General features: G+C 64.0%; 208 protein-coding genes, 2 tRNA genes, 1 pseudogene and 1 riboswitch (2 of these 212 running past the window's edge). Of the genes and pseudogenes, 137 read left to right on the plus strand and 74 right to left on the minus strand.

The window, feature by feature from the left end; translation table 11 throughout:
• Positions 1-385, minus strand: partial view of a phosphomannomutase/phosphoglucomutase gene (locus tag S6FBBBH3_RS00265; RefSeq protein WP_120175828.1) — the 5' portion only. 1004 nt of this gene lie to the left of the window's left edge; the window shows 385 of its 1389 coding nt (coding positions 1-385); the start codon lies at positions 383-385; its stop codon lies beyond the left edge, outside the window.
• A 186-nt stretch (positions 386-571) separates the two neighbouring features.
• Here S6FBBBH3_RS00265 and rfaE1 point away from each other — a divergent pair, with 186 nt between their 5' ends.
• The 4 genes from rfaE1 (at position 572) to rfaE2 (ending at position 3659) form a co-directional block, all read left to right on the plus strand.
• Positions 572-1495, plus strand: a complete 924-nt coding sequence (gene rfaE1 / locus S6FBBBH3_RS00270) for a D-glycero-beta-D-manno-heptose-7-phosphate kinase (RefSeq protein ID WP_120175829.1) — start codon at positions 572-574, stop codon at positions 1493-1495.
• An 81-nt stretch (positions 1496-1576) separates the two neighbouring features.
• On the plus strand, positions 1577-2587 hold the full coding sequence (gene rfaD, locus S6FBBBH3_RS00275) for an ADP-glyceromanno-heptose 6-epimerase (protein WP_120175830.1): 1011 nt from the start codon (positions 1577-1579) through the stop codon (positions 2585-2587).
• Entirely contained in the window at positions 2584-3168 is a 585-nt protein-coding gene (gmhB, locus tag S6FBBBH3_RS00280; RefSeq protein ID WP_120175831.1) for a D-glycero-beta-D-manno-heptose 1,7-bisphosphate 7-phosphatase, read from the plus strand. Before rfaD ends, gmhB begins: the two co-directional genes overlap by 4 nt.
• A complete protein-coding gene (rfaE2, locus tag S6FBBBH3_RS00285; protein ID WP_120175832.1) occupies positions 3165-3659 on the plus strand; it encodes a D-glycero-beta-D-manno-heptose 1-phosphate adenylyltransferase in 495 nt (164 codons plus the stop codon). Before gmhB ends, rfaE2 begins: the two co-directional genes overlap by 4 nt.
• Positions 3660-3759: 100 nt before the next feature.
• Here the strand turns inward: rfaE2 and galU are convergent, their stop codons facing one another.
• Positions 3760-4599 (minus strand): UTP--glucose-1-phosphate uridylyltransferase GalU, encoded by an 840-nt coding sequence (gene galU / locus S6FBBBH3_RS00290; RefSeq protein WP_120175833.1) that lies wholly within the window; start codon positions 4597-4599, stop codon positions 3760-3762.
• Between the two features lie 124 nt (positions 4600-4723).
• Between galU and S6FBBBH3_RS00295 the strand changes: the two genes are divergently transcribed.
• Positions 4724-5575 (plus strand): symmetrical bis(5'-nucleosyl)-tetraphosphatase, encoded by an 852-nt coding sequence (locus tag S6FBBBH3_RS00295; RefSeq protein WP_120175834.1) that lies wholly within the window; start codon positions 4724-4726, stop codon positions 5573-5575.
• 31 nt (positions 5576-5606) lie between these two features.
• On the opposite strand, the gene S6FBBBH3_RS00300 is transcribed toward S6FBBBH3_RS00295, so the two are convergent.
• Positions 5607-6443 carry a lysophospholipid acyltransferase family protein gene (locus S6FBBBH3_RS00300; RefSeq protein ID WP_120175835.1) on the minus strand — a complete coding sequence of 279 codons (837 nt, stop codon included), beginning with the start codon at positions 6441-6443 and terminating at the stop codon, positions 5607-5609.
• A 15-nt stretch (positions 6444-6458) separates the two neighbouring features.
• Complete coding sequence (gene ruvX, locus S6FBBBH3_RS00305) at positions 6459-6863, minus strand: Holliday junction resolvase RuvX (protein ID WP_120175836.1); 405 nt, start codon at positions 6861-6863, stop codon at positions 6459-6461.
• Between the two features lie 146 nt (positions 6864-7009).
• Between ruvX and S6FBBBH3_RS00310 the strand changes: the two genes are divergently transcribed.
• The 3 genes from S6FBBBH3_RS00310 to S6FBBBH3_RS00320 are packed head-to-tail and all read left to right on the plus strand — an operon-like array spanning position 7010 to position 8588.
• Entirely contained in the window at positions 7010-7546 is a 537-nt protein-coding gene (locus S6FBBBH3_RS00310) for a YbaK/prolyl-tRNA synthetase associated domain-containing protein (RefSeq protein ID WP_120175837.1), read from the plus strand.
• Positions 7547-7605: 59 nt separating this feature from the next.
• A complete protein-coding gene (locus S6FBBBH3_RS00315) occupies positions 7606-8094 on the plus strand; it encodes a DUF2721 domain-containing protein (RefSeq protein WP_232008797.1) in 489 nt (162 codons plus the stop codon).
• The gene (locus S6FBBBH3_RS00320; RefSeq protein WP_120175838.1) at positions 8091-8588 is read left to right on the plus strand and encodes a DUF2721 domain-containing protein; all 498 of its coding nucleotides are present in this window, start codon (positions 8091-8093) and stop codon (positions 8586-8588) included. The genes S6FBBBH3_RS00315 and S6FBBBH3_RS00320 overlap by 4 nt, the downstream gene beginning before the upstream one ends.
• Before the next feature lie 84 nt (positions 8589-8672).
• Here the strand turns inward: S6FBBBH3_RS00320 and S6FBBBH3_RS00325 are convergent, their stop codons facing one another.
• Positions 8673-10988 (minus strand): patatin-like phospholipase family protein, encoded by a 2316-nt coding sequence (locus S6FBBBH3_RS00325; protein WP_170143784.1) that lies wholly within the window; start codon positions 10986-10988, stop codon positions 8673-8675.
• 120 nt (positions 10989-11108) lie between these two features.
• Between S6FBBBH3_RS00325 and galE the strand changes: the two genes are divergently transcribed.
• On the plus strand, positions 11109-12113 hold the full coding sequence (gene galE / locus S6FBBBH3_RS00330; protein ID WP_120177760.1) for a UDP-glucose 4-epimerase GalE: 1005 nt from the start codon (positions 11109-11111) through the stop codon (positions 12111-12113).
• Between the two features lie 7 nt (positions 12114-12120).
• On the opposite strand, the gene S6FBBBH3_RS00335 is transcribed toward galE, so the two are convergent.
• Entirely contained in the window at positions 12121-13068 is a 948-nt protein-coding gene (locus tag S6FBBBH3_RS00335; RefSeq protein ID WP_170143785.1) for an SDR family oxidoreductase, read from the minus strand.
• An 8-nt stretch (positions 13069-13076) separates the two neighbouring features.
• Entirely contained in the window at positions 13077-15887 is a 2811-nt protein-coding gene (uvrA, locus tag S6FBBBH3_RS00340) for an excinuclease ABC subunit UvrA (protein ID WP_120175841.1), read from the minus strand.
• 197 nt (positions 15888-16084) lie between these two features.
• Here uvrA and S6FBBBH3_RS00345 point away from each other — a divergent pair, with 197 nt between their 5' ends.
• A complete protein-coding gene (locus tag S6FBBBH3_RS00345; RefSeq protein WP_120175842.1) occupies positions 16085-17314 on the plus strand; it encodes an MFS transporter in 1230 nt (409 codons plus the stop codon).
• 32 nt (positions 17315-17346) lie between these two features.
• On the plus strand, positions 17347-17859 hold the full coding sequence (locus tag S6FBBBH3_RS00350) for a single-stranded DNA-binding protein (protein ID WP_120175843.1): 513 nt from the start codon (positions 17347-17349) through the stop codon (positions 17857-17859).
• A gap of 104 nt (positions 17860-17963) precedes the next feature.
• On the opposite strand, the gene S6FBBBH3_RS00355 is transcribed toward S6FBBBH3_RS00350, so the two are convergent.
• The 4 genes from S6FBBBH3_RS00355 to S6FBBBH3_RS00370 are packed head-to-tail and all read right to left on the minus strand — an operon-like array spanning position 17964 to position 22608.
• Positions 17964-19172 carry an ABC transporter permease gene (locus S6FBBBH3_RS00355; protein WP_120175844.1) on the minus strand — a complete coding sequence of 403 codons (1209 nt, stop codon included), beginning with the start codon at positions 19170-19172 and terminating at the stop codon, positions 17964-17966.
• The gene (locus S6FBBBH3_RS00360; RefSeq protein WP_120175845.1) at positions 19169-19864 is read right to left on the minus strand and encodes an ABC transporter ATP-binding protein; all 696 of its coding nucleotides are present in this window, start codon (positions 19862-19864) and stop codon (positions 19169-19171) included. The genes S6FBBBH3_RS00355 and S6FBBBH3_RS00360 overlap by 4 nt, the downstream gene beginning before the upstream one ends.
• Positions 19865-19879: 15 nt before the next feature.
• A complete protein-coding gene (locus S6FBBBH3_RS00365; protein WP_120175846.1) occupies positions 19880-21163 on the minus strand; it encodes an efflux RND transporter periplasmic adaptor subunit in 1284 nt (427 codons plus the stop codon).
• Between the two features lie 5 nt (positions 21164-21168).
• Entirely contained in the window at positions 21169-22608 is a 1440-nt protein-coding gene (locus S6FBBBH3_RS00370) for an efflux transporter outer membrane subunit (RefSeq protein WP_120175847.1), read from the minus strand.
• A 207-nt stretch (positions 22609-22815) separates the two neighbouring features.
• On the opposite strand from S6FBBBH3_RS00370, the gene S6FBBBH3_RS00375 reads away from it, so the two are divergent.
• From S6FBBBH3_RS00375 to aspS, 6 genes are all read left to right on the plus strand, one after another.
• Entirely contained in the window at positions 22816-23523 is a 708-nt protein-coding gene (locus S6FBBBH3_RS00375; RefSeq protein WP_120175848.1) for a response regulator transcription factor, read from the plus strand.
• A 36-nt stretch (positions 23524-23559) separates the two neighbouring features.
• The gene (locus tag S6FBBBH3_RS00380) at positions 23560-24969 is read left to right on the plus strand and encodes a HAMP domain-containing sensor histidine kinase (protein ID WP_120175849.1); all 1410 of its coding nucleotides are present in this window, start codon (positions 23560-23562) and stop codon (positions 24967-24969) included.
• 146 nt (positions 24970-25115) lie between these two features.
• Positions 25116-27167, plus strand: a complete 2052-nt coding sequence (fusA, locus tag S6FBBBH3_RS00385; RefSeq protein WP_120177761.1) for an elongation factor G — start codon at positions 25116-25118, stop codon at positions 27165-27167.
• 140 nt (positions 27168-27307) lie between these two features.
• Complete coding sequence (locus S6FBBBH3_RS00390) at positions 27308-27532, plus strand: FmdB family zinc ribbon protein (protein WP_120177762.1); 225 nt, start codon at positions 27308-27310, stop codon at positions 27530-27532.
• A gap of 85 nt (positions 27533-27617) precedes the next feature.
• Positions 27618-28250: a DUF502 domain-containing protein gene (locus tag S6FBBBH3_RS00395; protein WP_120177763.1), complete on the plus strand. Its 633-nt coding sequence runs from the start codon at positions 27618-27620 to the stop codon at positions 28248-28250.
• A gap of 187 nt (positions 28251-28437) precedes the next feature.
• Positions 28438-30249 carry an aspartate--tRNA ligase gene (gene aspS / locus S6FBBBH3_RS00400; protein ID WP_120175850.1) on the plus strand — a complete coding sequence of 604 codons (1812 nt, stop codon included), beginning with the start codon at positions 28438-28440 and terminating at the stop codon, positions 30247-30249.
• Between the two features lie 143 nt (positions 30250-30392).
• Here aspS and S6FBBBH3_RS00405 read toward each other — a convergent pair whose 3' ends face one another.
• From S6FBBBH3_RS00405 to mtnA, 5 genes are all read right to left on the minus strand, one after another.
• Positions 30393-31418, minus strand: a complete 1026-nt coding sequence (locus S6FBBBH3_RS00405; protein ID WP_120175851.1) for a DUF7146 domain-containing protein — start codon at positions 31416-31418, stop codon at positions 30393-30395.
• A 215-nt stretch (positions 31419-31633) separates the two neighbouring features.
• Complete coding sequence (locus tag S6FBBBH3_RS00410; RefSeq protein WP_120175852.1) at positions 31634-32128, minus strand: hypothetical protein; 495 nt, start codon at positions 32126-32128, stop codon at positions 31634-31636.
• Between the two features lie 55 nt (positions 32129-32183).
• Positions 32184-32432, minus strand: coding sequence for a hypothetical protein (locus S6FBBBH3_RS00415; protein ID WP_120175853.1), 249 nt, complete (start codon positions 32430-32432; stop codon positions 32184-32186).
• Complete coding sequence (locus S6FBBBH3_RS00420) at positions 32432-33136, minus strand: class II aldolase/adducin family protein (protein WP_269460462.1); 705 nt, start codon at positions 33134-33136, stop codon at positions 32432-32434. Before S6FBBBH3_RS00420 ends, S6FBBBH3_RS00415 begins: the two co-directional genes overlap by 1 nt.
• Positions 33133-34233: an S-methyl-5-thioribose-1-phosphate isomerase gene (gene mtnA / locus S6FBBBH3_RS00425; protein WP_120177765.1), complete on the minus strand. Its 1101-nt coding sequence runs from the start codon at positions 34231-34233 to the stop codon at positions 33133-33135. Before mtnA ends, S6FBBBH3_RS00420 begins: the two co-directional genes overlap by 4 nt.
• Before the next feature lie 238 nt (positions 34234-34471).
• On the opposite strand from mtnA, the gene S6FBBBH3_RS00430 reads away from it, so the two are divergent.
• The 14 genes from S6FBBBH3_RS00430 to rapZ all read left to right on the plus strand — a co-directional run bounded on the left by S6FBBBH3_RS00430 (position 34472) and on the right by rapZ (position 48066).
• Entirely contained in the window at positions 34472-36952 is a 2481-nt protein-coding gene (locus tag S6FBBBH3_RS00430) for a bifunctional acetate--CoA ligase family protein/GNAT family N-acetyltransferase (RefSeq protein WP_170143786.1), read from the plus strand.
• 42 nt (positions 36953-36994) lie between these two features.
• Positions 36995-37777 carry an enoyl-CoA hydratase-related protein gene (locus S6FBBBH3_RS00435; protein ID WP_120175855.1) on the plus strand — a complete coding sequence of 261 codons (783 nt, stop codon included), beginning with the start codon at positions 36995-36997 and terminating at the stop codon, positions 37775-37777.
• Between the two features lie 296 nt (positions 37778-38073).
• Positions 38074-38970, plus strand: a complete 897-nt coding sequence (locus S6FBBBH3_RS00440) for a transporter substrate-binding domain-containing protein (protein ID WP_120175856.1) — start codon at positions 38074-38076, stop codon at positions 38968-38970.
• A 145-nt stretch (positions 38971-39115) separates the two neighbouring features.
• Positions 39116-39853, plus strand: a complete 738-nt coding sequence (locus S6FBBBH3_RS00445; RefSeq protein WP_120175857.1) for an amino acid ABC transporter permease — start codon at positions 39116-39118, stop codon at positions 39851-39853.
• Between the two features lie 18 nt (positions 39854-39871).
• A complete protein-coding gene (locus S6FBBBH3_RS00450; protein WP_120175858.1) occupies positions 39872-40552 on the plus strand; it encodes an amino acid ABC transporter permease in 681 nt (226 codons plus the stop codon).
• A 44-nt stretch (positions 40553-40596) separates the two neighbouring features.
• The gene (locus S6FBBBH3_RS00455; RefSeq protein ID WP_170143921.1) at positions 40597-41325 is read left to right on the plus strand and encodes an amino acid ABC transporter ATP-binding protein; all 729 of its coding nucleotides are present in this window, start codon (positions 40597-40599) and stop codon (positions 41323-41325) included.
• Between the two features lie 151 nt (positions 41326-41476).
• Entirely contained in the window at positions 41477-42466 is a 990-nt protein-coding gene (locus S6FBBBH3_RS00460; protein ID WP_120175860.1) for a KpsF/GutQ family sugar-phosphate isomerase, read from the plus strand.
• Entirely contained in the window at positions 42466-42990 is a 525-nt protein-coding gene (locus tag S6FBBBH3_RS00465) for a KdsC family phosphatase (protein ID WP_120175861.1), read from the plus strand. Before S6FBBBH3_RS00460 ends, S6FBBBH3_RS00465 begins: the two co-directional genes overlap by 1 nt.
• A gap of 3 nt (positions 42991-42993) precedes the next feature.
• A complete protein-coding gene (lptC, locus tag S6FBBBH3_RS00470) occupies positions 42994-43611 on the plus strand; it encodes an LPS export ABC transporter periplasmic protein LptC (RefSeq protein WP_120175862.1) in 618 nt (205 codons plus the stop codon).
• Positions 43612-43613: 2 nt separating this feature from the next.
• Entirely contained in the window at positions 43614-44216 is a 603-nt protein-coding gene (lptA, locus tag S6FBBBH3_RS00475; RefSeq protein WP_120175863.1) for a lipopolysaccharide transport periplasmic protein LptA, read from the plus strand.
• Between the two features lie 24 nt (positions 44217-44240).
• Positions 44241-45020, plus strand: a complete 780-nt coding sequence (gene lptB / locus S6FBBBH3_RS00480) for an LPS export ABC transporter ATP-binding protein (RefSeq protein WP_170143787.1) — start codon at positions 44241-44243, stop codon at positions 45018-45020.
• Between the two features lie 12 nt (positions 45021-45032).
• On the plus strand, positions 45033-46448 hold the full coding sequence (rpoN, locus tag S6FBBBH3_RS00485) for an RNA polymerase factor sigma-54 (protein ID WP_120175864.1): 1416 nt from the start codon (positions 45033-45035) through the stop codon (positions 46446-46448).
• 132 nt (positions 46449-46580) lie between these two features.
• Positions 46581-47111 (plus strand): PTS sugar transporter subunit IIA, encoded by a 531-nt coding sequence (locus S6FBBBH3_RS00490; protein ID WP_120175865.1) that lies wholly within the window; start codon positions 46581-46583, stop codon positions 47109-47111.
• Between the two features lie 70 nt (positions 47112-47181).
• Positions 47182-48066 carry an RNase adapter RapZ gene (gene rapZ / locus S6FBBBH3_RS00495; RefSeq protein ID WP_120175866.1) on the plus strand — a complete coding sequence of 295 codons (885 nt, stop codon included), beginning with the start codon at positions 47182-47184 and terminating at the stop codon, positions 48064-48066.
• A 20-nt stretch (positions 48067-48086) separates the two neighbouring features.
• Here the strand turns inward: rapZ and mutY are convergent, their stop codons facing one another.
• The gene (mutY, locus tag S6FBBBH3_RS00500) at positions 48087-49196 is read right to left on the minus strand and encodes an A/G-specific adenine glycosylase (RefSeq protein WP_120175867.1); all 1110 of its coding nucleotides are present in this window, start codon (positions 49194-49196) and stop codon (positions 48087-48089) included.
• Between the two features lie 138 nt (positions 49197-49334).
• Between mutY and S6FBBBH3_RS00505 the strand changes: the two genes are divergently transcribed.
• From S6FBBBH3_RS00505 to S6FBBBH3_RS00560, 13 genes and pseudogenes are all read left to right on the plus strand, one after another.
• The gene (locus tag S6FBBBH3_RS00505; RefSeq protein WP_170143788.1) at positions 49335-51224 is read left to right on the plus strand and encodes a tetratricopeptide repeat protein; all 1890 of its coding nucleotides are present in this window, start codon (positions 49335-49337) and stop codon (positions 51222-51224) included.
• Complete coding sequence (locus tag S6FBBBH3_RS00510) at positions 51221-51754, plus strand: lipoprotein insertase outer membrane protein LolB (RefSeq protein WP_170143789.1); 534 nt, start codon at positions 51221-51223, stop codon at positions 51752-51754. The genes S6FBBBH3_RS00505 and S6FBBBH3_RS00510 overlap by 4 nt, the downstream gene beginning before the upstream one ends.
• Entirely contained in the window at positions 51747-52610 is an 864-nt protein-coding gene (gene ispE / locus S6FBBBH3_RS00515) for a 4-(cytidine 5'-diphospho)-2-C-methyl-D-erythritol kinase (RefSeq protein WP_120175870.1), read from the plus strand. Before S6FBBBH3_RS00510 ends, ispE begins: the two co-directional genes overlap by 8 nt.
• Before the next feature lie 12 nt (positions 52611-52622).
• A tRNA-Gln gene (locus S6FBBBH3_RS00520) sits at positions 52623-52699 on the plus strand.
• Between the two features lie 166 nt (positions 52700-52865).
• Positions 52866-53825 (plus strand): ribose-phosphate pyrophosphokinase, encoded by a 960-nt coding sequence (locus tag S6FBBBH3_RS00525; protein ID WP_120175871.1) that lies wholly within the window; start codon positions 52866-52868, stop codon positions 53823-53825.
• A 73-nt stretch (positions 53826-53898) separates the two neighbouring features.
• Positions 53899-54513, plus strand: a complete 615-nt coding sequence (locus tag S6FBBBH3_RS00530) for a 50S ribosomal protein L25/general stress protein Ctc (protein ID WP_120175872.1) — start codon at positions 53899-53901, stop codon at positions 54511-54513.
• Positions 54514-54744: 231 nt separating this feature from the next.
• Positions 54745-56637 (plus strand): DEAD/DEAH box helicase, encoded by a 1893-nt coding sequence (locus tag S6FBBBH3_RS00535; protein ID WP_120175873.1) that lies wholly within the window; start codon positions 54745-54747, stop codon positions 56635-56637.
• Positions 56638-56673: 36 nt separating this feature from the next.
• Positions 56674-57249 (plus strand): annotated as a pseudogene (gene pth / locus S6FBBBH3_RS11195) (aminoacyl-tRNA hydrolase); the annotation flags it as partial.
• Complete coding sequence (locus S6FBBBH3_RS11200; RefSeq protein ID WP_232008870.1) at positions 57238-57819, plus strand: DUF523 domain-containing protein; 582 nt, start codon at positions 57238-57240, stop codon at positions 57817-57819. The pseudogene pth and the gene S6FBBBH3_RS11200, both read left to right, overlap by 12 nt.
• Positions 57820-57923: 104 nt before the next feature.
• Positions 57924-59018: a redox-regulated ATPase YchF gene (ychF, locus tag S6FBBBH3_RS00545; RefSeq protein ID WP_120175874.1), complete on the plus strand. Its 1095-nt coding sequence runs from the start codon at positions 57924-57926 to the stop codon at positions 59016-59018.
• Between the two features lie 40 nt (positions 59019-59058).
• The gene (locus S6FBBBH3_RS00550) at positions 59059-59427 is read left to right on the plus strand and encodes a helix-turn-helix domain-containing protein (RefSeq protein WP_120175875.1); all 369 of its coding nucleotides are present in this window, start codon (positions 59059-59061) and stop codon (positions 59425-59427) included.
• Between the two features lie 140 nt (positions 59428-59567).
• Positions 59568-60131, plus strand: a complete 564-nt coding sequence (ahpC, locus tag S6FBBBH3_RS00555; RefSeq protein WP_120175876.1) for an alkyl hydroperoxide reductase subunit C — start codon at positions 59568-59570, stop codon at positions 60129-60131.
• A 183-nt stretch (positions 60132-60314) separates the two neighbouring features.
• Positions 60315-62342, plus strand: a complete 2028-nt coding sequence (locus S6FBBBH3_RS00560; protein WP_120175877.1) for an AsmA family protein — start codon at positions 60315-60317, stop codon at positions 62340-62342.
• A 51-nt stretch (positions 62343-62393) separates the two neighbouring features.
• Here S6FBBBH3_RS00560 and coaD read toward each other — a convergent pair whose 3' ends face one another.
• Both coaD and rsmD read right to left on the minus strand, forming a co-directional pair.
• Entirely contained in the window at positions 62394-62876 is a 483-nt protein-coding gene (gene coaD, locus S6FBBBH3_RS00565) for a pantetheine-phosphate adenylyltransferase (RefSeq protein ID WP_120175878.1), read from the minus strand.
• Positions 62873-63514 (minus strand): 16S rRNA (guanine(966)-N(2))-methyltransferase RsmD, encoded by a 642-nt coding sequence (gene rsmD, locus S6FBBBH3_RS00570; RefSeq protein WP_170143790.1) that lies wholly within the window; start codon positions 63512-63514, stop codon positions 62873-62875. The genes coaD and rsmD overlap by 4 nt, the downstream gene beginning before the upstream one ends.
• 112 nt (positions 63515-63626) lie before the next feature.
• On the opposite strand from rsmD, the gene ftsY reads away from it, so the two are divergent.
• The 6 genes from ftsY (at position 63627) to trmL (ending at position 69240) form a co-directional block, all read left to right on the plus strand.
• On the plus strand, positions 63627-64583 hold the full coding sequence (gene ftsY / locus S6FBBBH3_RS00575; RefSeq protein ID WP_120175880.1) for a signal recognition particle-docking protein FtsY: 957 nt from the start codon (positions 63627-63629) through the stop codon (positions 64581-64583).
• Positions 64584-64665: 82 nt separating this feature from the next.
• Positions 64666-66138, plus strand: coding sequence for a Ppx/GppA phosphatase family protein (locus S6FBBBH3_RS00580; protein ID WP_120175881.1), 1473 nt, complete (start codon positions 64666-64668; stop codon positions 66136-66138).
• Positions 66135-66800: a cell division ATP-binding protein FtsE gene (locus S6FBBBH3_RS00585; RefSeq protein WP_120175882.1), complete on the plus strand. Its 666-nt coding sequence runs from the start codon at positions 66135-66137 to the stop codon at positions 66798-66800. Before S6FBBBH3_RS00580 ends, S6FBBBH3_RS00585 begins: the two co-directional genes overlap by 4 nt.
• Complete coding sequence (locus tag S6FBBBH3_RS00590; protein ID WP_120175883.1) at positions 66797-67696, plus strand: cell division protein FtsX; 900 nt, start codon at positions 66797-66799, stop codon at positions 67694-67696. The genes S6FBBBH3_RS00585 and S6FBBBH3_RS00590 overlap by 4 nt, the downstream gene beginning before the upstream one ends.
• Positions 67697-67708: 12 nt before the next feature.
• Positions 67709-68770: an RNA polymerase sigma factor RpoH gene (gene rpoH, locus S6FBBBH3_RS00595; protein WP_120175884.1), complete on the plus strand. Its 1062-nt coding sequence runs from the start codon at positions 67709-67711 to the stop codon at positions 68768-68770.
• Positions 68770-69240, plus strand: a complete 471-nt coding sequence (trmL, locus tag S6FBBBH3_RS00600) for a tRNA (uridine(34)/cytosine(34)/5-carboxymethylaminomethyluridine(34)-2'-O)-methyltransferase TrmL (RefSeq protein ID WP_120175885.1) — start codon at positions 68770-68772, stop codon at positions 69238-69240. Before rpoH ends, trmL begins: the two co-directional genes overlap by 1 nt.
• A 107-nt stretch (positions 69241-69347) precedes the next feature.
• Here trmL and S6FBBBH3_RS00605 read toward each other — a convergent pair whose 3' ends face one another.
• The 3 genes from S6FBBBH3_RS00605 to S6FBBBH3_RS00615 all read right to left on the minus strand — a co-directional run bounded on the left by S6FBBBH3_RS00605 (position 69348) and on the right by S6FBBBH3_RS00615 (position 71308).
• Positions 69348-70010, minus strand: coding sequence for a response regulator (locus S6FBBBH3_RS00605; protein WP_120175886.1), 663 nt, complete (start codon positions 70008-70010; stop codon positions 69348-69350).
• A 240-nt stretch (positions 70011-70250) separates the two neighbouring features.
• Positions 70251-70772 (minus strand): protein-export chaperone SecB, encoded by a 522-nt coding sequence (gene secB, locus S6FBBBH3_RS00610; RefSeq protein WP_120175887.1) that lies wholly within the window; start codon positions 70770-70772, stop codon positions 70251-70253.
• Positions 70773-70903: 131 nt separating this feature from the next.
• Positions 70904-71308, minus strand: coding sequence for a rhodanese-like domain-containing protein (locus S6FBBBH3_RS00615; RefSeq protein WP_120175888.1), 405 nt, complete (start codon positions 71306-71308; stop codon positions 70904-70906).
• A 166-nt stretch (positions 71309-71474) separates the two neighbouring features.
• On the opposite strand from S6FBBBH3_RS00615, the gene S6FBBBH3_RS00620 reads away from it, so the two are divergent.
• From S6FBBBH3_RS00620 to S6FBBBH3_RS00630, 3 genes are all read left to right on the plus strand, one after another.
• Positions 71475-72938 carry a murein hydrolase activator EnvC family protein gene (locus tag S6FBBBH3_RS00620; protein WP_232008798.1) on the plus strand — a complete coding sequence of 488 codons (1464 nt, stop codon included), beginning with the start codon at positions 71475-71477 and terminating at the stop codon, positions 72936-72938.
• A gap of 71 nt (positions 72939-73009) precedes the next feature.
• A complete protein-coding gene (locus S6FBBBH3_RS00625; RefSeq protein ID WP_120175889.1) occupies positions 73010-74485 on the plus strand; it encodes a S41 family peptidase in 1476 nt (491 codons plus the stop codon).
• 24 nt (positions 74486-74509) lie between these two features.
• Positions 74510-75271 carry a HesA/MoeB/ThiF family protein gene (locus S6FBBBH3_RS00630; protein ID WP_120175890.1) on the plus strand — a complete coding sequence of 254 codons (762 nt, stop codon included), beginning with the start codon at positions 74510-74512 and terminating at the stop codon, positions 75269-75271.
• Between the two features lie 69 nt (positions 75272-75340).
• On the opposite strand, the gene sppA is transcribed toward S6FBBBH3_RS00630, so the two are convergent.
• From sppA to S6FBBBH3_RS00670, 8 genes are all read right to left on the minus strand, one after another.
• Entirely contained in the window at positions 75341-77167 is a 1827-nt protein-coding gene (sppA, locus tag S6FBBBH3_RS00635) for a signal peptide peptidase SppA (RefSeq protein WP_120175891.1), read from the minus strand.
• 11 nt (positions 77168-77178) lie between these two features.
• Positions 77179-77979, minus strand: a complete 801-nt coding sequence (locus S6FBBBH3_RS00640) for a pyrimidine 5'-nucleotidase (RefSeq protein WP_120175892.1) — start codon at positions 77977-77979, stop codon at positions 77179-77181.
• A gap of 99 nt (positions 77980-78078) precedes the next feature.
• On the minus strand, positions 78079-78498 hold the full coding sequence (gene dksA / locus S6FBBBH3_RS00645) for an RNA polymerase-binding protein DksA (protein WP_120175893.1): 420 nt from the start codon (positions 78496-78498) through the stop codon (positions 78079-78081).
• Between the two features lie 245 nt (positions 78499-78743).
• Positions 78744-79736: a CobW family GTP-binding protein gene (locus S6FBBBH3_RS00650; RefSeq protein WP_120175894.1), complete on the minus strand. Its 993-nt coding sequence runs from the start codon at positions 79734-79736 to the stop codon at positions 78744-78746.
• A gap of 20 nt (positions 79737-79756) precedes the next feature.
• Complete coding sequence (locus S6FBBBH3_RS00655) at positions 79757-80965, minus strand: class I SAM-dependent rRNA methyltransferase (RefSeq protein ID WP_120175895.1); 1209 nt, start codon at positions 80963-80965, stop codon at positions 79757-79759.
• A 110-nt stretch (positions 80966-81075) separates the two neighbouring features.
• Complete coding sequence (gene dapF / locus S6FBBBH3_RS00660) at positions 81076-81909, minus strand: diaminopimelate epimerase (protein WP_120177768.1); 834 nt, start codon at positions 81907-81909, stop codon at positions 81076-81078.
• 37 nt (positions 81910-81946) lie between these two features.
• Positions 81947-82825, minus strand: a complete 879-nt coding sequence (locus S6FBBBH3_RS00665) for a lysophospholipid acyltransferase family protein (RefSeq protein ID WP_120175896.1) — start codon at positions 82823-82825, stop codon at positions 81947-81949.
• Positions 82826-82846: 21 nt separating this feature from the next.
• Entirely contained in the window at positions 82847-83716 is an 870-nt protein-coding gene (locus S6FBBBH3_RS00670; protein WP_120175897.1) for a lysophospholipid acyltransferase family protein, read from the minus strand.
• A gap of 354 nt (positions 83717-84070) precedes the next feature.
• Here S6FBBBH3_RS00670 and metK point away from each other — a divergent pair, with 354 nt between their 5' ends.
• The 3 genes from metK to ahcY all read left to right on the plus strand — a co-directional run bounded on the left by metK (position 84071) and on the right by ahcY (position 88323).
• Entirely contained in the window at positions 84071-85249 is a 1179-nt protein-coding gene (gene metK / locus S6FBBBH3_RS00675; protein ID WP_120175898.1) for a methionine adenosyltransferase, read from the plus strand.
• A gap of 187 nt (positions 85250-85436) precedes the next feature.
• A complete protein-coding gene (locus S6FBBBH3_RS00680; RefSeq protein WP_120175899.1) occupies positions 85437-86735 on the plus strand; it encodes a tryptophan--tRNA ligase in 1299 nt (432 codons plus the stop codon).
• Between the two features lie 86 nt (positions 86736-86821).
• Positions 86822-86904: riboswitch (S-adenosyl-L-homocysteine riboswitch) on the plus strand.
• Positions 86905-86922: 18 nt separating this feature from the next.
• On the plus strand, positions 86923-88323 hold the full coding sequence (ahcY, locus tag S6FBBBH3_RS00685; RefSeq protein WP_120175900.1) for an adenosylhomocysteinase: 1401 nt from the start codon (positions 86923-86925) through the stop codon (positions 88321-88323).
• Between the two features lie 97 nt (positions 88324-88420).
• Here the strand turns inward: ahcY and S6FBBBH3_RS00690 are convergent, their stop codons facing one another.
• The gene (locus tag S6FBBBH3_RS00690; RefSeq protein ID WP_269460464.1) at positions 88421-89035 is read right to left on the minus strand and encodes a 5-formyltetrahydrofolate cyclo-ligase; all 615 of its coding nucleotides are present in this window, start codon (positions 89033-89035) and stop codon (positions 88421-88423) included.
• Between the two features lie 65 nt (positions 89036-89100).
• Here S6FBBBH3_RS00690 and S6FBBBH3_RS00695 point away from each other — a divergent pair, with 65 nt between their 5' ends.
• Both S6FBBBH3_RS00695 and S6FBBBH3_RS00700 read left to right on the plus strand, forming a co-directional pair.
• On the plus strand, positions 89101-91593 hold the full coding sequence (locus tag S6FBBBH3_RS00695) for a lytic transglycosylase domain-containing protein (protein ID WP_120175902.1): 2493 nt from the start codon (positions 89101-89103) through the stop codon (positions 91591-91593).
• Between the two features lie 47 nt (positions 91594-91640).
• Positions 91641-92783, plus strand: a complete 1143-nt coding sequence (locus S6FBBBH3_RS00700; protein WP_120175903.1) for a CCA-adding protein — start codon at positions 91641-91643, stop codon at positions 92781-92783.
• A 13-nt stretch (positions 92784-92796) separates the two neighbouring features.
• Here S6FBBBH3_RS00700 and S6FBBBH3_RS00705 read toward each other — a convergent pair whose 3' ends face one another.
• The gene (locus S6FBBBH3_RS00705; RefSeq protein ID WP_120175904.1) at positions 92797-92988 is read right to left on the minus strand and encodes a DUF2905 domain-containing protein; all 192 of its coding nucleotides are present in this window, start codon (positions 92986-92988) and stop codon (positions 92797-92799) included.
• 63 nt (positions 92989-93051) lie between these two features.
• Between S6FBBBH3_RS00705 and S6FBBBH3_RS00710 the strand changes: the two genes are divergently transcribed.
• The 3 genes from S6FBBBH3_RS00710 (at position 93052) to S6FBBBH3_RS00720 (ending at position 94925) form a co-directional block, all read left to right on the plus strand.
• Entirely contained in the window at positions 93052-93447 is a 396-nt protein-coding gene (locus S6FBBBH3_RS00710; RefSeq protein ID WP_232008799.1) for a dihydroneopterin aldolase, read from the plus strand.
• 93 nt (positions 93448-93540) lie between these two features.
• Entirely contained in the window at positions 93541-94365 is an 825-nt protein-coding gene (ttcA, locus tag S6FBBBH3_RS00715) for a tRNA 2-thiocytidine(32) synthetase TtcA (protein ID WP_232008871.1), read from the plus strand.
• Between the two features lie 98 nt (positions 94366-94463).
• On the plus strand, positions 94464-94925 hold the full coding sequence (locus tag S6FBBBH3_RS00720; protein ID WP_120175907.1) for a CBS domain-containing protein: 462 nt from the start codon (positions 94464-94466) through the stop codon (positions 94923-94925).
• A gap of 238 nt (positions 94926-95163) precedes the next feature.
• Here the strand turns inward: S6FBBBH3_RS00720 and ppk2 are convergent, their stop codons facing one another.
• Positions 95164-96354 carry a polyphosphate kinase 2 gene (gene ppk2 / locus S6FBBBH3_RS00725; protein WP_120175908.1) on the minus strand — a complete coding sequence of 397 codons (1191 nt, stop codon included), beginning with the start codon at positions 96352-96354 and terminating at the stop codon, positions 95164-95166.
• A gap of 56 nt (positions 96355-96410) precedes the next feature.
• A complete protein-coding gene (gene rsmI, locus S6FBBBH3_RS00730) occupies positions 96411-97280 on the minus strand; it encodes a 16S rRNA (cytidine(1402)-2'-O)-methyltransferase (RefSeq protein WP_331813070.1) in 870 nt (289 codons plus the stop codon).
• Positions 97281-97380: 100 nt separating this feature from the next.
• Here rsmI and S6FBBBH3_RS00735 point away from each other — a divergent pair, with 100 nt between their 5' ends.
• From S6FBBBH3_RS00735 to hydE, 9 genes are all read left to right on the plus strand, one after another.
• Complete coding sequence (locus S6FBBBH3_RS00735) at positions 97381-99177, plus strand: penicillin-binding protein activator (RefSeq protein ID WP_170143791.1); 1797 nt, start codon at positions 97381-97383, stop codon at positions 99175-99177.
• Between the two features lie 15 nt (positions 99178-99192).
• Positions 99193-101025: an ATP-binding cassette domain-containing protein gene (locus S6FBBBH3_RS00740; RefSeq protein WP_120175910.1), complete on the plus strand. Its 1833-nt coding sequence runs from the start codon at positions 99193-99195 to the stop codon at positions 101023-101025.
• A 110-nt stretch (positions 101026-101135) separates the two neighbouring features.
• Positions 101136-102956: an AMP-dependent synthetase/ligase gene (locus tag S6FBBBH3_RS00745; protein WP_120175911.1), complete on the plus strand. Its 1821-nt coding sequence runs from the start codon at positions 101136-101138 to the stop codon at positions 102954-102956.
• 99 nt (positions 102957-103055) lie between these two features.
• Positions 103056-104369, plus strand: a complete 1314-nt coding sequence (locus S6FBBBH3_RS00750; RefSeq protein ID WP_120175912.1) for a coproporphyrinogen III oxidase family protein — start codon at positions 103056-103058, stop codon at positions 104367-104369.
• Positions 104370-104929: 560 nt separating this feature from the next.
• On the plus strand, positions 104930-106285 hold the full coding sequence (locus S6FBBBH3_RS00755; protein WP_120175913.1) for a [Fe-Fe] hydrogenase large subunit C-terminal domain-containing protein: 1356 nt from the start codon (positions 104930-104932) through the stop codon (positions 106283-106285).
• A gap of 27 nt (positions 106286-106312) precedes the next feature.
• Entirely contained in the window at positions 106313-106666 is a 354-nt protein-coding gene (locus tag S6FBBBH3_RS00760; RefSeq protein ID WP_120175914.1) for an iron hydrogenase small subunit, read from the plus strand.
• Entirely contained in the window at positions 106659-107333 is a 675-nt protein-coding gene (locus tag S6FBBBH3_RS00765) for a cytochrome b/b6 domain-containing protein (protein WP_120175915.1), read from the plus strand. Before S6FBBBH3_RS00760 ends, S6FBBBH3_RS00765 begins: the two co-directional genes overlap by 8 nt.
• Positions 107334-107446: 113 nt before the next feature.
• Complete coding sequence (gene hydF / locus S6FBBBH3_RS00770) at positions 107447-108688, plus strand: [FeFe] hydrogenase H-cluster maturation GTPase HydF (RefSeq protein ID WP_120175916.1); 1242 nt, start codon at positions 107447-107449, stop codon at positions 108686-108688.
• Complete coding sequence (gene hydE, locus S6FBBBH3_RS00775; RefSeq protein ID WP_120175917.1) at positions 108685-109812, plus strand: [FeFe] hydrogenase H-cluster radical SAM maturase HydE; 1128 nt, start codon at positions 108685-108687, stop codon at positions 109810-109812. Before hydF ends, hydE begins: the two co-directional genes overlap by 4 nt.
• Before the next feature lie 77 nt (positions 109813-109889).
• Here the strand turns inward: hydE and S6FBBBH3_RS00780 are convergent, their stop codons facing one another.
• On the minus strand, positions 109890-111494 hold the full coding sequence (locus tag S6FBBBH3_RS00780; protein ID WP_120175918.1) for a peptide chain release factor 3: 1605 nt from the start codon (positions 111492-111494) through the stop codon (positions 109890-109892).
• 237 nt (positions 111495-111731) lie between these two features.
• On the opposite strand from S6FBBBH3_RS00780, the gene S6FBBBH3_RS00785 reads away from it, so the two are divergent.
• The gene (locus tag S6FBBBH3_RS00785; RefSeq protein ID WP_120175919.1) at positions 111732-113051 is read left to right on the plus strand and encodes a solute carrier family 23 protein; all 1320 of its coding nucleotides are present in this window, start codon (positions 111732-111734) and stop codon (positions 113049-113051) included.
• A gap of 97 nt (positions 113052-113148) precedes the next feature.
• On the opposite strand, the gene S6FBBBH3_RS00790 is transcribed toward S6FBBBH3_RS00785, so the two are convergent.
• From S6FBBBH3_RS00790 to S6FBBBH3_RS00810, 5 genes are all read right to left on the minus strand, one after another.
• On the minus strand, positions 113149-115443 hold the full coding sequence (locus S6FBBBH3_RS00790) for a Tex family protein (RefSeq protein WP_120175920.1): 2295 nt from the start codon (positions 115441-115443) through the stop codon (positions 113149-113151).
• 19 nt (positions 115444-115462) lie between these two features.
• Positions 115463-115924, minus strand: a complete 462-nt coding sequence (locus S6FBBBH3_RS00795) for an AtaL-like protein (RefSeq protein WP_120175921.1) — start codon at positions 115922-115924, stop codon at positions 115463-115465.
• A 9-nt stretch (positions 115925-115933) separates the two neighbouring features.
• Complete coding sequence (locus S6FBBBH3_RS00800) at positions 115934-117040, minus strand: amino acid ABC transporter permease (RefSeq protein WP_120175922.1); 1107 nt, start codon at positions 117038-117040, stop codon at positions 115934-115936.
• Positions 117037-118197 carry an amino acid ABC transporter permease gene (locus tag S6FBBBH3_RS00805; RefSeq protein ID WP_232008800.1) on the minus strand — a complete coding sequence of 387 codons (1161 nt, stop codon included), beginning with the start codon at positions 118195-118197 and terminating at the stop codon, positions 117037-117039. The genes S6FBBBH3_RS00800 and S6FBBBH3_RS00805 overlap by 4 nt, the downstream gene beginning before the upstream one ends.
• A 110-nt stretch (positions 118198-118307) precedes the next feature.
• Entirely contained in the window at positions 118308-119327 is a 1020-nt protein-coding gene (locus S6FBBBH3_RS00810; protein ID WP_120175924.1) for an amino acid ABC transporter substrate-binding protein, read from the minus strand.
• 290 nt (positions 119328-119617) lie between these two features.
• Between S6FBBBH3_RS00810 and S6FBBBH3_RS00815 the strand changes: the two genes are divergently transcribed.
• Positions 119618-120943, plus strand: coding sequence for a hemolysin family protein (locus tag S6FBBBH3_RS00815; protein ID WP_120175925.1), 1326 nt, complete (start codon positions 119618-119620; stop codon positions 120941-120943).
• A 101-nt stretch (positions 120944-121044) separates the two neighbouring features.
• Here the strand turns inward: S6FBBBH3_RS00815 and S6FBBBH3_RS00820 are convergent, their stop codons facing one another.
• Both S6FBBBH3_RS00820 and S6FBBBH3_RS00825 read right to left on the minus strand, forming a co-directional pair.
• Positions 121045-123702, minus strand: coding sequence for a DNA topoisomerase III (locus S6FBBBH3_RS00820; protein WP_120175926.1), 2658 nt, complete (start codon positions 123700-123702; stop codon positions 121045-121047).
• Positions 123703-123781: 79 nt separating this feature from the next.
• Positions 123782-124663: a DNA-processing protein DprA gene (locus tag S6FBBBH3_RS00825; protein WP_120175927.1), complete on the minus strand. Its 882-nt coding sequence runs from the start codon at positions 124661-124663 to the stop codon at positions 123782-123784.
• Positions 124664-124842: 179 nt separating this feature from the next.
• Here S6FBBBH3_RS00825 and def point away from each other — a divergent pair, with 179 nt between their 5' ends.
• Positions 124843-125379: a peptide deformylase gene (gene def, locus S6FBBBH3_RS00830; RefSeq protein ID WP_120175928.1), complete on the plus strand. Its 537-nt coding sequence runs from the start codon at positions 124843-124845 to the stop codon at positions 125377-125379.
• A gap of 16 nt (positions 125380-125395) precedes the next feature.
• Here def and S6FBBBH3_RS00835 read toward each other — a convergent pair whose 3' ends face one another.
• Entirely contained in the window at positions 125396-126280 is an 885-nt protein-coding gene (locus S6FBBBH3_RS00835) for an alpha/beta fold hydrolase (protein ID WP_120175929.1), read from the minus strand.
• A 196-nt stretch (positions 126281-126476) separates the two neighbouring features.
• On the opposite strand from S6FBBBH3_RS00835, the gene fmt reads away from it, so the two are divergent.
• From fmt to S6FBBBH3_RS00870, 7 genes are read left to right on the plus strand one after another with little or no spacing between them, the layout of a single operon-like run.
• Positions 126477-127430 carry a methionyl-tRNA formyltransferase gene (gene fmt / locus S6FBBBH3_RS00840; protein ID WP_120175930.1) on the plus strand — a complete coding sequence of 318 codons (954 nt, stop codon included), beginning with the start codon at positions 126477-126479 and terminating at the stop codon, positions 127428-127430.
• A 2-nt stretch (positions 127431-127432) separates the two neighbouring features.
• Positions 127433-128800, plus strand: coding sequence for a 16S rRNA (cytosine(967)-C(5))-methyltransferase RsmB (rsmB, locus tag S6FBBBH3_RS00845; RefSeq protein WP_232008801.1), 1368 nt, complete (start codon positions 127433-127435; stop codon positions 128798-128800).
• A 14-nt stretch (positions 128801-128814) separates the two neighbouring features.
• A complete protein-coding gene (locus tag S6FBBBH3_RS00850; protein ID WP_120175931.1) occupies positions 128815-129420 on the plus strand; it encodes a DUF4390 domain-containing protein in 606 nt (201 codons plus the stop codon).
• A gap of 7 nt (positions 129421-129427) precedes the next feature.
• A complete protein-coding gene (locus tag S6FBBBH3_RS00855; protein ID WP_120175932.1) occupies positions 129428-131710 on the plus strand; it encodes a sensor histidine kinase in 2283 nt (760 codons plus the stop codon).
• Complete coding sequence (locus tag S6FBBBH3_RS00860) at positions 131711-132430, plus strand: response regulator (RefSeq protein WP_120175933.1); 720 nt, start codon at positions 131711-131713, stop codon at positions 132428-132430. It begins immediately after the preceding gene.
• 17 nt (positions 132431-132447) lie between these two features.
• On the plus strand, positions 132448-133860 hold the full coding sequence (gene trkA, locus S6FBBBH3_RS00865) for a Trk system potassium transporter TrkA (RefSeq protein ID WP_120175934.1): 1413 nt from the start codon (positions 132448-132450) through the stop codon (positions 133858-133860).
• Positions 133861-133869: 9 nt separating this feature from the next.
• On the plus strand, positions 133870-135342 hold the full coding sequence (locus tag S6FBBBH3_RS00870; RefSeq protein WP_120175935.1) for a TrkH family potassium uptake protein: 1473 nt from the start codon (positions 133870-133872) through the stop codon (positions 135340-135342).
• 105 nt (positions 135343-135447) lie between these two features.
• Here the strand turns inward: S6FBBBH3_RS00870 and S6FBBBH3_RS00875 are convergent, their stop codons facing one another.
• Positions 135448-135828 (minus strand): DUF1840 domain-containing protein, encoded by a 381-nt coding sequence (locus S6FBBBH3_RS00875; RefSeq protein ID WP_120175936.1) that lies wholly within the window; start codon positions 135826-135828, stop codon positions 135448-135450.
• Between the two features lie 70 nt (positions 135829-135898).
• On the opposite strand from S6FBBBH3_RS00875, the gene S6FBBBH3_RS00880 reads away from it, so the two are divergent.
• From S6FBBBH3_RS00880 to S6FBBBH3_RS00895, 4 genes are read left to right on the plus strand one after another with little or no spacing between them, the layout of a single operon-like run.
• Positions 135899-136321, plus strand: a complete 423-nt coding sequence (locus S6FBBBH3_RS00880) for a PTS sugar transporter subunit IIA (RefSeq protein WP_120175937.1) — start codon at positions 135899-135901, stop codon at positions 136319-136321.
• Positions 136322-136359: 38 nt separating this feature from the next.
• Complete coding sequence (locus S6FBBBH3_RS00885) at positions 136360-136629, plus strand: HPr family phosphocarrier protein (protein ID WP_120175938.1); 270 nt, start codon at positions 136360-136362, stop codon at positions 136627-136629.
• A gap of 25 nt (positions 136630-136654) precedes the next feature.
• Positions 136655-138532, plus strand: a complete 1878-nt coding sequence (ptsP, locus tag S6FBBBH3_RS00890) for a phosphoenolpyruvate--protein phosphotransferase (protein WP_120175939.1) — start codon at positions 136655-136657, stop codon at positions 138530-138532.
• The gene (locus S6FBBBH3_RS00895) at positions 138529-139233 is read left to right on the plus strand and encodes a YecA/YgfB family protein (protein ID WP_120175940.1); all 705 of its coding nucleotides are present in this window, start codon (positions 138529-138531) and stop codon (positions 139231-139233) included. The genes ptsP and S6FBBBH3_RS00895 overlap by 4 nt, the downstream gene beginning before the upstream one ends.
• 65 nt (positions 139234-139298) lie before the next feature.
• Here S6FBBBH3_RS00895 and S6FBBBH3_RS00900 read toward each other — a convergent pair whose 3' ends face one another.
• From S6FBBBH3_RS00900 to S6FBBBH3_RS00910, 3 genes are read right to left on the minus strand one after another with little or no spacing between them, the layout of a single operon-like run.
• Positions 139299-140603 (minus strand): AmpG family muropeptide MFS transporter, encoded by a 1305-nt coding sequence (locus S6FBBBH3_RS00900; RefSeq protein ID WP_120175941.1) that lies wholly within the window; start codon positions 140601-140603, stop codon positions 139299-139301.
• A gap of 23 nt (positions 140604-140626) precedes the next feature.
• Positions 140627-141349 carry a 16S rRNA pseudouridine(516) synthase gene (locus S6FBBBH3_RS00905; protein ID WP_120175942.1) on the minus strand — a complete coding sequence of 241 codons (723 nt, stop codon included), beginning with the start codon at positions 141347-141349 and terminating at the stop codon, positions 140627-140629.
• Positions 141339-142130 (minus strand): exodeoxyribonuclease III, encoded by a 792-nt coding sequence (locus S6FBBBH3_RS00910; protein WP_120175943.1) that lies wholly within the window; start codon positions 142128-142130, stop codon positions 141339-141341. The genes S6FBBBH3_RS00905 and S6FBBBH3_RS00910 overlap by 11 nt, the downstream gene beginning before the upstream one ends.
• A 179-nt stretch (positions 142131-142309) precedes the next feature.
• On the opposite strand from S6FBBBH3_RS00910, the gene pyrE reads away from it, so the two are divergent.
• Positions 142310-142987: an orotate phosphoribosyltransferase gene (gene pyrE, locus S6FBBBH3_RS00915; RefSeq protein ID WP_120175944.1), complete on the plus strand. Its 678-nt coding sequence runs from the start codon at positions 142310-142312 to the stop codon at positions 142985-142987.
• 102 nt (positions 142988-143089) lie between these two features.
• Here the strand turns inward: pyrE and gatB are convergent, their stop codons facing one another.
• From gatB to gatC, 3 genes are read right to left on the minus strand one after another with little or no spacing between them, the layout of a single operon-like run.
• Positions 143090-144538, minus strand: coding sequence for an Asp-tRNA(Asn)/Glu-tRNA(Gln) amidotransferase subunit GatB (gene gatB, locus S6FBBBH3_RS00920; RefSeq protein ID WP_120175945.1), 1449 nt, complete (start codon positions 144536-144538; stop codon positions 143090-143092).
• Positions 144539-144558: 20 nt separating this feature from the next.
• Positions 144559-146016: an Asp-tRNA(Asn)/Glu-tRNA(Gln) amidotransferase subunit GatA gene (gene gatA / locus S6FBBBH3_RS00925; protein WP_120175946.1), complete on the minus strand. Its 1458-nt coding sequence runs from the start codon at positions 146014-146016 to the stop codon at positions 144559-144561.
• 7 nt (positions 146017-146023) lie between these two features.
• Complete coding sequence (gene gatC / locus S6FBBBH3_RS00930; protein WP_120175947.1) at positions 146024-146311, minus strand: Asp-tRNA(Asn)/Glu-tRNA(Gln) amidotransferase subunit GatC; 288 nt, start codon at positions 146309-146311, stop codon at positions 146024-146026.
• Positions 146312-146564: 253 nt separating this feature from the next.
• On the opposite strand from gatC, the gene S6FBBBH3_RS00935 reads away from it, so the two are divergent.
• From S6FBBBH3_RS00935 to S6FBBBH3_RS00975, 9 genes are read left to right on the plus strand one after another with little or no spacing between them, the layout of a single operon-like run.
• Positions 146565-147608, plus strand: a complete 1044-nt coding sequence (locus S6FBBBH3_RS00935; RefSeq protein ID WP_120175948.1) for a rod shape-determining protein — start codon at positions 146565-146567, stop codon at positions 147606-147608.
• Between the two features lie 13 nt (positions 147609-147621).
• A complete protein-coding gene (gene mreC / locus S6FBBBH3_RS00940) occupies positions 147622-148512 on the plus strand; it encodes a rod shape-determining protein MreC (protein ID WP_120177771.1) in 891 nt (296 codons plus the stop codon).
• A complete protein-coding gene (mreD, locus tag S6FBBBH3_RS00945; RefSeq protein ID WP_120175949.1) occupies positions 148509-149036 on the plus strand; it encodes a rod shape-determining protein MreD in 528 nt (175 codons plus the stop codon). The genes mreC and mreD overlap by 4 nt, the downstream gene beginning before the upstream one ends.
• Positions 149037-149046: 10 nt before the next feature.
• Complete coding sequence (gene mrdA / locus S6FBBBH3_RS00950) at positions 149047-150957, plus strand: penicillin-binding protein 2 (protein WP_120175950.1); 1911 nt, start codon at positions 149047-149049, stop codon at positions 150955-150957.
• A gap of 12 nt (positions 150958-150969) precedes the next feature.
• Positions 150970-152082, plus strand: a complete 1113-nt coding sequence (gene rodA / locus S6FBBBH3_RS00955) for a rod shape-determining protein RodA (protein ID WP_120175951.1) — start codon at positions 150970-150972, stop codon at positions 152080-152082.
• Positions 152083-152108: 26 nt separating this feature from the next.
• Positions 152109-152978, plus strand: coding sequence for a septal ring lytic transglycosylase RlpA family protein (locus S6FBBBH3_RS11310; protein WP_120175952.1), 870 nt, complete (start codon positions 152109-152111; stop codon positions 152976-152978).
• 18 nt (positions 152979-152996) lie between these two features.
• Positions 152997-154409, plus strand: coding sequence for a M20/M25/M40 family metallo-hydrolase (locus tag S6FBBBH3_RS00965; protein ID WP_120175953.1), 1413 nt, complete (start codon positions 152997-152999; stop codon positions 154407-154409).
• A gap of 1 nt (position 154410) precedes the next feature.
• The gene (locus S6FBBBH3_RS00970) at positions 154411-154626 is read left to right on the plus strand and encodes a hypothetical protein (RefSeq protein WP_120175954.1); all 216 of its coding nucleotides are present in this window, start codon (positions 154411-154413) and stop codon (positions 154624-154626) included.
• Positions 154627-154642: 16 nt separating this feature from the next.
• Positions 154643-155080, plus strand: a complete 438-nt coding sequence (locus S6FBBBH3_RS00975; RefSeq protein WP_120175955.1) for an HIT family protein — start codon at positions 154643-154645, stop codon at positions 155078-155080.
• A 74-nt stretch (positions 155081-155154) separates the two neighbouring features.
• Here S6FBBBH3_RS00975 and S6FBBBH3_RS00980 read toward each other — a convergent pair whose 3' ends face one another.
• Genes S6FBBBH3_RS00980 through S6FBBBH3_RS00990 form a run of 3 tightly spaced genes read right to left on the minus strand, consistent with a single transcriptional unit; the run spans position 155155 to position 157524 of the window.
• A complete protein-coding gene (locus tag S6FBBBH3_RS00980; RefSeq protein ID WP_120175956.1) occupies positions 155155-155910 on the minus strand; it encodes an SPOR domain-containing protein in 756 nt (251 codons plus the stop codon).
• Positions 155907-156686, minus strand: coding sequence for a type III pantothenate kinase (locus S6FBBBH3_RS00985; protein ID WP_120175957.1), 780 nt, complete (start codon positions 156684-156686; stop codon positions 155907-155909). The genes S6FBBBH3_RS00980 and S6FBBBH3_RS00985 overlap by 4 nt, the downstream gene beginning before the upstream one ends.
• Positions 156667-157524 (minus strand): biotin--[acetyl-CoA-carboxylase] ligase, encoded by an 858-nt coding sequence (locus S6FBBBH3_RS00990; protein ID WP_120175958.1) that lies wholly within the window; start codon positions 157522-157524, stop codon positions 156667-156669. Before S6FBBBH3_RS00990 ends, S6FBBBH3_RS00985 begins: the two co-directional genes overlap by 20 nt.
• A 59-nt stretch (positions 157525-157583) precedes the next feature.
• On the opposite strand from S6FBBBH3_RS00990, the gene S6FBBBH3_RS00995 reads away from it, so the two are divergent.
• The 3 genes from S6FBBBH3_RS00995 to menA all read left to right on the plus strand — a co-directional run bounded on the left by S6FBBBH3_RS00995 (position 157584) and on the right by menA (position 160074).
• The gene (locus S6FBBBH3_RS00995) at positions 157584-158774 is read left to right on the plus strand and encodes a hypothetical protein (protein WP_170143792.1); all 1191 of its coding nucleotides are present in this window, start codon (positions 157584-157586) and stop codon (positions 158772-158774) included.
• Between the two features lie 71 nt (positions 158775-158845).
• The gene (locus S6FBBBH3_RS01000) at positions 158846-159127 is read left to right on the plus strand and encodes a YbeD family protein (protein ID WP_120175960.1); all 282 of its coding nucleotides are present in this window, start codon (positions 158846-158848) and stop codon (positions 159125-159127) included.
• Positions 159127-160074, plus strand: a complete 948-nt coding sequence (menA, locus tag S6FBBBH3_RS01005) for a 1,4-dihydroxy-2-naphthoate octaprenyltransferase (RefSeq protein WP_120175961.1) — start codon at positions 159127-159129, stop codon at positions 160072-160074. Before S6FBBBH3_RS01000 ends, menA begins: the two co-directional genes overlap by 1 nt.
• Before the next feature lie 142 nt (positions 160075-160216).
• On the opposite strand, the gene S6FBBBH3_RS01010 is transcribed toward menA, so the two are convergent.
• From S6FBBBH3_RS01010 to dnaA, 7 genes are all read right to left on the minus strand, one after another.
• Complete coding sequence (locus S6FBBBH3_RS01010; protein WP_120175962.1) at positions 160217-160870, minus strand: BON domain-containing protein; 654 nt, start codon at positions 160868-160870, stop codon at positions 160217-160219.
• A 219-nt stretch (positions 160871-161089) separates the two neighbouring features.
• Positions 161090-161827, minus strand: coding sequence for a Crp/Fnr family transcriptional regulator (locus S6FBBBH3_RS01015; RefSeq protein ID WP_120175963.1), 738 nt, complete (start codon positions 161825-161827; stop codon positions 161090-161092).
• Positions 161828-162405: 578 nt separating this feature from the next.
• The gene (locus S6FBBBH3_RS01020; RefSeq protein WP_120175964.1) at positions 162406-164454 is read right to left on the minus strand and encodes an FAD-dependent oxidoreductase; all 2049 of its coding nucleotides are present in this window, start codon (positions 164452-164454) and stop codon (positions 162406-162408) included.
• Positions 164455-164462: 8 nt separating this feature from the next.
• On the minus strand, positions 164463-165389 hold the full coding sequence (locus S6FBBBH3_RS01025; RefSeq protein ID WP_120175965.1) for a 5'-nucleotidase: 927 nt from the start codon (positions 165387-165389) through the stop codon (positions 164463-164465).
• Between the two features lie 67 nt (positions 165390-165456).
• On the minus strand, positions 165457-167997 hold the full coding sequence (locus S6FBBBH3_RS01030) for a DNA gyrase subunit B (RefSeq protein WP_120175966.1): 2541 nt from the start codon (positions 167995-167997) through the stop codon (positions 165457-165459).
• Between the two features lie 110 nt (positions 167998-168107).
• Positions 168108-169235, minus strand: coding sequence for a DNA polymerase III subunit beta (gene dnaN, locus S6FBBBH3_RS01035; protein WP_120175967.1), 1128 nt, complete (start codon positions 169233-169235; stop codon positions 168108-168110).
• Between the two features lie 21 nt (positions 169236-169256).
• Positions 169257-170621 (minus strand): chromosomal replication initiator protein DnaA, encoded by a 1365-nt coding sequence (gene dnaA, locus S6FBBBH3_RS01040; RefSeq protein WP_120175968.1) that lies wholly within the window; start codon positions 170619-170621, stop codon positions 169257-169259.
• Positions 170622-171142: 521 nt separating this feature from the next.
• Here dnaA and rpmH point away from each other — a divergent pair.
• The 4 genes from rpmH to yidC are packed head-to-tail and all read left to right on the plus strand — an operon-like array spanning position 171143 to position 173786.
• Complete coding sequence (rpmH, locus tag S6FBBBH3_RS01045) at positions 171143-171283, plus strand: 50S ribosomal protein L34 (RefSeq protein ID WP_040763118.1); 141 nt, start codon at positions 171143-171145, stop codon at positions 171281-171283.
• A gap of 50 nt (positions 171284-171333) precedes the next feature.
• Positions 171334-171780, plus strand: a complete 447-nt coding sequence (locus S6FBBBH3_RS01050; RefSeq protein WP_120175969.1) for a ribonuclease P protein component — start codon at positions 171334-171336, stop codon at positions 171778-171780.
• Positions 171774-172082: a membrane protein insertion efficiency factor YidD gene (gene yidD, locus S6FBBBH3_RS01055; protein ID WP_120175971.1), complete on the plus strand. Its 309-nt coding sequence runs from the start codon at positions 171774-171776 to the stop codon at positions 172080-172082. The genes S6FBBBH3_RS01050 and yidD overlap by 7 nt, the downstream gene beginning before the upstream one ends.
• Positions 172083-172097: 15 nt before the next feature.
• Positions 172098-173786, plus strand: coding sequence for a membrane protein insertase YidC (yidC, locus tag S6FBBBH3_RS01060; RefSeq protein WP_120175972.1), 1689 nt, complete (start codon positions 172098-172100; stop codon positions 173784-173786).
• Between the two features lie 91 nt (positions 173787-173877).
• Here yidC and S6FBBBH3_RS01065 read toward each other — a convergent pair whose 3' ends face one another.
• Entirely contained in the window at positions 173878-174186 is a 309-nt protein-coding gene (locus S6FBBBH3_RS01065) for a hypothetical protein (RefSeq protein ID WP_120175974.1), read from the minus strand.
• Between the two features lie 91 nt (positions 174187-174277).
• Here S6FBBBH3_RS01065 and mnmE point away from each other — a divergent pair, with 91 nt between their 5' ends.
• From mnmE to S6FBBBH3_RS01145, 16 genes are all read left to right on the plus strand, one after another.
• Entirely contained in the window at positions 174278-175645 is a 1368-nt protein-coding gene (gene mnmE / locus S6FBBBH3_RS01070) for a tRNA uridine-5-carboxymethylaminomethyl(34) synthesis GTPase MnmE (protein ID WP_120175975.1), read from the plus strand.
• Positions 175646-175727: 82 nt separating this feature from the next.
• On the plus strand, positions 175728-177662 hold the full coding sequence (gene mnmG / locus S6FBBBH3_RS01075; RefSeq protein ID WP_120175976.1) for a tRNA uridine-5-carboxymethylaminomethyl(34) synthesis enzyme MnmG: 1935 nt from the start codon (positions 175728-175730) through the stop codon (positions 177660-177662).
• Complete coding sequence (gene rsmG / locus S6FBBBH3_RS01080) at positions 177659-178306, plus strand: 16S rRNA (guanine(527)-N(7))-methyltransferase RsmG (protein WP_120175978.1); 648 nt, start codon at positions 177659-177661, stop codon at positions 178304-178306. Before mnmG ends, rsmG begins: the two co-directional genes overlap by 4 nt.
• A 45-nt stretch (positions 178307-178351) precedes the next feature.
• Positions 178352-179008 carry a MarC family protein gene (locus tag S6FBBBH3_RS01085; protein ID WP_120175979.1) on the plus strand — a complete coding sequence of 219 codons (657 nt, stop codon included), beginning with the start codon at positions 178352-178354 and terminating at the stop codon, positions 179006-179008.
• A gap of 110 nt (positions 179009-179118) precedes the next feature.
• The gene (locus S6FBBBH3_RS01090; protein WP_120175981.1) at positions 179119-179895 is read left to right on the plus strand and encodes a ParA family protein; all 777 of its coding nucleotides are present in this window, start codon (positions 179119-179121) and stop codon (positions 179893-179895) included.
• Between the two features lie 19 nt (positions 179896-179914).
• A complete protein-coding gene (locus S6FBBBH3_RS01095; protein ID WP_120175982.1) occupies positions 179915-180790 on the plus strand; it encodes a ParB/RepB/Spo0J family partition protein in 876 nt (291 codons plus the stop codon).
• Between the two features lie 169 nt (positions 180791-180959).
• Positions 180960-181322, plus strand: a complete 363-nt coding sequence (locus S6FBBBH3_RS01100; RefSeq protein WP_120175983.1) for an ATP synthase subunit I — start codon at positions 180960-180962, stop codon at positions 181320-181322.
• Positions 181323-181334: 12 nt separating this feature from the next.
• A complete protein-coding gene (atpB, locus tag S6FBBBH3_RS01105) occupies positions 181335-182159 on the plus strand; it encodes a F0F1 ATP synthase subunit A (RefSeq protein WP_120175985.1) in 825 nt (274 codons plus the stop codon).
• Between the two features lie 64 nt (positions 182160-182223).
• Entirely contained in the window at positions 182224-182466 is a 243-nt protein-coding gene (atpE, locus tag S6FBBBH3_RS01110; RefSeq protein ID WP_120175986.1) for a F0F1 ATP synthase subunit C, read from the plus strand.
• A gap of 97 nt (positions 182467-182563) precedes the next feature.
• Positions 182564-183034, plus strand: coding sequence for a F0F1 ATP synthase subunit B (locus S6FBBBH3_RS01115; RefSeq protein ID WP_120175988.1), 471 nt, complete (start codon positions 182564-182566; stop codon positions 183032-183034).
• A gap of 2 nt (positions 183035-183036) precedes the next feature.
• The gene (locus S6FBBBH3_RS01120; RefSeq protein WP_120175989.1) at positions 183037-183585 is read left to right on the plus strand and encodes a F0F1 ATP synthase subunit delta; all 549 of its coding nucleotides are present in this window, start codon (positions 183037-183039) and stop codon (positions 183583-183585) included.
• A gap of 18 nt (positions 183586-183603) precedes the next feature.
• On the plus strand, positions 183604-185145 hold the full coding sequence (gene atpA / locus S6FBBBH3_RS01125) for a F0F1 ATP synthase subunit alpha (protein ID WP_120175991.1): 1542 nt from the start codon (positions 183604-183606) through the stop codon (positions 185143-185145).
• 30 nt (positions 185146-185175) lie between these two features.
• Positions 185176-186057: a F0F1 ATP synthase subunit gamma gene (atpG, locus tag S6FBBBH3_RS01130; protein ID WP_120175992.1), complete on the plus strand. Its 882-nt coding sequence runs from the start codon at positions 185176-185178 to the stop codon at positions 186055-186057.
• A gap of 32 nt (positions 186058-186089) precedes the next feature.
• Positions 186090-187493 carry a F0F1 ATP synthase subunit beta gene (gene atpD, locus S6FBBBH3_RS01135; protein ID WP_120175993.1) on the plus strand — a complete coding sequence of 468 codons (1404 nt, stop codon included), beginning with the start codon at positions 186090-186092 and terminating at the stop codon, positions 187491-187493.
• Between the two features lie 62 nt (positions 187494-187555).
• Positions 187556-187972, plus strand: a complete 417-nt coding sequence (locus tag S6FBBBH3_RS01140) for a F0F1 ATP synthase subunit epsilon (RefSeq protein ID WP_120175994.1) — start codon at positions 187556-187558, stop codon at positions 187970-187972.
• Positions 187973-188228: 256 nt separating this feature from the next.
• Positions 188229-188633 (plus strand): universal stress protein, encoded by a 405-nt coding sequence (locus S6FBBBH3_RS01145; RefSeq protein ID WP_120175996.1) that lies wholly within the window; start codon positions 188229-188231, stop codon positions 188631-188633.
• A gap of 5 nt (positions 188634-188638) precedes the next feature.
• On the opposite strand, the gene S6FBBBH3_RS01150 is transcribed toward S6FBBBH3_RS01145, so the two are convergent.
• A complete protein-coding gene (locus S6FBBBH3_RS01150) occupies positions 188639-188974 on the minus strand; it encodes a DUF167 domain-containing protein (RefSeq protein ID WP_120177772.1) in 336 nt (111 codons plus the stop codon).
• A gap of 35 nt (positions 188975-189009) precedes the next feature.
• Here S6FBBBH3_RS01150 and hemE point away from each other — a divergent pair, with 35 nt between their 5' ends.
• The 9 genes from hemE to glmS all read left to right on the plus strand — a co-directional run bounded on the left by hemE (position 189010) and on the right by glmS (position 200071).
• Positions 189010-190083 (plus strand): uroporphyrinogen decarboxylase, encoded by a 1074-nt coding sequence (gene hemE / locus S6FBBBH3_RS01155; protein ID WP_120175998.1) that lies wholly within the window; start codon positions 189010-189012, stop codon positions 190081-190083.
• Positions 190084-190399: 316 nt separating this feature from the next.
• Positions 190400-192418 carry a replication restart helicase PriA gene (priA, locus tag S6FBBBH3_RS01160; RefSeq protein ID WP_232008803.1) on the plus strand — a complete coding sequence of 673 codons (2019 nt, stop codon included), beginning with the start codon at positions 190400-190402 and terminating at the stop codon, positions 192416-192418.
• An 86-nt stretch (positions 192419-192504) separates the two neighbouring features.
• Positions 192505-192579, plus strand: a tRNA-Arg gene (locus S6FBBBH3_RS01165).
• Positions 192580-192664: 85 nt separating this feature from the next.
• The gene (locus tag S6FBBBH3_RS01170) at positions 192665-193075 is read left to right on the plus strand and encodes a gamma-butyrobetaine hydroxylase-like domain-containing protein (RefSeq protein ID WP_120175999.1); all 411 of its coding nucleotides are present in this window, start codon (positions 192665-192667) and stop codon (positions 193073-193075) included.
• Positions 193076-193079: 4 nt separating this feature from the next.
• Positions 193080-193853: a bifunctional demethylmenaquinone methyltransferase/2-methoxy-6-polyprenyl-1,4-benzoquinol methylase UbiE gene (gene ubiE, locus S6FBBBH3_RS01175; protein WP_120176001.1), complete on the plus strand. Its 774-nt coding sequence runs from the start codon at positions 193080-193082 to the stop codon at positions 193851-193853.
• Between the two features lie 45 nt (positions 193854-193898).
• Entirely contained in the window at positions 193899-194870 is a 972-nt protein-coding gene (locus S6FBBBH3_RS01180) for a Tim44 domain-containing protein (RefSeq protein ID WP_120176002.1), read from the plus strand.
• A gap of 321 nt (positions 194871-195191) precedes the next feature.
• A complete protein-coding gene (locus S6FBBBH3_RS01185; RefSeq protein ID WP_120176004.1) occupies positions 195192-196703 on the plus strand; it encodes a sodium:solute symporter family protein in 1512 nt (503 codons plus the stop codon).
• 145 nt (positions 196704-196848) lie between these two features.
• The gene (gene glmU, locus S6FBBBH3_RS01190) at positions 196849-198213 is read left to right on the plus strand and encodes a bifunctional UDP-N-acetylglucosamine diphosphorylase/glucosamine-1-phosphate N-acetyltransferase GlmU (protein WP_120176005.1); all 1365 of its coding nucleotides are present in this window, start codon (positions 196849-196851) and stop codon (positions 198211-198213) included.
• Positions 198214-198241: 28 nt separating this feature from the next.
• Positions 198242-200071 (plus strand): glutamine--fructose-6-phosphate transaminase (isomerizing), encoded by a 1830-nt coding sequence (gene glmS, locus S6FBBBH3_RS01195; protein ID WP_120176007.1) that lies wholly within the window; start codon positions 198242-198244, stop codon positions 200069-200071.
• Positions 200072-200143: 72 nt separating this feature from the next.
• Here the strand turns inward: glmS and S6FBBBH3_RS01200 are convergent, their stop codons facing one another.
• Positions 200144-200791, minus strand: a complete 648-nt coding sequence (locus S6FBBBH3_RS01200; protein ID WP_120176008.1) for a MarC family NAAT transporter — start codon at positions 200789-200791, stop codon at positions 200144-200146.
• A 258-nt stretch (positions 200792-201049) separates the two neighbouring features.
• Between S6FBBBH3_RS01200 and S6FBBBH3_RS01205 the strand changes: the two genes are divergently transcribed.
• From S6FBBBH3_RS01205 to S6FBBBH3_RS01225, 5 genes are all read left to right on the plus strand, one after another.
• On the plus strand, positions 201050-202240 hold the full coding sequence (locus S6FBBBH3_RS01205) for an efflux RND transporter periplasmic adaptor subunit (protein WP_120176010.1): 1191 nt from the start codon (positions 201050-201052) through the stop codon (positions 202238-202240).
• A 19-nt stretch (positions 202241-202259) separates the two neighbouring features.
• Positions 202260-205427, plus strand: coding sequence for an efflux RND transporter permease subunit (locus S6FBBBH3_RS01210; RefSeq protein WP_120176011.1), 3168 nt, complete (start codon positions 202260-202262; stop codon positions 205425-205427).
• Between the two features lie 95 nt (positions 205428-205522).
• A complete protein-coding gene (locus S6FBBBH3_RS01215; RefSeq protein ID WP_120176012.1) occupies positions 205523-206959 on the plus strand; it encodes an efflux transporter outer membrane subunit in 1437 nt (478 codons plus the stop codon).
• Positions 206960-206962: 3 nt separating this feature from the next.
• On the plus strand, positions 206963-207616 hold the full coding sequence (locus S6FBBBH3_RS01220; RefSeq protein ID WP_120176013.1) for a TetR/AcrR family transcriptional regulator: 654 nt from the start codon (positions 206963-206965) through the stop codon (positions 207614-207616).
• A gap of 197 nt (positions 207617-207813) precedes the next feature.
• Positions 207814-209091, plus strand: a complete 1278-nt coding sequence (locus tag S6FBBBH3_RS01225; RefSeq protein WP_120176015.1) for a dicarboxylate/amino acid:cation symporter — start codon at positions 207814-207816, stop codon at positions 209089-209091.
• A 78-nt stretch (positions 209092-209169) separates the two neighbouring features.
• On the opposite strand, the gene S6FBBBH3_RS01230 is transcribed toward S6FBBBH3_RS01225, so the two are convergent.
• The 4 genes from S6FBBBH3_RS01230 to S6FBBBH3_RS01245 form a co-directional block, all read right to left on the minus strand.
• A complete protein-coding gene (locus S6FBBBH3_RS01230; protein ID WP_120176017.1) occupies positions 209170-210615 on the minus strand; it encodes a DegQ family serine endoprotease in 1446 nt (481 codons plus the stop codon).
• A gap of 180 nt (positions 210616-210795) precedes the next feature.
• On the minus strand, positions 210796-212142 hold the full coding sequence (locus S6FBBBH3_RS01235) for an ATP-binding protein (protein ID WP_120177774.1): 1347 nt from the start codon (positions 212140-212142) through the stop codon (positions 210796-210798).
• 192 nt (positions 212143-212334) lie between these two features.
• Complete coding sequence (locus S6FBBBH3_RS01240; RefSeq protein ID WP_120176018.1) at positions 212335-212991, minus strand: response regulator; 657 nt, start codon at positions 212989-212991, stop codon at positions 212335-212337.
• Complete coding sequence (locus S6FBBBH3_RS01245; RefSeq protein WP_120176020.1) at positions 212988-213557, minus strand: hypothetical protein; 570 nt, start codon at positions 213555-213557, stop codon at positions 212988-212990. The genes S6FBBBH3_RS01240 and S6FBBBH3_RS01245 overlap by 4 nt, the downstream gene beginning before the upstream one ends.
• 52 nt (positions 213558-213609) lie before the next feature.
• Between S6FBBBH3_RS01245 and S6FBBBH3_RS01250 the strand changes: the two genes are divergently transcribed.
• The gene (locus tag S6FBBBH3_RS01250) at positions 213610-214014 is read left to right on the plus strand and encodes a DUF4870 family protein (RefSeq protein ID WP_120176021.1); all 405 of its coding nucleotides are present in this window, start codon (positions 213610-213612) and stop codon (positions 214012-214014) included.
• Positions 214015-214226: 212 nt separating this feature from the next.
• Entirely contained in the window at positions 214227-214790 is a 564-nt protein-coding gene (locus tag S6FBBBH3_RS01255; protein ID WP_120176023.1) for a YaeQ family protein, read from the plus strand.
• A 64-nt stretch (positions 214791-214854) separates the two neighbouring features.
• On the opposite strand, the gene S6FBBBH3_RS01260 is transcribed toward S6FBBBH3_RS01255, so the two are convergent.
• The 5 genes from S6FBBBH3_RS01260 to cydP form a co-directional block, all read right to left on the minus strand.
• Positions 214855-215241, minus strand: coding sequence for a group II truncated hemoglobin (locus tag S6FBBBH3_RS01260; protein ID WP_120176025.1), 387 nt, complete (start codon positions 215239-215241; stop codon positions 214855-214857).
• 4 nt (positions 215242-215245) lie between these two features.
• A complete protein-coding gene (locus tag S6FBBBH3_RS01265; protein ID WP_120176026.1) occupies positions 215246-215494 on the minus strand; it encodes a cyd operon YbgE family protein in 249 nt (82 codons plus the stop codon).
• Between the two features lie 178 nt (positions 215495-215672).
• Positions 215673-216812 (minus strand): cytochrome d ubiquinol oxidase subunit II, encoded by a 1140-nt coding sequence (gene cydB / locus S6FBBBH3_RS01270; protein WP_120176027.1) that lies wholly within the window; start codon positions 216810-216812, stop codon positions 215673-215675.
• Positions 216813-216833: 21 nt separating this feature from the next.
• Positions 216834-218384, minus strand: a complete 1551-nt coding sequence (locus S6FBBBH3_RS01275) for a cytochrome ubiquinol oxidase subunit I (protein ID WP_120176028.1) — start codon at positions 218382-218384, stop codon at positions 216834-216836.
• 39 nt (positions 218385-218423) lie between these two features.
• On the minus strand, positions 218424-218639 hold the full coding sequence (gene cydP / locus S6FBBBH3_RS01280) for a cytochrome oxidase putative small subunit CydP (RefSeq protein ID WP_120177775.1): 216 nt from the start codon (positions 218637-218639) through the stop codon (positions 218424-218426).
• A gap of 176 nt (positions 218640-218815) precedes the next feature.
• Between cydP and S6FBBBH3_RS01285 the strand changes: the two genes are divergently transcribed.
• Positions 218816-220057: a sigma 54-interacting transcriptional regulator gene (locus tag S6FBBBH3_RS01285; RefSeq protein WP_170143793.1), complete on the plus strand. Its 1242-nt coding sequence runs from the start codon at positions 218816-218818 to the stop codon at positions 220055-220057.
• Positions 220054-220974, plus strand: coding sequence for an alpha/beta fold hydrolase (locus S6FBBBH3_RS01290; protein ID WP_120176032.1), 921 nt, complete (start codon positions 220054-220056; stop codon positions 220972-220974). Before S6FBBBH3_RS01285 ends, S6FBBBH3_RS01290 begins: the two co-directional genes overlap by 4 nt.
• A 60-nt stretch (positions 220975-221034) precedes the next feature.
• Here S6FBBBH3_RS01290 and S6FBBBH3_RS01295 read toward each other — a convergent pair whose 3' ends face one another.
• Entirely contained in the window at positions 221035-221445 is a 411-nt protein-coding gene (locus tag S6FBBBH3_RS01295) for a DUF1801 domain-containing protein (protein ID WP_232008804.1), read from the minus strand.
• A 233-nt stretch (positions 221446-221678) separates the two neighbouring features.
• Positions 221679-222173 (minus strand): DUF3455 domain-containing protein, encoded by a 495-nt coding sequence (locus S6FBBBH3_RS01300; protein ID WP_120176035.1) that lies wholly within the window; start codon positions 222171-222173, stop codon positions 221679-221681.
• Positions 222174-222455: 282 nt separating this feature from the next.
• Here S6FBBBH3_RS01300 and S6FBBBH3_RS01305 point away from each other — a divergent pair, with 282 nt between their 5' ends.
• Positions 222456-223034, plus strand: coding sequence for a 2-oxoacid:acceptor oxidoreductase family protein (locus tag S6FBBBH3_RS01305; RefSeq protein WP_120176036.1), 579 nt, complete (start codon positions 222456-222458; stop codon positions 223032-223034).
• Positions 223027-223416, plus strand: the beginning of a protein-coding gene (locus S6FBBBH3_RS01310; protein ID WP_120176037.1) for a transketolase C-terminal domain-containing protein. The gene runs 876 nt beyond the window's last position; the window shows 390 of its 1266 coding nt (coding positions 1-390); its start codon is at positions 223027-223029; its stop codon lies off the right edge, out of view. The genes S6FBBBH3_RS01305 and S6FBBBH3_RS01310 overlap by 8 nt, the downstream gene beginning before the upstream one ends.

The raw sequence follows: 223416 nt of genomic DNA on the forward strand, positions 1-223416 counted from the left end.
GGATCATCTGGATGTCGTCCGAGCAGAGCGTCACGTCGTCGACGAGCATCTTGAGCCCGTTGTATTCGGGAGGATTGTGCGACCCCGTCACGGCCACCCCGGAGCGGGTCTTCAGAAATTTCGTCGCGAAGTAGAGAACGGGCGTGGGCACGGTACCGATGTCGACGACGTCGACACCCGTCGAAACGATCCCTTCCATCAGAGCCTTTTGCAGGCGTTCGCCCGTGAGTCGTCCGTCGCGGCCGACCGCAAACGTTCGATTGCCGGCTTCGAGCGCCATCGTGCCGAGCACGCGGCCGACGGCCCGGCACGCCTCTTCGGTGAGCGTCTTGTCGACGATGCCGCGGATGTCGTAAGCCTTGAAAATCGATCCATCGACCTGCATGTCTGTTCCTTATCTCGTTCTGTTGATAGGGCCCCCGAAGGGCCAATCTTGTTATTTTACCGAGAGCGGGCTTTGCGGACCCCGCAGCCCCCGCGTTCTCGCCGCGAATCGCCCCGCCGTACGGCCCCTTGGTAAAATCGAGGCCGACATTTCCGGATCCGCCCGGATCCCGCATTCGACAGACATATGAACAAAGAAACGCTTCAGAAGGCCCGCATTCTCGTCACGGGCGACGCCATGCTCGACCGGTACTGGTTCGGCGACGCCGAGCGCATTTCGCCCGAAGCGCCCGTGCCCGTCGTGCGCGTCGTGCGCACCGAAGAGCGACTCGGCGGCGCGGCCAACGTGGCCCGCAACATCGCCCGAATCGGGGCGACCTCGACCTTGTTGTCGGTGGTCGGCCGCGACGAAGCGGGCCTGACGATCGAGTCCCTGCTCAAGGATGAAGGGATCAATCCCAAGCTCGAATTCGACCCGACCCTGCGCACGACCGTCAAGCTGCGCATCGTCGCGCGTCAGCAGCAGATGGTGCGCTGCGACTTCGAGGCCGAACCCGCGAAGGAGGCGCTCCTCGCGCATCTCGGTCTTTTCGAAACCCTGCTCGGCGAGACCGACGCGCTCGTTCTCTCCGACTACGGCAAGGGCGGCCTCTCGCACATCCGCGCCATGATCGAGGCCGCTCGCAAGCGCTCGATCCCCATCCTCGTCGACCCCAAGGGGTCGAACTACGACCGCTATGCGGGCGCGACCGTCATCACGCCGAACCGCGCCGAACTTCGCCAGGTCGTGGGCGACTGGTCGAGCGAATCGGACCTGACGGTCAAAGCGCAGGGGCTGCGCGAAGCACTCGACCTCTCGTACCTCCTTCTCACACGCTCCGAAGAGGGGATGACGCTCTACCACGAGGACGGGCAGTTCACCATTCCGGCGCAGGCCCGCGAAGTCTTCGACGTCTCGGGAGCGGGCGACACGGTGATCGGCGTTCTCGCGGCGATGCTCGCCACGGGTACGAGCATCGAGCAGGCCGTGACCATCGCCAACCGCGCGGGTGGTATCGTGGTTGGCAAACTCGGCACCGCCGCCGTGACGTACGACGAGCTCTTTCATTGACGCTTCGGCACGTCCGACTTCTCCGAATTTTTCTCAGGCCGTGCGCTCGGGCGACCGGCCGCTTTTCCTAAAGGTTTCTCCATGAGCATTCTCGTGACCGGCGCGGCCGGCTTCATCGGCTGCAACAATGTTCTCGCCCTCAACGCTCGGGGCGTCACCGACGTGATCGCCGTCGACAACCTCGAGAAGAGCGAAAAGTTCCTCAATCTCGCCAAGTGCCGCATTTCGGACTACTTCGACAAGCGGGACTTCATCGCGCGCGTTCGCGCCGGGACCGCTCCGAAGCCCGAAGCGATCTTCCATCAGGGGGCCTGCTCCGACACGATGGAACAGGACGGCGTCTACATGATGGAGAACAACTACCGCTACACGCTCGACCTCTTCCGTTGGGCGCAGGAGCTGCGCATCCCCTTCATCTACGCCTCCTCGGCCGCCACGTACGGCGCGCACACCGAATTCGTCGAAGACGTCCGCTACGAAGGGCCCCTCAACGTCTACGGCTACTCGAAGTACCTCTTCGACCAGGTGCTGCGCCGCGAAATGGACTACCTGCGCAGCCCTGTCATCGGGCTTCGCTACTTCAACGTGTACGGCCCGCACGAGCAGCACAAGGGCCGCATGGCGAGCGTCGCCTACCACCAGTACTTCCAGTACCGCCGCACGGGCAAGGTGAAGCTATTCGAAGGCTGCCTCGGCTACGCCAACGGCGCCCAGCTGCGCGACTTCGTCTACATCGACGACGTCGTGAACGTGCTCATGCACTTCCTCGATAAGCCCGTCTCCGGCATCTACAACTGCGGCACCGGCCGCGCCCAGCCCTTCAACGACGTGGCGCTTTCCGTGGTCAATTCGCTTCGCGAAGCCGCCGGGAAGTCCGTGTTCACCCTCGAAGAGGCCGTGGCCGCGGGCGAAATCGAGTACATCCCCTTCCCCGAAGCGCTCAAAGGCAAGTACCAGGCCTACACCCAGGCCGACCTCACGAAGCTGCGCGCCGCGGGTTGCGACGTGGCCTTCCGCTCGGTGGAGGAAGGCACGCGCGACTACATGCACGAGCTTCTCAAGGCGTACCCGCACGTCGAGGCCGACAAGTGAGTTCGCCCCGGAAACGAGCCGCGTTTCTCGATCGCGACGGCGTGATCAACGTCGATCATGCGTACGTGCACGAAATCGAGAACTTCGACTGGGTTCCGGGCGTCCTCGAAGCCGCGCGCCGTCTGCACGACGCGGGCTTCGAGCTCGTCGTCGTCACCAATCAGTCGGGCATCGGCCGCGGCTACTACACCGAGGCCGATTTCGAGAAGCTCACCGCGTGGATGAAGACGCGCTTTGCCGAGGCGGGCGCGCCGCTTGCGGGGGTGTATTTCTGCCCGCACCATCCGGAGAAGGCCCTCCCCGCCTATCGCACGGACTGCGGATGCCGCAAACCCGAACCCGGGATGCTTCTCAAGGCCGTCGAAGAGCTCGGGCTCGATCCCGAGCGCTCCGTCATGTTCGGCGACAAGCCGGGCGACTGCACGGCGGGGCGTCGCGCAGGTCTCCCGGAACGCGTTCTCCTCGGCACGGACGGCCTCGGCCGACCCGAACCTTCGGAGGATGCGACCGCCGCATTCGCGAGCCTGGCCGAGGCCGTCGCTTCGCCCTGGTTCGAGCGCTTCGTTGAGGATTTTTCATGAGCCAGCGTCTTCCCGCTCCGACCTTTGAAACCAAGATCTGCGACATGAGCGAGCTTGCCGCCCGTGCCGCGGCCCTGCCGCACCCCGTCGTGATGACGAACGGCGTCTTCGACATCCTGCACCGCGGGCACGTCACCTACCTCGCGCAGGCCCGCAGTCTCGGCGCGAGCCTCGTGGTGGCCGTCAACAGCGACGCATCCGTCAAGATGCTCGGCAAGGGAGACGATCGCCCGATCAACACCGAGGCCGACCGCGCCGCCGTTCTCGCCGCGCTCGAATCGGTCGATCTCGTCGTGGTGTTTCCCGACAAGGTGCCCCTGAAGGCCGTGGAACTCGCCCGCCCCGACATCTACGTGAAGGGGGGCGACTACAACGTCGAGGATCTGCCCGAGGCGAAGCTTGCCGCCACGTGGGGCGCCAAGACCGTCACCGTGTCGTTCGAGCACGAGCGCTCCACGACGGCGCTCCTTAAAAAAGTGCGCGGCCTCTGAGGCAGCGCTCGGGAGGCGCTCTCGGGCGCCCGCACGGACGCCCGGAGCCAAAACGGGGACGCTTGCGCGTCCCCGTTTTTTTATCGAAATCGCCCGTCGATCAGTTGATCTTGAAGCCGCGCTTGCGCGCGAAGTGCACGGTGGCGTCGAGGAACCCCTGCTTGCTGCCGCAGTCAAATCGCGTGCCTTCGTAGCGGTGCGCGTAGGTGGGCACCTTCGCGAGCGACGCGGCGATGCCGTCGGTCAACTGGATTTCCCCGCCCACGCCCGCTTCCTGGCGCGCGAGGTAGTCGAAAATTTCGGGCTCGAACACGTAGCGGCCGATCACCGCGAGACGAGACGGGGCCACGGACGGATCGGGCTTTTCCACGATGCCGCGCATCTGCGAGGTGGTCTGACGCGCGTCGTCCACGCTCACGATGCCGTACTTCTTCGTGTCTTCGGGCGCGACGTCCTGAACGGCCACGACCGAGCCGCCGCCCGCACGGCGACGCGCTTCGACGAGCTGACCGACGGTCGAACTCTTGCCGTCGATCAGGTCGTCGGCGAGCATCACGGCAAAGGGTTCGTTGCCGACCACGGGGCGGGCGCAGAGCACCGCGTGCCCGAGACCGAGCGCCATCGGCTGACGGATGTAAATGCAGTTGACGCCCGGGGGAACGATGCCGCGAACGATTTCAAGCAGCTCGTCCTTGCCCTTCGAGGCGAGATCGTGTTCGAGTTCGGGGTGGCAGTCGAAGTGGTCTTCGATCGCGCGCTTGTTGCGCCCCGTAACGAAGATCATTTCCGTGATGCCGGCAGCCGCGGCCTCTTCCACCGCGTACTGAATGAGCGGCTTGTCGACGACGGGAAGCATCTCCTTCGGCATGGCCTTCGTGGCCGGCAGGAACCGGGTGCCGAGACCGTTGACGGGGAAGACGACTTTACGAACGGGAAGCATGAAGAAACCTCTTGGCGGTTGAACGATCGGACGCCGGGCTTCCGACTAGAATTTGGGACCATTGCCCGGCGAGCGCAGGAAGCTTAACGCGCGCCGTCCGTTCACCGCAACCGGCCTCCTTCATATGAATCAAGATTCCGTTTATGCCATCGGCGACATTCAAGGTTGTCTCGAAAGTCTCCAAGGCCTGCTCGAGCAACTCCCCGCCGACGCGCCCCTTCTTTTCGTCGGCGACCTGGTGAACCGCGGACCCGAATCGCTCGCCACGTTGCGCTTCATCAAGTCGCTCGGCTCGCGCGTTGCGGTCACGCTCGGCAACCACGACCTGCACCTGCTTGCCTGCGCGGCGGGCGCGGGACGGGTTCACAAAAAGGACACGATCGGCGAAATTCTGGAGGCTCCCGACTGCGAGGAGCTCGTCGAGTGGTTGCGCCGACAGCCGCTTCTCATCGAGCGTTGCGGCACGGTCTTCGCGCATGCGGGGCTCAACCCCAACTGGACGCTCGACGAAGCGCGGGCTCTTGCCGCCGAAGCGCACGAGGCCCTCTCCGGGGACAACTGGAAGACGTGGTTGCAGGGCATGTACGGCAACACCGACTGGACGGGCGAACTCACGGGGCCGGCGCGCATGCGGGCGATTCTCAACGCCTTTACGCGCATGCGCTTCGTCGATCGGACGACGGGCGAACTTGACTTCGAACAGAAAGAAGACATCGGCTCCGCGCCCGCACACCTCGTGCCGTGGTTCGAGTTCGAGGGACGGCGAGAGCGCGACGTGACCGTCTGCTTCGGACACTGGTCGATGCTGGGGCTCATCAATCGCCCCGACGTCGTCGCGATCGATACGGGGTGCCTCTGGGGCGGACGCCTCACGGCCGTCCGCTTCCCGGATCGACGGTTCTTCGAAGAGCCCTGCCCCTGTTGGGCGGATCCGTTTACCTTCAAGAAGAAGAAAACGGGGAAGCACGCGTCGTAAGTCGTGAGGCCCCGGCCGGGGCCCTCGGGCCTCAGGCCTCCGTTCGGCTTGCCGTCGCCGCTTCGATGCGCGCGCGGCGCTGAGCTTCCTTTTCCGCCGTGGCGTCGGGCACGCCGAGCGCCTCCGCCATGCGGGCCGAAGCGAGAGCACACAGTTCGTGCCGCTCGCGGCCCGCGCTCGGAATCGGATCGAGCACGGTGACTTCGACGCCGAGCCCCGGGGTCGAAACGATGCGGCGCAACACCGTAAAGAGCGACTCGTGCGCGTAGGAAGCGACGGTCGTCGTTTCGCCCTTCAGCGTGTAGCGCAGCGCCACGGGCAGAATCTCGGCTTCGGCCATCGGCCCCGCCGTAAAGAGGTTCGCGTAAAAGGGCAGAAGTCGGTCGCCCTTCCCCGTCGTTCCTTCGGGGAAAAAGAGCACGTTCTCGCCCTTTTTCATCGTGGAACTCATGAGTTCGGCCACCTCAAGCACGGCCCGACGGCGCGAGCGGTCGATGAAAAGCGTCCCCACGCCGCGGGTGATCATCCCGAAAACGGGCCAGGAAGCAATTTCCTTTTTCGCCACGAAGCGCGAGGGCAGTACGGCGTCGAGCACGAAGATGTCGAGAAAGGACACGTGATTCGCACAGACCATATAGCCCGTGCCGCCCGAATGAATGCCCGTCTCGCGGGCGCCCTCGTCGGGGACCCGGCCTTTGACCGTCATGCGCACGCCGCAAATTGCGGGAACCCAACCCGCGAGGCGGTGAATCCAACGACCGCGTTGCGTCGCCGAACAAAACGGGAACACGACGAGAACGAAAAAGACAACGAGAAGGATGTAGAGAGCTACGAAAAAAAGGCGCACGGCGCCCGTTACCTGATTCATGGCGGAGGCTGCTCCTTACGCTTCGGTTTCCGACGAAGCGTTCTCGGCGAAATACTGTTCGAGGATGACGCAGGCGGAAAGATCGTCGATCCATTCGGCCTCGTGCTCCACGTCGACCGACGAATACCGTTCGTCGACCGTGAAAACCGGGCGACGGAAGCGTCCTCCGAGCTGCCGCGCGAAGCGCTCGCACCGCCCCGTGAGTTCCCCGGGCGCCCCGTCCGGGTGCCGCGGCACGCCCACGACGAACGCGACGGGCTCCCAATGCTCGACGAGCGCCTCGATCGCCGCCCAACGCTCGGCGTTGGTTTGCGCGAACAGAATGCCGCGCGGTTCCGCCGAGCGCGTGACGGAGTTGCCCGTCGCCACGCCGGTGCGGGACAGACCGAAGTCGAACGCAAGATAGGTTCCGTACAACATACCGAGCCAAACAAATAGAAGAGTAGAAGACTTAGGGAAGGCCCAGGGGCCCGAAAGCCCCGCCCTCCAGCGGGTTGGCGTATTCTATCGCGGTTTGGGAAGGCCTCTTTTCGCAGACCTCCGTTTCCCCTATTTGCGAGGATCACATGGTCGAAAACGTTCTCGAGCAACTCTGCGCCTTGTTCGATGCGGGCAACGCCGACTACCGCGTCCTTCATCACGCCGCGGGCGGCAAGTCGAGCCAGTCGGTGGCGGAGATCCGCGGCACCGAACTCGGTCAGGGCGCCAAGGCGCTTTGTTGCACGGTCAAAGGCAACGGCGTCAAAAAACACGTCCTGGCGGTTTTGCCCGCCGACATGCAGGCCGATCTTTCGGAGCTCGCCCGTGCAATCGGCGGGCGACGCGCGTCGCTTGCAAGTCCCGACGAAGTGCGCGAACTGACGGGATGCGTCTTCGGCGCCATTCCGCCCGTCAGCCTGCACCCCGAGCTCGAACTCGTCGTCGACCGCGCGCTTTTCGGTCGCTACGAAGAGATCGCCTTCAATGCCGGGCACCTCGACCGTTCGATCATCATCCGCACCGAAGACTATCGCCGCATCGTGAATCCGCGCGTCGAAACCTTCGCCCGCTTCCCCGATCCCGCGCCCGCGGAAAGCGCCGCAGCGACTCCGGCCGAAGCCTGACCTCCCGAATCGACGACACCTTTCTCAAACCTTCAGCCTCTCGTACGCCGGAGACATCCGTGTTCGAACAATTTCAGAACATGCTCGTCAATGCGCTCACGCCGATCACCCTGATTTCGGGTGTCGGTCTCATGATGCTCTGCATGACGAACCGCTACAACCATTCGACGGACCGCATCCGTCAGCTCATCAAAAAGCGCGAAGACGGGGGTTCCTTCGTCGAGCCCGCGCTCGACAAGGAAATTCATCTGATTTTCCGCCGCGCCTCGTACCTTCGCAAGGCGATGCTCTGCCTGTCGCTCTCGGCGGTCTGCTCGGGGCTCCTTGTAGCCACGAACGTCCTCTCGAACTTCAGCTCGACCAACTTCGTGACGATCTCCGCGATTTGGCTCGTACTAGCTCTCGGCCTCATCGTCGTCTCCACGGCGTTTTTCTGCATGGAAATCGGGCTCTCGCTTCATGCGCTCGGCCTCGCGGTCGAGCACCTCCACGAGCAAAACCGCGACCGAACCGAAGCCGCGTCGCACACCGAGGAGAAGCAGTCATGATCGGCATTACCGAATTCAACCAGGCGCTCGCGACCGCCATCACGCCGATCACCCTGATTTCCGGGGTCGGCCTTCTGATGATCTGCATGACGGGGCGCTACAACCACGCCACGAACCGCATCCGACAGCTGATGGCCAAGCGCGAGTCCGCCTCCCGCCACCTCGAACCCGACATCGATGCGGAAATCGACCTCATCTTTCTGCGCGCCTCGCTCCTGCGCCGCGGCATGCTCTGCGTGGGTCTTTCGGCCGTCTGTTCGGCCCTTCTCGTCGTGACGAGCGTGGCGAGCGCCTTTCTCGACTACGATCTCCTCGTTGCCGAAGCAGTTTTCCTCGTGGGCGCGATCGCGCTCATCGTGACGTGCGCGCTTCTTTTCTCGGCGGAAATCAACCTTTCGCTTCACGCGCTGAAGCTCGCCGTCGACCACCTGCCGCCCCTGCCCGCACCGAAGGCGGAAGAGTCGACCGACGCGCCCGCGCCGAAGGCCGACTGAGTCGACAACGCTCTTCTTTTCCACGCGCTCGGGGCATGCCCGGGGGAATCCCCCCCTCGGGCATGCCCGTTTCGTTTCGGGACCTCAGTTGCGATGGCCCCAGACGAAGTAGAGCGCCGTACCTTCGTCGAAGGTTTTTCCGAGCATCAGGTAGACGGGACCGAGCGGGCTGTCGAGCCCCGCGAAGATCGAGGCCGACTTGTGCCAGTCGTCCCGGCCGCTCTCGAACCGTTCGTCGTCCTTCGGATTCCAGGCGCGCCCCGCTTCGGTCGAGACGCCGAGCCAGAGCGGAATGCTCATGCCCGTCCAGTCGCTCACGTTGCGCGACACGGTAAAGCGCCCGTACTCCATGCGCGAGCCCACCCATCGACCGTAGTCCGCGCCGATCATCTTTTTCGCGCCGCCGAGACAGAAGGTGCCCCGCATCGTCGAGCGCCCCACGAGCAGGTTCGTCGTGACGGTCCAACGGTTCCACGAGACCGGCCAGCAGAAGTCGCCGAGGTAGTAGTAGTCGGACTCGGCGCCGGCGTCGTCCCCTTCCGTCACATACCCCTGGAGACCGAACCGCACGCCCTTCGTCGGGAAGTCCACGCTGTCGAGCGTGTCGATGAAAACGACCCCGCCCGCATACGGCGAATTCGTACCGATTTCGCTTTGCTCCGAATCGAAGTCCGGCCCCACGATGCGCCGTTCGTGCTGATCGAGGTACCCGACCTGCACGCCCGCGTAGCCGAGTCGTTCGATCTCGTAACCCGCGAGCACCCGCGCGTCGAACATCGCGGAGCGGTCCGTCGCCATGGCCTTGCCGTCGCGGTAGACGTCGTACTTCTCGCGCGAATATTCCAGACTCGGCATGACGAACCAGTTCGACGTCGTGCCGATCGGCTGGTAGAACTCCGACCGAAAGTACTGCTCGTCGCCGAGCTGCACTTCGTTTTTCCAAGCTCCGCCCCAGTCGTTGAGCAGGTGCCAGGTGTGCGAGAAAACAGCCGTGAAATTATGGCTTTCGTCGAAGTCCGTTTCGAGCGACCCGCCGATGCGAATCGTGGAATAGCGGTCGCGCTTTTCGTGGGGCTCGAGGACCAGCACTTCGGTGCCGTTCGGGCCCGGCTCGAACCGGTAGTTGACGCGCGAATAGTAGCCCTCGGACCAGATGCGGCGCGTCCCTTCTTCGATGCGTTCCCGCGAGAGCGGCTCGTAGAGCGGCAAATCGGCCGCGGCGACGACGCGCTCCGGATCGAGCGACGTCCGTCGGTCCACGCGGATCCCCGAAAGCGTGTGATGATTCGCATTCGCCGTCTCGACGATCGGACGACGGCGCTTCTCGTCCCAGGCCGCGTACTGAGCTTCGGGCGCGCCGTAGGCTTTGAGACGTTCGGCCGCCTGCAACGCCGCCTGTCGTCCGATCTCGATGATTTGACGGCTCTTTTTGAGGTCGGCGCTCGTGAGGTGCTCGCGCTCCAGATCGGGCGTAATGAGAATGTCGCCCTCGCGCAACGACTCGATCGAAGCCCGGACGTTTTGTTCCGTCAGGATGTTCACCATCTGCGCCATGACGCCCACCACGTTCGTGAGCTTGTCCCGTCCCGAAAGAGGCGTTCCCACGTTCACGGCGATGATGACGTCGGCCCCCATTTCGCGCGCCAGCGCGACGGGCAGATTGTCGACGAGCCCCCCGTCGACGAGGAGCGTTCCCTTGTATTCGAGCGGCGCGAACGCCCCGGGCACCGACATCGACGCGCGCATCGCTTCGCCGAGCGTGCAGTCCTTTTGCATGACGACGCGTCGCCCGTGCACGAGGTCGGTCGCCGGCGCCGCAAACGGAATGGAGAGTCGCGCGAGGTCGTTCACCATGTCGACCCGTCCCGTCCAGGTCGTCAGAAAGAGCGAGAGCTCCTGCGACGGCACGATGGCTTCGGGGAGCTTCAATTCTCCGCGGGCGTTGATTTCGACGGAGCCCGACGAGAGCCCCTGATAGTCGTTTTCTTTTTCGCGCCAGGGGAGGTTGGCGCGGTCCGTGCGGGGCGCGAGCATCTTGTCCCAGTCGACGCCAACGACGATCCCTTCGATTTCCTCCGGCGTATACCCCGCCGCGTAGGCGCCCCCGATCATGGAGCCCATGCTCGTACCCGTCACGACGTCGATTTTGACGCCCAACTCTTCGAGCACCTTCAGAACGCCCACGTGAGCGAACCCTCGGGCGCCGCCCCCCGAAAGGACGAGCCCCACGCACGGACGCCCTTCGGCGCGGCATTTCGCTCGAACCTCGTCGGCGGTGGCCGCTTCGACGTTCGAGGCGCCGGCAAGCGCCGCGACGATCGCAAGAATCGCGCCGCCCCATGCGTTCGTTCGGGAGGGAAGCGACGGGGCACGGTGTGCGAAAAACGGTCGGAAAAACACGGGGATCCTCGTTGGGGCGGTTGCGGGGACGCCCGACCGATCGGCGAAAACCGCTAGACTGTCGGAGCGTCGGTTGTTCGACCATTTTCCCACGATATTTTCGACAACGCTTTTCCCGATATGCGAATTCTCCTTACGGGCGGCATGGGCTTCATCGGCTCGCACACCGCCGTCGTTCTTCTCGAAGCCGGGCACCACGTCGTGCTCTTTGACAATCTCTCGAACGCCGACCGTTCCGTGGCGGAGCGCATCACGCGCATTGCGGGTCGGGCGCCGGTCTTCGTGGAAGGCGACATCCGCGACCGCGACGCCATGGAGCGCACCCTTCGCGACGAAAAGATCGATACTGTGATTCACTTCGCCGGTCTCAAGGCCGTGGGCGAATCGGTGGCGAAACCGCTCGAGTACTACGACAACAACGTGACGGGCAGCCTGCGACTCCTCGAAGCCATGCGCGCGACGGGCGTCAAGCGTTTGATCTTCAGCTCGTCCTCCACCGTCTACGGGACACCGCAGCACCTGCCGCTTACCGAAGCCGAACCGCTCGGCGAGCCGACGAACCCCTACGGGCGCACGAAGCTGCACATCGAAGCCATGCTTGCGGACGCGTGCCGCGCCTACCCGGATCTGAGCGTCGTGTGCCTGCGCTACTTCAACCCGATCGGCGCGCATCCCTCGGGCCTCATCGGCGAAGATCCCAACGGGATTCCGAACAATCTCCTCCCGTACGTGGCGCGCGTGGCGAACGGGCGTCTGCCCGCCCTGCGCATTTTCGGCAACGACTACGACACGCCCGACGGCACGGGCGTGCGCGACTACATCCACGTGATGGACCTCGCCGAAGGGCATGCCGCCGCGCTGCCCTACGCGGCGGAGCATACGGGCTGGATCGCGGTCAACCTCGGTTGCGGCCGCGGCTACAGCGTGCTCGACATCGTGCACGCCTTCGAGCGCGCCTCCGGGAAGCCCGTCCCCTACGAATTCGCTCCCCGTCGCGACGGCGACATCGCCGCGAACTGGGCCGATCCGTCGCTCGCCTTCAAGCTTTTCGGCTGGAAGGCGAAGTACGGCATCGACGAAATGTGCCGCGACAGCTGGAATTTCGAGTCCAATCTCGGCAAATAACCGACCCTCAGGCGCTCTCGACCGATCCGCGTGCGTGAGCGCCGAGTCGTGCGGCGACGGACGCGCTCACGTCGTCGCGCCAACTCGGAGAGAGCGCGTCCGCACGAATGCCGAGACACGCCTCAAGGTCCCGCAGCGCAAGCCGGCAATTTTCCGGCCGCTCCGGGTCGAAGAGCGTCACGCCCCGCATCCTTCGTGCGGCGCCGAGAAAAATGTCCGCCCGATCGGGTGTGATTTCCGCCGCGCAACGTAGCACGAACTGCGCCCAGCCGAAGCGGCTCACGCAGGCGCCCGCCTGTCCGAAGTGAAAGACGGCGCTTCCCCCTCCCGCGACCTCGGGATGCCCGCAAAGCGCCGCAGAGAGGCGCGCGACCGCATCGTACGAGGTGGGCCGTCCCCACTGATTGCGCCGCATGACGATTGCTTTCCCGGCAAGCGCCTGATCAAGCACCCGAACGACGAAGTCGTTTCCCGCACCGTGAAGCCAACCGATGCGAACGATCCAGTAACGCGCGCCCGAGAGCTCGATGCGCGCTTCGCCGAGCGCCTTGCTTCGGCCGTACGCGCCCGCGGGGCGTCGGGGGTCGCTCTCGCGATGGGACTTGAGGCCGCCCCCGGAAAATACGTAATCCGTTGAAAAATGCACGAGCCGCGCGTCAAAGCGCGCCGCACAGGCGGCAAGCACCGCCGGCCCCTCGACGTTCGCCCGTCTCAGCGCCTCGGGTTCCGACGGCGCGCGTGCGACGTTCGTATAGGCGGCCGCATTCACGATGACGTCGGGGCGCAGAGCGGAGACCGTCTCCCGCACCCCCTCGGCGTCCGCAATGTCGAGTTCCGAGCGCGTGCGGGCGTGAACGAGAAATCCCGCCGCGCGCAGGCGCTCGGCGGCGGCCGAACCCAGACGACCGTTCGCGCCCGTCACGAGAACGCTCGTCGGGCGACGATCGCTGCGCATCGCCCCGCTCATAGCCAGGGCCCTGTCACGCTTTCGGGATTGCGCGCGAGCTCCGCGGGCGTCCCTTCGGCCACGACGCGTCCGCCCGCTTCGCCTCCGGCGGGTCCGAGGTCGACCATCCAATCGGCCGCCCGCATGACGTCGACGTTGTGTTCGACGACGAGCACCGTATTGCCCTGCGCGGTCAGACGACGCAGCACCCCGAGGAGCTCCTCGACGTCGGCGAAATGCAACCCCGTCGTCGGCTCGTCGAGTACGTAAAGCGTTCGCCCCGTTTCGACGCGCGCCAATTCCGCGGCAAGTTTCACGCGCTGCGCTTCCCCGCCCGAAAGCGTGGCGGCACTCTGTCCGAGACGAACGTATCCGAGCCCCACGTCGCGAAGCGCCTGCAGGCGCCGTTCGATCTGCGGGTGGTTTTGAAAAAGTTCCGAGGCTTCCGAAACCGTCATGCGCAGAACGTCGCCGATACTTCGGCCCTTGAAGCGGCACTCGAGCGTCTCGCGGTTGTAGCGCTCGCCCCCGCAGATGTCGCACGTGACGTAGACGTCGGGCAGAAACTGCATCTCCACCCGCACGACGCCGTCGCCCTGACACGCTTCGCACCGGCCGCCCTTCGTGTTGAAGCTGAAGCGCCCGGGACCGTACCCGCGCTCGCGCGCCGTTTGCGTCTGCGCGAACACCTCGCGAATCAGGCCGAAGAGTCCCGTGTAGGTGGCGGGATTCGATCGGGGCGTGCGCCCGATCGGGCTCTGATCGACCACGACGACCTTGTCGAGCTCTTCCGCACCGAGAAGCTCGGCGTAGGGCAGAGGCGTGCGCTTTCCGCCCTGAAGTCGGGCGACGAGTGCGGGTAGCAGCGTGTCGTTCACAAGCGACGATTTGCCGGAGCCCGAGGGGCCCGACACCACCGTGAAGCACCCGAGCGGCACCCGCAGGGTTGCGTTCTTCAGGTTGTGTCCGCACGCACCTCGGAGTTCGAGCCGGGCGCGATCCGGAGCGCGCGCGTCGATCGGGGCGGGCCCCGGCGCCGTACGCTCCCTCCTGAGATAGCGCCCCGTGACGGAGCGCTCGTTGCAGGCAAGCTCCTCGGCCCGGCCTTCGGCCAGTACGTATCCGCCCGCTTCGCCCGCGCCCGGGCCGAGGTCGATGATCCGGTCGGCCGCGCGCATGATCTCTTCGTCGTGTTCGACGACGAGCACCGTATTGCCGAGGTCGCGCAGGTCTTCGAGCGTGCGGATGAGCCGTGCGTTGTCGACGGGATGCAGCCCGATGCTCGGCTCGTCGAGCACGTAGAGAAGCCCCGTCAGCCCCGAACCGAGCAGGCCCGCAAGACGAATGCGCTGATGCTCGCCCCCCGAGAGGGTTTCGATCCGACGACCGAGCGTCAGATAGCCGACGCCGACGTTGTGCAGGAATTCGAGCCGCACCCGTACGGCCTCAAGCAACCGATCGGCCACGAGCCGCTTCGATTCCGGCAGCGACAGGCTTTGGAAATAGTCGGAGAGCTCCGCAAGCGGCATCGTCAGGAGGTCGGCAAGCGACTTCGCGTCGGGCGTATCGCCGAGCCGCACGTTGCGGGCCGTGAGACCCAAACCGCTTCCGCCGCATTCGGGACACGCGCACGGTCCCCGAAAGCGCTCGAGCGCCCGAGCGATCGGACCGTCTCCGTCGCCCCGGAGGCGTTCGAGTTCGCCGATCACGCCGTGAAACGGCGGATCGAGCGCGAGCGTCTCGGGGCTTCCGCGCAGAATTCCCTGCCGCGCCCCGGCGCTCAGCGTCTTCCACGGCACGTCGACCGATACGCCGAGCGCACGGGCCGCGGCCGCGATCCGCTCGAAATTGCCTTCCTGTTCCCGTCCCCAGCCCTCGAGCGCTCCTTGCGCGATCGAAAGCTCGTCCGAAACGAGCACGAGATCCGGGTCGAAGGCTTCGACCGTACCCGTGCCGCCGCAGGTCGGGCAAGCCCCCTGAGGCGTGTTGGGCGAAAAGAGGTTGGGCTCGAGAACGCCCGCCGTGTAGTCGCACGAAGGGCAGGCGTTTCGCGAAGAAAAATCCTCCGTTTCGCCGGAATCCATGTCGGCGATGCGGACCCGGCCGTCGGCGAGTTCGAGCGCCGTTTCCACGCTCTCGACGAGGCGCTCGCGCTGATCGGCGCGAAGGCGCAGACGGTCGACCACCACTTCGAGGGCATCGCTTGTTTCGGGGAGCTTTTCCGGAAGGGTGTCGAACGTTTCGACAACGCCATCGATGCGAAACCGCATGAAGCCCGCTCTCAGCCCCTCGGCCACGACCTCGCGGACGTTGCGCCCGGGCGGAAGCGGCGCGAGCACCATGAGTTTCGACCCTTCGGGACGACCGAGCGTCGCTTCGACGATGCCCGCCACCGAGTCGGCCTTGAGCGCGCGTCCGTGCACGGGACAAAAGGGCGTGCCCGCCCGTGCGAAGAGCACGCGCAGGTAGTCGACGATCTCGGTGGCCGTACCGACATTCGAGCGGGGGTTCGAGCCGGTCGTTTTCTGTTCGATCGAAATGACGGGAGAAAGTCCCTCGATCTCGTCGACGTCGGCCCGCGGCAGGAGCGCCATGACCTGCCGCGCGTAGGTCGAAAGGCTTTCCACGTAACGGCGCTGGCCCTCGGCGCAGATCGTGTCGAAAGCGAGCGAACTCTTTCCCGAGCCCGATACGCCCGTGATCACAACGAGGCGCCCCCTCGGCAGATCGAGCGAGATGTTTTTCAGGTTGTGCGTTCGGGCACCCCGAATGCGGATCGTTTCGAGGGCGTCCCGCTCCGCCCGTTCTCCGACTTTGGTCGCCACCATGGCCTGCCACCCCGTTTTTCCCGCGCGGCGGGAGTTAAGCTCCGGGCCAAAATTGCCCGCTAGACTGCCCCGACATTGTACCGAGAGCGCTTCCCGAGCCGTTTATCGCACGACTTGCGCGTTTGCACGACCGCCCGGGGTCCGAACACTCCGCTGCTCTCGACACCCGAACAAAAAAAATCAACAAGGAGTCCTCCATGGGTCACTCCCCCACTCCCGCCGACGCCCACATGACGCCTCAAGAGAAGAAGTCGAGTCTCTCGCTCGCAAGCATTTTCGCGCTGCGCATGCTCGGGCTTTTCGTCATTCTTCCCGTGTTTGCGGTGTATGCACGGCACTTGCCGGGCGGCGAAAGCGAATTCCTCGTCGGGCTCACGCTCGGGATCTACGGTCTCACGCAGGGGATCCTTCAGATTCCCTTCGGCGTCGCGTCGGACCGCTACGGGCGCACGCCCGTCATCATCGCTGGTCTGCTTATCTTTGCCGCGGGGAGCTTTCTCGCCGCCTTGGGCGACACGATTTGGACCGTCATGCTCGGTCGCGCCCTTCAGGGCGCGGGCGCCATTTCCGCGGCCGTCACGGCCTTCATTTCGGATTCCGTACGCGAGCGCGTGATCACGAAGGCGATGGCCTTCGTCGGCGCCTCGATCGGGCTCACGTTCGCGCTCTCGCTCGTGATCGCGCCTCCCCTTACGGAGCTCGTCGGCGTTTCGGGGCTCTTTGTGATGACGGGCGTTCTGGCGCTTCTCGCGGTGCTCGTCGTCAAATTCGTCGTTCCGCCCGCCCCGAAGTCCGCAGAAACCGAGGCGGGCGAGCATCAGCCCTGGCAGAAGGTCCTTTTCGAACCGCAACTCCTGCGCCTCAACATCGGAATTTTCGTTTTGCACGCGGTGCTGACGGCGGTCTTCGTCGTCGTGCCGACGCGACTCGAATCGATGGGCCTTCCGGTCCTGCACCACTGGTACATCTACCTCCCTGCGGTGCTCGTCGGCTTTGCCGCGATGATGAAGCCCATCGGCTGGGCGGAGCGCAACCGCAAGGTGACGGTGCTCGTTCGTCGCACGATCGTCCTCATGGGCGTCGTCTTCGCGCTCATGATCTTCCTCATGCACTCCGTTTGGGAAATCGCCTTCCTGCTCGCGCTCTTTTTCGCGTGCTTCAACATTCTCGAGGCGACCCTTCCCGGGATGATCTCGCGCGCCGCGCCCAAGGCGGACAAAGGCCTTGCGCTCGGCATCTACAACACCACGCAGAACATCGGTCTGTTCGTGGGCGGCGCCGCGGGCGGCGCCGTGAGCCAACATTTCTCCGCGGAGGCCGTATTCGGTCTGGCCACTTTTGCTATGCTCCTCTGGCTCGTCAGTGCTCGAGGCCTGAGCGAACCGGCCTCCAAAACGCACCGGGCGGGCGAAGCCTTAACTGTTTAAGTGTACGTAACTCTATTTTTGGGATTTGAATCATGGCTTCCGTCAACAAGGTCATTCTTCTCGGCAACCTCGGTGCCGACCCCGATGTCCGCTACACCGCGGACGGCAACCGCGCCATCGCCACGCTTTCGCTCGCGACCACGCGTCGCTATCGCAACGCCGAAGGCCAGCCGGTTTCCGAAACGGAATGGCACCGCGTTGTTCTCTTCGGCCGCACGGCTGAAATCGCCAAGGACTACCTCCACAAGGGCAGCCCCGCCTACATCGAAGGCCGTCTGCGCACGCGCAAGTGGACCGACCAGCAGGGTCAGGACCGCTACACGACGGAAATCGTGGGCGACGTGCTCCAGCTCCTCGGCGGGCGCAGCCAGTCGTACGGCGACGCCCCGATGAGCGGCGGCGACTTCGACACGGGTCCGCGTCCGACCCCGGCCGCTCGTCCCCAGGCTCCAGCCGCGCGCCCCCAGCCCGCTCCGGCCGCTCAGCCCGCCTCGAGCGCCACGTCCTCGCCCATCGACGACATCGGCGAAGACGTTCCGTTCTGATGCTTCCGATGCGTTCGGGCCGCCCCTCGGGCGGCCGCGAACAGCTGACAAAAAGGCCCGACGCCGAAGCGCCGGGCCTTTTTGGTTTTCCCGATCGTGCGGGATTATTCGTGTCGAACGGCTTCGATCGGGTCAAGCTTCGCCGCGCGCCGCGCCGGGAAGAACCCGAACACCACGCCCGTAGCGGCCGAGACCGTGAAGGCGAGGATGTTGATGCCCGGATCGAACATGAAGGGCACGTTCATGAGTACGGCGAGGCCCTGCGACGCCCCGAAGGCAAGCAGCACGCCGATCAAGCCGCCCAAGCACCCGAGCATGAGCGCTTCGATCAGGAACTGCATCAGCACTTCGCGACCGAGCGCGCCGATGGCAAGGCGAATGCCGATCTCACGCGTACGCTCCGTGACCGACACGAGCATGATGTTCATGATGCCGATGCCGCCCACGAGCAGACTGACCGCCGCCACGGCGGCGAGAAGCGTCGTCATGATCTGCGTCGTCGAAGCGACCTTCGCCGCGATTTCCGCGGTGTCCATGATCGTGAAGTTGTCGTCGTCCCCGACGGAGAGCGACCGCCGTTCGCGCATGAGGTCGCGGATGGCGCTCTTCAGGCGCTCGCGGTCCGATTCGGCGTTCATGCGGATCATGAGCGCGGAAACGCGCGACTCGCCGAGCAGACGGCGCTGCACGGTTTTTAGCGGCATCACGACGAGGTCGTCCTGGTCGCCCCCCATCGCCGCCGTACCTTTGGTCTTCAAAAGCCCCACGATGCGGCAGGAAAAGCCCCCCGTTCTCAGGTTTTCGCCCACGACGTCGGCGTTCTCGCCGAAGAGTTCGCGGCGGATCGTTCCACCGATCACGCAGACGGCCGCCCCCGAACGCTCTTCGGACTCTTCGAAATAGCGCCCCGCCTCAAGTTCGCGGTTGTCGATCGAAAAGTAGTGGTTGTCCGTGCCGACGACGCTCGTCGACCAGTTGCGGCCGTTCGCCACGATCGTCATCGACTTCGAGGTCTGAGGCGCCACCGCTTCGACCCCCGCCAACTGCGACATGAGCGCCTCGGCGTCCTCGACCTTGAAGTCGGGGGCGCCGACCTTCTGACCCGGCCCGAGACGCATCCCCGGACGCAACATGATCTGGTTGTTGCCGAAGGACTCGATCTGCGTTCGAATGGCGTCCGAGGCGCCGTTGCCGACCGTCACCATCGTGATCACGGCGGCCACCCCGATCACGACGCCCAACACCGTCAGCAAGCTGCGCATCGGGTTGCGCCAAATCTGGCGCATGGCGAGCAGGAATGCGTTCCAAATCATGCCGTCCTCCGATGGTCGTCCCGAATCAAATGCCCGTCCTTGAAGACGATGTGGCGGTGCGCGTACTCGGCCATGTCGGGCTCGTGCGTCACGAGCGCGACCGTAATGCCGTCCTCGGCGTTCAACTCAGAGAGAAGCTCCATGATCTCGACGCTTCGGGCGCTGTCGAGACTGCCCGTCGGTTCGTCGGCAAGCAGGAGTTTCGGACGGATCACGATGGCGCGCGCGATCGCGACGCGCTGCTGCTGCCCGCCCGAGAGTTCCGCGGGCGTGTGATGCGCCCAGTTCGCAAGCCCCACGCGCTCAAGCGCCGCCATGGCCAATTCGCGCCGCTCCCGCCCCGGCAAACCTCGGTAAAGGAGCGGCAGCTCGACATTTTCGAGTGCGGTCGTGCGCGCAAGCAGGTTGAAGCCCTGAAAGACGAATCCGAGGAACTTCCGGCGCAAAAGCGCCCGTTCGTCGGTCGAAAGCTTCTCGACGTGCAGCCCCGAAAAGAGGTACTCGCCCCACGAGGGGCGGTCGAGCGCTCCGATGATGTTCATGACGGTCGACTTCCCCGAGCCCGAGGGGCCCATGATGGCCACGAACTCGCCTTCGTTGATCGTCAAATCGATGTCGTGAAGGGCTACGAACGCGGCTTCGCCCGTGCCGTAGCGCTTCCCGATGCCTCGCAGTTCGATGAGCGGCGTCATCTCCGGTCGCCTCCCTTACTTCGCGGCGGCGCGGCGCTGATCGACCACCACGGCGTCGCCTTCGGCCAGTTCGCCCGAAACGATTTCGGTACGGGCGCCGTCCGTCAGACCCGTCGTCACCCGAACGGGGACGGCCTGACCGTTTCTCAACACGTACACCGTTCGCTCGGCTTCGCCGTGCTGCGTCACGTCCTTGGCGCTCTTCGTGCCGCCCCCGTGAGGACCGCGCATCATCATGGCGGACATGCCCGAGGGGGCCTCCTTTTCGGCGCGCGGCGTAAAGCGCAGCGCCGAATTCGGCACGAGCAGAACGCCCGATTTTTCGGCGGTGAGAATCGTGGCCGAAGCCGTCATGCCCGGGCGCAGGAGAAGGTCCGAGTTGTCGACGTTGAGGTACGTCGTGTAGGTGACGACGTTTTCGGTTTCGGTCGAACCGAAAGCCACCTTCTTGAGTTCCGCGGGGAAGCGACGGTTCGGGTACGAGCTCACCGTGAAGTATGCGGTCTGCCCCGTCTTCACGACGCCGATGTCGGCTTCGTCGACGTCGACGCGCAGCTCGAGCTCCCGCAGGTCCGTCGCGAGCGTGAGAAGCTCGACGGCCTGAAGGCTCGCCGCCACGGCGTAACCCGGTTCGACCGAGCGCGCGAGCACGACCCCGTTGATGGGCGACTTGATCTGCGCCTTTTCAAGGTCGGTTTGCGCGGTCGCAAGCGACGCCTCGGCGTCGTCGATCGCCGCACGGGCCACGTCCACCGAGGCGCTCGCCGTCTTGACGGCCGCCTGCTGCTGGTCCAAGTCCGCCGCCGAGGGCATCTTGCCTTCGGAGAGGCGGTTGAGTTCCTTCATGCGCTTGTAGCGCAGTTCCGCCTCGTTGAGGGTCGCCCGGCTTTCCGCAAGCTGCGCCTTGGCGCTCGTCAGACTCGCACGCGCGCTCGCCACTTTCGCTTCGAGGTTGCGGGTGTCGAGTTCGATCAGCGTCTGACCTTCGACGACCTCGTCGTTCACGTCGACGTTCACCTCGCGGACGATCCCCGAGAGTTCGGAGCCGAGCGTCACGGTACGCATCGGATTGAGCGTTCCGTCCGCGGAAACCGTCACGGAGAGGTTGCCGCGCTCGACCGTTTCGGTGACGTAGGAGGGGCCCGTGCCCGCGTCCTTCGACGCGTACCAGTACCAGCCGCCCGCACCCGCGAGGGCGACCACCGCCCCCCAAACGGCCGCGCGCACGTACCAGGGCCGACGGCGCCCGTCGTCGAGCAGCTCGCGGGCGGTTTTCGTCTGTTTTTCCTTTTCGGTCATGGTTCTTATTCCTTCTTCGATTCCGTCACGTCGTCGGAAGCGCGTTGTGCGGCCGATTTTTCACGTTCGGCTTCTCCGACGGCCCAACCGCCCCCGACGGCGCGGTAGAGCATGATGTAGTTGTTCGCGCGCTCGGCGCGGTTCGAGAGCTCCGTGTCTTCCGCACCGAGCAGCGTTCGCTCGGTCGAAAGGACCATCGTGTAGTCGCCGATCCCGGCGTTGTATTCGAGCTTGGCGAGCGTTGCGGCCGAACGCGCGTGTTCGACGGCGAGGCTCAGGTCGCGCGCGCGTCGCTGCGAGCTCTCGATCCCCGTCAGAGCGTTTTGCGTGTTCTCTAGAGCCGAGAGCAACACGGAGACGTAATTCGCGCGTTGCCGGTCGAGCTCGGCCGCGGCCGTTTCTTCGGCGGCGACGAGCGACCCCCAGTTGAGTACGGGGAGCGTCAGCGCGGCGGCGAGCCCCGCCACGCCGGTGCCGCTCGCACCGAGCGCGCCCACGGTGGCCGCGTCCGTACCGATGTTCCCCGTCAATCCGAGGGTCGGGAACCAGTCGCTCTTCGCGCTTTTGAGCGTCAGAACCGCCCCTTCGAGCGAACGGAGCGCGCTGCGCACGTCGGGTCGGCGTTCGAGCAGTTCGGCGGGCATCATGACGCGCGCTCCGTCGGGCGGCACGGGAATCGCGCCCGAAGCGCCGAAATCCAGGGCGTCGACGGGCTGCGCCGTGAGGCGCGCCAGCGCGTTTTTGTACTGTTCGATGCTCGCTTCGAGTTGAGGCACCCGGGCGCGCGCGGACGCGAGCTGCGTGAGCGCGTCCTCGGCTTCGGAAGCACTCCCCATGCCGGCCCGGTACTGCCAGTCGGCGGTCTTGGCCGTCTCGGCGTAGTTGGCGATACTGCGGCGGGTGATCTCGAGACTCGCTTCGGCCGCGCGCATGTTGACGTACGCCTGTGCCGTTTCCGCGGCCACCATTTCCCGCACGTCGGCGAGCGTCAGTTCGTACGCGCGCACGGACGCTTCTTCCGCAGAAGCGCTGAAGTAGCGCGATCCCGCAAGGTTCAGCGTCCACGAGCCCGAAAGCCCCGCGTCGTAGCCCGTCGTCGTGCGACCGTTCGCCCGGTGGCGATTCGTTCCCGCATTGAGTTCGGCCGTAGGCCAGAGCGCCGCGTTGGCTCGGGTGAGCGAGGCGCGGGCCGCGCGAAGATTCGCTTCCGCTCCGAGCACGTCGGTGTTGGCGGCCTGCGCGCGTTCGATCAGCGCGACGAGCACGGGATCGTTCCAGCGCGTCCAGAAGTCCCGGAAGCTCTCGATTTCACCCGTTTCGACGCCCGCGCTCCACGCGCTCGGCGTCACGTCCCGGGCGAGCTTGTCCGTGTCGGGAGGCGTCACGGCACAACCCGCGGCAAGCAGTGCCGCGAGCGCCGGGAGAACCAGTCGAGTTGTTGTCATGGTGTCCGAATATATCCTTATGAGGCCGCCCGAAGCGTCTGCGGCCGTTTCCACACCTGCATTGTGCAATAGCGTTCCGTCAAGAAACCTTAGCCCTCGTTAAAGTTCCGACGGGCGAACGTAACAAAAAGCTCCGAACGCTTTGTTAAGATCTTCCGAAGACCCCAATCTCGTTCAAATTCCACCCGCATCTTTACATTGCTCGCCATGGACAAAAAGCCCCGACGCATCCTGCTCGTCGACGACGACGTGGAGCTCGTCACTCTGCTTGTCGACTACCTCACCCTCGAAGGCTTCGAAGCGGAAGGCGCGAACGACGGCCCCGACGGTCTTCATCGACTCGCTCTGGGCGACTTCGACTTGGTCGTTCTCGACGTGATGATGCCCGGCATGAACGGCATCGACGTGCTGCGCGAAATCCGAAGCACGAACTCCGTGCCCGTTCTGATGCTCACCGCCAAGGGCGACCCGATCGAGCGCATCATCGGTCTGGAGCTCGGAGCCGACGACTACGTCGCCAAACCCTGCCCGCCGCGCGAACTCGTCGCGCGCATCAACGCGATTCTGAGGCGCGCGAGCCGCTGGGGCACGCCGGGCATGCCCCTCTCGGCCGGTCCCCTCACCATTTCGTCGACCTCCCGAACGGTCACGGCGAACGACCGCCCGATCGACCTGACGACGACCGAATTTTCGCTCCTTGAACTCCTCGCGCGTCAGATCGGCAAGCCCGTCCCGAAGGAAGACATCTACCCGCGCGTGCTCGGCCGCACGATGGGACCGTACGATCGCGCCATCGACGTGCACGTCTCCTCGGTTCGCCACAAGCTCGCGGCCGTCGTCGGCAAAGCCGTCACGATCGACAGCATCCGCGGCATCGGCTACCAACTCGTCGTCCATCCCGACGTCCCCGCATAAGCGCTTCGCGCGCGTTTCGGCCCGAGGTCCGCACTCATGTACTTGCGTCCTTCGTTTCGCAGCCTCTTTTGGAGGCTTTTCGCGGGCCTCACGGTCGTGATCCTCGCAACCGCCGCACTCGTTTCCGTGACGGCGTACCTCACCCGCAAGCAGGACTTCGGCATCGGAACGATCGACTGGCGCGTGAGCGGCCAAAAGTCGGTTGAAACGGCGCTTCTCGCCTACCGATACGGGGGCGAAGCCGGGCTCGTCGACTGGCTGACGAGTCCCTCGAACCACAATCCGACGGTGTATCTGCTCGCCGAAAACGGGCGGGAGCTGAGCGGGCGCCCCGTGCCGCAACTCGCGCTCGAGATGCTCGCCGCTCTGAAGGAAGAGGGGCGGCTCCCCGCCAACGAATCCGACGAAGGGGCCGTGCGTACGATCGAAATCGCCGGCCACCCCTACATGGTGTTCGCAACGCGCACGAACCCGATCCCTCTCAAAATCCGTTTTTTCCCGGGGCAGCTGCGCGGGCTTCCTCTGGTCCTCATCGGCCTCTTGACGACCCTCATCGTCTTCGGCGTCGCCTGGGTGCTCGCGCTCTACTACACCCGTCCCCTGCGGCGGCTCGATCAGGCGATGGAACGCTTCTCGCTCGGCGAATTGAAGACCCGCGTCGAAGCGAGCATCGGGCCCGCGGACGACGAAATCGCCACGCTTGCCCGCGTGTTCGACCAAATGGCCGAACGCATCGAAGGACTCATCGAGAGGCAACGCCGTCTCTTTCACGACGTGAGCCACGAAGTGCGCAGTCCCCTCGCCCGCATCGACGTAGCGCTCGCACTGGCGCGACGCGACCCGGCGCGCGTCGCCCCGAGTCTGGACCGCATCGAAAAGGAAGTCGCCTCCATCGATCGGCTGATCGAGGCGCTCCTTACTTACGCGCGTCTCGAAAACAACGCCGAGTTGCACGAAGCCCCCGTCGACGTCGAAGCGCTCCTCCGCGAAGCGGGCGACAACGCGCGCTTCGAAGCCGAGACCCGAGCCGTACGCGTCGAGACGAACTGGGGGTCGAGCCTTCTCGAAGGCGCCGAGCTGCTCGGCGACGGTCCCGCGCTTCTGCGCGCGATCGACAACGTCGTGCGCAACGCCATTCGCTTCACGCCCGAAGAGGGCGTACTCGCACTCGAAGCGCAATGGCACGATCGAACGCTCGTTCTTCTCTGCCGGGACGAAGGCCCCGGCGTGCCGCCCGAAGAGCTCCCCGATCTCTTTCGCCCCTTCGTTCGGGGCAAGCGCGAATCGACCGGTACGGGGTTCGGCCTCGGGCTTGCGATCGCGCAAAAGTGCGTCGAAGCCCACAAGGGGCGCCTCGAAGCCTCCAACCGCACCGACGGTCGCACGGGCCTCGTCGTACGCTTCACGCTCCCCCTTGAGCGGGCGCCCCGACAGAGCACATCCTGACGAGTCTCTCACCGTTCGCACGCGCGGCGCAAGACTTGCAAACCGCATCTGCGATCTTCGTCAACCCCGTAGTCCTTCTCATGGTCGAACCGTTCGCACAGGCGCAGAATGGTTGAACACGCTTCATCGACTTGAGGAGGATGATCATGAGCAACTACCTCACGGAAAACCTTCGTACCCTAGCGTTGGTAGGACACGGCTCCTGCGGCAAAACGTCGCTGATCGAAGCCATGCTCTACCGCTCCGGCATGATTCCCGAGCTCGGCACCGTCGAGAAAGGGAACACGATGTGCGACAACGATCCGCTTGAAAAGCAGGTGGGTCACTCGGTGCGTCTGGCCGTCGCCCACATCGATACGGCCATGCCCGACCTCACTCCGGTTCGCATCCACGTGCTCGACACCCCGGGGTACTCGGACTACCTCGGTCAGGACCTCTCGGCGCTCGACGCCGTCAAATCCGTGGCTGCGGTCGTCGACGCGACGCAAGGCGTCGAAATGCTCACGCGCCGCATGATGCAGGCCGCCAAGGACCGCAACCTCTGCCGCATGATCGTCGTCAACAAGTTCGAAGATCCCAATGCGGACCTCGTCGGGCTGCTGAAGGAAATGCAGGAAATCTGGGGGCCGGGCGTCCTTCCCATCAACCTGCCGACCAAGAACCGCACCCGCGTGATCGACTGCTTCGACCGCGACGAAGGCGACGCGGACATCATGAGCGTCGAAGAAGTTCACCGCGCGTTCATTGAAAAAATCGTCGAAGAAGACGACGCGATGCTCGAGCGCTACCTCGAAGAAGGGAACGTCGACCCGCGTCTTTTGCATCCGCTCGTCACGAAGGCGCTGCGCGAAGGACACGTGATTCCGGTGTGCTTCGTCTCCGCGAAGAACCTCATCGGCATCCGCGACTTCATGAAGGTGATCATCCGCCATCTGCCGAGTCCGGCCGAAGCCAACGACGCGCTCTTTCTCAATGCCGACGGCACGCCCTTCGTGACGAAGCCCGACAAGGATCTGCCCGTCGTCGCTCAGGTCTTCAAGATCGTGAACGATCCCTACATCGGCAAAATCGGCGTCTTCCGCGTGCATCAGGGCACGATCACGAAGGATTCCGTCCTCTACGTCGACGACGAGAAAAAGCCCGTCAAGGCCGCTCACCCGCTCATCCTGCAGGGCAAGAACACGGCCGAAACGGATCGCCTCTCGCCCGGGGACATCGGCGCTCTCGCGAAGATCGACGAACTCTGCTACGGCTCCGTCATCCACGGCGATCCGGCGCTCACGGGCGTGCACATGCGTCCGATCGACTTCCCGAAGCCCATGTACGGCCTTGCGGTGAAGCCCGCGCGCCGAGGCGACGAAAGCCGCATGAGCGAAGTGCTCGCCAAGATGCAGTCGGAAGATCCGACGATGGCGGTCGACCACGACACGGTGCTCAACGAAACCGTCATCCGGGGCTTGACCGACATGCACGTGCGCTCGATTCTCGACCGCATGAAGATCAACTTCAAGCTCGAAGTCGAAACCGCCGCGCCCTCGATTCCGTATCGGGAAACCGTCTCGGCGCCCGCCGAAGGGCACGCCCGCCACAAGAAGCAGACGGGCGGTGCGGGTCAGTTCGGCGAAGTCTATCTGCGCATCGCGCCTCTGCCGCGCGGCGCCGGGTTCGAGTTCGTCGACGAGGTGAAGGGGGGCGCCATCCCCTACAACCTCATTCCCGCCGTTGAAAAGGGCGTTCGCGAAGTGCTCGACACGGGCTTCGTTGCGGGCTACCCCATCCAGGACGTGCGCGTCACGGTCTACGACGGCAAGAGCCACCCCGTGGACTCGAAGGAAGTGGCCTTCGTCTCCGCGGGCCGCAAGGCTTTCCTCGACGCCCTCGCGAAGTCCGAACCTCAGGTGCTCGAACCGATCGTCCGACTCGAAATCACCGCCCCCGAATCCTACATGGGCGACATCGTCGGCGACCTCTCGAGCCGCCGCGGCCAGGTGAGCGGCACGGAAAACCTGCCGGGCGGGCTCATGGTGATTCTCGGCACCGCGCCGCTCTCGGAACTCGACGGCTACGCCACGCGACTCCACGCGATCACGCAGGGTACGGGCGCCTGGTCGATGGAACTTGAAGCCTATCAGCCCGTTCCCGCCCAGAAACAGGCCGAACTCGCGTCGAAATTCCAACGCAAAGACGAGGAGGACTGAGTTGCACGGTTGTTCGGGGCGCCGCGCGCCGCCCCGAACGACGCACGGGACGCGCCGGGGCAATCATCTCCGGCGCGTTTTCCGTATAATCGGCAGTTCTCACTGGTTCCATGCGGGGCGCTTCGCCGCCCCAGAAAAAGATGCCGATTTACGCTTATAAATGCGCCTCCTGCGGGTTCGAAAAGGACTTCCTGCAGAAGATGAGCGACAAGCCCCTGACGACCTGCCCGAAGTGCGGCAAGGACACGTTCCGCAAAGAGCTCTCCGCTCCTGGGTTCGAGCTCAAGGGGAACGGTTGGGCCGCCACCGACTTCAACGGCGGCCACAAGGCGTTGCCCGCTTCGCACGCCAAACCCGGTAAGTGACGCCCTTCGGGGAGTCTCCGAAAGCCGCGTTCATCGCGCCGTGAAGAGCGCCGAAACGCGGCTTTTTTCTTGTTTGCTCGCCTCAATGCTTAAAAAATACTTCACCGCCGGGCTCCTGCTCTGGATCCCGCTCGCCGTCACCTTCTGGGTGCTCGAAACCATCATCCGCTGGAGCGACTCGATCGTCGAAGCGCTGCCCCCGCACCTGCGTCCCGACGCGTTCATCGGCATGCACGTCCCGGGGATCGGCCTCGTGATGGCGGCCGTCGCCGTGTTCGTCACGGGCATCCTCGCGGCGAACTTCATCGGCCAGTGGGTGCTGCGCCTCTGGGAGGCGTTCCTCAACCGCATTCCCCTCGTGCGCCCGCTCTACTCGGGCGCCAAGCAGATCACCTCGACCCTGCTTTCCGATCAGACGGAAAGCTTCAAGGAGGTCGTGCTCATCGAATTCCCCAACAAGGGCCAGTGGACCTACGGCTTCACCGTGTCGACCCCCTCGGAGGCCACGCGCGCGACGCTCGACATGCCGGACCTCGTCACGGTCTACGTGCCCACGGCTCCGAACCCCACGTCGGGCTACGTGGTGATGACCCGCCGCTCGGCTCTGCATCCCTCCCACGTGACGGTCGACGAAGCGCTGAAATTCCACCTCTCTCTCGGCGTCATGACGCCTTCCGGAACCTCCAAATCGGAGGCGGAACCGACCAAGAAAAGCTAATAGCGCTACACTTGCCGTCATGTGCGTGCCTTCGGCACGCGGCACCGAAACCACGAAGAGCCGCCGAGGCGCCCGGCGCGACCGAGGCGGCCCAGAACACCATTGACGCGAAGGCGGTCTCCGCCTCAACGTTTCCATTTCGTCCCGCACCGTTCTTTCCCGGCGGTGCATTTTTCTCGGAGCAACTATGCGTACCGTGTACTCTGGCTTGGTCGACGAGTCCTTCATCGGCCAGACTGTGACTCTCTACGGCTGGGCTCATCGTCGTCGCGACCACGGCGGCGTGATCTTCATCGACCTGCGCGACCGCGAAGGTCTCGTTCAGGTCGTCTGCGACCCGGACCGTCCGGAAGTCTTCGCCACCGCCGACAAGTGCCGCAACGAATACTGCCTGAAGGTGGTCGGTCTCGTTCGCGCTCGTCCGGAAGGCACGAAGAACGACAACCTCATCTCGGGCGGCGTCGAAGTGCTCTGCCACGAGCTTGAAATCCTCAACGCCTCGGTTACGCCTCCGTTCCACCTCGACGACGAAAACCTCTCGGAAACGACGCGCCTCACGTACCGCGTGCTCGACCTGCGTCGTCCCCAGATGCAGAAGAACCTCCGCCTGCGCTACCGCGCCGCGATGGCCTTCCGCAAGTACCTCGACAGCCACGGCTTCATCGACATCGAAACGCCGATGCTCACCCGTTCGACCCCCGAAGGCGCCCGCGACTACCTCGTGCCCTCGCGCGTTCAGGACGGTTGCTTCTACGCTCTGCCGCAGTCGCCCCAGCTCTTCAAGCAGCTTCTGATGATGGCCGGGTTCGACCGCTACTACCAGATCGTGAAGTGCTTCCGCGACGAAGACCTCCGTGCGGACCGTCAGCCCGAATTCACCCAGGTCGATATCGAAACGTCCTTCCTCAGCATGGACGAAATCCGCGCCATCATGGAAGACCTGATGCGCACGGTCTTCAAGGAAGTGCTCGACGTCGAACTCGCCAACCCCTTCCCCGTCATGCAGTGGGACGACGCCATGGCCAAGTACGGCTCCGACAAGCCGGACCTGCGCGTCAACCTCCAGCTCGTCGAAGTCACCGACATCGTCGCGGACTCGCAGTTCAAGGTCTTCTCGGGCGTGAAGTCCCTGCACAACGGCAAGGTCGTCGCTCTGCGCGTCCCGGGCGCCTGCACGATGCCGCGCTCCGAAATCGACGCCTACACCGAATTCGTCAAGATCTACGGCGCCAAGGGCCTCGCCTACATCAAGGTCAATGAAGCCGCCCGCGGTCGCGAAGGCCTCCAGAGCCCGATCGTCAAGAACCTCTCCGACGACGAACTCGCCCAGATCATCGCCCGCACGGGTGCCAAGGACGGCGACGTCATCTTCTTCGGCGCCGACAAGGCCAAGATCGTTTGGGACAGCCTCGGCGCTCTGCGTCTCAAGATCGGTCACTCCGAATTCGGCAAGTCGACCGGCCTCTTCACGCCGGGCTGGCAGCCCCTCTGGGTCGTCAACTTCCCGATGTTCGAATACTCGGAAGAAGACCAGCGCTGGGTTTCCTGCCACCATCCGTTCACCTGCCCCCTGGACGGCCACGAAGACAAGCTCCTCACGGATCCGGAACACTGCTACGCCAAGGCCTACGACATGGTCCTGAACGGCTGGGAAGTGGGCGGCGGCTCCATCCGCATCCACCGTGAAGAAGTGCAGGAAAAGGTCTTCGAAGCCCTCAAGATCGGCAAGGAAGAAGCCCGTCAGAAGTTCGGCTTCCTGCTCGACGCTCTGCAGTTCGGCGCGCCTCCCCACGGCGGCATCGCCTTCGGGCTCGACCGCATCGCCACGATGATGTGCGGCGCCGATTCGATCCGCGACGTGATCGCGTTCCCGAAGACGCAGCGCGCCCAGTGTCTGCTCACGCAGGCCCCGGCCCCCGTCGAAGAAAAGCAGTTGCGCGAACTGCACATCCGTCTGCGCAACGAGCCCAAGAAGGAACACGATATCGCCGGGCAATAATTCTCGACTTGTGTTATACTAACTACCCCTAGACGTTTTGACGGTTTTCCGTCAAGGCGTCCGGAGGAAAACCGGTTCTTTCTCCACTAGATCGGGCATTAAACGGAGAGAGAACCGGTTTTATTTTTTCTCCCTCCGCGATTTCACTTCGGGGCGCCCCGTTCCTCCCTGCGCCTCAGAACGTCGTTCCAATCCTCCCCCTCTCGCTCGGGTTCGAAAACCTTCACGGCCAGCATCGGATAGTCGCGCTTGAGTCGCCGTGCGAGCTCGTACGCACCCGCAATTCCCGCAAACGATCGATCGTTGTCCGCGTAGACCCGCAATTCGCGCAACCCCTCGGGGAGCGTGCGGAAGCGCTCGTAGCCGCCCACGGAAATCACCGACCACACGGGAACCCCTTCCGTCTCGTGCACGGAAAGCGCGGTCTCGATCCCTTCGGCAAGACACAGGATGCTCGAAGGCGGAAAAAGTCGAACAAACCCTTCGCCGAGTTCGCCCGCCGTCAGCTTCTTCGCCGCCGCAACGGGTGCTTTTTCTCCGGACTCCGTCAGGTACGTGCGATGCAAGGCCGTCATCCGTCCCTCGGGATCCGTGACGCGCGCGAGGAGGGAGGGCCAAACCGACGTCCCCTCCTCCGACCAATAGGGCTCCCGGGCAAACCAGCGCAGCTCGGTGCAGCCGTCGAGATGGCGGATTCCCCGACGGCTCAAGTAGCGCGCGGCGGGCGTGTCGGCCTCAAGGTCGAGCGGCTCGGCTTCGGCCCAGTGCGCTTCGAGGGCCGCAAGGCGGCGTCGCTTCTCGGCTTGAGCCTCCGCGGCCTCGCGACGCGCACGGCGCGCTTCGCTCTGCGCTCCGGGAGAGGACGCAGCCTTCCAGGGCGGAAGCCCCAGGAAAGACTCGATGAATTCGAGCGTTTCGAAAAACGTCCCGTGCCGGAACGACCGCACGAGCCGAATGCCGTCTCCGGCTCCGCACCCGCGGCAAAACCACATGCCGTGGTCGGGCTCGCGCTTGGCGAGAAACGTAAAGCGGTCCGTGCCGCCGCAGAGCGGACACGGACGGTTGGGTTTCGCGAAGTGTCGGGGATCCATACCGGCCGCTTCGAAAATCTGCGGCCAGCGTCCTTCGGCCGCCCGAAAGAGCCGATCGATGCGTTCGCGGTTTTGCATGCGTCATGGGGCGCCCGGCATTTCCTTTGCAAACATCGGGCACGCCGCCTCCTTTCTGAGTCCGAACAACCGTCGGCCGCCTCCGCGGCCCGCGCGACGCTTCGCCCCTCAAAAAAACGGGCGACACGATCGTCGCCCGACTACGTTAACAAATTCCCGGGGAGGCGGTCGGGCCGGCCGGAGCCGCCCTCAGCGCCCTCACCGCCCGCACCCGCTCAGGGCCACCAGTTGTCGCGATCCCGCCAGGGATCGGTCGTGTAACCCACTTCCGTGACGATTCCCTTCGTATCGAACTGCACCCAGCAGGCCATGTAAAAGAACCCCTCGTCGAGGAACCGATACATCCAGGCGGTTTCGTTTTTCAGATGGAATTCGTATTTCTGCGCGCAGGGCCCGAAAAGATCGAACACTTCGCTCTGCGTGGTGACGCCCGGCTTGATGAGCGCAAAATGCTCCCGATCGAGAACATTCTCTTTGGTAACGAGCTTTCCCGAAGCGTCGAACGTGAGCCACCAGACCTCTTGAGCCATCGGCTGCATGGAGTAGACCCAACGCGAGCCGCCCTCGGGGAGCGCGACGCGTGCGTCGGGGGCGCCGAGTTCGGTTTCGACCGCACCTTCGCTCATCGAGAGCTCCATCAATTGCGGATGCGCGCAACCCGCGACGATCAAGGTCGCCGCAACGGCCGCCGCCAAATTTCTCCACTTCATTCTGAACCTCCTCACACGAAACGTGCGTCCGCTCTTCGTCGCTCTTTCAGCTCTTTCAGCGTTTGAGCGACTCGACGGGCGCTTTCTTTTCCTCGTAATCGCACGCGAGCGCGTCGACGAGTTCGTGCATCGCCGCTCGGAAAGCGTCCTTGCCGACGCCGAGCAACACGGCGTCTTCGAACTGCTCCTGCAAAAGTTCGACCGCCTCTTCCCAATTTTCGGCGAGCACCTTGACGGACTCCGTACAGGATACGACGGTACCGTCCGCACGGTACCAGGCTTTGGGCGCGGGAATATCGGCCATCATGCCTCCTTCGAAGCCTGCGGCTGCCCGTAAGTGCGGAATTTGGCGACGATGCGCCGCATTTCCTCGTCGTCGATCAGGCGGGGTTCGCCGAGCTGGCGCACCGTCACGTACTGACGGGCGAGGTTTTCGACTTCGTGGGCGAGTCGCAGCGCCCGCTCCAGCGTGCGTCCGAGCGCGATCACGCCGTGGTGTTCCAAGAGCGCGGCGTCCTTTTCGCGCACGCCCTCGGCCGCAGCCCGAGCCAATTCGGGCGTGCCGAAAGTGGCGTACGGGACGACGTCGACGGAGGTGCCCCCCGCCGCGGCCACCATGTAGTGGAAAGCCGGAATCGGAAGGTTCTGGCACGCGAGCGCCGTCGCAAAGCACGAGTGCGTGTGCACCACGGCCCCCGCGTCGGGACGCACGGCGTAGATGCGCTCGTGCATTTCCCATTCGCTCGAAGGCGCGCGGCGCCCCCGGGCGCGCTTGAGGCTCGGCTCGTCGCCGAAGGGAACGAAAACGAGATCTTCGGGGACGAGCTCGTCGTAGGGGACCCCGGTCGGCGTCACGAGCATCCCGCATTCCCCTTCGGACACCACGCGCGCGGAAACGTTGCCGGACTTGTTGACGTTGATGCCGAGCCGATTCATGGCCCGCGCGGTTTCAATGACCGCCCGGCGGATCGCAACGTCGTCCGCGGGGATCGACACGCTCGTCGTCACGACGCACCTCCTTCGGGAAGAAGCTTGTCGGAAAAGACCGACGTCAGATCGGTGGGCGCCACCACGCCGCGTTCGGTGATGAGACCGGTGACGAAGCGGTTGTGCGTCACGTCGAAAGCGGGGTTCGCGACGGCCTCTTCGACGGGCGCGATCTGCACGGCGGCGATGCGCCCCGTCGAATCGATGCCGCGCACGGAAAGAAGTTCGGACGAAGCTCGGTTTTCGATCGGAATCTGGCGCTTGCCGTCGGTCAACTTCCAGTCGATCGTGGACGAGGGAGCCGCCACGTAGAAGGGCACGTCGTTGTCGTGCGCGGCAAGCGCCTTGAGGTACGTACCGATCTTGTTGGCCACGTCGCCGCGGCGCGTGATGCGGTCGGCGCCGACGATCACGAGGTCGACGTCGCCCTGCTGCATGAGCTGTCCGCCCGCGTTGTCCGCAATGATCGTGTGCGGCACGCCGTGTTGGGCGAGCTCCCACGCGGTCAGGAGCCCCTGATTGCGCGGACGGGTCTCGTCGACCCAGACGTGCAGGGGCGTGCCGCGCTCGAACGCCGCATAAATCGGCGCGAGCGCCGTACCGTAGTCAACGGTGGCGAGCCACCCCGCGTTGCAGTGCGTGAGGATGTTCACGGGGCGACGAAGCTTCTGGTAGAGGTCCGCGATGAGCGGAGCGCCCGCCTCGCCGATCGCGCGGCACGTGAGCACGTCTTCCTGCGTCATCGCTTCGGCAAGCTTCACCGCCGCTTCGAAGCGCAGCGAAGGTTCGCGCGGCAGGAGCGCACCCATCATGCGGTGCACGGCCCACGAGAGATTCACGGCCGTCGGGCGCGCGTTGGCAATGGCGTCGGCCGCCGCAAGCAAAGCGGCGTTTTCCGGGTCTTCCTTCGCGGCGAGCACGACGCCCCACGCCCCGGTGATGCCGATCAGAGGCGCGCCGCGCACGCGCATGTTGGCAATGGCTTCCACGCAATCGCGCCAGTCGTTGAGCACGCGCGTTTCGTAGTGATAGGGAAGCGAAGTCTGATCGACGATCTCGACCGCCGTACCGCCGTCGAGCGATCGAATGCTGCGGGTGGGAATGCCATTGACTTTCATTGGGACAATCCTTGATGGGAGAAAGAACGTGCGGGCGCGCGAGCGCGGAACACCTAGGGGAACCGCGCCGATTCCGCGCAAAAATCCGCCCGCATCGGCGTGTCTTTCAAGTGTAGCAGGGGGCGTCGGACGTGCCTCGTCGGAGAACCCCGACCCGCCCGCCGAAGCAGCCGAACTTCGTTATGCTTGTAAGCACCCTTTTACCTTTGCCCTCACGCGCTCTTTTTCACCCCGCGCCATGGAAAAGTTTTCCCTTCAGCGACTCCTGAATCCCCGCTCGATCGCCGTCGTTGGAGCGAGCGACCGCCCGGAGAGCCGGGGATTTTTCGTCTGGCAGTCGATCTCGAAGAGCCGCAACGGCCGCGCCGTCTGGCCCGTCAACCCGAAGTACCGCTACATCGGGAACGACCTCTGCTACGCGCGCGTCGACGAACTCCCGGGAGCGCCCGACCTCGCCGTCGTCACGCTGCGCTCCGACCTCATCGCCGACACCCTCGAAGCGCTCGCGCGCAAAGGAACGCTCGCCGTCGTCGTCGCCCCCGAAGAGGAACACCTTTTCGTCGAGGGCGAACTCTCGCATCGCATTCACAAGATCGTCCGTCGCACGGGACTGCGCGTGATCGGCCCCGATTCGATCGGCCTCATGTGCCCGCCCTCGGGCCTCAATGCAAGTTACTGGCCCGATACGCCCCGTACGGGCGGCATCGCGCTCGTCACCCAGTCGGCCCTGATCGCCACGGCGCTCCTCGACGACCTCGCGGACGTCCGCACGGGCTTTTCGGGCGTCATCAATACGGGGGCCGACATCGACCTTTCGATTTCGGACTGGATCGAGCACTTCGCCGACGACGCACGGACGCGCGTGCTCGCGGTGCAAATCGAAGGTCTGCGCCGCCCGAGAGCCTTTTACAGCGCGCTTTCCTACGCCGCCTCCCGCAAACCCGTCGTGATTCTGCGTTCGGGCTCGAACGCGGGCCTTTCCGCCGACCGTCTCTCCTGTCACCGTTTCGGCACGCACGCCGGTCGCGGGATCGTCTTCGACGCGCTCGTGCGACGCGCGGGCGCGCAGTGCGTATCGGACTTCCGGCAGTTTGCAAGCGCCGTCGCGGCGCTCGCGTCGTGCCCCGTACCCTTCCTTCGGGGCGACGCCGAAAAGAGCTCGCGCGTTGCGGTGCTCTCGAACGGCACGGGCTTCGCGCTGATGGCGGCCGAAGCCGCGGAGCGCCACGGCATGCACTTGAGCGGCCTTGCGAATTCGACGATTCACGAGTTGCAACGCGCGTTCCCGAGTCCGCAGCTGCCCGTCAATCCCGTGGTGGTCGGCGCGGCCGCAAGCGCCGAGCGCCTGAGCAAAACGCTCGACATCGTGCTCAAGGATCCGTCCGTCGAAGGGGCGCTCGTCACCGTTGCTCCGGGCCCCTCGACGCCCGTCGATCCCACGTTCCGGCTCCTCGCCCAAACGGCGCGCACGACCACGAAGCCCGTCATCCTCTCGTGGGCAAGCGAACGGATTTCGCACGCCGTCCGCGTGCAGCTCGCGCACGCCCCCGAAGCACGCATCGCCGCCGTACGTTCGCCGACGGCGGCCGTGGGCGCCATGGCGGCCCTCTTTCGCGAAGCCCGACTCAAGCACGACAAGCGACGCGTCCCCGTGCTGCAGACGCCCCGTCTTGCCGAGGAGGCGCTCGCGCGCGTCCGTTCGGTCCTCCAAGCGCCCGTCGACGAAGAGCGCATCGCCCTCACGAGCGAAGAGACGCAGCACCTGTGCGAGCACGCGAATCTCGTCGCAACGCACGAGCGGCCCGAGCCCGATCGACCGATTCTCAGACTCGAACTCAACCGCGACGACGTCCTCGGGGCGTACGTGCGCGCGAGTCTCGGCGGCGAATTCGGTGCGGTCTGCACGGACGAAATCGCGGCGCTTCCGCCCCTCTCGCTCGACGAAGCGCTCCGGTGCGTGCGCGCGATCCGCGTCGGCCGTCTGCTCTCCGACGCGGAGGCTCTCGGCGCGGCCCTTGCGCTTGCTCGCCTCGCCGAACTCGGCGAGCGCATTCCCGCCCTCGTCGAAATCGTGCTCGAACATGCGGCAGGCGGCGAACCCAAAGCGTATTTCTGTCGCTCCGCGCGCATTTCCACGACCGATCTCGCAGCCGCGTCGGGCGGCCCGCACCTCGCCGTGTGTCCGCCTCCGGTCGAGTACGAGACGCTCGCGGGCGGAACGCCCGAGGAAACGTATCGCCTGAGAACGCTCGTCGAAAACGATTTCCCCGCGCTGAAGGACTTCGTCGCGAGCCTTTCCGACCAAAGCTTTTTCCTTCGCTTTCACAATTCGGCCCGCCTCTCCGACGAGCGCGTCGCCGCTCTGTGCCGGCTCGACTACGAGCGCGAAACGGCCGTCCTCGTCGAAGCGGTCGACCGCAAGGACGAGACCGTGCGGCGCATCGCCGCCGTGGGCCGCTGGGGACGCACGAAAACGCCCGGGGACGCCGAATTCGGCGTCGTCGTGCACGACCGCGATCAGCGTCGCGGCCTTGCGCGCCTCGTCATGGGCGAACTCGAAGCGCGGGCCGCCCGCGCGGGGCTTTCGACCCTCACGGGGTACGTACTGCGCGGCAACGACGCCATGGACGGCCTCATGCGCGCGCTCGGCTACGCGTCGCAAACGAGCGCGGGCGAAGACACCGTGACCTGGGTGAAGTCGGTCGGCCCGCACCCCTGATAAGATGACGTCGTCCCTTTTTCCTCAGGAATTTGCGAAGTCATGTCCATTGTTTCCAAGCTCGAATTCGGCGTTCTCCGTCTGACGATCCGCCGCCCCGAACGCCGCAACACGATCACCTCCGACATGTTCGCCTCGCTCTCCGAATCGCTTCGGAGCGCCGAAGCGGACCCCGGCGTTCGCGTCGTTCTGATCGAAGGTGAAGGAGCGGTGTTCTCGGCGGGTGCCGACCTTGAGGAGAGCCTCAAAACCCCGGATCGCATCGATCGGGAAATGAGCGACTTCTTTACGGTGCTGCGCCGCTTCCCGAAGCCCGTCGTCGCCTTGGTGGCGGGTCCGGCCGTCGGCGAAGCGTTCGCGATGCTCCTTTACTGCGACCTCGTCTACGCGGGCACGAAGGCCCTCTTCAGCATTCCGGCCGTGGCGCTCGCGCGCACGCCCCGCTTCGGCGTCGCTCACGTGATGACGGCCGCCGCGGGTTACCCGAAGGCCGCCGAAAAACTCCTGCTTTCGGAACCCGTCACCGCCGACGAAGCGGCCTCCATGCGTCTCGTGACCGCCGTAGTCGACGACGACGAACTCGCGCAGACCGTGGCCGCCAAAGCGGCGCGCCTGGCCGTCCTCCCGCCCGAAGCGGTCGCCGAAACGAAGCGCCTCATGCGCGCCGTGCGCGATCGCCAGATCGAAGCGCTCGCCGACGAAGAAGAGGAAACGTACGCGCGACGCGTTCGATCGGCCGAAGCCGCCGAAGCGCTCAAAGCCTTCACGGAAGGCCGCAAGCCCGTCTTCCGCCCCGAAGGGTCGGACGGCTCGGGCGAAGCCTGATTCGTTTGAAGAGCGCACCGTTTCGGTGCGCTCCGCGCGACGCGATCGCACCTAAATGGTGCGCACCACATTGGAGCGGCGTCCCGTTTTCGGGGCGCCGTTTTTCGTTTCTCACTCGGGAAAACCCTTCGTCACCCATCCTAACTTCTTGTTTTTTTTAAAGGATCGCATTCACCTCCGCCCGGCCGACGCAATGTTTGGCACGGGTCTTGCTTCTTGTAACAACAAGGGTTTCGGGCGTCCTCCGGACGGCTTCGAACCCCACGACTTACGACAGACGCACTCAGGAGGTCATCATGATCCGCTCCCGCATCGCCACGATCGCTTTTGCCGCTCTTCTTTCCGCTTCGACCCTTGCGGGTGCCGCCGAGCTGACGGGTACGCTCAAAAAGGTGAGCGAAAGCGGCACGCTCACGATCGGCTATCGGGAGAGCTCCGTGCCCTTTTCCTACCTTCTCTCCGACGGCAAGCCCGCGGGCTACGCGTTCGAAGTCTGCCGCGCCGTGGGCGAAGCCGTGAAGGCCGAACTCAACATGCCCGACCTCAAGATCCGCTACCAGGCGGTCACGTCGGCCAACCGCATTCCCCTCATTCAGAACGGCACGGTCGACATCGAATGCGGCTCCACGACGAATTCGCTCGTGCGCCAGCGCGAAGCCGCCTTCGGCACGAACTACTTCGGCATCCAGGTGACGGCCGCCGTCGCGAAGTCGAGCAACATCCGCTCGCTCAAGGATCTCAACGGCAAGAACATCGCCGTCACCTCCGGCACGACCTCGGTGGCGCTTTTGAAGAAGTACGAAAAGGAAAACGGTCTGCGCTTCCGCTTCCTCATGACGAAGGACTTCGCCGAAGCCATGCAGCTCGTGGCGAATCACCGCGCCGACGCCTTCGTGATCGACGACGTGCTCCTGGCCGGTCAGATCGCCAACCTCGACAACCCGCAGGACTTCATGATCCTCGACGAGTCGCTCTCGGTCGAACCCTACGGGCCGATGTTCCGCAAGGACGATCCCGCCTTCAAGGCGCTCGTCGACCGTACCGTGACGAACCTCATCACCTCCGGGAAGTTGGCCGAGCTCTACAGGACCTGGTTCGAACGTCCCATCCCCCCGAAGAACGTCAACCTCAACTTCCCGATGAACTCCTATACCAAGGAACTCTTCGCCAACCCGAACGATCGGGGGATCTGACACTTCCGACAGTCATTTGCCGGAGGCGGCCGACTAGCGACACTTTGAAACCGCCTCCGGCTTTTTCTTTTTTTCCCGCGCGAACCGTGCGCGGATACACCCGGTCGTCCCCTAGGGGGGGGGCGAGTACAAAGGAGTTCGTCTCATGGCCATCAACATCGGCTTCGAAACGCTTTTTGAAACTTCGCTCCTGTCGGACGATCCGTGGTGGCTCTACATTCTCGACGGTGCGGGCTGGACGATCGGCCTGCACGTTGCGGCCTTCTCGCTCGCGCTCGTCGTCGGGGTCGTCGTGGGGACGCTGCGCACGAGCCCGAACCGCGCCGTGCGCGGTCTGTGCGAAGCCTGGATCGAACTCTTTCGCAACATTCCGCTCCTTGTTCAGATCTTCATCTGGTACTTCGTCGTGCCGGAGTTTCTCCCCTGGTACAAGGACTGGATGATCAACAGCGACCCCGTCCTCTCGCAGTTTCTCTCCGCCTTCCTCTGCCTCGGCCTCTTCACGTCTTCGCGCGTGGCCGAACAGGTTCGTGCCGGGATCTGCTCGATTCCCCCGGGACTGCCGAACGCGGCCCGCGCGCTCGGGCTCACCCGCGTGCAGGCCTACCGCTATGTGATCCTGCCGATGGCGCTCCGACTCGTGCTGCCGCCCCTGACGAGCGAAGCGATGAACCTCGTCAAGAACACCGCCATCGTGATCACGATCGGCCTTTCCGACATCACGATGCGCGCCAACGAGATGGGCGAAAACACGTTCCAGTTCTTCGCCGCCTACTGCTGGGCGACCTTCCTCTACATCGTCATTGCGCTTGCGGTGAATCGCATCATGGCGTTCCTCGAACGCCGCACCGCCGTCCCCGGCTTCATTGCCGCCCGCAACTGATTTCCGGGAGTTGACCCCATGACCATCGATTTTTCCAGCATCACCGAATCGGCCGACTTCCTGATGGCGGGCGCGGCCTACACGCTCGAACTCACCGCCGTCACGACGATGGGAGGGCTCACCCTCGGCACGCTTCTCGCGCTCGCGCGCCTCTCGAGCCGTCCCTGGCTCTCGCGCCCCGCGAAGTTCTACGTCGACCTCATGCGCTCGGTGCCGCTCGTCCTCGTCCTTTTCTGGTTTTTCCTCCTCATGCCGGAAATTCTGCGGCTCCTCTTCGCGCTCGATCACGCAGTCATGATCGGCCCCGACATGACGGCCGTCATCACCTTCGTGCTCTTCGAAGCCGCGTACTTCGCGGAAATCATGCGTGCGGGCATCCAGTCCGTGAAAAAAGGACAGTTCGCCGCGGCCATGGGTTTGGGCTTCACCTACGGGCAGACGATGCGCTACGTCGTTCTGCCGCAGGCCGTTCGCAACATGCTCCCCGTCCTTCTCACGCAGATCATCATCCTCTTTCAGGACACGAGTCTCGTGTACGTCATCAGCGGCAACGACTTCCTCGGTGCCGTTTCGAAGATCGCTCAACGTGACGGGGAACTCGTTTTGATGTACTCTTTTGCGGCGCTTTGCTATTTGGCCGTTTCGCTTTCGTTGTCTCTGCTTATTCGTCGCCTGCAGACCAACCTCGCGACTCGATAATCCCGCCTACCTCCCCCCAAGAACAAGGATCCCCCCTCATGGCAATGATTGAAATCAAGAACATCAGCAAGTGGTACGGCAACTTCCAGGTCCTCAAGGACTGCTCGGTCGAGGTCGAGAAGGGTGAAGTCGTCGTCGTTTGCGGCCCGTCCGGTTCCGGCAAATCCACGCTCATCAAGACCGTCAACGCGCTCGAGCCCTTCCAGAAGGGCGAGATCATCGTCGACGGCATCTCCGTGGGCGACCCGAAGACGGACCTGCCCAAGCTGCGCAGCCGCGTCGGCATGGTCTTCCAGCACTTCGAACTCTTCCCGCACCTCTCGATCCGCGAAAACCTCGTGCTCGCTCAGATGAAGGTGCTCGGCCGCAACCGCGAAGAAGCCACCGAACGCGGCCTGAAGCTGCTCGATCGCGTCGGCCTTCTCAAGCACGCCGACAAGTTCCCCGGTCAGCTCTCCGGCGGCCAGCAGCAGCGCGTGGCCATCGCCCGCGCTCTGGCCATGGATCCGATCTGCATGCTCTTTGACGAACCGACCTCGGCGCTCGACCCCGAAATGATCAACGAAGTGCTCGACGTGATGGTGCAGCTCGCCAAGGAAGGCATGACCATGATGGTCGTGACGCACGAAATGGGCTTCGCGCGCAAGGTCGCCGACCGCGTGATCTTCATGGATGCGGGTGAAATCATCGAAAACCTTCCCGCTCAGGAATTCTTCGGCAAGCCCCACTCCGAGCGCGCCCAGAAGTTCCTCTCGAAGATTCTCCAGCACTGATCCCGCGCCCTCGGGGTTCCCGCGACCCGAATCGCCTCCGGCACGCCCGTCGTCCGGAGGCGTTTTCGCATCGCCCGTGCGAGTCGCTCCCCGCGCGGACTTAACCGTTATTATTGGCGTACCCCCACACCCCCTTTTTTCAGGTTTCACAATGACTCTCCGATTCGATCCCGCCGCCACCCTTGCGCTCGGCCGCGACGTCCTGCAGCACGAAGCGCAGGCTCTTTTGACCGCCGAAGACGCGCTCGGCAACACGGACGACTTCGTCCGTGCCGTCGAGCTCATCCTCAACATCCGCGGTCGTCTGGTCGTCTCGGGCGTCGGCAAGTCGGGCCATATCGGACGCAAGCTCGCGGCGACCTTCGCCTCGACGGGCACGCCCGCCTTCTTCGTGCACGCGGCGGAAGCCGCTCACGGCGACCTCGGCATGATCACGGCCGACGACGTCGTGCTCGGCATTTCGTATTCGGGCGAAACGAACGAACTCCTGACGGTCGTTCCCTCCATCAAGCGCGTCGGCGCCCGACTGATCGCCATGACGGGCAATCCCGCCTCGAGCCTCGCGCGTCACGCGGACGCACACATCAACTGCCACGTCGAGCGCGAAGCCTGCCCGCTCAACCTCGCCCCGACCGCCTCGACCACGACGACGCTCGCCCTCGGCGACGCGCTCGCCGTTGCCTGCCTCTCGGCCAAGGGCTTCAGCAAGGAAGACTTCGCCCGCAGCCACCCGGGCGGCGCGCTCGGTCGACGCCTCCTCATCCACGTCGAAGACATCATGCGCTCGGGCGACGCCGTCCCGAGCATCGAAGCGGACGTGACGGTGCTCGACGCCGTTCGCGAAATCACGCGCAAGCACATCGGCATGACGGCCGTGGTCGATCACGACGGCAAGCTCCTCGGCATCTTCACGGAAGGGGACCTGCGTCGCCTCATCGAACGCGTGGGCGACATCCGCGAACTCTGCATCGCCGACGTCATGACGCGCACGCCCCACACCATCGGCGCGCGCGAACTCGCCGCGAGCGCCGTGCAGCAGCTCGAGGCCTACCAGTGCAATCAGCTCCTCGTCACGGACGAAGAGGGCCGCCTCATCGGCGCACTGCACATGCACGACCTCATGGAAGCCAAGGTGATCTGATGACTCTCGAAGAACGCGCCCGCCGCATTCGTCTTCTCGTGCTCGACGTGGACGGCGTCCTGACGGACGGCTCCATCAACATTTCGGGCAACGGGGAACTCTTCAAGTCCTTCAACGTCCGGGACGGTCTCGGCATCAAACTCCTGCAGAAAATCGGGGTTGAAGTCGCCATCCTGACGGGCCGCACCTCCGCGATCGTCGCGGAACGCGCCCGCGAGCTCGGCATCACGCACGTCCTTCAGGGGCAGCGCTACAAGGTGCCCGCCTACGAGGACCTCGTCGCCCGACTCGGCCTCTCCGACGACGAAGTCGCCTACATGGGCGACGACCTCCCCGACGCGCCGCTTCTCGCGCGTGCGGGCCTTGCGGCCACGCCCGCCGACGGCAATCCCGAACTCGACGTCCACTGGCGCGTGCCCGCCGCGGGCGGGCACGGCGCCGTGCGTGCGCTCGCCGAACTCATCGTCAAGAGCCGCGGCGGCTGGGACGCGCTCGTTCGGGACGTGTTTTACGAGGGCCGCTGAGTCATGGCGCACCGTCGACTCATTCTGCGCGAACGCGTCACGGCGATCATCGGCTCGGCGATTCTCTTCGTGCTCGTGGCCGCGAGTTACTACTATTCGATCCAGGTCGAAATCGCCGGTCTCAAGTACATTCCGAGCGAATCGAGCCCGGACTTCACCGCGCGCAACGTCACGCTCACCGATTTCGACGAAACCGGCACGGCCGACCGTCGACTCTTCGCCGAGGACGTCGCTCACTTTTCCGACGAGCGCATGCGCGCTCAGGCGGTGCGCTTCGTCACGCTCGATCCGTCGAAGCTGCAACTCGCGCTTTCGGCGCGCGAAGCCTGGAGCGACGACGGCCTGGAGACGGTCGACTTGTCGGGTGCCGTGACGCTCACGCGCGCGGCCGGTCCCCAAGAGCCCGACCTCTTTTTGCAAACGGAAGCCCTGAAGGGGTACCTCGACACGTACCGATTCGAATCCGTACTTCCTGTCTTCATGCGCCGCGGGAACGATACGACCGAGTCCGCCAAGGGCATGGTGTACGATAACGTCGGACACACGCTCGAATTGCGCGACCGCGTTCGCACGGTCCTGCACCCGCAAAACTTCCAGCAACCTACGGAACTCCGTCCCTGATCATGCGCTCCATTCTCTGTGCCTCGCTCTGCGCTCTGGTCGTCGCTCCGGCCTTTGCGCTCTCGAGCGACCGCGAACAACCGATTGAAGTTACGGCCGACCGCTTCAACGGCGACGAAGTCAAACAGACGGCCGTCTATTCCGGCAACGTCGTCGTTTCGCAGGGATCGATGCACCTGCAGGGCGCCAACCTCGAGCTGCGTCTGACGCCGAAGGGCTACCGTCAGGCCACGATCACGGGCGGACCCGCAAAGTTCCGCCAGCAGCGCGATCCGAAGGGTTCGGTCGGTCCCGACGAATGGGTCCATGCCGAAGCCGCGACCATCGTCTACGACGAAGAACGCGACACGATCACGCTCACCGGAAAGGCCAAGCTCTCCCGCACGGAAAGCGGCGTCGAAAAGGATCTCACCCGCGGCGAAAAAATCGTCTACGACCTTCGCAACGCCCGCTCCACCGTCGAGGGCGGCGTCGTCGGCGGCAAGCGCCAGCGCGTGAGCACCGTCATCGCTCCGCGCACGAAGGACTCGAACGCCGAGGCCGATCGCCCCTCCGCGCAACTCAAGAATTCGACGAAACTCACCGTCCAACCCGAACAGCCCTGATCGCCCCACGAGGAACGACTTGCCGTGAACTCCAACCTTCAGCAGGGTCACCTGCACGAACACGTCCATACGCTTGAAGCCAAGGGGCTCAAAAAACATTACGGCTCGCGCCAAGTGGTCAAAGGGGTCGATCTCTCCGTCAAATCGGGCGAAGTCGTCGGGCTGCTCGGTCCGAACGGCGCGGGCAAGACCACGACCTTCTACATGGTCGTGGGGCTCGTCGTGGCCGATTCGGGGTCGATCGATCTCGACGGCAATTCGATCGCGCACCTGCCGATCTACCGCCGCGCCCGCATGGGGCTCTCGTACCTGCCGCAGGAAGCGAGCGTTTTCCGCAAGCTCACGGTCGAAGACAACATCCGCGCCATTCTGGAGTTGCAAACCGACGAAAACGGCGCGCCCCTGAAGAGCGCCGTCATCGAAGAGCGCCTCGAGCAGCTCCTCGACGAACTGCAGATCCAGCACATCCGCACGAGCATGGCGCTCTCGCTTTCCGGGGGCGAACGACGCCGTACCGAAATCGCGCGGGCGCTCGCGGCCAATCCCCGCTTCATTCTGCTCGACGAGCCGTTTGCGGGCGTGGACCCCATCGCCGTCATCGAAATTCAGCGCATCGTCCGTTTCCTGCGCGACCGCAACATCGGCGTGCTCATTACGGACCACAACGTGCGCGAAACGCTCGCCATCTGCGACCACGCGTACATCATCAACGAAGGGCGGGTGCTCGCCTCGGGGTCGCCGGGCGACATCATCAGCAACCCCGACGTGCGTGCGTTCTACCTCGGCGACAATTTCCAGATGTGATCTTGTCCCGCCATGTCCGCTTTGCTTGAGGTTCGTCAATCGCAACAACTCTCGACCGCGCTCTCCGTCGCGCAACAGGCGTCGCTGAAACTTCTTCAGATGACGTCGGTCGAACTCATGGCGGAAGCGGACCTGCTCGTTGCGCAAAATCCGTTCCTCGAAACCGAGAACGCCGCCCCGGAAGCGTCCGTACGCACGGAGGAGCCCTCCTGCGACGTCCCCGAGGGGGATCTCCCCGAAGGAGCGCCCCTCGAAGGCATGTACTCAACGTGGGGCGCGGGCGCGGCGTACGAGGGAGCGGATCCCCTCGAGGGGCTCGTCGCTCCCGAATCGGTGCGCGCCGCACTGTTGAACGATGCGCTCGAACTCGACCTGAGCGAGAAGGAGCGCTCCTGCATTCGCTGTCTCGTCGAAGAGCTCGACGAGAGCGGGCTCCTTACGGTGCCGCTCAACGAAGCGGCCGAAGAGTACCGAGCCGTCGTCGACGCCTCGCCCGCCGAATGGAAGCGGGCGCTCGTCGCGTTGCAGGGGTTGGAGCCCGCCGGCATCGCACAGCCGTCGCTCACCGAAGGGCTCGTGGAACAGGTGCGCCGCCGAACGGAAGCGGGCGACGTCGACGAGCCCGCGGCCCGTCTTCTCGTCACGCTCCTGCGGGAGCACCTCGGCGACCTGGCGCGCGCCGATCGCAAGACGCTTCTCAAATGCGCCGCGAACGACGCCGAGCTTCTCGAAGAGGCGCTCGGCCTCCTGCGGGAACTCAACCCCCGGCCGATCGCGTTCGATGCCGAGGCGACCCGATACGTGCTGCCCGACCTCGTCGTAAGACGCGCGAACGGTCGCTGGCGCGCGTTCGTCAACCCGAGCGCCCGACCGAACGTTCGACTCTCGGACCTCGCCCACGAACGCCGGGCCGTCGAGAGTACCGAGCTCAAGCCCTACCTCGAGGAAGCGCGACGCTTCCTTCAGGCCGTCGACGCACGGACGAACACACTTTTGCGCATCGCGGAATTTCTCGTCGAACACCAACAGGCGTTTTTCGACGAGGGGCCCGCCGCTCTTCGGCCGCTGCGTCAAAAGGACGCCGCCGAGGCGCTCGAACTCTCCGAATCCACCGTCTCGCGAACAACCTCGGGGAAGTACCTCCAGGGCCCCTCGGGCACGCTCGAACTCAAGGCCCTCTTCTCGAACGCGGTCGCCGCGACGTCGGACGCCCCGGACGGCGACGAAGGTCTCTCGGGCGCGCGCATCCTCGACGAAATCCGCGCGCTCGTGGCCGCCGAAGATCCCGCGAGCCCCCTGGCCGACCGGGACATCGCCGAGCAACTTACCGGGCGCGGTTACGTCGTCTCCCGCCGCACGATTGCGAAATACCGGGAAAAGGCGGGCATTCCCTCCACGCGTCTGCGGCGCCGCAAAGCGTCCGAGTAACCGCCTCGCCCCACGCAAGGCCTGCGTTTTCGCAGCAATCCCGCTAGACTTCAGAAGCGTCGTCCGACGGGAGGACGTCGCCCCCTCAGACCATCCGCGCAGCCGCGTTGCAAAGCCGCGCATCACCGTCCCATGAACCGTTTTTCTTCCTACATCACCCTTCAAACCGTCCGTCTCGACGTTTCGGCCGCCAGTCGAAAACGACTCTTCGAAGAAGCCAGCGCGCTTTTCGAAGTGGCCTACGGCATTTCGCACTCGGAAGTCTTCGACGCCCTCATCGCCCGCGAACGTCTCGGCTCGACCTGCGTGGGAGCGGGCTGCGCGTTGCCCCACGGTCGACTGCACGAGCTTGAAGAGCCCGCGCTCGTCTTTCTGAGAACGGCCGAGCCCGTCAGCCTCGACAGCCCCGACGGCCGCGGCGTCCGACTCTTTTTCTGCCTGCTCGTCCCCGAAAACGACGAAAAGGACTACCTCGGCATGCTGCGCGAAATCGCGTGCCTTCTTTCCCAGAAACCGATGCGTCAGGCGCTTCTCGACGCGGCGGACGAAGTGGCCGTGTGCGAACTCCTCCACGCGTGGGAGCCGCCCGCCGACCTGCACGCCTCCGCGGAAGCGGCCGAAGCCCTCGCCGAGGACGACGAAACGCCCCGCACCGACGATTGACCGATTGATCGATTGAGAGGAGGGGCGCGCCCCTCGGGCGACGGGCCCGAGCGTCGCGCGCCGGAAATTCATGAAACTTGTTCTCGTTACCGGCCTTTCGGGCGGCGGCAAGTCCATCGCCATCCGGCAGCTCGAAGACTGCGGCTACTACTGCATCGACAATCTCCCGGCGGAATTTCTGCTTCCCGTGGCGCGTACTCTGGCTCGGTCGGAGACGAAAATGGCCGCGGTGGCGATCGACGCGCGCTCGCACGCCACGTTCGACAACACGCTCGAGTCGCTCAAAACGCTGCGTGCCGAAGGGTTCGACGTGCGGATTCTCTACCTCACGGCATCCACCCCGGAAATCACGCGCCGCTTCTCGGAAACGCGCCGTCGGCACCCGCTCTCGACGCACGCACGGGCGCACTCCGAAGAAGTGACGCTCCAGGAAGCGATCGAGCGCGAACGCGCGCTCCTCGAACCCGTATGCGCGCATGCCTGCGTCCTCGACACCACGGGACTTTTGCCCGCGCAGTTGCGCCGCTGGGTGCAGCAGTTCGTCGATCAGCCAGAATCCGACATGACGCTCGCCTTCGAGTCGTTCGCCTTCAAGTACGGCGTACCGGGCGTCGCCGACCTGGTTTTCGACGTGCGCTGCCTGCCGAATCCCTACTACACGCCCGAACTGCGCCCGCTGACGGGGCGCGATCAGCCGGTGGCTGATTTCCTCGCCGACTCGCCCCTCGTCGCGCGAATGACGGACGACATCGCACGGTTCCTCGAAACGTGGCTTCCCGCCTACCGGGCGCAAAACCGCCACTACCTCACGGTCTGCATCGGCTGCACGGGCGGACAGCACCGCTCGGTGTACGTGGCGGAAACGCTTGCGAAGCGCTTCCACGCCATCGTGCGCCATCGCGTGATCGAGCAGCACGCGCTCCTCAACCCCGAGCGGGCCCGTCAGAGCCTTTGAAGCCCCGCGTGCGGCCGCACTCAACGCACTCCGAAGAGCGACGGCCGCATCAGCTCCTCGAGAAGACGAACGACGGGCGCGGGCCGCCCCGGCATGGCCTCGCCCTCGACGTGCGGCGTGAATCCCGCGGCGCGAAGCCGGTTCGTCGTCTCGGGCGTCGCCCGGTAAAGACGCGCCTCGATCAGAAGCTCCCGATGCGAGAGGAGGTGCCGCAGGTCGGCACCCGCAAGCGGCGCCGAGAGCGCGTAGTCGCCCTCGAGTCGGGCCCACAGTTCGGCGTGGGACGCCTCGGCGTCGACCGCCATCGGAGGCGTCCACAGCCCCTTCCAGACGCTTCCCGTCTCCGCCCCTTCGTTGCCCGTCCGGCGGGCCAGCCAGAGACCCTCGTCCGTTTGCACGAACGCCATCGCCACGCGACGGCAGGCTTTGGGAACGGCCTTTTTCGGCTCGGGGAAGCTCTCCGCGCGCCCCGCGGCGCGTGCGGCGCACAGATCCGCAAGCGGGCACGCCTCGCACGCGGGCTTGCGACGGCGGCAGAGCATCGCCCCCAAATCCATCAGGCCCTGCGTGTAGTCGGCCATGTCGGCTTCGGCGGGCAAAATCTCCAGACACTTCGCTTTCACGGCCCGCTCGAAGGCGGACGAACCGACCGCCCCCTCGATCGCATAGACGCGAGCCACCACCCGCTTGGCGTTGCCGTCCGTCATCGCGCGCCGCTCGCCGCACGCAAAAGCGCTCACGGCCGCAGCCGTGCTTTCGCCGATCCCCGGGAGCGACACCAAGTCGTCGAACCGTTCGGGCATGACGCCGCCGAAGCGCTCGAGCACTTCGAGGGCGGCGCGACGCAGGTTGCGCCCGCGGCTGTAGTAGCCGAGCCCCGCCCAGTAGCGAAGAACCTCGTCTTCGTCGGCCCGCGCGAGGTCGCCCACCGTCGGGAAGCGCTCCATGAAGCGCTCGAAATAGGGGATCACCGTGGCCACCTGCGTTTGCTGCAGCATGATTTCCGACACCCAGCGCTCGTAGGGCCGGTTCGTTCGCTGCCACGGCAGATCGTGCCGACCGTGAACGCGCTGCCAGGCCGTCAATCGTTCGGCAAAGACGGCGTCGACCGTCGACTGCTTGCTTTCCATCACCTCAACATCCTTTCCGGCGCCCCGTCGGAGGGGCGCGGTTAACCTCGCGTTACGCTCCCGAGCCCGACACGGCCCGCCCTCGGGCTCCGTGCCGATAGAATGGAAGAACTTTTGTCACCACTCCTGCGATGGACCATGCCGGCGCCCTCTTTTCGTTCCGTCACCGCGACCCTAGCCGCGCTCTTTGCCGCTCAGACGCTCTGCGCCTTCGAATTGCCCCCGGGTCACCCCGAGATTTCCTCGTCGAAGAGCTTCATGTCGAAGGAGGCTCCGGCGATGCCCGCCGGGCACCCGCCCGTCACGCGTCCCGACTCGACGCTCTACGAGCTCGTGGCCGGCGGAATTGCCTATCATCGCAAAGATGTCGATTTTGCGGCAAGTGCTCTGATGTCGGCCGCCTATCGCGAGAAAAATCCCGAAATCGCCGAAATGGCCTGGCAGGCGGCGCTCGCCACCCGCGACTCGAACCGACTCGTCGCCGTGGCCCGCTTCTGGACGGAGCTCGAACCGACGAGCGAAATGGCCTGGCAGACGATCTTCGCCGATGCCGTCGAGAAGGGCGACCGCGCCGCGCTTGAAAAGGGGCTCGCCGCACTCGACGCGGCCAAAGCCGCGCGCAAAACCGAAAAGCCCGCCGCGGGCGACGCCGTCAAGCCCCGCTCGGACGATGCGTGGGTGGGTCGCGTCTCGCGCCTCTTTTCCCGCTCGCGCCCGAGCGACGCGCGCTTTTTCGCCGAAGCCGTCAAGCCTTATGCGCAAAAGCGCACCGACGCCGAAAGCCGTCTCGGGTACGCGCTCCTCTTGAAGACCGCGGGCGAAGGCGACCGGGCCTGCCGTCTCGCACGCGCCGCCCAGAAGACGAAGCCCGCCGACGCGTCGATCGTCGGCGAAGCGGCCGACGTCTGCTGGAGCGTCGACCCCGAGGGCACGCACCGGATGCTCAAGACCTTCCTCGAGCACCACCCGAACGAAGCCCGAATCCGCCTGGTTCTCGCCCGCGTCGAAGCCCGACTCGGCAACAAGGACCTCGCGCTTCGCGAAACCGACCGCGCGGTGAAGAACGCGGGCGAGGACGCGACCGTCTTCTACAACGCCGGCCAAATCGCCGCGGACCTGGGCGACGCGCCCCGCGCCGAAAAGCACCTCCTCGCCTACGTCGAGGCGCTGCGCGAAACGAATTCGGAGATCGATCTCTCGCACCACGACGTCTGGCTCCTCCTCGGGAACGCCGCGCTCGAACAAAAGGCGCTCGAACGGGCGGCGAAGTACTGGCACGAACTCACGGACGGCCCCTATGCGGGTCAGGCCCGCATTCGCGAAGCGATCGCCACGGCCGATCTCGGTCGACTCGACGACGCCTGCCGCATTCTCGAAGAAGGCCGCAAGACGCTGCCCCTCGACACGGCGATCCTCTACTCGGCCGAGTCGAAGCTGCTCCTTGAGAACGGACGCAACCGCGATGCGTACGTCCTTTTGAAGGAGGCGTCCGCCCAACACCCGACCGACACCGAGATTCTCTACGACGCCGCCATGGCGGCGGAGTCCGTCGGCGAGCGAAGCGACTCGGAAGCGTTCCTGCGCCGACTCCTCGACATGAACCCGCAGCACGTGCAGGCGAACAACGCGCTCGGCTACCTCCTCGTTGAGGAAAACCGGAACCTCGACGAAGCGCGCCGGCACCTCGAAGTCGCCTTCAAGGCCGCGCCGCTCGACCCGTTCATCCTCGACTCGATGGGGTGGCTCGCCTACCGCGAGGGCCGCTTCAAGGCCGCGTACGAATTCACGAACGCCTCGCTCAAAAAGCTCTACGACCCCGAAGTGGCCTCGCACCTCGTCGACATTCTCTGCGTGCTCAACCGACGCGCGGACGCCGAAAAGGTGCTCGCCGAGACGATCGAACGTTCGGGCCTCACGCCCGAGCTCGAAGCGCTCGCCGCGCGCCGCGCGCTCGCGCTTCCCGCGACGACCGGGACCTCGAAGACCGAAAAGAACGCACCCGAACGCACCGCGGGAGTCCGTCCGTGAAGCGCCGCACGCTCGTGAGGCTTCTCGGAGGCCTCGGTCTTGCGAAGATCGCGCTCCTCTCGGGTTGCGCGACGACCCCCGCCGACCGACGCGTCTTTGCGGGGCGCTTCGCGCTCACCGTCGCCGCCCCCGGAAAAACCGAGAACCAAACGGGACGCTTTCGTTTGACGGTGAGGGAACGGGGCGAAGCCGCCCCCGACCTGCAACTCGATCTGCTCACGCCGCTTGCGGGCGTACTCGCACGGATCGAAGTCGACGCCTCGGGCGCGAAACTCAGCCGCGGGATCGACGAAACCGTCGCCCAAGGGAAAGACCTCGACGACCTGCTCTCGAACGTGCTCGGCTTCACCCTTCCCGTTCGGGAGCTCTTTGAAGTACTCGCCGCACCGACCGCGAACGATCAACTGACGACGGGCGAGTGGGAAGCTCGCATCCGCGCCCGACGCCCCGAGGGCTCCGCCCGAACGGTGCGTTTTCTCCGACTCTCGGGTTCTCCCCGCATCACGCTTACGGTAACGCTCGATGACTGAAGCCTGTCTGGGGCTCCCGGCCCCCGCCAAACTGAATCTCTTTCTGCACGTGACGGGCCGTCGTCCCGACGGCAAGCACCTCCTGCAGTCGATTTTCACCCTGATCGACCTGGCCGATACGGTCGATCTCACGCTCCTTCCCTCGGGCGACGTCGAGCGCGAGGGCGTCCTCACGGGCCCCGCCGAGGAGGACCTCTGCGTGCGGGCCGCGCGTCTTTTGAAGGAGCGCTTCCGCGTCGGGGCGGGCGTTCGGATCCGACTCGAGAAGCGCATTCCCGTCGGAGCCGGGCTCGGAGGCGGGAGTTCCGACGCCGCCACCGTCCTCATAGGGCTCAACCGCCTCTGGAACCTGCGCCTCACCCGCAGCGAACTGATGGCGCTCGGCGTCGAACTCGGAGCCGACGTTCCTTTCTTCCTTTTCGGTCGGAACGCCTTTGCGGAAGGGATCGGCGAAAAGCTCCTCCCCGTGGAGCTTCCCGATGCCCGGTATCGGCTCGTTTGGCCCGGCCGAGGCGTGTCCACGGGTAAGATTTTTTCGGCCCCCGACTTGACACGGTCTACCGAAACACGCAAAATAGCGGTCTTTTCCGACTCCATCCGGAACCGCTGGCCGGCTCTCCCCGGCCACAACGACCTGGAGCCAGTGGCCGCTCGGATCGAGCCCGCCGTGCAAAAAGCGCTGCGGATGCTCTCCGAATCCGGCTTTGAGCCGCGCATGACGGGCTCGGGAAGTACCGTCTTCGCCGTCGAGCCGGAAGGCGCTCCCAAGCGCTCGCTGAACCTGCCCGAAGGGTGGCTGGAATTCCGGGTTCGAAGCCTGCCGGTCCATCCTCTGGCTTCATGGCTCACCGAATAAATGGATCGTGATAGGGGTATCGCCAAGCGGCCTAAGGCACCGGATTTTGATTCCGGCATTCGAAGGTTCGAATCCTTCTACCCCTGCCACACTCATCCCGAATTTCTTCAAGAAAAAGAGAGGCTTTCCGTTACAGAATGCCTCTCTTTGCGTTAGATTTTTGCGTGGGTGCTTCGTTTCGGACACCGTCCGAAATGCGGGTGCCGCCGTTAACCCCTGAGGGCGCAAGCCCCCGCCACTACCAAAGAGCGCGTCATGGTCCCCATGGTTCCGGATAGTATGATGGTCTTCTCGGGCAATGCCAATCCCAAGCTTGCCCAGGCCGTTACTCAGTACCTCAATATTCCTCTCGGCAAGGCTACGGTCACCCGCTTCAGCGACGGCGAAGTGATGGTCCAGCTCCTTGACAACGTGCGCGGCAAGGACGTGTTCATCCTGCAGAGCACCTGCGCCCCGACGAACGACAACCTGATGGAACTCATGATCATGGTTGACGCTCTGAAGCGCGCTTCCGCCCGCCGCGTCACCGCCGCGATCCCCTACTACGGGTATGCCCGTCAGGACCGCCGTCCCCGCTCGACCCGCGTGGCGATCTCCGCCAAGGTCGTGGCCAACATGCTCCAGTCCGTCGGCGTCGACCGCGTCCTCACGATGGACCTGCACGCCGACCAGATTCAGGGCTTCTTCGACATCCCCGTCGACAACATCTACGCCACGCCCGTTCTGCTCAACGACCTCGTCAACCGCAACTACGAAGACCTCATGGTCGTCTCGCCCGACGTAGGCGGCGTGGTTCGCGCCCGTGCCATGGCCAAGGCCCTCGAAGTGGACCTCGCCATCATCGACAAGCGTCGTCCCCGTGCCAACGTGGCCGAAATCATGAACATCATCGGCGAAGTCAAGGGTCGCACCTGCGTCATCACCGACGACATCGTCGACACGGCCGGTACGCTCTGCAACGCCGCCGGCGCGCTCAAGGAACGCGGTGCCAAGGCCGTCGTCGCCTACATCACGCACCCCGTGCTTTCGGGCGCCGCCATCGAGCGCATCACGAATTCCGCCCTCGACGAACTCGTCGTGACGGATACGATTCCGCTTTCGGCCGCCGCTGCGGCCTGCCCGAAGATCCGCCAGGTTTCCTGCGCCGCGATCATCGGCGAAACGCTTTCGCGCATCGCCCGCGAAGACTCCGTGAGCTCGCTCTTCACGGAATAACCGTTTTTTCCGCGTCCCGCGATTGGTCGCGATTGCGGGACACTTTATTACTACCATCCATTAGGAGTTACCCATGAAAGTCATCGCCACCACGCGTAAGGCGCAAGGTACGAGTGCGAGCCGCCGTCTGCGCCGCGCGGACAAGCTGCCCGGCATCGTCTACGGCGGCCACGAACCCGCTACGCCGATCGAGCTCGAACACAATCCGATTTTCTACGCTCTGCGTAAGGAAAAGTTCCACGCTTCGATCCTGACGATGGAACTCGACGGCAAGGAAGAACTTGTCGTTCTCCGCGCTTTCCAGATGCACCCCTACAAGCCCCAGGTCATGCACATCGACTTCCAGCGCATCGCCGCTGACGAAAAGGTCACGATGCGCGTGCCCCTGCACTTCTCGGGCGCCGAAGAAAGCCCCGCCGTCAAGGTGGACAAGGCCATCATCAGCCACACGGTTTCCTACGTCGAAGTCCAGTGCCTCCCGCGCGAACTTCCCGAGTTCATCGCCGTCGACCTCTCCAAGATGGAATCCGGCATGACGCTCCACTCGAAGGAACTCGCGGTTCCCGCCGGCGTTGAAGTCGTCACCGACGTCGTGGTCGCCTCCGTGATCGCTCCGGTCGAAGAAGAAGTGACCGTCGCCGAAGGCGAAGAAGCCGCCGAAGCCCCCGCTGCGGCCGAAGCCAAGTAATCTCCTTCGTCGGAGATCTCGAAAAAAGCCCGCAGAGTTCATTCTCCCGCGGGCTTTTTTCAAATCCCTCGCGGAGCCCGGCTCCGCCCCTCCCGACCTCGTTGCTCGAGACGCTTCGACCGACGAGTCTCCTCCCAGGCCATCACTCCCGTTTGCTTTCGATCCGCGTCGACCGTTTCTTTGGTGTTTCCGGGTGCACGTGGCCGCACATTGTTTTTTTAAGAGAATTTCATGGCCACTTTTTCCGAACTTGGTCTTTCCGATGACATCGTGAGCGCGCTCTCGCAGCTCGGTTTCGAAGAACCCACCCCGATTCAACAGGAGGCAATCCCCGCGCTGCTCGACGGACGCGACGTCCTCGGTCAGGCCGCCACCGGCACGGGCAAAACCGCAGCCTTCGGGCTCCCGCTCCTCGACCGCCACGTCGTGGGCGCCGAACCCGATCTCCCGCTCATCCTCGTTCTCACGCCGACGCGCGAACTCTGCCTGCAGGTGAGCGAATCGTTCCACAACTTCGGCCGCAACGCGGGCATCATCGTCACGCCCATTTACGGCGGGCAGGAGTACGGCCGCCAGATCCGCGCCCTGAAGCGCGGCACGCACGTCGTCGTCGCGACGCCCGGCCGAGCGCTCGACCACATCAACAAGGGTACGCTCGACCTCTCCGCCCTCAAAGCGATCGTTCTCGACGAAGCCGACGAAATGCTCGATCTGGGCTTTGCCGACGAACTCGACGCCATTTTCAACGCCGTGCCCGAAACGGTGCAGACGGCGCTCTTTTCCGCGACGCTCGCCCCGCGCATCGCCCGCATCGCCGAAGAACACCTCAAGGACCCCGTGCGCATCCAGATCGCCCGTGAAGAAACCGCGGACGGCGAAGCGCCCCGCGTGCCGCAGATCGCGTACGTGGTGGGTCACAACTACCGCCTGCCCGCGCTCGGTCGCATTCTCGACCTCGAAGGGCCCGAACTCGCCATCATCTTCACGCGCACCCGCACGGAAGTGGACGAACTCACCGAAGCGCTGCGCGCCCGCGGCTGGAGCGTCGAAGCCCTGCACGGCGGGCTCGATCAGCCCACGCGCGACCGCGTGATGAAGCGCGCCCGCGCCGGTCAGGTCGACGTGATCGTCGCCACCGACGTCGCCGCCCGCGGCATCGACCTTGAAAACCTCACGCACGTCGTCAACTTCGGCATCCCCGCCTCCTACGACACGTACGTGCACCGCATCGGGCGAACGGGCCGCGCCGGCCGCACGGGTACCGCCATCACGCTCCTCGAGCCCCGCGAACACCGTCATCTGCGTGCGATCGAACGCATCACGAAAAGCCGCATCGAAATCCGCTCCGTGCCCTCCGCCACCGACGTGCGCGCGCACCGTCTCGAAGTCGTGCGCGGCTCCGTCGAAGAAGTGCTCCGCGAGGGCGACCTCGAACGCTTCCGCGTCGTCGTCGAAACGCTCTGCGAAGAGCACGATCCCTTCGACGTGGCGGCCGCGGCCATCCGTCTCGCACTCGAGAGCGAAGGCGGCGTGGACGACGACACCGACATTCCCGCGTTCTCGCCTTTCGAGCGCCCGAAGCGCGATCGCGCCGAACGGGGCGAACGGACCGAACGCAACGGTCGCGAGCGCCGCGACCGCTCGGCCGGTCCCGAAGCCGGCATGAAGCGCATCTTCTTCGGCGCCGGCCGCGACGTCGGCGTGCGCCCGGGCGACATCGTCGGCGCCTTTGCGAACGAATCGGGCATCCACTCCCGCTCGATCGGCGCGATCGACATCTCGGACCGTTTCACGCTCGTCGAAGTCGAAGAGGCCGTGGCGGAACGCGTGGTCGAAGCCATGCAGGGCGTGCGCTACAAGGGCCGCAACGTGCTCGTGAAGTTCGACGAACCGCGTCGCCGCGAAGAACGTTCGGACCGCTCCGACCGTGCGGATCGCGGCGAACGCTCCGACCGAAGCGACCGCGCCGATCGGGGCGACCGAGGCGAACGTTTCGAGCGCTTCGGCGACCGGACCGAACGCAACGAGCGCAACGATCGCTACGACCGCAATGATCGAGGCGATCGCCGCGGCAACGGCCGATTCGACCGGTTCGAACGCAACGGCCGCGGTCCGCGTCGCTGAGTTTTTCCGTCATCTCCGAGCTGAGCACTCTCCATCATGAGCAAACCCATCCGACTCATCGTCGGTCTCGGCAATCCGGGTGCCGAATATGCCGATACCCGCCACAACGCGGGCTTTCACTTCGTCGATGCGCTCGCCGCCAAGTTCGGCGTGCGCATGAGCGAAGATCGCAAGTTCCAGGGCGAAGTCGGTCGCCTGAGTCTCGACGGTCGCGAGGTGTGGCTTCTCAAGCCCTCCACCTACATGAACGCTTCGGGCCGGTCGGTCGTCGCCCTTGCGCTTTACTACAAGATCCTTCCGGACGAAATCCTCGTCGTTCACGACGAAATGGACCTGGAGCCCGGTCTCATGCGCCTCAAGCTCGGCGGCGGCAACGCCGGCCACAACGGCTTGAAGGACATCAGCGCTCAGCTCTCGACGCCCGACTTCTGGCGCCTGCGCCTCGGGATCGGCCACCCGAAGAAGCTCGGCCTCGCTCAGGAAGTCGCCGTCTTCGTGCTCGCGGCTCCTTCGGCCGAACACCGCGAGAAAATCGCCCGCTGCCTCGAGGCCGCACTCGACACGATCCGCGACATCGTCGCGGGTTCGATCGAGAAGGCCGTGCGTACGCTCGCCCCCTTCTCGGGTCAGAAGGAAAAGCAAAAAGCCGCTCGGACTCCGTCCGGGACGAGCGAACCGAAGGCGAAGGGCGACCGCATCGTCGTCTCCCGGTGCCTCCTCGGCTACACCTGCCGCTACGACGGCGAGTCGCGTCCCTCGATCCTTGAAAAGCTCGAAGCCAAAAGCTGGACCAAGGACGACATCGTGACGATCTGTCCCGAGATGGAAGGGGGTCTTCCCTGCCCGCGCGAACCCGCCGAAATCATGGCGCCGGGCTCGGACGGCCACGCCGTGCTCGCGCACGAAGGGGAAGTAGTCGATCGCACCGGTACGGACGTGACGGCGCAGTATCTGCGCGGCGCCCGCAAGGCGCTCAAAACCGCCAAGGCCGCAAACGCTCCTTTCGCGCTTCTCAAAGCGCGCAGCCCCGCGTGCAGTCCCTCGGGCATTTACGACGGCTCGCACACGCGCACGCTCGTCCCCGGACAGGGCGTGGCGGCCGCGCTCCTCGCGAAAAACGGCTACGTCCTTTTCTCCGAAGACGATCTCGATCGCATTCCCGCGAAGCGCTCGGAATCCTGAGCGGCCCCGATTTTTTATAATTCGCACACCAGTGCACGGATGCCGACCGACCCCATCGACGGCGGACGGCATCCCTTCGACATTTCAAAAAAGAGAAGTACACCATGGGTCTCAAATGCGGCATCGTCGGCCTGCCCAACGTCGGCAAGTCGACCATCTTCAACGCTCTCACCAAGGCGGGCATCGCTGCGGAAAACTATCCCTTCTGCACGATCGAACCGAACGTCGGCATCGTGGAAGTGCCCGATCCCCGTCTCAAGGCACTCGCTGAAATCGTGAAGCCCGAACGCATCGTTCCGGCCGCCGTCGAATTCGTCGACATCGCCGGTCTCGTCGCGGGCGCGAGCAAAGGCGAAGGCCTCGGCAACCAGTTCCTCGCGAACATCCGCGAATGCGACGCCATCGCCCACATCGTGCGTTGCTTCAACGACGACAACATCGTGCACGTCTCGGGCAAGGTCGACCCCATCGACGACATCAACGTGATCAACACCGAGCTCGCGCTCGCCGACCTCGCGACCGTCGAAAAGGCCCTGAACCGCTACTCGAAGCAGGCCCGCTCGGGCGGCGACAAGGAAGCCCTCAAGCTCGTGCTCGTTCTCGAAAAGATCCAGCCGGTGTTGAACGAAGGCAAGGCCGTCCGTACGGTGAAGCTTTCCCCCGAAGAGTTGGCCGTCATCCGTCCGCTCTTCCTCCTCACCGCCAAGCCCGCCATGTACGTGGCGAACGTCGAAGATCACGGCTTTGAAAACAATCCGCTCCTCGACGCCGTGCGCGCCTACGCCGCCGAAGAGCACGCCCCGGTCGTCGCGGTTTGCGCGAAGACCGAAGCCGACATCGCCGACCTCGACGAAGAGGACAAGCAGATGTTCCTCGAAGACATGGGCATGACCGAGCCGGGGCTCGATCGCGTGATTCGCGCGGGCTACGACCTCCTCGGCCTTCAGACCTACTTCACGGCGGGCGTGAAGGAAGTGCGCGCCTGGACGATCCACAAGGGCGACACGGCGCCTCAGGCCGCCGGCGTCATCCACACCGACTTCGAACGCGGCTTCATCCGCGCCCAGACGATCGCCTTCGACGATTTCATCGCGTTCAAGGGCGAAAAGGGCGCCCAGGAAGCGGGCAAGATGCGCGCGGAAGGCAAGGACTACATCGTTCAGGACGGCGACGTCATGAACTTCCTCTTCAACGTCTGATCTCTTTCGGGTCGCCCGCTCGCGGGCGACCCGCCTTCTCATGACCACCACTCTCGCCAAGCAACGTCAGAGCATCGGCGCGCGCCTTGCCGAGGAGCGTCGTCGACTCGGCTATTCCGAACGTCAAATCGCTCAACTCCTCGGGGTTCCGCTCGACGTCTATGTCGGCATCGAGGCGGGCGAAGCCGATCCGGGCATCTACCGCATGCCGCGTCTGGTCGCCTGCGGTTTCGACATTCTCTACATCCTCACCGCCGAGCGCCACCTCGCCGTGGCCGAAGAGAGCGAACTGCTCGCGCGCTTTCGCGAGCTCTCGCACCGCGGTCGCACCTCCATCTTCACCACGCTCGACGCGCTCGAACGACTTGCGCCGAACCTGCGCCGCAAGATCAAGGACCGTTTCCGCTGACGACACCCGTCCTGCCGAAAGGCATTTTCTATTGCGTTCATGCAATAGTTTTTTACTTAGGATTTCACAAAGTCAATAATCTTCATGCTAATATGGCGTCACTGTTTTTTGAGACGCCTCGCTGAGGCAAGGAGTTCACGATGTCTCTGCTCACCACCGAAATCCTCCCGTTCTCGACCGAAGCCTTCTGCAACGGCGACTTCATCAAGGTCACCGACGCCGACCTCAAGGGCCACTGGTCCGTCGTCTTCTTCTACCCCGCCGACTTCACGTTCGTCTGCCCGACCGAACTCGAAGACCTGGCCGATCACTACGAAGAGTTCAAGAAGCTCGGCGTTGAAATCTACGCGGTCTCGACCGACACCCACTTCACCCACATGGCCTGGCACGAATCCTCCAAGGCCGTCGGCAAGGTGAAGTTCCCGATGCTCGGCGACGCCACGCAGCAGATCTCCCGCAACTTCCAGGTTCTGATCGAAAAGGACGGCCTCGCCGAACGCGGCACGTTCGTGATCAACCCCGAAGGCAAGATCGTCATCATGGAACACCACGACGGCGGCATCGGCCGTGACGCCTCCGAACTCCTGCGCAAGGTTCAGGCCGCCCAGTACGTGGCCGCCAACCCCGACCAGGTCTGCCCCGCCAAGTGGCGTCCGGGCGAAAAGACCCTGAAGCCCTCGACCGATCTCGTCGGCAAGATCTGATCCTCGTGATCGGATGATGCGAAACCCCGCCTCCCGGCGGGGTTTTTGCATTTCGGCGCCGCCCGTTCGCGCGCCCGAACGTTGCCCGACGCCTTCGCAAAGCACGGTCGAAATCCCGCCCGCTCCGAAGACTTGTGGCAGACTACGCGGGATTCGTTCACCTCTGCCGTCCGGAGCTCTTTCATGAGAATTCTTCGCGTCGTCCTTACCGTCGTCGCCTTCGTCGGCGTCATCGCTCTCGTGCTCGTGGGGGCGCTCTACGGACTCGTGACGCCCGAACGCGTTCAAAACCGCCTTACGCTCGCGCTCGAGGAAAATCTCGGGCTCTCGCTGCGCCTCTCGGCGCCCCCGTCCGTACATCCGCTTCCCGATTTTCGCGTGACGCTGCCCGCCGCCGAAGTCGTCCGAACCGACTCGGCCGCCCTCGTCGCCCGTTGGGATTCGGCCGTGCTCGAGCTCAATCCCTTCGCCGTCTTCACGCCCTCGCCCCGCGTGCGGCGCCTCACGATCGAGGGGTTTGTCACGGACCTCGACGCTCTCGCCGACGCGTCCCGTCCGTCCGAAGGCGGCGCGCCCGAATGGAACATCGACGAAGTCCGCCTCAATGCGGGCCGCATCGGTTTTGCGGACGCCGAAGGCGCTCCCGCCCTCATCACGGACCTCTCGGGCGTTCTGGTGGACGCCTCCGAAGCGGGCGCGCGCGGCAGTCTCTCGGGAACGCTCGCTTCGAACCCCGCCCAAGGGGCGGTGACGCTTGAGGGGGCGCTCGACTGGTCGAAGGGCTTGCGCACGCTTTCCGTTGAAAGTCCCCGCGCGTCCTTCGACGGCCTCATCGAAAAGCGCCAGACGAAGGGTACGGCTTGGGCCGCCCGGGCGCTCCTTCGCCCCGAGGGCGCGACCTTTGCGGCACCCCGTCTGGAGGGCGAAACCGAAACGATCAAGCATTTGAGCGTGTCGGCGGAGAGCCTCGTACTCCCGGGGCGCGCGACGTACGTCGCCCGCACGTTCTCGGCGAAGGTCGACCTCGAACGCCGCGAAGGCGCTCTTACCCTGCAGCTCGAAGCGCCCGCCCTCGAAAAGCAGGCGGACGGGCGGCTCCTCACGGAGCGCTTCACGCTCGCGAGCCGCCTCGTGCCGCCGAGCGCCGAAAGCGCTCCGCTCGAAGGACGACTCTCGGGCGCGGTTGAGGCCGATCACCTGAGCGCCGCGGGTCTTTTCCTCGGCATGCCCGTCACGTTCCAGGGGGCGCTTCTCGTCGCCTCGAATTCCGCCGACGCGCACGTTCCGGCCCTTGCCGTCACGGGCGACCTGACCCTCGGGAAGATCTCCGCGGCTCTCCTCGAGCGCGTTCGCTGGGTGCCCGAGCTTCTCGCCGACGTGCGTTACGAAGGCACGTTCCGCCTCTCCGAAGGCGCCCTCAAGGGCTTCCCGAAGGGGCTCGCCGGGAATCTGCTCCTCGAAGACGGCGCTCTTTCCGTCGGTCCCGCTCGGGGCGAATGGTTGGGGGGCGCCCTCGACCTTGCGGCCCGACTCGATACGGACGGCACCTGGGATCTCGCCGCCCGCGTGCGCGACGCCAATGCGGAGCTGGGCTTTCCCGCCGAGGGCAGCCCGCTTGTCACGGGGCGCCTTCACGGGGAACTTTCCGCCGCGGGGAACCTCAAAGAGGGCCTCTCCCGACTCGCCGCCGAAGGCCGGGTAATCCAAGGCGCCCTCGGCGGCGTCGACCTCCCGAAGGCCCGCGCGATTCTCCTCGAAGATCAGCCCGAAGCCGTCCCGGGCGAAGTGCTCGGCCAAGCGCGCACGCCCTTTGACGAACTCGCCTGGCGTCTCGTTCGCGAAGCGGACGGTACGTTGCGAGTCGCCGCGCACATGAAGGCGCCCGGTCTCGAAGGGCGCTTCTCGGGCGACGGCACGGCTCTTCCTGCATCGCTTCACGCCGTTTTCCTCTTCGACGCCGACGCGAAACTCTCGGCCCTCCCGATGGCGGCCGACGTCACCGTGGAGCCGAACGGCTCCGCGCGCTGGTCGCTCGACTGGACGAACGCGCTTGAGCGAGTGCGCGGCGAAACGGGCGACGTGCCCTTCTCGTTCGAGCACCTGAAGCGCAACGTCGAACGGTCGGTGCGCGACTTCTGGAACGGCATCGAGTGGCCGGACTGGTCGCTGCCCGAAATGCCGTGGGACAAGCCCGCGGAGGACACCCTCTGAGGTGTTGAATATGAAAACGGACGCTCTCGGGCGTCCGTTTTTCGTTGCGTCTTATCGGAGGGCGGCCGCTTGGAGTATCGGCCAGATGCGCGGATCGACGAATTTCGCCGCATCCTCGCCCCCGAGTCGGGCGATCTCGCGCACGAACGTGCCCGAGACGAACTGGTGCCGGTCGGAAGGCATCAGAAACACCGTCTCGACGTCGGGCATCAGCTGACGGTTCATGCCCGCCATCTGAAATTCGTACTCGAAGTCGCTCACCGCCCGCGCGCCGCGCACGATGACGCGCGCGCCGCTTTGGAGGATGAAGTTCTTCAAGAGTCCTTCGAAAGCGCACACCTCCACGTTCGGGAAGTCGGAGCACACCGTGCGGGCGACCTGCAGGCGCTCCTCCAAGGTGAGCATCGGGTGCTTGCCCGTACTCGCCGCCACGGCGACGATCACGCCGTCGAAAATGCGGGCCGCACGGCGAACGATGTCGACGTGGCCGTTCGTCATGGGGTCGAACGTCCCCGGATAGACCGCCGTGATCATGCGTCTTTCTCCCCGCTCGGCGCCGCTTTGGCTTTGCGAAGCGCCCGCTTTTCTTCTTTCGTGAGTTTCGCAAGCGACGCCGTACGGCTCCCCGCCCGCGCGAGAAGCTCGAAGGCCACGGCGCCCGCCGACCCCGAACGCACGCGCACGAGCCCGAGGCGCTCGAGCACTTCCGAAGGCAGCACCTCCGAGGGGCTCTCGACATAAATCAATCCTTCGGGCGCCAGGTGCCCGAGCACGTCGCGAACGGCGGACTCCTGAAGTTCGCGCGCGAAGGGCGGATCGACAAACACCAGGTCGTAGGTGCCCGCCGACTGCAAAAAGAGAAAAGCGTCCGCCGTATGAACGCGCCGTCCCGGACCCGCCTTCAGGCGCTCGAGCGTCGCGCGCAGACCCGCTGCGGCCGCCCGATCGCGTTCGACCCAGTCCACCTCGCGCGCGCCGCGGCTCGCAGCCTCCAGACCCAGCGCGCCCGAACCCGCAAAGAGGTCGAGCACGCGCAGGTCCGCAAGCGACCCGACGAGATGCGTCATCCAATCGAACACCGTTTCGCGAACGCGTTCCGACGTCGGACGAAGTCCTTCGTGCGACATCACGGCCACGGGCGTGCGGCGCCAATCGCCGCCGACGATGCGCACAACGCCCGCTCCCCTAGGATTCCGAGAGGTTGTTAAACTTGTGAGGCCCGCACCCCGAGGGGTGCCCGCGCCTTTTTTGCGAATTGCCATTGATATCAACAAACGGACTGGTATGGGATTTGGATCTTCCGAAGGGTGGCTCTCCCGTCTTAAGAACGGACTCGCCCGCACACGCGTCAACATCGTCGGCCTCTTTTCGGGCGGCGTGGTCGACGAGGACTTCCTCGAAGAGCTTGAATATGCCTTGATTACGGCCGATGTCGGCGTGCAAACTTCCACCCGTATCCTACAACGTTTGCGAGACGCCATTAAGTTGCGCGGTCTCAAAACCCAGGACGAAGTGCGCCTCGCGCTGCGCGACGAGCTTCACGCCCTGCTTCTGCCCGCCGAAGGGACGCTCGACCTGGAACAGGCCAAGCCGCTCGTCATCATGATGACGGGCGTCAACGGCGCCGGCAAAACCACCTCGATCGGCAAACTCGCCAAGCGCTTCGCCGAAGACGGCAAGTCCGTGCTTCTCGCCGCGGGCGACACCTTCCGTGCCGCGGCCCGCGAACAGTTGGCCGTCTGGGGCGAACGCAACCGCATCGAAGTCATTTCGCAAAGCGGCGGCGACCCCGCCGCGGTCGTCTTCGACGCCGTCAACGCGGCCCGTGCGCGCGGCATCGACATCGTCATCGCCGACACGGCGGGGCGTCTTCCCACGCAGATCAATCTGATGGAAGAGCTGCGCCGCATCCGCCGCTCCCAGGAAAAGGCCATGGAAGGGGCGCCCCACGAATCCATTCTGGTCGTCGACGGCACGAACGGGCAGAACGCCCTCATGCAGGTCGAAGCCTTCGACAAGGCGGTGACGCTCACCGGTCTCATCATCACGAAGTTGGACGGCACCGCCAAGGGCGGCGTGCTCGCCGCCATCACGCAGATGCGCCGCGAAAAGCCGCTCCCCATTTACTTCATCGGCGTGGGCGAGCAGCTCGAAGACCTGCAGCCCTTCCGAGCGCTCGAATTCGCCAACACGCTCGTCGGGCTCGACCCCGCAACGCCGGCCACCGAAAAGGACGACTGATTCGAAGCGTCCCGTGAACCGGGCGGCCCGGACCCTTCGGGCCGCTCATCCGAAACAAACACTTCCCTCGAAGGACATCATCATGCTTCTCGGAGCCGTGGATCTCGGCAGCAACAGCTTCCGCGTCGAAATCGGACGCGTCGAAGGCGACCGCATCGTTACGCAGAGCTACTGGAAGGAAACCGTGCGCCTGGCGGGCGGTTTTGATGAACACGGCGCGCTCACGCCCGAAATTCAGGCGCGCGCTCTGGCCACGCTCGCGCGTTTCAACGAGCGTCTCCAGGGTCTCCCGAAGCATCAGGTTCGCGCCGTCGGCACGCAGGCTCTGCGCGCCGCAACGAACTCCAAAGAGTTCCTCGAGAAGGCCGAACAGGTGCTCGGCTACAAGATCGAACTCCTCTCCGGGCACGAAGAAGCGCGCCTCGTCTTCAAGGGTTGCGCCAACACGCTGCCGCCCTCCGAAAAGCGCCGCCTGATCGTGGACATCGGCGGAGCGAGCACCGAATTCATCGTCGGCCGCGGGCTCGAACCCGAACGGTGCGAGTCCTACAAGATCGGCTGCGTCAATACGTCCATTCGACACTTCCGCGACGGGCGCATCACGCCCAAGAGCTTCGAGCAGGCCGTCACGGCCTGTGAGGCCGAAATCGAAGAAGGGGGGCGGCTTTTCGGGCCCGAACACTACGACGAGGCCTTCGGCTCCGCGGGCACGTTCGGTGCGGTTTCCGACATTTGCGTCGCGCTCGGCTGGAGCGACGGCGCGGTGACGCCCGAACACCTCGAAAAGCTGACGCGCATGCTGCTTGAGGCCAAGGACGTGCGCAACATCCGCTTTGCGGGCCTCAAGGAAGATCGTCGGGAAGTCATCGCCGGGGGCCTCGCCGTACTGACGGCCGTCTTCCGCACGCTCGGCATCCGCAGCATGCGTCCCGCGTCGGGCGCGTTGCGCGTCGGGTTGCTCTACGACCTCTGGGGGCGCTTCTCCGACCGCGACACCCGAGAAATTTCGGTCGAAGCGCTCATGAAAAAGGCGCTCGTCGACGCGGATCAGGCCGAGCGCGTGTCGTCGACCGCGGTCGAGCTCTGTCGCAGGCTCGCCCCCGAAACGCCCGACGACGACCTGAAGCTCCTGCGCTGGGCCGCGCTCATGCACGAGGTGGGGATGCTCATCACCTCGTCGCGCTACCACCGCCACGGCCAGTACATCATCTCGAACACCGACATGCCGGGCTTTGCGCACAGCGAACAGATCCGCATGGCGACGCTCGTGCTCGCGCAGCGCGGCACCCTGAAAAAACTCGGGACGCCGTCGGACTGGTGCGTCTCGTGGGAATCGGTCCTCGCCGTGCGTCTTGCGGTGATTCTGGCGCACGCGCGCGTCGACGTGACGCTGCCCGTCATGAAGTTCGAGCGCGACGGCGACGAGCTCGTCGTTCGGATCGATCCCGTGTGGCTCAATCAGCATCCGCTGACGGACTACCTCCTCAACGAAGAATCGCTCAACTGGAGTCGCATCGGTCGCACGGTGCGCTTTGAAAGGTTCGCCATCGCATGACCGAAGAAACGCTCCTCGAGCTGCGCAACGTCACCGCGGCCTACGACGGCCGCACGGTTTTCGAGAACCTCTCGCTTACGGTGGGGCGGGGCGAATTCGTCCTTTTGCACGGCAACACGGGTTGCGGCAAGAGTACGGTCCTGCGCCTTCTGGCGGGTCTCGAACGACCGGCCGCGGGCGAAATCATCGTCGCGGGCGACCGGGTGGACCGCTTCAACGAGGTTCAACGCCGCTGGCTTCGCCGCTCGATGGGGCTCATGGTTCAGGAGGGGCTCCTGCTCGACGACCGCTCGATTCACGACAACGTCATGCTGCCGGCGCTCGCCGCCGAAGAGTCCTTCGGCGAAGCCCGCAGCCGCGCCCTGCTCGCGCTCGAGAAGTGCGGCATCGCCGAACTCGCAACTCAACTGCCACGGCACCTTTCGGCCGGGCAGCGTCAACTCGTCAACCTTGCGCGCGCCGTCGTCAACCGTCCGGTGGTGATCCTCGCGGACGAGCCCGTCGCGCACCTCGACAAGTCGAACGCTCGAACGCTTCTCGATCTGCTCGGCGCCTTCGTCGAGGCGGGCGTGACCGTCGTCGCGGCGAGCCACGAGCGCATCGCGCCGCAGGGCGTTCCGTTCCGTGAAATTCCGCTTTCGACTCGGGGAGGCCGGGTATGAGCTTCGTGACGAGTCGCCGCTGGGCTTTGCAGGAAACGCTTCGAGGACTTCGACGCGATGCGTCGCCGTTCGTCTTTGCGACGTGCCTTTCGGCCCTGGCCCTTTCCATTCCGCTTTTCATCGCCTGCATTTTCTACGGTCTCTCGGAGCCGCTTCGCAGCCTGCCGACCGCCGTCGAAATCACGGTCTTCACGACGGAGAAGGCCGACGCGGCCCGCGTCGAAGAGGAAATCCGCGCCATCGACGAGGTCGTCTCGACCCGCATCATCAAGAAGGAAGACGCCTACGCGGAACTCAACGAACGACTCGGGATCAAGCCCGCCAAGAGCGCGAGCAATCCGCTTCCCGACATCGTGATCGCCACGCTCGCCAACGACGTGAGCAACGCGAAAATCGAAGAGGCCGCCAAAGCGATCGAAGCCATCCGCGGGGTCGACTTCGTGCCTTATGAAATTTCCTGGCACGAGAAGCTCCAGGCCGTCACGCGTGCGGCCAACGTGGGGCTCGTGTGCCTCGGCTCCGTCGTCCTGCTCCTCGTCGTGCTCGTACTCGGCACGGCCGTGCGCCTCACGAGTTCATCGGCCCGCTCGGAAATGCGGGCTTTGCACCTCTTCGGCGCTTCGCCCTCCTTTGCCGTGCGTCCCTATGCCTGGCGCGGCTTTCTCCTCATGGGCGCCTCGACCGCTCTGGCTCTCGGAATCACGAAGATCGGGCTGATCGTCTTCGGTCGGGCGGTCGCTTCCGTCGCGAGTCTCTACGACGCCGCGGTTGCTCTGACGCTCCCTCCCGCGGATTGGTGCCTCGGGATCGTCCTCGGCTGCGCCGTCGTTGGGGGCATCGTCGCCTCGGCGGTCGCCGCCGATACGTGGCGTCAGATCCGCGGCGGAGCCCGCTGAGGGAGAGAGCGTATGGTCGACACCGACAACCGCCCCGACGCGACGGCTCCCGAGGCCCCGGAAGTCCTCGACGCCGAACCGCGTCCCAAACATGCGCGGCGCGCCAAAGCGGCGCGCGCCCCCGCAACGGAGGTCTCGCCCGTCGAAACCGGAGAGACCTCCTCGAGCCGCGCGCTCGTACCCTTCACGCCTCCGAAAACGCCCGCCCTCGTCGGGCAGCTCGGCGACCTCGAAGCCTTCATGCGGGCCGCCGATCGCGCCCCCATGCTCTCGGCCGACGAAGAGCACGACCTTGCGGTGCGACTGCGCGACGAAAACGATCTCGAAGCCGCCCAGCAGCTGATTCTCAGCCACCTGCGCCTCGTCATTTCGATCGCCCGCGGCTTTCTCGGCTACGGGCTCCCCTACGCGGACCTCATCCAGGAAGGGAACATCGGCCTCATGAAGGCCATTCGTCACTACGACCCCGACCGCGGCGCCCGCCTGATGACCTTTGCCGTGCACTGGATCCGCTCCGAGATTCAGGAGTACGTGATCCGCAACTGGCGCATCGTGAAACTGGCCACGACGAAAAACCAGCGCAAGCTCTTTTTCAACCTGCGCCAGCTCAAAGAAGACCCGCAATACGCCCTCACGAACCAGCAGGCCGAACGCATCGCGCTCACGCTCGACGTGAAGCCCCGGGAAGTGCTCGAAATGGAAGAGCGCATGTACGGGCAGGAAACGAGCCTCGACGCCCCGACGGGAGGCTCCTCCCGGGACGACGACGAAGGCTCCTTCACGCCCTCGGACTGGCTCACGCGCGAAAGCGACGAACCCGAGGCGGTGCTCGAAGAAGAAAACCGCATGCGCCTCGAAGGTGAAGGCATTCAAAAGGCGCTTCAGGCGCTCGACGAACGCAGCCGCCGCGTGATCGAAGCGCGCTACCTGCATCAGGACGAAAACGGCAATGTGAAGCCCGTGACGCTCCAGACGCTCGCCGACGAATTCGGCATCTCCGCCGAGCGCGTCCGACAAATCGAAAAACTTGCGCTGCGCCGCATGCGCGAAGCGCTTTCCAACGAAGATTACTGATGTTCCACGTTGTTCTCGTCGCCCCGGAAATCCCGCCCAATACGGGCAACGTCATTCGCCTCTGCGCGAACACCGGGTGCGAGCTGCACCTGATCCGTCCCCTGGGCTTCACGCTCGAAGACAAGCAGATGAAGCGGGCGGGGCTCGACTACCACGAGTACGCCACGCTCAAGGTGCACGATTCGTTCGAGGCGTTCCTCGAAGCCGAGAAGCCCGATCCCGAACGCATGTTCGCCATGACGACCAAAGGGAGCACACCCTTTGCCCGCATGGATTTCCGCCCGGGCGACTGGTTCGTCTTCGGCTCGGAAAGCAAGGGCCTTCCCGAAGCCGTTCGGGAGCGCTTCCCCGAGTCGCAGCGCATTCGCCTCCCGATGCGTCCCGACAACCGCTCGCTCAACCTCTCGAACACCGTGGCCGTCACCGTGTTCGAAGCCTGGCGTCAGAACGGGTACGCGGGCGGCGTTTGAGCAACCCGAAAACGACGAAGGGCGGGAAGCACCGTACGCGCTTTCCGCCCTTTTCTTTTTGACGCGGCCCCGCCCCGCTTCGGGGTCGGGCGTCCGCTCGGAATTCCTCAGAGCTCCTTGTCGATCTTGTGTTCGATCGCGTAAATCGCGGCCTGAACGCGGCTCGAGAGGTTGAGCTTGCGCAGGATGCTCTGCACGTGCACCTTGACCGTCGACTCGGCGAGGCAAAGCGCGCGGGCGATTTCCTTATTCGAGACGCCGCGGGCCAACCAGGCGAGCGTCTGACGTTCGCGGCGCGTGAGCACCGAGGGATCCTGCCCGGGATAGGCGGTGCGGCTGCGCCCCTGATCGGGGTCGGACATCTGGCTCACGAACTTCGACATCATCTGCGGCGAGATGACGCTGTCGCCCTGATACGCAAGGCGGATCGAGCGCAGGAGGAAGTCCTGATCGATCTTCTTGAGGAGGTACCCGCGAGCGCCGAGCTTGAGGCATTCGCCGAGGATTTCGCAGTCTTCGCTCACCGTGAGCATCAGGACCGCCAGATCGGGGTGCGTCTCGCGAATCTGAGCAAGCGCTTCGAGCCCGTTCATGCTCGGCATGTCGACGTCGAGCAACACGACGTCGGCTTCGACCTGCTCGACGAGCTTGACGCCCTCAAGTCCGTCGCTCGCCTCGCCGACCACTTTGAAGTCGGCCTGACGCTGCAGAAGCGCCTTCACCCCGCTGCGAAAGAGCGTGTGGTCATCGATGAGGAGAATTCGGATCATGTTCTGTTGCGTCCCGTTGAGTGAGGTCGAACGACCGGTTGCGACAACCGGCGGATTTTTCGATTGTAGCAACTCGGCGCCCCGACCGAAACGCTACCAAAGAGGGAGAAAGCGCCCTACGGCGCCGCGAGAGCCCCGCGGCGCAAGCGGCAAAAGGGAAAAGAAAAAGGGAGGCGATACGCGACCGTCTCCCCGCAGACTTGAAGCGCGACCGTCCGACGACGCGCAACGTCAGTCTTCTCAGCTGTTGGCGGGCTGCTGCTGGGCGGCCATTTCGGCCTGAGCCTGAGCGAGGCGCTGCTGATAGAGCACTTCGAAGTTCACTTCGGGCATGTGGACGGGCGGCAGATTGGCGCGCGTCATCAGGTCGGCGATGTTGGCACGGAGGTACGGGTAGACCATCGACGGGCAGAGCACGTTCGTGACGTGCTGCAGGCCGTCGGCGGGAATGCCGCGGATCGCGAAGATGCCCGACTGCTTGCCTTCGACGAGGATCACGGTCTTTTCGCCCGCGGTCACCGTCACCGTGCCGCGCACGGTCACGTCGAAGAGGTCGTTGCCGAGAACGCGCTGGCTCACTTCGAACTGGATGTCCACCTGCGGGGCGCTCTGCTGCGGCTCGAGAAGGATTTCGGGCGCGTGCGGCATTTCAAGGGAAGCGTCCTTCAGGTAGCAGCGCTGAAGCTGGAAGACGGGCTGGGCTTCCTGGGCGGCGTCCTGAGCCGGCGTTTCCTGGGGCTGAGCGTTTTCGTTTTCGGCCATGATTTCACCTTTTTGTGGTTGCGGCGTCGACGAAGCCGAGCGCCGGAAGTGGATGGGTTCGGGGTTCCGGCAAAGAGCCCGCGAACCGCAGTGTGCATTGCTTACTTAAATGGGGACGGTTTCGTCGAAATTCAAGCTTCGAGCGGCATGTTTTCTTTCGCCCAGGCGAACATGCCGTTTTCGAGCACGTAAACCTTCGTGAAGCCCACGCCGCGAAGCAGACGGGCCGCCGTGCGCGCATCGCCCCCCGTACGGTCGACGAGGAGAACGGGACGCTCGCGGGAGAGGTCGCCGAGACGGTTCTGGATCGTATCGACGGGCATATTGACGGCGCGCGCAATGTGTCCCTTCTTGTATTCGGCGGGCTTGCGCACGTCGATCACCTGAGCGTGCTCTTTGTTGATGAGCTTCGTGGCTTCCTGGGGCGTGATCTGCGGCCCGTAACGACGCTGCATGAAAGCGGGAAGAAGCAGCGCGACGATCGTCAGCACGATCACGGTCAGAAGCAACACGTTGTCGAGAAGAAAGGAAAGCATTGACTGCCCCAAAAATTGGTGTTCGAAAGGAGGAGATTATAAAATGCCTCGGAACGAACTCAACGTTCTTTACCCCCGAGCCTTCCCGCTCGGAGCCGTCCCGCGCGGACTGCGGACGCGGATTCCGCCCGTCGCGCCGCGAACTCTTTTCGATATCGAGCGCCCCGTGACCTCTTTTCGACTTTTCCTTGCCGCCGGTCTGAGTTTCACGCTCATGACGGGCCCGAGCCCGGCGTTGCCCGCCGCGACTCCGCGGCTTGACGCGGCCTATCAAGTCGCCGCGGCCGACACGCAGACGGCCAAGAAGCGCGCGACGAGCACGAAAAAGTCCTCCGCCTCGACGAAAAAGAGCACGACGACGAAGAAAACGCAGACGACCCGAAAGTCGAGCACGACGAGCAAGTCGACGACCCGAAAGTCCGCCGCCCGCAAATCGACGAGCACGGCCAAGGCGCCCGTACGCAAGTCGCTGCAGACGGAAAAGGAAAAGTCGAAAGCCGAAAACGAAAAGGCCTCGGTGGACCAGCGCCTCGTGGCGCTGCAAAAGGAGCTCTCCGAAAAGGAAGCCCGTCAGGAAGCGGCAGACCGGGCTCTGCAGAAGGCCGATCAGGCCATCTCGGAAGCCAACCGCCGACTGCGCGACCTCAAAACTGAACGACGCACCGTGGAGCGCCAGTTGCAAAACCTGAAGCGCGACGGTCGAAACGTCTCGGAAGAGCTTCAACGGGCCGAGTCGCTCGTCGGGCAGATCGCCCGCGCCCAGTACGTCCATTCGCGGCGCGAGAGCTGGCAGACCCTGCTCGACGGCTCCAACCCCAACACGCTCACGCTCGAAGCGGCGCAGTTGCGTTACCTCGCCCGCGCGCAGACGCGCGCGGTCGCCGAGCTCGAAGAGAAGCACCAAAAAATCCGCAGCGTGGCCGACGAAACGCAGTCGCGTCAGTCCGAACTCGCCCGCATCGCGCGCGACGAAGAGAAGAGCCGCAAAGAGCTCCTCTCGGAGAAAAAGGACCGACAGGCCGCTGCCTCCAAGCTGAAGAAAGAAATCGCCTCCCAGCAGGCCGCGATCGACAAACTCACAAAGGACCAGGCACGCCTCGGCAGTCTCGTCGCCTCGATCGACAAGCGCCTCACGGCGGAACGCGCCGCGGAAGCGGCCGCTCAGAAAAAGGCCGAAGAAGAAGCGAAAAAGAAGAATTCGCGCCCCGTCGTGCGTCAACCCGCGCCTGGGACGAACTTCGCGAAACTCAAGGGGAAACTCTCCCGTCCGGTCGCGGGTCGCATCGTCGCGCGCTTCGGCTCGCAGCGCACGGGCTCGGCCAGGTGGCAGGGCCTGCTCTTCCGCGCCCCCGAAGGCGCGGAAGTCGTCGCCTGCGCGCCGGGGACCGTCGTCTTCGCGGACTGGCTTCGCGGTTACGGCAACCTCGTCATCGTCGACCACGGCAACACGTACCTCTCGGTCTACGCCAACAACGAATCCATCTTCAAAAACGTCGGCGACCGGGTCAAACAAGGCGAAACAATTAGCTCCGTGGGCGCCTCCGGGGGCGACGACGAGCCGGGCTTATACTTCGAAATTCGCCGCGGCGGCAAGCCCGTCGACCCGTCGCCCTGGCTTTCCGCCAAGTAAGCGACCACGGGCGCCCTCCGTCGGAAGGCGCCGCACAACCTTTACGCGCCCCGTTGCGGGGCCCAACCACCATGCACAAACTTCGCGCCATTTCTCTTATCTGCGCCGGCATGTTCGCGGGCGCTCTCGCGAGCGTCGGCATTCAAGCCTACGCCGAGAAAAACAGCTCGACGCTTCCCCTGCAGGAAATCCGCCAGTTCACGAGCGTCTTCAACGCCGTCAAGGACTACTACGTCGACGAAGTCGAAGACCGTCAGCTGTTGCAGTCGGCCGTCGAAGGCATGGTGAGCGGTCTCGACCCGCATTCGAGCTACCTCGACGTCGACGGGTTCAAGGACATGAACGAAGCGACGCAGGGCTCCTTCGGCGGCCTCGGCATCGAGGTCACCAAGGATGCCGCGGGCGTACGCGTCATTTCCCCGATCGACGATACGCCCGCAGCGCGTGCCGGCATTCGCGCGGGCGACATCATCACCCGCATCGACGGCGAAGCGACGGCCGAACTTTCGCTTACGGACGCCGTCAAGCTGATGCGCGGCGAACCGAAGACGAAGATCCGTCTCGAGGTCGCCCGCAAGGGTGAAATGAAGCCCATCACGTTCAACCTCGAACGTGCCGTGATCAAAACCCAATCCGTGAAGATGCAGAAGCTCGCCGACAACCTCGGCTACATCCGCATCACGCAGTTCCAGGAGCGTACGGCCGAGGACCTCGCCGCCCGACTCGTCGAACTCGAAAAGTCCGGGAACCTCAAGGGGCTCGTCCTTGACCTGCGCAACGACCCGGGCGGTCTCCTGCAGGCGGCCATCGGCGTTTCCGCGGCCTTCCTGCCGCACAACGCGGACATCGTCTCCACGAAGGGACGCGCGCCGCAGTCCGATTACACCTTCAAGGCGATCGAATCCGACTACCGTGCGGGCAACGCCGTCAAGGCGCTCGCGCAGCTGCCCTCCGTCGTGAAGACCGTACCGATGGTGGTGCTCATCAACTCGTCCTCCGCCTCGGCCTCCGAAATCGTGGCGGGCGCTCTGCAGGACCACAAGCGCGCGACCCTCATGGGCGACCGCTCCTTCGGCAAGGGCTCCGTGCAGACCATTCTGCCGATGAGCTTCGGCGACAAGGCCGTGGCCGTCAAGCTGACGACCGCGCGCTACTACACGCCGTCGGGCCGCTCGATTCAGGCCCGCGGCATCGCTCCCGACATCTACGTCGACGACACGCCCGAAGGGAACTACCCCACCTTCCAGATCCGCGAGGCCGATCTCGCGCATCACCTGAAGAATCAGGAAGGCGACCTGGCCGACGATCTGCCGTACGACGATACGAACGCCGAAAAGGCGCCCGACTACATGTACCTTTTCGGCGACGAAAAGGACTGGCAGCTTCAGCAGGCCATGGCCTATCTGAAGGGCAAGCCCGTGGTTACGAGCAAGTACCGCGGGCAGCCGCAAAGCGTCGTGAAAAAGCTTCGTGCCGAAGAGCGCGCCGCCAAGAAGAACGACGCCTCGAAGTCCGAAACCCGATCGGACGCGAAAACCGACAAATAATCCGTCAACGAAGAGCCTTACGCCATGACTCCCCACCGCTTCGATGCCATTGCCGAGCGCCTGTCGCGCCAAACCCTCCTTGCCGAACTCGGCCGGGAAGGGATGGAACGCATCGCCGACGCCCGTTTTCTCGTCATCGGAGCGGGCGACCTCGGTTCGCCCGCTCTCACCTACCTCGCCGCTTCGGGCGGCTGTCGCATCACGGTCGCGGACCCCGATACGGTGTCCGTCACGAACCTTTCGCGCCAGCTCCTGCACGGCGAAGAAGCGCTCGGCGTCAATAAGGCGGAAAACGCCGCCCGGGTGCTTCCCCGCTACAACCCGGCCGTGGAGGTGACGCCGATCGGCACCTACCTCGACGAAAAGACGCTCGCCGACGTGCTCGACACGGTCGACATCGTGCTCGACTGCTCGGACAACCTCGCCACGCGTCAGAGCGTGAACCGTGCGGCCCTGAAGGCGCGCAAGCCGCTCGTTTTCGGCTCCGCCGTTCGCTTTTCGGGTCAGCTCTCGGTGTTCGACTTCCGCGACGAAGCGTCGCCCTGCTATCGGTGCCTCTTCGACGAGGACGATGCCGCGAACGACCAGAAGGCCTCCGCGCTCGGCGTCTTTTCGCCGCTCACCGGGCTGGTGGGCACCCTGCAGGCCGCCGAAGCGCTGCGCCTCGCGGCGGGCCTTCCCTCGCCCTGGGTCGGGAAGCTCCTGATGATCGACCTGCTCGCGGGCGAATTCGAAACCGTCCGCTGCCGCCGTCGCCGTTCGTGCCCCGTGTGCGGCGGTCACTGACCGATCGGACTTAAAAAAAAGCCGGCCTTTCGGGGCCGGCTTTTTTGTTGCGGGCTGCTCGCGGCCCACTCAGAGACTCACGCGCGCCTCGGGCGTCCAGACGATCGCCCGACCGGGCGAAGCGAGCACCCGGCGCTCCCAGGCGGAAAAGAGGCCGTCGGCGTACCGAAGCGCCTGAAACGCCTCCAGGGCGGGTGCCTGCGTGCGCACCGCATCGCCGAGAACGCCGTTCAGGACGGGCGCAAGCCACCGCCCCCAGCCCTCTTCGATCGGATCGAAGAGAAGGACGGCGGGATTTTCGCCGAGCCCCGCGCGTTCGGCGGCGATCAACACGGCGTCGTCGAGCGTGCCGAGCGCGTCGACCAAACCCAGGCGCTTCGCGTCTTCGCCGAGCCACACCCGGCCGCCCGCCGCGGCTTCGACCGCCTCGGGCGAGAGGTTGCGGCCGCGCGCCACGATCGAACGGAAGTTCGCATAGACGCGATCGACCCCCGCCTGATAGAGCGCGCGCTCGGCCTTGTCGCGCGGACTCAGCACCGAGCCGAACTCCGCCGCGGGCCCCGTCGACCAGCCGCCCGCGCCGACGTCGAACTTCTCCAACAAGGGAGCGAAATTGGGCGCCAGAGCGAATACGCCGATCGAGCCCGTGAGCGTCAGCGGGTCCGCGACGACAACGTCGGCCGCGGCGCTCAGCCAGTAGCCGCCCGATGCGGCCGCATCCCCCATCGAGACGACGACGGGGAGACCCTTCTTGCGGATCGCCTCGATCTTTTCGCGAATCTCTTCGGCGGCAAGCGCGTCGCCCCCGGGCGTGTTGATGCGAAGGACGATCGCCTTCGTTTCGGGAGCGGAAGCCGCTTCGTCGAGCAGCGCGATGAGTTCGCCCGCCACGATGCCGCCGACGGCGGGCTCGTTGGAGATTTCCCCTTCGGCCGTCACGAGCGCCACGTACGCATCCGCGGCGGGAAGCCCGGGCAGAACGGCGAGGTAGTCGCGGTAGTCGACGATCTGCAGATCGTCGGGGGTCGAGCCGAACTTCGCCGCGGCGTGTTCGACGAACGCGTCGCGGGTCATGACGCCCGTGACGAGCCCCGCGTCTTTCAGGGCCCCCAGGGGGTCGGAAAGGGCCTTCCCGCGGCCCGAAACGAGTTGGTCGATCCACGCGTTCACGACCCCCGTGCGGGCGCCGCGGGCCGATTCGATGTCGGTCGTCAGCCGCTGCCAGGCGGGCTCCAGGTACCCGCGCTGCGCTTCGAGGGCCTCTTCGGAGGGCGCCCCGAAGAGGAACGCTTCCGGAGCGCTCTTATAGACGCCCGCCTTATAGACATCGACCTCCACGGAGAGGCGCTTCAAAAATTCGCCCCAGTAGAGGCTTCGCCCCGTCAGGCCCTTCAACTCCACGGTCCCCATGGGGTGCACGTACACTTCGTCGGCATGCGCCGCCACGGCGTAGGCCCCTTGGGTAAAGGCACTCCCCCACGCCAGGACGGGCCGCCCCGTTTCGCGCTTGTAGTCGTCGATGGCCTTGCCGATCGCGCGGGCCGAAGCCAAACCGATCCCCGACAGATTTTCCAGATCGAGCACCACGCCCGCAATCGACGCGTCGTCTTTGGCGGCCGCAAGCGCCTCCGTCACGTCGAGCAGACGGGTCGAGCCGCGCTCGACGTCGAGCATCCGACGCACGTCCGCCACCGATCGGGGCGGCGTCGGAGCCGTCTCCGAGACCGTGCCGTCGAACGCGAGCACAAGCACCGTCCCCGGCGGAATGCCGCCCGCGGGGCGCGTCGCCATGTAGGCGAACGCCGCGAGCGCAATCAGAAGGACGAGAAAAAGAGCGTTGGCGCAAAAGCGTCGCATCGCGTCGACGCCCTGCCACAGTCGGGAAAAGAGGCGCATGGGTCGACTCCTCACACGAGTTCGCGGCGCTCACGGCGCCCCTGCGACGCGTTCCGCGTACCGAAAAGCTTCGGCAGCTCGCGCACGTGCCCGACGACGTGATCGACGTACGGATAGGCTTTTCGCCACGGGAGCTTTCCGGCCGCCCGTCTATAGCCCGTACACCACACGGTCGTAAGCCCCGCGCGGGCGGCTGCTTTGAGATTCATGGGGCTGTCGTCGACGAACACCGTCTCGCGGGGCGAGACGCCGAAGCGCGCGCACGCGGCGACGAACATCGACGCATTGGGTTTCGGCCGCCAGTCGCCGAAAAGCCGCATCTCGGTACTCGTCACTTCGGCGTCGAAAAAGTCCGACATCCCCATCGCCTTGAGGACCGCGTCCGCGTAGTTGCGCGGCCCGTTCGTAAAGACCACTTTGCGTCCCGGGAGCTTCTGGAGGGCCTGCTTCGGATCGCCCTCGCAGGAGACGTAGGGGGCGAAATCGAAATCGTGCGTGGCGGGCAGAAACTCCCGAGGATCGACGCCGTGGTTCTGCCACATGCCGAGGAAGGTCGACCCGTACTCTTCCCAGTACTGCGTGCGAAGCGCTTCGGCCTGCGCTTCCGGGAGCCCGAGCCGCTCCATGATGAAGGCGTTCATCCGGAGGTGAATCGCGTGCAAAAGTCCGCGCGACGAGCCGAGCACCGTGTCGTCGAGGTCAAGGAGCCAGAGCTTCGGTCGGAAGGGTTCGGGGGCCGCGGCGCGGCGCTTCACGCGGCCGAGGCGGGCGGAGCGAACGGGGTCGTCCTCAAGAAGGGCGTCGTCTTTCATGAATAACAGTCTCCGAAAAGCAAAACGGCACGGCCGAAGCTCGCGCGAGCATGCGGTCGTGCCGTCATTGGTCTCTGGCAGGTCGGCCCCGAAAGCGGATCAGTCGCCGTACATCTTCTGCTTGAGTTCGCGGCGCTGCTGCGCTTCAAGCGACAGGGTGGCGGTCGGACGGGCCATGAGGCGCGCCACGCCGATCGGGTCGCCCGTCTCTTCGCAGTAGCCGTAGTCGCCGTTCTCGATGCGCTGGAGAGCCGCCTGAACCTTCTTCAGAAGCTTGCGTTCGCGATCGCGCGTGCGCAGCTCGAGCGCGTGTTCTTCTTCGATCGTGGCGCGGTCCGCGGGATCGGGAACCACGTTCGTTTCACGAAGGTTCACCGTCGTCTGACCCGCGTTGGCCCGAAGTTCGGCCTCCATGTCGAGGAGCCGCTGACGGAAGAAAGCGAGTTGACGCTCGTCCATGTAGTCGTCGTCGGACATCTGGAGGATTTCTTCCGCCGTAAGTAGTTTCTTCCCGCCCATTTCTGTTCCTAGCCGAAAATTCGTGAAGGTTGAAAGTCAATCGGCGGATTTCTCGGAATCCGCACGATCGCATCGTGCCCTGCGGCCCTCGAAGGGCGCAAAGCTTTTGAAAAAAATCAAACAGGCTTTATACAGGAAATCGTCCCCGCGTTCCATAGAGCGAAGGGATTTTTCTTGTCGTTTTGTTAGGATCCTTCAAAAGCTTTCGTCGGGGCCGACCGCTCGTCCGCCCCGACGAATCGCACTCAGACGAGGCAGGTTTGCAGGCCGCGGCGAATCGCTTCTTCGGGGAGATTGCGCCCGATGAAGACGAGACGGGAAGTCGGCTTGCGATCGCCCCAGGGGCCGAGCACGTCGGAGACGGCGAGCATGTGCACGCCCTGAACGACCACGCGGTTGGGCGAACCCTGAAGGTTGAGTACGCCCTTGTAGCGGAGCAGATCCTCGCCGTAGACGCTCGTGAGCGACATGAAATAGCGCTCGAGCTTCATCGGATCGAACGCGCGGTCCGTGTCGAAGACGAAGCTGTGGATGTCGTCGTCGTGATGGTGGTGATGGCCTTCGTTGAAGAAGGTCGGATCGACGTCGAGCACGTCGTTCATGTTGAAGCCCGAAATGTCGAGCACTTCTTCGACGGGGCACTTCCCCATGTCGACGCGGCGGATCGGCGCGCGGGCGTTCATCTGACGCAGACGCGCTTCGAGCGCGCTCGCTTCTTCCTCCGTCACGAGGTCGCACTTGGAGAGGAGAATCCGGTCAGCGAACCCGACCTGATCGCGCGCGGGCGCTTCCGCGTCGAGCGTGGCCGAACCGTGCTTCGCGTCGACGACCGTCACCACGCCGTCGAGACGGAAATAGGGCGCCACCGCGTCGTCCATGAAGAAGGTCTGTGCGACGGGACCGGGATTCGCCACGCCGGTCGTTTCGATGACGACGTAGTCGAACGCGATTTCACCGCGATCCCGCTTGTGGCGAAGATCGGTGAGCACGCGCGAGAGGTCGCCGCGGATCGTGCAACACACGCACCCGTTGTTCATCGAGACGATCTGCTCCTTGTCCGACTGAACGATCAGTTCGTTGTCGATGTTCTCGGGCCCGAATTCGTTTTCGATGATCGCAATTCGATGCTTGTGATCTTCCGTCAGAATGCGATTGAGGAGCGTCGTCTTGCCCGCCCCGAGAAAGCCCGTGAGAATCGTGACCGGAATGTCCGGTTCCTGCATTTCTTCAACCTGCATCGTCGATACCTCCGTTCGAATCAGGGACGGACCAAGAGGTCGAGCCCCTTCAGATATTCCCCTTCCGGATACGTCATGAGGAGCGGATGATCCGCCCCGCCGCCGAAGCGCCCGACCGCCCAGGCGTTGACGCCGGCGTCGAACACGGCGCCCGCCACGATCTTCTGGAAAAGATCGACGTCGATGGCACCCGAACACGAGAACGTGAAGAGCCGGCCTCCGGGAGCGAGCAGGCGCAGACCGTTCAGATTGATGTCCTTGTAGGCGCGGGCGGCACGGTCGACATGATAGTGACTCGAGGCGAACTTCGGCGGGTCGAGGATCACGAGGTCGAACGTTTCGCCCTTGTCGCGCAGCTCGCGCAGGAACGCGAAGACGTCGGCGCAGACGAACTTCGCCTTTGCTTCGTCGAAGCCGTTGCGCTTCACGTTTTCGGCGGCCATGTCGAGCGCGTCCTGCGAGGAGTCGACGGAGACGACTTCGTCCGCACCGCCCTTCAAAAGCGCGAGCGAGAAGCCGCCCGTGTAGCAGAAGCAGTTGAGCGCGCGAAGGCCGCGCCCGTGCGTGCGGCGGAATTCTTCCGCAACCCGCTGCGCCGTCAGGCGGCTTTCGCGCTGGTCGACGTAAAAGCCCGTCTTGTGCCCGATGCGAACGTCGACGCCGTAGCGAACGCCGTCTTCTTCGACTTCGATCACGGCCGGGGGCTCTTCGCCGCGGAGATTTTCCATGCGCACTTCAAGCCCTTCGCGACGACGCGTGGCGGCGTCCGAACGGTCGAACACGCCGCGCGCGCCCGTCACCTTCATCAGAAGGTCCGCGAGGAGTTCGCGGTGGCGTTCGACGCCCGCCGACTGGAACTGCGTGACGAGGAAGTCGCCGTACCGGTCCACGATGAGACCGGGCAGGCCGTCGGCTTCGCCGAAAACGAGACGCAGGGCGCTCGCTCGGGCGCGAAGCGGTTCGCGGGCTTCGACGGCGTCGCGAATGCGCTGCTCGAACCAGGCCGCGTCGATCACATCCTCTTCGCGGAAGGACCAGCAGCGGGCGCGCAGGGTCGAAGCGGGCGAAAAGGCCGCCCACGCAAGAAAGCGTCCGTCGTGCCCGCGCACGCACACCGTTTCGCCCGATTCGGGCCGCCCGGTGAGGCGCATCACGGCCGTGTCGTAGACCCAGGGGTGACGACGAAGGAGGGATTTTTCCTTCCCCTTCTTCAGAATGAGATCAATCATGTTCGTGTGTTCCAATGGGGATGCCGCGTGCGGAAAGCCGCGCGGGCGCCCCGAAAAAATCGATGCTCCATCCTACTACAGGGACGAAACGAAACCGGAAAACCGACCGCTCACGCGGTCATGTCGAGGTTGCCCTCGAAAACGAGCTCGGCCGGCCCCGTGAGAAGAAGCGACGCGTCGTCGCTCGGCCACTCGACGCGAAGAAGCCCGCCGGGCGTTTCGACGTCGACCCGCCGATCGAGAAGCCCCGACCGAATGCCGGCCGCCACGGAAGCGGCCGCCCCCGTGCCGCAGGCGGGCGTCTCGCCCGCGCCGCGCTCCCAGACGCGAAAGCGAACGTGCGCGCGGTCGACGATCTCGACGAATTCGACGTTGACGCCCTGCGGAAAGGCGGCGTGCGTCTCGATTCGCGGCCCGAGCGTCGTTACGGGCGCTTCCCGCACCGCGTCGCAAAAGATCACGGCATGGGGATTTCCGATGGATACGGGAATGAAGTCGACGCTCTCCGAGGGAAGCGCCAGCCGATGAACTTCGGCCTCCGCGCGACGCCCGATCGCTTCGCCCTCGGGTACGAAGGGAAGCGCTTCGGGACGAAAGTCGGGCTTTCCGACGGCGGCCCGAAGCCCGAGCGCCGTTTTTTGCACCTCGACCGTGCCCTTTCGGGTTTCGAGACGGGCCGTGCCCGCCTCTTCGGTAAGACCGAGATCGAGGAGGAGCTTTCCGAGGCAGCGCGATCCGTTGCCGCAGTGCTCGACCTCGCCCCCGTCGGGATTGAAAATGCGATAGACGCAGTCGCCTCCCGCGCGCGGGGGTTCCGCAACCAGCACCTGATCGCACCCGACGCCGAGGCGCCGGTCCGCGAGAAAGCGGATGTCGTCCGCATCCAGTCCGCAGGGGCCTTCGAGCGAAAGCACGACGACGAAGTCGTTCCCCGCTCCGTGCATTTTCCAAAACTTCACGTGCTTTCCTCCCAACGAGCGTTCAGTACACCGACGCCTCGCCCTCGGGGCGCGTCTTGAAGCGGCGGTGCACCCACAGGTACTGATCGGGCTGCTTTCTCACCCACGCTTCGAGTTCGCGGTTGATGCGCAGCGTGTCCGCTTCGGGGTCGTCGGTCGGGAAATTTACCAGGGGCGGCGAAATCGTCACGGCGTAGCCCGTCTCCGTCATCGTGGCGATGCACCAGAGGACCTTGGCGCGCGTCAAGCGCGCCAGACGGGACACCATCGGCAGGGTCGCCGCTTCGACCCCGAAAAACGGAACGAAAATCGAATTGCGGCGCCCGTGGTCCATGTCGGGGAGGTAATAGAAGGGAAGCCCATCCTTCATCGCCCGAAGCACGGGACGCAGGTCGCTCGAGTTGCTCTTTGCGACGAGCACCGGGTCCGAGAAGCGCTTGCGCCCCTCGAGCATGGCCTTGTCCCAAACGGGATTGCTCTGCGGCTGATAGAGCGACACGCCGCGCACGTAGGTGTTGAGCGCGATCCCCGCCGCGTCGAGCCCCGCAAAGTGCGGAGCGACCACGATCACGGGACGGTTCTTCTCGTCGAGCAAGTGCTCGAGCCCTTCGAACTTCACGAACTCCCGCACCTCTTCGCGGCTTCCGACCCAGAGCGTGCCGTGGTCGATCGCCGCACGACCGAGACGCACGTAGATGCGTTCGGCGAGTTCGACGCGCTCTTCCTCGCTCAGCTCCGGAAAGCAAAGCCGAAGGTTCGTAAGCGTCACGTGACGACGCTTGGGAACGGCGTACCAAAGAATCCGTGCGGCCAACCGTGCCAGACGGGTTCGATTCTTCATGGAAAGCCCGTGCATGGCGCGAATGAGCGCCACCCACAAACGGGCGAAAGCATTGTTCATGGCGTTGTTCCTTGCCGCTCGTCACCGCGCGTCGCCCGGAGGCGGCAGGGCGCCGCGGGGCACCTTGTAGCGGTTGTAGCTCCAGGCGTATTGCTCGGGAAGGCGTCGGACGATCTCCTCGATCCGACGGTTCATGAGGCGGGCGTCCTCGCGGGGGTCGCCGCTCAGAGGTTCGGTCCACTCCTCGGCTTCGAGGCGCCAGCCGTCGCCCGTGCGCACGCCCCAGGCGAAAATGCGCACGGCGTCGAACTGTCGGGCCACTTTGACGGGCAGCGTCATCGTGTAGGCGGGACGACCGAAAAAGTCGGCCCACACCCCTTCGCCCTGCGACGGGACCTGGTCGGGCAAAGCGCCGAACGTGTGGCCGAGTCGCAGATTGCGGATGACGCGCTTGACGCCCGCGAGGTTCGTGGGCACGGCTTCGATCCCGGGCGCCTGTCGGGCTTCCCCCACGATGCGGCGAAGCACCTCTTTTTTCGGCGGCCGGTAGAGGATCGTGATGTTGCGCTTCGTTTCCGCGAAAAACCGATGCGCGAGCCAAACGGGCAGCACCTCGAAGCAGCCGACGTGCGGCGTCATGAAAACGACGGGACGATCCCCGCGCATGGCGCGGCCGATAAGCGCTTCGGCCTCTTCGGTCGCTTCGACGCGCTTGACGACGTCGGCCGCGGGCCGATACCAAACCCAGAGGCTTTCCATCGCCTGGCGACCCGCATTGCGTCCGACCTTGGAAAAAAGCGCCGGGTCGTCGTACCCGGCGTGTCGGAGGTTTTCGCGCGTACGCCTCCGATACCCCGGCGAGCACCAGAAGGTAAGTTCGCCGATGCCGGCCCCCAACGTTTGCAACACGCGCAACGGCAGGCGGGCGACGAGCTTCAGGAGCACCTGCATCCGTCTAACCTCTCGAGATGATGAAATGGTTCAAACGGATGATTTTACCCCAGCGCTCTTCGTACGAGAAACCGCGTCGTACGTCGGCGTCTACACGTCAACTCGCATCTTCCCCCGAAACGAACGCATGTTTACCAGAGCGATGAAGGCGCCCAGTCCGACGCCCTACGCAAAATCCGGGGCGTTTCCGAGTGGCACGACGAAGCGTGAAGCGGTAATATCCGTCAATCGCCGAGTTAACAAGACAACTTGCGGGGCGAACACAAATTCCGCTAAAGCGTCTGATCGCACGTGACCGTTTGCCATGGCGTTAGGCGCTGCCTTCCATAACTTCCTTTTTGGAGAGCGTGGCATATGGCCAGCGAATATCTTTTCACTTCCGAATCCGTCAGCGAAGGGCATCCCGACAAGGTTGCCGACCAGATCTCCGACGCCGTCCTCGACGCCTGCCTCGCGCAGGACCCCATGAGCCGCGTTGCGGCCGAAACCCTCTGCACGACGGGCCTTGTCGTCATGGCCGGTGAAATCACCACGAACGCCGTCGTCGACTACATCGATCTCGCCCGCAACGTTCTGAAGCGCATCGGTTACGACAACACCGAATACGGCATCGACCACAAGGGTTGCTCCGTGCTCGTCGGCTACGACAAGCAGTCGAACGACATCGCGCAGGGGGTCGACCACGCCATGGACGACGAGCTCAACCTCGGCGCCGGCGACCAGGGTCTCATGTTCGGCTACGCCTGCGACGAAACGCCGACGCTCATGCCCGCGCCGATCTACTACGCGCACCGCCTCATGGAACGCCAGAGCATCGTGCGCCGCAACGGCACGCTCTCCTATCTGCGTCCCGATGCCAAGAGCCAGGTGACGCTGCGCTACCGCGACGGCCGTCCCGTCGGTTGCGACACGATCGTCATCTCCTCGCAGCACGCCCCCGAAATGTCGGACGGCAAGGTGATGAAGCCCGAATTCATCGAAGGCATCGTCGAAGAGATCATCAAGCCCGTGATCCCCGCCGAATGGCTCGAAGGCACGCGCTTCCTCATCAACCCGACCGGTCGCTTCGTCGTGGGCGGTCCGCAGGGCGACTGCGGTCTGACGGGTCGCAAGATCATCGTCGACACCTACGGCGGCTACTGCCCCCACGGCGGCGGCGCCTTCTCCGGCAAGGACGCGACGAAGGTCGACCGTTCCGCCGCCTACGCCTGCCGCTACGTGGCCAAGAACATCGTGGCCGCGGGTCTTGCCCGTCAGTGCCAGGTTCAGGTCGCCTACGCCATCGGCGTGGCCGAACCGATGAACATCACCGTCTTCACGAACGGCACGGGTGTCATTCCCGACGCCCAGATCGCCGAGCTCGTTCGCGCCCACTTCGACCTTCGCCCGCGCGGCATCATCAAGATGCTCGACCTGCGTCGTCCCATCTTCTCGAAGACGGCCGCTTACGGTCACTTCGGCCGTGAAGAACCCGAATTCACCTGGGAAAAGACCGACAAGGCCGAAATTCTGCGTGCCGCCGCCGGTCTCTGAGCCGACTTGAATCACCGGTAATTCCATCGGGCCGCCCTCGACCGACGTTGAGGCGCGGCCTTTTTCATAGGCGCGCTCCGCGCGCCCCCGGGGTTTCCTCTCCGACCGAAGAGAGCTCGGGGTATATCATTTCAATCTCACGTCCGAACGACACGCGGCCCTTCGGCCCCACCCAAAAAGGTTTTACATGAAAAAGCGCGTTCTCACCGGCATCAATACGACCGGTACTCTCCACATCGGCAACTACGTCGGCGCCATCCGTCCGGCCATCCGCGACAGCCGCAACCCCGACACGGAGAGCTTCTTCTTCATGGCCGACCTCCACGCGCTCATCAAGTGCCAGGATCCGGCCCGCATCGCACGCAGCCGTCTGCAGATTGCGGCCACGTGGCTTGCCGCCGGGCTCGATCCCGAGCGCGTCGTCTTCTACCGCCAGAGCGACATTCCGGAAATCCCCACGCTCAATTGGCTCCTCACCTGCTCGACGGGCAAGGGCCAAATGAACCGCGCGCACGCCTACAAGGCGGCCGTCGACCAGGCGGTGGCCGCGGGGCGCGATCCCGATGCGGACGTCTCGATGGGGCTTTTCTGCTACCCCATTCTGATGGCGGCCGACATTCTCATGTTCAACGCCGACGAAGTTCCCGTCGGGCACGACCAGCTCCAGCATCTGGAAATGGCGCGCGACGTCGCCACCCGATTCAATTTCCTCTACGCCACTCCCGAAAAGCCCTTCTTCTCGATGCCCGTGGCTACGGGCGGCTCGGAGATCGAAGTTCTTCCGGGGCTTGACGGGCGCAAGATGAGCAAGTCCTACAACAACGTGATTCCGCTCTTCGAAGGCGGCCGCAAAGCGCTCGACGAAGCGATCTCGCGCATCGTGACGGACAGCCGTCTGCCCGGCGAACCGAAGGACCCCGACAGCACGTCGCTCACGGTGATTTACGACGCGTTCGCGACGAAGGAAGAGTCCGAAGCGTTCCACGCCGAACTGCGTGCGGGTCTCGGCTGGGGCGAAGCCAAGAAGCGCCTCGCCGACAAGATCGACGCCGAAATCGGCCCGATGCGCGCCCGCTACGAAGAGCTCATGGCCCGCCCCGAAGAGATCGAAAAGATCCTTCAGGAAGGCGCCCGCAAGGCCCGCGCGATCGCGACGCCGTTCCTTGCCGAACTCATGCAGGCCGTGGGGCTCAAGAGCTTCACGCAGGCCGACGCGCCCGCCGCTCAAGCAAAGAGCGCGAAGGCCGTCAAGGCGCTCTTCAAGCAGTACCGCGAAAAGGACGGCAACTTCTACTTCAAGCTCTCGATGAACGGGCGCGACCTCTTCGTCTCGGACGCCTTCGCTTCGGGGCGCGACGCGGGCACGTGGGTCGGTCGCCTCAAGCGCGAGGCCGAACTTCCGGCCGACGCTCCGATTCACCTGCTCGACGGCGTGAGCGCCGACGAAGTGACGGCGGCGCTTGCGAGCCTGCGCACGGAGGAATAACCGAAAATCAAGGATTTGGGCCGTTATAATGACGGCCTTTCCGGCGGACGTCGATTTACCGATCGGCGTCCGCTTCGTATTCCCGCCGCCCCGAGAAGCGCTGCGACGAAAGCACGATGTTTCGCCAGGCTCGGACGGTCGGGTTCGACAGTAACGGCGCTTAACGTTTTTTTGTTTGGAGAGCGCGATGACCGCCCAACACGATTACGTCATTACCGACCTTGGTCTTGCCCCCTGGGGCCGCAAGGAAATCCAGATCGCTGAAGTCGAAATGCCCGGCCTCATGGCGATCCGCAAGGAATTTGCCGAAGCCCAGCCCCTCAAGGGCGCCCGTATTTCCGGGTCCCTCCACATGACGATCCAGACCGCCGTCCTCATCGAAACCCTCACGGCCCTCGGCGCCGAGGTTCGTTGGGCGAGCTGCAACATCTTCTCGACGCAGGATCACGCGGCGGCGGCCATCGTCGAAGACGGCGTTCCGGTCTTTGCGAAGAAGGGCGAATCGATTGAGGAATACTGGGAATTCACGCACCGCATCTTCGAGTGGCCCGACAACGGCTTCTCGAACATGATCCTCGACGACGGCGGCGACGCCACGCTTCTGCTGCACCTCGGCGCCCGCGCCGAAACCGACCGCTCCCTCATCGCCTCCCCGAGCAACGAAGAGGAAACCGCGCTCTTTGCCGCCATCGAACGTCACCTCGCCGTCGACCCGAACTGGTACTCCAAGCGTCTCGCTCACATCAAGGGGATCACGGAAGAAACCACGACCGGCGTGCACCGTCTCTATCAGATGCACGCCAAGGGCGAACTCAAGGTTCCGGCCATCAACGTCAACGACTCCGTCACGAAGTCGAAGTTCGACAACCTCTACGGCTGCCGCGAATCGCTCGTCGACGGCATCAAGCGCGCCACCGACGTCATGATCGCGGGCAAGGTGGCCGTCGTCGTCGGTTACGGCGACGTGGGCAAGGGGTGCGCTCAGGCCCTGCGCGGCCTCGCCGCTCAGGTCTGGGTGGTCGAAATCGACCCGATCTGCGCTCTGCAGGCCGCCATGGAAGGCTACCGCGTCGTCACGATGGACTACGCGAAGGACAAGGCCGACATCTTCGTGACGGCGACGGGCAACCTGCACGTCATCACGCACGACCACATGGTCGCCATGAAGAACGAAGCGATCGTTTGCAACATCGGCCACTTCGACAGCGAAATCGACGTCGCCTCGATGCGTCAGTACCGTTGGGAAAACATCAAGCCCCAGGTCGACCACATCGAACTGCCCTCGGGCAACCGCATCATCCTTCTCGCCGAAGGCCGCCTCGTCAACCTCGGCTGCGCCACGGGCCATCCCTCCTACGTGATGAGCTCGTCGTTCGCCAACCAGACGCTTGCCCAGATCGAACTCTTCTGCCGTACGGACGCCTACCCGGTCGGCGTCTACGTTCTGCCGAAGAAGCTCGACGAAAAGGTCGCGCGTCTGCAGCTCACGAACTTCAACGCCCAACTCTCCGAGCTGACGGACGAACAGGCCGCCTACATCGGCGTGCCGAAGGAAGGCCCCTACAAGAGCGACAACTACCGCTATTGATCGGGACGCGTCCTCCGCTCGTCGGCGAAGGACGCACGGCCCGAGGGAAAGCGCTTCGAAAGAAACGCTTTCCCCTTCGCACCGAGCCGCGGCGACCTTACCGCGGCTTTTTTGCGTCCTTCGGGGCGCAAAGCTCTGCCAGGCGCCCGGAAACGTCGACAACGCCCTTTTCGGTCAAAAGCGCGTCGAGGCGCTCGTCGTGCGCTTCGAAGAGCGCCGCCTCCGCGCGCAGAGCCGAATACGCAACGCCGATCGTCACGGGGCGCGGCTCGCACGCGGCCAGGTACCGATCGAAACACCCCTTCCCGTACCCCAATCGGTGGCCGAGCGTCGAGTACGCCACGCACGGCACGAAAAGCACGTCTGGAACGACTTCCGAGCCGCCCTCAAGCTTCGGCGCGGGTACGCCGAGCGCGTCCTTTTCCAGGTCCCCCGTCCCCCGCCGCAGATAGACCATGCGGCCCTCAGCAAAGGAGTAAGGGAGCGCGAGGATCATGAAATGATCCCGAACGAAGAGGCTCTCCGGAATGTCGAGCTCTCCGCGAAAAGGTACGTAACCTCCCGCACACAGGCCGCGCGGCAAACGGGTCAGAAGCGACTCGAGCGCCGTCCGAAAATTCCGCTGAAGACCGGGGTCGCGCGCGAGTCGCGAGCGCTCTTGCAACATTCGTGTTCGTACGTCTCTTTTCGTTACGATTGTCCGCTCGTCCACGGCAAGGCTCCGTTATAGTTGTTGCTACCTTCCTCGATTGTCCCACGGCACGGCGTCTTTACGACATGCACCACTTTCCCCTCCCGAGTCGGCTGACCCGACTTTTGCTTATCGCCGGGCTTTGCTCGACGACCGGCACGGTCGGCGCGGCAACGCCCGAAGGATGGGTGGAATTGAAGACGCTCGTCGGTACCGCGTCGACCGACGCCGCACCCGAAAAGGCCGAGGCGACGAACGCGCCCGCAGCTCCGCCGGCGACCGATGCGACCGACACGTCCGCCCCCGGCGACGCCGCCGCCGTCTCCGATGCCGACAGCGCATCGACGGTCGAACCCTCCGAGCCGAACGATCCGCCGCCCCACGGCCTCATTGCCGTGCCGATGCCCGAACGTCTTCAGAGCCTGCAATCGGTCGATACCGAGGACGAAGTCATTCTGCTCGAGTCCGCCGCACAGGTCGATCCCAAGGACGTGATCAACGCGGTCGACGAAGCCTTCGCGCACATGCGCCGCCCGGCCGAAACGGAAACCTCAGGCGCCGCAGCCGGCCAGGCGGCGGAAGCAGCCGGCCGCGTAACCGCCGAACTCATCAACGAGCCGCCTCCTGTCGACCCGCTGGAGGTCGCCCTCTTTGCGACGCCTCCCGAACCGGCCGACGGCATCTTCATGGCCGCCCGCGCCGCCTTTCAAACGGGGGATCTCGCGGCCCTGCGCGAAAACGCCGATCTTCTCGTCGGTCACCCGCTCGAGAGCTACCTTGAACTCTGGACGATCGAACTCGAACTCAAAGCCGCGCCCGACGCCGCGACGCCCAACCTGCGCTTTCAGGATTTCATCGAGCGCCACCAGGGCGAATACGTGGGCGAGCGCGCCGCCGCCGACTATCTGCGCCTCTCGGGACCGCGCATCAACCGCACGCTCTTCGAGAGCGTCTTTTCCCGACTGGTCTGGAACAGGGACGACCCGGACGTCGCCGCCTGGCGAACCTACTATCGCCTCCTTGAAACGCCCGCCGACCGGCAGGCGCTCCAGAGCGCCAAGGCGCTTTATCGGGACGGTCAGGCCACGCGTGCCGCCAATCAGACGCTCGGCGACCTGATCGTTCGCCGGGACCGCTCCTGGGCCTGGGACCGCGTCGTGCTCCTCTTGCAAAAGGGCGAATGGGACGAGGTCAAACGCGTTTTGAGTTACGTGCCGCGCCCCGAACTTCCCGCGCCGATCGACACGCTTTCCGCCATCCTCGATCAGCCCGTCGCCTGGTACAACCGCCACGCGGACGAAATCGGGCGGCTTCCCGCCCGACTCGGCGTTTTCGCAACGCTGCGCCTCGCGCGGGCGCAGCCCGCTTTGGCCGCGCAATGCGCGACCTCCGTCGAACGACGACTCGGCGCCTTCTGGCGCTCGCTCCTCTGGTCCGTCATCGGCTACCAGGGCACGACCGCCCTCAACCCCGAAGCTGTCGACTGGTACGCCAAGGCGGGAAACGCGCTCGCGCAACGGCCTCTTCTCGTCGTCAACTACCGTTCCGTTCTCGGTTGGAACGCCCGAGCGGCGCTCCGTGCGGGCAATTGGTTTTCGCTCGCGCGCTTGATCGAGCGCATGCCCAAAAGCATGCAGGAGGAAGAAGTCTGGACCTACTGGCGAGCGCGCGCGTTGCGGGCCCGCGGCCAGGAAACGCAGGCCCGGCAGCTCTTCGAGCGCATCGACGGGAACGTCAGTTTTTACGGCAAGCTCGCCTGCGACGCGCTCGGCAAGCCCTATGCCTTCGACAGGGCGAAACCGAAGGTCGTCGATGCGAATCCGGAGCGCTGGGAGAGCGAAACGGGGCTCCTGCGCGCCCGCACCTTCTATCGGCTCGACCTCTATCGGGAGGGCCACCGCGAGTGGAACTGGGCCATGCGGGGCTTGAAGGGCGCCGACTATGTCGCGCTCGCCGAATACGCCAAGAAGAAACTCCTCATCCACCGCATGATCAATACGAGCGAGCGCTCGGGCAAAGACGTCGTCTCGATCGAGCAGCGCTACCCGATGCCGCACGCCCTCCTCATCGAGCGCGTCTCCGAAGCGCAGCAAATTCCCTCGGCCTGGGTCTACGGGCTCATCCGTCAGGAATCGCGCTTCATTCCGAGCGTCAGCTCCTCGGTCGGCGCGCGCGGTCTCATGCAGGTGATGCCGCTCACGGCGCAGTGGATCGCCCGCAAGCTCGGCATCACGCATTACGATCAGGGGAACCTCACGGAGCTCGAGATGAATCTCGTCCTCGGGAGCGCCTACCTACGCATGCTCCGCGCCGAGTTCGACTCGAGTTACGTGCTCGCCACCGCCGCCTACAACGCGGGCCCCGCCCGCGCCCGCGTGTGGCGTCGTACGCTGCGCGAACCCATGGAAGCGGCGGTCTTCATCGAGACGATCCCCTTTTACGAAACGCGCGACTACGTGAAGAACGTTCTCTCGAACATGCAAACCTACTCGATGCGTACGGCCGCCCCGATCGAGAACTTCACGCGGTTCCTCGGACGCGTTCACCCGGGAACCACGCCGGGGTCGGACCTTCCCTGATTTCTTTTTTCCGTTTGCCGCCCCCTTTGCGGTGCGGCCCCATCGTCATGCACGTCTATCTTGTCGGCGGCTGTGTCCGCGATCGGCTTCTGGCCCGTCTCACGGGCCGCCCCCAACCTTCGAGCGACCGCGACTGGGTGGTGGTCGGCGCCACGCCGGAAGACATGCTGGCCCGCGGTTACCTGCCGGTCGGCAACGACTTCCCGGTGTTTCTTCACCCCAAAACCCACGAGGAATACGCGCTTGCACGCACGGAGCGCAAGACCGCTCCGGGCTACCACGGGTTCGTGTTCCATGCGGCCCCGGACGTCACGCTGGAAGAGGATCTGCGTCGGCGCGACCTGACAATCAACGCCATGGCGCTCGACGACGACGGCCAACTGATCGATCCGTACGGCGGGCTCGACGACCTGAAGGCCCGGCGACTGCGGCACGTGAGTCCCGCCTTCGAAGAGGACCCCGTTCGCATCCTGCGCGCGGCCCGCTTTGCGGCGCGCTTTCCCGACTTTCGCGTGGCCGACGAAACGCTCGCCCTCATGCGTCGCATGGTGGACGCGGGCGAAGTCGACGCGCTCGTGCCCGAACGGATTTTTTCGGAAATCTCCCGCGGTTTGACGGCCGAAGCCCCTTTGCGCATGCTCGACGAACTCGAAGCCTGCGGTCTGTGGGCGCGCCTTTACGCCGACATCGCGCTCACGCCCTCCGTGCGGGCGCTCGTGGAGCGACTCGCCTGCGACGGGGCGTCGTTGGATCTGCGGCTTCTCGCCCTCACCTCGGGCGCCGAAACGGGGGACGCGGCACTCCGCTTTCTGAAGTCCGTCCGGGCGCCCGCCTCCGCGCTCGGTCTCGCTCAAACCTTCTGGTCGCTGCGCGACGCGCTTTTCGGCATGAAGACGCCCGAAGACGCGGCTCGGGTCTTTGAGAAAATCGACGTCGTTCGTCGACGGGAGCGCGCCGAAGCGCTGCTTCTCTTCTGCTCGCGCCTTGCGGAAATCGAAGGCCTCCCCGTACGGTGGACGCAGGACGAGCTCTCGCAGCTTCTCGACGCGTGGACGTCGATCGACGCGGGGGCCGTCGCCAAAGCGCAAACCGACCCCCGAGCCATTCCCGAGGCCGTTCGAGCGGCTCGCCGCGAGGCGCTCCTTGCGTGCGCGGGGCGGCTCGAGAACGCGCGGGCGCCGCGCCCGTAACCCTTATCCCGCCTCAGATGAGGCGGGCGATGACGAGCGCCACGGCCGCGAGCAGAATCGTGCTCATGAAGGGCAGTTCGATGCGTCGCCCGAACACCGTGAAGTTCAGGTCGCCCGGCAGACGGCCGAGCCCGAACTTGGAGAGAAAGGGCATGCAGGAAAGCAGCACGAGCAGGAGAACGAAGAGAACAAGAAACCAACGCATAGTTCGTCCATTGTACCGATCGTCCCCGCGGCTAGAATGTGCGTTTTTGCCGGACGCTTCACCGTGTTTGCCTTAACAACTCCCGACGACCTCCGCTTCACGACCCGACGCATCAGCGTTCGGGGCCTTACGCTCCGATGCGCCATCGGCGCCTACGAGCACGAGCGAAACCGCCTCCAGAAGGTGCGACTCGACTGCGACGTCTGGGTGCCCTTGCGTCCGACGGAGGACCGTCTCGAAAACGTCCTCAACTACGATTGGATCGTCGACGCGATGCGCACGACCGCCCTTTCCGGGCACATCGACCTGCAGGAAACGCTGGTCGACCGCATGGCCGACGCGCTCTGCGCCCACCCCGACATCCTTCTCGTTCGGGTGGCCTCCGCCAAGCTCGAAGCCTACGCCGACATCGAGTCGGTCGGGCTCGAAGTCTGGCGCAGACCCGATCCCCGTTCCTGAACACTTCCGACCGACAACCGTATGTCTGAAACACCCATCCATTTCTCGCCCGATTCGGATCCCGTCTTTCGCACCGACACGCCGGTCAAACAGATGACGCTCTCCGCGCGCAACCAGCTTTCGTTTTCGCAACGAAAACTCGAAAAGCGCGTCATTCGACTCACCGCGCAGGCCATTACCGACTTCAACATGATCGAAGACGGCGACCGCGTCATGGTGGCGATGAGCGGCGGCAAAGACAGCTACGTGCTCCTCGACACGCTGCGCGTTTTGCAGCAGCGCGCCCCGATTCGCTTCGAAATCGAAGCCGTCAACGTCGATCAGCACATCCCTGCCTTCCCCCGCGAAGCGCTCGCCGCGTGGCTCGAGTCGACGGGCGTTCCGTATCACATCGAAGACCAGGACACCTATTCGATCATTCAGCGCCTGATTCCCGAGGGGAAGAACGTCTGCTCGCTCTGCGCCCGTCTGCGTCGCGGCATTCTCTACCGCGTCGCGCAGGAGCGCGGCTGCAACAAGATCGCGCTCGGGCACCACATGGACGACATCGTCGGGACGCTCCTTCTCAACCTCTTTTACGGCGGACGCATGAAGGCCATGCCGCCCGTGCTTCGCAGCGACGACGGCAAGAACATCGTGATCCGACCGCTCGCGTACGTGCGCGAATACGAAACGGAAAAGCTCGCCAAGGCGCGCGCCTATCCGCTTGCGGGCAAGGGCATTTGCGGCGCGGGCGAAAACCTGAAGCGTCAGGAAGTGAAGGAACTCATCCGCTCATGGGACCGCGAATTCCCCGGTCGCGTCTACAACGTCTTCATGAGCATGCAGCGCGTCTCGCCCTCGCACCTCATGGACCGACGCCTCTACGACTTCGACGCCCTCGCCCCCGTGGGCGCCGACGACGCGTCCGACGAATGACCGGCCCCTGCGGCTCGTCCTCCCCGTCGATTTGGATACAATCGAACTACCGTCTTCACAGAGCCGCTCGGCGGCTCGTTTAACCAGAGTTGTCGCCCATGCGCACCCGTTCCCTGAAAGTCATCGACATGGCCGTCCATGAGGTGGCCACCATCAAAGCCGACAAAAACATCGTCGACTGCGCCGCTCAGATGCGTCTCGAACACGTCGGCAGCCTCGTGGTCGTCGACGAAGCCCAGAAGCCGATCGGCATGATCACCGACCGCGACATCGCCATCGAAGTCGTCGCCCGTCGCCTCGACCCCGAAAAGCTGGCGGTCAAGGACATCATGACGGCTCCCGTTGTCACCGCCGCTCCCAACGAAGGCATGGTGACCGCCCTCGCCCGCATGCGCGAGTTCGGCGTGCGCCGCCTGCCGATCGTCGACGAAACCGGCAAGCTCGTCGGCGTGATCTCCAATTCGAATCTGATCGAAGAACTCTCCGAACTGCTCGGCAGCCTCGTGCGAAACATCCATTCGTCGAAGACCCGAGAAGTCGCGCTGCGTTCGGATCCCTGAGGTTCGCGCCCTTAATGTTTCACGTGAAACGCCCTCCGATCGGAGGGCGTTTTGCTTTGGGGCGGTCTCGGCGGAGCGCCCCAAACACCCCCGAGGAACCGAGTCGACGTTTCACGTGAAACATCGACCGCCCGGAAACGACAAACCCCCGCGAATATCGGCCGTTGCGGGGGTTTGACGGTCTTGGGGCAACGGCGTCTCCGCCGCCCCGTCGAACCGTGAAAAAAAGTTGCATGTTTCACGTGGAACATTCAACACGCCGTCGGGCGGGTTTTTCGTCCGAACCGGGGTGCTCTCCGTGCGGCTCGGCCGCTTCGAACATGGTGCTCGCGCGTCCGACGATCCGGGGATCGACCTCGCCCACCGCCTCAAGATCGCGGTTGGCGTACGGAATCGCACGAAGCACGTAACGCATGGCGTTGAGGCGGGCGCGCTTTTTGTCGTCGGACTTCACCACCGTCCAGGGCGCCTCCGGCGTGTCGGTCGCGAGGAACATCGCCTCTTTGGCCCGCGTGTAGTCGTCCCACTTGTCGAGCGACGCGAGGTCGACGGGCGAAAGTTTCCAGCGCTTCAACGGGTGAACCTGACGCTCCTGAAAGCGTCGGCGCTGCTCCTCGCGGCTTACCGAGAACCAGAATTTGATGAGGTAGATGCCGGAGCGAACGAGATTGCGTTCGAACTCGGGAACCTGCCGCATGAATTCCCGGTACTCCTCGTCGGTGCAAAAGCCCATCACGCGCTCGACGCCCGCACGGTTGTACCAGGAGCGGTCGAAGAAGACGATCTCGCCTCGGGTCGGCAAGTGTTGAACGTAGCGCTGAAAGTACCACTGCCCGCGTTCGGTTTCGGTCGGCGTGGAAAGCGCCGCAACCCGCGCCGAACGGGGGTTGAGGTGCTCCATGAACCGTTTGATCGTGCCGCCCTTGCCCGCCGCGTCGCGGCCTTCGAAGATCACCACCACCTTTTGACCGGTTTCCCGCACCCACGCCTGAAGCTTCAGAAGCTCGACCTGCAGGCGGTACTTCTCGGCCTCGTAGGTCTTGCGCTTCATCCGGTTCACGTACGGGTACGCCCCCGAACGCCAGTCGGGATTCAATTGATCTTCGTCCGACTCTTTCTTCGTCTTGCTTTTGACGGCCCGATGAAGGAGCGAGCGCAAAATGGCCTCTCTATCCACCTCCGCCTGACCGGAGAGAATCTCGTCGATCAGGTCCTCTTTGCGCGCGTACCCGCGCAGGGTCATTTCACGCTTGACGTAATTGACGACGTCGCGGGTCGTGCGAAAGCGCGGGGGCCGCTCGATGCGCTCGTCCTCGTAGGGCGGGAGGACGCGGGGCGCCGCTCGGGAAGCGTCCGCCGGTCGCGGGGCGGGCGTCGTCGGCTTTTCGGCGACCCGAGGACCGCCCGATGAAGATTCGTTCTTGGCCATCCGACTCTCCTTAACGTATTGGGGACGAGCGCCGGCCGCGGTGGCGTCCGGGCGTCTTACTCATCATCCTCCGATTTGGTGAGAAGCGCGTAGATTTTCTGGCGCGGCAGGCCCGTCGCTTTGGCCGCGGCTGCGGCCAAGCGCGAAGCGGGAAGTTCCTCGCCGAGCGCTCGAATCCACTTCATGTCGGCTTCGCTCAATTCTTCGTTGCGAACGGCGGGCGCGTCGACCAGAACGACGTACTCGCCGCGGGGCTCGTGCGCGTCGGCCCAGGCGCTCAGTTCGTCGCCCCGAAGCTTGACGAAGGTTTCGAATTTCTTCGTGATCTCGCGAGCCACGACGATGCCGCGCTCGGGCTCCACCGTTTCGGCAAGCGTCTGAAGAAGATCCGTGATGCGGTGCGGCGCCTCGTAAAGCACGAAGGGCTCGGAACGGCCCGCAAGGATTTCGAGCGCCTTGCGACGCGCTTTGGCCTGCGGCGGCACGAATCCCGCAAACGTGAAGCCCTGCCCGAGGAGCCCTGCCGCCGAGAGCGCCGTCACGACGGCGCTCGCGCCCGGCACGGGAACGACGCGGTAACCCGCTTCGCGCACCGCGTCCACGGCGCGGGCGCCCGGGTCGGACACGGCGGGCGTACCCGCATCGGTCACCAGAGCGACGCGCTTCCCCTGCTCGAGCAAAGCTATGATTTGATCGGCGCCGTGCCGTTCGTTGTGCTCGCGCACCGACAGGAGCCGCACGTCCAGACCGAAGCGATCAAGCAACTTGCGCGTTTCTCTTGTATCCTCAGCTGCAACCGCATCCGCGTGGGAAAGTACCCAAAGGGCCCGAAGCGTGATGTCCCCGACATTGCCGATCGGCAGACCCACGATATAGAAAGCACCGGCCGGAAGCTCCTGCTCCGGGAGGCCGGCCTGTTTGATCAAAGCGTTTTCAGACCACATAGCACTCGAGGTTTTGGTTGTGTCTCGTCCATCCGTATCCGCCCACCATGCGTGGGGGTGTGTTCTTCTAACTTTACCCGTTTTGGCAACGGGAGCTGAAACCGCCCCCCTTGACGTTCGGACGCCGCCGGCCGTCGTTGAAATTTCGTCGGACGCCCCCGTCGGCACTCCCGCCGCCGCGACCCCAGAATTCAACGCGCCGCAACCGAGCGTCGGGCCGAACGACGCGCCGTTCGTCGACGCTTCGACGACGAGCCTTCCGGCCGTCGAAGTGGACAGCCGCCGCACGCTCACCATCGCCTACCTCCTGCCGCCCGACGATTCGGCGTTCCTCTCCGCGTCTCAGACCGTCGCCAACGGTCTCGTGGCGGCAAGCAAGACGAGCGCCCGTCCGGCCACGATCCTCACCGTAGCGGCCGGCTCTGGCGGTTCGGTCGACGAGCAGATCGACGCCGCCGTCATGTCGGGGGCGGACGTGGTCGTCGGCCCCCTGCAGCGCGACCTCGTCGATGCGCTCGCAACGCGCACGTCGCTCCCGATTCCCGTGGTGGCCCTCAACGCCGTGCCCGAAAAGAGCACGACGGCGCCTCAGAACCTCATCATGATGTCGATGTCGACGGAAAACGAGGCGGACTACGTCGCACGGCTGGCCGTGCGGGCGCTGCCCGAGAGCACCGAGCGCGGGAGCGCCCCGAAGATCGCTCTCCTCACGACGAACGGCGCCTGGGAGACGCGCATTCGCGCGGCTTACGAGCGGGTCCTGCGCGAACAACTCGTCGACTACGAAGTGTTCGTCGTTTCGACCGAGGAGTTGCCCGAACTGCAAAAGCAGCTTGAGCCCGCGCTCTCCCCCGAGGACGAAGCGGAATTCCGGCAACGCATCGCCGCGTTGCGCGCCGAAAAGCCGGCGGACGCCGCGGCCTCGCGCCGACAGAAGAGTCGCATTCGCGCCGTCGAGTCGGAGCGCCGCGCCAAGGTCGCCACGGCCGAACCGCCGTTTGCGTCCGCGCTCCTCGCCATGGACGCTCAAACCGCGGGGCTTGTTCGCAACCGTCTTCCCCAACGCATGCGCATTTGGGCGACGTCAGTCACCAACCCCGGCGACCCGCGCACGAGCTCTTCGGCCACCGCGCTCGCGTACGACCTCGACAATCTCGCCTTCACGGAGTGCCCCCTTCTCGTGCGCTACGACGCCCAAGGGTTCGAAGCGCGCTTTGCCACAGCCATGCCGTACTCGCTCTCGGCCAAGCGACTCTTCGCGCTCGGGGTCGACGCCTATGAGATGGCCCGCCAGTGGGCGAGCCACCGTCACAACATCCAGTATTACGGCGAAACGGGTGCGCTCACGCTCAATCGCGACGTCTCCGCCGTCGTGGCCCGCGTACCGCGCACCGTCGTGGTGAAGTCGGGCATGCTCGTCGAAGTGCCCGCCAAGGAACTCGCCGTGCCGGGCGACATGCCGAAGATCGCTCTGCCCGAGCCGCCCGTTCCTCCGACGCCCCTCCCCGAAGCGGGCACCACCGTCGAGACGCCGAGTCGCCCGTCCGTGACCTCGATTCTCATCCGCCCCGAAGACGTTCCCGCAGACCTGCCGCCGAGCCCGCCCGTCGCACGACCGATCGCGCCCGCGCCCGTTTCGGGTTCGTCGACCGCGCCCGTCTTCGATCGGGCCGAGACGCTCCCGATGCCGAGCGACCCCGTCGAAGTGCTCGCCCCCGAAACGACCGGGGTCGAAGTCCCGCCGGCGTCGCCCGCAGCCGCCCCGGAGATCGGCCCTGAGATCGGTCCTGAGGTCGGCGCCGAGAGCAATTCCGAGGCCGGCACCGAAACCGGCACCGAGGCCGCGCCCGAAATCGACGCAACCCCCATTTCCTACTGACATTTTCGATACCACATGGCACTCATTACCTTGACGGACGGCCACCTCGCCTGGGGGGACCTGCCGCTTCTCGACGGCGCCTCCTTTTCCGTGGAGCCGGGCGAACGCATCGGGCTCATCGGCCGCAACGGCGCGGGCAAAAGCTCGCTCCTTGCGGTCCTTGCGGGCACCACGGCGCTTGACGACGGACTTCTGCAGCGTCAGGACGGGCTCACCGTCCACTACGTGGAGCAGGAGCCGCTGCTGCCCGCCGCGCCGACCTTCCGCGAAAGCCTGATGCTGCGCGGTCGCGTGCACGAACACGACGACGAGCGCGAAGGATGGCGCCTCGCCGCCAAGCTCGACGAGTACCTGACGCGCTTCGAACTCGACCCCGAGGGCGATCCCGCAAAGGCTTCGGGCGGGCAGCGCAAACGCGCGGCGTTGGCGCTCGCCTTCGCGCTCGAACCCGATCTGCTGCTTCTTGACGAACCGACGAACCACCTCGACCTCGAAGCGATCGCGCTTCTCGAAGGATTGGTCAATACCGGCTGGCGCACCTCGAAGTCGATGGTCGTCATCACCCACGACCGTCAGTTCCTCGACAACGTTTCCACCCGCATCATCGAACTCGACCGCGGCATTCTGCGCTCCTACCCGGGGAACTTCGCCGCCTACGAAAGCCGGAAGGAAGAAGAGCTCGCCGCCGAGACGCTCGAGCGTCAGCGCTTCGACAAGTTCTGGGCCCAGGAAGAAGTTTGGATCCGCAAAGGGATCGAAGCGCGCCGCACCCGCAACGAAGGGCGCGTCCGCCGTCTGGAGCAACTGCGCCGCGAACGCGCCGCGCGACGCGAACGTACGGGCAGCGTCGTCCTCTCGATCGACGCGGGCGAAAAGAGCGGCAAAATCGTGGCCGAAGTCGAAGGGCTCACGAAGTCGTTCGGCGACCGCGTTCTCGTGAAGGACCTCAACTTCCGCCTGATGCGCGGCGACCGCCTCGGTCTGATCGGCCACAACGGCGTCGGCAAGAGTACGCTCATCAAGCTCATCCTCGGGAAACTCCAACCCGATGCGGGCTCCGTCAAACTCGGCACCTCGCTCAAGATCGCCTACTTCGATCAGATGCGCGAGCAGCTCGACCTCACGAAGACCGTGGCGGAAACGATTTCGCCGGGCTCCGAATGGATCGAAATCGGCGGCCAAAAGAAGCACGTCGTCGCGTACCTCGGCGACTTCCTCTTCCCGCCGCGACGCGCGAACGTGCCCGTGAGTTCGCTTTCGGGCGGGGAACGCAACCGTCTGCTCCTTGCGCGCCTCTTCGCTCTGCCCGCGAACCTGCTCGTTCTCGACGAGCCGACGAACGACCTCGACATCGACTCGCTCGAAGTGCTCGAGCAGACGTTGGCCAACTACCCGGGCACCATCATTCTCGTCAGCCACGACCGACGCTTCCTCGACAACGTCGTCACCGAAGTGCTCGCTCCCGAAGGCAACGGCCTCTGGCGCGAGTACGTGGGCGGCTACGAAGACTGGCTGCGCCAGCGCCCGAAGACGACCGACGAGGCGCGCGCCGACAAGGCGCCCAAAGCCGAGAAGGCCGCGCCCAAGCCGCGTCAGCGCACGCAGAAAGTCAAGCTCTCCTACAAAGAAACGCGGGAGCTCGAAAGCCTGCCCGGCCGCATCGAAGCGCTTGAAGCCGAACAGAGCGCGCTCGTCGAAAAGATGAGCGGCGCGGGCTACCACGGTCTTCCCGTCGAAGAACTTCGCGCCGACGCCGAGCGCATGAAAGCCATCGACGAGGAAATGGCCGCGGGTTTTGCCCGTTGGGAAGAGCTCGAAGCCAAGCAGCGCGAAGCGCAGGGCGAATAAACCCGACTTTCGTCGGGCTCTGAAGGCCTTCCTTTCGGAGTAGGATTCCTTATCGCTTATTTTCCGGAGGGCGTCCTCAAGGACGCCCTCCCCTTTCGGAGACACGGCTCATGGGTCGATCCAATGAACTTCAAGGGCTCGAAACGCTGCCCGAGCTGCTGAACCGCAGCATCGTCGTCTACCGCGACGCGGAGGCGCTGCGGTACTTCGACCGGGCGGAGAGCGCCTGGAAAAGCCTGACGTACGGAGAGACGGGCGCGCTCGTCGAGCAGTGGCGACGCGCGTTCGCCGCTCTCGGGCTCGAGCGCGCAAGCCGAGTTGCGATTCTCATGCCCAACGGGCCGGATCACGTGGCGGCCGACCAGTCGGCTCTGGCCAACGGCCTCGTGCCCGTTCCCCTGCACGCGATCGACACCCCGGGGGCGAGCGCCTACATCGCCGAAGACAGCCGGGCCTCGGTGCTCGTGACGAACAAGCGCCAGCGCTGGGAGCAGCTGCGCGACGCGGGTCAGCCCCTCGAACATCTGCGCTTCGTCGTGCTGACGGACGAAGAGAACGAAGACGTCGAAGAAAACGGCGTGCGCATCTACGGTCGTCGCGCCTGGCTCGCGCTCGGCGAAGCCGATCGGGAACTTCCCGCCGCGCCGCGCCCCGACGATCTCGCGGGCATCATCTACACCTCGGGCACGACCGGGCGCCCGAAGGGCGTCATGCTCACGCACGCCAACATCGTGGCCAACGTGAAAGCCACGCTCGAGTGCGTGTCGCCGAAAACGGGCGACGTGTTCCTTTCCTTTCTGCCGCTCTCGCACACGTTCGAGCGAACCGCGGGCTACTACCTCGCGCTCGCCACGGGCTGCGTGATCGCCTACAACCGCTCCGTGCTTCTGCTCGCCGAAGACCTGAAGACCGTCAAACCCGACGTCATCATTTCGGTGCCCCGCGTCTACGAACGCATCCACGCCCGCGTCGAAGACAAACTCCGCAAGGCCTCGGGCCTGCAGCGGCGGCTCTTCGAAGCCGCCGTGGCGACCGGCTGGCGCGACTTCTGCCGCAAAAACGGGCTTCCCCTCGAACCGGGTTCGGCGCTCGTCGACGCGCTCGTGCGCGCCTTCGTGTTGCCGCGCGTGCGGGAAACGCTCCTCGCGCAGTTCGGCGGTCGTCTGCGCATCGCCATCTCGGGCGGCGCGGCCCTCGGCCCCAAGATCGCCCGAACGTTCTGCGGCCTGGGCCTGCCCGTCATTCAGGGCTACGGCATGACGGAAACGAGCCCCATCATCGCCGGCAACTGCCTCACGGAAAATCAGCCCGACACCGTGGGCCGCCCCTTCTGCAACGTGGAGGTGCGTCTCGGCGAAGGCGACGAAATTCAGGTGCGCGGTCCCTCCGTCATGAAGGGCTACTGGAACCGCGAGGACGCCACGCGCGACGCCTTCACGCCGGACGGCTGGCTCAAAACGGGCGACGTCGGCAGCTTCACCGATCGGGGACTCCTGAAGATTCGCGGCCGCATCAAGGAAATCATCGTCACCTCGACGGGCGAGAAGATTCCGCCCGCCGACCTTGAAAACGCGATCGAATCCGATCCGCTTTTCGCTCAGGCGTACGTCGTGGGCGAGAACCGCCCGTACCTCGGGCTCATCGCGGTCCTCAACCCGACCGAGTGGAAGCCGCTCGCCGAGTCGCTCGGGCTCGATCCCGAGGATCCCGCGGCGCTCGCCGCCCCGGCCGCGAAGACCACGATTTTGAAGCGCGCGAAAGCGGCCGCCGCCGGTTTCCCGAACTACGCCCTGCCGCGTGCGACGGTGCTCACGCTCGAGCCCTGGACGATCGAAAACGGGCTGCTCACGCCCACGCTCAAACTCAAGCGCGGGCCGCTCTCCGAGCGGTTCCGCGACGAAATCGCCGCGCTCTACGCCACGCACGGTTGAGGTTCGATCGCGAGAAAACAAGGGGTGCCGTTAAGATCCGGCACCCCTTTCTCTTTGTACAATGCCCGGACCTTCTCTTTTCATGCACTTCTTCCGAACATGACTACTTCGAGCTATACGCCGCAACCCCGCGAATTGCTTCCGGAATGGATGATCGGCATTACGGACCGCGTGATGGACTACTACATCAAGCGTTACCTCCACTGCGATCCGGTGATCCTCAACACGCCGCCCGCTCCCCAGGAAGGTCACAAGTACCTCCTCTACGCACACATTCCCTTCTGCCACACGCTCTGCTCGTACTGCACGTTCCACCGCTTCCTCTTCAAGGAATGGAAGGCGCGCGAGTACTTCGTGAATCTGCGCAAGGAAATGGACTACGTGAAGGCGCTCGGCTACGACTTCCACTCGATGTACATCGGCGGGGGCACAACGACGATTCTCGAGGACGAGCTCATCAAGACGATCGAGCACGCCAAGACCCTCTTCCCCTCGATTCGCGAAGTGTCCTGCGAAACCGACCCGCAAATCATCACGACGCCGCAGTTCCGCAACCTGAAGGGGCTCGTCGACCGCATGTCGATCGGCGTGCAGAGCTTCAACGACGACCTCCTGAAGCTCTCGGAACGCTATGAGAAGTTCGGCTCCGGCGAGCAGATCTTCGAGCGCCTGCAGTACGCCCAGGAACTCTTCCCCACCTGCAACATCGACATGATGTTCGGCTTCCGCGGTCAGACGCTCGACATGCTCCACGACGACATGGACAAGATCGCGCGCCTCAACCCGCGCCAGGTGACGACCTATCCGCTCATGGTGACGTCGCAGACGAAAAAGAGCGTGAAGAACGTCATCGCCGCCGGCGGCAATCAGCTCGCCGACCAGTACCGCGTGATTCTTGACACGCTCGGCAGCCGCTACAACCACCTCACGAGCTGGACCTTCGGCCGTACGAACGACGAAGGGTTCGACGAATACGTCGTCGACTACGACGAGTACCTCGGCGTGGGTTCGGGAGCGTTCAGCTTCCTCGGCGACAGCCTCTACGTCAACACGTTCAGCCTGCGCCGCTATGCCGAACGCATCGCCGCGGGCCACACGGGCGTCGAGCGCCGCCGCCAGTTCGACAAGCACGCCATCATGCAGTACCGCCTGATGCTCGGCCTCTTCTCGCACCGCCTGTCGCGTCGCTACTTCCGCGAGGTGCACGGGGTCGACCTCGACCGTTACCTCCTGAAGGAAATGCTCGGCCTCAAGCTTTCGGGCGCCATCAAGGACGACCCGAACGATCCGGACAACATCATCGTGACGGATGCCGGGAAGTTCCTCGGTCTTGTCATGATGAAGGCCTTCTATTCGGGCATGGACAACGTGCGCGCCGAACTGCGCGCTCCCCTCAAGGAAGCAGACATGTAAGTCGCACGTCCCGACCGACCGAACGGTCGGATCGAGCGTCCGAAGAGCGCGGGGGTGACCCGTGCTCTTTCTTTTTTTGCACCCCCTCCTTCCGTACGACGCCGACGTACGTCGAAAAGAGGCGCATTTTCGTCTTCTTGTTGACGCTCGTACAAGTGCCGCTTTCTATTCCCGAGTAATTTGCTCGGCTATTTTTCCTTTTTCCTCAAACACTTCGGTCACAAAACCTGAACGGCCCGCCCGTCTTTGATCCAAATCAGAACACATCTAGAAACAGTTCTGAAATTCGCCGAAATAACCCTTTAGGGGTACGTCTCTAGGTCTAATCCCGGGACCAGAAGAAGGAGCCTTCCCCTTAAAATGCACGCGTGTTTCACCGAAGGTCTCGGCCCGGCTTTCCACCGGAGCGACTCGCCTTCGTCCAAAAAATTGAGTGCCATGAACCGATCGGAAGGATGACCCCGGAGCGCCCCGGCGCCCACTGTCCGCCGTAGGATCATGCGCCAAGTCGCCGAGCCGCAACGGGCTCCCCGACTTTCCTTACTCTGGAGAGTTTTTCCATGACGGATACGATCAAGGTCCATACGTTCCTCCCGGGCGACAACGCCCGCGGGGAAAATGGCCCCGCCTTCGACGGCAATCTTCGCAAGGGCGAACTGCGTGGGATCATCCACATCAACAAAGACAACTGCGTCGGGTGCGACACCTGCCGCAAGTTCTGCCCGGTCGACGCCATCAAGGGCGGTCTCGGCGCCAAGCACGAAATCGTCGAAGACGCGTGCCTCTACTGCGGTCAGTGCCTGATCGCCTGCCCGTTCAACGCGATCGAGCAGATGAGCTTCGTCGACGAAGTCGAACACGTCCTCGCCGACAAGGACCGCGTCGTCGTGGCCCATCCCTCGCCCGCCGTTCGCGTTTCGCTCTGCGAAGAATTCGGCGGCGAACCCGGCGCGCTCACGACCGAACAGATGGTCAACGCGCTTGAAAAGCTCGGCTTCGTGGTCTACGACTGCAACAGCTCGGCCGACCAGACCATCATCGAAGAAGGCACGGAATTCGTTAAGAAGATCCAGTACTGGATCCTCGGCGAACGCGGCCCGGAAGTCGACGAACAGGGCAAGCACCCGTTCCCGCACTTCACGTCCTGCTGCCCGGCCTGGGTGAAGAACGCCGAAACGTATCACGCCGACATGCTTCCGCACCTCTCCACGGCGAAGTCCCCGCTCCAGATGGGCGGCACGCTGGCCAAGACCTGGGCTGCGAAGTACGTTCTCAAGTGCGATCCCCGCAAGATCTATTTCGTCTCCGTCACGCCCTGCACGGCCAAGATCTTCGAAGCTTCGCGTCCTGAAATGAACACGGCCTGGCGTTACCTCATCGCCAACAAGGACATCCCGAAGGACACGCCCTCCTTCCAGGACATCGACGCCTCGCTCACGGCCCGCGACATCGCCGAACTCATGCGCCGCAAGGGTATCAATCCCCTGCTCGAACCGAAGACCCGCGAACGTCGTCCGCTCGAAGTGTATTCGGGCGCCGGCACGATCTTCGGCTGCTCGGGCGGCGTGATGGAAGCCGCTCTGCGTACGGCTTACTTCGCTCTTTCCGGCGAAGACCTCAAGGACGGCAACATCACGGTTGTCCGCGGCAACGACAACGCCATCGTCGAAGCGACCATCCCCGTGCCCATCAAGGCCCTCGGCGGCAAGACCTTCGAAGTCCGCGTTTGCGTCGTCAACGGTGCGAACCAGGGCCTCAAGGAAGTTCTCAACCGCGTCCGCGTCGACAAGAATCGTTACCACTTCATCGAAGTCATGAACTGCCCGGGCGGTTGCGTCAACGGCGGCGGTCAGCCTGTTCAGCCCTCCGGCACGGCCTGGCTCCATCCGACCACCCCCCTGCCGCTGCGCATCTAACTTACGAGACGCGAGGATATTTGAAAAATGCTGTCTGAAAAATACGATTACGCCGAGCGCCCCGCCGCCCTCATCCTGGGCCGTCGCGGCTTTCTGAAGGTCTGCGGCCTGTGCGTCGGCGCCGTGGCCGTCTGCGGCTACGCCATCGGCGACCTGATCGCCCGTCGCGGCGTCATCATCAAGGCCCGCCAGGCCGGTCTTTATCAGGACGACAAGCTCTGCCAGGCCATGGGCCTCACGAGCTCGCACCAGAACGAAGTCGTCATGTCGGTCTACAAGGACCTCGGCACGAAGCCCGTGGACCACACGATGCACGAACTTCTGCACACCCATTACTACCAGCGCTCCACGCTGGCTATGACGGAGGCCAACCATGGCTAATGCTAACGAACGCATCCTTCGCTTCCATGCCCCGGACAAGGTGTTCCACACGCTGAACGCCATCACGTGGTTCGCCCTGCTCTTCACGGGCGCGTACGTCTATTTCTGCAACCCGTCCGACGAAGCCGCCGAACTCACGATGCTCTGGCATCTCATCCTCGGCACCGTCTTCACGTTCAACCTCCTCGGGTTCATCGTGCTCGCTCCGGACCGCTTCGCGCTCATCCTGCGCGCGTGCCTGGAATGGGACCGCAACACCATCTACTGGTTCCGCAACTTCGGCAACTACCCCCGCCGCTTCTTCAAGATCCCGTTCGGTCCGGAAACGGTTCCCCCGCAGGGTCGCTACAACGGCGGTCAGAAGGCCTCGTACCTGCTCTTCATGGGCATGATCGCCGCTCTCGCCGTGACGGGCTGGCTCCTCTGGCTCGGCGCTCCGCTCCTCGGCAAGATGGTCTACATGTGGATGTTCTACTTCCACGTTTGGGGCTCGATCATCGTTTCCGTGCTCGTCGTTTGCGCGCACATCCCGCTCGCTCTGCTCTCGATGGAACACTTCAAGGGCATCTGGCGCCTCGGCCCGGGGACGATCTCGGTCGAAGCCGCCGAACACCACGCTCCCGTGTGGTTCGAACGCGACGTGATCCGTACGAACATCGAAAAGTAATTTCGGGTTTGTGCTATAAGCTCCTTCTCGGTCTAGGCGCCGCGAAGTAGTTCTAAAGGGGCCGGACAGCAGTCCGGCCCCTTTGTTTTCACAGAATTTTGAGGAGACGCACCGTGCTGTCCACGCCCAAAGGACTTCGGCTTCACTTCGGCCTTTTCGGCAACCGCAATGCCGGAAAAAGCTCTCTCGCCAACGCCCTCACCGGGCAGCGGATTTCGATCGTGTCGGACGTGCCCGGCACCACGACGGACCCCGTGGAAAAAGCCTGCGAGCTCGCGCCTATCGGTCCCGTCGTCTTCATCGACACGGCCGGGGTCGACGACGTGGGCGATCTCGGTCAGGCCCGCGTGCGCCGCTCGCTCGCCGTCCTCGACTGGGTGGACGTCGCGATCGTCGTGACGTCCGAGCGCACGCTCTCCTCCTCCGAAAAGACGCTCCTTGCCAAAGCGCGCGAGCTCGGCACGCCCGCCGTTCTCGTTCTCAACAAGACCGACCTGCGTCCCGTGACGGACGACGAACGTCGTGCCGCCGAAGCGTTCGGCGTCGCCGTCGTGGAAACGAACGCCCGCACGGGCGAAGGCATCGACGCGCTGCGCGCCGCGCTCGTGCGGCTCGTCTCCGAGCGCACCGCGCCCGACCGTCCCCTCGTGGGCGAACTCGCGCAAGCGGGCGACACCGTCATGCTCGTGACGCCGATCGATACCGGCGCCCCCAAGGGGCGCCTCATCCTTCCGCAGGTGCAGGCCGTGCGCGAACTGCTCGACGCGGGCGCCAAGTGCCTCGTCGTACAGGAAAACCGCGTCGCCGAAATGCTCGACGAACTGAAGCGTCCGCCCAAATTCATCATGACGGACTCGCAGGTCGTCGAATCGGTCGCGCGTCAGAGCCCCGACTCGATCCCGCTCACGACCTTCTCCATTCAGATGGCCTACTCGAAGAGCGACCTCGAAGAGCTCGCCGAAGGCGCCGCGGCGCTCGCGCGCCTCAAGGACGGCGACCGCGTGCTGATTTGCGAGACGTGCAGCCACCATCCGCAAAAGGACGACATCGGTCGCGTGAAGATTCCGCGCTGGCTCCGCGAGAAGACGGGCAAGGACCTTGTCATCGAGGTCGCCGTCGGCAAGGACTTCCCCGAAGACCTGACCCCCTATGCCGTGCTCATTCAGTGCGGCGGCTGCGTCGTCACGCGCCGCCACATGCTCGCCCGTCTTCGCACGTCGAAAGAACAGGGCGTTCCCATGACGAATTACGGCCTCACCATCTGCTACCTGCAGGGCGTGCTCGAACGCGTGCTCTCCTGCCACCCCGAAGCGCTCGCCCGCTATCGCGCCGCTCTTACGGAGAAAACCGAATGACCGCAACGTCCACGAAGCCCCTGTCCGAACTGCTCGCACAGACCGAATTCTCGGACGACGACATCGTTCGTCTCCTCGGCCTGACGGACCCCGAGGAATGCGAAGCGCTGCGTCAACGCGCCTTCGACGTTACGACCGAAAAGACGGGCAACAACGTCTACCTGCGCGGCCTCATCGAGGTGAGCAACATCTGCACGGCCAACTGCCGCTACTGCGGCATTCGCAAGGACAACCACACGGTCGAACGCTACACGCTCACGGAAGAGAGCATCGTCGCGTGCGCCCTGCATGCGCTTCACGAGGGCTACGGCTCGATCGCCATTCAGGCGGGCGAACGCCGCGACCCGAAGTGGATCGCCTGGATCTCCCGACTCCTTGAGCGCATTCACAAGGAAACGGTCTGCGAGGAACTTCCCACTGGGCTCGGCGTCACGCTGAGTCTCGGGGAGCAGACGTACGAGGTCTACAAGGAGTGGGCCGAAGCGAGCGGCAATCCGACGGGATTGCGCTACCTCCTTCGCATCGAGTCGAGCAACCCCCGACTCTTTGCGGAACTGCACTCGACGCCAGGCAAGCACGAAAAGATCCTCGAACACCGCTATCAGGCGCTGCGCGACCTGCGGCGCGCGGGCTACCAGGTGGGCACCGGCGTCATGATCGGTCTGCCCGGGCAGACGCTCGAAGACCTCATGCGCGACATCCGCACGTTCGGCGAGATGGGTGCCGACATGATCGGCATGGGCCCCTACATCACGAGCAACGGCGCGGACATGACCGCGCTCGGCATGATGGAAAAGCGCCCCCTCATGCAGCTCGCCCTCAACATGATCAGCACGACCCGCCTCGTGATGCCCGACATCAACATCGCGGCCGCCACCGCGCTCGAAACCCTGGAGCCCAACGGGCGCGTGCGGGGCATTCGTCACGGCTGCAACGTCATCATGCCGAACATCACGCCGCAAACGACGCGCGCCTCCTATCAGCTCTACGACAACAAGGCGGGCACCGAAGTCGGTCCCGAATCGAACGTGCTCGTCGAGCGCAACATCGTCGAAATGACGGGACGCACGCTCGGGCTCAACCTCCTCGGCTCCTCGCGCCGCTGGGCGGCTCGAACCGCCTGAAGGCCCCGAACGAACGGCCGATAAAAAAAGGGCGCGGAAAATTCCGCGCCCTTTTTATCTTGGAAACGACCCGAAGATCAATCGAACTTCTGGCTCATTTCACGCGTCGTGTGGAACGTCACCTGAGGCCAGTGCTTCATCGTGGTCTCCAGGTTGTAGATCGACGTGGCCAGATAGACGACGTTGCCGTTGACGTCGGTCGCAAGACGCGCCGCCTGTTCGGCTTCGAAGTCGCGCTTCGTCTTGTCGTCGGGGAACGAGAGCCAGCGCGCCGTCGAGACGTCGGTGCCTTCGTAGATGGCGTCGACCTTGTACTCGGTGGCGAGTCGCTGGGCCACGATCTCGAACTGCAGCTGACCGACGGCGCCGAGCAGGATGTGCCCGAGGTCGTTGGTGAAGACCTGAATGGCCCCCTCTTCGCCGAGTTCCTGCAGGCCCTTCTGGAGCTGCTTCGCCTTGAAGGGGTCCTTGCTGCGCGCGCCGCGGAAGAGTTCCGGAGCGAAGTTCGGAATCCCGGTGAAGCCGAGGCGTTCCCCGCCCGTGAGCGTGTCGCCGATGTGAAGCTGCCCGTGGTTGTAGATCCCGATGATGTCACCCGCCACGGCATCCGTCATGACCACACGGTCCTGAGCCATGAAGGTAAGGGCGTTGGCGATCTTCATGTCGCGTCCTTCGCGCACGTGAAAGACCTTCATCCCCTGCTGATAGCGGCCGGAGCACACGCGGAAGAACGCGATGCGGTCGCGGTGACGCGGGTCCATGTTCGCCTGGATCTTGAAGACGAACCCCGAGAAGGGCTCTTCGGTGGGTTCCACCATGCGCGCGCCGCCGTCGCGCGACTGCGGCGACGGAGCCCACTCGACGAGCGCGTCGAGCACGTCCTGAACGCCGAAGTTGTTCACCCCGGAGCCGAAGAAGACGGGACTCTGTTCGCCGGCGAGGAACTTCTCCAAGCTGAAGGGTTCGGTCGCACCCTGCACGAGCTCGATCGATTCGCGCACGTAGGGCATTTCCATCGGGAAGAGCCGGTCGAGCTCGGGGTTGTCGAGCCCCTCGATCGTCTCGCGATCTTCGGTCAGGCGTTCTTCGCCCGCCGTAAAGCGAACGAGCCGGTTGTTGAGCAGCGAGAAGACGCCGCGGAAGGTCTTCCCCATGCCGATGGGCCACGTGATCGGAACGCACTGCAGCTTCAACACGTTCTCGATTTCGCCGAGCAGATCGAGCGGATCGCGCACTTCGCGGTCGAGCTTGTTGATGAACGTGATGATGGGGGTCTTGCGAAGACGGCAGACTTCCAGGAGCTTGATCGTCTGGGCTTCGACGCCCTTGGCGGCGTCGATCACCATGACGGCCGCGTCGACGGCCGTCAGTACGCGGTACGTATCCTCGGAGAAGTCTTCGTGACCCGGGGTGTCGAGCAGGTTGATCACGTGGTTCGCGTAGCGGAACTGCATGACCGAACTCGTCACGGAAATCCCGCGTTGCTTTTCCACTTCCATCCAGTCCGACGTGGCGTGACGGGAAGCTTTGCGCCCCTTGACGGCGCCCGCCATCTGAATGGCACCGCCGAAGAGCAGGAGCTTTTCCGTGAGCGTCGTTTTACCGGCGTCCGGATGGGAGATGATGGCGAAGGTGCGGCGTTCTTCGACGTCGCGCACGAGCGCCGGATTGGGACTCGTCATGAAAGTACCTGTGGGTAAGAGCCGCTCCGCGCAGAGAGGGCGACGGAGTCGTGTCGAAAGGGCCGACATTTTAACACCGACCCCGTACGACCTCGTCGTTTGCGGGCGGTCCGCGCGCACGCGTACACGAAGGCGACTTCGGTTCGTGGCGCTTCGTTGCGGCGGACGACTACAATGGATCGGTTTGTTCAGCGCGACCCCGTTTCGACGGAGTCCACCACCCTCAGAGATCTTTCCATGAGCTACTTTCCCAATTGGCAATTGAAGACCGAAGGCGTGATCGCCCCCGACGAACGCCTGCCCGCCGGGCAGACGTTCGCGATGGGCGTTCAGCACGTTGTGGCCATGTTCGGCTCCACGGTTTTGGCACCGCTTCTTATGGGGTTCGACCCCAATCTCGCGGTATTGATGAGCGGCATCGGGACGCTCATTTTTTTTGTTTTGGTGGGCGGGCACGTTCCGAGCTATCTGGGCTCCTCGTTCGCCTTCATCGGCGTCGTCATCGCGGCGACGGGCTATGCGGCGGGCTCCGGCCCCAACCCCAACATCGGCGTCGCCCTCGGGGGGATCATCGCCTGCGGTGCCGTGTACGCCCTGGTGGGTCTCATCGTCATGTCGACGGGCGTGAAGTGGATCGAGCGTCTGATGCCGCCCGTCGTGACGGGTGCGGTCGTGGCCGTCATCGGTCTCAACCTCGCCCCCACGGCCGTGAAGAGCGTCGGGCCGACGACCTTTGACGCGCTCATCGCCCTCATGACCGTCATCTGCGTGGGCGGCGTGGCCGTCTATACGCGCGGGCTCGTGCAGAAGCTTCTGATTCTCGTGGGGCTCGCCATTGCGTACGCCATCTACGCCGTGCTCACGAACGGCATGGGCCTCGGCACGCCGATCGACTTCCAGAAGATTGCCGACGCCGCCTGGTTCGGTCTTCCGACGCTCACCGCGCCGGAATTCTCGATGTCGGCCGTCTCCCTCATCGTGCCCGTCGTGATCATTCTCGTGGGCGAAAACCTCGGTCACGTCAAGGCCGTCACCGCCATGACGGGCCGCAACCTCGACCCCTACATGGGCCGCGCCTTCCTCGGCGACGGCATCGCCACGATGATTTCGGGCTCCGTGGGCGGTACGGGCGTGACGACGTACGGGGAAAACATCGGCGTGATGGCCGCCACGCGCGTCTATTCGACGCTCATCTTCCCGGTGGCCGCCCTCCTCGCCATCATCCTCGGCTTCTCGCCGAAGTTCGGCGCCGTGATTCAGACGATTCCCCAGCCGCTCCTCGGCGGCACGTCGATCGTCGTGTTCGGTCTCATCGCCGTGGCGGGCGCCCGCGTTTGGGTGGTCAACCACGTCGACTTCGGCAACAGCCGCAACCTGATCGTCGCGGCCGTCACGCTGATCCTCGGCGGGGGCGACTTCACGCTGAATATCGGCGGCTTCATCCTCGGCGGTATCGGTACCGCGACCTTCGGTGCGATCATCCTCAATGCCATCATGCAGGCGGGTGAAAAGTCCGAAGAGCCGAGCGAAGTGCCGCTCGACGACACGAAGGCCTGAGAACGCCTTCAATGCGCGTCCCGGGGGCGTCCGACGCGACGCCCCGAATGAAGAACCCCCGCAGTCCGAAACGGTCCGCGGGGGGGTTCTTTTGCCGTCAGCGCTTCTTGAGCGCCGCGAAAGCCGCGCCGAGCGCCGTTTGCGTTCGGGCGCGGGGCGCCTCCTCGCGACGCCCCGTCGGGGCCCGACGGGGTCCCGGCTCGCCCTTCGGGCGCGTGCGCATCGTAAGCGCGATGCGACGGCGCTTCGGGTCGACGTCGAGCACGCGCACCTTGACGACCATCCCGACGCGAACGACGTCGCGGGGGTCCTTCACGAAGGTGTCGGCCAGGTCCGAGATGTGAACGAGCCCGTTCTCGTGCACGCCCAGATCGACGAACGCACCGAAGGCGGCGACGTTCGTGACCGTTCCCTCAAGCTCCATGCCGGGCTTCAAATCTTCCATCGTGCGGATGGCGTCGTCGTAGACGGGCACCGTGAAGACCGCTCGCGGATCGCGCCCGGGCTTCTCCAGCTCTTTGAGAATGTCGAGCACGGTCGGCAGTCCGAACCGATCGTCGACGAAGTCCCGCGCATGCAGGGTCTTCAACTTTTCGGCATTCCCCATCAGCTCGTCGATCGTGCGGGCGCCGCTTGCCGCCACCAGGCGTTCGACCACCGGGTAGGCTTCCGGATGCACGCCCGTGCGATCCAAGGGGTTCGTGCCGTCCGAGATGCGCAGGAACCCCGCACACTGCTCGAAGCGCACCGCACCGAGCAACGGAACGCGCTTCAAGTCGTTGCGGTTCGCAAAGAGGCCGTTCGCTTCGCGGTACGCGACGATTTCCCGAGCCACGCTGCGGCTGAGCCCCGCGACGCGCGCAAGCAGTTCGACGCTCGCCGTATTGACGTCGACGCCGACGAAATTCACGCAGTCTTCGACCACGGCGTCGAGACGCCGCTCGAGTTTCCCCGCATCAACGTCGTGCTGGTACTGACCGACCCCGATCGCCTTCGGGTCGATCTTGACGAGTTCGGCGAGCGGATCCTGCAGTCGGCGGGCGATGGAAACGGCGCCGCGGTAGCTGACGTCGAGCCCGGGGAGTTCCTTTTCCGCGAGTTCCGACGCGGAGTAGACCGATGCGCCCGCTTCGCTCACGACCACGCGGCGCGCGGCGATCGACGGCTCTTCGGAGAGCACCTCGCCCACGGCTTCCACCGTTTCGCGGCTCGCGGTGCCGTTGCCGATCGCGACGAACTCCGAGCGGTAACGCTTCAAAACGGCCGCCAGTTTGGCGCGGGCCGCCGCGGCGGCACCCGCACCCGCAGCGTGGAACTGCAGAACGTCGTGATGCACGACCTTCCCCGTTTCGTCCACCACGGCCATCTTGACCCCGGTGCGGAACCCCGGATCGAGCCCCACCGTGGCGCGATGCCCGGCCGGAGCGGCGAGCAGCAGATCCCGCAGGTTGTCGCCGAAGATGCCGATGGCGGTCTCTTCGGCGCGCTCGCGCAGGGCTTCGAGCAATTCCGTCTGAAGGCTCGTGCGGATCTTCACGCGCCAGGCCCAGCGACACACGCCGAGAAGCCACGCGTCCGCGGGACGGGCGGAGTCGGCGGCGACACCGTAAAAGCGCGCGACGAGCGCCTCGGCCGGATGGGGCGAGAGCCCCTCCTCTTCGGCCGGGAGTTCGAGCGCGAGGTCGAGAAAGTCGTCGCGCCGCCCGCGCAAAAGCGCGAGCGCGCGATGCGAGGGAAGGTCCGCGAGACGCTCGCGGAAGTCGAAGTAGTCGGCGTACTTTTCCCCTTCGACCTCCTTGCCTTCGCGAACGCGTGCGACGACGTCGCCGCGACGCGCGTAAAAGTCGCGCAGCGACTGACGCACTTCGGGCTGAAGCGCGAAGCGCTCCGCGAGAATGTCCCGAGCCCCCGAAAGCGCCTCGGCAACGCCGGGGACGCCCTTTTCCGCCGACACGAAGTCGGCGGCCGCCGTTTCCGGATCCGCGCGCGTTTCGAGAATGCGGTCGGCCAAGGGTTCGAGCCCGGCCTCGCGGGCCGCGGCCGCCCGCGTGCGGCGCTTCGAACGGAAGGGTGCGTAGAGATCTTCGAGCGCCTGCTTGGTTTGAGCGGCCTCGAGGTCGCGCTTCAGTTCGTCGGTGAGTTTCCCCTGCGCCTCGATCGCCGCCGTCACCGCGGCGCGGCGTTCGTCGAGTTCGCGCAGGTACATCAGACGCTCTTCGAGCGTGCGCAGCTGCGCGTCGGTCAATCCGCCCGTCGCTTCCTTGCGGTAGCGGGCGACGAACGGAACGGTTTTGCCCTCGTCGAGCAGGGCGGCGGCCGCAACGACCTGATCGGGGCGACACCGAATTTCATCCGCGATCAGGGAGGCCGTGCGCGTCGTCAGTTCTTCCATGAACGTCCGTCCTTCGCGCTCAGTTGCCGCGTCGGGCGATCAGGCGTTCGAGCATGCGAGCGACCACGTCCTGGTCCTTGGCCGCATACGCATCGCGTCGAAGCGCGTCGACCCGAGGATCCGCCTCGGCGGCCGTGTCCTGGTCGTAAATGAAGCGAAGGAAAAGCGCTCCGGCTTCGGGTTCTTCGATGCGAACGGTATGGCGGGAGGCGGGATGATTGCTCCCTGCGGCCGTGGCGATTTCGAGCACTTCGTTGCGCTCGATCGTCACCGTTTCACGGAAAACGTAGTCCGTGCCGAAACGGGTCGTGCGGCGCAGCGTCGTACGGTTGCCCTCGACCGACTCTTCGTCGATCGTCGTCTTCGAGAGGCCGGGGACGTAACGCTCCGGGTGTCGGGCGTACTCGAGCAGTTCTTCTCCGACGCCCTCGCGGTCGATGCCGGGGCCGCCGATACGGATGATGTGTTCGAAAAAGCGCATCTTTCCTCCTCAACCCGGAACGCCGGACCGGGTTTTCGATTGTGTGAGATAGCCCTCGAGCCACTGGCTGTAGCGCGAGATCAGGAAGCTCGATACAAAGTAAATGAGCGCGATGAAGACGTACCCTTCGACGAAGAACGCACGCCAGATCGCATCCCCGAGCGCCAACCTCAGACTGCCCGTCAGGTCGTACATCGAAACGATGGTAACGAGCGACGTGTCCATGAAGCACGAGAGAAGACTGTTGACGAAGGCCGGGATGACGGCCACGAGCGCCTGGGGCAGGACCACGTAGAGGTAGGCCTGCCGGCGGGTGAGCCCGAGCGACTCCGCGGCGTTCATCTGCCCGGCGGGCACCGTTTGCAGACCGCCTCGGACGGTTTCCGCCATATAGGCCGCCTGAAAGAGCGTGATCCCGACGGCCACGCGCCAGAAGGCGGGAATGCCGAGATCCGCGGGCATCACCAACGGAAATACGAAGGTTGCCACAAAGAGGACCGTAATGAGCGGGACCCCGCGCACGAGCTCGATGTAGCCCGTCGAGAGGGCAGAGACGATCGGCATGCGGCTGCGGCGACCGAGCGCGAGGAGAATGCCGAGCGGAGCCGACGCGGTCATCCCGACGAGCGTGAGAACGACCGTGAGCGGCAGCCCGCCCCACATGTCCGTGGAGATGGGCGAGAGGCCGAAAACTCCGCCGAGCATCAGCGCGAAGAAGGCGAAAAAGGCCGCCGCCCAACCGCAAAGGAGCCACACGACGCCGCGACGGTTCCAGAAGGCCGGAATCGCGGTGACGACAAGCATGAACACGATGCCCGCCGTTGCGGCGGCGGGTCGCCACTGCAACTCGTGCGGGTAGCGCCCGAAGAGAATCAGGCGCCACTTCTCGGCGACGAACCCCCAGCAGGCGCCCGAGGCCTCGCGGCAGGCCTGCGGATCGGGCGTCCAGACGGCGTTCCAGAGCCCCCAGGAGACGAGCTTCCAGACGACGAGCGCGACGACCGCTCCCACGCCGATCGTCAGGAGCGAAGCGAGCGGAGAATAAAACCAACGGCTGCGAACGAGAGCGAGCGTGCCGGCTCGGCCCGTTCCTTCGAGATGCGTGACCTCACTCATTGCGGAGCCCTCATGATGACGGCGTTGACGGCGTTCATGATCAGCGCGATCACCAAATTGATCGTGAGATAGACGGCCATGATGATGGCGATCACCTCAAGCGCCTGAGCGCTCACGTTGATGGCCGTGTTGCCGATGTTGACGATGTCGGGATACCCCACCATGACCGCCAGAGACGAATTCTTCGTGAGGTTCATGTACTGGCTCGCAAGCGGCGGAATCGCCAGACGCATGGCCTGCGGGAACACCACGTAACTTACGGTTTCGCCGCGCGTGAGCCCGAGCGCGTAGGCCGCATGCCACTGCCCGGGACGTACCGCCTGCACGCCCGCACGAACGATTTCGGCAATGGCGGCGGAGGTGAACATCGTGAGACCGAGCCAGATCGTCAGAAATTCGGGCGTGAGCTGCGAGCCGCCGCGCATGGAAAAGCGCGTGGCCGCGGGCGCGTCCCAACCGCCGACGACGCCGCAGAGCACCCAAACGACCGCGTACGTCACGGCAAAGGCCGCAAGGCCCACGAGACCCGCAAAGAGCCCCGTCGTTCGGCGCAGAGCCGCCTTGTAGCCCGCCCAGGCGCCTATCAGACCGACACCGAGCCCGCAGAGCACCGCCTTGAACCCCATCAGAGGAGCGGCGTAAAGAAGGCCCGTCTTCGAGAGATAAATCCAGTTGCCGATGTGCCAGGCCTGACGCACGCCCGGGAGCAACTCCGTCACGACGAGGTAGATCGCGAGGAGCAGCACGAGCAACGGCACGTTGCGGTACGCCTCGACGTGGGCCGCACCGAGAAAGCGCAGCATCGGATGGCGGGAAATTCGCATGGCGCCCACGACGACGCCGAGAACGGTCGCCGAGAGAATCGCCAAGAACGACACCCGAAGCGTATTGAGGAGGCCGTTCAGAAAAGCCTTCCACAGCGCGTCCGAACTTTGAAATGCGATGAGTTTTTCGCCGATGTCAAAGCCCGCGGGGCCGAAGAGAAAATCAAAACCGCTGCGGATGTTCTTGGCTTCGAGATTTTCCGCCACGTTGAGAGAAAGCGAAGCCAACACCGCCACGAGCAACAGAACCAAAACGGCCTGAAGCGTATATTCCTTGCGTTTGCGCGTCTTTTCGCGACGCCTCCAGGCTTCGTCGCCCGGAACGCTCCACATTCGGTCTCGGAATAGCATGATTGTTTTTCAGAAACGAGGAAGAGGCCCCACGGCCTGTCGCCTTGGGGCCTCTCGGACAAAGAAGTCGAGTCAGCAGCAGTCCGTCACGCTCAGCGGATCGGCATGGCGTACATCAGGCCGCCTTCCGTCCAGAGCTTGTTGAGACCGCGCGGCAGATTGAGGGCCGACTTCGGACCGAAAAATTCGTTCCAGGATTCACCGTAGTTGCCGACCTGCTTGACGATGCGGTACGACCAGTCCTTGTCGAGACCGAGCATGCGGCCCATGTCTTCGCCCGTGCCGAGCAGACGCTGCACGTCGGGGTTCGAGGAGCTCTTGCGCAGTTCGTCGACGTTGGCCTTCGTCACGCCGAGTTCTTCGGCGCCGAGGAACGCGGCGAAGGACCAGCGCACGATCTGGAAGAATTCGTCGTCGCCGCGACGAACCGCCGGACCGAGGGGTTCCTTGCTGATCATGGTCGGGAGGATTTCATACTTCGAGGGATCCTGAGCGACCGTACGGATGCCGGCGAGGTCGGACATGTCCGTCGTATAGACGTCGCAACGGCCCGAGAGGAACGCGCTCTGCGTGGCTTCGGTCGTATCGAAAACGACCGTCTTGTAGCTCATCTTGTGGGAGTTGAAGTAGTCCGAGAGCGTCTTTTCGGACGAGGTGCCCGACTGCACGCAGATCGTGGCGCCGTCGAGTTCCTTCGCGTCCTTGATGTTCAATTCCTTCGGGACCATGAAGCCCTGGCCGTCGTAGTAGGAAACGGCGACGAACACGGACCCCTGGCTCGCATCGCGCGTCATGTTCCAGGTCGTGTTGCGCGCGAGCATGTCGATTTCGCCCGACTGAAGCGCCGTGAAGCGCTGCGGCGAGCTGAGCGGAATGTACTTCACCTTGTTCGCGTCGCCCAGAACGGCGGCCGCAACCGCGCGGCAGATGTTCACGTCGAGGCCCTTCCAGTTGCCCTGGCTGTCGGCGCTCGAGAAGCCCGGAGCCGCCGTGTTGACGCCGCAAAGCAGATGGCCGCGGGCCTTGATCGCGTCGAGCGTGGAACCGGCGAAAGCGGGAGCGGCAAGGGTGGATACGGCAGCCGCAACCAGGGCGGTGATCTTCGCGTTCATTGTGTGTCCTTTGTTTCTTTTGGGTTGGCCTGAGAGTGTTCTGCCGCATCCTCCGGCTGATTTCCGAGCATCCGGGGAACGCGCACCCCGCATCCGGCAAGCGAACGACGGAGTTCTACGAGTGTAACCCGACGGCCCGTCTTACCGCTTTTCGGGCGCCCGCCGCCGGACAAAATGTTACGTTTTGCGCCCCGGAACGATCGCCGAAAACCCAAAAACGCCCCATAAAACAACATGTTAGCGCGCCCTATGATAAACTGACGGCTTCATAACAAAAAGACGGTCGTTTTATGTCCTCCTACCCTCAGGTCATGGCGCTTTTCTGCCTGGTCATCCTCAGTGCCTTCTTTTCGGCGGCGGAAATCTCGCTCGCCGCGGCCACCAAGACCCGGCTCCAAGCGCTCTCCGAGGACGGCGACCGACGCGCGGATCTGGTGCTCGAACTTCAGGAGCACCCCGGACAATTCTTCTCGGCCCTTCAGGTCATGGTGAACGCCATCGCCCTCTTGGGCGGTATCGTGGGGGACGCCGCGTTTTCCCCCTTCTTCATGTGGTGTCTCGAGCCGATCATTCCGGCCGTGAACCTGCCTCACGTGGGGTTCGTGCTCTCGTTCCTCCTCGCCACGACCCTCTTCGTCATCTTTGCGGACCTCCTGCCCAAGCGCCTCGCCATCGCGCGCCCCGAAGTGGTCGCCATGCGCGTCGTGCGTCCCATGCGGATCGTCATCAAGGTGCTGCGCCCGATCGTCTTCGTGCTCGAACGGCTCTCCGACGCCTGCATCCGCTCGCTCGGCCTGCCCACGAAGCGTCAGGAAACGATCACGTCCGAAGACATTCTCGCGAGCGTCGGTGCGGGCGCCGCGGCGGGCGTCATCGCCCCGCAGGAAGAAGCCGTCATTCAGAACGTCTTCGAGCTTGAGAGCCGTCTCGTTCCCTCGGCCATGACGCCGCGCGAAAACATCGTCTACTTCACGACGGACGAAACCGAAGCGAGCATCCGCGCCAAAATCGCGACCGTTCCCTACAACCGCTTCCTCGTCTGCGACAAGGATCTCGACCACGTCGTCGGCTTTGTCGACTCGAAGCACCTCCTGCGACTCGTGCTCGACGAAAAGCCGATCTGCTTCCAGGAGGGCGGCCTCGTTCAGCCCTGTCAGTTCATTCCGGACTCGCTCACGCTCTCCGAGGTGCTCGACGTCTTCCAGCGCACGCACGCCGACTTTGCCGTCATTCTCAACGAGTACGCGCTCGTCGTCGGCATCATCACGATCAACGACGTCATGTCGACCGTCATGGGTGACCTCGTGACGACGACCGACGAGCTGCAGATCATTCAGCGCGACGACGACACGTGGCTCGTCGACGGCGCCACGCCCGTCGACGACATCGAACACGCGCTCGGCATCGACGAGCTGCCCGAGGACTCCGCCTACGAAACGGTGGCGGGCTTCATGATGTACATGCTGCGCAAGATTCCAAAGCGCACCGACAAGGTGGTGTGCGGCGAGTACACGTTCGAAGTGCTCGACGTCGACAACAACAAGATCGACCAGGTGCTCGTCACCCGTACGAAGGGCAAAGCGCCCGCGCCCGAGGCCTCGGAAACGACGCCCTGACGCAACGTTCGACGGAGCGCTCCCCGAGCGCGCCGACCGCTTCTCGCATGAAAAAAACCCGGAGTGTTTCGCTCCGGGTTTTTTGCGAGAAGGGCCCTGCTTTACGCTTCGGTCGGTTCGGCTGCCTTCTTTGCGGTCGTCTTGCGGGTACGCGTCGCGGTCTTTTTCGTCGCGGTTTTCGTCGTACTCGCGGCCTTGGTGCGCTTCGTCGCCGTCTTGGGGGCTTCTTCCGAGGCCTCCTTTTCCGGCGCCGCTTCGCTCTCGACACCCTCGGCGCTCTTGGCGGCCTTCGACGTCTTTTCGCGCTTTTCGAATTCGAACGTCACGCCCTTCGTCTTGTCGAGGACGAGATACGCGTTGAAGGGACGGTTGGTGCGCTTCGACACAAACCCTTCGAGGAGCGGCGTACGCTTGTTTTCGCAGAGCGCGACGACTTCGGCGCACGAAATCGGACGCTGCAGAATGACCTTGCCGGTGCGCATCGGGCAACGCTTTTTATCGCTGCCGAGCGCGTGTTCGCACACGTAGTAGTCGCCGTGTTCGATGACGCGCCCGTGGCAGAGCGGACAGGTGGCGATCTGCGTCGAGGCGGCGATTTCCTCTTCGGTCACCTCGGGGCGCTCTTCGAAGTCGAAGCGCATGCCCCATTCGCCGGTTTCCTTGTCCTTGGCCAAAATCACCTCGCCCTCGAAGGGGAAGCCGCGCTTGCTGATGAAGCCCGAAAGCGGACCGACGTGGTGCGTGGCGAGCAACTCTTCGACCTCTTCGGGCTCGAACGCGCGGCCCGACGGATGCTTCGGGAGCGAAAAACCGCACCCTTCGCCCGTACACGCGAAACGCTTGTAGTTTTCGACGATTTCGCCGCCGCAGGCCGGGCAACGGTTGCGGAAGTGAATCGGGTTGACGATCGGAACGCTGTCGCCCTCGTACTGCTTGGCCGCGGAAACGATCGTTTCCGTCATGCGACGGATTTCGTCCATGAAAACGTCGCGCGACACGGCGCCGCTTTCGATCTGAGCGAGCTTCTGCTCCCACTCGGCCGTGAGCTTGGGTTGCGTGAGTTCGTCGATGTGGAGCCCGCGCACGAGCTGCATCAGCTGGAAGGCCTTCGCGTTGGGAATGAGATCGCGCCCGTCGCGGCGCAGATACTTCTGCTCGATCAGACCTTCGATCGTCTGAGCGCGCGTTGCCGGCGTGCCGAGCCCCTTTTCGGCCATCGCGTTGCGCAGTTCGCCCGTCTCCAGTTTCTTCCCCGCGGATTCCATCGCGGAAAGGAGCGTCGCGTCGTTGTAACGGGCGGGCGGACGGGTCGCGTCCTGCTTGGCGTTGATGTCGTTCGTGCGCACGGTTTCGCCCTCCGTCACCGGACAGAGGTCGCTCTGCGTCTTTCCGCCGCGGCCCGCGACTTCCATCCAGCCCGGCGTCACGAGCACCTTGCCTTCGGTCACGAAGCGGTCTTCGCCGACCGTCGTCGTGCGCGTCGTCACGTCGAATTCCGCCGCGGGATAAAAGACCGACATGAAGCGGCGAACGACGAGGCCGTAGATCTTCTGTTCGGTTTCGTCGAGCTCCTTCGGAAGCTCCCCGGTGGGAATGATGGCGAAGTGGTCGCTGATCTTCGTGTTGTCGAAGACGCGCTTGTCCTGCTTCACCCAGCGGTTCTTCACGATCGTGCCCGCAAACTTCGCGTAGTCGCCGAGGTGCCCGAGGTGCTCGAGCGTCTCGTACACGGTCGGGATGTAGTCTTCGGGCAGCGCGCGGGCATCCGTACGCGGATAGGTGAGAACCTTGTGGCGTTCGTAGAGGCGCTGTGCGATCGCGAGCGTCATTCGGGCTGGGAAGCCGAAGCTGCTGTTCGCTTCGCGCTGCAGGCTCGTGAGATCGAAGAGCGCGGGCGACATCGAGGTCGAGCGCTTCTTCGCTTCCGTCACGACCCCCGACTGCCCGCGGCAGCGTTCGACGATGCGAAGCGCTTCTTCTTCGCTCCAGAGGCGTTCGGCCTTGAGTTCCGGCGCCTGGCCCTTCGTTTTGACGAACTTGGCGTCCTGCCAGAGGCTTTCGTACTCGCCCGCCGCGGCACCGAAGACCGCCTTGACGGTCCAGTAGGGCTTCGAGACGAAGTGGTGGATTTCCTCTTCGCGCGCGACGACGATGGCGAGCGTCGGCGTCTGCACGCGCCCGACCGTCGTGAGGAAAAAGCCCCCGTCCTTCGAATTGAACGCGGTGAGGGCGCGCGTGCCGTTGATGCCGACCAGCCAGTCGGCCTCCGAACGGCTACGGGCGGCCGCTTCGAGGGGCTTCATCTCTTCGTCGGTACGAAGGTTTTCGAACGCCTTGCGAATCGCCGCGGCCGTCATCGACTGCAGCCACAGACGACGCACGGGCTTCTTGCAACGCGCGGCCTGCATGATGTAGCGGAAGATCAGTTCGCCTTCACGCCCCGCGTCGCATGCGTTGATGATGTCGGTGACGGTGCGGCTGCGCATCTTGCGCGCCAGCGTCTCGAATTTCGTCACCGATTTCTTGATCGGTCGCAGATCGAAGTGCGGCGGAATGACCGGCAGATTGGCGAACGACCAACGGCCGCGCTTGACGTCGTACTCTTCGGGAGCGGCGAGCTCCAGAAGATGACCGACGGCCGACCCGATGAGCATGGTGTCGCTCACCCAGAAGTCTCCGTCCTTTTTAAATCCGCCGAGCGCTTTGGCGATGTCGCTCGCAACCGAAGGTTTTTCGGCAATAACCAGTGTTTGGCTCATGATGAGTCCGATCGAATAAGGAAGTGTTCGTCGCCCTGTACACCAGCGTAGACGGGAGCCAAGATCGGCGAAGGCCGCATTATGCAAGATTTTTGAGGTCGCCGAGTACATCTTCGGCAGATTCCGCAAGCGTAGCGCCGTTGCGAATCAACCGATGGGGCCCCTTCGAGTAGGGCGAATGAATGCTCCCGGGGACGGCAAAAACACTCCGACCCATCTCGCCCGCCGTGCGCGCCAGGCGCATTTCAGGCGAGCTCGTCTCCGCGGCAACCAGCAGCACCGCATCGGCTGCCGCTATGTAAACCGCGTCTCGGCGCTCGATCCGCTCGGGCGTTACACCCTCCTCGGGAAACGCTTCGGCCAGAAGCAACCCTCCCGAAGCGAGCACCGCGCGCTGCTCCTCGAGGGCCGTCGCCGGGTACACCCGATCGGGTCCGGTGGCAAGAACAAGTATCGTACCCGAAGGCGCCGCGCGTGCGACGCTCAATTCGAGGGGCGTCGCGGTGCGTTCGATCAGAGCGACCTTGCGCGCGACGAGCGCCTTTCCTAGTTCGACCCCCGTGGCGATACTTTCGGCATCGACGTGCTCCGAACCGATCACGGCCACGGTTCTGCGCCCGAGGAGCCCCGCGTTGCCGCGCGCGAAAAGCACGATCGGCGGACGGTCGCATTGCAAGAGCGCCTGCGGGTAGAGGGGACTCGTAAAGGGGAGCAGAAACGCGTCCTCGTGCCGCGCGAGCCACGCGAGCGCCCGATCGACGCTCTCGTCTTCGGCGCCCCGCCCGAGGCGGCGCACTTCGTCCGCAACCTCGGCCCCCTCACGCTTCGCTACGGTCCCGTAGTCCGATGCGAAAACCGCTTCGGGGAGTTCCGCATCCCGCAAAAGCCGCACCGCCGCCGCGGCGCTCAAGCGCCGCGCACGCGCGAGCCGCAACCACGCCCGCTTTTCGTTCGTATCCATCACCAGCCTCACCTTTTCCCGCGACACGCGCGAAAACCGCCCGTCGGAGAATTTCTCGCGGCGCTCCGCCCTATAATCGTCGGTTCCGCACGGCGCGACGCGCCGTCGCTCAACTTTGTTCGTTCACTCACACTTAAGCACGAGTCGCCCTGCGAAGGCAACCGTGTTGGAGGCTTTTCATGGCCGTTTTGCCGATCGTCCAGTATCCGAACGTCGCTCTTTCGAGCCGCGCCGAACCCGTGACGGAATTCAACGAAGAGCTCAAGCAACTCGCCGCCGACATGACGGAAACCATGTACGCGGCTCCGGGCGTCGGCCTCGCCGCCAATCAGGTGGGCGTGCTCAAGCGCATCGTCGTCATTGACGTGTCGGAAGACAAGTCGGATCTCAAGGTTCTCGTCAATCCGAGCGTCGTCGAGCACAGCGACACGCTGAAGGACTACGAGGAAGGGTGTCTCTCCCTCAAGGGGCTCTACGAGCACGTCAAGCGCCCCGATCACGTTCGCGTCCGCGCCCAGGATCTCGACGGCAACCCCGTCGAATTCGAGGCCGAAGGCATTCTCGCCGTTTGCGTTCAGCACGAGATCGATCACCTCGACGGCGTGGTCTTCATCGACCACCTGAGCCGCCTCAAGAAGGACCGCGCCTGCCAGAAGCTGCGCAAGCTTCGTCTCAACGACAAGAAGAAGGCGCAGGAAGAGGCCGAAGAGCGCTGAGCGCCCGAAGGCGCCCTTACACGGGGTGTCGGTTCATGAAGGCCGCCATGCGCGCGCCGAGCGTCTCCATGAAGGCCCACGGGAGCTGATGCCCCATCCCCTCCACCGCCCAGAGTTCGGCGCCGGGAATGAGCTCGGCCGTTTCGCGTCCGGCCGAGAAAGGCAGGAGCGGATCGGCCGTCCCGTGAACGACGAGCGTCGGGGCCCGAACCCGTCGGAGTTGTTCGGAGCGGTCGCCGCTGGAAAGAAGCGCCACCACCTGACGGAAAACCGCGGAAAGATCCCGATCGAAATTCGGCAGCTGTTCGAGGTAACGATTCAATTCGTCCTCGGTCACCGGATACGCGGGCCCCGAAAGCACCCGAAGCGTTTTGAGGATCTGCTCGCGGGGCGTTTTTCCGCGGGGTCTCAGAATCGACCAGATGGTTCCGAACTTCCCGAGCCCGGTTCGGGGGTTGCCGCTCGCGGAGGAAATCGACGTGAGCGTTGCGACGCGATTGGAACTTTGCACGGCAAGCGTCTGCGCGATCATTCCGCCCATCGACACGCCGGCGACGTGCGCGCGGCGAATGCCGAGTTCGTCGAGCAGCCGCAACGCGTCGAGCGCCATGTCTTCGAGCGCGTATTCGCCCACGACGGGGCGGCGCAAAAGCGTGCGGCCGATCGCGCGGGCGACGTCCGCGCCCGTGACGTGCCAATCCGTCATGCGACTCGACGCGCCCGAATCCCGGTTGTCGGGCGCAATCACCTGATAGCCGCGGGCCACAAGCGTTTCAACGAGGGGCAGCGGCCAGGCTTCTTTCGGCATGCCCAACCCCTGGATGAGGAGCACGGCGGGCGCGTCGGGCTCGCCCCAACGGGCGTACGCGTAATCCAATCCGTGGCTTTGAAAAACCGGCATCTCGCTTTCTCCTTTCTTCTTTTGCGCGTGGGACCGCGGCCCGCCGTACGGTCGGCAACGTTTCGGACGCCCCCGATTCGGTCGGACGTCCGCCCCGCCGTACGATAATAGTGGGATTCGTACCGTCCCCGATGCGTGGAACGCGACGCGTCGGGCGACGGGATCGAACACACAAACCCCTTCGAGGATTTTTTCGATGAAAATCATATTCGCCGGAACGCCGGACTTCGCCGCCGAAGCCCTGAAGCAGCTCATCGAGGCCGGGCACGAGATCCCGCTCGTTCTCACGCAGCCCGACCGCCCGAGCGGCCGCGGGATGAAACTGACGCCCTCCCCCGTACGCGTCCTGGCCGAGTCGCACGGCATTCGCGTCGAAACGCCCCTGACGCTGAGCCTCAAGCGCGACCCCGAAGGCGCCGCCCTCATGCACGCCGAACTGAAGGCGGTCGATGCCGACCTGCTCGTCGTTGCGGCCTACGGCCTCATCCTCCCGCAGGCGGTGCTCGACTGCGCCCGCGGGATCGGCAAAAAGGGCGACATCAAGGCCCTCAACATCCACGCGAGCCTCCTGCCGCGTTGGCGCGGCGCCGCGCCGATTTCGCGCGCGATCGAAGCGGGCGACGCCGAAACGGGCGTCACGCTCATGAAGATGGAGCTCGGGCTCGACACTGGTCCGATGATCCGCAAGGTGACGACCCCGATCGCCGCCGACGACACGACGAGCACCCTGACCGAACGCCTCGGACGGCTCGGCGCCCGACTCCTCGTCGAAGCGCTCGAAACCCCGAGCGAACTCGACTGGGAAGTCCAGCCCGAAGAAGGCGTGACCTATGCCGAGAAGCTCCTCAAGCCCGAAAGTCACATCGACTGGACGGAGCCCGCCGACGCGCTCGCGCGCCGTTTGCGCGCCTTCACGCCGTTTCCGGGCATGCAGTTCGAGCACGCGGGTCTCGTCATCAAAGTCTGGGAAGCCGAATGCACGGCGGGCGACGCTCCCGCCGGCACCGTGCTCTCGACCGACGGCGCCCTGACGGTCGCCTGCGGCTCGGGCGCGCTTCGCATGACGGTGCTCCAGAAACCGGGCAAGCCCCGCATGGCCGCTTCCGCCGTTTTGCAGGGCGTGAGTTTCACTGTCGGTGAGGTGCTTTGACCGTGTCGGCCGATCTTTCCCCGCGCAAACCCCGCAAAAACCGGGATGCCGTTCCGCTTTCCGCGGTTCTCTCGGCCGCCGCGCTCGGCCGCCGTCTCATGAAGGAAGAGGGTGCGTCGCTCGTGAGCGCCGTGGCCGCGGGTTCGAAGAACCTGCCCGAAGGCGGGCGCGGCACGCTCCTTGCGCTCCTTTACGGCGCGACGCGCCGCACCGCGACGACGAAGGCGTTGCTTGCGGAACTCCTCGAGCGCGCGCCCAAAGAGCCCGTGAGTTCGCTTCTCGAAGTGTCGCTTGCCGCTCTCCTCTCGGGCGAGTGGACCGGCTTTACGGTCGTCAATCAGGCGGTCGAAGCCGTGCGTTCGCACCGCTCCACGGAGCGCTTCGCGGGGCTCGTTAACGCAGTGCTTCGCCGTTACCTTCGCGAAACCGACAGCCTCCTTGCGCACGTTTCCGCCTCGCCCGAAGTGCGCTTCAACGCTCCGCTCTGGTGGATCGAGCGCATGAAGGCGGTCTACGGTCCCGAAGCCGAAGCCGTTCTCGAAGCGGGACTGCGTCATCCGCCCCTGACGATTCGCGTCAACACCCGAAAGACCTCCGTCGACGACTATCTGAAGCGCCTCGAAACCGCCGGGGTTCCGGCGCGCGCGCTCGGCCTCGACGCCGTTCAGCTCCTCAAGCCCTGTCCCGTCGAAGCGATTCCGGGCTTTGCGGAGGGCGTCGTTTCGGTGCAGGATGCGGGCACGCAGTTGGCGGCTCACTTCCTTCCCGTCTCGGACGGCGACGCCGTGCTCGACGCCTGTGCGGCTCCGGGCGGCAAAACCGCGCATCTCCTCGAAAAGCACCGTTGCTCGGTCACGGCCCTCGAAATCGACCCCGAACGCGCCCGCCGCATTACGGAAAATCTCGATCGACTCGGCCTGAACGCCGAGGTTTGCGTGGCGGACGCCTCCGACCTTGACACCTGGTGGTCGGGCAAGGCCTTCGACGCCGTGCTGCTCGACGCCCCCTGCACCGCCTCGGGCGTGGTGCGTCGTCAGCCCGACGTTCCCTGGAACCGTCGTCCGGGCGACCCCAAGGCGCTCGCCAAGACGCAGCGCATGCTCTTCAAGGCGCTGTGGCCCGTCGTCAAACCGGGCGGTCACCTGCTCTTTTGCACGTGCTCGATCTTCCCCGAAGAAGGGGTCGACCAGGTCGCGAAATTCCTCGACGCCGCCCCGGACGCTTCGCTCGTTCCGCTCGGCGAAGGGCTTGAAGGTATGATGACGTTGTTGCCGACCGACGACGATCGGCCCGAAACCGATCCGCGCCTGCCCGCCGTTCACGACGGGTTCTTCTACGCCCTTTTCCGAAAAACCGACCACCGCTCCTGACGGTACGCGCCCTCATGATCCGCCCGCACACCCGTTGCTTCCGCCGGACCGCGCTCGCCATCCTCATTCTCGGGACGGCGGCGTGGTCGACGTGTGCCCTCGCCGTGCAGGCCGCCTTCATGGGGGCGGAAATCACCCGCGACGAACCGGGGGAGCGCCCCGGTTTGTTCGTGGCCGCGCATTACGAATTCGACCTGCCCGCGCCGCTCCTTGACGTGCTGCACCGCGGGATCGCGCTCTACTTCGCGCACGAATTCCGTCTCACCTCGTCGCGCTGGTACTGGCTCGACAAGACGGTCGCGGACGAGACCTTCCTCGTTCGCCTTTCGTTCGACCCGCTCACGCGCCGGTATCGCGTGGGCTACAGCGGCCTTTCGCTCAACTTCGATTCGTTGGAGCAGGCGCTGCCGCTCGTTAAAAACATCCGTCGCTGGCGCGTGGCGCCCTCGGACACGATCGGCGACAGCCGCAGCTTCACGGCGCAGGTCCGATTCCATCTGGACACGACGAAGCTCCCGAAACCCATGCAGGTGACCACCGACGACTCGATCGAATGGTCGGTGGAAAGCGACTGGACGACGATTCGCATCGACCCGTCCGTCACCAACGACGGCGAGTGAGGAGCTCATGCCGCACTGGTATCGCTACGCGCTCACCGCTTCGCTCGCCCTGGCCGCCATTTCGCTCTTCGGCCTCGCCGCCACGAGCTCCGACTCGCGGCTTTTCGAGCGCTGGTTTCCGCTTCTGATCGTCATCAACCGCGTGGTGGCGGTATTGCTCTTTGCGATCGTCGTGGCCATGCTGGTTCAGCTCTGGCAGCGCTTTCGCCGGCGGCGTTTCGGCGCCAACATGACGGTGCGCCTCGCGGGCGCCACGGCCGCACTGGCCGTCGTGCCCGCCCTCGTCATCTTCCTCGTCTCGAACGTCTTCATCTCGCGCTCGATCGACTCGTGGTTCGACGTGCGCGTCGAGCGCGCGCTCGAGTCGGGCGTCACCATCACCCGCGGCATCCTGCAGCAGCAGCAAAAACAGACGGAACTCACGGCGCGCCACATGGCGGGGTTGCTTGCCAACACGCCGACGAGCCTCATCATGCAGGATCTGATGCGGCTCCTCGAAGGCCATCAAAGCCTCGAAGCGCTCGTCTTTCTCGGCGACGGCACGGCGGTGGCCGCAGCGGGCTCGCGCATCAACGTGATGCTGCCCGACCTGCCGACGGCCCAGCAGATGCAGGTCGTTCGCTCGACGGGCATCTACAGCGTGATCGACGGCGACGTCTCCGACAAGGCCGAAGCTCTGCGAACGGACTCGCTCTCGATCCGGGTCATCCTTCCGCTCAACCCGCGCAACGACGAGACGACGTCGGAAGCGTCGCCCCCCGCCGCGCCCCGAGGACTCGCCGCGCCGCGCTCGACCCGCAATGCGGCGGGCGCGCAGCAGCTCTACCTCCAGATCATTCAGCCCGTCGACAACGAAACGGCTCAGAACGCGTCGGAACTTCTCGCGGGCTACCGCGACTACCAGACGCTCGTGCTCTCGCGCGCGTCGCTTCAGTCGATCTACACCGGAACGCTCTTTCTCACGCTCCTTCTGGCCGTGTTCGGCGCCATCGCGGCCGCGATCACGTTCGCCCGAAAGGCCGCGGAACCCGTCCTGCAACTCGAAGAAGGGACGCGGCGCGTGGCCGACGGCAATTTCTCGCCCATCCGGGAATTCACCGGCAGCAGCGAAATCAACGTCCTCACGCAGTCCTTCAACCAGATGATCCGCGAGGTCGCCGAAACGCGCCGCGACATCGACGAGCAGCGGCGCGAAGCCCAGCAGGCGCAGGCCTACCTCGAGCGGGTGCTCGGCAACATCACCTCGGGCGTGATGGTCATCGACCGCACCCACACCGTCGTGACGGCCAACGCCGCCGCACGGCGCATTCTCGGCGACGAGGTCTGCGCGATCGGCACGACGCTCGAAACGACGGAACCCCGACTCGTCGAAGCGCTGACCAAGATGCGGCACCTCGCCACCGACGCCAACATGCGCGTCGAATTCGAGTTGCAGCGTCCCGACCGCGTCGTTCCGCTCTACATCAAAACCTCCAACATGCCGCTCGGCGCCCATATGGGGACGGTGCTGGTGCTCGACGACGTCAGTCAGCTGATCGAAGCGCAGCGCGCCACCGCATGGGGCGAAGTGGCCCGTCGTCTCGCGCACGAGATCAAGAATCCTCTGACGCCCATTCGCCTTGCCGCCGAACGGCTGGAGATGAAGCTCGAAAACCGTTTGGAGGATCAGGCCGACGTGGACCTGCTTCACCGCGCGATCGCCACGATCACAACGCAGGTCGACGCACTCAAGCAGATGGTGAACGACTTCCGCGAGTACGCGCGTCTGCCGAGCGCCAACCTCGTGCCGCTCGACCTCAACGCGTTCCTCACGGACGCGGCGTCGCTGTACCATCAGGCCGGAACCGAAGTGACGCTTCGGCTCGATCCGACGCTGCCCGCCGTGCTGGCGGACGCTTCGCAGTTGCGACAGGTCATTCACAACCTGATTTCCAACAGCATCGACGCCGCCGGCGCGGAAGCCGAAATCGAAATCCAGACCCGCTCGGACGCCTCGCCCGACGGCCCCTCCACCGTCCGCCTGATATTCCGCGATAATGGCACGGGGTTCAGCTCGAAAATCCTCGCCAAAGCGTTCGAGCCCTACGTGACCACCAAGGAGACGGGCACGGGGTTGGGCCTTCCGATGGTGAAGAAAATTCTCGACGAACATCACGCGTCGATCGAGCTCTCCAACCGAATGGACCGCACGGGCTACCTCATTCTCGGCGCCCAGGTCGACATTCGATTCCCGGTTTTTTCATCCGCAACCCGGACAACCCCCGTTTCTGACACGCAGAGAACCGATTAAATGGCAGATATTCTTGTTGTAGACGATGAGGTCGGCATCCGCAACGTGCTCGCGGAGATTCTGATGGACTCCGGGTACACCATCACCACGGCCGCCAACGCCGAGGAAGCGCGCCGCTGTATCCGCGAGCGCAAGTACTCCCTCATCCTGCTCGACATCTGGATGCCCGACACGGACGGCATCACGCTGTTGCGCGAATGGCGCGCGCACAATCTGCTCACGTGTCCCGTGATCATGATGTCCGGCCACGGCACGATCGATTCGGCCATGCAGGCCGTGCGCTACGGGGCGATGGACTTTCTGGAAAAGCCCATTTCCCTGAAGAACCTCCTCACGACGGTCGACCGCGTGCTGGAGCAGTGGCAGCGGCTCGAATATCAAAAGTCGCTCACCCGCTCGAACCGCGACGACGATGACGGCCTTCCCGCTTCGGGCGCGATTCTGCCCGTCTTTCAGTTGCCCGAATACAACCTGAAGCTCGACTTCAATCTGCCTTTCCGCGACGTGATGCACGCCGTCGAACGCGCGTACTTCGAAACGACGCTTCAGTATCAGAATCTCTCGATGGCGCGTCTGGCGCGCCATTCGGGCATTGAGCGCACGCACCTCTATCGCAAGATGAAGGCGGCCGGCGTCGAACTCGACGACTTCCGCATCCCGGGGCGTCTCCCGTCGCCGCTCCCCGCCATCCGCGCGCCCTTCAAACCGAAGCGTCCCTGATCGCCCTTCCCTGACCTATGAAAATTCTCATCGTCGGAGCGGGTCGGATCGGCATTTCCGTTGCCGAAAGCCTCGTGTCCGAAGCCAACGACATCACCATCGTCGACCGCAACCCCGAACACATCGCGTATCTGCAATCCCGGTTCGACCTGCGCGGCATCGTCGGCGAAGCCTCGAGTCCTCAGGTTCTCCGGGACGCGGGGGCCGACGACATGGACATGCTGATCGCCGTGACGTCGAACGACGAAACCAATCTGGTCGTCAGCCTGCTTGCGGCGCGTCTTTTCAACATTCCGACCCGCATCGCGCGCGTCCGAAACAGCGAACTGCGCAACTTCCCCCGCATTCTCGGCGAAGAGGGGTTCGAAGCCACGGCCGTGATCTGGCCCGAGCAGGCCGTGACGAGCTATCTCGTGAAGCTGATCGACTTTCCGGAAGCCAATCAGGTGCTGGAGTTCGGCGAAGGCCTCGCCGCGCTCATCGCCGTGCGCGCCAAAGCCGGCAGTCCGCTCGTCGGTCGACGGGTCGCGGACCTCGAAACGCACCTGCCGCACGTGGAAGCCCGCATCATCTCGATCTTCCGCCGCAACCGCCGTCTCGACGTCGACAAAAACACCGTCATCGAAGCGGGCGACGAAGTGATCTGTCTGTGCGACGCGCGCAACGCCCGACTCGTGCTGTCGGAAATCCGCCACCACGAGCCGCCGGTGCGCAACATTCTCCTTGCGGGCAACGCCTCGATGTGTCTGGCGCTCGCCCGACGCCTCACGTCGGGCGAAGACGCCGACCGTCATGCGGAGCTCAGCATCCGCATCCTGGAGAAAGACCGCTCGAAGGTGGAACTTCTCGCCGGCCAACTGCGCTCCTCGGCCATCGTGATCGAGGGCGACTACACCGACGAAGAAGTGCTCTCGGATGCCGGCGTCGAAACGTGTGACCTCTTCATCGCGCTTTCCGAAGACGACGGCGACAACGTGCTGAGCGCGATGCTCGCCAAAAAGCTCGGCGCCCAGCGCACCATCGCGCTCGTCAACCGCAAGGTGTACGGCGACCTCATGCAGGGCTCGCAAATCGACATCACCCTCTCGCCCTCGCAGGCCGCTCTCGGGGAACTCATCAAGCACGTGCGTCGCGGCGACGTGACCGCCGCCTACAGCCTGCGACACGGCGTGGCCGAAGCGCTCGAAATCGTCGCGCACGGCAACCGCCGCAGCTCCCGCGTGGTGGGTCGCCCCATCCGCGAACTGGCCCTTCCCGAGGGCGCGAACATCGGCGCCGTGATTCGCGGCGAGGGCGAAGACGCCGTCGTGCTGATGGGCAAACCCGACGTGGTCATCGAAGCCGAAGACCACGTGGTTGTCTTCGTCGCCTCGAAGCGTCTCATTCCGAAAATCGAACGTCTCTTCGCCGTCGACGTGGGCTTCTTCTAAGGGTCCCCCATGCCAAACGCCTTACGGTACCTGCTCCTTCCGGTGCTCCACGCGCTCGGACCCGTTCTCGTCGGCTACGGCCTGACGATGCTCATCCCGTATCTGGTGAGCGTCGCTCAGGCCGACGGTGCGGACGCCGCGTTCCTGACGGCCTTTGCCGTGACGACCGGCACCGGGGCGCTGCTCACCCTCGCCACCCGCGGCTACAGCCAGGAGCTCACCGCACGGCACGGGTTCCTGCTCGTGACCCTCACCTGGACGGCCGTGCCGCTTTTCGCCACCATTCCGCTTCTCTTGGAGCTCCCGCAGTACACCTTCTCCGCGGCGTACTTCGAGATGATGTCGTGTCTCACGACGACGGGAGCGACGATGATGACGGGGCTCGACGATCTGCCGCTCTCCATCAACGGTTTGCGCTGTTTCCTCTCGTGGTTGGGCGGCATGGGGCTCATCGTGTTGTCCGTGGCCATTCTCCCGTTGCTCGGCGTCGGCGGCGCGCAGATTCTGAAGGCGGAAACGAGCGGCCCCCTGAAGGAAAGCAAACTGACGCCCCGCATCGCCGATACGGCGCAGGCGCTCTACATCATCTATTTCGGGATTTCCGTCGCCCTGACCGTCGCCTTCCACTTCGCGGGCATGTCCTGGGACGACGCGGTCCTGCACATGATGACCACCGTAAGCCTTTCGGGCATCGGCGCGCACGATTCGAGCTTCGCGTACTTCGAGAGCAACGCGGTGGACCTCGTCACCGTCGTCTTCATGATCGTGTGCGGGTGCAACTTCTCGCTCCACTTCGCCGCCTGGCACAAGCGCGATCTGCGCCTTTACTGGCGGGATCCCGAGGTTCTCGGTTGGGTGGGCGTCGTCTCCGTCCTGACGCTCTTTGCCACGCTCCTGCTCATTGACGTCGGGTACTACGAGGACGACTTCACCGCGTTCGTCAAAGCCGCGTTTGCGGTCGTCTCCGTGGCGTCGACCACCGGTTTTGCAAGCGACGACTACGCGCTCTGGCCGACCATCATTCCGCTCGTCATGCTCCTCAGCTCGATTTTCGCCACGTGCGCGGGCTCGACCGGGGGCGGCATCAAGATGATCCGTCTCCTGATTCTCATCAAGCAGACGAAGCGCGAATTTCTGCTGCTTCTCCACCCGAAGGCGTCTTTCCCCCTCACCGTCGGCGAAACCCGCCTCAACGACCAGGTGGCCTCGGCCGTACTCGCGTATCTGCTCCTCTGGGTGATTTCGGTCGGGGCGGGCGTGCTGCTCCTCGTCTTCTCGGGCATGCCCATGCTGGAATCGTTCTCCGCCACCATCGCCTGCATCAACAACCTCGGTCAGGCCATGGGCGCGCTCGGCCCCGCGGGCAACTACGCGGGCCTGACGACGCTGCAGTTCTGGATCTGCACCTTCCTGATGCTCATCGGTCGACTCGAACTCTTCACGGTCTTCATCCTCTTTACGAAGGGATTCTGGCGGGGCTGAGGCCGCCCGACCGTGTTTCAAAGCAAAAGAAAGCCCGTCCCTGCGACATTCGGAGACGGGCTTTTTCGCACGTTTCCCGTGCGCGGGGGCAGTAGCGAAAGCCGCTCAGGGCTTTCCCCACACGACCGCTTCGTCGTGGCGGATCGCGCGCTTGATCATTTCTTCGAGCGGCACCACGCGCTGGTAGAGGTGAATGCGCTCGCGACGCATCTCTTCTTCGCGTTCGCGCTCTTCCTTCCCATCGAGCTCCTCGGCGTAGGTCGAGCGCCGCAGTTCGTCTTCGCGACGACGTTCGGCTTCGGCCGCCAGGGCCTTGTCGCGCACCTTGGCGTCCTCGAGCTTGCGCAGGATCTCGGGAAGTTCGTCGCTCGCGAACGCGCCCTGCTCCGTCAGGGGGCGACCGATGATTTTGAAAATCTGATCGGCCGTTTCCCGAAACATGATGAACGGACCGGCGGCCCGACTCGTAAACATCACCAATGACATTTGCGGACCCTCCTCGGCTCCGATGATAAACTTGTGTCTCTTTGTGGATTCTATCGTGACGGAGATTCGAGTGTCCCTTGGCATATGCATCATCGCGCACGAGCCTCTCGCCTCCGCGCTGAAGATCTGCGCCCAGCACATTTTCAGCGCCACGTCGGACGCCTCGGCCGACGACATCGTCTGCTTCGATGTTCCGAGCAACATCGAAGCAGAACAAGGCTACGAACGCGCCCGCACGCTGATCGGCCCCTTGTTGGATCGGGACGGCGTGCTCGTCTTTACGGACCTTCTCGGCGCAACGCCCTCCAACATCGCGCACCGCTTTCTTGACAACGACAAGGTTCGAGTCCTCTCGGGCGTGAACCTCCCCGCTGTCGTCACGGCCCTTTCGGCCCCGCCCGACGCGCCTTTGAGCCGCGTGATGCTGCTCGCCGAAGGCGGCGCCCGCAGCGCGATCTCCACGGCCATCGGGCACTCCGCCCTCAACGGCTGACGCCTCGTCTTTTCCATCCGGCTCCCGGAGTTTCGTCGATGCTCACTCAAACCCTTACCGTCAAAAACCGTCTCGGTTTGCACGCGCGCCCCTCCGCCCTTCTCGCGAAGACCGCCAACCTTTACGAAAGCAGCATCCTGCTGAAGGACAAGGTCCGAACGGTCGACGCCAAGTCGATTCTCGGCCTCATGACGATGGCTCTGCCCAAGGGCACCGAGCTCGTCGTCTGCGTCGACGGCCCCGACGAAGCGAGCGCCCTGCGCCACGTCGTCGAACTTTTCGAGACCCGCTTCGGCGAACCCGATTGATCCCCCTCGCGAAGGAAGCTGAGAGATGAGCGAACCTCTTACCGTCGCCCCCGAGGGCGTCGTCGACGAGTCGCCGCAGCCCGCCGTCGAGCCCTCTTCGCCGCCCGCCTTTCTTGCGGGCCTGTCGGCCTATCCGGGCATGTCCTGCGGGACGGTGCTCCTTTTTTCGTCCGCCGACCTGGAAGTTCCGCAGTTTTTCATCGACAAAACGGCGGTTCGCGGCGAGTGCCAGCGCCTGCGCATGGCGATCTCCGCGGTCGACAAGCAACTCACGGCGCTCGCCGATCGTCTCGAAGACGAAGAAATGCCCGCCGAAGCGTCGACCTTCGTCGACGTGCATCGCATGATCCTCAAGGATCCGACGCTGCTCAACGACACGCTGGACATCATCCGCTCCAAGCTCGTGAACGCCGAATGGGCGCTGTCGCTGCGCCTCGAGCAAACGCGCCGCGAATTCGATCAGATCGACGACGCGTACCTGCGCGAGCGCGTCAAGGACATCGCGCACGTCGTACAGCGCGTGCAGCGGCTTCTGGCCGGCCGTCGTTCGGATGCGAGCCTCGAAGACGTCGAAACGGTGGCCGACAAAGTCATTCTCGTCGTCGACCAGCTCGACCCCACGGACATGCTCCAGCTGCGCGAGCGCGACGACCTCGACATCGTCGGGATCGTTCTCGAAGAAGGCAGCATCACGAGCCACGCGGCCATTCTCGCGCACGGCTTCGAGATCCCGACCCTCGTCGGCGTCACCGGCGCTCGCGAAGAGTTGCACAACGGTCAGCGCGTTCTCGTCAACGCCGACGAGAACCGGCTCGAGCTCGCCCCGACCGCCGAACAGGCCAAGGCGGCGCGCCTGCGCATGCGGGAACTCAAGCGCCAGAAGCGCAACCTCGTCAAACTGAAGGGCGTTTCCGCCGCCACGACGGACGGCACGGGCGTCACGCTCCTTGCGAACATCGCCCTGCCCGACGACCTCCCCGACGCCCACAAGGCGGGTGCGGAAGGGATCGGGCTCTTCCGAACCGAGTTTCTCTTTCTCAACCGCTCGGATCTGCCAAGCGAAGACGAGCAGTACGAGGCCTACCTGCGGGTGATCCGCTCGATGAAGGGCAAACCCGTCACCATCCGTACGGCCGATCTCGGCGCGGACAAGGCCCTCTCGCCCGAAGCGATGGCGCTTTTGGGCGACGCCGACCGCGAGGAATTCAATCCGTCGCTCGGCCTGAGGGGGCTGCGCTTCACCTTCGCCTACCCGCAGCTTCTCAGGACGCAGCTACGGGCGATTCTGCGCGCCTCGTCCGCCGGTCCCGTCCGGATTCTGCTTCCGATGGTCACCTCGCCCACCGACGTCAAACGGGCCCGCGACCTGATCGACGAAGCCAAGCGGGAGCTCGACGAAGCGGGCGAGCGTTACGGCACCGGCATCGAGGTGGGCGGCATGGTGGAAGTGCCCGCCGCGGTCGCGATGATTCGCGACCTCATCCCCGTGCTCGACTTCTTCTCGGTCGGCACGAACGACCTCGTGCAGTACACCCTCGCCACCGACCGCGCGAACGCGGCCGTGTCCGAGTATTACGACGAGTGCCATCCCGCGGTGTTGCGCTTCATCGCAGAGGCCGCGCGTCGCGTCTGCGGCGCGGGCAAAGAAATTTCCGTCTGCGGCGAAATGGCCGGACGGCCCGACCTCACGGATTTTTTCTTGGGTCTCGGGTGCCGCACGCTCTCGATGGACGCCTCCAGCATCCCAACCGTTAAGGCTAGAATCCTGCGCATCGACATCGAAGATGCGGAAACGTTTGCCGGACGTCTGCTCCGGCGTCGCACGTCCGAGAGCGTCCGAAAGGCCGTCGAGGACCATCAGGCGCAGTATCTCTCCGCTCAGAATCAGGAGACAGCACAATGACAACCCCCTTCGACCGCCCGCTCTCCGGCGAGGAATTCGTCCTCCTCGGCGAACTTTTGGCCGGCATCCCCGAACCCTACGAGCCGATGGAAGCCGATCATCTCGACGGGTACCTCACGGCCCTCGTCTGCCTGCCGAAGCGCCCGCCCGTCGGGGAATGGATGCTGCGCGTCTTCGACGTGCGCAGCCGTCCCGAGGCCGTGCTTGCGGACCGCCGGGCCCAGCAGGACCTCGAAGACCTCGTCTTCCGACGCTTCAACTCGATCGAACGCGACCTCAAGGCGGGCCGCCCGATCGATCCGATCGTCTACGAGCCCGACGAGGACGACGAGCACGAGACGGAAACCATCGCCGCGCTCGCCCCCTTCGCGGCGGGCTTCTGGGAAGTCATGGACCGGTGGCCCGGGCTTCGCGAAGAAGACAACGAAGCGCTCGCCTCCGCGCTGATCGGCATTCTGCGTCACATGCCCGAAGAATTGGCGGGCGACCTTCTGCCCATGCAGGAGCAGCTCAACGAAGAGAGCCCCTTCGAGAATTACGACGACGCGCTCGGCGATCTGGCGGAAAGCGTCGCCCGCGTGGCCGAAATCACCCGCGGCTGGCGCCGCGCGGAGAAAAAGAACGGCGCGAAGGGTCGCAAAGGCCCCGCCTCGGGCAAGGGCCGCGGGAACGGCCGCACCGCCCGACGCCGCAAGGACTGAGGACGCTCGGCATCCTCACCCGAACTCCCAAGCGGCATCCCGCGGAAAGCGGGGTGCCGCTTTTTTCACGCTTCGGGGCGCCGCTCTTCGCGGGCGGCCCGCTCGGCAAGGAGCACCAGAAGCGCCACGGGTACGCCGATCACGGAGGTCGCCACGAAAAAGCCCGAGTACCCCACGGCTTCGACCGCAACGCCCGAAAAACCCGCCAGGAATTTGGGCAAGAGGAGCATCAGCGAGCTGAAAAGCGCGTACTGCGTCGCCGAGTAGGCGCTCGAAGTGAGCCCCGAGAGGTACGCCACGAACGCGGCGCTCGCCAGGCCCGCCGCGAGGTTGTCGGCCGAAACGACGACGGCGAGAAACGCGAGATTCGGCCCGACGGCGGCAAGTGCGGCAAACAGGAGATTCGTGAGGCACGACAAAAGCGCGCCGATGAAGAGCGCCCGATTGACGCCGAGCTTCATCGTCACCGCGCCGCCCGCAAACGCCCCGGCGAGCGTCATCACGACCCCGAACACCTTGGAGACGGCGGCCACTTCCTGCTTGGTGAAGCCGAGATCCTGATAGAAGGGGTTCGCCATGATGCCCATCACCACGTCGGAAATCCGATACGTGGCGATCAGAAGGAGCACCACCGCGGCCCAGCGTCCGAAACGGCGGAAAAAGTCCGCAAAAGGCTCAAGAAGCGCGGCCGCCGACGGTCGTTCGCGCGGCACGGGCGCCGTCTCGGGTTCGGGCGAGAGAAAGCTCGTCACGAGCCCCACGCCGGCCGAGGCCGCCATGACGAGGTAGCTCGCGCTCCAGGCGGCCTGTTCGTAACCGTCGACGCTCTGAGCCCACGCCGCCACCGCAAGCGCCCCGGCGCCCGACCAGATCATGGCGATGCGATACCCCGTCTGGTACATGGCGGCCAAGGCCGCCTGACGGTCGTTCTGCGCGGACTCGATGCGGTACGCGTCGAGCGCGATGTCCTGCGTGGCGGACGCAAATGCCGTCAAGAGCGCCCACGCCGCGGTCCAGGCAAGCGACGCGGCGGGATCGGTTTGAGAAAGCCCGATCAACGCGCCGACAATGCCCGTCTGCGCGACGACGAGCCAGGCGCGGCGTCGCCCGAGGCGTGCGGAGAGAAAGGGGAGCCGCACGCGGTCGATCGCGGGCGCCCAGACCCATTTGAAGCCGTACACCAAGCCGACCCAGGACAAAAAGCCGATCGTCTTGAGGTCGACCCCGGCCTCGCGCAGCCAAAAGGAGAGCGTCCCGAGGACGAGCAGCAGGGGAAGCCCCGAGCTGAATCCGAAAAAGAACATTCGAAGACTGGCCGGCTCCGCATAGACCCGCACCACGTCCCACCCGCGGACAACTTTCTCCTGCATGCGACCTTCCTTTTCAACCCTTATCAACCGCCCAAGACGCTTTCCCGATCGATCCACATCCATTCGCCCGGTGCGAGCGAATCGGGCAGCACGAACGCTCCGACCCGACTGCGGTGGAGCGCCTCGACGCGGTTGCCGCAGGCGGCGACCATGCGCTTGACCTGGTGGTACTTCCCTTCGAGAAGCGTCATGCGAAGGTGGGTCGGCGTTACCAACTCGGCATCCTTCGCGGCCACGGGCTTCGGATCGTCGTCGAGCACCACGCCCTGCATGAGTCGCGTGCAGATGTCCTCGGCGGCGGGGTGCTTGAGCGTGACCTCGTAGACCTTCTCGACGTGCTTTTTCGGGTGGATGAGGCGGTGGTTCAACGCGCCGTCGTCCGTGAGCAGCAAAAGCCCCGTCGTATCCGCGTCGAGCCGCCCGATCGGCTGCACGTTGCGGCGGCGAAACTGTCCGGGCAAAAGACTCATCACCGAGGGGTGGGCCGAGGGTTTCGTCGAACATTCGTACCCGGCCGGCTTGTTGAGCGCGACGAGCACGTGTTCGCACACGGGCCATTCGACGCCGCGATACGTGAAGACGAGCCCTTCGGGATTCATCTCCTCGTCGGGATCGTCCCGAACGACGCCGTCGATTTGCACGGCGCCCGCCGCCACGATCTGCGCGCAGTCGTAACGCGTGCCGAACCCTTGGGAGAACAGAATGTCGGCCAGCGTCGGGGCCGAACGACGGGATTTACGCGCCATGATGCGAATCTCCGAGATCGTAGTCGACGGTAAGCGGAGCGTGATCCGAGAATTTCTCCGCGGCGTAGATGTCGGTCGCCTTCGCGCGGGCCGCGAGGCCCGGCGTGGCGATCTGGTAGTCGATGCGCCAACCGACGTTCTTCGCCCGCGCCTGCCCGCGCTGACTCCACCACGTGTAGCGCTCGGGTCGGGGGTCGAGCCTGCGGAAAACGTCCACCCAGCGGTCCCCTTCGAAAAGTTGCGTCAGCCACTGACGCTCTTCGGGCAGAAAGCCCGAGTTTTTGAGGTTGCCCTTCCAGTTCTTGAGGTCGATCTCTTTGTGCGCGATATTGACGTCGCCGCAGAGGACGATCTCCTTTCCGCTCGCGCGCAGCGCCTCCAAGTGCGGCAAAAAGACGTCGAGGAAGCGGAATTTGGCGGCCTGACGCTCTTCGGAACTGCTCCCCGAGGGGAAGTAGCAGGAAATGACGACCAAGTGACCGAAGTCGGCTTCGACGTAGCGGCCTTCTCGGTCGAACTCTTCGACGCCGAAACCCGTTCGCACGGCGAGCGGCTTTTCCTTCGTCCAGAGACCGCACCCGGAGTAGCCCTTCTTCTCGGCGCAGTGGAAGTACCCGTAGTAGCCCGGCAGTTCGCGAATGGCGGCTGGAATGTCCGCTTCGTGCGCCTTCAGTTCCTGCACGCAGAGGCAGTCCGCGTTCTGTTCGGCAAACCATCGGAAAAAGCCCTTGTCGGCGGCGGAACGTATGCCGTTGGCATTGAAGGTAACGATGCGGTACATGTCGACTCCGTAAATCCCCGCCTCGGACACCCGGTCGCCCTCCGTCGGGACGGCGAAAACCTGCGGGGTATAATTTGTAAATTATGTCGGACGGGCGCTCGGGGCGCTCGTTCGTCGGGCCATTATCTCAGGACGCACCGCCGATCGGCTCGGCGTCGCACCCGTTTATCCCATCCATCATGCAGACCATCCAGCAACAGTTCATCGAGTTCGCGCTCGAGGCCAACGTACTCCGCTTCGGCGAGTTCAAGACGAAGGCCGGCCGCCTTTCCCCCTATTTCTTCAATGCGGGTCTTTTCAACACGGGCTCGCTCCTCGATCGCCTCGGCGCCTTCTACGCCCAGACGCTCCTTGCCGCCCGCGATGCCGGCAAGATCGAGTTCGACATGATTTTCGGGCCCGCCTACAAGGGCATTCCGCTTGCGGCGAGCGTTGCGATGAACCTCTCGCGCCTCGGTTGCGACGTGCCCTGGGCCTTCAACCGCAAGGAAGCCAAGGACCACGGCGAAGGCGGCATGATCGTGGGTTCCCCCCTCGAAGGCCGCATCGTGATCGTCGACGACGTGATTTCGGCGGGCACCTCGGTGCGCGAATCCGTTCGCATCATCGAAGCCGCCGGCGCCCATCCCTCGGGCGTGCTGATCGCGCTCGACCGCATGGAAAAGGGCGGCAACGCCGTTGAAACGACGCCGACCTCGGCCGTTCAGGACGTCGAAACGACGTTCGGCATCAACGTCGTTTCCATCATCAACCTGAAGGACCTGCTCGCCTTCATGGACGGCACGACGGAAAAGGCCGTGGCGGCCTCCGCCTACCGCGACGCCGTCGCCGCGTACCGCGCCCGTTACGGCGCCTGAGGCCGGGCACCTTTCGCCCCATCAAAAAGCCCCGTCTCGAACCCTCCCGAAAGAGGGTCGAAGCGGGGCTTTTCTTTGAGCGGCCTTGCGGGGCGCGCGCGATCAGGCGAGCTTCTTGCGCAGAAGTTCGTTCACCTGTGCGGGATTGGCCTTGCCCTTCGTCGCCTTCATGCACTGACCGACGAGCGCGTTGAAGGCCTTTTGCTTGCCCGAGCGGAATTCCTCCACGGACTTCGCGTTGTTGGCGAGCACTTCGTCGATGATCGCTTCGAGCGCGCCCGCATCCGAAATCTGCTTCAGACCCTTGGCTTCGATCAGCTGATCGACGTCGTCGCCTTCGCCCGCCCACATGGCTTCGAACACCTGACGGGCGCCCTTCTGGTTGATCGTGCCGTCGAGGATGCGACCGAGAATGCCCGCGAGCATTTCGGGCTTGACGGGCGCGTCGGCAAACGCGGCGCCTTCCGTCTGGTTGAGCGCGGCGGAAAGTTCCCCCATCACCCAGTTGGCGGCCATCTTGCGGTCGGAGACGAGCTCGGCGACGCGCAGGTAGTAGTCCGCCACGTCGCGGCTCGCCGTCAGAATGCCAGCGTCGTACTCGGGCAGGCCGAATTCCGTCGTCAGGCGCTTCTGGAGCTGCTGCGGCAGCTCGGGCATGTCGGCGCGAACGCGTTCGACCCAGTCTTCGCCGATTTCAAGCGGCAGCAGATCGGGATCGGGGAAGTACCGATAGTCCATCGAGTCTTCCTTCGTGCGCATGACGCGGGTTTCGCCCTTGTCGGGGTCGTAAAGTCGCGTGGCCTGAACGATCTTGCCGCCGTCCTCGAGCACTTCGATCTGACGACGCACTTCGTAGTCGATCGCTTCCTGGAGGAAGCGGAACGAATTGAGGTTCTTGATTTCGCAACGCGTGCCGAAGGCGGTTTCGCCCACGGGACGAACGGAGACGTTCGCGTCGCATCGGAAATTCCCATCCTGAAGGTTGCCGTCCGAAATGCCAAGCCAGACGACGAGCGCGTGAAGCGCCTTGGCGTAGCCCACGGCTTCGGCCGAGGAGCGCAACTCGGGCTCGGTCACGATCTCAAGGAGCGGCGTACCCGCACGGTTGAGGTCGATCCCGGAGCAACCGTGCACCAGGCCGTGAATAGACTTGCCCGCGTCCTCTTCGAGATGCGCGCGCGTCAGGTTGATCGTCTTCACGTAGGGGTCGCCCTTCTTCGGCTGGACCGGGAACGTGAGGCGACCGCCCACGACGACCGGCAGCTCGAACTGGCTGATCTGGTAGCCCTTCGGAAGGTCGGGGTAGAAATAATTCTTGCGGTCGAAAACGGAATGACGGGCCACGGTCGCGTCGATCGCGAGACCGAAGCGAATGGCGCGTTCGACGGCGCCGACGTTGAGCACCGGGAGGCTCCCCGGAAGCGCCATGTCGACGAAGCACGCATCCGTGTTCGCGGGCTGACCGAAGCGGCGGGCCGCTCCGGAGAAGATTTTGGAGTTCGTCGAGAGTTGCACGTGCGTCTCAAGACCGATCACTACTTCCCACTGCATGTTCTTTTACCTCTTGAGACTCAGTAACCCGACGGACGACGCAGGTGCCAGTCGGTCGCACGCTGCCAGCAGTCGGCAACGCCGAGCAGGCGGGCTTCGGTGAAGTTTTCGCCGATGAGCTGAATGCCGATCGGACGGCCGTTCGAATGGATGCCGCAGGGCATCGAAAGGCCGGGCAGACCGGCCAGGGACGCGGGCACCGTGTAGAGGTCGCTCAGGTAGGCCGAAACCGGATCGGCGTTCGCGCCGAAGTCGTAGGCCGTACCCGTCGTGACCGGACAGGCGATCACGTCGACCTGCTTGAACGTTTCGTGGAATTCGCGGGCGATGAGTCGACGGACCTTCTGAGCCTTCAGGTAGTAGGCGTCGTAGTAGCCGTGCGAGAGCACGTACGTGCCGATCATGATGCGGCGCTTCGGTTCGGGGCCGAACCCTTCGTTGCGCGAGCGCTTGATCATGTCGATGATGTCGGTGTATTCCTTCGCGCGATGGCCGTAACGCACGCCGTCGAAGCGCGAGAGGTTGGAGCTCGCTTCGGCGCAGGCGACGACGTAGTAGACGGGCACGCCGAGTTCAGCCTGACGGAGGTCGATGTCGACGATTTCCGCGCCTTCCGAGCGGTAGAAGTCGAGCACGGATTCGATCGAGGCGGCCACTTCGGGGTCGAGCCCTTCGCGCATCCAGGAGCGGGGCACGCCGATGCGAAGCCCCTTCACGCTCATGCCGAGGTGGCGCGTAAAGTCTTCGGCGGGCATGTCGACGCTCGTCGAATCGCGCGGGTCGAACCCAACCATGGAGCCGAGCACCTGAGCGCAGTCGGCGGCGGAGTGGGCCAGGAGGCCCGCCGTATCCAGAGACGACGCAAAGGCGATCATCCCGAGGCGCGACGGACGGCCGTAGGTCGGCTTGATGCCCGTCACGCCCGTGAACGCGGCGGGTTCGCGAATGGAGCCGCCCGTGTCGGTGCCGGTGACGATCGGAGCGAGGCCCGCGGCCACGGCGGCCGAAGAGCCGCCCGAGGAGCCGCCCGGAACCGCATTCTTGTCCCAGGGATTGAACACCTTGCCGAAGGCGGAATTTTCGTTGCCCGAGCCCATGGCGAATTCGTCGCAGTTGAGCTTGCCGAGGCACACCATGCCCGCCTCTTTGAGTTTCGCGACCACGGTCGCGTCGAACGGGCTCATGTAGCCTTCGAGCATGCGGCTCGCGGCGGTGGAGGCCCATTCGCGCGTCACGAAGATGTCCTTGTGCGCGATCGGAATACCCGTGAGGGGACCGGCTTCGCCCGCCGCGATGCGACGGTCGGCCTCTTCGGCCTGAGCAAGGGTCGCCTCGGGGCGCACGTCGAGGAACGCGTTGAGATCGCGATGCGCTTCGATGCGATCGAGGTAGTGGCGGGCAAGCTCGACGGCCGACACTTCACGGTCGCGGAGCATGCCGGAGAGCTCCGCCACGGAGCTGAACGTTACGTCTTTCATCGGTCTCTCACTCAATCACCTGCGGAACCAGGAAGCATCCTTCGGCCTGTTCCGGAGCGTTTTTCATATTTTCCTGACGATCTTCGGGTTCGGTCACCGCGTCGGCGCGCAGGCGCTGCACGCCGTCGTGGGGATTGGGCATCGGAGCGATGCCTTCGGTGTCGACCGAGCGGATTTTTTCAATCATCCGGAAGATGTCGTTGAGTTCGCCCTGCATGGCCAAGACCTGCTCGTCGGTAATATCGATGCGACCGAGGTCGGCGATGCGGCGGATATCGTCCTCGCTGAGAGACATGTTCGTTACGTCGCAAAAAAATGATGGTTTCGGGAATCCGTCTCCCCGGTGCCGATGGCACCCCGGTAACACTCAAACACAACGAATTCGGGTCGGAAGGGGGAGCGAGAAGCTACGACGGACGTTCAACTAGTTTATCATTGATAGGTTATTCCTGCGGTGCCTCTCTCGGCCTGAAACACCGATGAATACGCGGCTCCGCACCCCTCCGCAGCCATTGCGCCGACGCTCTTCCCACCCTACCAGGACAACCATGTTTGGCTTTTTCCGCAATTACTTCTCGAACGACCTGGCCATCGACCTCGGCACCGCCAACACGCTCATCTACATGCGAGGCAAGGGCATCGTCCTCAACGAGCCGAGCGTGGTCGCCATTCGACAGGAAGGGGGTTCCAACGGGAAGACCACCATTCACGCCGTGGGCAAGCAGGCCAAGCAGATGCTCGGGCGCGTTCCGGGCAACATTCAGGCCATCCGTCCGATGAAGGACGGCGTCATCGCCGACTTCACCGTGACCGAGCAGATGCTCAAGCAGTTCATCCGCATGGCGCATCCCTCGCGACTCTTCGCGCCGAGCCCCCGCATCATCATCTGCGTGCCCTGCGGCTCGACGCAGGTCGAACGCCGCGCGATCAAGGAAAGCGCGCTCGCGGCGGGCGCCTCCGAAGTGTTCCTCATCGAAGAACCGATGGCCGCGGCGATCGGTGCGGGCCTGCCCGTGAGCGAAGCCGCCGGCTCGCTCGTCGTCGACATCGGGGGCGGCACGACCGAGGTCGGTCTGATTTCGCTCGGCGGCATGGTCTATTCCGGCTCGATTCGCGTGGGCGGCGACAAGTTCGACCAGGCGATCATCAACTACATCCGCCGCAACTTCGGCATGCTGATCGGCGAACCGACGGCCGAACTCATCAAGAAGGAAATCGGTTCGGCCTTCCCGGGCTCCGAAGTCATGGAAATCGAGGTGAAGGGCCGCAACATCTCCGAGGGCGTTCCCCGCACCTTCACCGTGCACTCGAACGAAATCCTCGAAGCGCTCTCCGAACCGCTCAACCAGATCGTCGTCGCCGTCAAGAACGCGCTCGAAAAGACCCCGCCCGAACTCGGTGCGGACATCGCCGAGCACGGCCTCATGCTCACCGGGGGCGGCGCGCTCCTGCGCGACCTCGATCAGCTTCTGAAGGAAGAGACGGGCCTGCCCGTTCACGTCGCCGAAGAACCGCTCAACTGCGTCGTGAAGGGTTGCGGCATCGCGCTCGAAAACATGGACAAGCTTTACACGGCGTTCGCCGCGGGCTGACGTCCCCGTCATGATGGAATACGGTCCCCCTCCTCTCTTTCGTCAGGGCGTACCCGCCCGGGTCCGATTCATCCTTTTTGTTCTCGCCGCTCTCGTCATGATCCTCGTCGACGGTCGGCTTCGGGCGCTCGACAGCTTCCGGAGCACCGTCGTGAGCTTCACCGCTCCGCTCACCGAGCTGATCGCCCTGCCCGGGCAGATGCTCGGTCAGGGAGCGGGCTACTTCGTCAGCAAAAAGACCCTGAAGGCGGAAAACGACCGACTCTCCGAAGAGAATCAGCTCCTGCAGCTCAAGGCCGCCCGTTACGAGGAGCTTGAGCTCGAAAACACGCGCCTGCGCGCCCTCGTCGAGGCCGTTCCCCGCTCCGGGAGCCGCGTCGTCACGGGCGAGGTGCTCGGTCGCGTCGCCGACAGCTTCACGCGCCGCATCCAGATCAATCTCGGCGAGAGCGCCGGGATTCAGGTCGGCATGCCCGTCATCGGCGCCATGGGGGCGCTCGGCCAGGTCTCCCGCGTCGTCGCGCATCTCTCCGAAATCACGCTCGTCACGGACCACAATCAGCAGATTTCCGTCATGAACGAACGCACCGGCGAGCGCTACATCGCTTCCGGCACGGGCGAGGAGCTTCTCGACGTGCTCTTCGTCGCTCCGGGCGCCGACGTCAAGTCCGGCGACCGACTCGTCACGACCGGGCTCGACCGGCTCTTCCCGCCCAACATCACGGTCGGGACCGTACGCGACACCGCCTATCAGCCCGGTGAAACCTACAAGCGCGTGAGCGCCACTCCGTCGGTGGATCTCTCGGATCTGCGCTTCGCGACCGTCATCCTCGTCGACCCGAATCCGACGGCCGCCCTCGAGAAACCCGAAGAAACCACCATTCGCCGCAGAGCTCCCCGATGACGCCGTTCACTCCCCTGCCGCCGAACGAACACGGCCACATCGCCCGACCGGCGTCGCCCTTCTGGATTTTCGGAACGTTCCTTTTCTCATACGTTCTCAACATCCTCGGCACGACCGCGCAGTGGTTCTGGCTGCCCGACTTCTTTGCGATCACCCTAGTTTACTGGACGGTGCATCAGCCCCGCAGCGTCGGCATGACGGTGGCGTTCGTGTGCGGCATTCTCATGGACGTGCACAACGGGAGCGTGCTCGGTCAGCAGCCGCTCGCCTACGTGACGCTCGCCTTCATCGCGTACTCGCTCCATCGCCGTCTCCCGTGGTTCGGGCTTTTCGGGCAGGCGCTGCACGTGCTGCCGATTCTGCTCGTCGCGCAGGTGCTCGTCATGCTCGTTCGTCTGTGGTTCGACGGACTCTGGCCGGGCTTCTCGTGGTTCCTTCAGAGCTTCACGGGGGCGCTCCTCTGGCCCCTCTGGTCGTGGCTGATGTCGACGCCGCAACGTCGCAGCGCCGCGGACGACCTCTGAGGGTTCGACCATGAGCCTCGACTTCAAACCCGAAGAGAAGGACGTCAAGCCCTTTCGTCGTCGCCTGCTCGTCGCCTTCGGTCTCATCCTGACGGCCTTCTCGGTGCTCGTCGCGCGCTTTGCCTGGTTGCAGATCATCAATCAGAGCGCGTACGTGGAGCGCGCCGAGCGCAACCGCACCGTTTCCATTACGACGCAGGGCTCCCGCGGCCTCATTTTCGACCGCAACCGAACGCTCGTCGCCGGGAACGTGCTCGCCTATTCGCTCGAAATCACGCCCGACAAGGTCAAAAACGTCAACGCCACGATCGACGAACTCGCGAAAGTGATTTCGATCACGCCCGCGGACCGTCGGCGTTTCCGTCGACTGCGCGAAGACCTCAACCGCTACGATTCGATTCCGATTCGCGCCGAACTTACCGACGAAGAGGTGGCGACCTTCATCGGTCAGCGTTGGCGCTTCCCCGGCGTCGAAATCAATCAGCGCGAGTACCGCGTCTATCCGAACGGCGCCACCGGGAGCCACTTCATCGGCTACATCGGCTCGATTTCGGCCTCGGACCAGAAGCGTCTCGACTCGGAAGGGTCGCTCCCCCTCTACGAAGGCGCGCGCAACATCGGCAAGGTCGGCCTCGAGCGCAGCTACGAGGCGCTCCTGCACGGTCGTCCGGGTCACGAAAGCCTGGAAATCACGGCGGGCGGCCACGCGGTGCGCACGCTCGACCTGGAGGCGGCTCTCCCCGGTCACAACCTCGAACTCACCGTCGACCTGAACCTTCAGCGCGTCACCGAAGCGGCCATGAAGGGTAAGACGGGGGCCGTCATCGCCATCGAACCGAAGACGGGCGCCATTCTCGCTTTCGCGTCGCTGCCGACCTACGACCCGAACCTCTTCCCGGGCGGGATCGACCCCGACTCCTGGTCGGAACTCACGCAGTCGGAAGAAAAGCCCCTCCTGAACCGCGCCATGCGCGGGATTTACCCGATCGGCTCCACGTACAAGCCCTTCATGGCGCTCGCCGGTCTCGAGTCGGGCGCCACGACGATCGACTACGTTCTCAACGACACAGGCGTCTTCTCGATCGGCAAGCACCGCTTCCGCGACATGACGGGCGCGCCCAAGGGGCCGCTCTCCATCCGCAAGTCGATTGCGGTTTCGTCCGACGTCTACTACTACTGGCTCGCCACGCAGCTCGGCGTCGACCGCATTTACGAATTCATGAAGCCCTGGGGGTTCGGTCAGAAAACCGGCATCGACCTGGTGGGCGAACAGACGGGCATTCTGCCGAGCCGTCAGTGGAAGGAACAGCGCTTCAAGGAACCCTGGTACGTGGGCGACACGCCCTCGATCGGGGTCGGTCAGGGGTACAACGCCTTCACGCTCCTGCAGCTCGCGCACGCCACGGCGACGCTCGCCAACGGCGGCGTCGTCATGCGCCCGCATCTCGTGAACGCCACGATCGACCCGATGACGGGCGAGAAAACCTACGTCGCCCGCGAGCCCGTGGAAACCATCCCGCTCAAGCGCGCCAATCTCGACGTGGTCGTCGCCGGCATGACCGACGTGACGAAAACGGGGACGGCCCGCTCCGTGTTCCAGGGTGCGCCCTACAGCGTGGCGGGCAAAACCGGCACCGCCCAGGTGGTGACGATCGCCCAGGAAGACAAGTACGACGAAAAGAAGCTCGCGCGGCGCCACCACGACCACGCGCTCTTCATCGCGTTCGCGCCCGCGAAGAACCCCAAAATCGCACTGGCGGTGCTGGTCGAAAACGGCGGCTTCGGTGCGAAGGCGGCGGCTCCCGTCGCCCGCGAGGTGATCGACTACTGGCTGACGGGGAAAAATTCCCTCGGACTTCCGCCGCCTTCGGGCCACGCCCTGATCGCCGAGACCAAGAAGCCCTCCGACCGACGCCGATGACGGAGACCCGACATGTTTGACGTTCTCTCACACCGAAGTGCTCTCTGCGGCCGTTGGCTTCTGTCGCGCTTTCTGCGCGTCGACCTGATGCTTCTCGCCATCGTGGTCACGATCACCACGGTGGGCTTCATCGCGCTCTTTTCTGCGGGCTACAGCTTCCCGTGGCGTATCGAAGACCAGGTCCGCAACATCGTCGTGGCGGGCGTCATGATGTTCGTCGTGGCGAGCATTCCCGAGAAGTGGTTCCAAAAAGCGGCTCTGCCGCTTTTCGTGCTCGGCGTCGTACTGCTCGCGCTCACGCACGTCGCGGGCATCACCGTCAAAGGGGCCACCCGCTGGCTCAACGTCGGCGTGCGCATTCAACCCTCCGAGATCATGAAGCTCGCGCTTCCGATGATGCTCGCCTGGTACTACTACCGCCGCGGCGAATCCGTCGCCTGGTGGGACCACCTCGTCGCCGCGGCCATCGCGGTCGTGCCGATCGCGTTCATTTTGAAGCAGCCCGATCTCGGCACCTCGATCCTCGTCGCGATCGCGGGCTTTGCGGTGATTTTCTTCGCGGGCCTCAACTACAAGATCATTCTCGCGGGCCTCATTGCGCTCCTCGGGTCGCTTCCCGTCATCTGGACCCTGCTGCACGACTATCAGCGCGAGCGCATTCTCACCCTCATCGACCCGACGACCGACCCGCTCGGGAAGGGCTTTCACACGCTGCAGGCGCTGATTGCCATCGGTTCGGGGGGCTTTTCGGGGAAGGGCTGGATGCAGGGCACGCAGGCCCACCTCGACTTCATTCCGGAGCGAACGAGCGACTTTCTCTTCGCCGTGTACGGCGAGGAGTTCGGGTTCGTGGGCAACGTGCTTCTTCTCGGGCTCTACACGATCCTCATCGGCCGGAGTTTCTACATCGCCGCCAACGCCCCGACGCGTTTCTCGCGCCTCCTCGCGGGCGCCATCGGTACGATGTTCTTTACGTACACCTTCGTCAACATGGGTATGGTGAGCGGCATTCTCCCCGTCGTGGGCGTTCCGCTGCCCTTCATGAGTTACGGGGGGACGGCGCTTTTGATTTTGGGAATGTCTTCGGGCATTCTGCTTTCGATTTCCGCGGAATCCCGCGATTGACACCTTACCTTCCTGGGAAAGGCACCATGCATTTTCTGACTCAATTCGCGGCGATCGCCGCCGCTCTCATGCTCGCGGGTTGCGGGTCCGTGGACAATTCCGGCAAGTACTACCAGAACGACGGTCCTCCGACGATTGCCGTGTCGACCTCGAGCGCGGGCGCCACGCCGAAGGTCGAGTCCTTCTACAAAGCGTCGCTGCGTCCCTACACCGTCATGGGCAAGCGCTACACGCCCGTGACGAGCGACGTCTCCATGAAGCAGACGGGGATCGGCTCCTGGTACGGGAAGCAATTCCACGGGAACAAAACGTCGATCGGCGAAACGTACGACATGTACGCCATGACGGCCGCCCACACGACGATGCCGCTTCCCTCCTACGCGCGCGTCACCAATCTCGACAACGGCAAATCCGTGATCGTTCGCGTCAACGACCGCGGGCCCTTCCTGCACAACCGCATCATCGACCTCTCGTACGCCGCGGCCAACGAGCTCGGCTACGTCAACAAGGGGACGGCCCGCGTGGAAGTGGTGCGTCTCACGAACGCCGAAATCGCTTCGGGCGCCTGGCGCTCCTACACGCAGACCTCGTCGGCGGGCGCCTCGACCCCGACGACGCCCGACACGGGCTCGAGCGCCTATCCCGTGACCGCCCCCGCTTCGGGCTGGGGCGTTCAGGTCGGCTCCTTTGCGGCGCTCGACAACGCGGAAAAATTCGGCGCCCACACCGAAGCCGTTCTCTCCTCCCGGGGCTACAGTACCGTGGTGCGCATCGTGCGCGACGGCAGCCTCTACCGCGTGATCGTCGGCCGGAACTTCTCGCACGAACGTGCGAGCCGCGAAGCGCAAACCGTGAAAAGCATGCTCGGCGTCGGTGCTTTCGCCATTCAACACTGAGTCCGAGGAATCTGTCATATGGATCGAATTTCCGAGATCATCGAAGCCTCCTGGCAAGGCGAAACGCTCGAAGCGCTGAAGGCCTTCGTGCGCCTTCCGGCCAAAAACCGCGTCTTCGACCCCGATTGGGAAAAGAACGGCTGGCTCGTCCTAGCCGTCGAAGACGCCGCCCGCTGGGGGCGACAGCGCTTCCCGAAGGGGCGTTTCGAAATCCTCTACCGTCCGGGCCTCACCCCGGTGCTCGTTTTCGACCTGCCCGCGGAGGGCGGCCATACGGGGCGCCCCGCGTTCTTTTACGGGCACTTCGACAAGCAGCCCGAAACCGAAGGCTGGGCGGAGGGGCTCGGCCCCTGGGAGCCCGTGGTTCGCAACGGGCGCCTCTACGGGCGCGGCACCTCGGACGACGGCTACAGCTACTACGCGGCCCTGACGGCCGTCGCGGCGCTCGATCGGGCGGGCATCGCCCGTCCCCGCGTGGTCGGTCTCTACGAAACCAACGAAGAAAGCGGCTCGGCGGGCCTTGCCGAATACCTGCAGGACGCGGCGCCCGCGATGGGCGAACCCGCGTTCCTCGGCATTCTCGACCTCGGCGTTCGGGACTACGAACGCGTCTGGCTCACGCAGTCGCTGCGCGGGGTGGTGAGCTTCGAATTGAAGGTGGACGTCCTCGACACGCCCGTGCATTCGGGCGTTGCGGGCGGGCTCGTGCCGAGCTCCTTCGACGTGATGCGCCAACTGCTCGACCGCCTCTCGGACCCCGCCACGGGGCGCGTGCTCGTGCCCGAATGCTGGCCCGAATATCCGAAAGACCACGAAGCAGCCGTCGAACGGCTCGCCGAGCTCCTCGGCGACTCCGTTCTCGGCGAATACGACTATGCGGGCGGGACGCAACCGCGCGCGACGGATCCGAAGGAAGCGATTCTGCGCACGTCCTGGGAGCCGAACCTCAGCTTCCTCGCCGCCTCGGGCCTTCCGAAGCCCGAAGAGGCGAGCGCCCTCATTCGTCCTTCGACCGCGCTCGTACTCTCCTTCCGCATTCCCCCGCGCGTCGACACGGCGCGCGCCTTCGAAGCGATCCGCCGCACGCTCACGACCGACGTTCCCTCGGGAGCCCGCGTCACGATTTCGGACGTGCGCTACGAGGACGGGTTCGACGCGCCGAAGCTCGACCCGTGGCTTCGCAAGAGCCTCAACGAAGCGAGCCGCATCGTCTTCGGCCGCGAAACGATGACGCTTTTCGAGGGCGCCTCGATCGGCACGCTCAAGGACTTTGCGGAAACCTTCCCGACCTCACCCTTCCTCAATACGGGGGTGCTCGGCGCTCGGGAAAACGCCCACGCGCCGAACGAATCCCTGTCGCTCGACTACGTCACCAAGCTGACCGAGGTCATCGCCCGCGTCGTCGCGTCGATTCCTCAAGGAGGCCGATAACATGCGTCGCGACTGCGTCACCCAGGTCATCGTGCAATGGGCGGACGGCGAAATCGACAATTTCGCCACGCCCTTCGAAGCCGAACGCTACATCAACGCCATGCTCGAAGAGCTCGATCTGCCCGTCGCCGCCTGGCTTGAAGACATGAAAGGCAACAAGAAGTGGGACTACGACATCATCGAGGGCGACGACGGCGTCGTGCACCTCGTCGACTGAGCCCGAAGGAGACTGTATGAGCTGCTGCGAACTGTGCGCGAATCCCCATCCGAACGAAATCTGGCGCGGGGGCGGTTTTTACGTGATCGACGCGTCGTCGGAAAGCTTTCCGGCGTACCTGCGCGTCGTGAGCGAACGGCACGTCGCCGACATGTCGGACCTCACCGAGGATGAACGTCGCGTTCTGTGGGCGCTTCTGATGTGCCTCGAGCGCGCGATGAAGGAAACCCTGCGGGCCGACAAGCTCAACTGGGCGCAGTTCGGCAACATGGTGCCGCACCTGCACTGGCACCTGACGGCCCGCTGGCGCGACGACGCGTACTATCCAGACTCGCCCTGGGGGAGCCCGAAACGCGCCGTGCCCGCCGACGTCACCGCCGAGCGGCTCGCCCGCAAGGAGCGGCTCGTCGCCGTTTTGCCCGCGCTTTTGGACGCCGCTCTGAAGCAGGCTTGATTCTCAACCGACTCGGGAGCGATTCGGAATCGACTCGGGCCCCGGGCCCGAGTCGCCGTGCGTCCGTCAGTCCGTCAATCGGGCGTGCAGGCGGTTGCGCCCGCCTTGCCGATCTCGCGCGCGAACCGACGGACCCGTTGATTTTCGTCCGAAGAGAGATTTCGGAAAGTGAGCCTCAGGCCCGGCGACCGGGCGAGCACCACCCGCTCCACGCGCAGGTTCGAGAGGCGAAGCTTCGTGCCGACCGCTTTGGCCCAGTCGGCGGCGTAGCGCTCGCCTTCGAAGAGATGAAGTTCGAGGAAGTACCCCTCGGCCCGCTCGGTTCGCGAGGGGTCGATAGCTTCCGTCTTCAGAAGTTTCGCGACCTTGGCCGCCTGCTTCGCGGTCTTGAAGGGCCCCGCCGCAACGCGGAAACGCTCGTCGTCGCCGATTTCCTCGACCCAGACGCGGTTAAGCAACCCGGCGCTTTCCAGAGCGCGGCGAACCGCGGGGAGTTCGGCCTGCGGTACCGGCCCGACCGCAAGACACGTCGACTCGTCGACGGGAACCTCCGGCGCGGCGAAGGCCGGCCGGTCGGGAATGTTCGCCCCGAGTTTGCCCGTCGGCACGTCCGCGGGCTTTTCCGTTTCCGCACTCTCAAGAGGCACCTCGGCGCGTCGCTCGTGAGCGACCACCACCGGCTGACGGTACGCGAACTGTCCGGCTTCGGCCGAACTCTCCGCGGGCACGGTGCTCGTCACGACGGTTTCGCCCTGCGCGTAGAGCCAGGCGCACGAAGCGGCGGCGGAGACCGCCAGAAGTCCGATGAAAAGGTTGGTCGATTTGCTCATGTCGCAGTTTCGGTCCCGGATGCGACGGCACGCGCAGCCAGCCCCTGAAGTACCAGATTGTGATGAACGCGCAGCTCGGGAATCGCTCCCTTGAGGTGCGGCGCGACGAAGCCCGCCGCACCGCCCGCAAGGAGCAACAAGGGGTTCGGATCTTTGCGGGCCGCCTCGTCGAGCGCCCGCAACACGAGCCCCACCTGCGCGTCGATGATCCCCGTCGCGATCGCATCGCGCGTGGCTGTGGGGAAGGGCTGCCAGACGCCCATTTCGTTCGAAAGCGTCGGGATCCCGTCCGTGAGGCCCTTGAGCATCAGCGTCGGTCCGGGCGCGATGCGCCCGCCCTCGAACCGGTAGCTCCCTTCGGACTCGCGCACGATGGTGTCGACCGTCGTGGCCGTTCCCATGTGAACGACGAGAAGCGTGCGACCCGGAGAGGCGCTCACCGCCCCGATCGCCGCATTCCAGCGATCGGCGCCGAGTCGCATCGGGTTGTCGTAGCAGTTGACGAGCGTGAGCGTTTCGTTGCGAAAAACCGCCTGCGGGCGCAGCCACTCCCAAACCCAACCGTGATCGTTGAAGAATTTGGTCATCGAAAACGCCAAATTCGGAGCGGCCACGGCGGATCCGACCACGCGTTCCGGACGCAGGGCGAGCCACTCGGCATAGAGCGCTTCCTTGAAGTCCGTGCGGTCGCGATGCACGACCGTGCGGGGTTGGGGATCGTCGAGCGTACACCACTTGAGCGCGGTGTTTCCGAGATCAATGAGCAGCGTTGTCATAACCGAACTCCAACGGATTGCAAAGAGCCGCACCGCCGCCGAGCGTCGTGCGACCCGAGCGTCCCTCGACGAGCAAAAAGCCCGCCTCGTCGATGCCGCGGATGCGTCCGATCTCGACCCGTGCGCCGTCGGCTTCGACCCAAGCGACCGTCCGGTCGCCGAACGCGTCGCAAAGTGGCCAGTCGTCGACGACGACTTTTCCGCCCTCGCGCGCGAGGCGGCGCAATTGGTCGACGACGCCCGCCACGACGGAAGCGAGAAGCGACGTGCGGTCTTCCGTACCGTCGATGCGGGCTCCCGCGTCGACAAGCGACGTGATGCGCCAACCGTGCGTCGTGCGGCCCGCGGCCTTCACCCGAAGGTTGAGACCGATCCCCACCACGAGGTGCGGGACGCCGTCGGGCGAACGGACGAATTCGCACAAAATGCCGCCCGCCTTGCCTTCCGCGGCCCAGATGTCGTTGGGCCATTTGAGCGCCGCGGCGATGCGCAGCGCATGCGCGGCACGCGCCACGCCTTCGCCCGCGGCGAGCGAAATCAAGCCGCCGATGCGCTCGGAGGCCGTCCACGGCATGGACACGGAAAAAAGCAGCGCTTCGTTGGCGTTCGCCCAGGTGCGCCCCCGCGTTCCCCGACCCGCGTTCTGCCGCTCGGCCGTGCGAAGCACGCACCGCCCGGCATGCCGTCCGCTTTGGACGGCGCTCTTCAGGTCGTCGTTCGTCGACCCCGTTTCCGTCACGCACTCCACGACGTCGACGCGCCCCTGCACGAGTTCGGCAAGGAGTTCGGGCGAAAGAAATTCCGAAGACTGCATGAGGAGAAGGGAGGGATAATCCATTAACTAAGCAAAGACCTCATAGAATATAGGATTCTCTCCTCGCTCTGAGGAAAATGCCCGTGCGCGGTCCGATTTCGCCCCCGCGCTCCCGCCACGTCCGTCCGATGCCTTCGCCACGCTTTCTTCCGCACCTTCTGCTCGTTTGCTTTTTGATGATTCACGGCGCCGTCGTTTCGGCGGGCGAAGCCGCATACGACCGCGACAGCCGTCGGGAACTCGTCGAAAGCCACGAGTCGGTCGAAGTCAAGGCGCTTCTTGAGTCGCTTGCCGATGCGGGCACCGTACTCGCCGCGGCCGAAGCCCGCGGAACGAACTTGAAGGAGCCCCTTGCGCAAACCGAACCGGAAACGCCGCCGAAGGCCCGAAAAACCAAAACGGCCTCGAAGAAGACGAACGCGCCGAGCGAGACGCTTGAAACGCTCCTCATTGCGTACCGCGACGCCGAACCCTCCCGAAAAGAGGCCCGACTTGCCGCGGTGCTCGAGCGGCTCGGCCTCTCGAAAGACGCGTGGCAAAGCGCGCGCGCCGAGTGGCTCGCGGCCGCGGGACTCGCGCAACCCTTTGCGGGCACGCTCGAAGAAGCGGGCCTTCTGATGGACGCCGTTCTCAAAACCCGGCCCGACGCCGCCCGGGAGCTGCTCCTTCAACCCATCGTCACGTCGGAAGGTCTTCAGGACCGCACGCGCAGCAGGCTCTATCTCCTCGATCAGGCGCTCCTTCTCGCGTGGACCGCTCCGTCGACGAACGACACGGTCGGCTCGCTCCTTCTTTTTGCCAACCCCCGAAGCGACGGTTCGATGCGACGGATCGTCGGTTGGGGAAGCGCCCCGACGGGGATCGACGCCGCGCGCCGCGCGCTCGGCGCCATCGCGCGGGGGTACCGCGATTACGAAACGCTGAGAATCGTGCACAAAGGCGACACCGTCAGCCGCGTGCGCGTCTACAAGGGCGACGAACGCGAGGTCGAGGTGGCGGCCGCCCGGGAACTTTTCGTGAGCGTTCCGCGCGAAGAACTTCCCGCGGCGGACGACTCGAGCGAACCCCCGATTCGCACCGAAATCCGTCGCCCCGATCCGATCACGGCGCCCGTGCGCGAGGGCGCGGAGTTGGGCGAGCTGATCGTCACGCTTCGGGGACGACCCCTCGGCACGGTTCCGCTCGTTGCGAAAACGTCCGTCGGTCGAGGCGGCGTTCTGACGCGCATCGCCGACGAACTGAGGCTTGCCCTGAAACGAGCCGACGCCAGGTAATCATCTGGTAATACAATACGGCCCCTCAAATCCCGCACATTGGGTGCAATACCTACCTTTCGAACATACAAATGACCTCTGCGACGCCCCAAACGAACGACGAGATCCTCCAGTTCCCCCAGCTCTTCCCGATCAAGCTCGTGGGTCTCACGACGGAATACTTCCAGACGATCGTCACCGACATCGCCCGCGAACATTTCGACGACTTCGACGAGTCGACGATCGAGATCGACTACTCGCGCACCCGCAAGTACATGTCCGTGACGATTACCGTCAACGCCAAGTCCCGCGAACAGCTCGACAACATGTACCGCGCCTGCACGTCGAACCCCGTGTTCAAGGTCGTGCTCTGATGTCTCAAGACCATCGCCTCCCCGAGGACTATCCGGGGCTCCTGCGGGCCTGGCTCGCCTTCGTTCGCCCCAAAACCTGGGGGGTGGCGGTCGCGCCCGTGCTCGCCACGCTTGCGCTCGCCTACAGCGAACGTCACGTCTTCGACCCCGTCGTGGCCTTTTTCACGCTCTCCATCGCCGTGCTGATGCAAATCGTCACGAACATGGAAAACGACCTCGGCTACACGGAACGCAAAGCCGAAGTGGGGAATCGCAAGGGACTGCCGCGCGCGACGACGCGGGGATGGATTTCCCGCAGCACGGCCCGGCGCGCGATCGTAGTGACGGGCGTGCTGGCCCTTCTCAATACGGGCGTACTCATCGCGTTCGGCGGGTGGCCCTTCGCTCTGGTGGGAGCGTCCTCCCTCATTGCGGCCTACTGCTACATGGGCGGCCCGAAGCCCATCGCCTACACGCCCTTCGGCGAGCTGACCGTGCTCCTTTTCTTCGGCATCACGGCGGTCTTCGGGACCTACTACCTCCAGACCCACGCCTGGAGTCTCAACATGGTCCTGCTCGGCATCGCGCTCGGCTCGATCGCGGCTTCGGTACTTGCGGTCAACAACTACCGCGATCACGAACACGACCGCAGCATCGGCCGAAAAACCCTCGCCGTCGTCCTCCCCGAAGAGGTCTTCGTGAAGGTCTTCGAGGTGCTCATCGTCGCGCCTTACCTGCTCGTCGCCCTTATGGTGGTGATCGACATGTCGTACTGGCCGTACTTCCTCGTGATGCTGAGTTTCGTCGACTGCATGCGGTTGCCGGAAAAACTCCGCACGCTCAAGCACGAGGCCCTGAACGCCGTCATGTTCAGCTGCGTGAAGCTCGAGATCAAATTTTCGGTGCTCTTCATGCTCGGAGCGCTCGCTCAGGCGCTTCTGATGCACCTGACGGTGTCCGCCCCCTGAGACCGGGGAGGATCCTACAACGCTCTCTAAAACGCCCAGGGAGCCTCACAGAGCCCCGTAAGACCCCAAGCAGTGACAAACGGTCCGTCGTTTCCGACGGACCGTTTTTTCATGCCGCTTTCGCGCTTTCGTTCTCGGCGCCTTATTCGGTCTTTTTCGCGTACGGATCGGTCGTCTGAAGGTCCTTCAGGCGACGCGCGATCTCTTCGGGCGTGACGACCGTAAAGCAAGTCACCACCTTCTGCACGCCGGAGACCTCGGCCGCGACCCGAGCGGCCGTTTTCGCTTCGTCGGGCGAGACGACGCCCATCAGGTAGACGATGCCGCGATCGACCGCCACCTTCATCTGATTGAGCGAAATCTGCTTCGTGCCGATGATGGCCGTACGCACCTTCGTGGCGAGCATCGAGTCGGAGAGACGGGTGGTCACGGACGAATTGTCCATGACGGCGAGTTCGTTGATGACGGAGACGACGTCCTGGCTGAGGCTCGCAATCTGCTGCGCGCGGCGACGATCGTCCATCGTGGGCACTTCGCCCGTCAGCAGCACGCGCCCTTCGTAACTCGTCACCGTGATGTGACCGCGATTGTCGCCGAGCGTTTGGCTGATTTCGTAGGAGACGCGCTTCTCGACCACTTCGTCGCTGACGATGGTCCCCGCCGTACGGCGGTCCGTCATGATGGTCGCCGTCGTGACGGCACCGCCCACCATGGCGGCCGGAAACAAAACGCACCCGCCGAGAAGAGGTGCGGCGAGCGCCGCAACGCTCCCGAGAAGAAGAAGGTTCCTCTTCATGAATCAAATTCCTCGAGCAATCCCGTCGAGAGACGGGCGAAAGGCGGACGACGACCGTACGAGCGGCGCCGAACCCGCTTTCGTAAATTGAATGAACTCCTCCGCACGCACGTCCGGAGGAAACTTTGACCTGAAGCGGATACGTTACCCGAATTTCGCGAAGCGCTTCCCGGAGCGGGCCGTCCGAACATCGTTTTCCCGCCGCCGGGGCGCGGCCCCTCAACGCGCGGCGGGCATGACGTGCGGCAACAACGCCTTCCAGTATTCGAAGAAGACCGAGCGACGCACGTAGATCTTGCGGGAACGATACCTGAGTGTATGCCCGTCGCGCCACTCCCGGAGGATCTCCCCGACGCGGGTGCTTTCCATGTTGGTGATGAAGGCGGCGACGCGCCGCGGCGGCACGACCGGGCTCACGACCCATTCGATGCCCGGCGTCGCCAGTTTGTGAACGAACTCTTTGTCGAACTGCTGCGCGCAAAGGATCCAAAAGACGCCGAGTCGCTCTCTGGGGCTCAACACGTGATTGACGATCAGCCCCAGGCGGTCGCTCAGGGCGCTCGCCGAGGAGTAGTTGGAAAGCTCCACCTGCCACTCCGCGTGCTGGTCGCAGATCCTCAAAAGGAGCTCCGCATTGACGACGAGCAGCTCGCTCGTCGTCACGCACCAATGCGCCCGCGACATGTGGTCGCGCACGTAGAGGTTCTCGTACGAGCCGCACAGTCCTCCGGTCCCCGAGAGGGTCATGAGGATCGGATCGTCGTGATTGGGTTCGAGGAGCGCCTTGACGACGAGTCCGCGTCGGACGTACATGAGGCGACCGAACAGTTCGGGAGAGCGATACACGAACTCGCCGCGCGGAACGCGCACGGCATGACCGAGCCCCTGCAAGACGGCCGTGAGCGAAGGAGAGAGACGCGGAGAAAACCAGGGAAGGATAGTCGGCGCTTGATTCATGAGAAAAACAACATTTTTGTTGCTCTTTCTGTGGGCAACTATGTTGAGCAACTTTTTATGATCTCCGCGATTTTGTGGATAAGGACGCGCCGGCCGAAAAATGCCTTTGTTTTCTCCACATCTTGTCCTTTGCTCTCCACAGGCTGTTCAACGGGTTGTCCACAGGGTTATCCCTCGTGGAAACCCTTGGTTTTCCGAGGAAGAGGCCAGTTATCCACAAAAATCGGCTTCCCTATATTCTACTAACTACTATTTAAAAAATTAAGAAGAAAAATAAGAAAGAATAAGTGGAAGAGTTGTTTGAAACGCATCGAAGGGAACGAGCGTCTCCGGAGGAAGAAGGAAGGGCTACCGAAACGCTTCCGGGAAGTCGCGGGTTCGATTCGAGGAGCGAACCCGCCGACGGCGTCCTCCGAAAATCCGCCTCGAAGGTGTCGCACCTCCCCGAATTCGTCCTATGGAAAACCTGTTGGTAACCTGTGGGTTTCTTCTGTGAAAAACGGTAGATTTTCCATTGATAACAATGAGTTGTATTTTTCGGGGTTAATGTGGAATTTCGAGCGTCCGGAGCGACTTTCTCAGAGTGCGAAGGCGAGCTCCAGTCCCTGCTGGAAAGCCCAGGCCAGGTTCAGCGCCTCGCGGGGCGAGGCGATGCTGCCCGCTTCGACGTAGGGGATGCCTTCCCGATCGAGCTCTTCGCAGAGTTCCCGGCGGGGTTCGAACCCCGCAGCAAGAATGATGTGGTCCACGCGGAAAAAATCGGGCGAAACGTGCTCTTTGCCGTACGTGGCGCGAATCTGCAACGGATCGATCGCTTCGATGTTGATGTCGGCAACGGTTTGGATGCCGTTCATTTTGAGCCATTGGAGCGTCGTGCGGCTGAAGCGTTCGGGTTCGAGCGAGCGTTGTTCGCCGATCGAGCGTTCGCCGAGCAGATAGACCGTACGGAAGGGCTCGGGCAGGTGAGGAATGAAGCCGAGCATGCCGCCGCGGTACCGGCTCGGGTCGCCGATACCCCAGGCGCAGAGCCATTCCTCGGGCGTGCGTTCGCGATCGTCCGTGGGGGTGATGAGGTACTGGGCGATCAAACGCCCGAGGGGCGTGTCTCCGACCACGGCCACGCGTCGACCGACGGGCTGCCGCTCGACGAGCAGATCTTCGTAGGTAAGCACGTTCGGGCTGTCGAGCCCGGGCAGATCGGGAACGGCCGCGCGCATGCCCGTGGCCACGATCACGCGGTGTTCGGGGGCGTTTTCCCGAATCCAGGCGGCATCGACCGTCGTCGAGAGACGTACGTCGACGCCCGCGTTGCGAACGCGCGTTTCGTAGAGTCGCGCCAGTCGTCCGAGGCTTTCGAGCCCGTCGATGGAACTGGCAACGAGCAGGCCGCCGCCCAATGTCGGTCGGGCTTCGCAGAGCGTCACGCGGAAACCCCGTCGGGCCGCGGCCCACGCACACATGAGGCCCGCGGGGCCCGAGCCCACCACCAAAACGGGTTGGCTGTCCTTGGGGGCGCTTTTGCCCGATTTGTGCGGCGAAAAGTCGATCGGATTCACCGGGCAGAAGACGGGGCCCGTCCCCGGACCGTCGCTGCCGCGCGTGCGGCAGCCCGAAGGGCAGCGCACGCAGTGCATGATGTCTTCGGGCGATTGATTGGCGATCTTGCGACTCCAGTCGGGGTCCGCAATCAGCGGCTCGACGAGCTCGACGAGCGCGTTGGGGTGACGCTCCAGAAGTGCGGCGATGTCCTCGTGCGTGCCGAGATTTTTCCCGAACGACACGGGGATCTTCATTTCGTCGGCAATGCGCTCCATGAAGGGCGTCCAGGTATTGGCGGGCGTCATGGGGCCGTCGACGGGGACGGAAGCGGCGCCCACGCCGAAGTCGAAGGCGAGATGATTGACCCCGGCTCCGACCAACGCATGAAGGAGCGTGACGAGCTCGTGCCAGAGCGCACCCTCCGGCGTCAGATCCATGAGGGGCATGCGATAGCTCAGAACGGGCGTGGGCCCGAGGTAGCTGCGCACGCACTCGACGATCTCCAGCGCCAGGCGGCTCCTGTGCGAGCCGCCCCACGCATCGTGGCGTCGGTTGGTTTGCGGCGAGAAAAAGAGGTTCGGAAGACTCAGCTGCCCGCCGAAAATCTCCACGCCGTCGAATCCGCCTTCGTGCACCGCCCGATAGGCCGTTCGTCCGTAACTCTTCACGACGGAGCCGAGGAGCAGGGCGGGGGTGCGGTGTGCGGTTCGGAGCGTTTGCGGGTTGTAGAGCCTGGACGCCGAAAGGGCGAGCGGATGGTCGGCCGTCGCGCCGAAGTGCCTCAGCTGCAGAATGGCTTTCGTGTCGGCCGCGTGCAGTCGGTCGGTGAGCGTGCGCAGGGCCGCGGCGTGTGCGTGCGTGAGCAGATGGTCGGCGCTTGCGCGTTTCCCCGTGAAGTGCGGCGAGATGCCGTCGACGATGACGGTGCCCGCACCGCGGTCGGCCGTGCGCTTTTCGTAAAAGTCGCACAGCGCTTCGCCCTCTTCCTGGGCGTCGAAGCCCGTGGCCACCGGAGCGATGACCAGACGGTTGCGCAGGAGGTGTCCTCCGATGCGTACGGGCTGAAAGAGTTCGCGGGATGCGTCCATGGGAGCTCTCAGGCGTTGTGCACGCCGAAGGGAATGAGCACGCTCGGGATGAGGGACTGAGCCTGCTCGAGATTCCGAAGTTGATCGTCGAAAAAGAGATGCGGGCGGATGGCTTCGAGAATGGGGGTCTTGTCGAGGCCGTCGAGCAAAAAGAGCTCCGCCGCGCTCATGCCGAAACTTTTGAGCGTCGTGATGAGGCGCTCTTCGCAGGAGGCGCCGCGCGAGGTCACGATGGAGATGCGGATGGCGGGCTTGTAGTACGGGTCGTTCTGACCGTGCAGCTCGTAGTCGAGCCGCTGGAAGTTGGAAAGCTTCTCGAAGAGTCCGCGCAACGGCCCCGGCCCGTGGGGCGTCTGGGCTTTTTCATTCTCCAATTGGTGAAAGCCCGAGAGCCCTTCCGACTGGTAGCGTCGTTCGGATTCGTCGTCCGCAATCACGCCGTCGAAGTCGAAGGCGATCCGAAGCGTCGGGTCGTCGTCCTCTTCGGGAACGTGTGCGGGGAGCACCAGGCCGCCCGGGTAACCGGCGCGCACGGCGAGCTTCACGCTATCGGGATTGGCCGAGAGGAAAAGCGAAATTTTGAAGGCCCGCAGGTAGGGGAAGGTGGACTGCCCCGACGTGAAGGCTCCGGCATGAATCGGCAGATCGTAGTGCCGGCAGGAGTGAAAGAAGCGACAGGCGGTTTCCGGAGAGTTGCGCGAAAGGGCGACGACGCGAAAGGGCGTTTGCTCCGGGAAAAGGCTGTTGAGCGCAAGGAGGCGCTTGACGAACGGGAAGGCGACGCCCGGTTCGAGCGGGACGTCTTTGTTTTTGATCTGGTGATCGCGAAACGCCGCGTATCCCCCCTCTTCGAAGAGCCGATGCTCCTCTTCCAGGTTGAAGAGCGCTCGGGACGAGATGGCGACGACGAGATCGGAGTCGCTGATTTTCTTCATGATGCGGGCGGAAAAGGGGAGAAGTGAGAAACGGGGCGGCCCGTCGGAACGGGCCGCCCTTCGATCGTCAGGCGTCGATGTTGCTTGCAAAGAGCGCGTTGGTTTCGATGAACTCGCGGCGGGGCTCGACGATGTCCCCCATCAGCATGGAGAACACCGCGTCCGCGTTGGCGGCGTCTTCGATGCGCACGCGCAGCATGCGTCGAACCTTGGGATCCATCGTCGTGTCGCGCAGCTGTTCGGGGTTCATTTCACCGAGCCCTTTGTAGCGCTGACGGATGATGCCCTTTTCCGCCTGGCGGATGAGCCAGTTGACGGCCTCGGCGAAGTTCTTCACCGGGGTGCGCGCGTCGCCGCGTTCGACGACCGCACCGTCGCCGATGACGCCCTGGAGCATGTGGGCGCTTTCGGAGAGCTTCTTGTAGTCGGCCGAGAGCGTGAATTCCGGGAAGACCGTGGTCGTCTTGGTGTTGCCGTGACGCAGACGACGGATCTTCAGCTGGTGCTTCTCGCTTTCTTCGTCGTAGTAGGGCTCGACCTTCACGTTCGGATCGCGCAGCTGAGCGGTGAGGTTGCGAGCGCTTTCCTCGGCGGTGAAGCTGTTTTCGAGGTTGATGTCCGCGCCGGCGGCAATGGCGAGCAGAACGCCGCGGTCGATGGCACCGCCCAAACGGGCGATGACGTCGCTTGCCTGGAGGTATTCGTCCACCAGAGCCTCAAGCGCGGTGCCGCGCACGGCCGCCCCCTGCTTGACGTCCTCGCCCGTACGGTAGAGGGCCGCGTCCTGCAGAGCGAGGCGCTTCAGGTAGTTGCTCATTTCTTCCTCGTCCTTGAGGAAGACGCCCGTCTTGTCGCGCGCGTTCTTCTGCACCTTGTAGAGAGGCGGCTGCGCGATGTAGACGTAGCCGTTCTCGATCAGCTCGGGCATCTGACGGTAAAAGAGCGTCAGCAAGAGCGTGCGGATGTGCGCGCCGTCGACGTCCGCGTCGGTCATGATGATGATGCGGTGGTAGCGCAGCTTGGAGATGTCGAAGTTCTTGCCGATGTTGGTGCCGAGCGCGAGCGTCAGCATGCGGATCTGCTCGGAGTCGAGGAGCTTGTCCTGCGCGGCCTTCTCCACGTTGAGCACTTTGCCTCGCAGGGGCAGAATCGCCTGGTACTGCGAGTTGCGCCCCTTCTTGGCCGAGCCGCCGGCCGAGTCCCCTTCCACCAGGAAGAGTTCGGAGAGGGCCGGATTCTTTTCACGGCAGTCGGCGAGCTTGCCGGGCAGGCCCCCGCCCGAGAAGGTCTTGCGGGTCATGTCGCGCGCTTTGCGGGCGGCCTCGCGGGCGCGCGCGGCGGCGACGATCTTCTCGCAGATCATCTTGGCGTCGTTCGGATTCTGCTCGAGGAAGAGCTCGAGTTCGCGGGAGACCACGTCTTCGACCGCGGGTCGAACTTCGCTCGAGACGAGCTTGTCCTTGGTCTGCGAGCTGAATTTCGGCTGCGGAACCTTGACGGACAGCACGCACGTCAGACCTTCGCGCATGTCGTCGCCTTCCGGATCGACCTTCGCTTTCTTGGCGAGTTCGTTCTGGGCGATGTAGTTCTTGAGGACGCGCGTCATCGCGGCGCGCAGGCCCGTGACGTGCGTGCCCCCGTCGCGCTGCGGGATGTTGTTCGTGTAGGCGGACAACACTTCGTTGTAGCCGTCCTGCCACTGCATGGCGATTTCGACTTCGATCGGAACGCCGTTGACGTCCACCGTTTCGCGCGCGTGGAAGATCTTCGGATGGAGAACCGTGCGGCTCTTATTCTTGAATTCGACGTACGCGACGAGCCCCTTGTCGGTCTGCAGGTGCGATTCGTGCGCCGTGCGCAGATCCTTGAGGTCGATCGCCACGCCCGAATTGAGGAACGAGAGCTCGCGCAGACGCGAGAGCAGCGTGTCGTAGTTGAACTGCGTCACCTGCTCGAAAATCTTCAAGTCGGGCAGGAAGTGCACTTCGGTGCCGCGACGGCTCGTCGGGCCGAGCAGCTTCATGGGCGAAATTTCAACCTCGAGCCCCGTATTCGGATCGCGGGCGCGTTCGACGATGCGGTTTTTGACCTTGCCGCGTTCGAATTCGATGAGGCGCGCTTCGCCGTCGCGGCGCACCACGAGGCGCAGCCACGTCGACAGGGCGTTCACGCACGAGACGCCGACGCCGTGAAGGCCGCCCGAAATCTTGTAGCCGTTGTTGTCGAACTTGCCGCCGGCGTGCAACTCGGTCAGCGCGATTTCCGCGGCGCTTCGCTTGGGTTCGTGCTTGTCGTCCCACTTGATTGCCGAGGGAATGCCGCGACCGTCGTCGACCACGGAGATCGAGTTGTCGGTGTGGATCGTGACCTCGATCTTCGTGGCGTAACCGGCCAGGGCTTCGTCGATCGAATTGTCGACGACTTCGTAGACCAGGTGGTGCAACCCGGAACCGTCGGCGGTGTCGCCGATGTACATGCCGGGGCGCTTGCGTACGGCTTCGAGGCCTTCAAGAATCTGAATGCTCGATTCGTTGTAGCTCTGGTCGCCCGAACGCGTGTCCATCGGCTCGTCCTTGATTTCGGCGGGCTGCTGTTCCGTTTCAGTCATCAATGTCTCCTCGAACCGCTTTCAAAAGCGGTGTGGTCCGAGACGCTTCGGTCGTCGGACCCGAACCGCGCGCCCTCGCTCGAAGGGGAGGGCGCGCGAAAGGGGGTGGGTTAGATGCGCATCGGCATCACGACGTAGCGGAAGCTCATCGTGTCGGGCATCGTCAGAAGCACGCTCTTCGACGTGGGCGCGAAGTGGAAGCAGACGTCGGTCGTCTTCAGCACGGAAAGCACGTCGAGGAGGTAGAGAATGTTGAAGCCGAGGTCGAGGTTGTCCCACTTCCAGTCGATCGGGATGTCCTGCGTGGCTTCTTCCTGTTCGTTGTTGTTGCCCTGAATCTGCAGAAGGCCGCGGCTCAGCATCCAGCGCACGCCGTGGAACTTCTCCGTCATCATGATGTGCACGCGGCGCAGAGCCGTGGCGAGCGATTCGCGGTTGATGTTCACCGGGCAGGGGTTGGTGTCGGGCGTCGGGAGTACGCGTTCGTAGTCCGGGAACTTCCCTTCGATCAGCTTCGACATGAATTCGACGTCGCCGAACGAGAAGAGCACCTGCAAGTCCGCACCCTTGACGGAGACGGGCGAATCGTCCTCGGGAAGAATGCGCAGCAGTTCGCGCACCGTCTTGCGGGGAAGAATCATCTCGAGGCGGCCGTCGGCGCCGAGATCGGCCGTCTCGTCGTTCAGCTGCGCTTCGCAGTAGGCGAGACGGTGCGTGTCGGTCGCCACGCAACGCACGGCCTGCGGGTCGACAATGAGAAGGACGCCGTTCAGGTAGTAACGCACGTCCTTGCCGGCCATGGCAAAGGCGGTCATCGTGAGGATGTGACGCAGCGTCTTCGCGCCCACCGTAAAGTGGACCTGCCACTGTTCTTCGGGAATCTTCGGGAAGTCCGTCGCCGGGAGCGTCTGGAGCTGGAAGACGCCGTTCGAGGTCGAGACGCGCAGCATCGGATCCTCGAAATCGATTTCCAGGGACTGATTGTTGGCCATCGTGCCGAGAATGTCCGAAATCTTCTGGGCGTTCACGGTGTAGGTGCTCGATTCGCCCTCGACGCCCACGGCGGCGTGCGTGCGGATCTGGATGTCCTGGTCGGTGGTGACGAAAACGACTTCACGCCCGTTCTGCTCGAAGAGGATGTTGCCGAGGACGGGAACGTTGGTGTTTCGTTCGACGATCCCGCTGACGGTTTTGATCGGCTTGAGAAGGTCTTCGCAGTTGCAAATGATGTTCTTCATGATGGTTCTGAGTCTGAAAAATTAACCGCGGATCATCTGCTCGAGAACGTGAAGCTCGTGGTTGAGCTCGGCGTTGCTCAGACGTTCCTGCGAAATCTTGCGGACGGCATGCATTACCGTCGTGTGGTCCCGGCCCCCGAAGTTTTCTCCGATCTCGGGCAGGCTGTGTTGAGTGAGCTCCTTCGTGAGGTACATGGCGATTTGGCGCGGATGCGCGATGTTGGCCGGACGACGCTTGGAGTGCATGTCGGCCACCTTGATCTTGTAGTAGTCGGCCACCGTCTTCTGGATGTTCTCGATCGTGATGAGGTTGTTGACCACGGTGAACTGATCCCGAAGCACGCGCTTGGCCACGTCGATCGTGATTTCGCGATGCGCGGCGGGCTGGAACTGCTGGTAGGCGACCACCTGCTGCAGAGCGCCTTCGAGTTCGCGCACGTTCGACTTCAGGCGCTTGGCGATGAAGGCCGCCACTTCGTCGGGAAGATCCACCCCCATGGCTTTCGCCTTGTTGAGAAGGATCGCCGTGCGCATTTCGAATTCGGGCGGCTCGATCGCGACGGAAAGCCCCTGGGAGAGTCGCGAAATGAGACGCGGCTCGATGTCCTTGAGGCCGCGCGTATAGGTGTCCGACGTGATCACGAGTTGCTTGTTGTGCGGCACGAGCGCTTCGAAGGCGCGGAAGAACTGCCCCTGGGAGCCTTTGGCGCCCGAGAGCGACTGCACGTCGTCGATGAGGAGCAGGTCGAGGTTGCTGTAGCGCTCGTCGAAGCGCTGAAGGCTGGTGTGCCCCTTGGTGCTCGATTCGCGAACGGCCGTCGTGTACTCGTTGATGAATTCCTGCGCGGAAACGCAGCGAACGCGGGCCCGCGGATGCAGATCGAGGTACCGGTGACCGATCGCCTGCATGAGGTGGGTCTTGCCGAGACCCACGCCGCCGTAGATGTAGAGCGGGTTGTACTGGCTGCCGGCCGTGGCCGCGACGTGTTCGGCGGCGGCGACAGCCAGCTGATTGGCGTTGCCGTTCACGTAGTTCTCGAACGTCAGTCCCGGGAGCAGCCCCGTTTCTTCGCGACGCTGCTGGTCGCCCGGCGAGGCGGCCGGAGCGACGGGCTCCGGCGCGCGCACGGGCTGGTGCTGCGCGGGCACGAGCGTGATCGTCACGGGACGATTCTGATTGGCAATCGTCGCCATCGACTCGATCGTCTTCAGAAACTGGGCGCGGATCGTCGGAACCTTGACGGCGGGGGCCTCGAGCGTGAGCGACGAGTTCTCGGGATCCCAGGCAACGGGAGTGAGCACGGCGAACCAGGTGGAATAGATGCTCGGCGTGTGTTTCACGAACTTTTGCAGTTCGGCAAGGCACGCTGTCCAGAATTCGTTCATAGGTGCTTTCAGTTTCAGTAAGAGGCGCGCGGGCGCCCGTGACCGTAAAACGGCCGAGGCCCGAAAAAGGGTCCCGGCAGCGAACCATTCATTATGACTTATCCACAGATGCCTTGGCGTCTGCCAACGGGTGACAAGTCGCTTGACGGTGTCTCAAACACGTGCATTCTAGTGCGAGCGGCCGTTCGAGTCCGTGGGTCGGAGGCCTCGGAGAGAGGGCCGTCGCAGCGTGTCGCGCCGGTCGGGAGCAACATTTTTTCCGGAATTCGTTTGACAGGGTCGCTCCGAATGATGTGTAATATCGGACTTTTCGTGGTTCTCGGCTATCGGTTCGACCGGTAAGCCGCCTCCGGTGCGATCAATGCTTCCGGATGCCGCCGGGGCCGCACGAAGTATTTCATTCCGGATCAGTTCGCCCTTTGCTGAGTGGGAGCACCATCAGAAGAACCAGTCCGGCATTTGTCGTCTCTTTGTTCGGGGAGCACTCCCCGGCAAGTGCATTCCTCAACTAAGGATTCATCATGGCTACCAAACGTACCTATCAGCCTTCCAAGGTCAAGCGTGCCCGTACGCACGGCTTCCTGGTTCGCAGCCGCACCAAGGGCGGCCGTCGCGTTCTCGCCCGTCGTCGCGCCAAGGGCCGTCACGTTCTCGCCCTCTAAGCGAACGCCGACGCTCCCTCCACGGCAGGATCGCCGTGTCTCAGCGCACTGTGGCAAAAGCCAATTCGTTCCCCCGGAGTCTTCGTCTGATACGGACGGCAGACTACGGGGTACTCGTGCATGCGCGAGGCGAAAACGTCATTCGCGTTTCTTCCCGGTTCTTCTCGGCCACGGTCATGAAGCAACCGGACCGTCCGGGGTCGCTCCGATTCGGCATCACGGTCGGCAAGCGGAATTCGCCGCGCTCCGTGGACCGCGCGCTCGTAAAGCGCGTTTTGCGGGAGTCGGCTCGTCATGAAGCGGGAGAGATTCTCGCCCGCATGAACGAGACCGAGGGTCTGGACGTTTCGCTGCGCCTCAAGACGCCGCTCGTCGAAGCGGGCGGTCGGGAGGCGGTGCGCGCGCTCAAACTGACGTTGCGCGCCGACGCCGACGCACTTCTTCGACGACTCGTCGCGCGCCTTGCCGAACGCACGAAGGGCGCTCCGACATGTTGAGTTTGTCGGGACTTGCGGTACGGGCCGTCCGGCTCTATCAGCTGTGTCTCTCGCCCTGGGTCGGGAGGGAGTGCAGGTATCTGCCGACCTGCTCGGCCTATTCCATCGAGTCCTTTGAAAAGCACGGCTTTCTCAAAGGGCTTTACCTGACGGTGATGCGTCTTCTGCGGTGTCATCCGTTGGGCGGACGGGGGTACGACTCCGTGCCGGAAAAATTTCGCTGGCGTTGCTGGTGCGACGCGTGCGAATCGGACGACGAAAATCGGGATCGTCCCGGTCTTTTCACCTCACAAACCAAGTAAAGCAGAGCCTCTCCTATGGGAAAAGAATTTCAGCGCGCCCTCTTGTGGGTGATCCTCTTTACTTCGCTTTTCCTCCTTTGGGACAACTATCAGGTCTACAAGGGCGGTCATTCCTTCTTCCACACGGAAGAAGCCGCGACGCAGACGACGGATGCGGCTTCGAGCGTGCCCGTTGCGGCTCCGAACGCTTCGTCGGTCGTGACGGAAGCGCAGGCTGAGAAGGTGTCCGACCCCGTCGTGGTGAAGACCGATCGTCTGCAGGTGACGTTCGACCTCGTCGGCGCGCGCATCGTGCGCACCGAAATGACGCAGATTCCCCGTCAGGCCGACTGGAAGGAAGTGGGTCTTGCGGGTCTCGTTCTCGGCCGCAAGCCTTCCGAAAACCTCGGCAACGTCGTCCTCTTCGAAACGACGCCCAACCGCACGTACCTCGCCCAGACCGGGCTCGTGGGCGGCGCCTACCCGAATCATCAGGACGCGTTCAAGCTCGTGAGCAAGGACACGGACCTCGGCGACAAGGACACGCTCGACGTCGTGTTCGAAGCCGAAAAGGGCGGCGTGAAGGTCACGAAGACCTTTACGTTCACGCGCGGCAACTACGGCATCGCCGTGAAGACGGACGTTCAGAACACGGGTTCGACCCCGGTGACGCCGTCGGTCTACTACCAGATCACCCGCGACGGCGGCAAGCCCGAAGGCGAAAGCTCGATGTACTCGACCTTCACCGGCCCGGCCGTCTATACGGACGAAGAAAACTTCCAGAAGCTCTCCTTCGAGGATGTGGCCGACAAGAGCGCTTCCTTCGAAACGAAGACCGACAACGGTTGGATTGCCATGATCCAGCACCACTTCGTGAGTGCCTGGGTTCCGACGCAGGGCGAATCGCGCGAAAACTACGCCCGCGAAGTCGGCAAGGGGCTTTACGCCGTCGGCACGCTCATTCCGATGAAGGAAATCGCTCCGGGCGCCACCGCCTCCGATACGGCGATGCTCTACAGCGGTCCTCAGGCTCAGGAACGCCTCGAAAAGCTCGCTCCGGGGCTTGAACTCGTGGTCGACTACGGGTGGCTCACGTTCCTCGCGAAGCCCATCTACTGGCTCCTTTCGTTCCTCTACGGCATCGTCGGGAACTGGGGTTGGTCGATCGTGCTCCTTACCTGCATCGTGAAGGCGATCCTCTACCCGATTTCGGCCGCCGGCTACCGCTCGATGGCCCGCATGAAGGAAGTCACGCCCCGCATGAAGGCTCTCCAGGAGAAGTACAAGGACGACAAGCAGCGCCTCAACCAGGCGATGATGGAGCTCTACCGCACGGAGAAGATCAACCCCGTGGGCGGGTGCCTCCCGATCATGCTTCAGATCCCGGTCTTCCTCGCGCTCTACTGGGTGCTTCAGGGCTCGGTCGAACTGCGCGGCGCCGACTGGATGCTCTGGGTTCAGGACTTGGCGATGCCCGACCCCTGGTTCGTGCTGCCGACCCTGATGGCCGTCACGATGTTCCTGCAGATCTTCCTCAACCCGAAGCCCACGGATCCGACGCAGGCCCGCATCATGTACATCATGCCGGTCGTGTTCTCGGTCATGTTCTTCGTGTTTGCGGCCGGTCTGGTGCTCTACTGGCTCACGAACAACGTGCTCTCGATCCTGCAGCAGTGGTGGATCAATAAGACCATCGCCGCCGAGCGTGCCGCTCGCATGAAGTAAGGTCGACGGCCCTTTCCGTTCGACGAAAAAAACCGAGACGCCGCCCGCGCGGTCGACTCGGTTTTTTTCTTTTCCGCTTCGGCAAAGCGCGTCAGTCGCGACGCTTCCCGAAGACGAGCAGCAGGGGCCAGAGCCACACGGAGGCAAACCACAGAAGGACGCGCCCCGGGGTCGGGAGCTTTCGCTCCTTTTTGTACGTGCGCACGAAAATCAGGATCGAGCCCGTGACGACCCAAAGCAAAAGCAGACCGTACACGGCGGCGCGCACCTCGTAGGTGTCGCCGAAAAAGGATGCCGTATAGGCCGCAACCGGCACGGAAAGCACCACGGCAAGACAAACGCCCGTCAGGGCCGGACCGAAAAAACCGCCCTCATCGGGCTTTCGGGGTCGAATCGACATTGCTGGAAAGAATCAGTGGGTGTTGAAGGCCTCTCACGTTAACATGAGGTGGAGCCGCACTGTCGGCGTCATCCGAGGAGGAAGTTTCAGAATGTCAGCAAGCGACAAGGATCCGATCGTTGCCGTCGCTACCGCCGCGGGACGCGGCGGCGTCGGTATCGTTCGTCTTTCGTTTTCGAAAGACTTCGATGCGGACGTCCTGGAAGCGCTCTTTCCCGGGCGCTCGTTCACGCCCCGGCACGCGCACCTCTACCCGGTGCTCGACGCCTCGGGGGAACTCCTCGACGAGGCGATCGTGCTCTACTTCCCCGGGCCCTCGAGTTACACGGGCGAAAGCGTTCTCGAAATTCAGGCCCACGGCGGTCCGGTACTCCTTCGCATGATCGTGCGCACGGTTTTGGAGAAGTGCCGGCATTTACATTTCCGTCTGGCCGAACCGGGCGAATTCACGAAGCGCGCCTTCCTCAACGGCCGCATGGACCTGGCGCAGGCCGAGGCCGTGAGCGACCTGATCGACGCCGTGAGCGAGTCGGCCGCACACGCGGCCGTGCGCAGTCTCTCGGGCGACTTTTCGGACCGCGTGCGCGACGTGGGCCTGCAGATCGACGAGCTGCGCGCCTTCGTGGAGGCCGCGCTCGACTTTCCCGAAGAGGAAACGGACTTTTTGGCCGAAGGGCACATTCTCGAGCGCACCCGCGCGGCGGCCGACGCCCTGAAGGGCGTGCTGGAAAACGCCGTGCAGGGGCGAGTCCTTCGCGACGGGATTTCCGTCACCCTCGTCGGCAGTCCCAACGTCGGTAAGTCGAGCCTTTTGAACGCACTCGCGGGCGAAGAGGTGGCGATCGTGACGGACGTTGCGGGCACGACCCGCGACCGGATCGAACACTGGGTGACGGTGCGCGGCGTTCCCATCCGCATCGTCGACACGGCGGGTTTGCGCCGTACCGACGACATCGTCGAATCGAAGGGGATCGAGCGCACGCTCGAGGCGGCCTCGCGCGCCGACGTCGTGCTGCACCTCGTCGACGCCTCGGGCGGCATCGTCGACGAACCCGAAGTGCTCGAATTGGTCATGCGCCACGTGCGTCCGCGCACGCCCCTCATCACGGTCGCCAACAAGGCCGATGCGGGTTGCAAGGTCGTGCCCGAAGGGGCCGTGTTGATTTCCGCCAAGACCCGCGACGGTCTCGAAGCGCTGCGCGAAGCGTTGCTCGCCGCCGCGGGCGTCGCGTCGACGACGGACGGCCTCTTCATGGCGCGGGAGCGCCACCTCGAGGCGCTTCGCGCCGCGCTCGAACACGTCGAATGCGCGCTGCGGGTGGCGCACGAGGGCGCGATGATGGACCTCTTTGCCGAGGAGCTTCGTTTGGCCGGTCAGGCGCTCGGGAGCATCCTCGGGGAAACGACGCCCGACGATCTGCTCGGGATGATTTTCAGCAAGTTCTGCATCGGCAAATGACGTATGCTTTCGGTCTTGCTTTTCGGGCCGCAAGCTTGCGGGCGCTGGGCCTTTCGCGGACCGAACCAACGAACGAATTCTTATGATTTTTCCTGAAACTTTTGACGTCATCGTGGTCGGCAGCGGCCATGCCGGGGCCGAAGCCGCTCTGGCCGCGGCGCGCATGGGACGCCGCACGCTGCTCGTCACGCACAATCTCGATACGATCGGGCAGCTCTCCTGCAATCCGTCGATCGGCGGCATCGGCAAGGGCCACCTCGTCAAAGAAGTGGACGCGCTCGGCGGCGCGATGGGGCAGGTGACGGACGAGTCGGGCATCCAGTTCCGCATCCTCAACAGCTCCAAGGGACCCGCCGTGCGCGCGACGCGCGCGCAGATCGACCGTCAGATCTACCGCAGGGCGATGCGCGAGCGCGTCGAAGCGCAGAAGAACCTGTGGCTCTTCCAGCAGGCGGTGGACGATCTCATCGTCGAAAACGGCCGCGTCGGCGGGGTCGTGACGCAGACGGGCGTGCGCTTTCTCGCGCCCGCCGTCGTTCTGACGGCGGGGACCTTCTTGAACGGTCTCGTGCACATCGGTCTCGAACACTACCCGGCCGGTCGCGTGGGGGATCCCGCGAGCATTCGCCTCGCCGAACGCCTCAAAGAGCTCGGCCTCCCGCAGGCGCGCCTCAAGACGGGGACGCCTCCGCGCATCGACGGCCGAACGATCGACTTTTCGAAGACCGAAGAGCAGTGGGGCGACCTCGATCCCGTGCCGAGCTTCTCGCTGGCGGAGCCCCGTGCGGAGCACCCGCGGCAGATGCCCTGCTGGGTGACGCACACGTGCCGGGAAATGCACGAACTCATCCTGGAAAATCTGGATCGCTCGCCCATGTACACGGGCGTCATTCAGGGGATCGGCCCCCGCTACTGCCCCTCGATCGAAGACAAGGTGAAGCGCTTTGCCGGCAAGGACAGCCACCAGGTGTTCCTTGAGCCCGAAGGGCTGACCGTGAACGAGTTTTACCCGAACGGCGTCTCGACGAGCTTGCCCTTCGACGTGCAGATTCGCATGGTGCGCATGCTCCCGGGCTTGGAGCACGCCCATCTGCTGCGTCCGGGCTACGCCATCGAATACGATTTCTACGATCCGCGCGAACTGAAGCGCAGCTTCGAAACGAAGCTCATCCCGGGGCTTTTCTTCGCCGGTCAGATCAACGGGACGACGGGCTACGAAGAGGCCGCCGCTCAGGGTCTTCTGGCAGGCGTCAATGCGGCGCTTTACGTCACGGGCGACGCCGCCTGGACGCCGCGTCGCGACGAAGCGTACCTCGGCGTCATGGTCGACGACCTGACGACGAAGGGCGTGACGGAGCCCTACCGCATGTTCACGAGCCGCGCCGAATACCGTTTGAGCCTGCGCGAAGACAACGCCGACGTGCGTCTCACGGAAACGGGACGCCGTCTGGGCTTGGTCGACGACGCGCGCTGGGACTACTTCTGCCGCAAGCAGGAGGCGGTCGCGCGCCTTTCCGAAACGCTCAAGAGCACCTGGGTGAATCCGAAGATGTTCGCGCCGGGCGAAGCCGAACGCGTGCTCGGGACCTCCATGGAGCGCGAATATACGCTGCGCAACCTGCTGGCGCGCCCCGACGTGTCGATGCGCGAACTCGGCACGCTCACGAAGGCGAGCGGCGAACTCGCGCTCGACCTCGCGGGCTATACCGAAGAGGAAATGGAGCAGGCGGAAATCGACGTCAAGTACTCGGGCTACATCGAGCGACAGCGCGATGAAATCGCCAAGCAGACGGCCAACGAAACGCTCGCCATTCCCGCGGATCTCGACTACGACGCCGTGTCGGGGCTGTCGTTCGAAGTGCGTCAGAAGCTGAAGGCGGCCCGTCCCGAAACGCTCGGGCAGGCTTCGCGCATCTCGGGCGTTACGCCCGCGGCGGTCACGTTGCTTCTCATCCACTTGAAGCGCCGCGTCTATTACGTGCGCGACAAGGGCACCAACAAGGAAACCCAAGCATGATTGAGATCGATTCGGCCGGTCTGAAGGCCGGCTTGAAGCACCTCGGTCTTGAGGTCGATGACGGCGTGGCGGAGAAGTTCGTCCGCTATGCCGCGCTGCTCGTCCGTTGGAACAAGACCTACAACCTGACGGCCATCTCGAACGCGTCGGACGTGCTGACGCACCACCTTCTCGACTCGGCCGCCCTGGTGCCCGAGTTGAAGCGCCTCTGCCCCGACGCCCGTACGGTGCTCGACGTCGGGAGCGGCGGGGGACTGCCCGCCGTGCCCGTCGCGCTTCTCTGCCCCGAGCTCAAAGTTCTGGCGGTGGATGCGGTCGGCAAGAAGACGGCCTTCATCAACCAGGCGGCGATCGAACTCGGTCTGCCGAACCTGCGGGCGCGCCACACGCGCGTCGAAGCCCTGCGCGGCAAGGCGACCTTCGACGTCGTCACGTCGCGTGCGTTCGCCACGCTCGCCGACTTCACCGACCTCACGCGCGGACTCCTCGCTCCGGGCGGCCGGTGGCTCGCCATGAAGGGCGTCTATCCGCAGGAGGAAATCGACGCGCTCGGCCCTCACGTGAGCGTCGACGAGGTCGTCCGTCTGCGGGTTCTCGGCCTTGAGGCCGAACGGCACGTCGTGCTCATGCATGAGATCGAGTAGTATCGGAATCGTTTGTTCAGGCTCTCCGGATCCCTGGAGTTTCCCATGTTGAGCTCAGCCTTTCTCAGCGCCTTCATCTACACCTTCACGACCCTCGTTCCCGTCATCAACCCGTTCAGCGGCGCGATGTTTTTCTGCACGCTCACGGGCAACCTGACGGACTCGGACCGCGCTTACGTCGCGAACCGCATCTCGATTTACTCGGCGGTGATTTTGGTGGTGTGCCTCTTCTGCGGGCACATGATCCTCGGCTTTTTCGGCATCTCCGTGGGCGTGTTGCGCTGCGCGGGCGGGTGCGTGCTTTTCGCCGCGGGCTGGAACGCCCTGAACGCGCCTTCGCACGACGAGAGCGCGCCTTCGCCGCTGCCGCTTTCGCGCACGCGCCTGAAGTCGATGGCGTTCTACCCCTTCACGCTTCCGCTGACGACGGGGCCGGGCGGCATCGCCGTTTCGGTGGCGCTCGGTACGAGTCTTCCGTACAACTTCGCGAACATCGCGGGGACGATTTTGGCCACGATGGCGACCGTCGTCGTCATCTGGCTCTGCTACCGCTACAGCGACCGCGTGAGTCGTGCGGTGGGGGCGGCCGGTGCGGACGCGCTCGCGCGTATTTTCGCCTTCATCCTGATCTGCCTCGGCGTGTCGATCTTCTGGCAGGGATTCTCCGAACTTTGGCTGGCGCTCAACGCTCCGGCGAACTGATCGGGCGGTGCTCTTCGGTACAATGCTACGCATTGTGCCTCGAGCACCTCGGTGCATCCCATCCGTGGCTCCGTCGCTGAGACGGGGCCGCTCTTTTGCTCTCGGATACTATGGCTCAGGTTTTTTGTATTGCCAACCAGAAGGGCGGCGTGGGCAAGACCACCACGGCCGTCAACCTCTCCGCGGCCCTGGCGCTGAGAGGGCGTCGCGTATTGCTGATCGACCTCGATCCGCAGGGCAACGGCACCATGGGGTGCGGCATCGACAAACGGGAAGTCGACGGGTCGGTCTACGAACTGCTTTTGGGCACGAAGCACTTCAGCGAAGTGGTGCGTCGGGCCGAAACGGGTTTTGACGTTCTGCCGGCCAACCGGGAGCTTTCGGGTGCCGAAGTGGAACTCGTCGGCCTCAAAGAGCGCGACGTGCGGTTGAAAAACGCCCTGGCGCCCGTTCTGGACCAGTACGACTACGTGCTGATCGATTGCCCGCCGAGCCTCTCGATGCTGACGCTCAACGCGCTTTGCGCCGCCGACGGCGTCATCATCCCCATGCAGTGCGAGTATTTCGCGCTCGAAGGGCTGACGGACCTGGTGGGGTCGGTGCGGCGCGTGCACTCCGACAAGAACGCGGGTCTGCGCATCATCTCGATTCTTCGGGTCATGTTCGACCCGCGCATCACGCTGCAGCAGCAGGTGAGCGAGCAGCTCAAGAAGCATTTCGGGGACAAGGTCTTCAACACGATCATTCCCCGCAACGTGCGTCTGGCCGAGGCGCCGAGTTACGGTCAGCCCGGCGTGATCTACGATCGTTCGAGCAAGGGGGCGAAAGCCTACACGGCGTTTGCCGACGAGTTGCTCGAGCGCATGGAACCCAAGACGGGTCGATAACCGAGCCCGGGAGAAACGCATGGCCGCAGTGATCAAAAAAAAGTCGAAGGGGCTCGGACGCGGGCTTGACGCTCTTCTCGGGGACACGCTCGGCGAAGATCTCATCCGCACGGAAGATTCGAACCGCATCGAAGAGGTCGAGCTTTCGAGCCTCGTGCCGGGGAAGTATCAGCCCCGAACCCATATGGACGACGCGTCGCTTGCGGAGTTGGCCGACTCGATCCGGGAAGAGGGCGTGTTGAGCCCGATTCTCGTGCGCCCCGTGGGCGGAGCGCGCTATGAAATCATCGCGGGCGAGCGCCGCTCGCGCGCGGCGCGCTTGGCCGGACTCGAACGGGTTCCGGTCATCATCCGATCCGTCGACGACGAGCACGCGCTTGCCATCGCGCTCATCGAGAACATCCAGCGCGAAAACCTGAACCCCATCGAAGAGGCTCAGGGCATCCAGCGCCTCGTCGAAGAGTTTTCCTTCACCCACGAAGACGCCGCCAAGGCGATCGGCCGTTCGCGCTCGGCGACCACCAACCTCCTGCGCCTTCTGTCGCTTGCCGACGAAGTGAAAGCCATGGTGATGCGCGGGGAGCTGGAAATGGGGCACGCCCGGGCGCTCCTGCCCCTGTGCCCGACCGATCAGGTCACCGCGGCCAAGTGGGTCGCGCAAAAGGGCCTTTCGGTGCGTCAGACCGAAGAGCTCGTCAAGCGCATGCTCAACCCGCCCGCGCAGGAACGGGTGGTGATCAAGACGCGGGACAACGAGCGGCTCGAGGAGTCGCTTGCCGACACGCTCGGCGCCGTGGTGCGTCTGACGGCCAACAAGAAGGGCAAGGGCCGGATCGTGATTGAATTTTCGAACCTCGACCAACTCGAGGGGATCGTACGGAAAATTCAAAAATGATGTTTGATCGTGCCGAATGAAAACGGCACTATGTTAAGATAAACAAATACTTAGTAAAAGCCGCCTCTCCCTCTAAAGTGGTAGAGACGGTCGACTTTCGGCTAGTTGTGAAAGAGTACTTCCGTTTTTACAATCCCCCAAGTTCAAAAACCCCCGTCGTTGCGTAAGTATGTTCGCCATTTCTGATATGATGCGCGTCTCTCTTGCGCAGTACGCACTTGTCGCACTTGTAACAGTTGTTTGCGCGGCTGTTGGAGGAAGCGATGCCGCCCTGTCCGCGCTGATCGCCGGTTTGGCCTACGTGGTTCCTTCGTCACTGTTGGTTCTTTGGCTTGTCCTGCCACGTCGCGTGAAGTCGGTAAAACCTCGGGCATCGGCCGTGCTGGTGGGGGAGTTCGTCAAGATCTTCCTCGTCGTCGCCCTCCTCGGGCTCGCCGTGAAGTATTACGAACAACTGAATTGGCCCGCGGTGATCTTCACGATCGTAGCGGTGGCGAATAGTTACTTCATCGTGCTGTTCAAGAAAAACTAAGGATCGGTACCCATGGAAGGCCCTACCGCTACTGAGTATATTCAACACCACATGACGCACCTGTCTTCCATGAAGCAGGGCGTCATCGTTGACTTTTCCATCCTGAACTACGACACCCTCTTCTTCTCGATTCTGATGATGGTGTGTATGTTCTTCCTCCTGCGTGCGGGTACGAAGCGCGTCACGTCCGGCGTGCCGGGCAAGATGCAGTGCGCCGTCGAAATGCTGGTTGAGTTCGTCAACAACCAGGCCAAGACGATCGTCCACGGCGACCGCACGTTCATCGCCCCCCTCGCTCTCACGGTTTTCTGCTGGGTCACGTTGATGAACGCTATCGACTTGATCCCCGTCGACCTCTTCCCGTGGATGGCCCAGTTCCTCGGTATCCACTACCTCCGCCCGCTGCCCACTGCCGACCTGAACGGCACGCTCGGCATTTCCTTCGGCGTTCTCCTGCTGCTCTTCTACTACGGCATCAAGGTCAAGGGCGCCACCGGGTTCGTGGTTGAACTGTTTACGGCTCCGTTTGGCAAGCATCCCGCTCTTTGGGCCTTCAACTTCCTGTTGAACATCATCGAGTACGCTGCCAAATTCGTGTCGTTGGGGATGCGACTCTTCGGCAACATGTATGCCGGCGAGTTGGTCTTCTTCCTGATCGCCCTGTTGGGTGGTTTTGCTCTTGAGCTCGGCCCTGTCGGGGCTGTTAGCGCTGGGCTTGGGCAAGTCGCCGCCGGTTTGGTTTGGTGGCTTTTCCATGTGCTGATTGTTCTGTTGCAGGCATTCATTTTCATGATGCTGACGCTTGTCTACATCGGTCAGGCTCACAGCAGCCACTAACAGACAATTTCTTGTTTTTCTTTGCTTCACTACTCCCTTTTTTCCGGTTAAGGAGTTTTTCAAAATGACCAACGTCGCTTTCGTTGCTCTTACCTGCGGTCTTATCGTGAGCCTCGGCGCCATCGGCGCCTGCCTCGGCATCGCCATCATGGGTTCGAAGTACCTCGAATCCTGCGCTCGCCAGCCCGAACTCATGGAACCCCTTCAGACGAAGATGTTCCTCCTTGCCGGCCTTATCGACGCGGCCTTCCTTATCGGCGTCGGTATCGCCATGATGTTCGCTTTCGCCAACCCGTTCGTCGGCTAATCGGTAGCCGAGAAGCAAACGTCTTTTCTTTTAATGACGATGTCGGCTGCGCCGCCGCACACCGCGGACGGCGTGGTTGACATAACGGGGTTCGATAATGAACATTAATGCCTCTCTGTTTGTACAGATGGTCGTGTTCTTCCTTGGTGCTTGGGTCACCATGAAGTACATCTGGCCGCCGTTGATCAACGCGATCGAAGAGCGGCAAAAGAAGATTGCCGATGGTCTTGCCGCCGCCAACAAGGGCGAAAAGGCTTTGGCCGTGGCGACGGAACAGGGCAAGGCCATTGAAGCGGAAGCTCGCGGCCGCGCCTCTTCGGTCGTTGCCGACGGTGAAAAGCGTGCTCAGGCGATCGTGGACGAAGCTACGGCCAAGGCTCAGGTCGAGGCCGATCGCATCATTGCCAACGCCCATGCGGAAGCCGCTCAGGTCATGCAGCGCGCCCGCGAAGAACTTCGCAATGAAGTTGCCGTTCTTGCGGTGGCCGGTGCCGAGCAGATTCTGGCTCGTGAAGTCGACAAGACCGCTCACGCCCAGCTGCTTGAACAATTGAAGGCGAAGCTCTGATTATGGCTGAACTTTCGACGATTGCGCGCCCCTACGCCCACGGCCTGATTCAGGCCCTCAAGGATCGTAGTGCCGGCGCTGAAGATATGGCTCGCTGTCTCGAATCGCTCGACGCTCTCGTCGTGACGGTTCAGAATCCGCAGGTGGCCGTTCTGGTTGGCGATCCCAAGCTGACCGATGATCAACTCTTCGACCTGATCGTGGACGTGACGGGCAAGCTTCCCGAGGAAGTCGCCCATCTTCTGCGCGTGGTCGTCGAAAACGGTCGTCTGGAAGCTATGCCGGAGATCGCCCGTCAGTTTCGTGAACTGAAGAATATGTCCGAAGGTGTGGCCGATGCCGTTATCGAAACGGCCTTCGAGCTGAGCGAGACCGAGGTCCAGGATCTGGTCGACTCGCTCGGAAAGAAGTTTCCCGGTGTGAAACTTCATCCGATCGTCGTCGTCAAGCCTGAACTTATCGGCGGCGTCTGCGTCCGCGTCGGAGATCAGGTTCTCGATGCGTCGATCCGTGCCCGTCTCGTTCAGATGAAGACGACGCTCACCGCTTAAAAAATTCGGAGCTGTAAGATGCAACTCAATCCCAGTGAAATCAGCGAACTGCTGAAGAAGCGTATCGAAGGCCTCGGCGTTTCCGCTGATCTTCGCACCCAAGGCACCGTTGTCTCGGTGACCGACGGTATCTGCCGTGTGCACGGTCTCCACGACGTGATGCAGGGCGAAATGTTGGAATTCCCCAACAACACCTACGGCCTCGCGCTCAACCTCGAACGCGACTCCGTGGGCGCCGTTATTCTCGGCAACTACGAACACATTTCCGAAGGCGACACGGTCAAGACGACCGGCCGCATTCTTTCGGTTCCTGTCGGTCGCGAACTGATCGGTCGTGTGGTGAACGCCCTCGGCCAGCCGATCGACGGCAAGGGCCCGATCGAAGCCAAGGAATTCGACGTCGTTGAAAAGGTCGCCCCGGGCGTTATTGACCGTCAGTCGGTTTCCCAGCCTGTTCAGACCGGTCTCAAGTCGATCGACTCGATGGTTCCCGTCGGCCGCGGCCAGCGCGAACTGATCATCGGCGACCGCCAGACGGGTAAGACCGCCGTTGCGATCGACACGATCATCAACCAGAAGGGCAAGGACCTCATCTGCGTTTACGTCGCCATCGGTCAGAAGGCCTCCACGATCGCCAACGTCGTGCGCAAGCTTGAAGAAAGCGGCGCCATGGAATACACGATCGTCGTCGCCGCCACGGCTTCCGAATCGGCCGCCATGCAGTACATCGCTCCGTACGCCGGCGCCACGATGGGCGAATACTTCCGCGACCGCGGTGAAGACTCCCTCATCGTCTACGACGACTTGACCAAGCAGGCTTGGGCTTATCGTCAGATCTCGCTGCTGCTTCGCCGTCCGCCGGGACGTGAAGCCTACCCGGGCGACGTCTTCTACCTCCACAGCCGTCTGCTCGAACGTGCCGCCCGCGTGAATCCGGCTTACGTCGAACGCTTCACGAAGGGTGCCGTCAAGGGCCGTACGGGCTCCATGACCGCTCTGCCGATCATCGAAACGCAGGCCGGCGACGTTACCGCGTTCGTTCCGACCAACGTGATTTCGATTACCGACGGTCAGATCTTCCTTGAAACGGACCTCTTCAACGCCGGTATCCGTCCTGCCATCAACCCCGGCATTTCGGTTTCCCGCGTCGGCGGTGCCGCTCAGACGAAGATCATCAAGAAGCTCGGCGGCGGCGTTCGTCTCGCCCTGGCCCAGTACCGTGAACTCGCGGCCTTCGCCCAGTTCGCCTCGGACCTCGACGACGTGACCCGCAAGCAGCTCGACCGCGGTCGTGTTGTTACCGAACTCATGAAGCAGCCTCAGTACCAGCCGCTCCAGGTTTGGGAAGAAGCGCTCGTTCTTTACGCCGTCAACATGGGTGCCTACGACGACGTGTCCGTGGCCGACGCTCTGCGCGTCGAACGCGGCATGCGCGAATACCTGAAGACGCATCACGCCGACCTCGTCGATACGATCGAGGCCAAGAAGGAACTCACGAAGGAAGTCGAAGCTCAGCTCAAGGCTGCCATCGAAGAGTTCAAGAAGAGCGGCGCTTACTAAGCGCAAATTGATCCTAGAGGACCCAAACCCATGCCCAGTACAAAGGAAATTCGCGGAAAGATCAAGAGCGTGCAAAACACGCGCAAGATCACCAAGGCGATGGAAATGGTTGCGGCCTCGAAGATGCGCAAGGCGCAGGACCGGATGTTTGCCGCGCGTCCGTACGGCGACAAGATTCGAGTGATTTGCTCGCATCTTGCCCGTGCGAACGCCGACTACAAGCATCCGTTCCTCGTCAAGCACGAAGGTGCCAAAAAGGTCGGCCTCATCATGGTGACGACCGACAAGGGGCTTGCCGGTGCTCTCAATACCAACATTCAGCGTCAGGTCCTTCACCGCGTGAAGGAATGGGACGCTGCGGGCATCAAGGTGGATGCCACGGCGATTGGTAACAAGGGCCTCGGCTTCCTCACGCGCCTCAACGTGCCGGTCGTCAGCCGAGTGGTTCAGCTCGGCGACCACCCCAACCTCGATCGTCTGATCGGTGCCATCACGGTGCAGATCCAGGCCTTCATGGAAGGGAAGGTCGACTCCGTGCATCTGGCCTATTCGCGCTTTGTGAACGCCATGAAGCAGGAACCCGTGATCGAGCAGCTTCTGCCGCTCACGGAAAACAGCTTCGCCGGTGTTGAAGAACCCGCGCGCGCCTACTCGTGGGACTATCTCTACGAGCCCGACGCCCAGACCGTGCTCGACGAGCTCCTGAAGCGCTATGTCGAAGGTTTGATTTACCAGGCGGTTGCAGAAAACATGGCCTCCGAACAGAGTGCCCGTATGGTCGCGATGAAGGCGGCTTCCGACAACGCGAAGAAGCTCATCGGCGAACTGCAGCTCGTCTACAACAAGACCCGCCAGGCCGGCATTACGAAGGAAATCACCGAAATCGTCGGTGGTGCCGCCGCGGTGTCTTAAACAGAATAAGTATCGATAACTGAGGAATACCCATGAGTATCGGACAGATCGTTCAGGTTATCGGCGCTGTGGTGGACATTGAGTTCCCCCGCGACGCGATGCCTAAGGTTTACGAAGCTCTCGTCCTCGAAAAGGACGAAAGCAATACCCTGGCCGAAAGTGGCCTGACCTTCGAAGTGCAGCAGCAGCTTGGCGACGGCATTGTCCGTACCATTGCCATGGGCTCTTCGGAAGGTCTCCAGCGCGGCATGAAGGTCAAGAGCACCGGCAGCGGCATCTCCGTGCCCGTCGGTCCCAAGACCCTCGGCCGCATCATGGACGTGCTCGGCCGCCCGATCGACGATTGCGGTGAGATCGGCGCCGAAGAACGTCGCGAAATCCATCGTGAAGCCCCGAAGTTCGACGAACTCTCCCCGTCCGTCGACCTGCTCGAAACCGGCATCAAGGTTATCGACCTGATCTGCCCGTTCGCCAAGGGCGGTAAGGTCGGCCTCTTCGGCGGTGCCGGCGTGGGCAAGACCGTCAACATGATGGAACTCATCAACAACATCGCCAAGCAGTACGGCGGTTACTCCGTGTTTGCCGGCGTGGGCGAACGTACCCGTGAAGGGAACGACTTCTACCACGAAATGGGCGACTCGAAGGTTCTCGACAAGGTCGCGATGGTGTTCGGTCAGATGAACGAACCCCCGGGCAACCGTCTCCGCGTCGCTCTGACCGGTCTGACGATGGCCGAAGCCTTCCGTGACGAAGGCCGTGACATCCTTCTCTTCGTCGACAACATCTACCGCTACACCCTGGCCGGTACGGAAGTGTCCGCTCTGCTCGGTCGTATGCCTTCGGCCGTGGGCTATCAGCCGACCCTCGCCGAAGAAATGGGCAAGCTCCAGGAACGTATTGCTTCCACGAAGACGGGCTCGATCACCTCGATCCAGGCCGTGTACGTCCCTGCCGACGACTTGACGGACCCGTCGCCTGCCACGACCTTCGGTCACCTTGACGCCACGGTCGTTCTTTCGCGTGACATCGCCGCTCTCGGTATCTACCCCGCCGTTGACCCGCTCGACTCGACGTCCCGTCAGGTCGACCCGAACATCATCGGCGAAGAGCACTACACGACGGCCCGTCGCGTTCAGGAAACGCTCCAGCGCTACAAGGAACTCCGCGACATCATCGCGATTCTGGGTATGGACGAACTCGCTCCGGAAGACAAGCTCACGGTTATGCGCGCTCGTAAGATCCAGAACTTCCTCTCGCAGCCGTTCCACGTGGCGGAAGTCTTCACGGGCTCGCCCGGCAAGTACGTTCCCCTCAAGGAAACGATCCGCGGCTTCAAGATGATCGTCAACGGCGAATGCGACGAGCTTCCCGAACAGGCCTTCTACATGGTCGGCACGATTGACGAAGCCTTCGAAAAGGCGAAGAACCTCAAGTAATCGTGAGGCGGACGGGTCCTTAGGGCCCGTCCCTCCACAGCCTGACACACGGAGCAACCCATATGTCTACTATCAAAGTCGACGTCGTTAGCGCCGAAGAAAATATTTTCTCCGGTGACGCCGAACTCGTATCGCTGCCCGGGAAGTCTGGCGAACTTGGGATTCTGCCGGGGCATCTGCCTCTGATCACGCTCATCCGACCCGGCTTCGTTCGGATTCATCTTCCGAACAAGACGGTCGAACAGGTGTTCGTGGCGGGCGGCGTGCTGGAGGTTCAGCCGGACCTGGTGACGGTTCTGGCCGATACCGCCATCCGCAGCAAGGACCTCGACGAGGCCAAGGCCCAACAGGCGCTCGAAGAAGCCCGCGCGGCTCGTCAGACGGCGACCGGCGAACTGGCCATTGCCAAGCTCGAAGCCGAAATGTCGGCCCTTATGGAAGAGCTCAAGGCCATCAAGAAGATTCGCCAGCAGCAGTAATCTTCGGAGAACTGCTGAAGCTTCTGAAAAACGGGATGTTCCTCGGAACAGCCCGTTTTTTTCGCACTCGCGGGGGGCGCCCGGGCCCGAAAGGGAGCGGGCACGGCCCTCTGCTACACTTGAGAAGCCCGGAGGCCGTCCCGTACGGCGCTCCGCTCGAACAAGGCAATCGGGACCGCTCAAGCGCCGGCCCCGTCACCATGCGACGCCCCGTACGATCGGCGCGTCCAAAGAATTCCGCAGAAGGAGGGGAGTCATGAGTGCTGTTAAGGTCCTCGTAACGACGGACGGTTCTAATCTCAGTGACAAAGCCGTGGATACGGCTGTTCGGTTGACGAAGCAGTTCGGAGGCGAGTTGATCGCCGTGACCGCCGTCGTCGCCCCGCCTCCGAGCATCGGTTTCGAAGGCGAGGATCAGGCCGTTCGCGAACGGCTTGCGGCGGTGCATCACAAGGCGACGGAAGCGGGCGTGCCCTGCGAAGTGGTCGCCGAGCATTGTTCGGCCGTCTGGAAGGGCATTCTCGAGTGCGCCGCCCGCCACAACGTCGATTACATCGTTATGGCCAGTCGCGGTCTGGGTTCGATCGGCTCGCTCCTCTTGGGCAGCGAGACGCAGAAGGTCCTCCATCAGGCCGATCGTCCGGTGCTCGTGGTCCGCTGAGTTTCTTACTCGGCCTTGAGAGCGGCGAGAAGCGCGTCGACGGAAACGCCGACGACTTCGAGCCGCTTTTCTCTGCTTTTTTCACCCGCAGCCAGACGCACGGACGATTTCGAAACGCCGAGTCGTTCCGCCAGAAATCCGCACAGAGCGGCATTGGCCTTCCCGTCGACGGGAGGCGCGTTGAGCGCGATCTTGAGTCGGTCGCCGTGCTCGCCCTTCACGGCGCTTTTCTTGGCGCCGGGTTGCGCATGGACGGCGACGAGACAGGCGCCGTTTTTCCCAAGGCTCAGCCAGGACGGCAGCGTGTTGTCGGAAGGGGCCGGTCTGCGGGATGTCGTCATTTTTTCTTTCCACCAACGGGTTTGAAGCCACAACTATGAAACCGATCAATGATACGTTCCTGCGGGCCCTGAAGTGCCAGCCTACCGAGTTCACGCCGCTCTGGCTCATGCGTCAGGCCGGTCGCTACCTGCCGGAGTATTGCGAAACCCGCGCTCGGGCGGGCAGCTTCATGGGGCTTGCGCAGAATCCCGACTACGCGACGGAAGTGACGTTGCAGCCGATCGACCGCTACGGGATCGACGCGGCCATTCTCTTCTCGGACATCCTCACGGTGCCCGACGCCATGGGGCTCGGTCTCTCGTTCGTGGCGGGCGAAGGCCCCGTCTTCGCGCGTCCCGTGCAGACGGAAGAAGACGTGGCCCGTCTCTACGTGCCGGACCCCAACGTGGAACTGAAGTACGTGACGGACGCCGTTTCGAGCATCCGTCGCGCGCTGAACAACCGCGTTCCGCTCATCGGCTTCTCGGGCTCCCCCTTCACGCTCGCCTGCTACATGATCGAAGGTCGCGGCAGCCGCGACTTCCGTACGGTGAAGACCATGATGTACCGCCGTCCCGATCTGTTGCACCGCATCCTCGACGTGAACGCCCGCGCGGTCGCGTCGTACCTCAATGCCCAGATCAAGGCGGGCGCTCAGGCCGTTCAGATCTTCGATACCTGGGGCGGCATGCTCGCCGACGGCGACTTCCAGGCCTTCTCGCTCCGTTACACGAAGCAGGTGCTCGATGCGCTCATTCGTGAAAACGACGGCGAAGCCGTTCCGTCGATCGTCTTCACGAAGGGCGGCGGCGAATGGCTTTCCGACATCGCGGCGACGGGGTGCGATGCCGTCGGCCTCGATTGGACGGTGAACCTCACGCGCGCCCGCACGCTGATCGGCGACCGCGTCGCCCTGCAGGGCAACCTCGACCCGCTCGCTCTCTTCGGCGACGAAGAAAGCATCCGCCGCGAAGTGCGTCGCGTTCTCGACGCCTACGGCAGCGGTTCGGGCCACGTCTTCAACCTCGGGCACGGCATCAATCAGTTCACCCCGATCGAGAACGTTCAGATTCTCGTCGACGAAGTTCACGCCTACAGCCGTCGTTACCACGAAGCGGCGACGAACTGAAAAAACTCCAGGATGTTCCGAGAGTTGTGCACATGAAACGCCTCTCGGATAACGGATGAAAGAGGGTCTCCGAATACGGTTCGGGGACCCTCTTGGCTTTGATAAAACCCATAAAAATCAATAGGGTAAACGATCTTTCGGCGGGAGAGAACGATGTCGCGGCAGAGGGCCTCGGCAAGGGGAGGGGGCGGGGCGTCGAGAAATCCACAAAGTTATCCACACGGACTCGGGGGCTCGTCGGAAAACTCGATCCGGAGAACCCGCAAGGGAGAAGTTCGGCCTTGCTATAGTGGCCTCTCAAACGGAGGAAAGAGTCGTGTCGACGTTGAAAGCGGGGGATCAATTTGCGGGCGTGATCGTGGCTGCGCCGGGGTTGCCGGAATTGGACTACAAAGTTCCTTCCGACATGCTCGTGGCGGTCGGCGACCGCGTGCTCGTCACCTTGGTGAAGCGTCGCGTGGTGGGGATCGTCGTGAGTCTCAAGACGTCGACGGAAATCGCCGGCTCGCGCCTCAAAAGCATCCTGGCCGTTCTGAACGACATCGAGCCCCTGCGCGCCGAGTGGCTGGCGCTTACGAAATTTGCGGGGCTCTACTACCAGCACTCCTGGGGCGAAGCGGCGCTTACGGCCCTGCCGCTCTTTTTCCGCCGCGCTCCCGTACGAACGCACGCCAAGTGGTTGGAGAAGACCCGCGCGGATCGACCGCTCGAGTCGAAGCCCGTCGTGCGACCGGAATTGAACGCCGAACAACGCAGCGCGGTGGAGGCGGTGGGAAAGTCCGAAGGGTTCGCGCCCTTTGTACTCTTCGGGGTGACGGGCTCGGGGAAGACCGAGGTCTATCTCAATCTCATCGAAGAGGCGTTGGCGAAGACGCCCGACGGGCAGGTTCTGCTCCTCGTGCCGGAAATCAATCTCACGCCGCAGCTCGAGGGGCGCGTTCGAGGGCGCTTCCCGAGCGAGCGCGTCGTGGCGCTCAATTCGGAAAAGAGCGACTCCGAGCGCGCCGCGGCCTGGTTGGCCGTGCACGAAGGGCGCGCCCGCGTGTTGGTCGGAACGCGCATGGCGATGCTCGCGAGCTTCAAAAAGCTCGTGCTCGTGATCGTCGACGAAGAGCACGACGGCTCCTTCAAGGCGGGGGACGGCCTGCGCTATTCGGCGCGGGACCTGGCGGTCTGGCGCGCGTCGAAAAACCGCTGCCCCGTGATTCTCGGCTCGGCCACGCCGTCGCTTGAGACCTGGATGAAGGTCAAAAAGGGCGACTACCGACTGCTCGAACTCAAGCACCGTGCGGCCTCGAAGGCCGAACTCCCGTCGATCGAACTCATCGCGCCGCCCGAACGCGGGAGCGGCACGGCCCTTTCGGCCGCCGCGCGCGAGGCCGTCGAAGCGGTGCTCGCCGAGGGGCGGCAGGTCATTCTCTTCATGAACCGTCGGGGCTACGCGCCGGTGCTGAGTTGCGGCGCCTGCGGCTGGGTGAGTTCCTGTCCGCGTTGCTCGGCCTTCACGGTCTTTCACAAGCTTGAGCGCCGTTTGGTGTGTCACCACTGCGGCTTGAGTCGTCCCGTGCCCGATGCGTGTCCGGGATGCGGCAACGTGGACATCATGCCGCGCGGCACGGGGACGGAGCGCATCGAAGAGGAGCTCGGGAAGACGTTTCCGGGGAAGCGCATTCTGCGCATCGACCGCGACAGCGTGTCGAGAAAGGGCGAAGCGGAAGAGGCCTTCGCCAAAGTCCATCGCGGCGAGGTCGATCTCCTCGTCGGAACGCAGATGATCGCCAAGGGGCACGACTTTCAGAACGTGGGGCTCGTGCTGATTTTGAACGCCGACGCTCAAATTCTGAGTCCCATGACGCGGGCGCGGGAACACCTGTTCGCAACCCTCATGCAGGTGGCGGGCCGAGCGGGTCGGTCGGGCGCCCGAGGGCGGGTGCTCATTCAAACGCGTTTCCCGGGCGACCCGCTCTTTGCCGCGCTCGCCGATCAGAATTACCCCCGTTTCGCCGATCAACTCCTCGAGGAACGCGAGGCCAACCTGTGCGTGCCCTTCGTCTATCAGGCGCTCCTGATGGCCGAATCGACCACGCTCGCTCAGGCGCTCGCCTTCCTCCGGGATGCGGCCAAGCTCGGATTTGCGACGGCTCCGGAGACGGTCCGGGTCTACGATCCGGTGCCGATGACGCTGGTGCGCCTCATGAATCGGGAGCGCGCGCAGCTTCTCGTCGAAGCCGACGACCGCCTGTCGCTCAACCGCTTCCTGAAGACGTGGAGCGCGCAACTGCCGCAAACCTCGGCGGTCAGCTGGGTGCTGGAGGTGGATCCGGCGGACATCTGACGCCGTCGACGGACGGCGAACACTGTTAACACGACGAGGAAGGGGCGCACAAAACGCCCGGCGTTCGATATAATTCCCCTTCGCGTCTCCACGTGGTGAAATGGATATCATACGGCCCTCCGAAGGCTGCGTTACAGGTTCGATTCCTGTCGTGGGGACCATGCCAGTTTTATTCGGCTGATGAAGCCGCACATGTCGGGCCCGCAGTATACGTACGCGGGCCCTCTTGTTACCAAGGGAGGTCGCATGCGGGTCCCCGTCGACATTCTCCAGAATCAGAAAAGCCGCACGCTTGAGCTTGTCTATGAAGACGGGCATCACGCGGTTTTCCCGTTCGAATTTCTTCGCGTCATGTCGCCCTCGGCCGAAGTGCAGGGGCACACGCCCGACGAGGCGCAGCTGCAGGTCGGCAAACGCGACGTCGGCATTGCCGGCCTCGAACTCGTGGGGCTCTATGCCCTGAAGATCGTCTTTACCGACGGTCACGACAGCGGCCTTTACAGTTGGGACTACTTCGAGGAGCTCGACAAAACGCAAAGCGAACGTTGGGACCGCTACCTCGAAGAACTCAAGCGTGCGGGCGCTTCGCGCGACCCGGACGATCCCGCCAACATCCCCTTCATGCCCAAGCCCCGCGCCTCGTGCGGGCATCACTGAGAAAATGGACGAAAAGCAGACCGGCGGCCGGCCGAAGGAGCCGCACCAGATCGACTTCGGCTACAAGATGATCGACGAGGACAACAAGGTGAACGAAGTTCGCCATGTCTTCGACAGCGTGGCCCCCAAGTACGATCTCATGAACGACGTGCTGAGCTTCGGTACGCACCGCCTCTGGAAGGCGCGTTGCATCCGCGAGGCCCGTCTTTCTTCCGGCATGAAGGTGCTTGACATCGCGAGCGGCACGGCCGACCTGGCAATCGAAATGGCCAGGCGCGTCGGGCCGGGCAACGTGACGGCCACCGACATCAATCACGAAATGCTCGCCATCGGCGCGAAGCGCCTTCATGCCGCGGGCTATCCGTCCGCCGTGGTGGAGGCCGACGCCGAAGAGCTGCCGTTTGCCGACGACTCGTTCGATCGGGTGACGGTCTCCTTCGGGATCCGCAACATGACGCACAAGGACCGGGCGTTGAAGGAAATGTTCCGCGTCCTGAAGCCGGGCGGACGCCTGCTCGTGCTCGAATTCTCGAAGTGCGCGGGCTGGTTAAAGCCTTTTTACGACTTTTACTCGTTCCGTTTCATGCCCTGGCTCGGTGCCAAAATTGCCGGAGATGCCCCGTCCTATCGGTATTTGGCCGAATCGATCCGCATGCATCCCGCGCAGGAGCCGTTTGCCCGGATGATGACAGAGGCCGGATTCTCCGACGTCCGATGGCACAATCTGACTTTCGGGATCTGCGCGCTTCACATCGGTGAAAAGAGCGCTCGGTCCTGATTCGGATTTCAACAGCGTTCTCCACGCATCTTCCAGAGGTTTTCCATGAAGAACTTCCTTGCCGCCCTCGTTGTTTGCGTCGCGTTGGCCGCGACGTCTTTCGATGCCGAGGCCGCTCGTCGTTTCGGCGGCGGATCGAATCTGGGCAACCGCTCCGTACCGACCTTCAGCCAGAAGGCCGCGCCTAACGCCGCGCCTCAGGCGCCCGCCGGGCAGATGCGCGGACAGAACGCGACGCCGAACCGTGCGACGCCCGCACAGCAGGCTCCCGTTCAGAAGCCTTCGATGATGCGCAGCGTCCTTACGGGCCTTGCCGCTGCGCTCGGCATCTCGGCGCTTTTGAGCCTGCTCGGCATCAACGGCGCCGGCATGGTGAGCTTTGTCATGGGGCTCCTCCTTGTTGTGGCGGCCTTCATGGCCGTTCGCTTCTTCCTCGCGCGCCGCGCTCCGGCTGCCGCTTCGGGCGGACACGCCCCCGAAACGCGTGCGAGCGAAACGGTGATGCGCCGCGCGCCCGTCGACACGAACGCTTCGACCACCTCGACCGTCTCGGCGGCTTCGGGCGCCGCCGCTGGGAGCGTCATGGATCAGTTCACGCGCGGTGCCCGCGTTGAGGAGCCCGGTGCGGCCGTCGACGTGACGCCCGCGGACTTCGATCGCGAAGCCTTCCTCAAAACCGCCCGCGACAACTACGTCCTTCTCCAGAAGGCTTGGGACACGGGCAACGTCGTGGAGATTTCCGACTTCACGACCGAGGACGTCTTCATCGCCATCACGCACCAGCTACGCGAACGCGGCCATGAGACCTATCGCACGGAAGTGGTCGAACTCTCGAACGAGCTCCTCGGCATCGCGTGCGAAAACGGCGAGTACCTCGCGAGCGTGCGCTTCGTCGGCACGCTGCGCATCAACGGCGAAGACGAGTCCGTTGACGAAACGTGGCTTCTCGTGAAGCCCGTCGAAGGGAAGGGTGGTTGGCTCCTCGGCGCCATCAAGCAAAACGAAACGCCGAACTGATGCGAGTCGGCCTCCGGCGCACGCCGGAGGACCTTCGGCACAAAAGAAAAGGACGGGCGACCGTCCTTTTTCCATATGTGGGGATGACACCTCGAGTCGGGTCCGAGCAGGTCGTAGATGTTTGATAAACAAAAAAGGTTTTTCGAAATTCGGAGGAAACGACCCTAACCTTTTTTGATATGGATGAAACATTGCCCGATTGAGGGGGACGAGGGGTAAAAACCGGGGCGACGGGGGCGGCCCTCCGGGAATTTATCCCTACAATGCGCGCAAATAAACTCGGTTTTCCGTTCAACGTCGTTTTATAAGGACATTCGTGAGATGACGCTGATTGGTTTTATCCTCCTCTATCTGCTCGTGACGATCGGCATCGGCGTGTACGCCTCCATGCGCGTCAAGAACACCAACGACTTCGCTCTGGCCGGTCGCAGTCTGCCGCTCCCGATGGTGATTACGGCGACCTTTGCCACGTGGTTCGGGTCGGAAACGATCCTCGGTTTGCCCGGACGCTTCATCGAAAGCGGCATTGCCGGCGTCGTCGAAGAGCCCTTCGGCTCGGGCATGGCCCTCATTCTCGTGGGTGCGTTTTTCGCCCAGAAGCTCTACAAGCTCAACATCCTGACGATCGGCGACTACTATCGCGATCGTTACGGGCGCGGCATCGAAGTGCTCTGCTCGATTTTCATCGTGCTCTCCTACCTCGGGTGGGTGGGCGCGCAGATCACGGCGCTCGGCCTCGTCATCAATCTCGTCACGGGCGGGTACGTTTCCGTCACGGCGGGCATGATCGTGGGCGCTTCGGTCGTGTTGCTCTACACGATGGTGGGCGGCATGTGGTCGGTGGCGATGACGGACTTCATCCAGATGATCGTCATCGTCGCGGGTCTGGTGGCGATCCTCTTTTTCGCAAGCGACCTCGCGGGCGGCATGGGGAACGTGCTCGACTACGCGCGCGAGCGCAACCTCTTCCATGCGCTGCCCGAACCGAGCCTCAACGGGTGGCTCTTCTGGATTTCGGCCGCCATGACCATGATGATCGGTTCGATTCCGCAGCAGGACGTCTTTCAGCGCGTCATGTCGGCGAAGAACGTTCAGACGGCCGTGGCGGGCCCGATCATCGGCGGCTCCGTCTACATCCTCTTTGCGTTCGTGCCGATGCTGATCGTCGTTGCGGCCGTTTTGGTGATGCCGGAAGCCGCGCAGCGCATGCTTGCGGAAGATCCGCAGCAGCTCCTGCCCACGCTCGTTCGCGACTACATGCCGATGTGGCTTCGCGTGCTCTTTTTCGGCGCGGTGCTCTCCGCGGTGATGTCGACGGCGTCGGCCACGATGCTGGCGCCCGCGACCACCTTTGTGGAGAACATCTTGAGCCACTACGTCACGCTCAACGAAAAGAACCTCCTGAAGGCCATGCGCCTCACGGTGGCGGGCTTTGCGGTGATGGTGCTTCTCTACTCGATCTACTTCGAGGGCGCGGCCGTCTACGACATGGTGGCGATGGCCTATCAGTTCCCCGTTGTGGGCGCCTTCTGGCCGTTGGTCTGCGGGCTCTACTGGAAGCGTACGACCCGACAGGGCGCCTACTGCTCGATCGTCGTCGGCGGCATCGTGTGGTTCGTCCTGACGGCCACGAGCCTCGGCGAAGTCTTCCCGAGCGTTCTCGGCGGCTTCATCGCGTCGGGTCTCGGCATGGTGGTCGGCTCGCTCCTGCCGACGACCGGCAACCGCGAGTACCTCGAAGCGTGGCGTCGTCGCCAGCACGAAGAAGCGGCGGCCGCAGCGGGTGCGGCCTCGCCCGAATCGGGCGCATTGCCCGCGGCGCTGCCCGCGTAACTTCGCGGGGATTCGCTTCGGGGGATCCGTTAAAATTCGAAATGAATGGCGAGCGGGCCGCCTTACGGGGCGGCCCGCTGCCATTTTAGAATTTCGCCCGATGCGACGGTCGTTTCGGCCGTCGGTCTACAGAAGGATTCCCCCCATGAATATCGTCATCCTCGCCGCCGGTCTGGGCAAGCGCATGTGCTCCCGACTTCCCAAGGTCCTTCAGCCGCTCGCGGGTCGACCCATGCTCGACCACGTGCTCGAAGCGACGGCGGGCTTTTCGGGGGCGCCCCGAATCGTGGTGGTCGGGCATTGCGCCGACGAAGTGAAGCGCCGATACGAGGGGCGCGACGATCTGACGTTCGTGCTGCAGTCGCCGCAACTCGGCACCGGGCACGCGCTGATGCAGGCCTGCCCGGCGCTCGACCGTACGGATCCGCATACGCTCGTCTGCCTCGGGGACGTGCCCCTGCTTTCGCCCAAGACCGTTCGGGCGATGCAGGAGGAGTGCGACGCGAACGATCTGGTGCTCCTTACCGTGGAGCCCGCCGACCCCAAGGGGTACGGGCGCATCGTGCGCGATGAGTTCGGGCGCGTGACCTCCATCGTGGAGGAAAAGGACGCGACGGCGGAAGAAAAGATGATCCGCGAAGTGAACACGGGGATCATGGTACTGCCGACCGCCCGCTTGGACGAGTGGCTTGGCGCCCTCACGAACACCAACGCGCAGGGCGAATACTATCTCACCGACGTGATCGGTCTCGCGAGCCGTTCGGGCGCCCGCATCGCTACGGTCCACCCCGAACACGTCTACGAGGTCGAAGGGGTGAACTCCAAGGCGCAGCTCGCCCGACTCGAGCGCGTCTGGCAGCGCGCTCAGGCCGACCGCCTTCTCGAAGCGGGCGTCACGCTGATCGACCCCGATCGCATCGACATCCGCGGGGAGCTTGTCTGCGGGCGCGACGTTGAAATCGACGTCGGCTGCGTGTTCGAAGGCCGCGTCGAACTGAAGGACGGCGTGCGCGTCGGAGCGCATTCGGTTCTGAAAAATTCCGTCGTCGAAGCCGAAACCGAAATCCTCCCCTTCTGTCATATCGAAGGCGCCCGGGTGGGCGAAGCCTCCCGGATCGGTCCCTACGCGCGTCTGCGTCCGGGTGCCGAACTCCACGGCGAAAACCACATCGGCAACTTCGTCGAAATCAAGAAGTCGACGGTGGGGCCGCAAACGAAGATCAATCATCTCTCCTACGTCGGGGACGCCGACGTGGGCGCGCGCGTCAATATCGGCGCGGGCACCATCACCTGCAACTACGACGGCGTGAACAAATTCCGCACGACGATCGGCGACGATGCGTTCATCGGCTCCGACACGCAGCTCGTCGCCCCCGTGACGGTGGGGGCGGGCGCGACCATCGGCGCGGGCACGACGCTCGTGCGTCGCGCGCCCGACAACAAGTTGACGCTCTCGCGCGCCCGACAGGTAACGATCGACGGCTGGGTCCGTCCGACGAAAAAGAACTAACGGAATTCAACGAAAAAGGAAACCGGATATGTGTGGCATCGTTGCGGCCGTGAGCCGTCGAAACATTGTTCCCGTACTGCTCGAAGGGCTGCGCCGCCTCGAATACCGAGGTTACGACTCCTGCGGCGTCGCCGTGGCGACCGAGGGCGGACTTCGCCGCGCCCGGTCCGTCGCGCGCGTCGCGGAACTGAAGGCGCAGGTCGAAGCGCAGAAGCTCGAAGCATCGACCGGCATCTCGCACACGCGTTGGGCGACGCACGGCGCGCCCGAAGTGGCGAACGCCCACCCGCACTTCTCCCACGGCACGATCGGCGTCGTGCACAACGGGATCATTGAAAATTACGAAGAACTTCGCGCGCAGCTCGCTTCGAAGGGTTACGAATTCACGAGCCAAACGGACACCGAGGTGATCGCCCACCTCGTGCATTTCCACTACAGCGGGTCGCTCCTCGAAGCGGTCGAACGGACGGTCTCGGAACTTCGCGGCAGCTACGGCATCGCCGTCATCGCGGCCGGGGAGCCGGATACGGTGGTGGCGGCCCGCCAGGGCTCGCCCCTCGTCGTCGGTCTCGGCGAGAACGAAAACTTCGCCGCCTCGGACGCCATGGCGATTGCGGGCGAAACGGAACGCTTCGTCTATCTTGCCGAAGGCGACGTGGCGGAAATCACGCCGCAGACCTGCCGCATCTTCACGCGCGAGGAGGGTGTCTGGACGCCCGTCGAGCGCGAGGTCAAGGTCGTTCACGCGTATTCGGGCGCGGTCGATCTCGGCCCCTACCGCCACTACATGCAAAAGGAAATCTTCGAGCAGCCGCGCGCCATTGCCGACACGCTCGAAGGCGTCAATGCGGTGACGCCGGAGCTTTTCGGCGCGGATGCCGAAACGGTCTTGCGCGACACGAAGCGCATTTTGTTCCTTGCGTGCGGCACGTCCTACTACGCGGCGCTCACGGCCAAGTACTGGATCGAAGCGATGGCGGGGCTGCCCGTCGACGTCGAAATCGCGAGCGAATACCGCTACCGCGCGAGCGTGCCGGATCCGGACACGCTCGTTGTGACGGTCTCGCAGTCGGGCGAAACCGCGGACACGCTCTCGGCCCTGCGCCACGCCCGGGACGACCTCGGCATGACGAAGACGCTCACGATCTGCAACGTGGCCACTTCCGCCATGGTGAACGAAAGCCGCCTTGCGTACATCACCCGTGCGGGCGTCGAAATCGGCGTCGCGTCGACGAAGGCCTTCACGACGCAGCTCGTCGCGCTCTACCTGCTCGCGCTCACGTTCGCGAAGCTGCGCGGTCGTCTCTCGCCCGCCGAAGAAGAGGCCGAACTGAAGAGTCTGCGTCACGTGCCGACCGCGCTCGGCGCCGTGCTCGCGCTTGAGCCGCAGGTGATCGACTGGGCGGAACGGTTCGCCACGAAGCAGCACGCGCTCTTCCTCGGTCGAGGTCTCCACTACCCGATCGCGCTCGAAGGGGCTCTGAAGCTCAAGGAAATCAGCTACATCCACGCCGAGGCCTATCCCGCGGGCGAACTCAAGCACGGGCCGCTCGCCCTCGTGGACAAGGAAATGCCCGTCGTGACGGTGGCGCCGAACGATCGGCTTCTCGAGAAGCTCAAGTCCAACATGCAGGAAGTCCGGGCCCGCGGCGGCGAACTCTACGTGTTCGCCGACGGCGACAGCCGGATCGAGAACGCGGAAGGCATGCACGTCATTCGGCTACCCGAAAACTACGGCAAGCTTTCGCCCGTCCTGCACGTCGTGCCGTTGCAGCTTCTCGCCTACCACACGGCGTTGACGCGCGGCACCGACGTGGACAAGCCCCGCAATCTCGCCAAGAGCGTGACGGTCGAGTAACGCCCGAACGACTTTCGACGAAAAAGGCGCCCCTTCGGGGGCGCCTTTTTATCGGGATCGAAAAGCGTTCGGTCAGCTTCCCGCCATGAAGGTTCGAATGCCCGAACCGACGAACTGCACGCCGATGCAGATGAGGAGGAACCCCATGAGCTTGCCGAGCACGAGCGTGCCCGAGGGGCCGAGACGGCGCGTGATGATGTCGGAGTAGCGCATGACGGACCAGTTGACGAGCGCGGTGCAGCAGATGGCCGCGGCCGTCCAGGCAAAGGCGATCACGATGTCGACGTAATCGGTGAGTTCGGCGATTTCCGTGGAAAAGCCGATCACGACGGCGATGGTGCCCGGCCCGGCAATGCCCGGCATGGCGATCGGGAAAAAGGCGTAGTCGTCCTTGTCGCGGCGCACGATTGGCGCTTTGTTCGGGGTGGTTCCGCCGAAGAGCATTTGGTAGCCGATGGCGGCAACCACAAGACCGCCCGCAATTCGCATGGCGCCGTAGGAGATCCCGAAGAAGGCGAGGAGCACGTTGCCGCCCACGAGGCTCACGAGCATGATGACGGCGGCATAGATGCCGGCCCAGTTGGCCTGCTGACGACAGCGCTCTTCGCTCATCCCCTGGGTTAGGCTGACGAAAAGCGGAATTTTGGAGGGCGGATTCGTGATGACTAGGAGCGACACGAGCGCGCCGAGAAAGTACTGAAAGTGGATGGTTTCGAGCATGACGGGCCTCAACGCCCGGAGGCGGGCGGGAGAGGAGTTTCCCGGGAAGGGGCCTGGTGAATCTAAGTAGAAGTGTATTCACGCCCGCGCATTTTGTCACAGACGAAGCGGGTTCGAGACATTACGGTGCCGCAATAAAAGCAATTGGATTGCGACTGTGTTATAAGGTGGACTTTTGTGGGGTTGAACATCTGTTCAAGAGATGAGAGCCCCGTAAGAACCGAATTCGAATAAACGGAAAAAGAAGGCAAACTGACAATGCAGAATCGGAAAATCTTGGCCGCGGCGCTTGCCTGCGCTCTCGGTGCGGCCGCCCTGACGGGCTGCACGGAGGACAATGCTGCTCAGCAGGCGGCCTCCGCGTCGCAGGCTCGGCCTCCCGCCGAAGTGAAAGTGATTACGTTGAAGGCGGGCGATCATGCGATCGATACGGTCCTTACGGGGCGCACGAGCGCCTATCACGTTGCCGAGGTTCGCCCTCAGGTGAACGGCATCCTCCAGAAGCGCCTCTTCACGGAAGGCGCGCAGGTTAAGGCGGGAGAGGCGCTTTACCAGATCGATCCGGCTCCCTACGAAGCCAATCTGAAGAGCGCTCAGGCCTCGCTCGCGCAGGCCCAGGCCACGCTGAGCCAGGCGCGTGCCGACGCCAAGCGTTCGGCTGAGCTCGTCAAGATCAAGGCGGTGTCCGTTCAGGCGAACGACGCCGCTCAGGCCGCGCTGAAGTCCGCCGAAGCGGCGGTCGAAGCGGGCCGCGCCGCCGTGAACGCCGCGAAGATCGATCTCGGCTACACGAAGGTTCTCTCGCCGATCTCGGGCCGCGTTTCCCGCTCCGAAGTGACGGAAGGCGCCCTGATGGGTGCCTACCAGGCGCAGATCCTCACGACCGTGCAGCAGCTCGACCCCATCTACGTCGACGTGACGCAGACGGCCGAAGACATGCTTCGCATTCGTCGCGAAATCGAAAAGGGCACGCTCAAGACCGACAAGGACGGCAACGCCCGCGTGACGCTCGCTCTGGCCGACGGGACGGCGTACGGTCTCGAAGGCAAGCTCACCTTTACGGACGCTCAGGTCGAAGAGTCGACCGGTTCGGTCAAGTTGCGCGCGGTCTTCCCGAATCCGAAGTCCGAACTCATGCCCGGCATGTACGTTCGCGCGCGTCTTCTCGAAGGCGTTCGCCCCGAAAGTATCCTCGTCAACATGCAGTGCGTGATGCGCGATACGAAGGGTACGGCCTACGTCTACGTCGTGACGCCCGACAACAAGGTCGAACGCCGCGACATCGTCGTCAGCCGCACGGAAGGCACGAACTGGCTGGTCGACTCGGGCCTGAAGGACGGCGAACGCGTCATCTTCGAAGGCTTCCAGCGCACCGCTCCCGGGGCGACGGTCAAGCCCGTCGAATTCAACCCGGCGGATCTGCCGGCTCCGAAGCCGCTCTTCGAGTAAATGACGGAGTCGTTCTGAGATGTTTTCGCGTTTCTTCATTGACCGGCCCGTATTCTCCTGGGTGATCGCCCTGGTGATGATGTTGGCCGGGCTTCTCGCCATCAATACGCTCCCGGTGAGTCAGTATCCGCAGATCGCGCCTCCGCAGGTGTCGATCACGGCAACCTACCCGGGCGCTTCCGCCACGACGATCGAACGTACGGTCACGCAGGTGATCGAACAGAACCTCGTCGGCCTTGACGGCTACATGTACATGAACTCGACCTCCGACTCAGCGGGTCGCGTTTCGATTACGGTGACCTTCGAGGCGGGGACGAACCCCGACATGGCGCAGGTTCAGGTTCAGAACAAGATCCAGACGGCCCTTTCCACGCTGCCGCAGGTCGTGCAGCAGCTCGGCGTGACGATTCAAAAGACGTCCGCGAGCTTCCTGATGGTGCTCGGTTTCGTGAGCACCGACGGGAAGATGAAGGCGGCCGACCTGGGCGACTACCTTGCTTCCGACATTCAGGAACCGATTTCCCGTGTCGAAGGCGTCGGCGAAGTCCAGGTGTTCGGCGCCACCTACGCCATGCGCGTGTGGCTCGATCCGGACAAGCTCGTCAAGTACCAGCTGAATCCCTCGGACGTCATTGCGGCCATCCAGGCGCAGAACCAGCAGGTTCGCGTGGGCGGCATCGCGCAGCAACCGACGGACGGTCGTCAGGAATTCACCGCGACGATTTCCGCGGCGAGCCTGCTCGAGACGCCCGAAGAGTTCCGCAAGATCCTTCTGAAGGTGACGCCGGAAGGCGCCAAGGTTCGTCTTTCGGACGTGGCCGACGTGCGCATCGGGTCCGAGCAGTACATGGCCTTCGCCACGTACGACGGACAGGAATCGACGGGTATCGCCATCAAGCTCGCGTCGGGGGCGAACGCCCTGCAGACGCAGGCCAACGTCATGCAGCGCATCGAAGAACTTCGACCCAACTTCCCGCAGGGCGTCGAAGTCGTGGTGCCGTTCGATACGACGCCTTTCGTGCGCGCCGCTCTGCATGAAGTGGTGAAGACCCTGGTCGAAGCCATCATCCTGGTGGTCTTCGTCATGTTCCTCTTCCTGCAGAATCTGCGTGCGACGTTCATTCCGACGATTGCCGTTCCGGTGGTTCTGCTCGGTACCTTTGCGGTTCTCGAAGCCGCGGGCTTCTCGATCAACATGCTGACGATGTTCGCCATGGTGCTCGCGATCGGGCTTCTGGTGGACGACGCCATCGTGGTCGTGGAAAACGTCGAACGCGTGATGCGCGAGGACGGTTCGTCCGCGCGCGACGCGACCGTGAAGTCGATGGGGCAGATTCAGGGCGCTCTGGTCGGCATTGCCATGGTGCTTTCGGCCGTGTTCATTCCGATGGCCTTCTTCGGCGGCTCGACGGGCGTGATTTACCGTCAGTTCTCGATCACGATCGTGGCGGCCATGGTGCTCTCGGTCGTCGTGGCTCTGACGCTCACCCCCGCGCTTTGCGCGCAGGTTCTGAAGCCCGTCGATCACGGCGAACACATGGGCAAGGGGGGCTTCTTCGGCTGGTTCAACCGCGGGTTCGACGCCTTCACGCACTTCGTGCGCGACTGCATCGCGGCGACGATCGGCAAGCGCATCGTGACCTTCGTCGCGTACGCCGGCATCATCGCTCTCGTGGTTCTCGGCTTCATGAAGGTGCCTTCGAGCTTCATGCCGGCCGAAGACCAGGGCGTGATGCTCATGCAGTTGCAGCTTCCGCAGGGCGCCACGATGGAACGTACGAACCGCGAGCTGCAGAACATCGAAGCGTACCTGAAGAAGACGGAAGCGGCCTCGCTCGACCACTTCTTCGTCGTGCGCGGCTTCTCGTTTGCGGGCTCGGGCCAGAACATGGCTCTGGGCTTCCTGAAGCTCAAGGACTGGGCCGACCGTCCGAACGCCGAACAGGGCGTGGCCATGATCCAGCGCCGCGCCATGGGGGCCTTCATGATGAGTCCGCAGTTCATGAACGGGAGCGCCTTCCTCTTCCCGCTGCCTTCGGTGCCCGAACTCGGCGTGGCCGACGGCTTCGACTTCTACATCCAGGACCTCTCCGGTCAGGGACACGCGAAGTTGATGGAGGTGCGCAACGCGTTCCTCGCGAAAGCCAATCAGGACCCGCGCCTCACCATGGTTCGCCACAACGGTATGGACGACACGGCGCAGATGCAGCTCACCCTCGACTACGAGAAGCTCTCCGCGCTGAGTCTTGATATCGGCACCGTGAACGCGACGCTCTCGACCGCTCTGGCCGGCAGCTACGTCAACGACTTCATGGACCGCGGCCGCATCAAGCAGGTCTGGGTGCAGGGTCAGATCGACTCGCGCATGCAGCCCTCGGACCTCTACCGTTGGCATGTTCGCAACGCCAAGGGCGAGATGGTTCCGCTTTCGGCCTTCGCGTCGATGAGCTGGGACTACGGCAGCCCGATGCTCGAACGCTTCAACGGCGTTTCGGCCGTGAACATTCAGGGCAGTCCCGCTCCGGGCGTCGCCTCGGGCGAAGCCATGAACGCCGTCGAAGAGATTGCCGCGGAAGTCCTTCCGACGGGTTACGGCATTTCCTGGAACGGCGTCTCCTATCAGGAACGTCAGTCGGGTTCGCAGCAGACCGCGCTCTATGCGATCTCGGTTTTGATCGTGTTCCTCTGCCTCGCGGCGCTCTATGAAAGCTGGTCCGTGCCGATCGCGGTCATTCTCGTGATTCCGTGCGGCGTGGTCGGGGCTCTGGGCCTCACGTACTACCTCGGCATGAACAACGACGTGTACTTCAAGGTCGGCCTCCTGACGACGGTCGGTCTGGTTGCGAAGAACGCGATTCTGATCGTGGAATTCGCCAAGGACATGGTGGACAAGGGCGAGGACGTCGTGCACTCGGCGCTCGAAGCCGTTCGTCTGCGTCTGCGTCCGATTCTGATGACCTCGCTCGCCTTCGGTCTCGGCGTTCTGCCGCTCGCGATGGCGTACGGTCCGGGTTCGGGTGCGCAGAACGCGATCGGCGTGGGCGTTCTGGGCGGTATGATCACGGGGACGGTGCTTTGCGTCGCCTTCGTGCCCGCGTTCTACGTTTCGATTGTGGGCATCAGCCGCTTCATCTCCGGGAAGCGTCATCACGGGACGCCTTCGAACGGTGAGGGCGCATCGGCTTGATCGACCTTCGAGGACCGGGGAACTTTCTCCGGTCCCCTCTCCACACTCAGCGAATTCGGGGCGACGATTCGCCCCGAATTCGGCAAGGGACAAACATGCAGAAGAAACAATTGACGATTCTTCCGGTCGTTCTTCTCCTGACTCTGACGGGCTGCGTGAATCTTGCGCCCGATTACGAGCGCCCCGCGGCGCCCGTTGAAAGCGCCTGGCCTCAGGGCGAGGCGTATGCGACGACCGAAGCGAAGCGGGCGGCCCTTCCGGTCTGGAAGGACTTCATCGTGGACGAACGCCTCGAAAAGGTGATCGACCTCGGCTTGGAAAACAACCGCGACCTGCGCGTTGCGGCGCTCAACGTCGAACGCGCCCGCGCCCTTTACGGCGTGCAGCGCTCGGAGCTCTTCCCGACCGTGGCCGCCGCCGCGCAGAATGCGGCGCAGCACACGCCCGAAACGCTTTCCGCGACGGGCCGCTCGAGTACGGGCCACCAGTACACGGCGCAGCTCGCGATGTCGAGCTACGAACTCGACTTCTTCGGGCGCGTGCGCAACCTCAACGAGCAGGCTCTGCAGAACTATCTGGCGTCCGACGACGCCCGCCGTTCCGCCAAGAGCACGCTCATCGGCCAGATCGCCATGACGTGGCTCACGTACGGTGCGGACGTCGAGCAGCTGAAGCTGCAGCGTGAAACGCTCGCCAGCCAGGAAGAAAGCTTCCGTCTCGTCGAGGAGAGCTTCCGCCTCGGCGCCGTGAGCCAGCTCGACTACGAGCAGGCCCGCACGACCGTGGCCGCCGCCCGCGCTTCGATCGCCGCGTATCAGCGCGCCGTCGCCGTGGACCGCAACGCGTTGCAGCTCCTCGTGGGCGCTCCGATTCCCGAAGAGCTCCTGCCGACGGGGATCGAACTCGCCTCGACCCTCAAGGTGGCTCTGCCCGAAGGGATGCCGAGCGAAGTGCTCCTCAACCGTCCGGACGTCCAACAGGCCGAACGGTCGCTGCGTGCGGCCAACGCCTCGATCGGCGTGGCGCGCGCCGCGTTCTTCCCGAGCGTGTCGCTCTCGCTCGGCGGCGGTACGGGCTCCCTGCACCTCTCGGACCTCTTCGGCGGCAATTCCGGCATGTGGAGCTTTACCCCGAACGTGGCGCTTCCGATCTTCACGGGCGGGCGCAACCTTGCGAATCTCGAAGCCGCGCGCGTCGACGAGCGCATTGCGGCGACGAATTACGAGAAGGCCATTCAAACGGCCTTCCGTGAAGTGGCCGACGCGCTCGCGACCGAAGGCACGATCGAGGGCGAACTGAAGTCGCGGGAAGAGTATGCCGACGCGGCCGGCAAGGCGTACGAAATCTCCAATTCGCGCTACCAGCACGGGGCTGCGGCCTACACCGAAGTGCTCGACGCGCAGCGCGCGAAGGTCTCGGCCGAACAGGTTCTGATCACGACGCAGCTCGCGCGTGCTTCGAGCCTCGTCACGCTCTACAAGGTGCTCGGCGGCGGTGCGCTCGAAGAGCCCGCCAAGCAGGGCATCGACTGACCGATGTCGAAGCAAACCGACACCTACATGCAACGCCGCCGCGAGATTCTCGAGGCGGCGGAGCGTTGCGTTTTGCGCGACGGCCTTCGAAAGCTGCGCCTGCGCGACCTTGCCAAGGAGTCCGGCCAGAGTCTCGGGAACTTCTACAACTACTTCGAGAACAAGCAGGCTCTGATCGAGGCGCTTGTCGAGAAGGAGGTCGACTGGTTCATCCGGAGCGCCACGCTCCCTTCGGAACCTCTGCCGGCGGGCGCCACGTATCGCGAACGTCTGCGTCGCAGGCTGGAAACGTTCGTTTCCGCCTACCTGTCGCCCGACGGCGTGAAGACGATGTTGTCGATTGCAAGCGAAGCGTTGGTCGACCCGAAGGTGCGGGCCATTCTGAAGGCCGCCAACAAGCGCGTTTGCGAGCGGATGGTTGCGAACATCTCCGAAGACCGCGAGGTGATCGAGCGTCTCCCGCCCGAGGTGCTCGAGGTGCGCATGCAGCTGACGCGCTCGATGCTCGAATCGGTGCGCGTGATGCTCGTCTTCGACGACGACCTGGATCCGGTGCTGATACGCAACACGCTCGTCGACCGGCTGACGGACATGTTCATCGACGAAATCGCCCGGGATCACGGGGTCTCGCCCGAGGAAATCGCCCGACGGGTGTGAGGCGCCGTACGCGGCACCGTACGTGGCAGAAAGGGGGAGTTCTCAGGACTCCCCCTTCGTGCGAAGGGAAAAGCAGGAAGGGATAACCCCCACGCACGGGCGGCGTGAGGTATTCTTCAAAAACTCGCGTCGCAGTGCGGCCTTTTGGCGCCGTTGCCGCGCGGATTCCTCAAAATCGTTTTTCAGAGGGCAACGCAATGGCAGGCCAAACCGCAAAGCGCACTCCCATCTACAAAGTTCTTTATTTCCAGGTCATTTGCGCGATCCTGATCGGTATCGGGCTCGGCGTGGCGGCTCCCGACATCGGAGCCTCGATGAAGCCTCTCGGCGACGGCTTCATTCGTCTCATCAAAATGATCATCGCCCCCGTGATCTTCTGTACCGTCGTGACGGGTATTGCCGGCATGGAGGACATGAAGAAGGTGGGCAAAACGGGCGGCCTCGCGCTGCTTTACTTCGAAGCCGTCTCGACGATCGCTCTCGTCATCGGCCTTTTGATCGTCAACACGATCGAGCCGGGCACGGGCATGCACGTCGACCCCGCGACGCTCGACGCCTCGGCGGTGTCCGCGTACACGGGTCCGGGCAAGATGCACACGACGACCGAGTTCCTCATGAACATCATCCCGAACACGGTCGTGGGCGCCTTTGCGGACGGTGAAATTCTGCAGGTGCTCTTCTTCTCGGTGCTCTTCGGCTTCGCCCTGCACAAGTTCGGCGGCCGCGGCACGCTGATTTTCGACGTGATCGAAAAGAGCTCGCACGTCCTCTTCCAGATGGTCGGCATGATCATGCGCGTCGCTCCCGTGGGTGCTTTCGGCGCGATGGCCTTCACGATCGGCAAGTACGGCATTGCGTCGCTCCTTCCGCTTGCGAAGCTCATGGGGACCTTCTACCTCACGTGTCTCCTTTTCATCCTCGTCGTCCTCGGGGCCATCTGCCGCTCGCACGGCTTTTCCGTGCTGCGCTACATCAGCTACATCAAGGAAGAGCTCCTCATCGTGCTCGGCACCTCGTCCTCGGAATCGGTGCTTCCGCGCATGATGACGAAGATGGAGCAGGCGGGCGTCTCCCGCTCGGTCGTGGGTCTCGTGATTCCGACGGGGTATTCCTTCAACCTCGACGGCACGGCCATTTACCTCACCATGGCTGCGGTCTTCATCGCGCAGGCCTGCGACGTGCCGATGACGCTCTCGCAGCAGGTGACGCTCCTTGCGGTGCTGCTCCTTACCTCGAAGGGTGCGGCGGGCGTGACGGGTTCGGGCTTCATCGTGCTCGCGGCGACGCTCTCGGCCGTGGGGCACGTGCCCGTGGCGGGTCTCGCGCTCATTCTCGGCATCGACCGCTTCATGAGCGAAGCGCGCGCGATCACGAACATGATCGGCAACGGCATCGCCTGCGTGGTGGTGGGTCACTGGTGCCGCGAAGTCGACAACACGAAGCTGGCCGAAACCATCGGGCTCAAGAAGCGGTAAAGGCCGCTTACCCGGCATGAAAAAAATCCCCCGGCGCGAAATTCGGCCGGGGGATTCCTTTATGCGGAGCGTCGCGTGTTACTTCTTCGCTTCGTCCTTGAAGCGGATCGGCACGAAGATGCGGCCGCCGTCACGCTGCACGAGAAGGAGCACCTGATCCTTCGTGCACTGGGCGCGCAGGTCTTCGACGGACTTCACGAGCTTGCCGTTGGCGCTCACGATGATGTCGCCCGTGCGGATGCCGCTCTTGGCGGCAAGGCCGGAAGACTTCATGACGAGGAGCCCCGTCGTGTCGGCGGAACGCGATTCTTCGTCCGTGAGGGGACGAATCTGAACGCCCAACTGGTGCGCGCCCGCGTTGGCGGCCGCACCGTCGGAGGCGACGGCATCGCCCGAGTTGGTGCCGATCGTCACCGGGACGACGATTTCCTTCTTATCGCGGATCACGGTGAGTTCGGCCTTGTCGCCCGGACGCATGGCGGAGACGAGCATCGGGAGGCTCACGGACGACGTCACCTTCTTGTCGCCGAGCTTCGTGATGATGTCGCCTTCGCGCAAGCCCGCCTTCTCGGCGGGGCTGCCTTTTTCGATCTTCGTCACCAGAGCGCCCTGCGGCGTGCCGAGACCGAAGCTGTCGGCGAGTTCCTGGGTGAGTTCCTGGATGTAGACGCCCACGTAACCGCGGGTCACCTTGCCGTTTTGCACCAGCTGGTCCTTGATCTGCATCGCCAGGTCGATCGGGATGGCGAAGGAGAGGCCCATGAAGCCGCCCGAGGTGGAGAAGATCTGCGAGTTGATGCCCACGACTTCACCCTTCATGTTGAAGAGCGGACCGCCGGAGTTGCCCGGATTGACCGCCACGTCGGTCTGGATGAAGGGGACGTACTGGTCCGAGGGGAGGTTGCGCGACAGAGCGGACACGATGCCCGAGGTCACCGTGTTGTCGAGGCCGAAGGGGCTGCCGATGGCGGCCACCCACTCGCCGACCTTCAGGTCGTTCGAGCGGCCGATTTTGAGCACGGGAAGGTCCTTCGCTTCGATCTTCACGACGGCGATGTCGGTCTGCTTGTCGGTGCCGAGAACCTTGCCCTTGAACTCGCGCTTGTCGGTGAGGCGCACGATGATTTCATCGGCTTCGTCGACCACGTGAGCGTTCGTCATGATGAGGCCGTCGGCCGAGATGATGAAGCCCGAGCCCGTACCGCGCTGTTCGGGAATTTCCTGCTGACCGCCGAACGGAATGGGGAAGCCGAAGTGGCGGAAAATTTCAGCCTGACGTTCGTCCATGCCGGGGAAGGCAAACGGCATTTCGACCACGCGGGCGTTCTTGACGACGGCAATGTTGACGACGCCCGGACCGTTTTCTTCGACGAGCTTCACGAAGTCGGGCAACTGGGCTTGCACCTGCGTCGCGCTCGTCGGAGTCGTCGGCGCCGCTTCGGCCGCAAACGCTCCCGGAGTCGACACGATCAAGGCCGCCGAGAGCGCGGCGGCCAAGGCGGAAATCTGGAGGTTTTTCGTCATTTTCTAATTCACTCCTGCGGAAGAATCCGGCCTCCGGAGGGCGCTCGGCCCTTGGGCGGGAGGTCTTTTTGTTGATTGGAACAACTCTAGCCCAAATCGTCCGAAACAGAGGAATCCGTCAATAACGGGTTGTGCCTCGGGGGTTAAATTTGTAACAGAAGCTCCCCCGATCCCTGCCGCTCAGGCGTTGTCCGGAGACGAGGCGCCGAGCGTCGGGAAGTCGATGCGGAAGGTCGTTCCCCGTCCCTCGAGACCGTCTTCGATCGTGATGCGGCCGTGATGGATGTCGACGATGCGTTTGACGATCGCCAGGCCTAGCCCCGTCCCCGAGGTTTTCGTGCCGAGCGCCCGGTAAAAACGGTCGAAGACGCGCTGACGCTCTTCGGGATTGATCCCGGGGCCGTTGTCGCAGACTTCGATGACGGATCGGTCGCCCTCGGAGTGCGTGCGGATTTCGATGCGTCCCCCTTCGGGCGTGTAGCGAATGGCGTTGTCGGTGAGGTTGGCGACCATGAGCCGAACGGCGTCTTCCATCCCGTCGAGGTGCGCGGGTTCGGTTCGGGCTTCGACCGTGATGTTTTTCTGAGCGGCAATCGGTTGCATGTCTTCGGTCACGCTTTGCGCGATGGCCTCAAGACGCAGCGTGCTCATGGGCTTTTTGGAGGCGTCGGGGTCGAGTCGGGCGAGGGTGAGGAGCTGCTGCACGAGGCGCGTGGCGCGGTTGATGCCCTCGTTGAGACGCACGAAGCACTTCTCGCGGGCTTCGGGCGTTTTGGCCCGCTGGGCGAGCTGCACCTGAAGTTTGAGGGCCGTAAGGGGCGTACGCAATTCGTGAGCGGCGTCCGAGGCGAAGCGCTGCTGCGCCGAGAGGCTCTGCTCGAGTCGCTCCAGGAGTTGATTGATGGCCGAGACCAGACCGAGGAGTTCCGAGGGGAGCCCCTTGGTCGAAATGGGGGTGAGAGACGTGGGCGAACGGCGTGCGACGGAGCGCGCCGTGCGTTCGAGCGGAGCAAGCCCTTCGCCCACCACGATCCAAACGGCGATGGCGATGAAAGGAAGCAGCAGGCAGAGGGGCTGCAGAACGCGGAAGGCCGCCGTGGCGGCAAGATTCGTGCGTACGGCCGTGTCCTGACCGACGGTGATGATGAGCGGACCCGCCGCCACCGCGTAGGTGCGCCAGGATTTGCCGTCCACCTGTTCGAGGCCGAACCCCGGTCCTTCGGGAAGCGGCAGCGAGGGCGAGCCCTCGCGATGCCAGACGCTGTTGGTGGCCGAGTCGTAGACCTGGATGACGATTTGGTAGCTTTCCGCGTCGCCCACGATCGTCATGTGGGGCGACGGGTTGATCGGAAAGGCGGAATTGCGCACGGACTCGCCGAGCGACTCGGCGGTCTCTTTGAGATGCGTGTCGAGGAACTCGTTGAATTCGGCCTGAGCGGAAAAGAACGTGGCCGCGGCCGTGGTGAAACCGGCCGCAAGGAGCGCTCCGAGCAGCGTAAGAAGAAGCTTGCGGCGGATGGACGTCATCGCAAATTCTCGGGTGGTCCCGTCCCAGGAGCCGGGCGGGAGCGGAAGGAGGCGCGCGGAGGGAGAGTCGCGCACTCGCATCCGTCGTTGTGGGAAATCGACCGGTCGCAAGTTCGGCCGGTCGACGCCGGGTGTTCGGGCGGACAAGCCGCCCGACGCGTGAAAAAGCCGATCTTTCGATCGGCGGATTCGTCAGGTTTCGAGCAGGTAGCCCACGCCTCGCACCGTCTTGATGGCGCCGTCCGAGAGCTTTTTGCGCAGGTGATGGATGTGCACTTCGATGGCGTTGGAGCCGACGGTGTTGTCCCAGTTGTAGAGCTTTTCTTCGAGCTGGGCGCGACTCCAGACCACGCCCTGGCGTTCGGCAAGGGCCGCAAGCAGCGCGTACTCCTTGGAGGAGAGGATGACGGGGCGGCCCCGGTAGACCACTTCGCGCGTGGCGGGCGAGATGGTGAGTTCGCCGCGTTCGATTACGGGGTCGGCGCGTCCGGCCGAACGGCGCAGAAGCGCGCGGATGCGGGCGGAAAGTTCGTCGAGGTCGTAGGGCTTCACGAGATAGTCGTCGGCGCCGGAATCGAGCCCTCGAATGCGATCGTCCACCGTGTCCCGAGCCGTCGTGACGAGCACGGGCGTCGGATCGTGTTTGGCGCGGATTTCCTTCAGGACTTGAAGACCGTCTTTGCGGGGAAGCCCGAGGTCGAGGATCATGAGCGAGAACGGCGTGGTTTTGAGGGCGATCAGGGCGGAGTTGCCGTCGCGCACCCAGTCGACCGCGTAGTCTTCGCTTTCGAGGCCGGCCACCACGCTTTCGCCGATCATTTCATCGTCTTCAACGAGCAGGATTCTCATCGTTCTTCTCTCTTGAGATGTGTCGCAAGCCACTCCAGCACGACGCGACCGACCACGATCGCAAGCAGGGTCGTCAGAGCCAGGCCCGCAAGCAGATTCCGTACGAGTGCGGTCTCTTCCGGAAGGGCGTAGAGGGCGTCGAAGACGCCGTATGCGCAGGCGGCGAAAAGGAGCGTTCGCAGGCATTGTCCCGCGGTGTTGATGCTCCAGAAGGTACCCCGACCGATGCCGCAGGCGCCCGCCGCAAGCGGCGCCGTCCAGCGCAGAGGGAAGAGGAATTTTAACCCGAGAAGCGCCGTTTTCGGGCGTTCGAGCAAAGCCCGGCGGAGGCGCTCGGGTATCTCGACGTCTTGTGCCGCGCGTTTGCGGCCGATTTCGTAGAGAAGCCCCTCCGCGAGCACGGGAGCAAGGAGCGCCGCGGCGAGAAGGAGCGGCGCGTCGTCCGATCGGGCGACGGTCCACAGCGCCGCCCAGGCCGCGCCCGTGTCGGCGTCGAGAAGCGACATCAGAAAAACGACGACGGGGCCCGAGTCGAGCAACGGGCCGACGGGAATGGAAAAAGGCATGACGCTACGTACAATGTGAGAAAACCGTTTTTTCGGAGCAGAGCTCGCCGCCATGGAACCCGTCCGCCACGAACCCGCCACCGGGACCCTGTGGGTCGCCCACATTGTATATGCCCTTCATTCGCTTTCCATCGTGACGGGGATGTTCACGGCATCGACGATCGTCGGGACGTTCGTCTTTTCGATCCCCTCGATCATTGCCGTCGTTCTCAACTACTGCCTGCGCTCCGACGCCGAAGGGACGTATCTCGAGACGCACTTTGCGTGGCAGATCCGCACCTTCTGGTACGCGGCGCTTGCGATTGCGCTTCTGTTCCTTTTCGGGATTCCCCTTGTCGCCGTCGGCATCGGCTTCGTTCTCATCTTCTTCGGGTTCTTCGTGCTCGGCGTGTGGGTGGCCTACCGGATCGCCCGCGGCTGGGTGAAGCTTTCGCGCGGCGAAGGCATGGAAATTTGAGGCGCGGCCGACCGTTTTTCCTTGCGCCCCTCCCGTCGGATCGATTCGCCTGGCGGGCAACGTGTGTACAATGCGCGGCGAAGGCGTTGTTTTTGCGACCGTTGCGCGCTAGGGCGGTCGCATGAAAAACACGCCTTTTTTGCATGTTCCCGCGAAATCGGGCCGCCCGCAGAGCGCCCGACCGCATTTCAGGCTTGAGGAGGCGAATTCCCATGGCTCTCGGCGCAACGGTCTACAAGGCGCAGCTCGACCTTTCGGACTTGGATCGCAATTACTACGAGTCGCACCTCCTGACGGTCGCGCGGCATCCGTCCGAAACCGAAGAGCGGCTGATGCTGCGCGTTCTCGCTTTCGCTTTGCATGCGGGCGAGCGGCTCGAATTCGGCCGGGGGCTCTCCGCCGAAGGCGAACCCGCCCTCTGGGCGATCGACGATACGGGCTCCATCGAGACCTGGATCGACGTGGGTACGCCCGACGTGCGGCAGGTGCGAAAGTCGGCGGGGAGAAGCGCCCACGTGACGGTGCTCGCCTACGACGAAGCGAAGATCGGTCCGTGGTGGAGCGCTTCGAGCGGCGAATTCAGCAAGATCGACAAACTCACCGTGCTGAGCGTCTCGGACGCGTCGGTCGAGGCTCTGGCGGCGATGGCTTCGCGCAACATGAAGCTCGCCGTGACGATTCAGGACGGGACCGTGTGGGTGAGCGACGACGATCGGCACAACGCTCAGATCGATCTCGTGCGTCTCAAGGAAGAGAATCAGAAGTACTTGAAATAAAAAAGAAGAAGAGGCGACCGGATGGTCGCCCCTTTGTCTCGAGGTCGATCGGCTCGGGAGCGCTTCAGGCGTTGCGCAGGCTCTCGGCCATGTGCGTGAAGAGCCCGTCGAGACGAAGCATCAGCTCTTCGTCTTCGACCGTGGCGCGAAGCGCCTGACGCATGCACAGAACCCAGGATTCGGCCATGTCGCCCGTAATGGGGATGGAACGATGCGACTCCCGCAGCATCGGCATGCCGTGGCGCTCCTGGTAGAGCGCCGGGCCGCCGAGCCAGCCGGAGAGGAATTCGTTCATGCGCTCTTCGTAACGCTCGAGACCGTTCACGTAGAGCGCGCACAGGGGCGCGTAGTCGGGCGTCGTCGTGAGCGCTTCGAGATAGGCCGAAACCAAACGCTTGATGCCCTCGGCACCGCCGAGGCGGTCGTAGAGCGTGGAAGCGGGTTCGCTCATGCACTCACCCTCCGAAGACGAACCAGGCTCCGGCGGCCATCAACGCCCAGGCCACCCAGGGCGAGAAGACGATGCGAAGCCAACGGTTGCGAGGCACGAACCCCAACCCGTACACCCAGGCCGAACTCATGCCGAGCAGCATCAGAACGAGCGCTCCGTGGCTCACGCTCGTCGAATCCTCGGCAATGGCCCGAGGGTAAAGGACGATGAGCGTTGCCAGGAGCAAAGCGGCAATGAAAGAGAGCGTACGCAAGAAGCCTCCTCCCCCGACGGGTGCGGGTTCACTCATCGCGGCGCGAGACGACCGTTTCAATGGTCGCCGCAAGCAGAATGGCAAAACCGAGACCGGTGATCCAATAGAAGTAGGACATCGTCGTATTCCTTGTTTCCGTAGTCCCGTCCGAAGCCCGAGGGCTTCGGACGGAGGTTCATCAGTAGAGGCTGTGCGAGTTCTTCTCGATGTAGCTCGAGGTGAGCTTGCCGCTCATGACGCGATAGGCCCAGGACGTGTAGAAGAGCACGAGGGGCAGGAAGATGAGCGTGACGAAGAACATGATTTCAAGCGTCAGCTGCGAGCTCGTGCAGTCCCAGAGCGTGAGGCCGGCCTGGGGCATCGTCGAGGAGGGCATCACGAACGGGAACATCGAGACGAGCGGCGTCAGGATGATGCCGAGGAGCGCGACGCTCGAGAGCACGAAGGCAAGGCCCGCACGGTTGGCGCGGATCATGAGCGCGCCGCCGATCGTACCGAGCACGCCGAGCGCCGGAACGAGCCAGAGCACGGGCAGGTCGGCGTAGTTGCGGAACCAGGCGCCCGAGACGACCTCGACGGTCTTCAGGAGCGGGTTCGCAGGACCGGCCGGGTCGAGACCCGCCGTGGCCACGTAGCCGTCGATGCCCGCATAGGTCCACACGCCGCCGAGCACGAAGAGCACGGCCGAGAGAAGACCCGTGAGGAACGCCGTGTTGCGGGCGCGCGCCTGCAGAGCGCCTTCCGTACGGAGCACCAGGTAGTTGGCGCCGTGGAAGACGATCATGACGAGCGAGAGCACGCCGCAGAGCAGACCGAACGGGTTGAGCAGACCGAAGAAGTTCCCCGTGTAGATCGGACGCATCGTTTCGTCGATGTGGAAGGGAACGCCCTGCAGGAGGTTGCCGAAGGCCACGCCGAAGATGATCGGGGGAACGGCCGAGCCGAAGAAGAGCGCCCAGTCCCAGTTGCCGCGCCACGAGGCGCCTTCGAGCTTGCTGCGGAAGTCGAAGGCGACCGGACGGAAGATGAGCGCCGCAAGCACGACGAGCATCGCCCAGTAAAAGCCCGAGAACGCGGCCGCGTACATCATCGGCCAGGCCGCGAACATGGCGCCGCCTCCGGTGATGAGCCAGACCTGGTTGCCGTCCCAGTGCGGGGCGACGGAGTTGATCATGATGCGGCGTTCGTTGTCGTCCTTGCCGAGGAAGGGCAGGAGCGTGCCGACGCCCATGTCATGGCCGTCCATGATGGCGAACCCGATGAGAAGGACGCCGATGAAGAGCCACCAGATGACCTTCAGGATTTCATAGTCGATCATGTTGAAATTCTCCCGAAGCGTTTAGTTTCGTTCAAAGTGGTAGCGACCGGTGCCGAGCGAGCTCGGACCCTTGCGACCGAAGCGCACCATGAGCCAGAGTTCGACGACGAGGAGCGCGCTGTAAAGCACGACGAAGCCGATCAGGGAGCCCAGGACTTCGCCCGAAGAGAGGGACGACACGGAGAGATGCGTCGGAAGGACGTTGTAGATGGTCCAGGGCTGACGACCGTATTCGGCGACGAACCAGCCGGCTTCGCAGGCGAGCCACGGAAGCGGCAGACCGAGCACGGCGAGCTTGAGGAACCAGGGGCTCGATTCGAGCTTGCCCTTGACGCCGAGCACGATGCCCGCGAGGAAGATGAAGAGCATGGCCATGCCGCAGCCGACCATCAGACGGAAGGCCCAGAACATGGGAGCGACGCTCGGGATCGTCGAGCGGGCGGCTTCCTGAATCATTTCGGGCGTCGCGTTGGCGATGTCGTCCGTACGGGACTTCAGGAGGAGGCCGAAGCCGAGGTCCTGCTGAACGGCGCGGAATTCGTCGCGAAGCGCTTCGTTCTTCGGATCCTTGCGGAGGTTTTCGAGGGCGACCACGGCCTTCTGACCGTTCTGGATGCGTTCGACCGCCTGGGCTTCAAGCTGGTTGATGCCCGGGATTTCCGTCGAGAGCGAACGCGTGCCGATGATGCCGAAGAGCCACGGGAAGTCGATCTGAGCGTGGTTGGTGCGGGCTTCCTGGTCGGGAATCGCAAAGAGCGTCATCGGAGCCGGAGCTTCGTGCGTGTCCCAAATGGCTTCCATGGCGGCGATCTTCGTCGGCTGGTCGCGCGTGACGAGATAACCCGATTCGTCGCCCATGTGAACGGTCATGACCGAGGCCACGAGACCGAACACCGCGGCAAGACGCAGGGAGGCCTTGGCGAACTGCACGTCCTGACGACGAAGCAGGTAGTAGGCGGAAACGGCCATCACGAAGAAGGCGCCCGTCATGTAGCCGCCCGAAATCGTGTGGACGAACTTCGCCTGAGCCCATTCGCTCGAGACGACGGCCCAGAAGTCCACCATTTCCATTCGCATCGTTTCGAAGTTGAACTCGGCGCCGACGGGATTCATCATCCAGGCGTTGGCCACGAGAATCCAGAGCGCGGAAAGGTTCGAACCGAGCGCCATGAGGAACGTGGCGAGCAGGTGCTTGCCCTTCGAGAGGCGATCCCAACCGAAGAAGAACAGACCGATGAAGGTCGATTCAAGGAAGAAGGCCATCAGGCCTTCGATGGCGAGCGGCGCACCGAAAATGTCGCCCACGTAGTGGGAGTAGTAAGCCCAGTTCGTGCCGAACTGGAACTCCATCGTGATGCCGGTGGCGACGCCGAGGGCGAAGTTGATGCCGAAGAGTTTGCCCCAGAAACGGGTCATGTCTTTGTACACTTCCTTGCCCGTGATGACGTAGGTCGCTTCCATCACGACGAGCATGAAGGAGAGCCCGAGCGTCAGGGGCACGAAAAGGAAGTGGTACATCGCGGTCAGCGCAAACTGCAAGCGTGACAGGTCAACAAGATCAGAGGGGATCATGAGGACTCCAGATGTTGTGATGTGAGGAAAAACGAGGGATCAGGATCGTCCCGTTCGGGTCGCGGGGGCCTTCGATTCGTCGGCGCTTGAGAACATCAACTCATCCATACGGTCGGGCGTGACCGCCGTACGGTGCTCGGGACTGAAAAAGAAGTACCAGAGACAGAAGATGAAGAGAAGCTTGCACGCCAGAACGATCGCGATCTCCAGAACGAGATGCGGTTGGCGTTTCTTGGTGGTTGGGGCGACGGTCATGCGTGGAAAATGGAAGGCATCTATTAACGACTGCGCCATATTAGCGAGGACTATGCGGATATTGGCGTCGCGTCGAGGTGTTTCTTGTTGTTGCAACTCGTTTGAGACCGACATACCGTTAGAATGACTGCCATGTCTGACATATGGCAGTGACAGAAATGGCTTTGGGCAGTGAAATGACCATGCTTCTCGACGCGATCGAGGAGGCTCGGATCCTCGTGCGCGAGGACCTGACGGTGGCGTATGCGAACAGGGCGTTCCGGCGTCGGTACGGGATCAAAGACGCGACCGGACGGCGCTGTCACGAGGTGCTTTTCCACGAGGTGCGCTCCTGCGCCGAGTGCGGAGAGGCGTGTCCGGTGCAAAAAGCGTTCGTCACGGGCGCACCCGCCCGCGAGGTGCAGCACCGGTTCGTGCCCGGAGGGGAGCGCTTCGTGGAACTCACGGCCACGCCCCTGTTGCGAGCCGACGGATCGATCGCCTGCGTCATGGAAACGGTCGTCGAGCAAAGCGGCGTGCGCGGTCTTGTCGACGGTGCGGGCGTCGTGGCGCAGTCGGAGGCCGTCCGAACCGTACTCGGACGCATTGCGAGGGTCTGTGCCCGGGATACCGTCGTGCTCTTTACGGGGCCGTCCGGCACGGGCAAAGAGGTTTTCGCGCGGTTTCTTCATGAAAACTCCCGGCGTGCCGCCATGGGTTTCGTGAAAATCGACTGCTCGGGGCTCACCGTCGAAGCGTTCGAGCGGGAATTTTTCGGCACGTCCCGCGAACGGGGGTTGCTCGACACGCTCCCCGGAGGGACGGTCTACTTCGACGAGGTCGCGGAGCTGTCGCTCGCTTTGCAAGTGCGTCTTCTCGACCTTATCGAGACGGGCCGCATGCGAGAAAGCGGTTCGGGCGTCGTTCGGGTGGCGGGGTTCCGCATTCTCTGCTCGAGTCGCTACGATTTGGCGCAACGCGTCCGCGAAGGGCGCTTCCGAAGCGACCTTTTTTATCGACTCGGCGTTTTTACGGTGACGATTCCGGGGCTCGACGAACGGCGCGAAGACATCGCGGAACTCGCGCGCCTCATGTTGCGCCGCGCTTCGCCCGACCGGCCGATGGAGCTTTCGGAGGACGCCCTCGAAATGCTCGTCAAGCGCAGCTGGCCCGGGAACGTCCGGGAGTTCCTGTGTCTCCTTGAACGCGCGGCGATTTCGGCCGAAGGTCACCGCATCGAAGCTTCCGACATCGAAACGGTCGATCCGGACTCGCCCGACGAGGCCTCGGTTCCGCTCGCCGAATTCGCCGCTCGCTGGGAAGGCTCCCGCAAAGCCCTCGCCGAACGCCTCGGCATCAGCGAGCGTACGCTTTACCGAAGACTGCGCGAGGCTCAGGGCGACGCGCTCCAACCCGAAGAAGACAAAGGCTCCCGATGACTACCGATACGCAGTGCGATCTCCGTTTCCGTCTCGTGCCCGGCGAAGCCCGCGGCGAATTCGTGCGCGAAGGCGGCACGATTTCCTACGCCGTCGGGGGCGCTCCCCTCGAGCATTCCCGCGGCGTCGTCGTTCTCGTTCACGGCGTGGCCTCGAACGGCAGCCGATGGGAGGAGTTCGCCGAAAAAACCGCCTTGCGTCGCGACTGGACGCTCGTGCGGTTCGATTTGCGCGGACACGGCGCGAGCGAATGCAAGACGCGCGCCGTCTTGGAAACGCACGCCGCCGACATCCTTGAAATCCTCGATCGGCTCGGAGCGCGCAAAGCCGTCCTCATCGGGCACAGCCTCGGCGCTCAGGCGGCGATGCGGTTTGCGGCGCTTTACCCCGAACGCACGCGCGCGCTCGTACTCCTCGACCCGTTGGTCGACGAGGCGCTCACGCCCAAGGCGCTCGAGCTTCGCGCACGGCTTCCGATTCTGCACGTCGTCGAGCGCTGCGCCCGATTCTGGAACGCGCTCGGGATCCGGCGGCGCCTTCCCGCCTATTCGCTCCGGGCCCACGACGAAAAGGCCCGGAAGATGTTGGAGAAGGGCGGCGACGAACTCCAAGCGTTCGTCAAGGAGTATTCGTCCCCGTTTGCGGATCTCCGGCACATCCACACGGCCGACTACGCGCGCGATTTGATCGAGGTGGGTCGCTCCACGCCCGACCTGACGGGGCTCGGCATTCCGGTCCTCGTCATTGCCTCGTCGCAGGGAACGTACACGGACGCGACGCGTCTTTCGGCCTGGGCCCGAAAGCTTCCGGCGGGCCGGGTCGAAACGGTCGCCTGCTTTCACTGGCCGCTCACAGAGTGCCCCGAGGAGGTGGACCGTCGGATCACGGGCTGGCTGAACGGGCCGTTGCCGGAATAAGAAAAAAGAAAAGGCCGACTCGACGAGTCGGCCTTTTCGCAAACGAATGCGGACGGGCGATCAGTTCTTGGCGGCTTCCGCTTCGTCTTCGTCGTGCGAAACGACGATGCGAACGATCGGGGGCGCAACGGCGGCGTCCTCTTCCTTGAGGCCCCAAACCTGGAGAAGCTCCTGCTGCGTCGGGGATTCGGAAGCCGGACGACCCTTGCGCAACTTGAGCGAGGCGCGCACGATCGTTTCCACGACGTCGAGGGGGAGGCAGTTGAGGTCCTGGAAGGCGACCAACTGATGTTCGACGTCGAGCCCCTTCCACTTGTCTTCGAATCCTTCGCAGGCGGCCTTTTCGGCGTAATAGAAGACCAACGCCTTGTCGCGCGATTCCACGGCGAAGACGGGACCGCCGTCAAGCTCGTAGAAGGCAAGACCGAAGCGCATGCTTTCACGCACGCCGCGGGCGGATCGGCGAATCATGCTGCAGACTCGCGCCATTGCAACACGCCGGTCGTTCGGCAAACTCTGAAGGTACCCTCCGACCGTCGTAGCAGCTGGAACCATGGTTGTCATCTCCCGAATGAAGGTTGGCCGAACGTCTGCTCCGGCGTCACGGCAAAGGTCCAATTTTATCAAAACTAGCTTCGTCTCGGCAGGATTGAGCCCGATTCGGGAGGCCGGTCGCACCGCGCGCGAGAAAACGCGCTCGCGGCTCAACGGTAGAGAATCCAGCGGGCGCGGAAGGGGACGGCCAGACGCATGCCGCGCTGAGAGGCCGAGCAGGCCGTGAGCGGCATGCCGCCTTCGGCGCGACGTCGCTCGACGTAACGAATCGCGCGCAGAGCACCCCGGTCCGACGCGGACGAAACTTCAAAAAGGGCGTCCTTCAGGTCGTTCGGGGTCTTGGCCGAACCCTGGCGGATGATTTTCGCTTCGAGGTGCGAGCCGTCCCGATGCGTGAGACCGAAATCGTTTTCAATTGTTGCCTCGACGCGCCCCGTTTCCGAGACGAGCTTCCCTTCGGGGCGCACGAACGCCCAGTAAAAACCTTCCGAATCGTAGGCGCATTCGAAAATCATCCGCCCCTCGGCCTGCCAGCTGTAGACGGCCGTGGCGTCTTCCAGAGGATCGGGCTCGGTCGTGAGGGGAATCGAGCAGCCCGCCAACAGCGCGGCGGCGAGAAGCGCGGGAACGAAACGCAGTCGCATGACGGTCTCCGGGGAAACAAAGGATTAGCCCGAATAGTCTACTCGCGGCCGCTTGGCTTTCTGCCTAAAATTGGTGCGATCCGTACTCTTTCTTTGTCGCAAGACCGCCGCCCGGCGGCCGACGAAGCAAAGCATCACATGCGGCGGGCGACGTCGAGGACCCCTCGCACCCGCCACCCTTCAGGCCGAGTGCCGGACGGCCGTTCGCGCGAACGGGCTCCGTCCCTTCGGCCGCGCGGTCGCCGCGAGCGACCGACGATACCAACCATAGGGGAAAGAACCGTGTTCCAAATTCGCATCCACGGCCGCGGCGGGCAAGGCGTCGTTACGGCGGCGGAGATGCTCGCTCTCGCGGGCTTCATGGAAGGGCACCAGGCTCAGGCCTTCCCGAGCTTCGGCTCCGAACGTACGGGAGCGCCCGTCGTGGCGTTCGCCCGACTCAGTCCCAAGGAAATTCGTCTTCGCGAACCCGTGCTCGAACCCGATGTCGTTCTGGTGCAGGATCGCACGCTGCTCGACAGCGTCGACGTCTTCGCCGGCCTCAAGCCCGAGGGCTACGTGCTCATCAATTCGAGTCGCTCTCCCGAAGAGCTCGGTCTCGGCGAACTCGTCGAACGTCTGCCCGCGGGCCACGTTCTGACGGTTCCCGCCACGCACTACGCGCTTGAAAAGATCGGTCGTCCGCTGCCGGGCGCCGCCATGCTCGCGGGCTTTGCCGCCATGACGGGCATGATGAAGCTCGAAAGCGTGCAGGCCGCCTACAACGCCAAGTTCTCGGGTCGCGTCGCTCAGGCCAACGCCGACGTGGCCGAACTTGCATTCCGTGCCGTCAAATCGAGTCTGGGAGAAGAACATGCTTAAGCAACTCGAAGGGAGTCAGGGTGTTGCGCAGGCCGTCGCGCTTTGCCGCCCGGAAGTGGTCTGCGCGTACCCGATTTCGCCTCAGACCCACATCGTCGAACATCTCGGTCTTCTGTGCCGCAAGGGCATTCTGAAGGACTGCGAGTACATCAACGTCGAGAGCGAATTCGCGGCCATGTCGGTGGCGCTCGGCGCCTCGGTGGCGGGTTCCCGCGCCTACACGGCCACGGCGAGCCAGGGGCTTCTTTACATGGTCGAGGCCGTCTACAACGCGAGCGGCCTGGGCCTGCCCGTCGTCATGACGGTGGCCAACCGTGCGATCGGCGCGCCCATCAACATCTGGAACGACCATTCCGACTCGATGAGCCAGCGCGACAGCGGC

The organism is Sutterella megalosphaeroides, assembly GCF_003609995.1.
Lineage (GTDB): Bacteria > Pseudomonadota > Gammaproteobacteria > Burkholderiales > Burkholderiaceae_F > Sutterella > Sutterella megalosphaeroides.

Excerpts from the sequence above, each read along its gene's own strand:
- rfaE1 (WP_120175829.1), top strand. The coding sequence starts at position 572 with ATGAACAAAGAAACGCTTCAGAAGGCCCGCATTCTCGTCACGGGCGAC.
- rfaD (WP_120175830.1), top strand. The coding sequence starts at position 1,577 with ATGAGCATTCTCGTGACCGGCGCGGCCGGCTTCATCGGCTGCAACAAT.
- rfaE2 (WP_120175832.1), top strand. The coding sequence starts at position 3,165 with ATGAGCCAGCGTCTTCCCGCTCCGACCTTTGAAACCAAGATCTGCGAC.
- galU (WP_120175833.1), bottom strand. The coding sequence starts at position 4,599 with ATGCTTCCCGTTCGTAAAGTCGTCTTCCCCGTCAACGGTCTCGGCACC.
- S6FBBBH3_RS00295 (WP_120175834.1), top strand. The coding sequence starts at position 4,724 with ATGAATCAAGATTCCGTTTATGCCATCGGCGACATTCAAGGTTGTCTC.
- S6FBBBH3_RS00300 (WP_120175835.1), bottom strand. The coding sequence starts at position 6,443 with ATGAATCAGGTAACGGGCGCCGTGCGCCTTTTTTTCGTAGCTCTCTAC.
- ruvX (WP_120175836.1), bottom strand. The coding sequence starts at position 6,863 with ATGTTGTACGGAACCTATCTTGCGTTCGACTTCGGTCTGTCCCGCACC.
- S6FBBBH3_RS00310 (WP_120175837.1), top strand. The coding sequence starts at position 7,010 with ATGGTCGAAAACGTTCTCGAGCAACTCTGCGCCTTGTTCGATGCGGGC.
- S6FBBBH3_RS00320 (WP_120175838.1), top strand. The coding sequence starts at position 8,091 with ATGATCGGCATTACCGAATTCAACCAGGCGCTCGCGACCGCCATCACG.
- galE (WP_120177760.1), top strand. The coding sequence starts at position 11,109 with ATGCGAATTCTCCTTACGGGCGGCATGGGCTTCATCGGCTCGCACACC.
- S6FBBBH3_RS00335 (WP_170143785.1), bottom strand. The coding sequence starts at position 13,068 with ATGCGCAGCGATCGTCGCCCGACGAGCGTTCTCGTGACGGGCGCGAAC.
- uvrA (WP_120175841.1), bottom strand. The coding sequence starts at position 15,887 with ATGGTGGCGACCAAAGTCGGAGAACGGGCGGAGCGGGACGCCCTCGAA.
- S6FBBBH3_RS00345 (WP_120175842.1), top strand. The coding sequence starts at position 16,085 with ATGGGTCACTCCCCCACTCCCGCCGACGCCCACATGACGCCTCAAGAG.
- S6FBBBH3_RS00350 (WP_120175843.1), top strand. The coding sequence starts at position 17,347 with ATGGCTTCCGTCAACAAGGTCATTCTTCTCGGCAACCTCGGTGCCGAC.
- S6FBBBH3_RS00355 (WP_120175844.1), bottom strand. The coding sequence starts at position 19,172 with ATGATTTGGAACGCATTCCTGCTCGCCATGCGCCAGATTTGGCGCAAC.
- S6FBBBH3_RS00360 (WP_120175845.1), bottom strand. The coding sequence starts at position 19,864 with ATGACGCCGCTCATCGAACTGCGAGGCATCGGGAAGCGCTACGGCACG.
- S6FBBBH3_RS00365 (WP_120175846.1), bottom strand. The coding sequence starts at position 21,163 with ATGACCGAAAAGGAAAAACAGACGAAAACCGCCCGCGAGCTGCTCGAC.
- S6FBBBH3_RS00370 (WP_120175847.1), bottom strand. The coding sequence starts at position 22,608 with ATGACAACAACTCGACTGGTTCTCCCGGCGCTCGCGGCACTGCTTGCC.
- S6FBBBH3_RS00375 (WP_120175848.1), top strand. The coding sequence starts at position 22,816 with ATGGACAAAAAGCCCCGACGCATCCTGCTCGTCGACGACGACGTGGAG.
- S6FBBBH3_RS00380 (WP_120175849.1), top strand. The coding sequence starts at position 23,560 with ATGTACTTGCGTCCTTCGTTTCGCAGCCTCTTTTGGAGGCTTTTCGCG.
- fusA (WP_120177761.1), top strand. The coding sequence starts at position 25,116 with ATGAGCAACTACCTCACGGAAAACCTTCGTACCCTAGCGTTGGTAGGA.
- S6FBBBH3_RS00390 (WP_120177762.1), top strand. The coding sequence starts at position 27,308 with ATGCCGATTTACGCTTATAAATGCGCCTCCTGCGGGTTCGAAAAGGAC.
- S6FBBBH3_RS00395 (WP_120177763.1), top strand. The coding sequence starts at position 27,618 with ATGCTTAAAAAATACTTCACCGCCGGGCTCCTGCTCTGGATCCCGCTC.
- aspS (WP_120175850.1), top strand. The coding sequence starts at position 28,438 with ATGCGTACCGTGTACTCTGGCTTGGTCGACGAGTCCTTCATCGGCCAG.
- S6FBBBH3_RS00405 (WP_120175851.1), bottom strand. The coding sequence starts at position 31,418 with ATGCAAAACCGCGAACGCATCGATCGGCTCTTTCGGGCGGCCGAAGGA.
- S6FBBBH3_RS00410 (WP_120175852.1), bottom strand. The coding sequence starts at position 32,128 with ATGAAGTGGAGAAATTTGGCGGCGGCCGTTGCGGCGACCTTGATCGTC.
- S6FBBBH3_RS00415 (WP_120175853.1), bottom strand. The coding sequence starts at position 32,432 with ATGGCCGATATTCCCGCGCCCAAAGCCTGGTACCGTGCGGACGGTACC.
- mtnA (WP_120177765.1), bottom strand. The coding sequence starts at position 34,233 with ATGAAAGTCAATGGCATTCCCACCCGCAGCATTCGATCGCTCGACGGC.
- S6FBBBH3_RS00430 (WP_170143786.1), top strand. The coding sequence starts at position 34,472 with ATGGAAAAGTTTTCCCTTCAGCGACTCCTGAATCCCCGCTCGATCGCC.
- S6FBBBH3_RS00435 (WP_120175855.1), top strand. The coding sequence starts at position 36,995 with ATGTCCATTGTTTCCAAGCTCGAATTCGGCGTTCTCCGTCTGACGATC.
- S6FBBBH3_RS00440 (WP_120175856.1), top strand. The coding sequence starts at position 38,074 with ATGATCCGCTCCCGCATCGCCACGATCGCTTTTGCCGCTCTTCTTTCC.
- S6FBBBH3_RS00445 (WP_120175857.1), top strand. The coding sequence starts at position 39,116 with ATGGCCATCAACATCGGCTTCGAAACGCTTTTTGAAACTTCGCTCCTG.
- S6FBBBH3_RS00450 (WP_120175858.1), top strand. The coding sequence starts at position 39,872 with ATGACCATCGATTTTTCCAGCATCACCGAATCGGCCGACTTCCTGATG.
- S6FBBBH3_RS00455 (WP_170143921.1), top strand. The coding sequence starts at position 40,597 with ATGATTGAAATCAAGAACATCAGCAAGTGGTACGGCAACTTCCAGGTC.
- S6FBBBH3_RS00460 (WP_120175860.1), top strand. The coding sequence starts at position 41,477 with ATGACTCTCCGATTCGATCCCGCCGCCACCCTTGCGCTCGGCCGCGAC.
- S6FBBBH3_RS00465 (WP_120175861.1), top strand. The coding sequence starts at position 42,466 with ATGACTCTCGAAGAACGCGCCCGCCGCATTCGTCTTCTCGTGCTCGAC.
- lptC (WP_120175862.1), top strand. The coding sequence starts at position 42,994 with ATGGCGCACCGTCGACTCATTCTGCGCGAACGCGTCACGGCGATCATC.
- lptA (WP_120175863.1), top strand. The coding sequence starts at position 43,614 with ATGCGCTCCATTCTCTGTGCCTCGCTCTGCGCTCTGGTCGTCGCTCCG.
- rpoN (WP_120175864.1), top strand. The coding sequence starts at position 45,033 with ATGTCCGCTTTGCTTGAGGTTCGTCAATCGCAACAACTCTCGACCGCG.
- S6FBBBH3_RS00490 (WP_120175865.1), top strand. The coding sequence starts at position 46,581 with ATGAACCGTTTTTCTTCCTACATCACCCTTCAAACCGTCCGTCTCGAC.
- rapZ (WP_120175866.1), top strand. The coding sequence starts at position 47,182 with ATGAAACTTGTTCTCGTTACCGGCCTTTCGGGCGGCGGCAAGTCCATC.
- mutY (WP_120175867.1), bottom strand. The coding sequence starts at position 49,196 with ATGGAAAGCAAGCAGTCGACGGTCGACGCCGTCTTTGCCGAACGATTG.
- S6FBBBH3_RS00505 (WP_170143788.1), top strand. The coding sequence starts at position 49,335 with ATGCCGGCGCCCTCTTTTCGTTCCGTCACCGCGACCCTAGCCGCGCTC.
- ispE (WP_120175870.1), top strand. The coding sequence starts at position 51,747 with ATGACTGAAGCCTGTCTGGGGCTCCCGGCCCCCGCCAAACTGAATCTC.
- S6FBBBH3_RS00525 (WP_120175871.1), top strand. The coding sequence starts at position 52,866 with ATGGTCCCCATGGTTCCGGATAGTATGATGGTCTTCTCGGGCAATGCC.
- S6FBBBH3_RS00530 (WP_120175872.1), top strand. The coding sequence starts at position 53,899 with ATGAAAGTCATCGCCACCACGCGTAAGGCGCAAGGTACGAGTGCGAGC.
- S6FBBBH3_RS00535 (WP_120175873.1), top strand. The coding sequence starts at position 54,745 with ATGGCCACTTTTTCCGAACTTGGTCTTTCCGATGACATCGTGAGCGCG.
- ychF (WP_120175874.1), top strand. The coding sequence starts at position 57,924 with ATGGGTCTCAAATGCGGCATCGTCGGCCTGCCCAACGTCGGCAAGTCG.
- S6FBBBH3_RS00550 (WP_120175875.1), top strand. The coding sequence starts at position 59,059 with ATGACCACCACTCTCGCCAAGCAACGTCAGAGCATCGGCGCGCGCCTT.
- ahpC (WP_120175876.1), top strand. The coding sequence starts at position 59,568 with ATGTCTCTGCTCACCACCGAAATCCTCCCGTTCTCGACCGAAGCCTTC.
- S6FBBBH3_RS00560 (WP_120175877.1), top strand. The coding sequence starts at position 60,315 with ATGAGAATTCTTCGCGTCGTCCTTACCGTCGTCGCCTTCGTCGGCGTC.
- coaD (WP_120175878.1), bottom strand. The coding sequence starts at position 62,876 with ATGATCACGGCGGTCTATCCGGGGACGTTCGACCCCATGACGAACGGC.
- ftsY (WP_120175880.1), top strand. The coding sequence starts at position 63,627 with ATGGGATTTGGATCTTCCGAAGGGTGGCTCTCCCGTCTTAAGAACGGA.
- S6FBBBH3_RS00580 (WP_120175881.1), top strand. The coding sequence starts at position 64,666 with ATGCTTCTCGGAGCCGTGGATCTCGGCAGCAACAGCTTCCGCGTCGAA.
- S6FBBBH3_RS00585 (WP_120175882.1), top strand. The coding sequence starts at position 66,135 with ATGACCGAAGAAACGCTCCTCGAGCTGCGCAACGTCACCGCGGCCTAC.
- S6FBBBH3_RS00590 (WP_120175883.1), top strand. The coding sequence starts at position 66,797 with ATGAGCTTCGTGACGAGTCGCCGCTGGGCTTTGCAGGAAACGCTTCGA.
- rpoH (WP_120175884.1), top strand. The coding sequence starts at position 67,709 with ATGGTCGACACCGACAACCGCCCCGACGCGACGGCTCCCGAGGCCCCG.
- trmL (WP_120175885.1), top strand. The coding sequence starts at position 68,770 with ATGTTCCACGTTGTTCTCGTCGCCCCGGAAATCCCGCCCAATACGGGC.
- S6FBBBH3_RS00605 (WP_120175886.1), bottom strand. The coding sequence starts at position 70,010 with ATGATCCGAATTCTCCTCATCGATGACCACACGCTCTTTCGCAGCGGG.
- secB (WP_120175887.1), bottom strand. The coding sequence starts at position 70,772 with ATGGCCGAAAACGAAAACGCTCAGCCCCAGGAAACGCCGGCTCAGGAC.
- S6FBBBH3_RS00615 (WP_120175888.1), bottom strand. The coding sequence starts at position 71,308 with ATGCTTTCCTTTCTTCTCGACAACGTGTTGCTTCTGACCGTGATCGTG.
- S6FBBBH3_RS00625 (WP_120175889.1), top strand. The coding sequence starts at position 73,010 with ATGCACAAACTTCGCGCCATTTCTCTTATCTGCGCCGGCATGTTCGCG.
- S6FBBBH3_RS00630 (WP_120175890.1), top strand. The coding sequence starts at position 74,510 with ATGACTCCCCACCGCTTCGATGCCATTGCCGAGCGCCTGTCGCGCCAA.
- sppA (WP_120175891.1), bottom strand. The coding sequence starts at position 77,167 with ATGCGCCTCTTTTCCCGACTGTGGCAGGGCGTCGACGCGATGCGACGC.
- S6FBBBH3_RS00640 (WP_120175892.1), bottom strand. The coding sequence starts at position 77,979 with ATGAAAGACGACGCCCTTCTTGAGGACGACCCCGTTCGCTCCGCCCGC.
- dksA (WP_120175893.1), bottom strand. The coding sequence starts at position 78,498 with ATGGGCGGGAAGAAACTACTTACGGCGGAAGAAATCCTCCAGATGTCC.
- S6FBBBH3_RS00650 (WP_120175894.1), bottom strand. The coding sequence starts at position 79,736 with ATGCAGGTTGAAGAAATGCAGGAACCGGACATTCCGGTCACGATTCTC.
- S6FBBBH3_RS00655 (WP_120175895.1), bottom strand. The coding sequence starts at position 80,965 with ATGATTGATCTCATTCTGAAGAAGGGGAAGGAAAAATCCCTCCTTCGT.
- dapF (WP_120177768.1), bottom strand. The coding sequence starts at position 81,909 with ATGCACGGAGCGGGGAACGACTTCGTCGTCGTGCTTTCGCTCGAAGGC.
- S6FBBBH3_RS00665 (WP_120175896.1), bottom strand. The coding sequence starts at position 82,825 with ATGAACAATGCTTTCGCCCGTTTGTGGGTGGCGCTCATTCGCGCCATG.
- S6FBBBH3_RS00670 (WP_120175897.1), bottom strand. The coding sequence starts at position 83,716 with ATGCAGGTGCTCCTGAAGCTCGTCGCCCGCCTGCCGTTGCGCGTGTTG.
- metK (WP_120175898.1), top strand. The coding sequence starts at position 84,071 with ATGGCCAGCGAATATCTTTTCACTTCCGAATCCGTCAGCGAAGGGCAT.
- S6FBBBH3_RS00680 (WP_120175899.1), top strand. The coding sequence starts at position 85,437 with ATGAAAAAGCGCGTTCTCACCGGCATCAATACGACCGGTACTCTCCAC.
- ahcY (WP_120175900.1), top strand. The coding sequence starts at position 86,923 with ATGACCGCCCAACACGATTACGTCATTACCGACCTTGGTCTTGCCCCC.
- S6FBBBH3_RS00695 (WP_120175902.1), top strand. The coding sequence starts at position 89,101 with ATGCACCACTTTCCCCTCCCGAGTCGGCTGACCCGACTTTTGCTTATC.
- S6FBBBH3_RS00700 (WP_120175903.1), top strand. The coding sequence starts at position 91,641 with ATGCACGTCTATCTTGTCGGCGGCTGTGTCCGCGATCGGCTTCTGGCC.
- S6FBBBH3_RS00705 (WP_120175904.1), bottom strand. The coding sequence starts at position 92,988 with ATGCGTTGGTTTCTTGTTCTCTTCGTTCTCCTGCTCGTGCTGCTTTCC.
- ttcA (WP_232008871.1), top strand. The coding sequence starts at position 93,541 with ATGACGCTCTCCGCGCGCAACCAGCTTTCGTTTTCGCAACGAAAACTC.
- S6FBBBH3_RS00720 (WP_120175907.1), top strand. The coding sequence starts at position 94,464 with ATGCGCACCCGTTCCCTGAAAGTCATCGACATGGCCGTCCATGAGGTG.
- ppk2 (WP_120175908.1), bottom strand. The coding sequence starts at position 96,354 with ATGGCCAAGAACGAATCTTCATCGGGCGGTCCTCGGGTCGCCGAAAAG.
- S6FBBBH3_RS00740 (WP_120175910.1), top strand. The coding sequence starts at position 99,193 with ATGGCACTCATTACCTTGACGGACGGCCACCTCGCCTGGGGGGACCTG.
- S6FBBBH3_RS00745 (WP_120175911.1), top strand. The coding sequence starts at position 101,136 with ATGGGTCGATCCAATGAACTTCAAGGGCTCGAAACGCTGCCCGAGCTG.
- S6FBBBH3_RS00750 (WP_120175912.1), top strand. The coding sequence starts at position 103,056 with ATGACTACTTCGAGCTATACGCCGCAACCCCGCGAATTGCTTCCGGAA.
- S6FBBBH3_RS00755 (WP_120175913.1), top strand. The coding sequence starts at position 104,930 with ATGACGGATACGATCAAGGTCCATACGTTCCTCCCGGGCGACAACGCC.
- S6FBBBH3_RS00760 (WP_120175914.1), top strand. The coding sequence starts at position 106,313 with ATGCTGTCTGAAAAATACGATTACGCCGAGCGCCCCGCCGCCCTCATC.
- S6FBBBH3_RS00765 (WP_120175915.1), top strand. The coding sequence starts at position 106,659 with ATGGCTAATGCTAACGAACGCATCCTTCGCTTCCATGCCCCGGACAAG.
- hydE (WP_120175917.1), top strand. The coding sequence starts at position 108,685 with ATGACCGCAACGTCCACGAAGCCCCTGTCCGAACTGCTCGCACAGACC.
- S6FBBBH3_RS00780 (WP_120175918.1), bottom strand. The coding sequence starts at position 111,494 with ATGACGAGTCCCAATCCGGCGCTCGTGCGCGACGTCGAAGAACGCCGC.
- S6FBBBH3_RS00785 (WP_120175919.1), top strand. The coding sequence starts at position 111,732 with ATGAGCTACTTTCCCAATTGGCAATTGAAGACCGAAGGCGTGATCGCC.
- S6FBBBH3_RS00790 (WP_120175920.1), bottom strand. The coding sequence starts at position 115,443 with ATGGAAGAACTGACGACGCGCACGGCCTCCCTGATCGCGGATGAAATT.
- S6FBBBH3_RS00795 (WP_120175921.1), bottom strand. The coding sequence starts at position 115,924 with ATGCGCTTTTTCGAACACATCATCCGTATCGGCGGCCCCGGCATCGAC.
- S6FBBBH3_RS00800 (WP_120175922.1), bottom strand. The coding sequence starts at position 117,040 with ATGAGTGAGGTCACGCATCTCGAAGGAACGGGCCGAGCCGGCACGCTC.
- S6FBBBH3_RS00805 (WP_232008800.1), bottom strand. The coding sequence starts at position 118,197 with ATGTGGAGCGTTCCGGGCGACGAAGCCTGGAGGCGTCGCGAAAAGACG.
- S6FBBBH3_RS00810 (WP_120175924.1), bottom strand. The coding sequence starts at position 119,327 with ATGAACGCGAAGATCACCGCCCTGGTTGCGGCTGCCGTATCCACCCTT.
- S6FBBBH3_RS00815 (WP_120175925.1), top strand. The coding sequence starts at position 119,618 with ATGTCCTCCTACCCTCAGGTCATGGCGCTTTTCTGCCTGGTCATCCTC.
- S6FBBBH3_RS00820 (WP_120175926.1), bottom strand. The coding sequence starts at position 123,702 with ATGAGCCAAACACTGGTTATTGCCGAAAAACCTTCGGTTGCGAGCGAC.
- S6FBBBH3_RS00825 (WP_120175927.1), bottom strand. The coding sequence starts at position 124,663 with ATGGATACGAACGAAAAGCGGGCGTGGTTGCGGCTCGCGCGTGCGCGG.
- def (WP_120175928.1), top strand. The coding sequence starts at position 124,843 with ATGGCCGTTTTGCCGATCGTCCAGTATCCGAACGTCGCTCTTTCGAGC.
- S6FBBBH3_RS00835 (WP_120175929.1), bottom strand. The coding sequence starts at position 126,280 with ATGCCGGTTTTTCAAAGCCACGGATTGGATTACGCGTACGCCCGTTGG.
- fmt (WP_120175930.1), top strand. The coding sequence starts at position 126,477 with ATGAAAATCATATTCGCCGGAACGCCGGACTTCGCCGCCGAAGCCCTG.
- S6FBBBH3_RS00850 (WP_120175931.1), top strand. The coding sequence starts at position 128,815 with ATGATCCGCCCGCACACCCGTTGCTTCCGCCGGACCGCGCTCGCCATC.
- S6FBBBH3_RS00855 (WP_120175932.1), top strand. The coding sequence starts at position 129,428 with ATGCCGCACTGGTATCGCTACGCGCTCACCGCTTCGCTCGCCCTGGCC.
- S6FBBBH3_RS00860 (WP_120175933.1), top strand. The coding sequence starts at position 131,711 with ATGGCAGATATTCTTGTTGTAGACGATGAGGTCGGCATCCGCAACGTG.
- trkA (WP_120175934.1), top strand. The coding sequence starts at position 132,448 with ATGAAAATTCTCATCGTCGGAGCGGGTCGGATCGGCATTTCCGTTGCC.
- S6FBBBH3_RS00870 (WP_120175935.1), top strand. The coding sequence starts at position 133,870 with ATGCCAAACGCCTTACGGTACCTGCTCCTTCCGGTGCTCCACGCGCTC.
- S6FBBBH3_RS00875 (WP_120175936.1), bottom strand. The coding sequence starts at position 135,828 with ATGTCATTGGTGATGTTTACGAGTCGGGCCGCCGGTCCGTTCATCATG.
- S6FBBBH3_RS00885 (WP_120175938.1), top strand. The coding sequence starts at position 136,360 with ATGCTCACTCAAACCCTTACCGTCAAAAACCGTCTCGGTTTGCACGCG.
- ptsP (WP_120175939.1), top strand. The coding sequence starts at position 136,655 with ATGAGCGAACCTCTTACCGTCGCCCCCGAGGGCGTCGTCGACGAGTCG.
- S6FBBBH3_RS00895 (WP_120175940.1), top strand. The coding sequence starts at position 138,529 with ATGACAACCCCCTTCGACCGCCCGCTCTCCGGCGAGGAATTCGTCCTC.
- S6FBBBH3_RS00900 (WP_120175941.1), bottom strand. The coding sequence starts at position 140,603 with ATGCAGGAGAAAGTTGTCCGCGGGTGGGACGTGGTGCGGGTCTATGCG.
- S6FBBBH3_RS00905 (WP_120175942.1), bottom strand. The coding sequence starts at position 141,349 with ATGGCGCGTAAATCCCGTCGTTCGGCCCCGACGCTGGCCGACATTCTG.
- S6FBBBH3_RS00910 (WP_120175943.1), bottom strand. The coding sequence starts at position 142,130 with ATGTACCGCATCGTTACCTTCAATGCCAACGGCATACGTTCCGCCGCC.
- pyrE (WP_120175944.1), top strand. The coding sequence starts at position 142,310 with ATGCAGACCATCCAGCAACAGTTCATCGAGTTCGCGCTCGAGGCCAAC.
- gatB (WP_120175945.1), bottom strand. The coding sequence starts at position 144,538 with ATGCAGTGGGAAGTAGTGATCGGTCTTGAGACGCACGTGCAACTCTCG.
- gatA (WP_120175946.1), bottom strand. The coding sequence starts at position 146,016 with ATGAAAGACGTAACGTTCAGCTCCGTGGCGGAGCTCTCCGGCATGCTC.
- gatC (WP_120175947.1), bottom strand. The coding sequence starts at position 146,311 with ATGTCTCTCAGCGAGGACGATATCCGCCGCATCGCCGACCTCGGTCGC.
- S6FBBBH3_RS00935 (WP_120175948.1), top strand. The coding sequence starts at position 146,565 with ATGTTTGGCTTTTTCCGCAATTACTTCTCGAACGACCTGGCCATCGAC.
- mreC (WP_120177771.1), top strand. The coding sequence starts at position 147,622 with ATGGAATACGGTCCCCCTCCTCTCTTTCGTCAGGGCGTACCCGCCCGG.
- mreD (WP_120175949.1), top strand. The coding sequence starts at position 148,509 with ATGACGCCGTTCACTCCCCTGCCGCCGAACGAACACGGCCACATCGCC.
- mrdA (WP_120175950.1), top strand. The coding sequence starts at position 149,047 with ATGAGCCTCGACTTCAAACCCGAAGAGAAGGACGTCAAGCCCTTTCGT.
- rodA (WP_120175951.1), top strand. The coding sequence starts at position 150,970 with ATGTTTGACGTTCTCTCACACCGAAGTGCTCTCTGCGGCCGTTGGCTT.
- S6FBBBH3_RS11310 (WP_120175952.1), top strand. The coding sequence starts at position 152,109 with ATGCATTTTCTGACTCAATTCGCGGCGATCGCCGCCGCTCTCATGCTC.
- S6FBBBH3_RS00965 (WP_120175953.1), top strand. The coding sequence starts at position 152,997 with ATGGATCGAATTTCCGAGATCATCGAAGCCTCCTGGCAAGGCGAAACG.
- S6FBBBH3_RS00970 (WP_120175954.1), top strand. The coding sequence starts at position 154,411 with ATGCGTCGCGACTGCGTCACCCAGGTCATCGTGCAATGGGCGGACGGC.
- S6FBBBH3_RS00975 (WP_120175955.1), top strand. The coding sequence starts at position 154,643 with ATGAGCTGCTGCGAACTGTGCGCGAATCCCCATCCGAACGAAATCTGG.
- S6FBBBH3_RS00980 (WP_120175956.1), bottom strand. The coding sequence starts at position 155,910 with ATGAGCAAATCGACCAACCTTTTCATCGGACTTCTGGCGGTCTCCGCC.
- S6FBBBH3_RS00985 (WP_120175957.1), bottom strand. The coding sequence starts at position 156,686 with ATGACAACGCTGCTCATTGATCTCGGAAACACCGCGCTCAAGTGGTGT.
- S6FBBBH3_RS00990 (WP_120175958.1), bottom strand. The coding sequence starts at position 157,524 with ATGGATTATCCCTCCCTTCTCCTCATGCAGTCTTCGGAATTTCTTTCG.
- S6FBBBH3_RS01000 (WP_120175960.1), top strand. The coding sequence starts at position 158,846 with ATGACCTCTGCGACGCCCCAAACGAACGACGAGATCCTCCAGTTCCCC.
- menA (WP_120175961.1), top strand. The coding sequence starts at position 159,127 with ATGTCTCAAGACCATCGCCTCCCCGAGGACTATCCGGGGCTCCTGCGG.
- S6FBBBH3_RS01010 (WP_120175962.1), bottom strand. The coding sequence starts at position 160,870 with ATGAAGAGGAACCTTCTTCTTCTCGGGAGCGTTGCGGCGCTCGCCGCA.
- S6FBBBH3_RS01015 (WP_120175963.1), bottom strand. The coding sequence starts at position 161,827 with ATGAATCAAGCGCCGACTATCCTTCCCTGGTTTTCTCCGCGTCTCTCT.
- S6FBBBH3_RS01020 (WP_120175964.1), bottom strand. The coding sequence starts at position 164,454 with ATGGACGCATCCCGCGAACTCTTTCAGCCCGTACGCATCGGAGGACAC.
- S6FBBBH3_RS01025 (WP_120175965.1), bottom strand. The coding sequence starts at position 165,389 with ATGAAGAAAATCAGCGACTCCGATCTCGTCGTCGCCATCTCGTCCCGA.
- S6FBBBH3_RS01030 (WP_120175966.1), bottom strand. The coding sequence starts at position 167,997 with ATGACTGAAACGGAACAGCAGCCCGCCGAAATCAAGGACGAGCCGATG.
- dnaN (WP_120175967.1), bottom strand. The coding sequence starts at position 169,235 with ATGAAGAACATCATTTGCAACTGCGAAGACCTTCTCAAGCCGATCAAA.
- dnaA (WP_120175968.1), bottom strand. The coding sequence starts at position 170,621 with ATGAACGAATTCTGGACAGCGTGCCTTGCCGAACTGCAAAAGTTCGTG.
- rpmH (WP_040763118.1), top strand. The coding sequence starts at position 171,143 with ATGGCTACCAAACGTACCTATCAGCCTTCCAAGGTCAAGCGTGCCCGT.
- yidD (WP_120175971.1), top strand. The coding sequence starts at position 171,774 with ATGTTGAGTTTGTCGGGACTTGCGGTACGGGCCGTCCGGCTCTATCAG.
- yidC (WP_120175972.1), top strand. The coding sequence starts at position 172,098 with ATGGGAAAAGAATTTCAGCGCGCCCTCTTGTGGGTGATCCTCTTTACT.
- S6FBBBH3_RS01065 (WP_120175974.1), bottom strand. The coding sequence starts at position 174,186 with ATGTCGATTCGACCCCGAAAGCCCGATGAGGGCGGTTTTTTCGGTCCG.
- mnmE (WP_120175975.1), top strand. The coding sequence starts at position 174,278 with ATGTCAGCAAGCGACAAGGATCCGATCGTTGCCGTCGCTACCGCCGCG.
- mnmG (WP_120175976.1), top strand. The coding sequence starts at position 175,728 with ATGATTTTTCCTGAAACTTTTGACGTCATCGTGGTCGGCAGCGGCCAT.
- rsmG (WP_120175978.1), top strand. The coding sequence starts at position 177,659 with ATGATTGAGATCGATTCGGCCGGTCTGAAGGCCGGCTTGAAGCACCTC.
- S6FBBBH3_RS01085 (WP_120175979.1), top strand. The coding sequence starts at position 178,352 with ATGTTGAGCTCAGCCTTTCTCAGCGCCTTCATCTACACCTTCACGACC.
- S6FBBBH3_RS01090 (WP_120175981.1), top strand. The coding sequence starts at position 179,119 with ATGGCTCAGGTTTTTTGTATTGCCAACCAGAAGGGCGGCGTGGGCAAG.
- S6FBBBH3_RS01095 (WP_120175982.1), top strand. The coding sequence starts at position 179,915 with ATGGCCGCAGTGATCAAAAAAAAGTCGAAGGGGCTCGGACGCGGGCTT.
- S6FBBBH3_RS01100 (WP_120175983.1), top strand. The coding sequence starts at position 180,960 with ATGTTCGCCATTTCTGATATGATGCGCGTCTCTCTTGCGCAGTACGCA.
- atpB (WP_120175985.1), top strand. The coding sequence starts at position 181,335 with ATGGAAGGCCCTACCGCTACTGAGTATATTCAACACCACATGACGCAC.
- atpE (WP_120175986.1), top strand. The coding sequence starts at position 182,224 with ATGACCAACGTCGCTTTCGTTGCTCTTACCTGCGGTCTTATCGTGAGC.
- S6FBBBH3_RS01115 (WP_120175988.1), top strand. The coding sequence starts at position 182,564 with ATGAACATTAATGCCTCTCTGTTTGTACAGATGGTCGTGTTCTTCCTT.
- S6FBBBH3_RS01120 (WP_120175989.1), top strand. The coding sequence starts at position 183,037 with ATGGCTGAACTTTCGACGATTGCGCGCCCCTACGCCCACGGCCTGATT.
- atpA (WP_120175991.1), top strand. The coding sequence starts at position 183,604 with ATGCAACTCAATCCCAGTGAAATCAGCGAACTGCTGAAGAAGCGTATC.
- atpG (WP_120175992.1), top strand. The coding sequence starts at position 185,176 with ATGCCCAGTACAAAGGAAATTCGCGGAAAGATCAAGAGCGTGCAAAAC.
- atpD (WP_120175993.1), top strand. The coding sequence starts at position 186,090 with ATGAGTATCGGACAGATCGTTCAGGTTATCGGCGCTGTGGTGGACATT.
- S6FBBBH3_RS01140 (WP_120175994.1), top strand. The coding sequence starts at position 187,556 with ATGTCTACTATCAAAGTCGACGTCGTTAGCGCCGAAGAAAATATTTTC.
- S6FBBBH3_RS01145 (WP_120175996.1), top strand. The coding sequence starts at position 188,229 with ATGAGTGCTGTTAAGGTCCTCGTAACGACGGACGGTTCTAATCTCAGT.
- S6FBBBH3_RS01150 (WP_120177772.1), bottom strand. The coding sequence starts at position 188,974 with ATGACGACATCCCGCAGACCGGCCCCTTCCGACAACACGCTGCCGTCC.
- hemE (WP_120175998.1), top strand. The coding sequence starts at position 189,010 with ATGAAACCGATCAATGATACGTTCCTGCGGGCCCTGAAGTGCCAGCCT.
- S6FBBBH3_RS01170 (WP_120175999.1), top strand. The coding sequence starts at position 192,665 with ATGCGGGTCCCCGTCGACATTCTCCAGAATCAGAAAAGCCGCACGCTT.
- ubiE (WP_120176001.1), top strand. The coding sequence starts at position 193,080 with ATGGACGAAAAGCAGACCGGCGGCCGGCCGAAGGAGCCGCACCAGATC.
- S6FBBBH3_RS01180 (WP_120176002.1), top strand. The coding sequence starts at position 193,899 with ATGAAGAACTTCCTTGCCGCCCTCGTTGTTTGCGTCGCGTTGGCCGCG.
- S6FBBBH3_RS01185 (WP_120176004.1), top strand. The coding sequence starts at position 195,192 with ATGACGCTGATTGGTTTTATCCTCCTCTATCTGCTCGTGACGATCGGC.
- glmU (WP_120176005.1), top strand. The coding sequence starts at position 196,849 with ATGAATATCGTCATCCTCGCCGCCGGTCTGGGCAAGCGCATGTGCTCC.
- glmS (WP_120176007.1), top strand. The coding sequence starts at position 198,242 with ATGTGTGGCATCGTTGCGGCCGTGAGCCGTCGAAACATTGTTCCCGTA.
- S6FBBBH3_RS01200 (WP_120176008.1), bottom strand. The coding sequence starts at position 200,791 with ATGCTCGAAACCATCCACTTTCAGTACTTTCTCGGCGCGCTCGTGTCG.
- S6FBBBH3_RS01205 (WP_120176010.1), top strand. The coding sequence starts at position 201,050 with ATGCAGAATCGGAAAATCTTGGCCGCGGCGCTTGCCTGCGCTCTCGGT.
- S6FBBBH3_RS01210 (WP_120176011.1), top strand. The coding sequence starts at position 202,260 with ATGTTTTCGCGTTTCTTCATTGACCGGCCCGTATTCTCCTGGGTGATC.
- S6FBBBH3_RS01215 (WP_120176012.1), top strand. The coding sequence starts at position 205,523 with ATGCAGAAGAAACAATTGACGATTCTTCCGGTCGTTCTTCTCCTGACT.
- S6FBBBH3_RS01220 (WP_120176013.1), top strand. The coding sequence starts at position 206,963 with ATGTCGAAGCAAACCGACACCTACATGCAACGCCGCCGCGAGATTCTC.
- S6FBBBH3_RS01225 (WP_120176015.1), top strand. The coding sequence starts at position 207,814 with ATGGCAGGCCAAACCGCAAAGCGCACTCCCATCTACAAAGTTCTTTAT.
- S6FBBBH3_RS01230 (WP_120176017.1), bottom strand. The coding sequence starts at position 210,615 with ATGACGAAAAACCTCCAGATTTCCGCCTTGGCCGCCGCGCTCTCGGCG.
- S6FBBBH3_RS01235 (WP_120177774.1), bottom strand. The coding sequence starts at position 212,142 with ATGACGTCCATCCGCCGCAAGCTTCTTCTTACGCTGCTCGGAGCGCTC.
- S6FBBBH3_RS01240 (WP_120176018.1), bottom strand. The coding sequence starts at position 212,991 with ATGAGAATCCTGCTCGTTGAAGACGATGAAATGATCGGCGAAAGCGTG.
- S6FBBBH3_RS01245 (WP_120176020.1), bottom strand. The coding sequence starts at position 213,557 with ATGCCTTTTTCCATTCCCGTCGGCCCGTTGCTCGACTCGGGCCCCGTC.
- S6FBBBH3_RS01250 (WP_120176021.1), top strand. The coding sequence starts at position 213,610 with ATGGAACCCGTCCGCCACGAACCCGCCACCGGGACCCTGTGGGTCGCC.
- S6FBBBH3_RS01255 (WP_120176023.1), top strand. The coding sequence starts at position 214,227 with ATGGCTCTCGGCGCAACGGTCTACAAGGCGCAGCTCGACCTTTCGGAC.
- S6FBBBH3_RS01260 (WP_120176025.1), bottom strand. The coding sequence starts at position 215,241 with ATGAGCGAACCCGCTTCCACGCTCTACGACCGCCTCGGCGGTGCCGAG.
- cydB (WP_120176027.1), bottom strand. The coding sequence starts at position 216,812 with ATGATCGACTATGAAATCCTGAAGGTCATCTGGTGGCTCTTCATCGGC.
- S6FBBBH3_RS01275 (WP_120176028.1), bottom strand. The coding sequence starts at position 218,384 with ATGATCCCCTCTGATCTTGTTGACCTGTCACGCTTGCAGTTTGCGCTG.
- cydP (WP_120177775.1), bottom strand. The coding sequence starts at position 218,639 with ATGACCGTCGCCCCAACCACCAAGAAACGCCAACCGCATCTCGTTCTG.
- S6FBBBH3_RS01285 (WP_170143793.1), top strand. The coding sequence starts at position 218,816 with ATGACCATGCTTCTCGACGCGATCGAGGAGGCTCGGATCCTCGTGCGC.
- S6FBBBH3_RS01290 (WP_120176032.1), top strand. The coding sequence starts at position 220,054 with ATGACTACCGATACGCAGTGCGATCTCCGTTTCCGTCTCGTGCCCGGC.
- S6FBBBH3_RS01295 (WP_232008804.1), bottom strand. The coding sequence starts at position 221,445 with ATGATTCGCCGATCCGCCCGCGGCGTGCGTGAAAGCATGCGCTTCGGT.
- S6FBBBH3_RS01300 (WP_120176035.1), bottom strand. The coding sequence starts at position 222,173 with ATGCGACTGCGTTTCGTTCCCGCGCTTCTCGCCGCCGCGCTGTTGGCG.